General features: G+C 64.3%; 152 protein-coding genes, 6 tRNA genes, 1 pseudogene and 2 CRISPR repeat arrays (2 of these 161 only partly in view). Of the genes and pseudogenes, 74 read left to right on the forward strand and 85 right to left on the reverse strand.

Going from position 1 to position 230686, the window contains the following annotated elements; genetic code table 11:
- Positions 1–740, reverse strand: partial view of a DUF2325 domain-containing protein gene (locus tag EA187_RS08070; RefSeq protein WP_127779914.1) — the beginning only. The gene continues 940 nt to the left of window position 1, outside the view; the window shows 740 of its 1680 coding nt (coding positions 1–740); the start codon lies at positions 738–740; its stop codon lies beyond the left edge, outside the window.
- A 212-nt stretch (positions 741–952) separates the two neighbouring features.
- Here EA187_RS08070 and EA187_RS08075 point away from each other — a divergent pair, with 212 nt between their 5' ends.
- Positions 953–2725: a hypothetical protein gene (locus tag EA187_RS08075; protein ID WP_127779915.1), complete on the forward strand. Its 1773-nt coding sequence runs from the start codon at positions 953–955 to the stop codon at positions 2723–2725.
- 183 nt (positions 2726–2908) lie between these two features.
- A CRISPR array of direct repeats spans positions 2909–3426; the repeat unit is 29 nt; unit sequence CGGTTCAGCCCCGCACACGCGGGGAACGC.
- Between the two features lie 88 nt (positions 3427–3514).
- Positions 3515–21419: direct repeats of the CRISPR family, unit length 29 nt; unit sequence CGGTTCAGCCCCGCACACGCGGGGAACGC.
- 244 nt (positions 21420–21663) lie between these two features.
- Here EA187_RS08075 and cas2e read toward each other — a convergent pair.
- The 8 genes and pseudogenes from cas2e to cas3 form a co-directional block, all read right to left on the reverse strand.
- Positions 21664–21957: pseudogene (cas2e, locus tag EA187_RS08080) on the reverse strand (type I-E CRISPR-associated endoribonuclease Cas2e); the annotation flags it as partial.
- Positions 21932–22822, reverse strand: coding sequence for a type I-E CRISPR-associated endonuclease Cas1e (gene cas1e / locus EA187_RS08085; RefSeq protein WP_283808544.1), 891 nt, complete (start codon positions 22820–22822; stop codon positions 21932–21934). The pseudogene cas2e and the gene cas1e, both read right to left, overlap by 26 nt.
- A 98-nt stretch (positions 22823–22920) precedes the next feature.
- A complete protein-coding gene (cas6e, locus tag EA187_RS08090) occupies positions 22921–23637 on the reverse strand; it encodes a type I-E CRISPR-associated protein Cas6/Cse3/CasE (RefSeq protein ID WP_127779918.1) in 717 nt (238 codons plus the stop codon).
- The gene (gene cas5e / locus EA187_RS08095; RefSeq protein ID WP_127779919.1) at positions 23637–24395 is read right to left on the reverse strand and encodes a type I-E CRISPR-associated protein Cas5/CasD; all 759 of its coding nucleotides are present in this window, start codon (positions 24393–24395) and stop codon (positions 23637–23639) included. The genes cas6e and cas5e overlap by 1 nt, the downstream gene beginning before the upstream one ends.
- 10 nt (positions 24396–24405) lie before the next feature.
- The gene (gene cas7e, locus EA187_RS08100) at positions 24406–25446 is read right to left on the reverse strand and encodes a type I-E CRISPR-associated protein Cas7/Cse4/CasC (RefSeq protein WP_127779920.1); all 1041 of its coding nucleotides are present in this window, start codon (positions 25444–25446) and stop codon (positions 24406–24408) included.
- A 92-nt stretch (positions 25447–25538) separates the two neighbouring features.
- Positions 25539–26087 (reverse strand): type I-E CRISPR-associated protein Cse2/CasB, encoded by a 549-nt coding sequence (gene casB / locus EA187_RS08105; RefSeq protein ID WP_127779921.1) that lies wholly within the window; start codon positions 26085–26087, stop codon positions 25539–25541.
- Positions 26088–26111: 24 nt separating this feature from the next.
- Positions 26112–27749, reverse strand: coding sequence for a type I-E CRISPR-associated protein Cse1/CasA (casA, locus tag EA187_RS08110; RefSeq protein WP_127779922.1), 1638 nt, complete (start codon positions 27747–27749; stop codon positions 26112–26114).
- Positions 27746–30565, reverse strand: a complete 2820-nt coding sequence (cas3, locus tag EA187_RS08115; protein ID WP_127779923.1) for a CRISPR-associated helicase Cas3' — start codon at positions 30563–30565, stop codon at positions 27746–27748. The genes casA and cas3 overlap by 4 nt, the downstream gene beginning before the upstream one ends.
- Before the next feature lie 1524 nt (positions 30566–32089).
- Between cas3 and EA187_RS08120 the strand changes: the two genes are divergently transcribed.
- The gene (locus tag EA187_RS08120) at positions 32090–32974 is read left to right on the forward strand and encodes a hypothetical protein (protein WP_127779924.1); all 885 of its coding nucleotides are present in this window, start codon (positions 32090–32092) and stop codon (positions 32972–32974) included.
- Between the two features lie 88 nt (positions 32975–33062).
- Here EA187_RS08120 and EA187_RS08125 read toward each other — a convergent pair whose 3' ends face one another.
- The 7 genes from EA187_RS08125 to EA187_RS20355 all read right to left on the reverse strand — a co-directional run bounded on the left by EA187_RS08125 (position 33063) and on the right by EA187_RS20355 (position 48050).
- Positions 33063–34901: a DNRLRE domain-containing protein gene (locus EA187_RS08125; RefSeq protein WP_127779925.1), complete on the reverse strand. Its 1839-nt coding sequence runs from the start codon at positions 34899–34901 to the stop codon at positions 33063–33065.
- Positions 34902–35050: 149 nt separating this feature from the next.
- The gene (locus tag EA187_RS08130; RefSeq protein WP_164856112.1) at positions 35051–36664 is read right to left on the reverse strand and encodes a serine hydrolase domain-containing protein; all 1614 of its coding nucleotides are present in this window, start codon (positions 36662–36664) and stop codon (positions 35051–35053) included.
- 215 nt (positions 36665–36879) lie between these two features.
- Positions 36880–38784 (reverse strand): CBM96 family carbohydrate-binding protein, encoded by a 1905-nt coding sequence (locus tag EA187_RS08135; protein WP_164856113.1) that lies wholly within the window; start codon positions 38782–38784, stop codon positions 36880–36882.
- Between the two features lie 218 nt (positions 38785–39002).
- Positions 39003–41399, reverse strand: coding sequence for a DNRLRE domain-containing protein (locus EA187_RS08140; protein WP_127779928.1), 2397 nt, complete (start codon positions 41397–41399; stop codon positions 39003–39005).
- 78 nt (positions 41400–41477) lie between these two features.
- A complete protein-coding gene (locus tag EA187_RS08145; protein ID WP_164856114.1) occupies positions 41478–43757 on the reverse strand; it encodes a DNRLRE domain-containing protein in 2280 nt (759 codons plus the stop codon).
- A gap of 357 nt (positions 43758–44114) precedes the next feature.
- On the reverse strand, positions 44115–45908 hold the full coding sequence (locus EA187_RS08150) for a DNRLRE domain-containing protein (RefSeq protein WP_127779930.1): 1794 nt from the start codon (positions 45906–45908) through the stop codon (positions 44115–44117).
- 354 nt (positions 45909–46262) lie between these two features.
- Positions 46263–48050: a CBM96 family carbohydrate-binding protein gene (locus tag EA187_RS20355; RefSeq protein ID WP_164856115.1), complete on the reverse strand. Its 1788-nt coding sequence runs from the start codon at positions 48048–48050 to the stop codon at positions 46263–46265.
- 240 nt (positions 48051–48290) lie between these two features.
- Here EA187_RS20355 and EA187_RS20360 point away from each other — a divergent pair, with 240 nt between their 5' ends.
- Positions 48291–49139, forward strand: a complete 849-nt coding sequence (locus EA187_RS20360; RefSeq protein ID WP_164856116.1) for an ICP22 family protein — start codon at positions 48291–48293, stop codon at positions 49137–49139.
- Positions 49140–49327: 188 nt separating this feature from the next.
- On the forward strand, positions 49328–50326 hold the full coding sequence (locus tag EA187_RS08175) for a hypothetical protein (RefSeq protein ID WP_127779934.1): 999 nt from the start codon (positions 49328–49330) through the stop codon (positions 50324–50326).
- Between the two features lie 97 nt (positions 50327–50423).
- Here the strand turns inward: EA187_RS08175 and EA187_RS08180 are convergent, their stop codons facing one another.
- The 5 genes from EA187_RS08180 to EA187_RS08200 form a co-directional block, all read right to left on the reverse strand.
- A complete protein-coding gene (locus EA187_RS08180; RefSeq protein WP_115606217.1) occupies positions 50424–50996 on the reverse strand; it encodes a hypothetical protein in 573 nt (190 codons plus the stop codon).
- A 122-nt stretch (positions 50997–51118) separates the two neighbouring features.
- Positions 51119–52948, reverse strand: a complete 1830-nt coding sequence (locus EA187_RS08185; RefSeq protein WP_115606215.1) for an ABC transporter ATP-binding protein — start codon at positions 52946–52948, stop codon at positions 51119–51121.
- A 61-nt stretch (positions 52949–53009) separates the two neighbouring features.
- A complete protein-coding gene (locus tag EA187_RS08190) occupies positions 53010–53996 on the reverse strand; it encodes a homoserine kinase (protein WP_127779935.1) in 987 nt (328 codons plus the stop codon).
- 117 nt (positions 53997–54113) lie between these two features.
- Positions 54114–55688: a hypothetical protein gene (locus EA187_RS08195; RefSeq protein WP_127779936.1), complete on the reverse strand. Its 1575-nt coding sequence runs from the start codon at positions 55686–55688 to the stop codon at positions 54114–54116.
- 6 nt (positions 55689–55694) lie between these two features.
- Entirely contained in the window at positions 55695–56918 is a 1224-nt protein-coding gene (locus EA187_RS08200; protein ID WP_127779937.1) for a hypothetical protein, read from the reverse strand.
- Positions 56919–57323: 405 nt separating this feature from the next.
- Between EA187_RS08200 and EA187_RS08205 the strand changes: the two genes are divergently transcribed.
- The 3 genes from EA187_RS08205 to EA187_RS08215 all read left to right on the forward strand — a co-directional run bounded on the left by EA187_RS08205 (position 57324) and on the right by EA187_RS08215 (position 61560).
- A complete protein-coding gene (locus EA187_RS08205) occupies positions 57324–58766 on the forward strand; it encodes a hypothetical protein (protein ID WP_127779938.1) in 1443 nt (480 codons plus the stop codon).
- Between the two features lie 419 nt (positions 58767–59185).
- Entirely contained in the window at positions 59186–59662 is a 477-nt protein-coding gene (gene msrB / locus EA187_RS08210; protein WP_347343336.1) for a peptide-methionine (R)-S-oxide reductase MsrB, read from the forward strand.
- A 158-nt stretch (positions 59663–59820) separates the two neighbouring features.
- On the forward strand, positions 59821–61560 hold the full coding sequence (locus EA187_RS08215; protein ID WP_127779939.1) for a carboxypeptidase-like regulatory domain-containing protein: 1740 nt from the start codon (positions 59821–59823) through the stop codon (positions 61558–61560).
- 133 nt (positions 61561–61693) lie between these two features.
- Here the strand turns inward: EA187_RS08215 and EA187_RS08220 are convergent, their stop codons facing one another.
- From EA187_RS08220 to EA187_RS08230, 3 genes are all read right to left on the reverse strand, one after another.
- On the reverse strand, positions 61694–62671 hold the full coding sequence (locus tag EA187_RS08220) for a hypothetical protein (protein ID WP_127779940.1): 978 nt from the start codon (positions 62669–62671) through the stop codon (positions 61694–61696).
- A 145-nt stretch (positions 62672–62816) separates the two neighbouring features.
- Entirely contained in the window at positions 62817–63755 is a 939-nt protein-coding gene (locus EA187_RS08225; protein WP_115606200.1) for an EamA family transporter, read from the reverse strand.
- Positions 63756–63906: 151 nt separating this feature from the next.
- Complete coding sequence (locus tag EA187_RS08230) at positions 63907–64374, reverse strand: regulatory protein RecX (RefSeq protein WP_127779941.1); 468 nt, start codon at positions 64372–64374, stop codon at positions 63907–63909.
- A gap of 324 nt (positions 64375–64698) precedes the next feature.
- On the opposite strand from EA187_RS08230, the gene EA187_RS08235 reads away from it, so the two are divergent.
- The 3 genes from EA187_RS08235 to EA187_RS08245 are packed head-to-tail and all read left to right on the forward strand — an operon-like array spanning position 64699 to position 66710.
- Positions 64699–64959 (forward strand): hypothetical protein, encoded by a 261-nt coding sequence (locus EA187_RS08235; RefSeq protein WP_115606196.1) that lies wholly within the window; start codon positions 64699–64701, stop codon positions 64957–64959.
- A gap of 30 nt (positions 64960–64989) precedes the next feature.
- Positions 64990–65730: a glycosyltransferase gene (locus tag EA187_RS08240; RefSeq protein WP_115606194.1), complete on the forward strand. Its 741-nt coding sequence runs from the start codon at positions 64990–64992 to the stop codon at positions 65728–65730.
- Complete coding sequence (locus EA187_RS08245) at positions 65727–66710, forward strand: polysaccharide deacetylase family protein (RefSeq protein WP_127779942.1); 984 nt, start codon at positions 65727–65729, stop codon at positions 66708–66710. The genes EA187_RS08240 and EA187_RS08245 overlap by 4 nt, the downstream gene beginning before the upstream one ends.
- A gap of 79 nt (positions 66711–66789) precedes the next feature.
- Here the strand turns inward: EA187_RS08245 and EA187_RS08250 are convergent, their stop codons facing one another.
- The 3 genes from EA187_RS08250 to EA187_RS08260 all read right to left on the reverse strand — a co-directional run bounded on the left by EA187_RS08250 (position 66790) and on the right by EA187_RS08260 (position 67414).
- On the reverse strand, positions 66790–67089 hold the full coding sequence (locus tag EA187_RS08250) for a hypothetical protein (RefSeq protein ID WP_115606190.1): 300 nt from the start codon (positions 67087–67089) through the stop codon (positions 66790–66792).
- A gap of 125 nt (positions 67090–67214) precedes the next feature.
- Positions 67215–67288 (reverse strand) — tRNA-Arg (locus EA187_RS08255).
- Between the two features lie 52 nt (positions 67289–67340).
- A tRNA-Pro gene (locus tag EA187_RS08260) sits at positions 67341–67414 on the reverse strand.
- A 315-nt stretch (positions 67415–67729) separates the two neighbouring features.
- Between EA187_RS08260 and EA187_RS08265 the strand changes: the two genes are divergently transcribed.
- A complete protein-coding gene (locus EA187_RS08265) occupies positions 67730–68320 on the forward strand; it encodes a hypothetical protein (protein WP_115606188.1) in 591 nt (196 codons plus the stop codon).
- Positions 68321–68660: 340 nt separating this feature from the next.
- On the opposite strand, the gene EA187_RS08270 is transcribed toward EA187_RS08265, so the two are convergent.
- Complete coding sequence (locus EA187_RS08270) at positions 68661–69755, reverse strand: nucleotidyltransferase family protein (protein ID WP_164856117.1); 1095 nt, start codon at positions 69753–69755, stop codon at positions 68661–68663.
- A 177-nt stretch (positions 69756–69932) separates the two neighbouring features.
- Here EA187_RS08270 and EA187_RS08275 point away from each other — a divergent pair, with 177 nt between their 5' ends.
- From EA187_RS08275 to EA187_RS08290, 5 genes are all read left to right on the forward strand, one after another.
- Positions 69933–71090, forward strand: a complete 1158-nt coding sequence (locus tag EA187_RS08275; RefSeq protein ID WP_164856118.1) for a glycosyltransferase family 4 protein — start codon at positions 69933–69935, stop codon at positions 71088–71090.
- A 2-nt stretch (positions 71091–71092) separates the two neighbouring features.
- Entirely contained in the window at positions 71093–72412 is a 1320-nt protein-coding gene (locus EA187_RS08280) for a lipopolysaccharide biosynthesis protein (protein WP_164856119.1), read from the forward strand.
- A 311-nt stretch (positions 72413–72723) separates the two neighbouring features.
- The gene (locus tag EA187_RS08285) at positions 72724–74340 is read left to right on the forward strand and encodes a vWA domain-containing protein (RefSeq protein WP_127779946.1); all 1617 of its coding nucleotides are present in this window, start codon (positions 72724–72726) and stop codon (positions 74338–74340) included.
- 156 nt (positions 74341–74496) lie between these two features.
- The gene (locus EA187_RS20365; protein WP_164856120.1) at positions 74497–74661 is read left to right on the forward strand and encodes a hypothetical protein; all 165 of its coding nucleotides are present in this window, start codon (positions 74497–74499) and stop codon (positions 74659–74661) included.
- A 124-nt stretch (positions 74662–74785) separates the two neighbouring features.
- The gene (locus EA187_RS08290; protein WP_164856121.1) at positions 74786–76474 is read left to right on the forward strand and encodes a vWA domain-containing protein; all 1689 of its coding nucleotides are present in this window, start codon (positions 74786–74788) and stop codon (positions 76472–76474) included.
- Positions 76475–76500: 26 nt separating this feature from the next.
- On the opposite strand, the gene EA187_RS08295 is transcribed toward EA187_RS08290, so the two are convergent.
- A complete protein-coding gene (locus EA187_RS08295) occupies positions 76501–77259 on the reverse strand; it encodes a hypothetical protein (protein WP_127779948.1) in 759 nt (252 codons plus the stop codon).
- A gap of 90 nt (positions 77260–77349) precedes the next feature.
- On the opposite strand from EA187_RS08295, the gene EA187_RS08300 reads away from it, so the two are divergent.
- Complete coding sequence (locus tag EA187_RS08300; protein WP_127779949.1) at positions 77350–79212, forward strand: serine/threonine-protein kinase; 1863 nt, start codon at positions 77350–77352, stop codon at positions 79210–79212.
- A gap of 16 nt (positions 79213–79228) precedes the next feature.
- On the opposite strand, the gene EA187_RS08305 is transcribed toward EA187_RS08300, so the two are convergent.
- Entirely contained in the window at positions 79229–79912 is a 684-nt protein-coding gene (locus EA187_RS08305) for a deoxynucleoside kinase (RefSeq protein WP_115606169.1), read from the reverse strand.
- An 87-nt stretch (positions 79913–79999) separates the two neighbouring features.
- On the opposite strand from EA187_RS08305, the gene EA187_RS08310 reads away from it, so the two are divergent.
- Positions 80000–80653, forward strand: coding sequence for an MBL fold metallo-hydrolase (locus tag EA187_RS08310; RefSeq protein WP_115606167.1), 654 nt, complete (start codon positions 80000–80002; stop codon positions 80651–80653).
- Positions 80654–80679: 26 nt separating this feature from the next.
- On the opposite strand, the gene EA187_RS08315 is transcribed toward EA187_RS08310, so the two are convergent.
- From EA187_RS08315 to EA187_RS08330, 4 genes are all read right to left on the reverse strand, one after another.
- A complete protein-coding gene (locus EA187_RS08315; protein WP_115606165.1) occupies positions 80680–82449 on the reverse strand; it encodes a dynamin family protein in 1770 nt (589 codons plus the stop codon).
- A 400-nt stretch (positions 82450–82849) separates the two neighbouring features.
- Entirely contained in the window at positions 82850–83740 is an 891-nt protein-coding gene (locus tag EA187_RS08320) for a M48 family metallopeptidase (RefSeq protein WP_127779951.1), read from the reverse strand.
- A 151-nt stretch (positions 83741–83891) separates the two neighbouring features.
- A complete protein-coding gene (locus tag EA187_RS08325; protein ID WP_164856122.1) occupies positions 83892–85637 on the reverse strand; it encodes an FHA domain-containing protein in 1746 nt (581 codons plus the stop codon).
- Positions 85638–85789: 152 nt separating this feature from the next.
- Positions 85790–86635, reverse strand: a complete 846-nt coding sequence (locus EA187_RS08330) for a hypothetical protein (RefSeq protein ID WP_115606159.1) — start codon at positions 86633–86635, stop codon at positions 85790–85792.
- A gap of 889 nt (positions 86636–87524) precedes the next feature.
- Here EA187_RS08330 and EA187_RS08335 point away from each other — a divergent pair.
- Positions 87525–88478, forward strand: a complete 954-nt coding sequence (locus EA187_RS08335) for a dimethylarginine dimethylaminohydrolase family protein (RefSeq protein ID WP_127779953.1) — start codon at positions 87525–87527, stop codon at positions 88476–88478.
- Positions 88479–88724: 246 nt separating this feature from the next.
- Positions 88725–88934: a hypothetical protein gene (locus EA187_RS08340; RefSeq protein WP_127779954.1), complete on the forward strand. Its 210-nt coding sequence runs from the start codon at positions 88725–88727 to the stop codon at positions 88932–88934.
- A 28-nt stretch (positions 88935–88962) separates the two neighbouring features.
- Here EA187_RS08340 and EA187_RS08345 read toward each other — a convergent pair.
- Positions 88963–90500, reverse strand: a protein-coding gene (locus EA187_RS08345; protein WP_127779955.1) for an IS3 family transposase whose coding sequence is annotated in 2 segments (ribosomal slippage) — positions 88963–90054 and positions 90057–90500 — 1536 coding nt in all. Because the reading frame shifts where the segments join, the coding sequence is not laid out codon by codon here.
- A 398-nt stretch (positions 90501–90898) separates the two neighbouring features.
- On the opposite strand from EA187_RS08345, the gene gltB reads away from it, so the two are divergent.
- From gltB to EA187_RS21055, 4 genes are all read left to right on the forward strand, one after another.
- The gene (gene gltB / locus EA187_RS08350) at positions 90899–95377 is read left to right on the forward strand and encodes a glutamate synthase large subunit (protein ID WP_127779956.1); all 4479 of its coding nucleotides are present in this window, start codon (positions 90899–90901) and stop codon (positions 95375–95377) included.
- A 114-nt stretch (positions 95378–95491) separates the two neighbouring features.
- A complete protein-coding gene (locus tag EA187_RS08355) occupies positions 95492–96607 on the forward strand; it encodes an AAA family ATPase (protein WP_127779957.1) in 1116 nt (371 codons plus the stop codon).
- Positions 96604–96909 carry a DUF4276 family protein gene (locus EA187_RS20955; protein ID WP_127779958.1) on the forward strand — a complete coding sequence of 102 codons (306 nt, stop codon included), beginning with the start codon at positions 96604–96606 and terminating at the stop codon, positions 96907–96909. The genes EA187_RS08355 and EA187_RS20955 overlap by 4 nt, the downstream gene beginning before the upstream one ends.
- A 136-nt stretch (positions 96910–97045) precedes the next feature.
- The gene (locus EA187_RS21055) at positions 97046–97228 is read left to right on the forward strand and encodes a DUF4276 family protein (RefSeq protein WP_430687895.1); all 183 of its coding nucleotides are present in this window, start codon (positions 97046–97048) and stop codon (positions 97226–97228) included.
- 480 nt (positions 97229–97708) lie between these two features.
- Here the strand turns inward: EA187_RS21055 and EA187_RS08370 are convergent, their stop codons facing one another.
- The 8 genes from EA187_RS08370 to EA187_RS08405 all read right to left on the reverse strand — a co-directional run bounded on the left by EA187_RS08370 (position 97709) and on the right by EA187_RS08405 (position 107577).
- The gene (locus EA187_RS08370) at positions 97709–98509 is read right to left on the reverse strand and encodes a hypothetical protein (RefSeq protein WP_127779959.1); all 801 of its coding nucleotides are present in this window, start codon (positions 98507–98509) and stop codon (positions 97709–97711) included.
- A gap of 466 nt (positions 98510–98975) precedes the next feature.
- Positions 98976–99536 (reverse strand): hypothetical protein, encoded by a 561-nt coding sequence (locus EA187_RS08375; protein ID WP_115606142.1) that lies wholly within the window; start codon positions 99534–99536, stop codon positions 98976–98978.
- A 414-nt stretch (positions 99537–99950) separates the two neighbouring features.
- Positions 99951–101240, reverse strand: a complete 1290-nt coding sequence (locus EA187_RS08380; RefSeq protein WP_127779960.1) for a hypothetical protein — start codon at positions 101238–101240, stop codon at positions 99951–99953.
- A gap of 271 nt (positions 101241–101511) precedes the next feature.
- Positions 101512–102255: a pentapeptide repeat-containing protein gene (locus EA187_RS08385; protein WP_127779961.1), complete on the reverse strand. Its 744-nt coding sequence runs from the start codon at positions 102253–102255 to the stop codon at positions 101512–101514.
- Positions 102256–102690: 435 nt separating this feature from the next.
- Positions 102691–103251, reverse strand: a complete 561-nt coding sequence (locus EA187_RS08390) for a hypothetical protein (protein ID WP_115606136.1) — start codon at positions 103249–103251, stop codon at positions 102691–102693.
- A gap of 283 nt (positions 103252–103534) precedes the next feature.
- Positions 103535–104689: a methyl-accepting chemotaxis protein gene (locus EA187_RS08395; protein WP_127779962.1), complete on the reverse strand. Its 1155-nt coding sequence runs from the start codon at positions 104687–104689 to the stop codon at positions 103535–103537.
- An 89-nt stretch (positions 104690–104778) separates the two neighbouring features.
- A complete protein-coding gene (locus tag EA187_RS08400; protein WP_115606132.1) occupies positions 104779–105429 on the reverse strand; it encodes a potassium channel family protein in 651 nt (216 codons plus the stop codon).
- A gap of 81 nt (positions 105430–105510) precedes the next feature.
- A complete protein-coding gene (locus EA187_RS08405; protein WP_127779963.1) occupies positions 105511–107577 on the reverse strand; it encodes a TrkH family potassium uptake protein in 2067 nt (688 codons plus the stop codon).
- Positions 107578–107753: 176 nt separating this feature from the next.
- On the opposite strand from EA187_RS08405, the gene EA187_RS08410 reads away from it, so the two are divergent.
- Complete coding sequence (locus EA187_RS08410) at positions 107754–111632, forward strand: protein kinase domain-containing protein (RefSeq protein ID WP_127779964.1); 3879 nt, start codon at positions 107754–107756, stop codon at positions 111630–111632.
- A 54-nt stretch (positions 111633–111686) separates the two neighbouring features.
- On the opposite strand, the gene EA187_RS08415 is transcribed toward EA187_RS08410, so the two are convergent.
- The 11 genes from EA187_RS08415 to EA187_RS08465 form a co-directional block, all read right to left on the reverse strand.
- Entirely contained in the window at positions 111687–112118 is a 432-nt protein-coding gene (locus tag EA187_RS08415) for a hypothetical protein (RefSeq protein ID WP_115606126.1), read from the reverse strand.
- 267 nt (positions 112119–112385) lie between these two features.
- Positions 112386–112850: a GFA family protein gene (locus tag EA187_RS08420; protein ID WP_206524223.1), complete on the reverse strand. Its 465-nt coding sequence runs from the start codon at positions 112848–112850 to the stop codon at positions 112386–112388.
- A 447-nt stretch (positions 112851–113297) separates the two neighbouring features.
- Positions 113298–113768 (reverse strand): hypothetical protein, encoded by a 471-nt coding sequence (locus tag EA187_RS08425; RefSeq protein ID WP_115606123.1) that lies wholly within the window; start codon positions 113766–113768, stop codon positions 113298–113300.
- Positions 113769–114259: 491 nt separating this feature from the next.
- Positions 114260–116710: an endopeptidase La gene (gene lon, locus EA187_RS08430; protein ID WP_115606122.1), complete on the reverse strand. Its 2451-nt coding sequence runs from the start codon at positions 116708–116710 to the stop codon at positions 114260–114262.
- 115 nt (positions 116711–116825) lie between these two features.
- On the reverse strand, positions 116826–118082 hold the full coding sequence (gene clpX / locus EA187_RS08435) for an ATP-dependent Clp protease ATP-binding subunit ClpX (protein ID WP_115606121.1): 1257 nt from the start codon (positions 118080–118082) through the stop codon (positions 116826–116828).
- A 200-nt stretch (positions 118083–118282) separates the two neighbouring features.
- A complete protein-coding gene (gene clpP / locus EA187_RS08440; protein ID WP_206524224.1) occupies positions 118283–118930 on the reverse strand; it encodes an ATP-dependent Clp endopeptidase proteolytic subunit ClpP in 648 nt (215 codons plus the stop codon).
- 49 nt (positions 118931–118979) lie between these two features.
- Positions 118980–120473 (reverse strand): trigger factor, encoded by a 1494-nt coding sequence (tig, locus tag EA187_RS08445; RefSeq protein WP_127779966.1) that lies wholly within the window; start codon positions 120471–120473, stop codon positions 118980–118982.
- Between the two features lie 196 nt (positions 120474–120669).
- A tRNA-Leu gene (locus EA187_RS08450) sits at positions 120670–120751 on the reverse strand.
- Positions 120752–120857: 106 nt separating this feature from the next.
- Positions 120858–120930: transfer RNA gene (locus EA187_RS08455), tRNA-Lys, on the reverse strand.
- A 43-nt stretch (positions 120931–120973) separates the two neighbouring features.
- A tRNA-Arg gene (locus tag EA187_RS08460) sits at positions 120974–121047 on the reverse strand.
- 331 nt (positions 121048–121378) lie between these two features.
- Positions 121379–121452 (reverse strand) — tRNA-His (locus EA187_RS08465).
- 318 nt (positions 121453–121770) lie between these two features.
- Here EA187_RS08465 and EA187_RS08470 point away from each other — a divergent pair.
- From EA187_RS08470 to EA187_RS08515, 10 genes are all read left to right on the forward strand, one after another.
- On the forward strand, positions 121771–122421 hold the full coding sequence (locus EA187_RS08470; protein ID WP_115606118.1) for a YqgE/AlgH family protein: 651 nt from the start codon (positions 121771–121773) through the stop codon (positions 122419–122421).
- Positions 122422–122980: 559 nt separating this feature from the next.
- Positions 122981–124399, forward strand: a complete 1419-nt coding sequence (gene dnaA, locus EA187_RS08475; protein WP_164856123.1) for a chromosomal replication initiator protein DnaA — start codon at positions 122981–122983, stop codon at positions 124397–124399.
- Positions 124400–124617: 218 nt separating this feature from the next.
- A complete protein-coding gene (rpmH, locus tag EA187_RS08480; RefSeq protein ID WP_115606115.1) occupies positions 124618–124770 on the forward strand; it encodes a 50S ribosomal protein L34 in 153 nt (50 codons plus the stop codon).
- Positions 124771–125002: 232 nt separating this feature from the next.
- Positions 125003–125338, forward strand: coding sequence for a ribonuclease P protein component (gene rnpA, locus EA187_RS08485; RefSeq protein WP_164856124.1), 336 nt, complete (start codon positions 125003–125005; stop codon positions 125336–125338).
- Between the two features lie 134 nt (positions 125339–125472).
- Entirely contained in the window at positions 125473–125661 is a 189-nt protein-coding gene (yidD, locus tag EA187_RS20600) for a membrane protein insertion efficiency factor YidD (RefSeq protein WP_206524231.1), read from the forward strand.
- A 48-nt stretch (positions 125662–125709) separates the two neighbouring features.
- A complete protein-coding gene (gene yidC, locus EA187_RS08495; protein ID WP_115606112.1) occupies positions 125710–127407 on the forward strand; it encodes a membrane protein insertase YidC in 1698 nt (565 codons plus the stop codon).
- Between the two features lie 64 nt (positions 127408–127471).
- A complete protein-coding gene (locus EA187_RS20605) occupies positions 127472–128692 on the forward strand; it encodes a hypothetical protein (protein WP_206524225.1) in 1221 nt (406 codons plus the stop codon).
- Positions 128693–128745: 53 nt separating this feature from the next.
- Complete coding sequence (gene mnmE / locus EA187_RS08505) at positions 128746–130131, forward strand: tRNA uridine-5-carboxymethylaminomethyl(34) synthesis GTPase MnmE (protein ID WP_115606109.1); 1386 nt, start codon at positions 128746–128748, stop codon at positions 130129–130131.
- Between the two features lie 329 nt (positions 130132–130460).
- Positions 130461–130952, forward strand: coding sequence for a DUF3015 family protein (locus tag EA187_RS08510; protein WP_127779969.1), 492 nt, complete (start codon positions 130461–130463; stop codon positions 130950–130952).
- 311 nt (positions 130953–131263) lie between these two features.
- Positions 131264–134200: a lipoprotein N-acyltransferase Lnb domain-containing protein gene (locus EA187_RS08515; RefSeq protein ID WP_241250187.1), complete on the forward strand. Its 2937-nt coding sequence runs from the start codon at positions 131264–131266 to the stop codon at positions 134198–134200.
- A gap of 20 nt (positions 134201–134220) precedes the next feature.
- On the opposite strand, the gene dtd is transcribed toward EA187_RS08515, so the two are convergent.
- Positions 134221–134667 (reverse strand): D-aminoacyl-tRNA deacylase, encoded by a 447-nt coding sequence (gene dtd, locus EA187_RS08520; RefSeq protein WP_127779971.1) that lies wholly within the window; start codon positions 134665–134667, stop codon positions 134221–134223.
- Between the two features lie 134 nt (positions 134668–134801).
- Here dtd and EA187_RS08525 point away from each other — a divergent pair, with 134 nt between their 5' ends.
- Positions 134802–135824: a lysophospholipid acyltransferase family protein gene (locus tag EA187_RS08525; protein ID WP_164856126.1), complete on the forward strand. Its 1023-nt coding sequence runs from the start codon at positions 134802–134804 to the stop codon at positions 135822–135824.
- 101 nt (positions 135825–135925) lie between these two features.
- On the opposite strand, the gene EA187_RS08530 is transcribed toward EA187_RS08525, so the two are convergent.
- Both EA187_RS08530 and EA187_RS08535 read right to left on the reverse strand, forming a co-directional pair.
- Positions 135926–137731 (reverse strand): AMP-dependent synthetase/ligase, encoded by a 1806-nt coding sequence (locus tag EA187_RS08530; RefSeq protein WP_164856127.1) that lies wholly within the window; start codon positions 137729–137731, stop codon positions 135926–135928.
- A 286-nt stretch (positions 137732–138017) separates the two neighbouring features.
- Positions 138018–139532, reverse strand: coding sequence for a proprotein convertase P-domain-containing protein (locus EA187_RS08535; RefSeq protein ID WP_164856128.1), 1515 nt, complete (start codon positions 139530–139532; stop codon positions 138018–138020).
- A gap of 535 nt (positions 139533–140067) precedes the next feature.
- On the opposite strand from EA187_RS08535, the gene EA187_RS08540 reads away from it, so the two are divergent.
- From EA187_RS08540 to EA187_RS08555, 4 genes are all read left to right on the forward strand, one after another.
- Positions 140068–140436 carry a thioredoxin family protein gene (locus EA187_RS08540; protein ID WP_115606099.1) on the forward strand — a complete coding sequence of 123 codons (369 nt, stop codon included), beginning with the start codon at positions 140068–140070 and terminating at the stop codon, positions 140434–140436.
- Between the two features lie 184 nt (positions 140437–140620).
- Positions 140621–141355, forward strand: coding sequence for a c-type heme family protein (locus tag EA187_RS08545; RefSeq protein WP_164856129.1), 735 nt, complete (start codon positions 140621–140623; stop codon positions 141353–141355).
- 340 nt (positions 141356–141695) lie between these two features.
- Positions 141696–144053 (forward strand): FG-GAP-like repeat-containing protein, encoded by a 2358-nt coding sequence (locus EA187_RS08550; protein WP_127779976.1) that lies wholly within the window; start codon positions 141696–141698, stop codon positions 144051–144053.
- 526 nt (positions 144054–144579) lie between these two features.
- Positions 144580–145080, forward strand: a complete 501-nt coding sequence (locus EA187_RS08555) for a DUF892 family protein (protein WP_115606094.1) — start codon at positions 144580–144582, stop codon at positions 145078–145080.
- 408 nt (positions 145081–145488) lie between these two features.
- Here EA187_RS08555 and EA187_RS08560 read toward each other — a convergent pair whose 3' ends face one another.
- A complete protein-coding gene (locus EA187_RS08560) occupies positions 145489–146451 on the reverse strand; it encodes a hypothetical protein (protein WP_115606093.1) in 963 nt (320 codons plus the stop codon).
- A 451-nt stretch (positions 146452–146902) separates the two neighbouring features.
- On the opposite strand from EA187_RS08560, the gene EA187_RS08565 reads away from it, so the two are divergent.
- Positions 146903–147547 carry an RluA family pseudouridine synthase gene (locus tag EA187_RS08565; RefSeq protein WP_127779977.1) on the forward strand — a complete coding sequence of 215 codons (645 nt, stop codon included), beginning with the start codon at positions 146903–146905 and terminating at the stop codon, positions 147545–147547.
- Between the two features lie 209 nt (positions 147548–147756).
- Here EA187_RS08565 and EA187_RS08570 read toward each other — a convergent pair whose 3' ends face one another.
- The 3 genes from EA187_RS08570 to EA187_RS08580 all read right to left on the reverse strand — a co-directional run bounded on the left by EA187_RS08570 (position 147757) and on the right by EA187_RS08580 (position 150732).
- Positions 147757–148344: a pentapeptide repeat-containing protein gene (locus tag EA187_RS08570; protein ID WP_127779978.1), complete on the reverse strand. Its 588-nt coding sequence runs from the start codon at positions 148342–148344 to the stop codon at positions 147757–147759.
- A 319-nt stretch (positions 148345–148663) separates the two neighbouring features.
- The gene (locus EA187_RS08575; protein ID WP_115606089.1) at positions 148664–149266 is read right to left on the reverse strand and encodes a TetR/AcrR family transcriptional regulator; all 603 of its coding nucleotides are present in this window, start codon (positions 149264–149266) and stop codon (positions 148664–148666) included.
- A 173-nt stretch (positions 149267–149439) separates the two neighbouring features.
- Entirely contained in the window at positions 149440–150732 is a 1293-nt protein-coding gene (locus EA187_RS08580; RefSeq protein WP_164856130.1) for an aminotransferase class V-fold PLP-dependent enzyme, read from the reverse strand.
- Between the two features lie 428 nt (positions 150733–151160).
- On the opposite strand from EA187_RS08580, the gene EA187_RS08585 reads away from it, so the two are divergent.
- Genes EA187_RS08585 through EA187_RS08595 form a run of 3 tightly spaced genes read left to right on the forward strand, consistent with a single transcriptional unit; the run spans position 151161 to position 154979 of the window.
- On the forward strand, positions 151161–153332 hold the full coding sequence (locus tag EA187_RS08585) for a PAS domain-containing hybrid sensor histidine kinase/response regulator (protein ID WP_127779979.1): 2172 nt from the start codon (positions 151161–151163) through the stop codon (positions 153330–153332).
- Between the two features lie 55 nt (positions 153333–153387).
- Complete coding sequence (locus EA187_RS08590; RefSeq protein ID WP_127779980.1) at positions 153388–154656, forward strand: hypothetical protein; 1269 nt, start codon at positions 153388–153390, stop codon at positions 154654–154656.
- Positions 154653–154979: a hypothetical protein gene (locus EA187_RS08595; RefSeq protein WP_115606084.1), complete on the forward strand. Its 327-nt coding sequence runs from the start codon at positions 154653–154655 to the stop codon at positions 154977–154979. The genes EA187_RS08590 and EA187_RS08595 overlap by 4 nt, the downstream gene beginning before the upstream one ends.
- 29 nt (positions 154980–155008) lie before the next feature.
- Here the strand turns inward: EA187_RS08595 and EA187_RS08600 are convergent, their stop codons facing one another.
- Positions 155009–155911, reverse strand: coding sequence for a pirin family protein (locus tag EA187_RS08600; protein WP_127779981.1), 903 nt, complete (start codon positions 155909–155911; stop codon positions 155009–155011).
- Positions 155912–156180: 269 nt separating this feature from the next.
- Positions 156181–156984 (reverse strand): hypothetical protein, encoded by an 804-nt coding sequence (locus EA187_RS08605; protein ID WP_127779982.1) that lies wholly within the window; start codon positions 156982–156984, stop codon positions 156181–156183.
- Between the two features lie 792 nt (positions 156985–157776).
- On the opposite strand from EA187_RS08605, the gene EA187_RS08610 reads away from it, so the two are divergent.
- Positions 157777–159264 (forward strand): DUF7151 family protein, encoded by a 1488-nt coding sequence (locus EA187_RS08610; RefSeq protein ID WP_127779983.1) that lies wholly within the window; start codon positions 157777–157779, stop codon positions 159262–159264.
- 396 nt (positions 159265–159660) lie between these two features.
- A complete protein-coding gene (locus tag EA187_RS08615) occupies positions 159661–160353 on the forward strand; it encodes an MYXO-CTERM sorting domain-containing protein (protein WP_164856131.1) in 693 nt (230 codons plus the stop codon).
- A 22-nt stretch (positions 160354–160375) separates the two neighbouring features.
- Here EA187_RS08615 and EA187_RS08620 read toward each other — a convergent pair whose 3' ends face one another.
- Entirely contained in the window at positions 160376–160987 is a 612-nt protein-coding gene (locus tag EA187_RS08620; protein ID WP_115606077.1) for a flavodoxin domain-containing protein, read from the reverse strand.
- Between the two features lie 519 nt (positions 160988–161506).
- On the opposite strand from EA187_RS08620, the gene EA187_RS08625 reads away from it, so the two are divergent.
- Positions 161507–164620, forward strand: coding sequence for an RCC1 domain-containing protein (locus EA187_RS08625; RefSeq protein ID WP_127779985.1), 3114 nt, complete (start codon positions 161507–161509; stop codon positions 164618–164620).
- A 934-nt stretch (positions 164621–165554) separates the two neighbouring features.
- Here the strand turns inward: EA187_RS08625 and EA187_RS08630 are convergent.
- The gene (locus EA187_RS08630; protein WP_127779986.1) at positions 165555–167096 is read right to left on the reverse strand and encodes an ATP-binding cassette domain-containing protein; all 1542 of its coding nucleotides are present in this window, start codon (positions 167094–167096) and stop codon (positions 165555–165557) included.
- 556 nt (positions 167097–167652) lie between these two features.
- On the opposite strand from EA187_RS08630, the gene EA187_RS08635 reads away from it, so the two are divergent.
- From EA187_RS08635 to rtcR, 3 genes are read left to right on the forward strand one after another with little or no spacing between them, the layout of a single operon-like run.
- A complete protein-coding gene (locus tag EA187_RS08635; protein WP_127779987.1) occupies positions 167653–169032 on the forward strand; it encodes an RtcB family protein in 1380 nt (459 codons plus the stop codon).
- 2 nt (positions 169033–169034) lie between these two features.
- Positions 169035–170144 carry an RNA 3'-terminal phosphate cyclase gene (gene rtcA, locus EA187_RS08640; RefSeq protein ID WP_127779988.1) on the forward strand — a complete coding sequence of 370 codons (1110 nt, stop codon included), beginning with the start codon at positions 169035–169037 and terminating at the stop codon, positions 170142–170144.
- Positions 170141–171910, forward strand: a complete 1770-nt coding sequence (rtcR, locus tag EA187_RS08645; RefSeq protein WP_206524226.1) for an RNA repair transcriptional activator RtcR — start codon at positions 170141–170143, stop codon at positions 171908–171910. Before rtcA ends, rtcR begins: the two co-directional genes overlap by 4 nt.
- Positions 171911–172209: 299 nt before the next feature.
- Here the strand turns inward: rtcR and EA187_RS20610 are convergent, their stop codons facing one another.
- Complete coding sequence (locus EA187_RS20610; protein ID WP_206524227.1) at positions 172210–174363, reverse strand: Ig-like domain-containing protein; 2154 nt, start codon at positions 174361–174363, stop codon at positions 172210–172212.
- Positions 174364–174714: 351 nt separating this feature from the next.
- On the opposite strand from EA187_RS20610, the gene EA187_RS08655 reads away from it, so the two are divergent.
- Positions 174715–175086 (forward strand): DUF3703 domain-containing protein, encoded by a 372-nt coding sequence (locus EA187_RS08655; protein ID WP_115606063.1) that lies wholly within the window; start codon positions 174715–174717, stop codon positions 175084–175086.
- Between the two features lie 144 nt (positions 175087–175230).
- Here EA187_RS08655 and hmgA read toward each other — a convergent pair whose 3' ends face one another.
- A complete protein-coding gene (gene hmgA, locus EA187_RS08660) occupies positions 175231–176544 on the reverse strand; it encodes a homogentisate 1,2-dioxygenase (protein ID WP_127779989.1) in 1314 nt (437 codons plus the stop codon).
- Between the two features lie 568 nt (positions 176545–177112).
- On the opposite strand from hmgA, the gene EA187_RS08665 reads away from it, so the two are divergent.
- Entirely contained in the window at positions 177113–177643 is a 531-nt protein-coding gene (locus EA187_RS08665; protein WP_115606059.1) for a hypothetical protein, read from the forward strand.
- Positions 177644–177748: 105 nt separating this feature from the next.
- Here EA187_RS08665 and EA187_RS08670 read toward each other — a convergent pair whose 3' ends face one another.
- The 5 genes from EA187_RS08670 to EA187_RS08690 all read right to left on the reverse strand — a co-directional run bounded on the left by EA187_RS08670 (position 177749) and on the right by EA187_RS08690 (position 182223).
- The gene (locus tag EA187_RS08670) at positions 177749–178519 is read right to left on the reverse strand and encodes a hypothetical protein (protein ID WP_127779990.1); all 771 of its coding nucleotides are present in this window, start codon (positions 178517–178519) and stop codon (positions 177749–177751) included.
- Between the two features lie 133 nt (positions 178520–178652).
- Positions 178653–179489: a hypothetical protein gene (locus tag EA187_RS08675; RefSeq protein WP_115606055.1), complete on the reverse strand. Its 837-nt coding sequence runs from the start codon at positions 179487–179489 to the stop codon at positions 178653–178655.
- Positions 179490–179900: 411 nt separating this feature from the next.
- Positions 179901–180656, reverse strand: a complete 756-nt coding sequence (locus tag EA187_RS08680) for a hypothetical protein (RefSeq protein WP_164856132.1) — start codon at positions 180654–180656, stop codon at positions 179901–179903.
- 209 nt (positions 180657–180865) lie between these two features.
- Positions 180866–181129 (reverse strand): hypothetical protein, encoded by a 264-nt coding sequence (locus EA187_RS08685; RefSeq protein WP_164856133.1) that lies wholly within the window; start codon positions 181127–181129, stop codon positions 180866–180868.
- A 344-nt stretch (positions 181130–181473) separates the two neighbouring features.
- Positions 181474–182223 (reverse strand): non-canonical purine NTP pyrophosphatase, encoded by a 750-nt coding sequence (locus EA187_RS08690; protein ID WP_127779992.1) that lies wholly within the window; start codon positions 182221–182223, stop codon positions 181474–181476.
- A 180-nt stretch (positions 182224–182403) separates the two neighbouring features.
- Here EA187_RS08690 and EA187_RS08695 point away from each other — a divergent pair, with 180 nt between their 5' ends.
- Positions 182404–183348, forward strand: a complete 945-nt coding sequence (locus tag EA187_RS08695; protein ID WP_127779993.1) for a hypothetical protein — start codon at positions 182404–182406, stop codon at positions 183346–183348.
- A 162-nt stretch (positions 183349–183510) separates the two neighbouring features.
- Here the strand turns inward: EA187_RS08695 and EA187_RS08700 are convergent, their stop codons facing one another.
- Entirely contained in the window at positions 183511–183948 is a 438-nt protein-coding gene (locus EA187_RS08700; protein ID WP_127779994.1) for a CBS domain-containing protein, read from the reverse strand.
- Between the two features lie 485 nt (positions 183949–184433).
- On the opposite strand from EA187_RS08700, the gene EA187_RS08705 reads away from it, so the two are divergent.
- On the forward strand, positions 184434–184775 hold the full coding sequence (locus tag EA187_RS08705) for a gamma-butyrobetaine hydroxylase family protein (RefSeq protein ID WP_115606045.1): 342 nt from the start codon (positions 184434–184436) through the stop codon (positions 184773–184775).
- Positions 184776–185147: 372 nt separating this feature from the next.
- On the opposite strand, the gene EA187_RS08710 is transcribed toward EA187_RS08705, so the two are convergent.
- Complete coding sequence (locus EA187_RS08710) at positions 185148–185993, reverse strand: DUF6261 family protein (RefSeq protein WP_127779995.1); 846 nt, start codon at positions 185991–185993, stop codon at positions 185148–185150.
- Positions 185994–186245: 252 nt separating this feature from the next.
- On the opposite strand from EA187_RS08710, the gene EA187_RS08715 reads away from it, so the two are divergent.
- Positions 186246–187823, forward strand: a complete 1578-nt coding sequence (locus EA187_RS08715) for a hypothetical protein (protein WP_127779996.1) — start codon at positions 186246–186248, stop codon at positions 187821–187823.
- 98 nt (positions 187824–187921) lie between these two features.
- Here EA187_RS08715 and EA187_RS08720 read toward each other — a convergent pair whose 3' ends face one another.
- Positions 187922–188158 (reverse strand): hypothetical protein, encoded by a 237-nt coding sequence (locus EA187_RS08720; protein ID WP_127779997.1) that lies wholly within the window; start codon positions 188156–188158, stop codon positions 187922–187924.
- A 196-nt stretch (positions 188159–188354) separates the two neighbouring features.
- Complete coding sequence (locus tag EA187_RS08725; RefSeq protein ID WP_127779998.1) at positions 188355–189356, reverse strand: hypothetical protein; 1002 nt, start codon at positions 189354–189356, stop codon at positions 188355–188357.
- 185 nt (positions 189357–189541) lie between these two features.
- On the opposite strand from EA187_RS08725, the gene EA187_RS08730 reads away from it, so the two are divergent.
- The 5 genes from EA187_RS08730 to EA187_RS08750 all read left to right on the forward strand — a co-directional run bounded on the left by EA187_RS08730 (position 189542) and on the right by EA187_RS08750 (position 196536).
- The gene (locus tag EA187_RS08730) at positions 189542–191482 is read left to right on the forward strand and encodes a DNA gyrase/topoisomerase IV subunit B (RefSeq protein WP_115606033.1); all 1941 of its coding nucleotides are present in this window, start codon (positions 189542–189544) and stop codon (positions 191480–191482) included.
- 56 nt (positions 191483–191538) lie between these two features.
- On the forward strand, positions 191539–192570 hold the full coding sequence (locus tag EA187_RS08735) for a hypothetical protein (protein ID WP_115606031.1): 1032 nt from the start codon (positions 191539–191541) through the stop codon (positions 192568–192570).
- 75 nt (positions 192571–192645) lie between these two features.
- Entirely contained in the window at positions 192646–193002 is a 357-nt protein-coding gene (locus EA187_RS08740; RefSeq protein WP_164856134.1) for a DUF2752 domain-containing protein, read from the forward strand.
- A 235-nt stretch (positions 193003–193237) separates the two neighbouring features.
- Complete coding sequence (locus EA187_RS08745; RefSeq protein ID WP_115606027.1) at positions 193238–195208, forward strand: choice-of-anchor D domain-containing protein; 1971 nt, start codon at positions 193238–193240, stop codon at positions 195206–195208.
- Entirely contained in the window at positions 195205–196536 is a 1332-nt protein-coding gene (locus tag EA187_RS08750) for a hypothetical protein (RefSeq protein WP_127779999.1), read from the forward strand. The genes EA187_RS08745 and EA187_RS08750 overlap by 4 nt, the downstream gene beginning before the upstream one ends.
- A 37-nt stretch (positions 196537–196573) precedes the next feature.
- Here the strand turns inward: EA187_RS08750 and rsmG are convergent, their stop codons facing one another.
- From rsmG to EA187_RS08765, 3 genes are all read right to left on the reverse strand, one after another.
- Positions 196574–197200: a 16S rRNA (guanine(527)-N(7))-methyltransferase RsmG gene (gene rsmG, locus EA187_RS08755; RefSeq protein ID WP_127780000.1), complete on the reverse strand. Its 627-nt coding sequence runs from the start codon at positions 197198–197200 to the stop codon at positions 196574–196576.
- A 21-nt stretch (positions 197201–197221) separates the two neighbouring features.
- Positions 197222–199783 (reverse strand): AAA family ATPase, encoded by a 2562-nt coding sequence (locus EA187_RS08760; protein ID WP_164856135.1) that lies wholly within the window; start codon positions 199781–199783, stop codon positions 197222–197224.
- Positions 199784–199916: 133 nt separating this feature from the next.
- Positions 199917–201530 (reverse strand): aldehyde dehydrogenase family protein, encoded by a 1614-nt coding sequence (locus EA187_RS08765; RefSeq protein ID WP_127780002.1) that lies wholly within the window; start codon positions 201528–201530, stop codon positions 199917–199919.
- A 300-nt stretch (positions 201531–201830) separates the two neighbouring features.
- Here EA187_RS08765 and speB point away from each other — a divergent pair, with 300 nt between their 5' ends.
- Positions 201831–202724: an agmatinase gene (speB, locus tag EA187_RS08770; protein ID WP_164856136.1), complete on the forward strand. Its 894-nt coding sequence runs from the start codon at positions 201831–201833 to the stop codon at positions 202722–202724.
- Positions 202725–202818: 94 nt separating this feature from the next.
- Here speB and EA187_RS08775 read toward each other — a convergent pair whose 3' ends face one another.
- Positions 202819–204171 (reverse strand): hypothetical protein, encoded by a 1353-nt coding sequence (locus tag EA187_RS08775; protein ID WP_127780004.1) that lies wholly within the window; start codon positions 204169–204171, stop codon positions 202819–202821.
- A gap of 233 nt (positions 204172–204404) precedes the next feature.
- Between EA187_RS08775 and EA187_RS08780 the strand changes: the two genes are divergently transcribed.
- Positions 204405–205238, forward strand: a complete 834-nt coding sequence (locus tag EA187_RS08780) for a M90 family metallopeptidase (protein WP_164856137.1) — start codon at positions 204405–204407, stop codon at positions 205236–205238.
- A gap of 46 nt (positions 205239–205284) precedes the next feature.
- On the opposite strand, the gene EA187_RS08785 is transcribed toward EA187_RS08780, so the two are convergent.
- Positions 205285–205941 carry a hypothetical protein gene (locus tag EA187_RS08785; RefSeq protein WP_127780006.1) on the reverse strand — a complete coding sequence of 219 codons (657 nt, stop codon included), beginning with the start codon at positions 205939–205941 and terminating at the stop codon, positions 205285–205287.
- 411 nt (positions 205942–206352) lie between these two features.
- Between EA187_RS08785 and gap the strand changes: the two genes are divergently transcribed.
- From gap to EA187_RS08810, 5 genes are all read left to right on the forward strand, one after another.
- A complete protein-coding gene (gap, locus tag EA187_RS08790) occupies positions 206353–207360 on the forward strand; it encodes a type I glyceraldehyde-3-phosphate dehydrogenase (RefSeq protein ID WP_115606010.1) in 1008 nt (335 codons plus the stop codon).
- Between the two features lie 186 nt (positions 207361–207546).
- On the forward strand, positions 207547–208779 hold the full coding sequence (locus EA187_RS08795; RefSeq protein WP_115606008.1) for a phosphoglycerate kinase: 1233 nt from the start codon (positions 207547–207549) through the stop codon (positions 208777–208779).
- Positions 208780–209177: 398 nt separating this feature from the next.
- Complete coding sequence (gene tpiA / locus EA187_RS08800) at positions 209178–209948, forward strand: triose-phosphate isomerase (RefSeq protein WP_127780007.1); 771 nt, start codon at positions 209178–209180, stop codon at positions 209946–209948.
- A 186-nt stretch (positions 209949–210134) separates the two neighbouring features.
- Entirely contained in the window at positions 210135–210875 is a 741-nt protein-coding gene (locus tag EA187_RS08805) for a DUF4241 domain-containing protein (RefSeq protein ID WP_127780008.1), read from the forward strand.
- Between the two features lie 163 nt (positions 210876–211038).
- A complete protein-coding gene (locus tag EA187_RS08810; RefSeq protein WP_127780009.1) occupies positions 211039–214851 on the forward strand; it encodes a hypothetical protein in 3813 nt (1270 codons plus the stop codon).
- A 433-nt stretch (positions 214852–215284) separates the two neighbouring features.
- On the opposite strand, the gene EA187_RS08815 is transcribed toward EA187_RS08810, so the two are convergent.
- Positions 215285–216091: a hypothetical protein gene (locus tag EA187_RS08815; protein ID WP_127780010.1), complete on the reverse strand. Its 807-nt coding sequence runs from the start codon at positions 216089–216091 to the stop codon at positions 215285–215287.
- Between the two features lie 261 nt (positions 216092–216352).
- Here EA187_RS08815 and lspA point away from each other — a divergent pair, with 261 nt between their 5' ends.
- Together lspA and EA187_RS08825 are read left to right on the forward strand one after the other, a co-directional pair.
- Positions 216353–216916: a signal peptidase II gene (lspA, locus tag EA187_RS08820; RefSeq protein WP_164856138.1), complete on the forward strand. Its 564-nt coding sequence runs from the start codon at positions 216353–216355 to the stop codon at positions 216914–216916.
- A gap of 282 nt (positions 216917–217198) precedes the next feature.
- A complete protein-coding gene (locus tag EA187_RS08825) occupies positions 217199–218641 on the forward strand; it encodes a cytochrome P450 (protein WP_127780012.1) in 1443 nt (480 codons plus the stop codon).
- Positions 218642–218684: 43 nt separating this feature from the next.
- Here the strand turns inward: EA187_RS08825 and EA187_RS08830 are convergent, their stop codons facing one another.
- On the reverse strand, positions 218685–219374 hold the full coding sequence (locus EA187_RS08830; protein ID WP_127780013.1) for a TetR/AcrR family transcriptional regulator: 690 nt from the start codon (positions 219372–219374) through the stop codon (positions 218685–218687).
- 343 nt (positions 219375–219717) lie between these two features.
- Between EA187_RS08830 and EA187_RS08835 the strand changes: the two genes are divergently transcribed.
- The 5 genes from EA187_RS08835 (at position 219718) to EA187_RS08855 (ending at position 228183) form a co-directional block, all read left to right on the forward strand.
- Complete coding sequence (locus tag EA187_RS08835) at positions 219718–220155, forward strand: hypothetical protein (RefSeq protein ID WP_127780014.1); 438 nt, start codon at positions 219718–219720, stop codon at positions 220153–220155.
- Between the two features lie 211 nt (positions 220156–220366).
- Complete coding sequence (locus EA187_RS08840; RefSeq protein WP_164856139.1) at positions 220367–221680, forward strand: TolC family protein; 1314 nt, start codon at positions 220367–220369, stop codon at positions 221678–221680.
- Positions 221668–223263, forward strand: coding sequence for an efflux RND transporter periplasmic adaptor subunit (locus EA187_RS08845; protein WP_127780016.1), 1596 nt, complete (start codon positions 221668–221670; stop codon positions 223261–223263). Before EA187_RS08840 ends, EA187_RS08845 begins: the two co-directional genes overlap by 13 nt.
- A gap of 11 nt (positions 223264–223274) precedes the next feature.
- Positions 223275–226352 (forward strand): efflux RND transporter permease subunit, encoded by a 3078-nt coding sequence (locus EA187_RS08850; protein WP_127780017.1) that lies wholly within the window; start codon positions 223275–223277, stop codon positions 226350–226352.
- A gap of 997 nt (positions 226353–227349) precedes the next feature.
- The gene (locus EA187_RS08855) at positions 227350–228183 is read left to right on the forward strand and encodes an OBAP family protein (protein ID WP_127780072.1); all 834 of its coding nucleotides are present in this window, start codon (positions 227350–227352) and stop codon (positions 228181–228183) included.
- Between the two features lie 496 nt (positions 228184–228679).
- On the opposite strand, the gene EA187_RS08860 is transcribed toward EA187_RS08855, so the two are convergent.
- Together EA187_RS08860 and EA187_RS08865 are read right to left on the reverse strand one after the other, a co-directional pair.
- Complete coding sequence (locus EA187_RS08860; protein WP_127780018.1) at positions 228680–229699, reverse strand: ribonucleotide-diphosphate reductase subunit beta; 1020 nt, start codon at positions 229697–229699, stop codon at positions 228680–228682.
- Positions 229696–230686, reverse strand: partial view of a ribonucleoside-diphosphate reductase subunit alpha gene (locus EA187_RS08865; protein ID WP_115605978.1) — the 3' portion only. The gene runs 1397 nt beyond the window's last position; only the last 991 of its 2388 coding nucleotides appear in the window; the start codon falls outside the window, past its right edge; it ends in the stop codon at positions 229696–229698. The genes EA187_RS08860 and EA187_RS08865 overlap by 4 nt, the downstream gene beginning before the upstream one ends.

The raw sequence follows: 230686 nt of genomic DNA on the forward strand, positions 1-230686 counted from the left end.
TCCCACACGCGCAGCCGCTCGTCCTCAGTGGCGGCCTTGAGCTTGCCCAACTCCCCGACCACCTCCACGTAGGATTGCACGCCAGCGGGAGGCTCCCCGAGCTGGTCGCGAATATCCGGCAGGAGATGCGCCACGAGCTGCGCACCGGTGGCCGCCCGGCTGGGTGCCCCGGCGCGTATTTTTGATGATGTCGATAATGTCGATGATGTCGACAACGTCGATGCGACCCGCAGTACAGCGGGTTTGCGCTCCGGCTCGTTTTTAAGGTGGGTGTCGTGTTGATGTCCGGGAGCAGGATGCCGGGGCTCGTCCTTTGCCCCACCCGAGGCTGGCCCATCTTCCGCGACGCTGGCCTCTTCCGCGACGCTGGCCTCTTTCGCAGCCGCCACGTCATCCTCACACGCGGCCTCCTCGTCCAACGCAACCCATGCCACCGGGCCTGCCCCCTCCCCGGGCTCAAGCGCCCTGCCCTGATCAAAAACATCAAAAACCTGCGCGCCAAGGTCGCAGAAGATGGCGTCGAGGCGAGCCTCCAGCCCGGCGCGCTCTTCGCGGAGGGCGCGGGCGCGCGCGGCGCTTTTTGCCGCCTGCGCGCTCAGGGAGACAAGCAGCGCGCGCAGCGCGCGGGCCTCCTCAATCAGCCCCCCGAGCTCCGCACTCTTGCTCAGGATGACACGCGCGACCGCCTCCTCTCCGCTGGCCATCGCCTCGCTCTCGGTATCGTGCCTCTCTTCATCCATCACATTCTCCCTGGTCTGCCCCCCGGGTTGTGAAGGTCGTGGCGCGGCGCGTCACGAACACGTCATCATGGCAGATTTGCCCCCGGGATGAACAGGGCCCTTCCCCTTGCGCTCATCGCCTGCCTTCGCCATGGTCCCTGCACTGGCACCAGACGTTGATGTGTTCTCGGCCCGAGGCGGGCCCGCGAGAGAACCCTGAGGAGGGAGGGATCATGACAGACTCAAAGCACAACAAGCGCTCCATGATGAGCAGACGCAGGTTTATCGTCGTGACGGCAAGCGGGCTTCTTGCCACAGCCTGTGGCTCGGGCGGTTCCGGCAGGAGGGTCGACGCCGCAGACACCGGAGATGCCGCAGATGCCGCAGACGCCGGAGGCCCGGGAGATGGCGGAGGTCCTTTTGACACCGGAAGCATCGACGCCAACGTCCCCACCCCCGAGCCCAACTCCCCCTGGCAACTCGCCGAGGGGCATTACGAGGGCTATTTTCCGCAGCACGTGATCTACCCGCGCCCTGACAGCGAAACCGAAGCGTACGCGCGTCATCGTCACGCCTATCCCGGGGTGCTCTACGAGATCCCCATCGGCGTGCAGTTCGGCAAGTGGCCCTACCGCTACGAGCTGCTCGAAGGCCCGGCCGGGGCCCGCGTGGTCCATGAGACGCTGGAGTGGAACGGCGACGACGCCTTCATCGTCCCGGAGGGCTACGGGGTGGTGGCCTGGGATGTTCCACACCATGCTCCGGCCGGGCCGCATACCTTTCGCGTCCGCGTCTACGATCAGGATCACGGACGCGCGGGCGATTCCTTTGTGGACGTGACCTGGACGACGGCGGTGGGCACATCGAACTTCATCTTCCTCGACCCGATCCACGGGGATGACGCCAGCGCCGACGGCAGCATCAACGCCCCCTTCCGGGAGATCGCCGCGCTTCAGGACTCCGGCCTGGCCGGCAACAAAATCTGCTACATCCGTCAGACCGAGCCCTTTGACCCCGACGACTCCCTCTTTGCGGGCGGCTATGCCCCCTCCCCACCCCGGCAGTTTCGCTTCGGCCTGGACTCCGAGCCCAAAGCCTATGTGGCCTTCCCGGGTGAGGTTGTCCACATCAACACCGCCAACCAGCGCGCCTTTGCTCAGTCCAGCACCATCAACCACGACGTCTTCTTCGATCGGATCGTCACCGCCTACACCAATCAGAACGCTCGCGATCGCGACAACGTGCGGGTGATCATGCACTGGAGCAAGTCTCACCGCTCCACCTTCTGGCGGATGGGATGTATACGGGCCTACGGCGGAAAGCGCAAAGACGATAACCACGGGTTCATCTGGTACTGGAACGATGGCGGCAGCGTCGACGACGCCACCGGCCACACCTACCTCTACTCGGCCGACTGCTGGATGGACCGCATGAACGTCGATCCCGGCCCCGATGCCTCCTTTGAGGGCGTGGGCGCCAACGGCCCCCACCTCTGGGAGACCTACACCACCAACCGCACGCTGGCGGAGCGCCACCGGATCACCAACAGCCACATCATCAACAATGGCTTTGTCATCGTGAAAGGCTCGGCCCGTGATGCCGAGATCCGCGCCTGCGTGAGCGTGGAGGGCAATCGCGGCAACTACCATATTCGCGGCCTGGGCGCCGACTCCAACGGAGAGACCCGTCGGGTGGCCCTCTGCTACAACCGCACCGGCGGCGAGGAGGGGCGCGTCGCCATGGGCCAGGCTGGCACAAATCCGGCCTATGAAGACATCATCGCCTACCGCAACTCCTGCGCCGGCTCCATCGGGGCCTCCCAAAACCCCGAGGCCTTCAGCCACGCCTACAACAACATCACCCGCACCATCGCCGAGAACGTCAAAGAGCAGGAGGGCAACATCGAGTTCGGCGACAACCTCCAGGCCACCTTCGACGACGCGATGCGGCTTGTCGGCGACGCCCGTGCGGCACACCTGGGCCTTAAGGGCGCGGAGGTTGCTTGAGTGTGGTTTTTTTGGGGGGGGTGGGTGGGGCGGTGTTGGGGGGGGGGCGGTGGGGGTGGGGGGGGCTTGCTATGTGACGGCGGGGGAACCGTCTCAATCGCACACCGTGCGCACCTTTAAAAAAGATCATCCCCGCGCCTGCGGGGAACGCGTGTGAACGACAGCCACCCAGTCGAGATCTGTCGGTTCAGCCCCGCACTCGCGGGGAACGCCGGGGCGACGCTCAGGCGCAGGAAAACAGCTACGGTTCAGCCCCGCACTCGCGGGGAACGCGTCCCGAAAAGCGCCAGATCCGAAAACTCGCGCGGTTCAGCCCCGCACACGCGGGGAACGCCTCTCCTTCATCCTAGAAACAGGTCAAGAGTACGGTTCAGCCCCGCACACGCGGGGAACGCGAAAGGGTTAGGGAACGTGAACTGCCAGCGTTCGGTTCAGCCCCGCACACGCGGGGAACGCTTAAACGCCCACTCCGCCCTGCCTCCGAGCACCGGTTCAGCCCCGCACACGCGGGGAACGCGATGGCAGCCGAAGCAGCCTCCCTGTTCTCCTCGGTTCAGCCCCGCACACGCGGGGAACGCCCTCACCAGCGCCTTCAGCGCCAACCAGGCGGCGGTTCAGCCCCGCACACGCGGGGAACGCCATGGTGAGAATTTCGGGGCCACCTACGAGGGCGATTCAGCCCCGCACACGCGGGGAACGCGCGCCGAGTTCGGCGTCGAGCGCATCACCTGGCGGTTCCCGCACACGCGGGGAACGCGAGGTGGTTGAAGGACTCCACGCCCATGGTGCCGGTTCAGTTCCGCACACGCGGGGAACGCCTGATGTCGGTCCTACCCAGCCACTCCGCGATCGGTTCAGCCCCGCACACGCGAAAAACGCTTAACATACGCCTCTACTGAGAGTTCGTTGCCCGGTTCAGCCCCGCACACGCGGGGAACGCATGACGATGGCCATGCAAGCGATCGCCGAAGACGGTTCAGCCCCGCACACGCGGGGAACGCTCGCTCTCTGGCGACATCTCCGAAGCCTGATGCGGTTCAGCCCCGCACATGCGGGGAACGCCGGTCCCCCCAGCTGTTTTCATGGGCACTGCCCGGTTCAGCCCCGCACACGCGGGGAACGCCAGTCCACCACGTTGTTGGTGTAGGCGAGCGCCGGTTCAGCCCCGCACACGCGGGGAACGCCCAGCCCCTCGCCCCCTAAATACATGGTTTGACGGTTCAGCCCCGCACACGCGGGGAACGCGTTACTGGAGCCAGCTGAGAAGCGCCTGGAGGCGGTTCAGCCCCGCACACGCGGGGAACGCCTGCGTATCGCCGCGATGGCGATCGATAGCGGCGGTTCAGCCCCGCACACGCGGGGAACGCATCGCCGACGGCATGTCGGGGCTGGCGGAAGCCGGTTCAGCCCCGCACACGCGGGGAACGCTTGCTTCAGGTCCAGCAGGGCACGCGCGGCCTCGGTTCAGCCCCGCACACGCGGGGAACGCCGATCATTATGGCCGCCGGCGTAGCGCTCCCCCGGTTCAGCCCCGCACACGCGGGAAACGCCGTAAGCCCGGCCGCGGGGCTTTCCCTGTGAGCGGTTCAGCCCCGCACACGCGGGGAACGCTGGGCATGGGCCAAAAAGCTCGACCACATCCCCGGTTCAGCCCCGCACACGCGGGGAACGCGTCGAGCGGCCCGGAAAAGTAGACCAGTGTTCCGGTTCAGCCCCGCACACGCGGGGAACGCTCTTTGAAAGAGGTCCAGCGTGTCGCGAACTACGGTTCAGCCCCGCACACGCGGGGAACGCCGAATACGGCGCAAGTTCTCAGACGTCGGAGGCGGTTCAGCCCCGCACTCGCGGGGAACGCGCCCCTCCGGCCGCGCCGATGCCAGCCTTACCCGGTTCAGCCCCGCACACGCGGGGAACGCGTGTTGATGCTCCGGTGCTGGCCGCGAAAGCCCGGTTCAGCCCCGCACACGCGGGGAACGCGAGCGTCATGATCCCTCTCGCATTAGCAACACCGGTTCAGCCCCGCACACGCGGGGAACGCCCCATTGGTGGTGAACTCGCGGCCCATGGTGGCGGTTCAGCCCCGCACACGCGGGGAACGCACGGCCCGCTTGACACTCAACACATCTTCCCGCGGTTCAGCCCCGCACACGCGGGGAACGCCACAACGTAGAATGCCAACATCATGGCCCGCGCGGTTCAGCCCCGCACACGCGGGGCACGCGTCAAAGGGACCGCCCGGCTGGTAGTCGATGGGGGTTCAGCCCCGCACACGCGGGGAACGCGCCTGGCGGGGATTGGAGCCTCTCACCGTGACCGGTTCAGCCCCGCACACGCGGGGAACGCGACGATCTCAAAGGCAAGAACCCCCAGCAGCTCGGTTCAGCCCCGCACACGCGGGGAACGCTTGCGAGGGTCATCACCGACGTCGACCACGCTCGGTTCAGCCCCGCACACGCGGGGAACGCTCGATAATGCGGGCCTCTTTGTATCCACTCCATGGTTCAGCCCCGCACACGCGGGGAACGCCACTGCTCTACGCGGTGGCAGAACTGGGGGATCGGTTCAGCCCCGCACACGCGGGGAACGCGTCAATAATCCCCTGGGCACCCGCGCGCGCATCGGTTCAGCCCCGCACACGCGGGGAACGCGAGCTCATCGCTCAGCAGTGGGGCAACTTCGACGGTTCAGCCCCGCACACGCGGGGAACGCCCCGCGGCCTGCCACCCCAAAGAAGCCTAACGCGGTTCAGCCCCGCACACGCGGGGAACGCTGTCGATGCCGCGATTCCAGAAGAAGAAACCCCGGTTCAGCCCCGCACACGCGGGGAACGCCGCGGCGAGGTAGAAACGAGCCCCGGGGACGGCGGTTCAGCCCCGCACACGCGGGGAACGCTCGAGAGTCTGCAGCCCGAGCTGTTCGCCGACCGGTTCAGCCCCGCACACGCGGGGAACGCGCGACGGTCACCGGGCCGTAAAGCGCAAGCTGCGGTTCAGCCCCGCACACGCGGGGAACGCCGGTCAACGGCTCAACCCAGCGCAGCCGTGGACGGTTCAGCCCCGCACACGCGGGGAACGCGCTCTTCTCCGAGGGCGTTCAGGGCGATGAGTGGGTTCAGCCCCGCACACGCGGGGAACGCCAAAGCCAGTACGAGCACGCGGCGAACGGCAACGGTTCAGCCCCGCACACGCGGGGAACGCGTCATCCCCTACGTGCAGCAGGTCGGCCAGAACGGTTCAGCCCCGCACACGCGGGGAACGCGCCGACGTTGACCGGGCGGTGCAGATACCCCAGGGTTCAGCCCCGCACACGCGGGGAACGCCTCAGAAACGCGGTGTAGCCGTTGGCCTGCCCCGGTTCAGCCCCGCACACGCGGGGAACGCCCTCTCTTCGCTTTTACGTGCCATGCCCTGCCCGGTTCAGCCCCGCACACGCGGGGAACGCATGACCGAAACCTCTCGGCTGTTATAAGTAGGCGGTTCAGCCCCGCACACGCGGGGAACGCACCTACGACGCATCTTCGGCAGACGTCGGCACCGGTTCAGCCCCGCACACGCGGGGAACGCTCAGGACGGTTTTTCTGAATCCATTTGTAACCCGGTTCAGCCCCGCACACGCGGGGAACGCTTCAACTGAGGTCGCCCTGTGGTGTCGTGCTACGGTTCAGCCCCGCACACGCGGGGAACGCCTCTTTGCGACTCCCAAGCGCAAGCTGCACGCCGGTTCAGCCCCGCACACGCGGGGAACGCGCGCGTTTTCGGGACGCGCAGGACTGCAACCCTGGTTCAGCCCCGCACACGCGGGGAACGCTAACGGGAGGCCATGATGGCCCAAGACGTGATCGGTTCAGCCCCGCACACGCGGGGAACGCACTGCGGCATTCAGATCCCGTCTAAGATTAATCGGTTCAGCCCCGCACACGCGGGGAACGCTCGGGCAGGTCGTTGTCGGAGAGATCCATGACCGGTTCAGCCCCGCACACGCGGGGAACGCGCAGGCGGCGAGCTCTATGCGGTCGATATGACCGGTTCAGCCCCGCACACGCGGGGAACGCACCGGCAACACGACCCAGCGTAGATGGGCTGGCGGTTCAGCCCCGCACACGCGGGGAACGCGAAGCGCAAGCACTTCCTCCGCAGCAGCACCTCGGTTCAGCCCCGCACACGCGGGGAACGCGAGGCAATGATGGAGATGAGCTCCGCCCCCTGCGGTTCAGCCCCGCACACGCGGGGAACGCCGGAAGTGTGAAGCCCTGCGCGCTCGCGATGTCGGTTCAGCCCCGCACACGCGGGGAACGCGTCGTCGCCTTCCTGCTGTGCCCACTCCAAGGCGGTTCAGCCCCGCACACGCGGGGAACGCGATCTGCCGCCCGGCGAGGTTCACGCCGACACCGGTTCAGCCCCGCACACGCGGGGAACGCGACTCCAGGCAAAGGATCGGCCCCATAAAACCCGGTTCAGCCCCGCACACGCGGGGAACGCCGCACCATGACATGGCATACGTTGCGAGCGACCGGTTCAGCCCCGCACACGCGGGGAACGCCCTTCGATCGGAACCTCCTGCACAACTCGACCCGGTTCAGCCCCGCACACGCGGGGAACGCGGTGGTGCGCGTCAACGGGTTTTTTCGTGCTCCGGTTCAGCCCCGCACACGCGGGGAACGCTCGACGGTCATCTCAGCGTCATCGCTGAGCGCCGGTTCAGCCCCGCACACGCGGGGAACGCTCGCGCCCTGTAAGCCTCGAAGAAAGGATCTCCGGTTCAGCCCCGCACACGCGGGGAACGCGCTATGATGTGGAATATTTCCGCAAGAGCGAGCGGTTCAGCCCCGCACACGCGGGGAACGCCTCGCCCTGCTCTTGCGCGGACTCAATGATGTCGGTTCAGCCCCGCACACGCGGGGAACGCGTCCCCGGGTGTTGGGTTTAGCTCAGACGATCCGGTTCAGCCCCGCACACGCGGGGAACGCCTTACGCTAGTGATACAAACATATCGCCCACCCGGTTCAGCCCCGCACACGCGGGGAACGCGCCTCAACCCGGGGACGCTCGCGGTCGATGGCCGGTTCAGCCCCGCACACGCGGGGAACGCATCGGCGGCGACGAGGTGCGATATCGCAAAGACGGTTCAGCCCCGCACACGCGGGGAACGCCCCCTGGAACGAACTCCGCTTCGCTCCGTGCTCGGTTCAGCCCCGCACACGCGGGGAACGCGTGTTGCGGACTTTTCGGGTTTCGATGATTTCCGGTTCAGCCCCGCACACGCGGGGAACGCGCCAACAACGCGCCCGCCAAGCGCATCGATCCCGGTTCAGCCCCGCACACGCGGGGAACGCCGATGGCGGTCGCTGGAGCGCTACCAAAATAACGGTTCAGCCCCGCACACGCGGGGAACGCATTTCGAGATACCATTGTAGGGGGAGGGCTGGCGGTTCAGCCCCGCACACGCGGGGAACGCGACGCCAGCCCTGAGGACCACTGGCGCTACACCGGTTCAGCCCCGCACACGCGGGGAACGCCAGCTTGAAGAACTCCTCCCAACCTCCGGGGGCGGTTCAGCCCCGCACACGCGGGGAACGCTACTCGGCTGCCAAATCCTCGAAGCGCAGCGACGGTTCAGCCCCGCACACGCGGGGAACGCCTCGGAGCATTTGCGATCCTCCCATCCCTCGCCGGTTCAGCCCCGCACACGCGGGGAACGCGCATCCTTTCTCAATTCTCCCCTGGCTGATGTCGGTTCAGCCCCGCACACGCGGGGAACGCGATTCGCTCCGGGAGATTCCGTTGCCTTACGACAGGTTCAGCCCCGCACACGCGGGGAACGCGATAATCGTTTTTCGTTTCTGCAAGGTGTCTCCGGTTCAGCCCCGCACACGCGGGGAACGCGATTCGATCCGATGGTCTGAGGACGGCACGACCGGTTCAGCCCCGCACACGCGGGGAACGCCGCAAGGCCGTCACCGCACTCAGCGGTAAGATCGGTTCAGCCCCGCACACGCGGGGAACGCCATAAGTGCTTTTTTATGTTTAGGGCGCGCGCCGGTTCAGCCCCGCACACGCGGGGAACGCCAAAAGCCCCATCTGCTCAGATGTCACATTGGCGGTTCAGCCCCGCACACGCGGGGAACGCCACCCGCCGAGCTCGCCACTGTGAGCTCAGGCCGGTTCAGCCCCGCACACGCGGGGAACGCCGCCGCCTGCTGAGTGGGTGCCTGACCAGGGCCGGTTCAGCCCCGCACACGCGGGGAACGCGTAGCCCGGGTCGAACTGCGTGGGGATGGGGTCGGTTCAGCCCCGCACACGCGGGGAACGCTAGAGCGCTCTAAGATGCCCGTCCACGTCTGCCGGTTCAGCCCCGCACACGCGGGGAACGCACTCGAAGCTCCACACCCTTACTATCTTTTGGCGGTTCAGCCCCGCACACGCGGGGAACGCGAGAGACCGACGGTCACCGACTCCGACCGGCTCGGTTCAGCCCCGCACACGCGGGGAACGCAGCCACTCGGTGCCACGGCGCACGACGCCCGGCGGTTCAGCCCCGCACACGCGGGGAACGCGGTCAGCCACTCCAGCGTCTCGGTGATGCCGGCGGTTCAGCCCCGCACACGCGGGGAACGCTGTCAACCCCGAGCGAGAAAGTGCTGGCGCAGCGGTTCAGCCCCGCACACGCGGGGAACGCATGCCAGACCTGATCTGCCGAGCGCCATAGTCCGGTTCAGCCCCGCACACGCGGGGAACGCCCCTCGCTGCAGGAGAGCTACGTGGACCCGACCGGTTCAGCCCCGCACACGCGGGGAACGCGCTCTCCGGCGCGAGGATGACCATTACGACCCCGGTTCAGCCCCGCACACGCGGGGAACGCGCGTGGATGCCCACCGTGACCTGTTGCTCGCCCGGTTCAGCCCCGCGCACGCGGGGAACGCGCTCACAGCAGCGACGATCGAGACCAAGAATTCGGTTCAGCCCCGCACACGCGGGGAACGCGTGGTGGTCCCAGCATGCAGGGCACTTCCAAACGGTTCAGCCCCGCACACGCGGGGAACGCAGCATCCCCAGCGCGGAGAATAGCCCCGTCCACGGTTCAGCCCCGCACACGCGGGGAACGCCGTTTTATGGCTTGCGGTTAGCTACGCAACCCCGGTTCAGCCCCGCACACGCGGGGAACGCCAGCACGGCACTCTCGCCGGTGCCTACCGGGCCGGTTCAGCCCCGCACACGCGGGGAACGCCTGATTGAGCACATGGCGAAAGAGGTTCAGGACGGTTCAGCCCCGCACACGCGGGGAACGCCCGGTGAACCGCTCGGAGATCCGCACGTTTACCGGTTCAGCCCCGCACACGCGGGGAACGCTGCGTTGACCGGCTCCATTGCCGGAGCCACAGCGGTTCAGCCCCGCACACGCGGGGAACGCGCCCAGCCAGCGGTTGCACCACGCCACAAACTCGGTTCAGCCCCGCACACGCGGGGAACGCACGGTCAAAAAAGAGCATGTCGTGCACGATCGCGGTTCAGCCCCGCACACGCGGGGAACGCCGGGGATCTCGACGGCGTAGCGGAACCGAACCTGGTTCAGCCCCGCACACGCGGGGAACGCTGTTGGAGAAGCGCGTCGGCCAACGCCTGACTCAGGTTCAGCCCCGCACACGCGGGGAACGCTCCTCGAGGTCGCCAGGGCGCAGCACAGGCAGCGGTTCAGCCCCGCACACGCGGGGAACGCCCTCCAGATTGCCCCCAGATGCGTTTGTTTCGCGGTTCAGCCCCGCACACGCGGGGAACGCGTTCAAATCCCGCTTCAAGTTGATTTTCATCGCGGTTCAGCCCCGCACACGCGGGGAACGCGATCGCTGGAGCCCATCAGGAGCGTTGCTCAGCGGTTCAGCCCCGCACACGCGGGGAACGCGATTCTTTTGAGGGCGGCGGGGAGTGGCCTGACGGTTCAGCCCCGCACACGCGGGGAACGCTGGCAGTTCGTCGCCGCAATGGCAGGCCCGTCCGGTTCAGCCCCGCACACGCGGGGAACGCAGGCCCGCACGGGTGGCGCTGTCCTCCACCTGCGGTTCAGCCCCGCACACGCGGGGAACGCTGGATGTGCTCAATGCTCAGACTGATGTCGCGCGGTTCAGCCCCGCACACGCGGGGAACGCATCGGGGAAGAGCCGCTCATTGAGAGCAAGGTCGGTTCAGCCCCGCACACGCGGGGAACGCGTTTGCTTGGGTGGATGATCTGATTGAGACCCCGGTTCAGCCCCGCACACGCGGGGAACGCCTCCTCCGTGCGAGATGCCCGCGTCTGGGCTCCGGTTCAGCCCCGCACACGCGGGGAACGCGAAGCCTTCTCGGCTGCCGACAAGGTCTCGACCGGTTCAGCCCCGCACACGCGGGGAACGCGATGATGTGAGCCTCTCACCCTACGTTTTGACCGGTTCAGCCCCGCACACACGGGGAACGCAGTAGCGAGAATCGGGCGCGGCACGGCTACGACGGTTCAGCCCCGCACACGCGGGGAACGCTTAACAAAATTGCGCCGAAGAGCGCGACCTTCCGGTTCAGCCCCGCACACGCGGGGAACGCGCGCGAGCATCATCGGGCAAGAGCTCCATGCGCGGTTCAGCCCCGCACACGCGGGGAACGCGTGATGATGATGCGCTGCTGGCGATCAACAATCGGTTCAGCCCCGCACACGCGGGGAACGCTTGACAAGGTATGACTCGTACACGGGAATCGACGGTTCAGCCCCGCACACGCGGGGAACGCGTCTGGCCTCTGGAACGGTTCTGACGCCCTTACGGTTCAGCCCCGCACACGCGGGGAACGCCGCTCGACCCTCCCATATGCCGCCGACGAGAGCGGTTCAGCCCCGCACACGCGGGGAACGCGATTACTTCCAAAAATTGGCCCGAGCGGAGCTTGGTTCAGCCCCGCACACGCGGGGAACGCCTCTCGCGCTCATAGGCGGCGATGGCGTTGGCCGGTTCAGCCCCGCACACGCGGGGAACGCTCATCGATCTTCGCGGCGGGGGTTTCTTCGGTCGGTTCAGCCCCGCACACGCGGGGAACGCGCGGTGAGACCGTGCGCGGCCCTTCGATACGCCGGTTCAGCCCCGCACACGCGGGGAACGCGGGTGACAATTTGGCACCCAAAGAGAAAAGATCGGTTCAGCCCCGCACACGCGGGGAACGCGTTGTCGCCCGCTTCGCCAGAGAGCACCGCGCCGGTTCAGCCCCGCACACGCGGGGAACGCGTGATCGACGGCGTAGCCGAGGATTACATGGGCGGTTCAGCCCCGCACACGCGGGGAACGCAACTCCAGACCAGGGGATACGACACCGCGCTCCGGTTCAGCCCCGCACACGCGGGGAACGCGGCTGCGTCAGACCCGCCATCACGCGCCGAGCCGGTTCAGCCCCGCACACGCGGGGAACGCCACACCGCCGGCGCGTGGTCGGACGTGTACGGCGGTTCAGCCCCGCACACGCGGGGAACGCGGCTGCGCTTGCTGAGCAGTTTCGTGGGATGGCGGTTCAGCCCCGCACACGCGGGGAACGCATCCGCAGCCGTTTGTCATGCGCGATCCGACTCGGTTCAGCCCCGCACACGCGGGGAACGCGAACTCCTCAGTAGGATCGCTGAGCACGATGGCGGTTCAGCCCCGCACACGCGGGGAACGCATCTCCCGCACACCGCCCATCGCAAGGCCCAGCGGTTCAGCCCCGCACACGCGGGGAACGCGCGCGCGGGTAGTATATGCGGCGCTCAGTCATCGGTTCAGCCCCGCACACGCGGGGAACGCCGGCTGGTAAAGGTGACGCGATGATCTGGCCGCGGTTCAGCCCCGCACACGCGGGGAACGCTGGTGCTCAAATATGACCGGAATCACAACACGCGGTTCAGCCCCGCACACGCGGGGAACGCGTGCCCGGATTGCAGAAGACGGCCGTTGCAGTCGGTTCAGCCCCGCACACGCGGGGAACGCAAAGGCAAGAGCACCATTGAGAGGGCGCTAACCGGTTCAGCCCCGCACACGCGGGGAACGCACGCTGTCAGGTCTTCTTAGAGAAGTTCGAGCCGGTTCAGCCCCGCACACGCGGGGAACGCCGCCCCGCATCGAGCCCGGGATCGTCGGTGACCGGTTCAGCCCCGCACACGCGGGGAACGCGTGCATGGCGGTTGGGCGATGATTCCGTGGACCGGTTCAGCCCCGCACACGCGGGGAACGCCTCGACAACCTCCACACCGATCCGGCGGAGCTCGGTTCAGCCCCGCACACGCGGGGAACGCATCAACGCCGAACTCATCCCCCTTCACCCAGCCGGTTCAGCCCCGCACACGCGGGGAACGCCTTTATGGGCCGCGCGTGGGACGCTGGCGTCCCGGTTCAGCCCCGCACACGCGGGGAACGCGAACGAGAGCTTGATGTGGTTGGAGCTCCTTGCGGTTCAGCCCCGCACACGCGGGGAACGCCGGCTCGTCGTATCCATCAGGGCCGTCTTCGTCGGTTCAGCCCCGCACACGCGGGGAACGCCGCAACAGTTGCCTCGGCGTTGGCGTGAATCGCGGTTCAGCCCCGCACACGCGGGGAACGCGAGCCTCGGAACCAACGGCCCGAAAACTCAACCGGTTCAGCCCCGCACACGCGGGGAACGCGCTCGGAACGGCGTCGACGCTGTTGATCACATCGGTTCAGCCCCGCACACGCGGGGAACGCCTGCCGTCGCTCTCCTGCGCGCTCTCCGCCGCCGGTTCAGCCCCGCACACGCGGGGAACGCTCGCCGAGAGCCCGGCACCTATGGCGATTCAGCGGTTCAGCCCCGCACACGCGGGGAACGCGTTGTCGAGGGAATGCGGGCGCTTCACCAGGACGGTTCAGCCCCGCACACGCGGGGAACGCAGGAGCGGCTGGGGCTCAAGCGCGCGCTGGACCGGTTCAGCCCCGCACACGCGGGGAACGCGCGTCGAACTCAGGCGAAGGGGAAGCTCCGGTCGGTTCAGCCCCGCACACGCGGGGAACGCGTGGTTGCAAAGCCAACATCGACCGACCCGATCGGTTCAGCCCCGCACACGCGGGGAACGCGCCAACTGTCATCGCGGAAAAAACACCCGACCCGGTTCAGCCCCGCACACGCGGGGAACGCCCACTGGTGCCGGTGGAGACGCGCGCGAAGCCCGGTTCAGCCCCGCACACGCGGGGAACGCCGAGAGTGCCGTGCTGCCTGCGCACTCCCGCCCGGTTCAGCCCCGCACACGCGGGGAACGCTATCTCTGGAGCGCCCCGATGGGTCTGGAAGCCGGTTCAGCCCCGCACACGCGGGGAACGCGAATCCTAGCTTATGGTCGAGCGCTAGGTTAACGGTTCAGCCCCGCACACGCGGGGAACGCCAGCCGATCAGGCAAGGGGTTCTCGTCGCGCTCGGTTCAGCCCCGCACACGCGGGGAACGCAGGTTATGGGGATGAGTAACATCCCCTTTAATCGGTTCAGCCCCGCACACGCGGGGAACGCCGCCCCGGCAAGCGCCCGCCGATTATGCCGATCGGTTCAGCCCCGCACACGCGGGGAACGCGGGCATCCTCGGAGGTCGCCATGTGTCGATACCGGTTCAGCCCCGCACACGCGGGGAACGCCGCTCAATGAGAATCATCATCTCATCGGTAAACGGTTCAGCCCCGCACACGCGGGGAACGCACGGAAAATCCATCACCCTGGACGTGCGTCACCGGTTCAGCCCCGCACACGCGGGGAACGCTGGTGCGCAGTCGATTTTACTCTCGGAGCCCCCGGTTCAGCCCCGCACACGCGGGGAACGCGCCTCGGCCTGCATCTCGCGCGGCCAGTCGGCCGGTTCAGCCCCGCACACGCGGGGAACGCGAGGATGCGACCTTTGATCTGTCGTCGATGAGCGGTTCAGCCCCGCACACGCGGGGAACGCCATCCCCGTGGATCGGGCAGATCGACCAGTCGCGGTTCAGCCCCGCACACGCGGGGAACGCAACAGCGACCTGAACGCCGTCGAAGATCCAGCCGGTTCAGCCCCGCACACGCGGGGAACGCTGGTCCTTGGACATAGGCTCATCGTCTCCTTCCGGTTCAGCCCCGCACACGCGGGGAACGCTGGTGCGCGTGCAGGTTGCGATCGTTCGCGCCCGGTTCAGCCCCGCACACGCGGGGAACGCGTCCGGGCAGCAGTAGTCGCGCATGATGCGATCGGTTCAGCCCCGCACACGCGGGGAACGCCGTCTCGGCGACGGTCTTATTCGTCGCGGCCTCGGTTCAGCCCCGCACACGCGGGGAACGCTGCTCGTCCGCTTGATTCAGGTAGTAGGTCTGCGGTTCAGCCCCGCACACGCGGGGAACGCTGCGGCGCAAGCTGGGTGAAGGGCTGCACCAACGGTTCAGCCCCGCACACGCGGGGAACGCCGTACTCGATGCTCCAGCGGGAGGTCGAGTCCCGGTTCAGCCCCGCACACGCGGGGAACGCGGTGATGGGCGCTGCAACGCCCTTTGCTGCGCCGGTTCAGCCCCGCACACGCGGGGAACGCGAGCTCCGCGCGTTCTTGGCGAGCGACGTCTGAGGTTCAGCCCCGCACACGCGGGGAACGCCTGATCAAGATGGGGCCCGTGTTCGGCGCGGTCGGTTCAGCCCCGCACACGCGGGGAACGCCCGACTTAGCTCTTCGTCGCCGAAATTCGTTGCGGTTCAGCCCCGCACACGCGGGGAACGCGTTTTCGGGATTTCGGATAAGGAGGAAGTTGTCGGTTCAGCCCCGCACACGCGGGGAACGCCCAAGATCGGTCAGCGTCACGAGGTCGCGCATCGGTTCAGCCCCGCACACGCGGGGAACGCATCTCGCGCGTCTTAGGCTTGCTCCGCTGATACGGTTCAGCCCCGCACACGCGGGGAACGCTATCCCTCAGCCCATAGCCGGAAAGAGAACGTCGGTTCAGCCCCGCACACGCGGGGAACGCTGTGCGATCTGCCACTGAGTCGTCGCGATGCCCGGTTCAGCCCCGCACACGCGGGGAACGCTTCTTGCCGACTATCTCGACGCCTGCCTCTCGCGGTTCAGCCCCGCACACGCGGGGAACGCCTGGACTCCGGCGAGATCCCCAACAAGTTCGCCGGTTCAGCCCCGCACACGCGGGGAACGCTAGATATCGGAGCCAATCAGGCGCTTTTTGTACGGTTCAGCCCCGCACACGCGGGGAACGCCTTGTGCCGCAGTCGGCCGACAACGCCGATCACAGGTTCAGCCCCGCACACGCGGGGAACGCGACCACCGTGCGGGGGTTGTTCTTGTCGACGACGGTTCAGCCCCGCACACGCGGGGAACGCGAGGCGGTAGAGTCTGCCATTCGGCTTGCGGGGGGTTCAGCCCCGCACACGCGGGGAACGCGTCTCGCCTGATCGCCATGAAGGACGCGGCGAAGGTTCAGCCCCGCACACGCGGGGAACGCGATCGGCTCGTCGTATCCGTCGGGCCCGTCGTCGGTTCAGCCCCGCACACGCGGGGAACGCGACGCAACCAGAAGCCAGCCAGAAAGAAGCACCGGTTCAGCCCCGCACACGCGGGGAACGCGATGCTGTAATCCTCGGGGAGCTGGGCCAGCACGGTTCAGCCCCGCACACGCGGGGAACGCGGTCGGCCTTCTTCCCGATGAGTATGAGATGGTGGTTCAGCCCCGCACACGCGGGGAACGCCTCCACGGTGCAGCTATGCACCGACCATCCTCCGGTTCAGCCCCGCACACGCGGGGAACGCGCCGATGTTCATGATCTTGCCATAGAGAAAGCCGGTTCAGCCCCGCACACGCGGGGAACGCGCCATCACGCGCGCACCAGATTGCTCCTGCACCGGTTCAGCCCCGCACACGCGGGGAACGCCGTGGCAGGCCGCGAACCCCGGTAAGGTCGGCCGGTTCAGCCCCGCACACGCGGGGAACGCCATCACGCTGCGGAATCAGATTCCCGTATCACCGGTTCAGCCCCGCACACGCGGGGAACGCCTCCCCCGAGCGGGGTAAGCGGGTTCATTCCGCGGTTCAGCCCCGCACACGCGGGGAACGCGCTCAATCGTGCGGCACGGAACCGGCCTAAACCGGTTCAGCCCCGCACACGCGGGGAACGCGATACCCCAGCATATCGAGAGTCGAATGATAGTGGTTCAGCCCCGCACACGCGGGGAACGCTCCGGCACAAGGTATTTGTCGAAGTAGTTTACCGGTTCAGCCCCGCACACGCGGGGAACGCCGAGAGGTCTACAGGTCGCAGACGGACGGGACCGGTTCAGCCCCGCACACGCGGGGAACGCTCGTTGCCCTTCAACAGCTCCAGGATCTCGAACGGTTCAGCCCCGCACACGCGGGGAACGCTCCATCTCCGAGGTGAGATAGACATTGACACCCGGTTCAGCCCCGCACACGCGGGGAACGCGAGGACGCTCTTGATCTCATCTACGAGTTTCCCGGTTCAGCCCCGCACACGCGGGGAACGCGTACGAGGCGACGCTGCGGATCTGCTGCTCGTCGGTTCAGCCCCGCACACGCGGGGAACGCGCGTGCGTCCACCTTCTTCACGGGTTTGAGCGCGGTTCAGCCCCGCACACGCGGGGAACGCGTGTATGTCAACGGCTTGGTAACCGTGGGCGACGGTTCAGCCCCGCACACGCGGGGAACGCCTATGCAAACGCAACCTACCGTTATCCCCTCCCGGTTCAGCCCCGCACACGCGGGGAACGCGCGAGATCCCCCTGCTGTCCGAGGATCGTTGGCGGTTCAGCCCCGCACACGCGGGGAACGCGTGGACGTTGAAAGCGCGTTAGGCGCTACTACCGGTTCAGCCCCGCACACGCGGGGAACGCTGTGGCATAGTCCGATCCCCACGATCGCCGATCGGTTCAGCCCCGCACACGCGGGGAACGCGCTCCCCTGCGCGTTGTAGAACTGGCGGTGTACGGTTCAGCCCCGCACACGCTGGGAACGCCAGATCGTGGCGTCGGTGAGCCACTCAACAATCGGTTCAGCCCCGCACACGCGGGGAACGCATCATTCAAGCGAATATTGAGTATCTGGTAGGCGGTTCAGCCCCGCACACGCGGGGAACGCGAGTACCAATTTGCCGACGACATGCGCGCTAACGGTTCAGCCCCGCACACGCGGGGAACGCGGATGCCGTTTTGACCAGAAGCAACCCGAAACCGGTTCAGCCCCGCACACGCGGGGAACGCGCCAGGGTGCAGCACGCGATGGTGGGGTGTGCCGGTTCAGCCCCGCACACGCGGGGAACGCACGATCTGTTCGACCAATACGAGGCCGATCGCCGGTTCAGCCCCGCACACGCGGGGAACGCATACCTTGATTTGCGCGCGCAGCTTTCCCCAACGGTTCAGCCCCGCACACGCGGGGAACGCTTGTCGGGGAAGTGTTAGACGCGGCGAGATACCGGTTCAGCCCCGCACACGCGGGGAACGCTAGAGCGCTCTAAGATGCCCGTCCACGTCTGCCGGTTCAGCCCCGCACACGCGGGGAACGCACTCGAAGCTCCACACCCTTACTATCTTTTGGCGGTTCAGCCCCGCACACGCGGGGAACGCGAGAGACCGACGGTCACCGACTCCGACCGGCTCGGTTCAGCCCCGCACACGCGGGGAACGCAGCCACTCGGTGCCACGGCGCACGACGCCCGGCGGTTCAGCCCCGCACACGCGGGGAACGCGGTCAGCCACTCCAGCGTCTCGGTGATGCCGGCGGTTCAGCCCCGCACACGCGGGGAACGCCAGGGAGCTATCCCCAGTGACTACCCCGTCGACGGTTCAGCCCCGCACACGCGGGGAACGCCAGTCCGAAGGCAACCTCGCCCCCATCACCGCCGGTTCAGCCCCGCACACGCGGGGAACGCACCTTGCCCTGGACAAGGTGAAACGCCCCATCCGGTTCAGCCCCGCACACGCGGGGAACGCCTCTCGGGCGAGCGGCAAAGCCTCCTCCACCTCGGTTCAGCCCCGCACACGCGGGGAACGCGTCAACGGGCGTGGCGTAGGTGTCGAAGAGAGCGGTTCAGCCCCGCACACGCGGGGAACGCCTCAGTTTTGCTGATAGGTTGGGAGGCCATCACGGTTCAGCCCCGCACACGCGGGGAACGCCGACCAACAGGTCGCAACGCCTTACGTTTGAGCGGTTCAGCCCCGCACACGCGGGGAACGCGACCACGGGTGAATGACCTCCCATGACCCACGCGGTTCAGCCCCGCACACGCGGGGAACGCCCCAGGGGGGGATGTGAGGGGCTCCATTATGCCGGTTCAGCCCCGCACACGCGGGGAACGCCGACCCCGGCACGCCATCCTCATCCCAGAGGCCGGTTCAGCCCCGCACACGCGGGGAACGCCGCCTTATTTACTGCGCGCGCGTCTTTAAAGCCGGTTCAGCCCCGCACACGCGGGGAACGCAACCGGCCACCGCTCCACCCGCTCAAAAACCCCGGTTCAGCCCCGCACACGCGGGGAACGCTCAAAGATCCGAAGTGGCTGCGTGAATACCTGCGGTTCAGCCCCGCACACGCGGGGAACGCATTGCGGTGAATGGCCCCTTCCCTGCGATCCTCGGTTCAGCCCCGCACACGCGGGGAACGCGCGGGCTCCAGCCACTTCGCCTTCCACTCCCGCGGTTCAGCCCCGCACACGCGGGGAACGCGTCGTACGGGTTAACCCCGCCAAGGCCGCCCCCGGTTCAGCCCCGCACACGCGGGGAACGCTCCCACCCTTCTCCGCCGCACCCAAGCGCGTCCGGTTCAGCCCCGCACACGCGGGGAACGCGTGCTCGATCGCCTCAGTCAGTGCGCGCACGCCGGTTCAGCCCCGCACACGCGGGGAACGCACCGGCGCCACCTGACGGGCACGGGGATGAGGCGGTTCAGCCCCGCACACGCGGGGAACGCTGAGAGAGCACGGCGTCGCGCACGCGCTCGACCGGTTCAGCCCCGCACACGCGGGGAACGCGCCTCGTAATGCGCGATGCTGCGGCTGATGTGCGGTTCAGCCCCGCACACGCGGGGAACGCGCCACGGGGCTGCCGCTGCGGTGCCGACCTGACGGTTCAGCCCCGCACACGCGGGGAACGCTTTCGGAATGGCCGCTGGTGGTGTTGGAACACCGGTTCAGCCCCGCACACGCGGGGAACGCTGATAATACGTCTCCCTTATGTATGCAGGGCACGGTTCAGCCCCGCACACGCGGGGAACGCGCACCATTGGCCGACGTCATCCCCAAGAGCGTCGGTTCAGCCCCGCACACGCGGGGAACGCGGGGCTTCTAACATGCAGCTAAGAGTCAACACCGGTTCAGCCCCGCACACGCGGGGAACGCCCTTGTGGCCCTCTTCATTTGCTCCTCCAAGGCGGTTCAGCCCCGCACACGCGGGGAACGCCTTTCGGGCACTCAAAGGGTTACGGCCTGATCCGGTTCAGCCCCGCACACGCGGGGAACGCGACGAGCCCTACGTGATCACGCAGTATGTCACCGGTTCAGCCCCGCACACGCGGGGAACGCTCGTGCTTATTTTTGAGCGCGTCGTGCGCCCGCGGTTCAGCCCCGCACACGCGGGGAACGCACGGTGATCGCGCCGACTGACGACCAGATCGACGGTTCAGCCCCGCACACGCGGGGAACGCTTGTCGTGAGTCCGCTCGTCGTACCCGAGCGGCGGTTCAGCCCCGCACACGCGGGGAACGCTCGTACTTGGGCTCTGCCCCGTACCCCACCCACGGTTCAGCCCCGCACACGCGGGGAACGCTCACCGCGCCCGTCCCTGGCGACGTCCAAGAGCGGTTCAGCCCCGCACACGCGGGGAACGCGGAGCGCTCCTTTACCGCGGCCATGCTTCACCCGGTTCAGCCCCGCACACGCGGGGAACGCTGATTGAAGTTTGCGAAGAGCCCGGCCAATGCCGGTTCAGCCCCGCACACGCGGGGAACGCTAACCCTCGATCTCACGCTTGTCAACATTGGCCGGTTCAGCCCCGCACACGCGGGGAACGCGATCCACGCGCCGATCTGATCTTCATCAAGCCCGGTTCAGCCCCGCACACGCGGGGAACGCAACGCGGGAGATCGAGATCTTGAAGGTTGCCGCGGTTCAGCCCCGCACACGCGGGGAACGTAGTAGCTGACTGAGCGCCTCCCCTTGCCCCACCGGTTCAGCCCCGCACACGCGGGGAACGCGGTCTCCGCGTTGGCAATGGCGCGGTCCCGCTCGGTTCAGCCCCGCACACGCGGGGAACGCGGGGGCGACGGGGATCGCATAATCGGCAATGGTGGTTCAGCCCCGCACACGCGGGGAACGCCTTTGCCGGGTGTGCAAACTAATTCACAAATACGGTTCAGCCCCGCACACGCGGGGAACGCGCTGGTCGGCGCGCGCCTGACGGGCTCGGTGGAGGTTCAGCCCCGCACACGCGGGGAACGCCCTACCGATTACGAAATCAATGCGAGCAACATCGGTTCAGCCCCGCACACGCGGGGAACGCGACCTGGACAGCGCGATGGAGCGGGCCAATGCTGGTTCAGCCCCGCACACGCGGGGAACGCCAGCAGCTCGACAATCTGGATGAGCCCGATCCCGGTTCAGCCCCGCACACGCGGGGAACGCGGCCCGATGGCGATCCCCCAGCACGCGTTCGCCGGTTCAGCCCCGCACACGCGGGGAACGCACTTCCTGCAAACCGTTGAAATCACCCGACTTTTCGACGTGCACTTTTGCTACCAACTTTTTATACCTCATTTCGATCATCCAACTTACTCCGAAATAGCAGGTCCCGGGCAGCATCAACATGCTTAATCGACTTCATCCGGATCTTCAACATAGCCCTCATCTTGCGGCGCCTGAAACGCCTCAAGCCAGGCCATCATCTGAGCTTCTTCTTCCTCCAAACTCTCTTTCGAAAATCTGTCCGGCTCCAGCGGCTTGAACGCAATAAGCTCCATGCCATCGCAATCCACCGGCACCCGCCGATTCTCACCATAGGTATCAAAACGATAACCAGCCTCGGTCGTCGCTCGCCAGGCGATCACGGCGTTTCCCTGATTCTCATAATCAATCTCGTCTTTGACGCGCTGCCAGATGCGTTCGCGCTGACGTTTATCGCAGTTGCCGACATACACCCCGGCGCGAATCTCCAACATCCACACCGTAAGTCGACCGCGCAGACGAGGGGCGACGTTTTCAGTGACGATGACCATCATCTCCAGTCGTCTCCGGGGTAGCGATTGCAGGACCAATCTGATCGGCGCCGGGTTTAGGCATCTCCAACCCGCCGGCCTTGAGCACGTCCTCAATCGTCGGAATCAACTTATCGAGCACCCGACTCTTTCGAAACGAGTCCCGACAGGCTCGACGCACCTGCCCGGCCGGATCGCTCGGATGCTTCGAGGCGATTTCAAACGCCAGCGGCACCACCGTCTCGAACTTAAAGAGGTCGGCAATGTCGTAGACAAAGGAGCGCGGCTTGCCGGTATGAATAAAGCCGATCGCCGGCGCATACCCCGCCGCCAGAATCGCCGCCTCCGTCACGCCATAAAGACACGACGTCGCCGCGCTCAGACACCGATTTGCCACATCCCCTTTGCCCCAATCTTTCGGATCGTAGCGTCGCCCCTTCCACTCCACGCGATAACGCTTTGCAAATTGCTTATACATCTCGCGTACCCGGGCGCCTTCAATCCCCTGAAGCTGTCGCACGCTTCGCTTAAGTGGTGCCGGCTCGCCAAAGCGAATCTCATACATGCGCCGCACCACGTTCAACCGCGCCTTCTCATCCAACAAATTTGCCGCCTGCCACAGCAGTCGATCCGACCTCGCCCCGCCGGGCTGACCCGCCGAGTAGAGCCGCACCCCGGCCTCACCGACCCACACAATCAAGGTGCCGGTCGTCGCTGCCAGGGTGGCAGCTGCATGCGAAAGCCGCGTACCCGGCTCCAGCATCAAACACGCCAGACTCCCGACCGGGATCTGCATGCGCACGCCATTCTTGTCGACGAGCACAAACGCCCCGTCGATCACGTCGATATGCCCCTTCTCCAGAAACACAAACGATGACCGCCGCCTTATCGGCATCGGCCTGGGTGGGTTATGCACAACGCGCCTCCCTGCCCCCCTGACCGGGATACCCCGGTTGCTATAGGTTTTATCAAAGAGCCCCCCCATCGCCGGCCTCAGATCACCGGTCGAACCATCATCAACCCACAACCATACGCCTTGGTCGGCCCGATGCCTTCAAAAAGAACATGCTTGAAGGCCTCCGGATCGTTGACGACCAGCTCGCCGTGCAAATCAAGGGTCGCAAAGGTCACTCCTCGACCATTTCGAGGCTTTTTGAAGGTACGACGCACGTAGTTTTCCGCACCAACGCTGGACGCTTTCACTTCAAAGCCCCCCTTCTCCGCCCTCGACTTTAGGGTCTTGCCATCCGTTTCAGACGTTGATGTGAGCCATTTAATGCCCTCGTCCCGAGCCAGATCCAGGAGCGTAAACTCCCGCGATGACCACTCTCCGGCGTCTTTAATCGCCTTCTTGGCGTTCATCACCACATCGTGAACGACCCGCTTATTGTTCTCGTCACGCCGCTTAACCACCGGGTTGATACGCACCGAAAAGGCCAGGCGCTGCCCTTTCTCCAGAGAAGGCCGAAAGTCCTTGGTCAACAGCTCAAAGACACCCTCACGGTCTTGAGGCTCCCGCTCCGACACCACATAGATCACCGGTGCCTGACTCGCTGTATCCCAGCGGTACACAAAGTCCCGCTCGCGCTCAGCATGATCCCGAAAGAGCGACCATACCAGCTGGTGCCCCTGATAATCAGAATCGCCCGCGACACTTAAACCGACGCGATGCGCCTGACGCAGGTCCACCACTGCTCGTGAGAAAAACATCACTCCTCCCTCTGCAAAAGACGCTCTCGCTCGACCGCGGCCACGCGCTCTGGCCGGTGCGAAAACTGCCAGCGCGACCGACTCCCCGGGTTATCCCAGCGCTCCGACTCCTCGAACCCGTCGATTCCGGCTGGCACCAAGGGGTCCGGCTCCCAATAGAGGCGCAGCCACTCCGGACGACGTGCGCCCAGGTTCGCCAGCACCATCGCCGCATCGTCGGTGACCGGATACTCCGCAAACGCATCGACCAACGTCGACGCCTTCACAATGACCGGGTTCAGCGGCAACGCCAGCGGACAGGACTTCCGCCCCAGATAGAGCGAAAAGGTCGGCGAGTGGAGAGCTTGTGAGATGGCCTCAAGCGTATGACTGCTATCGTCGCGCAGCCACAACGCGACCCTCGCGAACGCATCGCAACGGTACTGCCGTGTCGAGAGCATCGTGTCCCGCTTATCGTAGGCTACCTCATCACGACGCGTCGCCAGATCTCGGCCATTCTTGCCAGATGACACCTGGACGGTGTGGTAATCCTGCAACAACACCCCGGGAGACTCGACCAACAGCCCGAAACCCAGCGACGCATTAAGCGCCGCCAGTGCCTCTTCTTCGCTGCGCTTGATGCCAAGCGCAGCGGCTACCAGCCCTATGACCGCAGAACGCGTGGGGTGGTCGGCGCTGGTGCGAATCTCTCCCACCGCCACCTCCCCCCACGCCGCCATCGGCCCGTAGAGTTGAAAGGTTAAAAACGATGTCGCCATGGCGACCTCCTCATTGGGCAGCAAAGTTCAAGAGCTCATCCAGCTTGCCTTCGCCGGCCATCGCGTTGAGCACATAGCGCTCCGAGGCCACCGAACCATAGCTCGCGTCCATATTGCGCGCGGTCTCGTTGAGCTTTTTGATCCCCTCGCTGAGATAATCATCGCCACTGACCGGCTTCAAGAACGCCACCGAGAGCGAACGCGGCTGCCCATCCCCCTTCTCCGCCCACACATAGTTGGCGAAAGCTCGCGAGGCGAAGCTGTTCTGCTTACCCGAAGGCGCCATCTTCACCGCCGCCTCCACCAGCGCCTTGATGCCACGCTGCGCCAGTTCTTCGTTCCCCTCCAGGTTCTCAATGAGCTGCTTCCGATCGATGCACACGTAGACGTAGAAAACCCCCGCCCCAAACTCCAGCTCACCCATATGGGCCGAGCCCGCGTCTTCGTCGCCTTTATTCAGGTCGTCGACCGCCGTGAAAAAGTCCATCTCCACCGCCGCCTGGTGCACAGTGAGCGCATGCGCCACCTGAACGGCCGCCTCCACGTTGAACCTGGGCGTCTTGGCCAGCATCCGGCCAAACATCGCAATGTCGATGGCGGCGGCCTCCTCCTTCAGAAGCTCCAGATCGTCGTTGGTCGTATCCCGACCTTCTTCAATCAGCGTCTCGGCCAGCGCGAAAGCTCTCTCCCACTCCGCCGGGCTGAAGTGCACGATCTGCTTATGCTTATGAAACTTCGAGGCGTTCTCCACCTCCCCGAACACCTTCGCGATCGCCTCGGCCGCCTTAAGCGCTTGCTTCTCGGTGCGTCCTCCTTCAACCAGACGCTCATAAAGCTGCGGCCCCATCAACTTGGTGCGCTGCCCGCTATGCTCTCCCACCGCCTCCTGAAAGAGATCCGAGGTGCGCCAGGTGCGCTTCAGGCATTGCGACGACACCCGCAGGCGCTCTTTGCCCCCCATAATCGCCGTCTTCGGACGCCCCAGGTCGTCGCGGTTGAGGTTGGCGGGCGGGTACGAGGTCAGAAGGTGAAGCTGAAGAAAACGTTCCATGATCAATCTCCTTATTCATGAATAGTGGGCCCCTGTGGCCCGGGGTTACATGCACCTTCAATAGCTTTGGTCATTGCTCTAAAAGCGGTGCCTCAAGCCTCCTGAGGCATCCGGCTGTAATAATCCTGCGCCCAGCGCTTGCGGCGCTCCGGTCCCCAGTACACGACGTCACGGGTGAGCGCGTGCACATCGACCTTGCCGTTGAGCATCCGAATCAGACGAACCATCGCGCCATAAAGCTCCTCCCGATCCTCAATGCGCAGCAGGCGCCGAAAACGCAGCCCGCTGACCTTCGCATCGCCTCCCCCCTCCCGCGGCGTCGCCAGATGCGTCGCAAAACTTCCCCATCCCCGCGACGACTCCCCGGCCTCACCACTTAGCGAGACATGCTCGCGAACGTGGGAAAGCAGCCCGGCAACCGCTGCAAGCTGGTCGTCTCCCACCACCACTCCCACGCCTTGTAAACGACGTTGAAGCTCATAAAACGCTGGCGATCCGTACACCTGGTCGATCGACTGACAACGCCGCAACGCCGCGCGCTCACCACGTTGATGCTCCAGCCCCACCCACCAGGTGAAGACCTGCTCGCCAGCCTCTTTGCTATCGATCTTCTGAGACGTGTTTTGTGTGGCATGCTCCATAATCACCCTCCTTAGTCGTTGAGATCACTCCGCCGCAGCGGGCAGCTCCGTAATGGTCAGTTCTTTCGCAAACTTCTTCCCCTCAATGCGCAACGTTCCGCTCAATCCTCGCCGCGCCAGCACCACCGCCCGCGGGTTAAACCCTCGCCCCGGATCCGGCTCAGCCACCCGATCAAAGATCGCCAGCGCCTCGTTGCGAAGCGTCCGCCCCCACCCCACGCGCCAGGCGTTGAGCTGCGATGCATCGAGTGATTTTTGCCCCACAACCCGATCGATCTCGTCGTAGAAAAGCGGCTCCGTCGCCCCCCAGAACTCGCGTTCTAACCCGGCAAAGAGCGCCTTATCCGCCTTAGCCGCGTCCGCCACTCGCCACGTCACCTTGCCGGTGGAAGTCACATCCGGCTCACCATAAAAAGCGCGTCGCAGCGCATTCACCAGTACCGACGCCGCAAACCCCGCCCCCGCCACCATCGCCCGTGCATGCTCCTCAAAGCGCTCGCGCTGCCCCTCGGGCACAAGCACAACCGGCATCTTGCTCTCATGCCAGGAACGAACCTTGTCTTTGTCTACGTCATACCCAAACGCCCACAGCCTCTCTGTCCTAATGTTCCCAACGCCTTCGAGCTTCTGCATACGTTCAACTACCGCAGCCGGCGCTTGCCTGCCTGGATTGTTGATCGCAAAGCCCACCCAGTTTCGGTACGTAATCCCGCCCAATTGCCCTTTTGTAGGGTTAGGTGCATCCGACGGTGTTTTCCCTGCCTGGTAAGATGTCAACGGATGAATCCACGGGCCTTTGTAGTTCACGCCGTGCGGTTTATCCCGATAGCTTTCATAGGTTTGTTCGGCCCTTTCACCGCACACACCACAGTGACCCGGCGCACAATCCTGCAACTCTAAGTCAATACGCCGCGGCATCCCCCAAAACGCCTGTAGACCGTTGACCTGATCCGGATGCACCTCGGTCCCGTCGCTACTAACCACCGTTGGAGCAAGCCAGGGGAAGATCGCCTCCGGCGTGTCGACCTCACCAGCTCGCGTCTTTCGGATAAAGAACTCGCGATCCAGTACGTTGCTCCAGACCGTTTCCCAAAGTGATTTCCCCAACACCACCGTCGTCATCGGCCCGCCACCTCGAAGTGACACCCGATGACCACTCCCGCCCGCGGTTGCGTTGAGCATCAGGGTAAATATCGCCTGCGCTGTACATGAAGAACAAAAGCGCACCCCATTGCGTCGTTTTGTATACAGGTCTTTGTTGGAACTGGAGTTGCCTGATTCATTAAAAAGTAAATTGCGAAGACATTTCTTTTTCCCCTCTCCTTCCAAACAATTGAAGTCTTGCATAAAACGCGGCCCCTCCTCCGCATCCAGCTCAAACGCCGACTCCCAGGGCTCAAACGCCGCTTCCAACTCCGCCCTCGACGGCTCCTCGCGTCGACGCCGACGCCACTCCCGCGGCGTCGAAGGCATCATCGTCGTCTGCACCAGGCCGATCAGAAACTGAATCAGCGTTCCGTTGAAATCCGGCCGTGCTGCAAGAAGCTGACGCGGTGGGCTCTCCTGGCCCATAGCCACCATCTCGGCCGGTCGAATCACATCTTTGCTGCCGTCCATGCGTACCACCGGGATCCACCGATCCCTGATCAGGTTCAAACTCATGCGTCCTCCTGGTTATGAATCGAAAGTCCCCGGGTGGGGTGATACTCAACAACCACACTGCGCTCATCGCCTGCGAGCGTAGCCTGCCAGCCCTCCTGCCCTTCGCGGGCTTTCAGCGGCACCACGACCGACCATTTTCCTTCGTCTGGCATCGCCGCTTTTGCCGCTTCCACTGCCGCCCGCACCTCGCGCGCTACCTCAGCCCCCGTCGGAATCTTGCTGGCCCGAACGCTGACCTCACTGCGCGCCCAACGGTGCGACCCTTTACCGGCCAGTGGCTCAAGTCTTCCATCGCGTCCCATCACCCCCAGGCGCAGCGTTTGTGTGGGATCGCCCAGACGCGTGGGCGTGATGGTGTCCGGCAACCAGTTCTTTGGATCGGTGCCAATGCCGCCGTACCCCGCCCCCACACAAAGCCTGTTGAAGTTTGCCATTCCCCGCTCGGCCTGCGCCTTCCCCATCGCCTTGTGGCTGGCCTCTACAAGAGCCTCCGGGATTCGCGTGTCGGCCTCAGGCCCATACACCGCCTCCACGAGCTCTCGGGCCAGCGAAGGGATCGCGATCGTGCCGTGCGCTTCCAACGCTTTTGCCCCCAGCCAGAGCCGCCCGACATGCGGATATACAAACGCCGCACGCTCAAACATCGACGAGAACCAATCCGCCTCCGGGGCATCGACCGCCTCAGGCCCCAGCACATAAAACACCGGCGCCGGCCGCTCCCCTCGCTCGTGGCGGTGCAGTCGCCCCGCGCGCTGAATCAAAAGATCAATGGGCGCCAGATCCGAGACCATCGCGTCAAAATCCAGATCCAGAGACTGCTCCACCACCTGCGTCGCCACGAGCACACGGCCCGCCCGCTCCGCCCCACTGCTCTTCACACCAAAGGTGCGCAGCGTCGCTTCTTCGATGCGCTGCCGATCGCACATCGCGAAACGCGCATGGAAGAGCGACACCTTCTCCTCCCCGAGCTCCGCCACCAGCTGCTCATATGCGCTGACCGCATCATCCACCGTATTGCGAATCCAGCAGGCACAGCGCCCCGCTCGAGCCTCCGCGATCACGTAGTTGAGGGCCGCATCCTCATCGCGATGAAATCCTACCTGCACCGCGCGCTCCGGCACCGCCGAGCTCACCAGAACTTCATCCTGATGCTCAAAACACACCTTCGTCTGCGTCGCCGCTACCTTCTCAAAGGGTGTCTCATACACACCCTCGGCATCAACGCGCGTCGCCAGTGGAAAGGCCTGCGAACACAACGCCACCGGCCTCTCTACTCCCAACCCTTTGCGAAACGCGTTGCTCAACGACTGACGCATCCGCTGCGGCAGGGTCGCCGAGAGCAAGATCGCGCTGCCTCCCAACGCCGCCTGAAACATGAGCAGACTTTCCAACAAGCCCTGCATATAGCTGTCGTAGGCATGCACCTCATCGACTACCAGCACGTGGTCGCGAAGCCCCAACAAACGCAGACATTGGTGCTTGCTTGGCAGTACCCCCATCAGCGCCTGGTCGATCGTTCCCACTCCCACATGGGCCAGCAGCGCTTTTTTACGGCGGTCTCCCAGCCACTGCGCACAGCGCACCGCCGCGCCCCCCTTGCCATGCTCACTTCCTCCCATCGTCTCCGCTGCAACCGTCAACGAGTTGCGAAAGGTCTCATCCAACTCACGTCGACCATGCGCCAGCACCAGCGAAGGATTGCCGCCGGGCTCAAACATCGCCGCATATGTCGTCGCCAGACGCCCGTACATCGCGTTGGCGGTCGCCATGGTCGGCAACCCCACAAAAAGCCCGCTGGCCAACCCCTGATTCATCAGGCGATGCGCCAACACCAGCGCCGCCTCGGTCTTCCCGCTCCCCGTGCTGTCTTCCAGGATAAATAGCTGGGGTGAGTCGCTCAGTTTGACCTCATCCGCATACGCCTGCATCGGTCGAGGCCTAAACGAAGACCCCAGATCCCGAAACAACGTCGCTACCCCCGCAGGACTTGAGGGCATCGCATCAAAGAGCCCGATCTCCTTAAGCGCCTGCGCCGCCTGAGGACGCGCAAAGCGCTCGGCGTACTCCTCCAGCCCGAACGCACCGCCCCGCATCGGAAAATACGTGGTGTTGGAGCCAATCCAGTCGCTGAGTACCGCCAGCCCGGCCACCAACCACGAGACGACATGCACCCGATCAAAGAGCGCATCATCCATATCCCATCGCCATGAACCCAAACTCCCGGGCCAAAAGAGCGTTTGAAGCGTCTGCACGATGTGATCGCTGGCGGCCAGCGCATCATCGTCCATATGCATCGCCAGCCGATCACCACCATCCAGGTTCAACGGCATCCCGTGATGCCCCGCCACTGCCTTCATAAGCGGCCCCAGGACGTCGTGCAGATCCGCGATGTCATAACAAAAGCCACAAGCCTCCCCGACGTTTTGCTCCCAGATCCTGGGAATCAACCGTTTCGTAAAATAAAGCTGCGAGATTTCGTGGTGATAACGAGGCTGGGTGCGACGACTGCTCCGCGCCCGTAGCCGCTCAAAAAGGTGCGGATCGCGGTTCTGAAACCCCTCATTGGCCTTCCCGATGTCATGCAGCGCCACCAGCCAGGTGCAGAACCCGGCGGCCTGCTCTGGTGCCATATTCAGCAGAGTACCCAGCTGACGACGAAGCGAATCATTCTGCGCCAGCACCGCCTCGCAGACCGCCCCCACATCCAGCAGATGGTAAGGGAGCGCGTGCCAGTCGGCACCTTGAGCACCATCATCACGATTCGTCTTAGCCCACAGGCGTAGATATAGTGGTCCAGCAGCGTCAGGAGCAGTCATCACATACCCGTGAAGTCATGAGCCTTACGCTACCTGCAATGAGGTAGCGCACCGTACGTCCCCACCCAGCCGAAGCGCGGCTTGAGCGTTAATGTGAAGGAGCGTAACGAGAACCATTCGGGGGTGCAACCCGCAAAATGATCGTTCTGAAATGAAAAAGACTGTTTTTTCGATCTATTTTGGCGCTTTTTCGCAAAGGGCGATGGTCTCTGACCACGCGCCTCACACAGCCCGGCGAACGATGTAGCTATGCCTGTTTGCCTTTCTGGCTTTTCGTGCAGGCTCTGCGGCTCTGCCATGTTGGGTTCAGTCGCCCTTCGATATCCCGCCGGTGCCCGATTCCCCTCTTCTCCCTCCCGAGCCTCTTCAGGTTGGTCTCAACCCAACTTTTGACGCTCACGAGCTACCCCGGGTTGGTCTCAACCCAACTTTTGACGCTCGCGAGCTCCCCCAAGTTGGTCTCAACCCAATTTTTGACGCTCGCGAGCTCCCTCAAGTTGGTCTCAACCCAATTTTTGACGCTCGCGAGCTCCCTCAAGTTGGTCTCAACCCAATTTTTGACGCTCGCGAGCTCCGATTTTTTGCTCCAGACCAACATTTGGAGCTCGCGAGCGACCTCAGGTTGGTCTCAACCCAATTTTTATCGCTCGCGAGCTCCGATTTTTTGCTCCAGACCAACATTTGGAGCTCGCGAGCGACCTCAGGTTGGTCTCAACCCAACTTTTGACGCTCACGAGCTCTCTTTTTTGGGTTCAGACCACTTTTTAGGAGCTCCCGAGCTCCTTGAGATTGGTCTGGAGCACTTCGGACACGCTCGCGAGCTCTTTTTTTTGGGTTCAGACCAACCTGACCATGCTCGGGAGCTCCCTGATGTTGGTCTGGAGCACTTCGGACACGCTCGCGAGCTCTTTTTTTTGGGTTCAGACCAACCTTATCGAGCTCCCGAGCGTCCTGAGATTGGGTTGACGCACTTTTAGGACGCTCACGAGCATGTCCTCGATGGTCTGACGCACCAGCAGCACACTCCAGAGCATCGGATGATGGGTGTGGGGCACTCAGGCAACGCTCCGAGCGGTTTCCAAATGCATTCAGCCCCCCAATTACCTCCCCGTCCAGGCTGCGACATCCTGAGACGCAGACAAACAACGTTGGCGTGCATCGGATTGCGGATGAAAAAAGACGAAAAAACCGACCTTGCATGGATTGACCGGCCCGGAAAACTCTGGCAGCGTTTCAACATTCGGTTCTTAGAGTGCTGCGAAGCACGGCGTCTCTCAACAACGAGCGACGTCTCTTTTTTTACGCGCGTTGTCGGTATCGCTGCGATCTTATCGCTGTGTACTACCGGCGCGGAACCAACGCGCAGCCTCATGTCGTATCGGGGGACCGAGAGCAGTCGATCTGCATCTACCAGAACATCGGACAGGCCGATGATTCCTGGCTTGCAGGTTTTACTTCACTCTCGTCTTGCTACGAAAAAGCCCATGCGATGGGCCCGGCAAGACACGACACAAAGGAGGCAACATGTCGCTGAATCCTCTTACCGCTGCTGCGATGATCTCGATCTCCGATGATTTCCTGAACCATGCGGAGAAACAGAAGATTCTGGCCAAAGATCCGATGTTGTTGCCCGTCGCCGACAGGCTGAAAGACGTCCATCGCACATTGATTGTGCTCACGCGCAAAGAGGGGGAGTCGGAGCGGGAGCTGAAAGTGGTCTCCGCCAATATTCAACTCTGCAATCAGCGGCATGACGCCCTGTGCCGGGGCCTCGATGGAGCGCTGACCTTTGCAGAACACATGTGCGAGAGCGCCGAAGCCGCCAAACCCATTGTGGAAGCCCGCGATCTGCTCTTTCCTCAAGGCATGGGGATCATCTCGGCGTCCTACCGCGATCAAGCCGGTCATGCGCTGAGCCTGGGGGAACGCGTAACCCCCGAGGTGCGCGACACGCTGGGTCGAGTTCATTTTGACGGGGAAGACCTCAACGCCTTTCTCGAACGCTACATCAACGTCGGGCGAGAAATGAGCGGACTTATCGCTCGCCGCGCCGAGCTGCAGGGCGAAGACGACCAGACGCGTGTCAGCGCCAGCGATCTTCGGGAGGCGCGTTACCAATGGCAACGCGTGGTGACCGCCCTCCTGCGCCTTCTTGAAATCTCCAGGCTGAGCGAAACAGACAAACGCCGCTTGCTCACGAACTTAAACGAAGCCGTGGCCCAGGCGGCTGCGCGGCGCACCCGTGTGGCCAGCGGCAATGCAACGCAGGAGGAGATCGCTGACGACAACGCCGTTGAGGACGGTGCTGAATCCCCTCAGCTGGAGGCCGACGCCCCCGAGGCGGAGATTCGCCGTCAGGAGGCGCCGAAGCCCGTTGCCGATCTGGAGCCCGCCGGTGATATGAACTGAACGCAACACCATTGAACGTACAAAAGGGCAGCCCCCCGGCTGCCCTTTTCACGTTCCCACCCCACTCCCCCATCCACACCCCCCACCCTCACTCATAAATCAACGTCAACGTCGGTCGCAGAGTGGCGTCGGCGTGGGTGCGGCCGGCAAAGGTCGCGGCGTCCTCGGTGGCGACGATGCGCAGGGTGATGGAGCGGTCGGCCTCGAAGCGCTCGGTGACGGCTTCGAAGAGATGGATGCTGTCGATGGTGATCGTTTCGGGGAGGGTGGGCGCGTCGCCTTGCTGGAGGTTGAAGACGGCCAGCTCGCGTCCGTGGGCGTCGGGGCGGTTGGTGTAGGTCACGCTCGATTCGCCCCATACATCATCGACCAGGTAGTCCACGCTAAACCGAGCTTCGCCGCCGAAGCTCTCAACGTCTGTGGCGGCCAGCTGCAGCTGGGCGCCGGCAAGGGTGGTGCCCACCGGGATGTCCGACATGTCGAAGCGGACGTAGAACTCCGAGCGGTTGCGATCGGCGATCAGCCCACCGCCTTCCCCCAGCGGGGTGTCGGGCTCAAAGGTGCTGACGGTCGCGTTGGCGTTGGGCAAAACCTGATGCTGGGTGCACTCGCGCAGAGTGACCGTCATCGTGGGGCGCTGGCCGGCCTCGGAGTGGCGGCTGGAGTAGTAGAGCGAGCGGCCTCGGGTTGAGCTCACACTCAACGCCATGGCGTCGGCGTCGGTTTCGACCAGCGATTGCGCCGCCGCGGTCAACGCGGCCGACGTGATTGTGTAAAGTCTACCACCCTGTGATCGTGCGCCCTCGGTGATACGCCAGCTGGCGAGCGAGCTCTGCAAAACCTCGGGGGCATGGCGCCAGGTCAGCGCGTTGGCGCTCCAGCTCCCGTCCACCAGGTCAAGCGCGTCGGTGAATCCGAGAAATTGGCAGTTCATAAAGAGCGGGCAGTAGAACCCATCGAAACGAACCAACTTCAGCGCCGCGTTCACGACGGGACCGGTGTTGGGCAAGGCGCTGAGGTCGAACTTCAACAGGGAGCTATGCGGCCCCTTCGCCAGGTATTCGTAGGTCGAGGTGTAGTTGAACTCGACCTCCTCCCCCTCGGTCTGAAAGCTCGAATGCACCACCAGAAAGGGAAGACTGCTGAAGTTCGCGTCCATCGCCAGGCTGGAGATAAACGTATCCTCAAGCAGAGGCACCTCGTAGTCCTGATCACAGGCCGCGGTGATCTGGCAGAGGGGCGCATCGCCGGAGACGTTGATGCAGAGATAGCGCGCCGGGTCGCCGCAGCCGCCATTATCGGTGGCGCAGAAGTCGATATCCGCACATTGACCTACGCCGACCTCGGGGTTGCTGCATTCAAAAAACGCCGGGTCACCGCAGCCTCCGTTATCTTCAAGACAGGGGTTGATGGTGGTGCATGCGGCGATGAGCGCATCATCGTCGTCGAGCTCCGCGTCGCATTGCACGAGCGCGGGGTCGCCGCAGCCTCCGTTATCTTCAAGACAGGGGTTCTGCTCCACGGGGGTACAGGTCTGGCCGTCGCCTTCAAAGCCCTCGTCGCAGACGCACTCCGGCCCATCCGCCGCCTCAAGGTCGCAGGTGGCATCAGGGGCACAGCCGGGCTCGCAGGTCGAGGGCTGACAGCCGGGTCCAACGCCTTCGACACAGTATCCCGCGGCAAGGCAATGGCCTTCGAAGCAGACCAGGTCGTCGCCCTCGCAGGTGGAGGTGCACCTGGCCGCACAGACCTGCGTATCGGCCTGACATAACCCGGAGGCGCATCCCTCATCTTCAACGCATGACTCCCCGGGCTGAGCCAGGGTCGCCTCCGAGGAGGTGTCGGCAACGTTGCATGCCAGAAGGCTTGATGCAGCGAGTGCTGCCAGCACGACATGAGATCGGGATATTCCGGGGATGTGCATCATCAAGCTCCAGGGTGGCTCAGCCATCTTTGCAGGCATGCTCTGAGGTGGATCGCGTCTCGCGTACATGAAGTATACACATGCCCCTGACGAGTTCCCATCGAAGTACGCCCCCCTCAACGACGTTCAGCGGGTTGATGGACGCATTCGAGTTACCCCACCACCCACACCACCAACCCCAGCGCCACCACCCCGTTGATCACCGTGATCGCCCTCCCCTTCAAGCCCTCTCGACCGAACCAGGGTGCGCGTACCACTGCGGGCAGCGTGCGCACAGCCAGCCCCGCTGTCAGCAGGAGCGCGGCGTACCAGATGGCGACGGGCAAGGACTGCCAGGCGCCGAGCTGGTGGGAGAGGATGAGCAGGAAGGTGGCCTCCAGGCCGGCGCTTAAGGCGTCGAGGCGCCCTGCCGGGTGCTGGCGGTTAAGGGAGGCGGTGAAGCGCTTGAGGAGGGAGGCTTCGCGCTCGACGCCGGGTTCGTCCTCGGGCTTGAGGGTGAGGCGGCGGTGGAGGCGATGCAGGGTATGGGGGGCAAGCCAGGGAAAGAGCAGGCCGACGAGCATGAAGAAGATGCTGGAGTCGAGCGGGGGCGGCTCGGGGGAGGGCTCGCGCAGCAGGTCCATGGCAAAGGCGGAGCCGTGAGAGGTGTCGGTGAGCAGCACCACGGCGCGGCCCGTCTCCGGCGCGATGGCAAGAAAGGCGTAGTAGCCGCCGGTGCGGCCGTTATGCCAGATGATCGTTTCGTTTTTTTCCATGACTTCCGTGACGTCAACGTCGGTGGAGTCATCGGATCGAAGGGTTCGAAAAAACCAGCCCAGGCCCACGTGGGGGTTGCCCTCGTCATCGAGGTGATGGGGCTTGAGGGAGAGCGCGAGCGGGGGGAAGTCTGCGGCCAGGGCGTTTCGGGCAAATGCCACAAGGTCGGGGAGCGTGGTGCGCAGGCCACCGGCGGGGTTGTAGGCGTCGAGGTGCCAGGGGTCGGCGCCGGTGTGGTTGGTGCGGTGGCCGGGCACGGTGTGGGTGTGTTCCGCTTCGAAATCACTGGCGGAGAGGCCCAGGGGTTCGAGCACGCGGGCGGCGATGCGGGCCTCATACGAGGCGTCGGGGCTGAGCGAGGGGTCGATGGTGCTCAGGTCGACGGTTTCGAGGAGGCGACCCAGGAGCGCGACGCCGAAGTTGGAGTAGGCGACCGAGCCGCGGGTCTTCAGGTCGGCGGCTTCCAGGGGGCAGAGCGCCTCAAAGAGCTCGTCGCGGGTGGAGCCCTGGTAGGGGTCGGAGGGTTGCAGAAAGGCGCGCCAGAGGCCGGGGCCTCCCGGAGCCAGCCGGGGCAGACCCGACGTATGCGTGGAGAGTTCTTGTAATGTGATGGCACCCACCTCCGGGGCCAGCTCGCAGCCCGGAGGCAAAAGCTCGACGATGGGCGTCTCCAGGGTGAGCTTTTCGCCAAGGACAGCGTCGGCCAGCAGGATGGAGGTAAACACCTTGGTGATGGAGCCGGCATCAAAGCGGGCGTCGGCGCTGCGCTGGTCGATGCCCACCTGCGCCTCTTCTTCGGAACCATCGGCGTTAAGGCGCCAGGCCACCGCGCCGCGGGTGTGGCCTTTATCGACGTAGGCGTTGAGGGCGCGTTGCAGGTCGTTGGCGCTTGACGCTGCGTCGGGGCTTTGAGCGCCGGCGGTCAACGGAGCGCCGGTGAGGCTCAGCGTGATCGTCGCCAGGAGGAGAAGGAGCACGCGGGCTTTGGGGACGATCGGGCAGGGGACCATGATCACGACCTCAACAACAACAACAACAACAACGACGGGAGGTGGCACGCGGCAAGTCGCAGAGGATACGGGGGGCTCGTATCGCACCCTGCCGGAGATGAAAAAACCCCGCGGGCCTTTGCCCTTCAGGCTATGGCACGCGGGGTTTTTCGACATATTCATACAGAAGGTCAAGCGAGGTCGACGGGACCATCGACCTCATCGAAGGTATTGCATCATTCGTAGATCACGCGGAGCACGGGCTGCTGGTAGGACGCGGCGCTTCGGTCAAAGAAACGGGCGGAGGCGTCGCCCTCGGCGGCGATGCGCAGGGTGATGAGGCCGCCGGCGGCAACGCTCTCGCGCACCGCTTCGGTGAGCTCGAAGGTCTCCACGCCAACGGTTTCGGGGGCCTCGGCCAGGCGCGCCGGATCGAGCATGAAGCGTCCCAGCTCGGTGTTTTGAGCGGCCGGGCGCGTATCCCAGGTGATGGCGGCTTCGTCCCAGGCGTCTTCGGTGCTGGTGTCGACGATGAACTCCGAGGGCTGGCCCTCGTCGCTCATCTCGTCGGTGGTCAGCTCCAGACGCGCGTTGGTGATGGTAGCGCCGGAGGGAATCTGCAGCTCGAAGCGCAGGAAGGCTTCGTTGCGGTCGCTATCGACGAGCAGGCCCTCACCCGGGGTGTAGGTCTGGGCGGGCTCCAGGCGGTTGACGCTGGCGCTGGCCACCGGAGCCGGACGGATGTGATCGCAGGTCAAAAAGCGCAGGTCGAGACGAGGCCGGAGCATCGGGTTGGACACCCCGCGGGAGTAAAAGACGACGGCGGGTCCATTGGAGATCGAGCTCAGGGAGACGCGACGACTCTCTCCCTGCGCCAGCTCGGGGGTGAGCATGTCGGCCATCTTGCGGCTGGGGTCGGAGAGGACCTGAGTGCCCCCACCTGCAGGGTCAATGCGGCTGGAGCTGAGTGCATCCGAAAGCTCATCGGGGCGAGTATTCCAGGTGACGTCATTGGCGCCATCCACCCCGGCGGTCCAGGCGTTGGAGACCCGTCGGGTGTCGAGGGTGGTGGGCAACCCGGGGTCGTGGTCCCAGAGCAGGGTGACCTGCTCCAGGGAGACGCGCCAGAGGTCATCGAGGTTGTAGTCACCGGGGTCAATGTCGAAGGAGTACAGGCTGTGCGTCTCACCCACGGCGTCGATGAGCAGGCCGGAGCCGTTAAAGTCCGTCGAGAAGCCTGCCGGGTTGACCAGGGTCCAGACGTTATCGTGAGGGGTGTCGGGCTCTTCGGCGCGGATCACCGCTTCCATGGAGGCGTCGATAACAAGCGACTCCTCGCAGACACCGATGAACCAGCAGCCGGGCTCGGCGCCGGGGTTGGGCACGCAGGCGTAGTCATACTCAAGACCACAGCCGCCGTTGTTGCTCTCGCAGGCGTCCAGCGCCTCACACGCCACGTCGCCGGGCGCCGTGTTGGTGCAGGTGTTGTAGTCCGGGTCGCCGCAGCCACCGTTATCTTCGTCGCAGGGGTTGATGCGGCCGCATGCGGCAACGAAGGGCTCGGGGTTGGTGCAGAAGAAGGTATCCGGGTCGCCGCAGCCGCCGTTATCTTCGTCACAGGGATTGACGGGCAGGCATTCGACCGCGGGGGCGCCCTCGATGGTGACGACGGTGCACCGGGATTCATCGGGATCGCCGCAGCCGCCGTTGTCGCTCTCGCAAAGATCGCTGCCTTCGGGCAGGCAGGTGAAGCCATCGCCCTCAAAGCCGGCATCGCAGACGCAGCTGGCGCCGCCCTCAGCGAGGGACTCACAGCGGGCGTTATCGCCGCATTCCGGGTCGCATTCGGCAGGAGCGCAGCCCGGGCCAAAGCCCTCATCGCAGTAGTCGGCGGCCACACAGAAACCATCTGCGCAGACGTCGCTGCCTTCGCACTCGCTGGTGGAGGCGCAGGTCGCCGCGCAGTGTTGCAGGTCGCTCAGGCAGAGGGTTGATTCGCAGCTCGCGTCGTCGGTGCAGGCTTCGCCGACACCGAGCAGGGGCTGCTCCTGGCCGTCATCATCGCCGCTGCAGGCCGAGGTACTCAGGGTCAGGGCCAGCGCTGAGGTCAGCAGGCCACGCCATCGCTTGTACGTACGCATGCGCATAACTCCTTGAAGGGGACGATGATCGCCCGGACATGCCGCAGCGGTGCTCAATCGATCGAAGGCGGCGGTGTAACGAGGAAGATGTCATTTAAACGGGACAACGCCGGTGCGCAAGTCATGGCCTCGCCGCCAGACAATCGGGCATGAAAAAACCCCGCTCGCCAGCATGGCGAGCGGGGTCTTTTGATCGGGCAGAACGCGCGAGGGTCGCTTTATTCGTAGACCACCGTCAGTCGAGGACGCAGCGCGGTGTTAAGGGCCTCGCTGCCATGGAAGGCGGTGTCTCCCTGGAGGGCGCTGACGCGCAGGTCCACGGTCTGACCGGCCTCGAAGCGCTCCAGGACGTGGGCAAAGAGCGCATCGCTCTCCATCTCCACCACCTCCAGGGAGCCGTTCGCCAGCGTGGCGGTGTCCAGGGGCACACCCGTGGACGCCGGGCGCGTGTTGTAGGTGACGACGCCGGGCTCCCAGGGCTCGGTGAGCGCGTCGAGCATCAGGTTGCTCTCTTCCCACACAGTTCGGGGGTGCAGCGTCAGGCGAACATCGACAATCTGCGCGTTGGCGGGCACGCCGCTGAAGTCAAAGCGCAGGTAGAACTCGTCGCCTCCCAGCGAATTGGCAAAGAGCTCCACCGACTCCTCAAAAACCCTGTCGGAAAAGAACGCGCTCACCATGGCGCTTTCTTGAGCCAGGTTGACCTGCTCCAAACACGCCTGAACCTGAAGCTCCAGGCGCGGGTGGTAGGCCTGTTCGGGATGCTCGCTGGAGAAAAACCTCGCGGTAGCGTCGAAGGAGCCCAACGCCAGGGTCAGCTCTCCCCGCTCTTTGCCCTCCTCCGCTACCATGTTGAGACGTGAACTCGAGAAGGCGGTTTCGACGACCTCCCCCGACGAGATCACGTCGAATAAGACGCTGTTCAAAAGGGGGTAATATGACAGCGATCGCGCGTCCAACCAGGTGATCGAGGCCAGGTCCAGTGGCGATTCGGTATAGGGGAGCTGCACGTCCACCACTCCCCCCTCACGTACGTTGTCGAAGGCGTAGAAGTAGAATGCTGCATCATGAATGGTGGCGTTGCTCGGGAGCGCGCTCAGATCAAATTGCAACAGGCTCATATGAATGCCGCGCTGCACAAAAGGATAGAGCCCCGAGCTAAAGTCGAAGACATAACCCGAGGGGTTGGCCGTGAGGAACTCACGGTTGAAGTTCTGATTGGGAACATCGTTGGTGACAAAGACATCGTGTAAGAGCGGTGCCTCATAATCGTACGTGCACGTTTCGATGGCCAGGCGACACAGGGGCAACTCGCCGGAGCGAAGCACGCACCGATGAAGGGCGGGATCGCCGCAGCCCCCGTTATCGTCGGCGCAGAGGTCGACGTCGGCACATTCGCCCACCCCGACCTCGGTGTTGGTGCAGGTGAAGAACTCCGGGGCGCCGCAGCCGCCGTTGTCGCTGAGGCAGGGGTTGATCGTGATGCACTCCGCAACAAGGTGGCCGCCCTCGGCGTCCTCGATGGCGTCGCATTGCACGAGGGCCGGGTCGCCGCAGCCGCCGTTGTCGGTGAGGCAGGGGTTGATCGCGCTGCACTCCGCGACGAGGTGGCCGCCCTCGGCGTCCTCAAGGGCGTCGCATTGGAAATACTCGGCCTGGCCGCAGCCACCGTTGTCGGTGAGGCAGGGGTCGATCGCGCTGCACTCGGCGACGAGGTGGCCGCCCTCGGCGTCCTCGATGGCGTCGCATTGGAAATACTCGGCCGCGCCGCAGCCCCCGTTGTCGCTGAGGCAGGGGTCGATCGCGCTGCACTCCGCCAGCAGACCGCCGCTCTCGATGTCTTCGATGGCGTCACACTGGAAATACTCCGGCACACCGCAGCCGCCGTTCTCGCTGAGGCAGGGGTCGATCACGCTGCACTCCGCGATGAGACGGCCGCTCTCAGCATCTTCCATCGCGTCACATTGGAAAAACTCGGCGTCGCCGCAGCCGCCGTTCTCGCTGAGGCAGGGGTCGATCGCGCTGCACTCCGCCTCACCCACGGCGGTGTGGGTGCAGGCAAAGAACGCTGCGTCGCCGCAGCCGCCGTTATCTTCCAGGCAGGGGTTGAGCGTCGTGCACTCCGCCACAAGTTCGCCGTCCTCGCCGCCCTCCATGGCGTCGCATTGCACGAGCTCCGGATCGCCGCAGCCGCCGTTCTCGCTGAGGCAGGGGTTCGTCTCGACGATGGTGCAGTCGAGGCCGTCGCCCTCAAAGCCGGGGTTGCAGGCGCAGGAGGGGCCGCCCTCGGCTTCCAGGTTGCAGGTGGCGTCGGCGTGGCAGCCGGGCTCGCAGGTGGTGGGGGCGCAGCCCGGGCCAAAGCCCTCATCGCAGTAGTCAGCGGGCAAGCAGTGGCCCTCGGTGCAGACGAGGTCGCCGTCGCAGGTGTCTTCGCAGGTGGCGGCGCAGACCTGCGTGTCGGCCAGACAGAGGCCAGAGTCGCAGTCCTCATCGGAGGTGCAGCCTGTGGGCTCCTGGTGATCATCGGGGGGGAGAGCATCGCCATCGGCGTTGCAGGCAGCAACAAGACCGACCATACAGAATACAAGGCCAACACGGCCCATCCATGAGAACATCGCGGGACTCCTGAAGTCGCGCGCCCCTGCCTGAGAGGCAGGGGCGCGCGGGCTTTTTGTGGGAAGGGGCGTTGCGTCTTACTCGTAGACGATCGTCAGGCGAGGAATCTGCAGGGTGCTCGAAGCCGCCCTGCCGCCAAAGACGGCGGAGCCCTGGAGGGCGCTGACGCGCAGGTCCACGGTCTCACCGGCCTCGTAGCGCTCCAGGACGTGGGCAAAGAACGCATCGCTCTCCCACGTCATCACTTCCTGGGAGCCGTCTGCCAGCGTGGCGCTGAGCAGGGGCACGCCGCTGGTGGCCGGGCGCGTGTTGTAGGTGAGGGTGTCGGGGTCCCAGGACTCGGTGACCGCGTCGACCATCACACTGGTTTCACCCTGCACGGAGTCGGTGGCCAGCTTCAGGCGGACATCGACAATGCGCGCGTCATCGGGCACCGCCCAGAAGTCAAAGCGCAGGTAGAGCTCGTCGCCCTCACTGGCATCGACCACGTGATAATCCGGCACGCTCATGACCGTGTCGGGCTGGCTCGCGCTTACCGAGACGTCTCTTCGAGGCGCGTTGCTCTGCTCAAGACACATCTGGACCTCAAGCTCCAGACGCGGGTGGTAGGCTTCTTCAGGATGCTCGCTGGAAAAGAACATCGTGGTGGCCGTCTGGGAGATCAACGCCAGTTTCAGCGCTCCCTGCTCGATGGCCCGTTGCGATGCGCCGGCGAGTGATAGCCTCTCGAAGATGTTTTCTAAGATCACCCCGTCCGTGAACCCGCTCACCGATGTGCGGCCCAGATTCTCGTAGCTCAGATACAACGCGTTCTGCCAGGTAAACGACCCCACATCACGCGTCGATGTGGGGACCTTTATCTCCAAAAACCCGGGGTCGCCCACGTTGCCAAAGACGTAGAGGTAGAGCGCTGCGTTATGAATGGTGGCGCCGGGCGAGAGCGAGCTCAGATCATACTGCAAAAAGCTCCGATGGGTGCTGCTCATGTCATGGGGATAAGGTTCAAAGTCAAGTTGAGCACTCGAGTCCCTGGGGTTGAGCGCCAGGAACTCAAGGTCAAAGGTCTCGTCTGGAAAGCTGCTTCTGACAAAGACATCGTGCGTAAGCGGTGGCTGATAGTCGAACGTGCACGACGCGAGAGCCAGGCGGCAGAGGGGCAGCTCACCGGCGCGAGGAATGCAGGCATAGAACGCGGGATCGCCGCAGCCCCCGTTGTCGTTGGCGCAGAAATCCATGTCGGCACATTCGCCCACCCCGACCTCGGTGTTGGTGCAGGTGAAAAAGGCCGGGTCGCCGCAGCCGCCGTTGTCGGTGAGGCAGGGATTGATCGTGGTGCACTCCGCGACGAGGTGGCCGCCCTCGGCGTCCTCGATGGCGTCGCATTGAACGAGAAGCGGGTCGCCGCAGCCGCCGTTGTCGGTGAGGCAGGGGTCGATCGCGCTGCACTCGGCGACGAGGTGGCCGCCCTCGGCGTCCTCAAGGGCGTCGCATTGGAAATACTCCGGCACACCGCAGCCGCCGTTCTCGCTGAGGCAGGGGTCGATCGCGCTGCACTCCGCCAGCAGACCGCCGCTCTCGATGTCTTCGATGGCGTCACACTGGAAATACTCCGGCACACCGCAGCCGCCGTTCTCGCTGAGGCAGGGGTCGATCACGCTGCACTCGGCGACGAGGTGTCCGCCCTCGGCGTCCTCAAGGGCGTCGCATTGGAAAAATTCGGCGGCGCCGCAGCCGCCGTTGTCGGTGAGGCAGGGGTCGATCGCGCTGCACTCCGCCTCACCCACGGCGGTGTTGGTGCAGGCGAAGAACGCCGCGTCGCCGCAGCCGCCGTTATCTTCCAGGCAGGGGTTGATCGTCGTGCACTCGGCCGCGAGTTCGCCGCCCTCGCCATCCTCGATGGCGTCGCATTGCACGAGCTCCGGATCGCCGCAGCCGCCGTTATCCTCCAGGCAGGGGTTGTCCTCGACGATGGTGCAGTCGAGGCCGTCGCCCTCAAAGCCGGGGTTGCAGGCGCAGGAGGGGCCGCCGGTGGCTTCCAGGTTGCAGGTGGCGTCGGCGTGGCAGCCGGGCTCGCAGGTGGTGGGGGCACAGCCCGGTCCAAAGCCCTCATCGCAGTAGTCAGCGGGCAGGCAGTGGCCCTCGGTGCAGACGAGGTCGCCCTGGCAGGTGTCTTCGCAGGTGGCGGCGCAGACCTGCGTGTCGGCCAGACAGAGACCGGAGTCGCAGTCCTCATCGGAGGTGCAGCTTGTGGGCTCCTGGTGATCGTCGGTGAGGGGAGCATCGCCATCGGCGTTGCAGGCAGCAACAAGACCGACCATACAGAACACAAGGCCAACACGGCCCATCCATGAGAACATCAAGGGACTCCTGAAGTCGTGCGCGACGAGCCTGGCGTGGGGGGCGCGGCCACCGCGCGATTGCGCCGTGAGCAGCTCCCATCGACATCCGCTCGCGGCGTCGTAGGGGAGAGTAGGGATGTACGGGTAGGAGAAAGGTTCGCACCTTCGAGGTACGCACTTCATGCCTTAGCTTCCCCTTCCCGCGCAAGGTCTCTTTCGAATTTTGTTGTTTTTTGTGAAGCGCACCTGCCTGCACGCCCCTCGCGGCGACTCGCAAGGGGTATCCCTTGCCCTGGCGAGGCCTGCTTGCGCGCACAAAAAAGCCCGCGGGCCACAGGGGCGCGCGGGCGTTGGCGTGTGAAGGGGCGTTGAGCCTTACTCGTAGATCACGGTGAGACGAGGACGCCACGCCGTCTGGGAGTGGTTGCGACCGGCGAAGGTGGCGGCGTCACCGGAGGCGGTGATGCGCAGGCTGATGGACTGCTCGGCCTCAATGTGCTCGACCACCGTCTCGAAGAGCTCCGTGGTGTCCAGGATGATGCGCTGAGCGAGGTCGCGGGTCTCGGAGGTGTCCACGGTGAAGGTGGCCAGCTCGGCGCCGGCGGCGGCGGGGCGACTGGAGTAGGTGACCGACGCTTCGTCCCAGACCTCGGTGGTGAGGTAGTCGAGGGTGAAGGTGGCGTCGCCGCCGAAGCTGGTGGCGTCGATGGCCACAAGCTCAAGTTGGGCTCCGACGATCTCCGAGCCGACGGGGATCTGCGACATATCAAAACGCACATAGAACTCACTGCGGTCGCGATCCGCCACCAGCCCATCGCCCTCGCCCAACGCGGTGTCGGGCTCGCTGCGACTCACCATGGCGTTGGCCTGAGCCCCAAACCCCTGCTGATCGCACGCGTTGGCGATCACGCTGAGCTTCGGCGCCTTTGCGCCTTCGTTATACCTGTTGGAGTAATAGAAGATCCCCACCTCCTCCGACTCCAGCATCAGCGAGAGGTAGCGCGCGCCGACGTTCACGCTCTCCAGCACACGCTGACTCAGCAGCTCTCCCTGCAAACGAAGCGTGTGATCACCGAGACCTGCGCCATCCAGGAACACAGGCATCCGACTGAGTTCATGAAAGAGCACCGGCGGCCGATTCGAATAGCGCAAATTCGCGCCGTACCACTCGTTGGCGACCTGGTGGACGGTGACGACGCCCGCGCCCTCAGACATGCTCGAAGGCATGACCTGCATATCCAGATGAATCGCCGTGACGTCGAGCTCCGAACTCCCGCGAAGCTCTGAAAGCGGCTGAAGCTCAAACATCAAATAGGTCTGGTGGAGATTCGCCGCCTGGTACCCTTCGTTCTCGGCATCAAAGCCGTGTGGCGCGGTCACCAGAAAGGGCCTCCCGACAAAGATACCGTCGACGTCATTCGAGCTCACAAAGGAGTCATAGACCAGCGACGCCTCGTAAGCCACGTCGCAGGAGGCGACAAAACGGCAGAGGGGCGGCGCACCGCTGCGAGGGACGCACGCGTAACGCTCCGGGTCGCCGCAGCCTCCGTTGGCATCGGCGCACACGTCCACATCGGCGCACTCCCTGTCTCCAACGCCGGTGTGGAGGCAGGTGAAGAACGCCGGGTCGCCGCAGCCTCCGTTGGCGGTGATGCAGGGGTTGATGAGCGTACACTGCGCCTCCCTCTCCCCGGAGTCGGCGTCTACGAGCGCATCGCATTGCACAAGCTCCGGATCGCCGCAGCCTCCGTTGTCGATGAGACAGGGGTTTTCGTCGATGAGGGTGCAGCTTGAACCGTCGCCATCAAAGCCCTGGTTGCAGACACATGTGGGGCCGCCTTCGGCCTGAAGGTCGCAGGTGGCGTCGGCGTGGCAGCCCGGCTCGCAGCTGGTGAGAGCGCAGCCCGGGCCAAAGCCCTCATCGCAGTAGTCTTGAGGCAGGCAGTGGCCCTCGGTGCAGACGAGGTCGCCCTCGCAGGAGTCTTCGCAGGTCGCAGCGCAGACCTTCAGGCCATTGAGGCAGAGCCCCGAGACGCAGGCATCGTCGGAGGTGCAGGCCTCGCCATCGGCAACAAATTGACTTCTGGGTGCAGTATCGTCGAGGTTGCATGCGGAGAGCGCGAGCAGGCAAAGAGCGGCAAGCCCGAGCCGGCGCAGAGGGGTGAACATAAGAGAAAGCTCCAGGAGATACGCCGTGCACACACAGGCTCTTTTGAGGTGAGACGGAAGGCCACATTTTGCGTCACCGTGAAACCGTCATCTATACAAGGATTAACAAGGGCGCAAGATGCCTGTGGGTCGCGCCATTCGGCAGCCGAGCCATAGGCTCGGCTGCGCTGCCAGAGCCAGCGGCGGATGACGCCGCTCCGCCCGGAATGCGCCAGTAAAGCGCACCTGCCTGCACGCCCCTCACAGCGACTCGCAAGGGGTATCCCTTGCCCTGGCGAGGCCTGCTTGCGCGCACAAAAAAGCCCGCGGGCCACAGGGGCGCGCGGGCGTTGGCGTGTGAAGGGGCGTTGAGCCTTACTCGTAGATCACGGTGAGACGAGGACGCCACGCCGTCTGGGAGTGGTTGCGACCGGCGAAGGTGGCGGCATCACCGGAAGCGGCGACGCGTAGGCTAATGGACTGCTCGGCCTCAAAGCGCTCGGCCACCGTCTCGAAGAGCTCCGTGGTGTCCAGGATGATGCGCTGAGCGTGGTCGCGGGTCTCGGAGGTGTCCACAGTGAAGGTGGCCAGCTCGGCGCCGGCGGCGGCGGGGCGGCTGGAGTAGGTGACCGACGCTTCGCCCCAGACCTCGGTGGTGAGGTAGTCGAGGGTGAAGGTGGCGTCGCCGCCAAAGCTGGTGGCGTCAATGGCCACAAGCTCAAGTTGGGCTCCGACGATCTCCGAGCCGACGGGGATCTGCGACATATCAAAACGCACATAGAACTCACTGCGGTCGCGATCCGCCACCAGCCCATCGCCCTCGCCCAACGCGGTGTCGGGCTCACGGTTGTTGACGGTGGCGTTGGCGTCGGGCAGCAGCACCGGCTGGTTGCACTCGCGCACCGTCAGGGTGAGCCGGGGGCGCTTCTCCGCCTCTTCATGCTCGCTGGAGTAATAGATCGTGGTGTAGTCGGAGCCATTGAGGTTGAGCGAGACCCGCTCCACGCCATCGGCGCGGCGCTCTTCAATCATGCTGGCGAGCTCGGCGCTCTCGGCGAAAACGGGGCGCTCCACGGGACTGTTGCCATTTTGCCATAGGAACCAGAAGCCCAGACGTTCGGCCAGAGTCTCCGGGGCGTTCTCCCAGTTGAGTTCGTCGGCGCGCCACTCGTTGCTCACCAGGTTGATGTAGGTGTCGCGATTGCCACCCCAGGCATGGCCATCGAACCCCACCATATTGAGGCGAGCACCAATGACGGGGAATCCATCGGGGAGTTCGCGTAGATCAAAGCTCAGGTAGCTCTCGTGGGGCTCGCGGGCAGTGTACTCGTACACGGCGCGGTACGTGCTAGATCGTTCTGGAGGGTTGACCACCAGAAAGGGCTTCTCGGCGAAGCTCGTTGAAGGCTCGGATAAGCTCGTGAAGGTGTCTTCGAGCAGGGGAACGACATGCTCGACATCGCAGGAGGCGACAAATTTGCAGAGAGGCGCCTGGCCGCTTACAGGAACGCACTCGTAGCGCTCCGGGTCGCCGCAGCCCCCGTTATCGGTGGCACAGAGGTCCACCTCGGAGCATACGCCCTCGCCGACCGCCGCGTTGGTGCACGCAAAGAACTCCGGGTCGCCGCAGCCGCCGTTGTCGGTGAGGCAGGGGTTGATGATGGTGCACTCGGCGACCAGCTCCCCGCTATCGTCATCCTCGACGGCGTCGCATTGCACCGTGCCCGGGTCGCCGCAGCCGCCGTTATCTTCCAGGCAGGGGTTTGTCTCGATGATGGTGCAGCTCACGCCGTCGCCTTCGAAGCCATCGTTGCAGACGCATGTGGGTCCGGCGGTGGCTTGAAGATCGCAGGTGGCGTCGGCGTGGCAGCCCGGCTCGCAGGTGGTGGGGGCGCAGCCCGGGCCAAAGCCCTCATCGCAGTAGTCAGCGGGCAGGCAGTGGCCATCTGAGCAGACGAGGTCGCCCTCGCAGGTGTCTTCGCAGGTAGCAGCGCAGACCTTCAGGCCCTTGAGGCAGAGCCCGGAGGCGCAGGCATCGTCGGAGGTGCAGGCCTCGCCATCGGCAGCGAGCTGATTCTCGGGAGCGACGTCGTCGAGGTTGCAGGCCGAGAGCGCAAGCAGGCAAAGGGAGGCGAGCCCGACGCGGCGCAGAGAGGTGAACATAAGAAAAGCTCCAGGTGGCTGCTCTGCCCATATCATGGTCATAAGCACATACGTGGATATTCGTGTTTGAACTGCGATCTGGTCTATCGAAAGGTCTCCCATCACGCAAGATGCCCTTTGTTTGCGCCGCCCGGCCGCAGTGCTATGGTCTGGGCAGCGCTGCCAACGTCCGCGGCTGATGACGCCGCCCTGCCCCGAATGACCCGCACGATGCGCTCAAGCCCCCTGTAGGAGTTGTCTGTGAGATCTTCTGTTTCCCTGATTGTTCTTTCGCTGCTGCTCGCGATGAGCCTTGTCGCCTGCACCACAGACGCCCCCGCGCCGGTGTGCAGCGGTGATGATGTCGATGCGAACTGCGTCATCGATACGGACGCTGGCGAGGATGCCGACTCTGGCGAGTCCCTGGATGCGGGCCATGACGCCACCGAGGAGCCCGATGTCACCGAGGAGCCCGATGTCACCGAGGAGCCCGATGTCACCGAGGAGCCCGACGTCACTGAGGAGCCCGACGTCACTGAGGAGCCCGATGTCACCGAGGAGCCCGACGTCGCTCCCGATCCGACGGCGGAGACGGTGACGATTTTGTTGGAGTGGACCGAATCTCAGCCCGAGGACGTGGTCTACTCCGATCTGGATCTCTACTACTGCAAAGATGGCGTGAACTCTCTGGAAGATGCCAGCTGCGTCTACTGGAAGTATGAGATTCAGGAGTGGGGACCGGGAGAAACGAATATCGCCGTACTCTGGAATGACGCCGATGACGCCGGGCAGGTCGAGGATATTGAACACGACTCGCCGGCGAACGGGCGCTACCACCTGGGGGTGCAGGCGTATTGGGACGATGGCACCGGCGTGGGCGTTGGCGAGATCAACGCAACGGTGAAGGTGCTCGTGGGAGGTGTGGAGGTGTACCGGAGCACGCAGGTCTTCGAGACCTCGGCGACGATGTGGTACGCGGCGGTGCTGGACTGGCCCGAGCTTCGCACAGGCGGCGGCGCGGGCATCAGCGAGGGGGCGGACTGTGTGGCCAGCGCGCAGAACAGCTGCGTGGGCGGCGGCCTCTACGATACGATGGTGTATCTCGACTAAACAGTTCGGCAGACGAAGCGATCAGGCGGCGGCCCCTCCCGAGCATCGGGGAGGGCCGCCGCTTGCGTTTATCTGGCAGGCGAATTTGACAATGGATGCATCTCCGTCGAGGGTTAAAGATCTGTAACGCAAGCGTTTAGCGGCGACGTGGGAGCCGCAACGAGGACTGAGAGATGCGGAGCCGAACGGTGAAGATTCAAGCGTGTGTGGTGATGGGGGTGTTGTGGATGGTGGGCTGTGCGGAGAGCGTCGAGCAGCTCGACCCCTGCGCCGGCAATGCGTTTTCGGCAGAATGCAGTGATGAGCCGATTCGCCAGGGCGATGGGCCGGGCTTCGATAGCGGTGAAGAAGATGCCGGCGCGCAGGATACGGGCAGCGATGCACCGGACGCCGGAAGCGATCCCGATCCTCTGCCCGACACCGGCTCAGACCCCGATGTGGGCACCGATACCGGAACGGATCCCGATGTGGGCACTGGCCCCGACACCGGAACGGATCCCGATGTGGGCACCGGCCCCGATGTGGGCACCGACACCGGCCCCGATGTGGGCACCGACACCGGAACGGATCCCGACACCGGCACCGATGTGGGCACCGACACCGGCACGGACACCGACACCGGCACAGACCCCGACACCGGCAGCGATCCGGACACCGGCACCGGCCCGGATACAGGCATCGATCCCGATCTTCCGATAGAGCTGGAGGTGACGCTCGACTGGACCTACAGCGGCCTTTCGGCCTTGCCGGATCTGGATCTGATCTACTGTCAGCAGTCGGCGGGAAGCTTCGATAGTTCAAGCTGCGTGAACTACCAGAACGACTGGACGACCTGGGGAAGCTCGGAGCTCTCGCTCTACGATGCGCGTGAGCCCTATGTGGATGAGATCCTCATACATAGCAACCCCGAAGCCGGGCGATATCATGTGGGCGTCTATGCGGGCATTTTTGACGACGCCTGGTTTGATGTTCCGGCGTATCTGACGATTCGAGCCGACGGGGTGGTGGTGTTCAGCGACCAGCTCACCTTTGATACCTACGATGAGGGAGGCCTGTGGTACGGGGCGATCATCGATCTACCGCTGACCTCGAGCGGCGGCGGGGTGTTTGCAGGACCGCCCTGCTACGGCGGAGGATGCTGGTCCTACGGGGTCTACCCCTCGCGGGCCGTGAGTCTTGAGCCCTGAGCAGTCGCTGGCCGCCGCCCTTCTCTGGTTGCCCCTCTCTGGCCGATCCGGCGTGAGAAGGTCGGTCGGGAAGAGTTCGTTACCGCTCGGGTAAGGATCAGCGCACGTGACGACGACCGAGCAGGCCGGCGGCGTGCAGGACCATAAAGCCTAAAAGCACCACCGAGATCGCCCAGGGGCTCCCCTGGGCGCCTTCGCTCTGGCAGCCGGCGACGCGTGCGTCAGGGGCATCGCCAGCGTCGGGGGCGCCGGCGTCGGCAAGCCTTCCGCCGAGCACCTCGCTGAGGGAGAAGCGGTCGGTATCATCGTCTGCGGCGTCTCCGGCGTCGGTGCTGCGATCGGGTCTCGGCTGGCCGGGGACATGGGGTTGGGTGCGCTGACCGGGCATCGCGGCATCCGCGGCGTCAGCGGTATCGGTGCCGTAAGGTGCGGGAGTATCACCGGCGTCGGTGGGAGCATCCGGCCTGGGAGGAGCAGGCCGGGTGGAGCCGGGCGGCAACGCGTTTGGAGGGGCGGTACCCGGCTGAGGGGTTTGCTGAGGGGTTTGCTGGGCGATGGGGCCGGTATCGGGGAGAGCTGGCTCGGGGGGAGTGGCCTGAACCGGCGATGTGCAGAGAAGGGTGACGAGGGCGATGAGGATGGCGCGCGCGCGCAGGTGAGAGCATGCCATGACGGGTTCCCCCCGGGAGAGTTATGACGCTATGAGCTCATGTTGATATCTCATCGCCCAATACATCGGGCGACTCTCTGAAGATAAACACGGCGGCGAGGGGCGTCTTACTCTGTCGCAGCCTACTCAACCACGTCGGGGGAGAGCTGATGGGTGGTGCCGGTCTGGATATTCCAGAGCGCGGCGTAGTCACCGCCGAGTGCCACGAGCTCATCGTGGGAGCCCTGCTCGATGATGCGGCCCTGATCCATGACGATGATATGGTCGGCCGCGCGCACCGTGGAGAGGCGGTGGGCGATGATGATCATGGTGCGATCTTGCGCCAGGCTGTTCATCGAGCGCTGGATGGCGGCTTCGGTGGCGTTGTCGACGGCACTTGTGGCCTCATCGAGGATGAGTACGCGGGGGTCACGCAGCACGGCGCGGGCAATCGAGATGCGTTGTTTCTGGCCGCCGGAGAGGGTTTCGCCGCGTTCGCCCACGATGGTGTCGTAGCCGCGGGGAAGCGCCGCGATGAAGGGGTGGGCTTCGGCCTGGCGGCTGGCGCGTTCGATGGCCTCGTCGTCGGCGTCAAAAGAGCCGTAGGCGATGTTCTCGCGCACGGTGCCATGAAAGAGGAAGGTCTGCTGGCTGACCAGGCCGATGGCGCGGCGCAGATCGTCGGTGCGCAGCGCATCAAGGGGGGTGCCATCGATGCGCACGGTGCCCTTTTCGGGCTCAAAGAAGCGCATCAGGAGGTTGATCAGGGTGGATTTCCCGGCGCCGGTGGCCCCGACCACGCCCAGGGTGGTGCCGGCGGGGATGCGCAGGTTGAAGTTTTGGAGGATGGGCTCGCGATCGGGGTAGGCGAACGCGACGTCTTCGAAGACGAGCTCTCCGCGGGCGCCCTCTTTTTCAAAAGGGGTCTGACCGCTGATGATCGAGATGGGCGTGGCCAACAGGTTGAGGACGCGGCGAGTGGAGGCCATGGCGCGCTGGTAGAGATCGAAGGTTTTGCCCAGACGGGTCAGGGGCCAGAGCAGACGCTGCGTGAGGAAAACAAGCACCGAGTAGACGCCCACGGCCAGGGTGCCCTCAATGGCGAGCATCCCGCCGTAGAGGAGCGTGGCGGTAAAGCCCAGCACAATCGCCATGCGGATCAGCGGACTGAACGCGGCGCTCAAGCTGATGGCAGCGCGGTTGGCCTGGCGGTAGTCGTCGCTCTCTTGAGCGATGCGACGTGTCTCGTAGTCTTCGGTGGCAAAGGCCTTGATGGTGGCGATGCCGGAGAGGTTGTTGGCGAGCTGGCCATTGAGGCTTGCGACCTGCTCGCGCACCTTCGCATAGCGCGGCGCCAGCATGCGTTGGAACTTAAAGGATCCCCAGATGATGAGGGGGACCGGCAGCATGGCCATCCAGGCGACCTGGGGAGCCAGAATAAAGAAGGTCGTGACGATGACAATCGCAGTGGTGGCGACCTGCAGGATGTCGTCGGCACCGGTATCTAAAAAGCGCTCAAGCTGATTAATGTCATCATTGAGGATCGCCATCAGCTCGCCGGTGGACTGCTCGTGAAAATAGGCCATCTCCAGGCTCTGGATATGGTTGTAGGCGTCCTGACGAAGATCGTGCTCGATGGTCTGAGCGAGGTTACGCCAGAGCCATTCCTGGAGGTATTGAAAGGCGCTCTCCAGGCCCCAGACCAGCACGGTGAGCACCGAGAGGGCGATGAGCTGGTGGGTGACATCGACGATGCCCAACGAGGCGACCAGCGAGTCTTCCTGCTCGACGACCACGTCGATGGCCGCGCCGATGAGCGCGGGCGGGGCCAGGTCGAAGATCTTGTTGAGCACCGACGAGGTGGCCGCCGCCCAGACGCGTTTTCGGTGGGGTTTGGCGTAATGGAGCAGGCGCTTAAAGGGATGTTCGGAGGGAGGAGAGAGGCGTCGGGCATCCACGTCGGCGGGACTCATAGGTTCTCTCGGGTGCAGCACAGGGGCGAAGCGGGGAAAGCGTACGGGGTCAACTCACCCTTCAGAGGATGGGACCGCGCTCGATGATATGCGCGCCCAGGCCGTTGACCGGGGAGTGGAAGGCCCGGGCGTTGACGCCGGCGTCCTCAAAGGCCTGGAGCATGGCTCCGGCGATCGAGGCTTTGCGGGCGCGGAAGTCGTGCAACGCAAAGAGGGTCGGTCCGGCCCCGGAGATGGAGACGCCCAGGGCGCCGGCATCGAGCGCGGCCTGCTTGACCCCGGCAAAGCCCGGGATGGTGGGGGCGCGCTGGGGCTCGACGACGAGATCATGGAGCGAGCGCGTGATCAGCTCGCGGTCGTCGCGGAAGCAGCCGGTGATAAAGCCCGCCAGGTTGGCGGACTGGGCGACGTGAGCTTTGAGCGGGAGCATCTCATTGAGCTGGGCGCGGGAGAGACGCACATCGACGGCATGCTCGGGCACGACGACCACCGCGCCAAAATCGTGGGGAACGGGGATGCGCACGACATCGAAGGGGTCCATCGAGCGCACGAGGATCAACCCGCCGAGCATCGCCGGAGCCACGTTGTCGCCGTGGGGCTGGCCGGCGGCCAGGGTTTCGCCCAGGAGCGCGTATTTAAAACGCTCGGGAAGGGAGAGCGGGACATCGAGCACGGCGCTGGCGGCCACCACGGCGGCCACCGCGCTGGATGCCGCGCCCCCCAGGCCGCGGGAGGTGGGCACGCCTTTAAAGACGCGGACCTCCAGGCCGAAGTCGAGTTTTTTGTCGATGGCCATCTGCACCAGGCCGGCGGTGGCGGTGTTGGCCTCCGGATCGTCGGGGAGCTCCTGGATGAGCGCGTCATCGCCGCTGATCTCCACAAGATGCACACCGGGGGTTTTGACGCGCTCAACGCGCACGCGGTCGGAGAGGCCGGTGGCACCATCGATCTCACTTAAGCTGAAGCCGAGGATGTCAAAGCCCACCGCGACGTTGGCGATGGTGGCCGGGGCGACGGCGGTGGCGTGCTGGAGGCGTTGGTCGAGCATGGACGATCCTTTTTGCAACCTGTGCAAAACAAAAAAGGTCAGGCCCCCCACGGGGGGGAGCAGGTACCACGTATCGACCCGAGGGTGATCATGGTGAGGGGTCAACGGTTGAACACGCTAAAAACGGTAGCGAATGCCCAGGTCGGAGCTGAAGGGCAGGTTGAGCAGATCCTCTTCGACGGGGCTGAGGTAGTAGCCCAGGGAGGTGTTGAGGGTAAGCCAGAGCGAACGGGTCAGACGCAGCGAGAGGCGCGGGTTGAGGTGGGCACCGAGCAGAGGAGCGCTCATCTCGTAGGTGCGGGTGCCGAGATCGCCGGGGCAGAGCAGGTCGGGGGCGGGAATGCAGCTTTTGTCGGTGAAGACGCGCACGTCTGAGAGGCTGGCGAGCTCGAAGCTCGCGGCGATGCCCAGCTCCAGGGGACCGAGCTCCCAGGCCAGGCGGCCGCCGAGCCAGGAGCGCAGCGTGGTGAAGTTGTCGCGCAAGAGCCCGTTGTAGTCGCGCAGGGAGTTGAGGAGCTGGAGGCCGGCGACGAGCTGGAACTCACGGGTCAGCGCGTAGCTCACGCCTAAGCCCACGCCGACATTGCCAAAGGGGCTCTGCAGCGGGGGGGCGACGCTCAGAAAGGAGGCGTAGGCCATGCCCAGCTCCAGGCCCAGACGGCCCTGACCGCGGCTGGCCATAAGATCGTCGGGGTTAACCAGAGGCTCATCGTCGGGCAGGAGCACGCAGGCGGCCAGGCGGCTTGCCAGGCGGTTGGCGGCGTTTTGCAGAAGGGCCGGCTCCAGCCCCAGGAGGCTGAGCGTCTCCGGCGGCAAAAAGCTCTCGGCGCGGGCATCGTAGAGAAAGGCGATGACGGTAAACCCCTGCTGAGGCGATGCAGCGCTCTGGGAGGTGCGCTCGGCGATCGTCTCGTCGCCGGGGGTGGGGAGCGCGAAGGTGTAGAGGAGGTAGTCGGCGCTAAGGAGCTCGGCGCTGCGCGCGGCCTCCTCGATGGAGGGACCCTCGCTGGAGAGTTCGCGAAAGAGGGTATCGCGGGCGCTGCGATAGTACTGGACGATGAAGTCGGGGTAGTAGCCCGGGAGGATACGCCGGGTGGGGTCGAGCAGGATCATCTCCTGCATCAGCTCCAGGGGGCGCACCACGTTGGTGCCCTCTTCCAGATAACTCAGCGCCAGAAAGAGCAGGGTGTGGGCGATCTCTTCAGGGGCGATGCGATCGTGGTCGATGGCGCGGTAGTTCTGCAGCGCGCGCTCCAGGTGCGCGATAGCGTCGTCAGCCTGAAGGCGTTTAAACGCCTCTTCGCCCATCTCGGCCCACTGGCGGGCCAGCGCCAGGGTACCCTCGTAGAGGGGCTCGGAGGTGATCGAGGTCGAAAGGACGTCGGAGGCGACGAGCTCAAAGTCGTCTGTGGGCAGAAAGAAGCGTCGGGCACCGCGCTCCAGGCTCTCGTGGAGCTCCCTGGCGAGCGCTTCGTCGAGCTCATCGAGCTGGCCTAAGGCGGCAAAGGCACGGGCATCGGGGGCGATGGCCAGGCGGGGAGCAAGCTCCGCTTCGGGCTCCGGCGCGCTCTGGGCGGCGGCCTCCGAGCAAAGACAGGCAACACTCAAGCAGAAGGCCCACGACGCCAGCGCCCGGGCCACCGCAGGCGTTCGCCGCGACCGGGATGTAGGGGTCGTGGTCGACGGGGGCATCGCGACTCAGTTGTAGGGGAAAAGCCGGGGAAGCAGGACCTCTCGGGCCTGCAGGAAGTCGGTGGTGAACACAAGATCGACGGCGTTGGACACGATCCCCGGCCGGGGCCTGGGGGGGAGTCTGAGGGCGACGACCTCATCGTTATAGAAGAAGACCTGCGCGATGTAAAAGTGTTGGTTGGGGTTGGCCTCATCGAGGCCTTCAATGCGCGCGCGCAGGTTGGCGTCGAGCTGGTTGAGCGAGCCTTCGACAAAAAAGATGGCCTGTCCCCAGCCATTGGTCTCAATGCCCTCGGGGGCGTCTTCGATCACGCCGTTTTGCAGGCTGGTGGCGATGAGCGGTTCTTCGTTGATGTTCCAGGCGAAGCGATCCTCACTCTCGGAGTCGTCGATGACCACGGGGTGGGCCAGGCCGAAGCGGGTGGTGCCGCTTCGCGCAAGGATGCGATCGGGGGGCGGGGGGACGCTCAAGCGCAGGTCGCCGGCGATCGCATTGTCGCCGGGGCGGAACTGAGCACCGGGGAGCAGGCGCACCGAGGGTTCGGTGCGGTTGATGGCGACCAGGACGATGGCACCGCCCGTGTTGACGGCCTCCACCCCGACCCAGAGCAGACTGAAGACGGGATGGCGCAGGGTGTAGGTCTCGGGCGGAAAGGCGTTGGCGGCGCCGGCATCGAAGCGCGCGCGCAGGATCAGATCGTCGATGGTCTGGCAGGCGGCGTTGGGCAAGGGGGAGGAGGCCTCCATTAAGAGTGGAGAGGGGGAGGTCTCGTCATCGCGCTGGACCAGGAGTTGGAGGCGGTCCTGATCGTCGAAACGGCCGCTTAAACTTAAGCCCGGATGGCGCGCGGTGGGGAGCAGCCGCAGATCGAAGGCGCGCTCCGCCTCATCGAAAGGTGCGGGCTGAGTCCAGGCACAGCGGGATTGGTTATCGGGAGCGTAGGCATCTTCGCGGGCGCTGGCGCTGGCGAGCTCGTAAAAACGCACGATCGCGCGCACGTCGTCCCCGAAGCGGAAGAGATCGACGGCCAGGGCCTCATCGTCGAGCTCCGTGATGAGCGTCTGGCGGTAATGACCGCTCAAATCATCTTCGAAGGTGGGGCAGGCGCTCAGCATCAACGCAGCGACGCCGAGCATCAGTGCGGCGATACGCCGAATCAGCCCGGAGCGACGAAGAGGCGGAACGCTCGACGCGTGTCGGTCAGGTTTTAAGACGAGGGCAGCGCACATGGTACAGCCTCAACGCAACGAAAGGATCCGCGAGATGGGGACCCTTCGCGCAGTATAGGCCACAGGGGCCCGAAGACCAAAGGGTGTAGGTGCGGGTGCGCGCCACGCGGTGATTCGGGGCTTCGGGGGCGGTGGGGGCGCGCTCCGGGGGTGGAGCAGCGCTTGACCAGATCGAGAAGGATGGCCCCGGGCACGCGGGGTGGCCTGGTGAAGAGTTTGGGCACTTGAAAAGAGGGGGCGGAGTCGATTAAGAGCGCTTGCGGAGGGTGTCGGCAAAGATCTTGCAGCCTGACCTTGCACGCCCGCTCCGGTCCGGGCCCGATCTGGCGAGCATTCGCGCTCAACGCCGAGATCTTGTAGGCAGCCGCCCGGTGCACTACGCTTCAACGCGTGGAGATCCCCCTGATGACGAACGCAATGACTTCTTTTAAGAACTGGCTTGGACGCACAGCGCTTGCGGGGGCGCTCTCATTGGGTGCACTCAGCCTGGGTGCCGCCGGCTGCGGCAGCTATGAAGACTCCGGCATCGGCTCCGAAGACGACCCGAGATTTGACGCCGGCAACGAGCCCAACCCGGGCGAACCGGTGCCCTCGCTGGGCGAGGCCGAGCAGGCGCTGATCGCCCACGATGTGGCCGCAGCCCGGGCGATGTACCAGGAGCGCCTGGAGCTCAACCCGGCCGATGGGGATGCCGCCGCCGGGCGCGCGATCTGCGATCTTTTGCTGGTCCCCGGTATGGTGGAGGTTGGACGCCTGCTCACCGAGTCGCTCGGAGCCGCGGAGCCGCTTAACGCCGCCGATGTCATCTACGGCAACGAGGGGCTTTTGTACTGGGCCAGCCGTGGGGCACGCTGGGCCGATGATGGTCAATACCAGGGAATCCGCAGCCTGCTGGCGCCCGAGCTTCCCTGGGAGCTGGAGGAGCTGACGTCGATCACCCGTTTTGTCGAAGGGCTCGACGAGCCGGGCGACACCCTGGCGCGTCACCTTGTCAGCATCGCCAACGCGCTCGGCGGGCTGGACGCGCAGTTGCAGGTGGCCATCGACGATCCGGATTTTGTGCGTTTTTATGTGCCCGGGGAGGTCTTTCACGATCCCTCCCTGAGCCTGACGCTGGGACGCGCCGAGCTGGCCACGATTCAGGCCGCGTTGCAGGTGGTTCGCGCGGCGCTTTACGCGCTCTCGGCTTACGAGCATCGCTGGACGCTGGAGGGCGCCTTTGGGGCCTGGCGCCAGGACGTCAACCTGGACGACGAGCGCTACGTGGCCGGCTACACCCCGACCGACTACACGGTGAGCTACCTGGACGCGCGGCTCTTTCGGCGAGTGGCGCAGCCTGACAGGTTGCAGGCCTCGCGCACCTCGCTCCGAGAGGCCCTCTCCCGGGCTCGCGACGCTCTGCGCATGGGCCTGACCAGCGAGGTGCAGACCACGCTGCGCTGGGAGCAGCCCACCGTGGAGAATATCCAGCGCATCGACGAGCTCTTCAGCGCGCTGACCGGCGCGCTCTATGAGCCGACCGCCCTGCCCTACAGCGACCCGGCAGTGGTGCTCAACCTCTCACCCTTCTTTGAAGGCGGGCGCACCCTGCCCCCCGAGATGTCCTGGATGGTACGCACCGAGGACCCCACTCGCCTCGATGAGGGACAGGCCATCGGTGAGGGCTTCCTCTGGGAGAGTAACCCCGAGGCGCTCGACGTGGTGCTTCGCCAGGGTGTGGTCGAGGGGGTGCGCGCCCAGGAGAACGTCAACGTGGATCTTGGCGAGGGCGGCCTCGGCGGCTTTATCGAAGCGCTGGCCGGCGCGTACGTCGAGGCGGTGCAGGACGTCTACTTCACCACCCGCTGATCCTTTCCATTTCCTGCCTTCGCAGACGACAGGACACGCTTTAAACGGGCGTCGTCCTAAAGCGCTGCCCATCGGCGCTGCGCGCCGCCGGTCGCCTTGCGCTCGCGCGGGATTCACACGATGTGGCAATACCCCGGCGCACTCCTGTGTTAGCATGGGTGCGTACGCTGGTTGAACTTTGCCCCAGGATCGCTGTGACGTCTCGAACCGACCGGACTTCCCTCTTTCGCCTCCGAAAACGCCCGATGCTCGTGGGGGCGACAAGCCTGATCGCTCTTGGACTTCTGAGCGGCTCCAGCTGCAGCGCCAACTCCTCGACCGAAACGCAGCTGCGGCAGCGCTATGTGGTCGCTCAGGCACAGGGCGCGCAGGTGGCCGAGGATTCGTCGTTTGAGCGCCCCACGCTCGACGAGATCCCGCTGCGGGAGGCCGAGCCTCAGGTGCAACTCAGCGAAGAGGAATGGCGAGCGCGGCTGACCCCGGCCCAGTACCAGGTGCTGCGCGAGGAGGGCACCGAGCGGGCCGGAAGCGGCGAGCTTTTGCACGTGAAAGAAGACGGAACCTTTGTATGCGCGGCATGTGGCCAGGAGCTCTTCTCCTCGGATCATAAATACGACTCGCGCACGGGCTGGCCGAGCTTCTACGCGCCCATCTCGGAGGAGGCCGTGGGCACGAAGATGGACACCAGCCACGGAATGCGCCGCGTGGAGGTGCATTGCAGCCGCTGCGGCGGGCATCTGGGCCATATCTTCCCGGACGGGCCGGCCCCCACCGGGCTGCGCTACTGCGTCAACTCGGCATCGATGGGCTTTACGCCGGCTGATGAGGCGCCGGCTGATGAGACGCCGGCTGATGAGGCGCCGGCGGGAGCGAACTCAGATGGGACGGCGCCCTGATCGGCAGACGCCATGGCGCGGGGGGCAGGACTCATCGTACGCCAACCTCGTAATTTTACAGCTGAATTGACATTCTCCACCCTGTTCTCCAAGGTGATAGCGTCCGGGCGCTTCCCTCGCGCCTGCCGAAATTCCCTAACACGACGGTGGAGTACATCATGTTTCATCACGCGACTTCTGGTCTGCGCGCCCTGAGTGCGGGCGTCTTCGCCCTGGGCCTTGTCGCCTGTGGATCCGACGCCGAAGTCAACGATCCTCAAGCCACAGAAGGTGCCATCGTGGGGATGGTCTCCTTAAGCGACGGCGAAGCCCCGGAGGGCGTGCTTGTGGAGACAGGTGCCCACTCGGCAACCACCGCCGACGACGGCACCTTCCGCTTTGAAGACATCAGCGCCGGCGCCGTCCTGGTCAGCGCCAGCCTGGAGGGCTACCGCCCCGCCGAGGCGTTCATTACCGTGATCGCCGGCCAGGATAACGCCGTGCGCCTGGTGCTGGAGCCTCGCTCCGCCGGCCCGCAGATCCTGCGCCTGAGCGCCGACATCAACGCGCTTGCCCCGGGGGAGCAGACCGCTGTGCGTGTGGAGGCTATCGCCCCGGAAGGGGGCTCGCTCGACGTGAGCTGGAGCGCCACCGGCGGCTTTGAGGTAGAAGCCGACAGCGACGATCCCTTCTCGGCCACCCTCACCGCCCCCGACGAGGCCGACGCCGCTGGCGAGGTCACCGTCACCGTCACCGACAGCGACGATCGTCAGGCCGAAGAGAGCGTGAGCGTGAGCACCGTGGGCAACGCCGCCCCGCAGATCGCCTCGATCAGCGCCGATGCCCCGGTGGTGGCGCGCGCCGGCCAGATCAGCTTAAGCGTTGTGGCCAACGACGCCGACGGTGATGCACTCACCTACGCCTGGAGCGCCCCCGAAGGTTGGGAGCTCGACGCCACCGACCAGGCCACCGTGGTGGCCACCGCCCCCGACGCTCCGGGCGACGTCGGAAGCTTCTCGGTCCTCGTCAGCGACGCGCAGGGCGCCCAGGCCAGCGCCCAGCTCAGCGTGAGCACCGCCCAGAACCAGGCCCCGCGCATTCGCTCGGCTACCGCCCTTCCCGCCGAGGTCCTCCCCGGCGCCGAGATCGATCTTCAGGCCGAGGCCATCGACCCCGAAGGCGACGCGCTGCTCTACGAATGGCTCGTGCCCGAAGGCTGGGAAGTCTCCAGCGTGGTCGGCGCCCGGACCACCCTGACCGCCCCCGACACCTACGGCACCTCGGGCCGCATCACGCTCATCGTCAGCGATGATTTTGGCGCCACCGACCAGACCGAACTTGTGGTCAGCACCCTGACCAACCAGGGCCCCTCCATCTCCAGCCTCATCACCACCCGTCCGATCGCAACCCCCGGCGAGCTGGTGTTTCTGGAGGCCATCGCCTCCCACCCCTACGAAGATGCGTTGACTTACAGCTGGGAGGCCACCGGCGGCTTCAGCGTCATCACCGACAACCGCCCCGTCAGCGCGCCCGCGCTGCGCGCTCCCGACCAGGAGAACGCGGTCGGCACGGTGCGCCTCACCGTCAGCGACTCGGCCGGCGTCACCGCGCAAGCCGCCCTTGTGGTGCAGACCCGCTCCTATGCTGCACCCATCATCAACAGCATCACCGCCATCTCTCCTGCGGACTTCGGAGACTCCGCGCTGGTCTCCGTCTCCGCCCGCGATCCTGAAGACGGTGATTTGAGCTACGCGTGGACCTCCACCAACGGCAACATCGTGATTCTCACCCCCTCCTCTCGCACCACCGAGATCCTCGGCGGCCTGCCTGACGAGGTGGTCGTGCTCTCGGTGGAAGTCACCAACTCCGCGGGCAAGACCACCCGCGGTGAGACGCGCGTGCGTTTCCCGGGGATCTGATCATGGTCAGCGCTCCCCTCGTGGTCGTCTGACCGAACAGACGCCATCGAAAAAGCCCGCAGCGCATCGAATGCGCTGCGGGCTTTTTTGCATCTACCCCTGACTATGCCGTGCCTGAACGTAGGGCCGACCCTCAACGCGCCGGCGAGCTCGCCGCACCGTTGAACACAATATCACCGAAGTCGTGCAGCTCATCGGCCGTACCGGTAGTCGAGTTGATGCGCAGCAACTTCCCGTCGCCCGTGGTGCCAAACAAGATCCCCCAGGCCGCCGTCAGACCGTAGATATCGGCATGGCCGGTGCGCCCGCGAAGACTTCCCTGGCCGGTATCGCCGTTGAGCCACACCAGCTCATCATCCGACTGAAAAAGTCCACGCGGGGCGCTGCTCATCCAGATGGTGTTGCCCTTATCGATGACGCAATCCCCGCTGGAGCTAAAGCCCCCGCCGGTCTCTCCGACCAGCGCCACCGCCCCGCTCTCCAGATCCACGGTGTAGAGCTCATCGTAGGACGTCAGATAGCCCTGCCCGCCGGTATCGATGCACAACCCGTTGGGGTTGGCCAGGCCGGAGAGCGGCGCCATCATCGCCCAGCTCTCCGAGCCCGCATCAAAGCGGTAGAGCCCCTCCGCCGTGATGCCAAAAAGTCGGCCGTCGGGATGGGTATCGATGTCGAAGAGGCCCTCGGGCACCGAGCGCACCTCTTCGATCGTCAGCCGGAAAGGATCGATCAGATAGAGCATCGAGGCCGAATGGGCGTAAAACTCACAGACCACATCGGACTCAAGGTTCATGTCCAGCGCGCAGGCGTCTTCAACCACGCCGACGTCGGGGAGGTTGCCGGTGTCGTTCCCACCCACGTCCGCATCCTCGCCGGCGTCAGAGACGTTACCAGCATCGTCGACGCCGGCATCGTCGACGCCCGCATCTCCCTCGCCCGACCCGCCGCGCATATCCTCCACACAACGCCCGCTCACCGGATTAAAGCGCTCTCCCGGATCGCAGCTCTGCGCCTCGACCTCATCGCTGCCGCAACCTCCCAGCGCGATGACCATCGCTCCCAACACACACAGCGCCCCCGACGCGCTCCAACCACCGCGAGGCAGGTGCATCTTCTCTCCCTTAGCTTCCTGACGTCCCATCAGTGTAACGATCTCTTCTCCTACATTTCAACATATGTTCACACACCGCCACACCGATGTCACGAAAGTCAACAAAGGACGGTCACTTAGCCCCCTCACCGCAACCACGAAACGATCACCCGGCCATCAAAATCATCGCCACACCCACACACATCACCGCCGCGCCCACCAGTCGACGGGTGATGTTGCGCTCGCCAAAGAAGAAGTACCCGGCAGCGATCGCCGCGCTCACTCCCACCGCGCGCTTGACCGTCTCGACGTAGGCCACATCGATAAAGGAGTACGCGCTCAGCTGAAACGCCATCGCCCCCACCGCAAAAAGACTTCCCAGCGCCAGCCAACGCGGCGCGGACTTAAACTCGGTGAGCAGCGGCCCAAAACTCCCGTCACGCACACGCCGACTCAACGTGAAGATCGTTCCCACCCCGCCGGCCAGCACCATCGTATGCCAGATAGGGCTGGTCATCTCGGCCGCGCCCTTGTCCAGGATCGGCGTGATGCTCCAGATCATCGCCACGACCAGCATGAAGGCGCTTCCCCGCTCGGTCCACAGGGCCTTCAACGGCGCCAGCGGTCCGTCCTCTTTATTGCCCGGGTTCATAAAGAACGCGCCCACACACACGATCGCGATCCCCGCCCACCCGTAGTTTGAGGGCACCTGCCCCAAAAAGATCAGTCCGGTGATTGCTGTAAACACCGGCGTAAACGCCAGATAGGGCGTCGTCAGACTCAGGGGAGAGATCTGCACCGCGCGCAAAAACAAAAAGTTCGCCGCCAGATTCAGCATCACCGACACCCCGGCCGGCAGCACATAGGCCAGGGGCACACGGGGGTAGCCCGCCAGCAACGATTCCCCCATCAGCCCCTGCACCTGGGTGAGGCTGCCCGTGAGCAGAATGGGGTTGATATAAACCAGCTGTAAGAGCATCAGGCCGGCGACCGCGCCGGTGGCGCTCATCGTCCCGCCCACCTTCTTGCGAGAGATATCCAACACCGCCCAGCAGCTCGCTGAGGCCAGCGCCAGCACAAACCCGAGGGGAATCACGCTCAACATCGTGGGGTCCTACGTCCATGGCAGAGGTCGCGACGACCTCCCTGACAACATCGGTGGCACGGCGCGCGCCACCATCAACGCTCGCCACCGCATCTTCGAGGCTGAAGACGCCGAGGGAGAACGCCCGGCATAGTCTGCGGCGCGCCTGTACTCAAGTATCAAAGAGCAAGCGCCGCACCACCCCGGGCGCATAGCCACGGTAGAGCATATGGCGAAAAGCGCGCCGTTGGGTGCGTTCGTCCAACGTCTCAGGTGCCCCAAACTTCCCGAACAGATACGCCGAGGCGCGCGCCCTGAAACTCTCTTCGGACTCCACCAGGTCGAGCACAGCGTCGATATGCACCGTATCCACCCCGCGCTGGCGCAGGCGATGAGCGATCTGCGAGGGCCCCCACCCCTTTCGCGCCAGCGCCTGCCCCTGGGTCTCGGCAAAACGCGCATCGTCGAGGTAGCCCCGTTCCACAAGCTCCGAGAGCACCTCCTCGACCAGCTCCGGCTCAAAGTCGTAGCGACCCAACTTCTGGCGAAGCTCCCCGCAGGCATGATCGCGCCGCGCCAGGAAGCGATACGCCGCCGCCTCCACATCGTCGCGGGTGTGCTCTTTCGGTTCGGATTTCAAGGACTTCGGGGGCTTAAAAAGGCTCGACTTTCGACGGGTTAAGACTTACTACGGCCAGAGGCGTCGTCGCGACGGGTGAAAGTACCCTTCAGCGAGGCGCTGGCGAGGCGCAAAGCGCAGGAGATGCTATCGCATCGCCGAGGCTTTGCAACGCCGCCCGCGATGCTCTCAGCGCCGCCCGAGGCTGGCTCGACGCTGAGCTCGGGACCTAAGCCCACAAGGGGGCAACTCGGGCACATGCCGCGCCCCGAAAACGGTGGCGTTGCGACGCCCCGACACAATCGTTATCCTGCGCCGCCGCTGGCCCCTTTAAAAAGGCAGATGATGTCGAAACTCCCCTCCCCAACATCGCCCGAAGACGATCGCAACGCGACCTCACCCCAGGTCGGTCGTGGCGCGCTTATCGGCGGACTCATCGTCATGCTGCTCCCCGCTGGTGTCCCCATCTACCTGGGCCTCCAACAACCCGAGGGCGAGGGCATGTTCCTCTTTGTGCTCGCCGCGATTGTGGCCCTGATCAACGCAGGCATCGTCTACACCCTCTGGCGCTGGCTCCGCGATCAGACCTCCGACTCCGCATCCTGACCCCTACTCTTCTCTTAAGCTGTGTGCCCCATGTCCAACTCGCAAGCCACCGATGTTGAGCTCTCCATTGTCATCCCCATCTACAACGAGGAGCTCATCCTGGAGTCCTCCGTCGAGGAGCTCACCGCCAACATCGCCGCCGACCCTCGCTTAAGCTCGCGCACCTACGAGCTGATCTTAAGTGAGAACGGATCTTCGGATAACACCGTCGCCCTGGCCAAATCGCTCCAGGAGCGTTTTCCGCAGCTGCGTATCCTCCACAGCGACGAGCCCAACTACGGCCTGGCCATGCGCCGCGGCATCATGGAAGCCCACGGTGAGATCGTGCTCTGCGATGAGATCGATCTCTGCGACACCGACTTCTACGCCCGCGCCCTCGAGAAGATCGAAGGTGAAGGCTACGACCTGGTTGTCGGCAGCAAGGCCCTGGATCGCTCCATGGATCACCGTCCGGCCTTCCGACGCCTGGCCACCCGCGTGCTCAACGGCCTCTTCCGCGTCTTTCTGGGCTTCCATGGCACCGACACCCACGGGCTCAAAGCCTTCCGACGCCAGCGCCTGCTTGACGTCATCGATCGCTGCGTGGTCGACCGCGACCTCTTCGCCAGCGAGTTCGTCATCCGCGCCGAGCGCATGAACTTCCGCATGACCGAGATTCCGGTGCATATCGTCGAAAAGCGCCAGCCCTCCATCCACCTGGTGCGCCGCGTGCCCAACGTACTCAAGAACCTGGGCCGCCTGGTCTGGGTGATTCGCGTCACCAACCGATGAGCGCCCGCGCCTCCATCTCGGTCGACCTCGACGCCCTGACCTGCTACCGCCAGATCCACGGGCTGCCCCTGCAGCCCGTGGACGCTCAAGGCGACATCACCTGGCGGGTCGGCGTCGCGCGTCTTCTGGATCTTTTCAAAGAGCACAACCTCCACGCCACCCTCTTTGTGGTCGGCCGCGATCTGGAGCACGACGCCCACCGCGAGCTCGCCACGCGCGCGCACCGCGAAGGCCACGAGCTGGCCAATCACACCTACGATCACTTCTACGATCTGCGCCGGCGCACGTCGGACGTGATCCACGCGCAACTGCAGCGCTGCGACGACGCCATTGAGGCCACCGGCGCCCCGCGCCCGGTGGGGTTTCGCACCCCGGGCTACAACCTCAGCCACCCCCTGCTGCAAACCTCCCAACAGCTCGGCCATCGCTACGACGCCTCGGTCTTTGGCTGCGGTCCCTACTGGCTGGCCAAGGCCGCGGTGATGGCCTTTCGGGAGCTGCGCGGAGAGCCCAGCCGCAGCGACCGCACCGATGTGCGCGCGCTACGCGCGCCCCGCTCTCCTTATATCCCCGACCTGCAGCACTTCTGGCGCCGCGACATCACACCGCCCACCGACCCTGCATCAACCTACTGGGAGGTGCCGGTGGCCGTGCTTCCCGCCGGCAGCTTCCCGCTGATCGGCACCAGCCTGCACCTCCTCGATGCCCCGGGACTTGAGCGCCTCTGGCCGCTGATTGAGGCCTCCTTCCCCACCTACTTCGATCTTGAGTTTCACGCGCTCGACTTCATCGACGCCGACGACATCCGCGACGAGCCCGACGCCGACCTGCTCATCGCCCGCCAGCCCGACCTGCGCATCCCCTGGCAGAAAAAGCGCGCGCGCTACGCGCGCACCCTCTCGCTGATGACCTCAAAGCGCACCCTGACTCCGATGCGCGATCTCTTCGCCACCCCGAAGGCCGCCGAGCTCTTCGGCTGAACGACGTCGCACTCCCCGACGGCGCGCAACGAGGCCCTGAGACCCGCGCTACGCATCAACCTCCCCCACGTCTCGTCGTTCAGTCCTGCTCGATGAAATGCCCGTCGCCCGGGATCGCCTCATCGACGATCGCCTGCTGAATCAGGCCCCGCGCCTGATCCACACGACCGCCTTCGACCGCCAGGCGCACCTCATCGTGGCCGCCTACGTGCACCGGCATCATCGACATCTCCATCTCACGGGTAAAATACCCGATCGCCTCCTCATCAAAGATATCCGTCAAAATCTGCATCTCGGCAAAGTTCGCCGTGGCGTAGATCTCGATCATCTCGACGTTTTCGTCGGTGGTCGGAGAGGAATGGGCTTTGGACTGTGTCATAGCGACCTCCGGGAATCTTCACACGTCATGAAATGCAATCGTCCATCTGCTCGTCGCGGCTCCGATATACTACACACGTGCGCAGCCCGGGCAAGGGCGCTCGTCCCCCCGTTTTTATCTACAAACGCGCCCGGCAGGATTCGAACCTGCGACCCACGGCTTAGAAGGCCGTTGCTCTATCCAGCTGAGCTACGAGCGCAAACGTTTGGACCCGAAGTCACGCCCTCTTCGGGGTGAGTTCGGGTCCGGAGTCGGGGCGGCAGGATTCGAACCTGCGACATCCTGCTCCCAAAGCAGGCGCGCTACCAGGCTGCGCCACGCCCCGACATGCCAGCGACCATCCGACGAGCATGCTCGCCATCGATCCGGCAAAAGTCTTCTTAATCGATTCGCGCTCGCGGTGCAACAACCTGCGCGCTGGAAAATCTCTTCGCCAATCCTCCCTATTCAAATCACTCAAAGCGTCGTAAATAAGCCATGTTGGGCCCGGGTGTGTCCGGCACCTTGCGCCTGATTTTTTTGTGCCTACATCTCTGTTCAGATGTTGGCGGGTAACCCCCCGGCGCCCTATTCCCCCGCGCGCCACCCCCCGGGTCGCCTGACCCTTGATCTTAATGCAACACCGATGGAGCTCTCAGTTATGGCTTACAAAGCGCAGCTAGTTGTTCGTGCAAGTGATCGCGAAGGCGTCGAGGTTGTCGACGGCGTCAAAGCAATGGCCGATCGCCTCGGAAAAACCTACTCCGAGATGGCCCTGGAGCTGCTGCGCTCCGCCCTGGGAACCCCTGCCTCCACCTCGGCCCCTGAGCCTGCACCTGCAGCTGAGGCGCCTCAGAAAGCCGCCGAACCGGCCGAAGCCCCCGCCCCAAAAGCCAGCGCCGCTCCGGTCAGCAAACCTGAAAAGGTCGCGAAAAAAGAACCGAAAAAAGAAAGCGCTGCTCCTAAAAAGTCCGCCGCAAAACGCACCTCCGCCAGTGGCGTCACCATCGACCTGAGCAAACCTCAGTCCATCATCGAAACCCTGATCGCCCACCGCGACAGCGACGGCGAAGAGGCCGCTTCTCGCGTGCTCGTCGACTTCTACGCGATCGCAAGCCCGGCGGACTCCTTCAAGCTCAAGCAAGCCCTGCAAGAACGACTCGGCGATGAGGCCTACGAGGCGTTGATGACCCCGGTCAAAGAGACCCCCGAGTACCGCGATTATAAAGATCGCGCCCTCTTCGGCCGATGAAGCCTCGGGCATCTGGCGATGCGCAGTTCGACCCGGCCCGCGATCCCTGCCATAATGAGGCATATCCGCTTCGGCCCTGACTGCTGACGAGCCACGACCGTGACCGCACGCCTGATGTTCATTCAAGACGCCGCTCCGCTGGCCCGAGCAAAAGTGCGCCTCTCCGGCTCGAAGAGGAGGGCCGCATGAAGCTCGGGCTCAGCGGCGGCTCCCTACCCTGTACATCTTCACCGAAGATGGCTTCAGAACCACCTGCGCCGAAGTCCCCCCCGACAAAAAAGCCTGATGGTCGTCGAGTCCGGGCAGATCTCCTCCGAGACACCCGCCAACACCCCAGCCTCTACCCCGGCCCCAGCCACCTCTCCAGCCCCGCCCGGCTCAAACGTCGTCCCACCTCATGCGGCCCGAGCAGGGTGGCGTAGAGCGCGCCGCGAAGACGCATCGCCGGCCGATCGAGCACCAACATCGTCGCCGCCCGCATCGCGATCGCCTCCACCGATCCCACCTCCGGCATCACCGCCGCAATCGTCCCGCCCCACCTCCCGGGCGCCTCCCCCACCAGGCATTCCCGCGCGCTCTCGGCGCTCAAGCGCGCCCACATCTCCACCGCCCCGCCTCGCTCAATCCCTTCAAACGCCCCCTCTCGCCAGACCAACACCTCCAGCGCGCGCAGCCCCCAGCTCACCACACCCCACACCCCCAGGCCACGCGCCAGCACCTCGACCTCCCGGGCAACGAACGCCTCGCCATAAACATCCACATAGGCCGCCAGGTCGAGCAGCCCGCGTGCAAAGCCCAGATGCTGCTGCAGGTGCACCGAGAGCTGCACCATCCCCCAGGCCGCGCTCGCCATCCCGACCTCCACCCCGCGCAGCACCACCGACTCGGCATCCAGCAAACACCGCCCCACTCCCAGATGCGGAAGCTCCGGGAACCCCACCGCCCAGTGTACCTCCACCAGCACCCCGGTTCTTTGGTGACGCCAGGCATGCTGATTATACGCCCACTCCCGGGGCGCCTCATCGACCGCCGGCACATAGCCCGCCAGCCTCAATCGCGCGCAGGCCTCTTCCCGATCCCCGGGCAACACCAGCACGTCCACATCGGCGCTCACCCGCTCCAGAGAGCCCTCACCGAAGAGCACCGAAGCAAGCGGATACCCCTTTAAAACCAGACACTTAAACCCCTCAAAAACCCGTACCACGTCGAGCATCGTCTCCCGCACCAGCGCCATCTGCGCGGCAAGCCGAAGACGCTCTTTTGCCACCGCGCCCACCGCCGGCAAGCGCTGGCAGACCGGCGCTTCAAGCCCGAAGCGACGCGCGCGCTCAAGCACCTGCTCCGCGCCTCGCGCATCCAACAGCCCGAGATTCACGCCGCCGGCCATCGCGCGCAACGCCCCCTCGTACCAGCCCCCCTTCTCCGACCCGCCCATCACCCCTGCGGAATGGTTTTCCCCCCTGGCTGCGCTTACCCTTGTCCTCATGGAATGTTCACCCTCGCCAGTCGATCCTTAAGCTGCAATTTGCTACGACGTTCGGAGCCAAAACGGGTAACCTGCTGCCGACGACACATCTGCCGAACTCCTCTGCCCACGTCTTCCCGGAACGTCATGACGCGCCTCCTTCATATCACGACCGTCGCCGAATCGCTGGGCTTTCTGCGCACCCAGATCCCCTACATGAAGTCGCAGGGGATGCACATCGAGGCCCTCTGCTCCCCGGGCCCCCACGTCACGCGCATGGCCACAGAGCTCGGCATCACCATTCACACCGTCGAGATGCCGCGGCGCATCTCGCCGGTGCAAGACCTGCGCGCGCTGGGCCAGCTCTGGCAAACCATCCGACGACTTCAGCCCGACATCGTGCACGCCCACACCCCCAAGGGCGGCCTGCTGGGCACACTCAGCGCCTTTGCCGCCGGCACCCCCGTGCGCATCTACCACATGCGCGGACTTCCCCTGGAAACGGCCACCGGCTGGCGACGCGCCCTGCTCACCGCCACCGAACACGTCTCAACCCGACTCTCCAACCGTACCGTCGCGGTGGGCTTTGCCCTGCGCCAGACCGCACTCTCGCTCAACCTCTGCCCCCCCGATCGCATCTGCGTGTTGGCCGGCGGCAGCGGCCAGGGCGTCGACGCCATCGGCCGCTTTAACCCGGCGCGTTTCGACGCCACACACCGCGCCAAACAACGCGCCGCGCTCGGCCTTCAACCCGACGACTTCGTCATCGGCTTTGTCGGTCGCCTGGTAGTCGACAAAGGCATCGAGACCCTCTGGCGCGCCTTTGATAAACTTGCGTCCATCGCCCCCGAAGCCCACCTTGTGCTGGTGGGCCCCTTTGAGGAGCGCGACGCGCTCAGCCCTCACGTTCGTCAGGCCCTTGAAAACCACCCCAACATCCACCTTGCGGGTTTTGTCGCCGACACCGCCGAGCTCTACCCCGCCTTCGATCTTCTCACCCTCCCCACTCGGCGCGAAGGCTTCCCCAACGTGCTCTTAGAGGCCGCCGCCATGGAGCTTGCCTGCGTCACCAGCGATATCGGCCCCTGCAAAGAAGCCATCATCGAGGACGAAACCGGCCGGACCGTGCCCCTCGACGACGCCCACGCCCTCTTCGGCGCGCTTAACAGCTACCGCCTTCAGCCCGAGCGGGCCCGCGCCCACGGCCAGGCCGCACGAGCCCGCGCGCTCACCCACTATACCCCCGAGGCCATCGCCCGCGATCTTCACGCGCTCTATGGCCAACTTCTCCCACCCCGAGTCTGAGCGTGTCTGCCGTAAATCAACTAAAGACCCTGCTGCGCAGCGCGTTTTTCAAAAACGTCGCCCTGCTCGCCAGCGGCACCCTCGTCGCCCAGCTTATCACCCTGGCCTCCACCCCGGTGCTCAGCCGTCTTTTTTTGCCGGCGGCCTTCGGCATACTCGCCATACTCAACTCGGTCGTCATCACCCTGACCGGCGTCACCTCGCTCCGCTACGACATGGCCATTGTGCTGCCCGCCGAAGATGACGACGCCGCAAACCTGCTCTCGTTAAGCCTGGCCATCCTGACCACGCTCACCCTGATCACACTGCTCGTCATTACCCTGGGCCGCGTCCCCCTGGCCGAGCATCTGGGCCAGCCCGAGGCTGCCGACTGGCTCTGGTGGGTGCCGCCGCTGATCTTCATCTCCGGCCTCCTGCAGATCTTGAGCTACTGGTGCTCGCGCCACAAAGAATTCAGACTCCTCTCCATCTCGCAGATCACCGCCGCGGCCATCTCCGCTGGCTCCAAAATCAGCGCCGGGGTCGCCGCGCTGGGCCCCCTGGGGCTGGTCGCCGGACAGGCCGCAGGTCAGATTATCGCCTTGCTCGTCCTGCTAACCCGGGTGCTTCGTGACGACTTCTCGCGAATTCGAGGTGCATTCAGCCTCGAACGCGTCCGAAAAGTCGCCTACTCCTACCGCGACTTCCCCCGCTATCACGCACTAAACTCCCTGATTCGCGGTCTGACTGGCAGCCTTCCCGTTTTCCTCTTCGGTGTCCTTTTCGATACCGCCACCGCCGGGCTTTATTCGATGGCGTACCTTTTAATCAAAGCCCCTACCATGCTGGTAGGCTCCGCGATCCACCAGGTCTACTATCAACGGGCAAGCGAAGCCGTGAACAAGGGTCATCTTCTCTATCCCGATTTCAAACGTATTACGTTGAGTCTACTCGCTGCTTCACTCGCTCCGGCCCCTATCGTCGCATGGATGTGCCCCTCGCTCTTCACGTTTATCCTTGGACCGGAGTGGATTGCCTCGGGCCATTTCGCTCGCTTCTTAATGCCCTCACTTCTGACCATGATGCTCTCCATGCCAGCCCATGCGCTGGCGCTGGTGCTTAACCATCAACGCTGGTTTCTGGGCTGGCAGATTATTGCGCTGATTTTAAGCACCGCTGGCATCGGCCTGGGCTACGTTGTCGACTCCCCCACCGCAGGCGTCATCGGCTACAGCTTAACGACCTCATTGATGTTCATCATCCTCATCCTGGCCATGGCCGCCCGGGTCCGCCGCGTCGACAGCGAAGGCCACCGCGTCTATCAGGGGGAGGATTCCCACTGACCCTCCAGTAAGCTCCCCTCACCCCACTCCGGGCGACATCGCCCGAAAAACGCCCCCGGCCCGCCGCGCCGGGGGCGTTTTCGTTCCCCCGCTGCCGCACCCTCACTCCACCGCTTCCTCCGCAGTGGATATCCCCTACCCCATTCCTCTCCTCGCCACCTCACCACCCTTGAACCGTCCTCCCTCCCCTCCCGCCCCTGAAAAACCGCTCGCCGCCCAGGCCCCCGCGCCCACCGAGCCTCTGGCATAAGATCTGCAGACGTCCCCCATCGCAACCCTTCAACTCACCTTTCACCTCACGGAGCAGCCCGATGCGCCTCTTCACCTCTCGCTCATCCTCCCCCTACCTCCGCCGCTCAGCGCTGCTCCCTCTGCTTCTGCTCAGCCTGGCCCTGAACGCCTGCGGCTCCTACGACGACATGGGCGAAAGCGGCTATGCAGACCCCACCAACCGCGATGAGCACCAGGAGCCCATACCAGATCCAAACCCCATCCCCGAAAGCGAGGAGGCCGACGCCGGCTACGCCGACGAGGATTTTGGCCAGGAAGAGCCCCCTCTCGACAACGATCACCCCATCTTCGAAGAAAACGACTTCGTCAACACCGCCGAAGAGTCGACGTCTACCTTCTCCGTCGATGTGAACACCGCCTCCTACACCTACACCCGCGGCCAGCTTCACTACGGCCAGCTCCCCCAACCCGAGCACGTGCGCATCGAGGAGTTCATCAACTTCTTCCGCTTCGACTACCCCGAGCCCATCGACGATCAGCGCTTCTCCATCAACATGGAGATCGCGCCCTCCTACTTCGCCCCCGAAGACGTTGAAACGCCGCGCCATCTTCTACGCATCGGTCTGCGCGCCGCCGATGTCAGCCTCGAAGAGATGAAACCCTCCAACCTGGTCTTCCTCATCGACGTCTCCGGCTCCATGAACTCGGACAACCGTCTGCCCCTTGCGCAACGCGCGATGCACACCATGCTCGACCACCTGCGCCCGCAGGATTCGGTGGCCATTCAGACCTACGCCGGCGCCACCGGCACCGTCCTCCCCCCCACCGCCGGCGATCAGAAAGCGACCATCGCCAACGCCATCGACAGCATGGCATCCGGGGGCTCCACCAACGGTGAGGCCGGCATCGTCGCTGCCTATAATCTGGCCGAATCCGCCTTCATCGAAGGCGGCAACAACCGCGTCATCATCATCTCCGACGGCAACTTCAACGTCGGTCGCACCGGCGAATCGCTGGTTGAGCTGGTGCGCGACTACCGCGACCGCAACATTACCATCACCACCGTCGGCGTGGGCATGAGCTACAACGACGCCTCCATGGAAGCCCTGGCCCGCGACGCCAACGGAAACTACCTCTACCTGGACACCGTCGCCGAAGCGCGCCGCGCCTTCGGCGAGGAACTCCCCTCCACCCTTGAGGTCATCGCCGCCGACGTCAAAATTCAGGTCGAGTTCAACCCCGAGTCGGTCGCCCGCTACCGTCTGGTCGGCTACGAAAAACGCCTGCTTAACAACGAAGATTTTGAAGACGATACCCGCGATGCCGCCGACATCGGCCCCGGCCACACCGTCACCGCCCTCTACGAGATCGAACTCACCGACTCCGAAGACGATCTGATGCTCTCGGAGGTGCGCATCCGCCACAAACCGGAGTTCGGCGACGAGAGCATCGAAGCGACACAGCTGATCAAACGCTCCCAGGTGCTCGACTCCTTCGAGCAGGCCTCGGCCAACTTCCGCTTCGCCGTCGCCGTCTCCGAATTCGCCGCCATTCTCAAAGAGAGTGGGTTCAGCTTCGGCGCCCGCTTCGCCGACGTCCACACCATCGCGCAGGCTGCCTCCGACGCCGACGATCCCCACCACCAGGAGTTTCTGGAACTCGTCGACATCGCCGAAGGGCTGTGGCCTCAGAACTAAGTTCATCGTCGTAGAAGCGCTTCACTCAAACGCCCGCCCGGCTTCGCCGGGCGGGCGTTTTTCTGAGCACCACATTGGGAATCTCTCCCGCACATGCCTACACTTCGCACTCTCCCCAGAATACCCCACGTCCATCCGCCCCCTATCGGAGCCCCCATGGAAAAAGAGCGCAGCGCCAGATTCTATCTCGCCATCCTCGCCCTTCTGGCGATCGTGATCATCCTGATCATCAAGCTCACCGGCCCTCCCGCCCCCGAGGAGGCCTTCGCGGCTCCGGCCGACGTCGAGCGCATCGAACCAGGCAATCCGGCCGCCGAGTAATCCCCTTTAAGCCGCCGGCCCGACACGTTCGCGACGGCCCGATTGGGAATTCTGCTCTCAAACACGTACAGTCCTCTCACCACGCGATGATGTATGGATGAATGCTGAAGCTCTCGGAGCCCTTATGATTCTCAATCGTAGCGCCAGATTCTACATCGGCATCATTGCCACCCTGATCGTCATTACCGTCGTTGCGATCAAACTCTTCGGCAGCGCCGTCGCCTCGAAGTTCCAGGAGGCCAACGAAGATGTCTCTACGAGCTGCTATTTTGGCGATCGTCCGGTCGATCCAGACGCCCCAGAACGCGCCAGAGAGGAGTCCAAGAGGCACATTCAGGCGGCTCGTTCCGAACTTCTTGAACACGCAGCAGGCGGGGGCGCTCCTCTCGTACACATTCCCCCGCACACCCCTACCCCCCCTCCGCCCGCTCGCCTGGCCCTCGATCCGCCCGCTCGCGCCATCGCGCACCACAGCTTCACCCGCGCCGCCCATGAGCCCACGTCGACCTTCTCCATCGACGTGAACACCGCTTCGTATACCGCCTCGCGCGAGGCGATCCTGCGCCATATGCTCCCCCACCCCGACTCGGTGCGCCCCGAGGAGTTTCTCAACTTCTTTGAGTACGACTACAACCCGCCCACCTCCGGCGAAGACTTCTCGATCCAGCTCGACATGCTGCCCAGCCACTTCGGCTCCACCGAGACTCCGCGCCAGCTTGTGCGCGTGGGCATCCGCGGCGCCGATGTGCCCGTCGAAGCGATGAAGGCCTCCAACCTGGTCTTTCTGGTCGACGTCTCCGGCTCAATGGGGCTGGACACGCGCCTTCCCGCGGCCAAAATCGCCATGCGCACCCTGGTGGAGCGCCTGCGCCCCGACGACACCATCGCCATCCAGACCTACGCCAGCGGCACCCACACCATCCTGGAGCCCACCCCGGTGGCCGATCGCGACCGCATCCTGCGCGCTATCGACGGCCTCATCGCCAAAGGCACCACCCGCGGCGACGCCGGCATCATCAACGCCTACGAGCTCGCCAGGCGGGGCTTTATCAAAGAGGGCAACAACCGCGTGCTCATCTTCTCCGACGGCGACTTCAACGTCGGCCCGCCCGGCGAAGATCTGGCCGAGCTGATCCGCTCCTACCGCAACGACCACATCACCGTGACCACCGTCGCCATGGGCCTGGGCTCCAAAGACGACGTCATGGAAAAACTCGCCCGCGACACCAACGGAAACTACTTCTACATCGACAGCCCCAACGAGGCCGAGCGCATCTTCAGCGAGAAGATCGTCGGCACCCTCCAGGTGCTCGCCGCCGACGTGAAGATCCAGGTGGAGTTCAACCCCGACTTCATCACCGGCTACCGCCTCATCGGCTACGAAAAGCGCGCCATGGCCAACGAAGACTTCGACAACGATGAAGTCGACGCCGCCGAGCTCGGCCCGGGCCACACAGTCACCGCCTTCTACGAAGTGGAGCTCACTGAGAGCGCCCCGACCGACGGCGACGCCCTGGCCCGCGTGGATGTCCGCTACAAAAAAGAGCTCGGCGCCGAGAGCCTGCTCGTCAGCCGCGCGCTCACCCCCGATCGCATCCACGCCAGCTTCGACAAAGCCCCCGCCCAGCTGCGCTTCGCGGCCACCGTGGCCGCCTTCGCCGAGAGCCTGCGCGTACCCCGCAGCAGCTCCCAGACGCCCCCCTTCGATGAACTCCTCGCCACCGCCGCCCGGAGCGCCTATGAGGGCGATCCCCACCAGGTGGAACTCGCCACACTCATCACCCGCGCCCACGACCTCTGGGTGGGCCGCTGAGTCCTGGTCGCGGCATCAACGCTAGCTCAGGGCGTATACGCCCATTCCACCAAAAGCTCCGACTCGCCAGTGGCTTCAAAGCTCAGCCCCTGCACCGCCTCCATCACGCAGGACTCAAAGCCCGGCTCACGCAGCCCCACGTTGGCGCGCACCTGCACCTCGCTGATGAGGCCCAAACCACCGCCGGCGAGCATCGTCCAGGTCAGCGCGAGCCTCCCCTGTCGCTGGGGCTCGCGGGCGCGAAGCTCCTCGAAACACGCCTGCACCCCGGGTGCCACCACATCGATGGATCGCTGGCGATCCTCGCGCATCGCCAGAAGCTGCGCCTGGCGCATCTCTCCCTCATCGAGCTCCGACTGAAGCTCCCCGGCCTCCTCCTCACTTAAGCGCTTCGGCATCCACCGAGCAGGCCCTACCTCGGCGCGCGGCCCTTCGCTCCAATCCTCTTCGGCCTGCGACGCATCTTCCGCCCGCTGCACCCGGCGCTGGCGCTCCAGGCGCGCCAGCGCCCCACCACGCCCCACCTCCTGCTCCACATTCGACACATCGCCATCCGCCCGCCCCCCGGCGTCGCCCTCATCGATCGTCCCGCTTGAAAGCGCGTTGAGCGCCCCGCCCCGCTTCGACGCCTCTACACGCACCGGCGCAGGCTCGGGTACAAAAGGTGCCTCCACGCCCTCATCGTCCCGCTCATCCACCGATGCCAACGTCGTGCTTGCCCACCACGCAGCCGTCCCCATCCCCATAACAAGCACCATCACAGGCGCGATTTTACCAATCTTCACCACAGTCTCCTACCAAATTTGCGTCGCTCCCATCGTGGGTTACACTGCCCCCGTCGCCGACTCGCCCACTTCGTCCGCAGAGCCCCCTTGATGGGAACTTTCACCAGCAGCGAACATAAAGATCTCCACCCGGGACAGCTCTTCCTGGAGCGTTACCGCATCGAGCGACGCATCGCCGACGGCGGCATGGCCTCGATCTACCTGGCCATCGACGAGCACTCCGGACTGCCGGTAGCCATCAAGGTACTCTTCTCCCATTACCTGGACAACGAGGTGGTGCGCGCCCGCTTCCTCGACGAGGGCCGCATCCAGGCGATGCTTCAGCACCCCAACATCGTGCACGTCTATAAAGTCGTGCAGGATCCGCTCCTGTGCTTCATCATGGAGTACGTCGAAGGCGACACCCTCGAAGAGTACCTCCAGCGCGAAGGCCCCCTGGATGAAGCTCAGATCATCGACCTGATGCTCCCGGTGATGAGCGCGGTGGGTCTGGCCCATACCCGCGGCATCGTGCACCGCGACCTCAAGCCCAGCAATGTCTTGCTCAAACCGGTGGCCGGTTTCTTCAAACCCAAGGTGATGGACTTTGGCGTGGCCAAAGTCTCCAAAGACCGCGACCTGACCGCCGCCGGCACCACCGTGGGCACTCTGCATTATATGAGCCCCGAGCAGATCGTGGGCGCTCGCGCCATCGACGGTCGTGCCGACATCTACAGCCTGGGCTGCACCCTCTACAAACTCTGCACCGGCGAGGTGCCATTTAATGCATCGAGCGAATTCGCGCTGATGATGGCCCAGGTCGAAGCGCCGCCTACGCCTCCCTCACAGCTCCGCGCCGGCATCTCGTCGCGTCTCGAAGAGGTCATCCTCAAGGCCCTGGCCAAAGAGCCCGAGCACCGCTTCCAGTCCATCGGCCAGATGACCACAGCGCTCATTGAGCTGACCAAAATCCCCGACGAGGGCCGCACCACCGACACTCGCCCGATCCCACGCGAGCTCATTGAGATGGCCATGGCCGCCAACGAGGTCGCCCAGGATCAGACCGCCCAGTTTCGCCTGGCACCACTGCCGGAGCAGACCCACGTGGCCGGCGACTACCGCGAGGGTGCCGAGCTCGCCACCCACGAGATGAGCGCCCGGGCCTTCGACGAGATTTCTCGCGATCGCGAGATCGCCGAAATCCGAAAAAGCCAGAACATTCAACCTCTTAGACTCAAAAAAGACGTTCCCTCCAACGATCTCGACGCCACCCGCCGCGCCCTCCTGGATCGCCTTCCCACCCAGCAGGTGGCCGACCCGTCGCAACTCGAAGATGAGGATCTGAGCGCGACCAACGCCATCTCCAAAGATCGTATCCAGCGCGCTCTTGAACGCAACGAAGAGCCGGCGACCCGCGAGTTCGATCGCCGCCGCTCCGGCATCATCGCCGTGGATCGCGGCGTCGACTCTGGCGAGGTCACCGGCCTGCACCTCTCCGACCGTGAACTTCGTGCGGCGATCGACGAGGCCAAACGCGCCGGCATCACCGGCCCACCTCCCAGGCCCGCCCGGCGCGTCGACGACGCCCATCAGCTCGAGCGCACCCGCGACGAACGCCCCTCGTCACGCGTGCCCTCGCAGCCAGGCCTGGCCGACGAAGACTCCGAGCCCACCCTGGGTGCGCGCCCCTCCGTGCGTGCACCCTCGCGGCCCGGCGCGTCGGTACCGGAGCTCAGTGAGTTCAACCTCCCGACCGACTCCCGCGATACCACCGCCCGTGACGCTCGCGCCCTCGCCATGCCACACGCCGACTCCGAGCTTGCCCGACCCGCGCGCGTCCAGCCGCTGAACCATCATCAGACACAGCGTCATAAGACCGACGAGAGCTCCGAAGGGCAGCTCTGGGTGGTCGGCGGCATCATCGCCGTCTTCATCGCGCTGCTCATCCTCGGCTGGGCCCTCTTCCTGGCCTGAAGCCCCCCCGCTCGTTTTAGAGGTACTTCTCGATCGCGGTGAGGATGTCGTGGCAGTCCACCAGATCCGTCACGTAATCGAGTTCGTGGCTGGGGATGATGACCACCGGTGAGAGATCGTAGTTGGCGATCCACCCCTCGTAGAGCCTGTCGAGCTGCTTGAGATACGCCGTCGGGATGTTCTTTTCCATCTCGCGCCCCCGCAGCTTGATGCGTTTTTTCACCGCGCGGATCGGGCAACGCAGATAGATCATCAGATCCGGCGGCTGAATCTGTGAATGCACCGCCTCGTAGAGCTGGCGGTAGGTGCGATAATCACGCTCAGTCATCAACTTCTTACGGTAGAGGTTCTCCGCAAAGATCTCGGCATCCTCCCAGATCGTGCGATCCTGGATCACGCTGTGCGCGGTCTGGTCAAGATCCAGATGCAGCTTGAACTTCGCCGTCAGAAAGTAGATCTGGCTGGCAAAGCTCCACTGCTTCATATTCGCGTAAAAGTCCTCGAGGTAGGGGTTCTCCTCGTTGGGCTCGAAGTAGGGCTTGATGTCGTAGCGCTGGCATAAAAACTCGACCAGCGAGCTTTTTCCCGCGCCGATATTACCGGCCACCGCGATGTAGCGGCGCTTGCCGGCGCTCTCCCGGCCCAGCTCAGAGGTGCGGTCGACCTCGATGATCTGGCGAGTATCCTGTGGCTGTGTCATCGTCTCTCTTTTGGCGCCCGGCGCGCCTACCAACACCATTCATCGGCCCGTAAAAGGGCCTCAACTTCAGCTTCTTCGGACCCACCCATGCGTGAGACCTCCCCTGCCTCCACGATCCTGACCTGGGTCGTCGGCCCCCTGCAGACCTCTATCTACGTCATCGCCTGCACGCGCACAAACGAGGCTGTGCTTATCGACGCCGGCGGCCAGGCCCAAACCGTCCTAAAAGACCTTCACGATCAAGGACTTACCCTCAAGGCGGTGTGGCAGACCCACGCGCATATCGATCATATCGCCGGGCTTCCGGAGATCGCACAGGCCAGCGGCGTACCGGTCTACATGCACCCCGACGACATGCCTCTTTACCGCGCCGCGCCGCAGCAAGCGCAGATGTTTGGCTTTGCCGCGCTGGGCGATCTTCCCCCCATCGATCATGACTTAAGCGACGGCCAGACCTTGACGGTGGGCGATCTCCAGGCCGAGGTTCTCTATGTGCCCGGGCACAGCCCGGGCTCGGTGGGATTTTATTTTAAGGAGCTCGATCTCTTCTTCGGCGGCGACGTGCTCTTTGCCGGAAGCATCGGGAGGGTGGATCTGCCCGGCTCCAGCATCGAGCAGATGCGCGCGTCGCTGGAGCGTCTCAAGAGGTTGCCCGATGAGACCCGGGTGCTTCCCGGTCACGGGCCGGCCACCACCATCGGCCAGGAGAAGCGCTTTAACCCCTTTATGCGCGGGTTCTAACGCTCTCGCTGGCCGGGCGCCGCCGCTTACACCACAAGTCGCTCGCGCGTGGCCTTGATCATACGCGCGAGCCGGCGCACCTCGCCGGCGCGCGCGTCGACCTCGGCGATGAGCTTGTCACGATCGCCCTCGACTTCGCGGTCGGCCTGCACCTGCTCGAGCGCCTCCTCAATCTGACCGTAGAGGCGGTCGCCGGCGTGCTCAATGAACTCTTTGAGGCGGTCGCTGTAGCTGTGAATCATACGCATCAGCTCGGCCTCAATAGCCTCGGTGGCCTCCCGCACCGCCGCCACACCTTCGTCTTTGGCGCGATCTTTGAGACGCTCATCGCCTTTGCCCTTGAGCACCATCGCCAGAATCGGCGTAGCCAGCGTAAGCACCCCGCCCACAAGCGCGTTGGCAAAAAGCCACACCGAGACCCCGAGTGTGCCCAGCGCAAACACGCTCACATCGTACCCGATCGTGTCGATCTCCAGATCCAGGCCCTCGCCCATCCCCAGCTCTTCGCGCAGCGCTCCCACCACCTCGCGCATCGACTGATTGGTCACTTCGATCGTCTCTTCGGCGAGCTCTTCGAGCCCCTGAGCTATCGCCTGACCTTCGTCTTCGAGCCATTTCTGGAAGGTGTCCTGAATCCAGCGCGAGAGGTAGCGTTTGACGTCTTTGGCCTCGGCCCGCTCCACCTGCACGGGCAGCGCCTCGGCAAACCCGTCGGCAAAAACCCGCAGATTATGGCGCGCGGTCGCTGCGATCCCGGCGCTGCGCTCATCGACCCGATCGAGGTTCTCGCTGATCACTCGCCGACTCTCTTTAAGTCGGGCGTGCACCGCGCGGATGCGTTCCTCAAGCTCGGCCTGCTCCAGGCGGTAGCCCTGGCGTTTGATGGCCAGGTTCTGCTCGATCATCGCCGCAATCCGCAGCGCACCGCCCAGCGCGCTGTCGAGCACGATGGCCTCTTTGCGCTCGCGCACAAACTGCTGCACGTAGCTGCGAAAGGCCTCAAATTCCCCGGAGGGTGCCTGCCCCTTCTTCTGGGCGTCGAGCGCCGCGCGGGCTGAGAACGCAAAGAGTTCCACAGGCCCGATCAAGGTCTCCAGGCGCTGGCGGGCGTAGGCCTCAACCTCCCTGGCTTCGTCTTCGCTGAGCGCGTCGAGTTTACCCAGCACAAAGAGGATGCGGTCGCGGTTGGCCTTTAAGAGCCGGTCGCGAATAAAGCTCACCTCGCTCTTCTTGAGCACCTGCGTGGCGTCGAGCACATACAAAATCACATCGGCGCGGGGCAGGTACCCGTAGGTGATCTCGACCTTCTGGCGCGAGATGTCGTTGACCCCGGGCGTGTCCACCAGGATCAGCCCCTCGCTCAAAAAGTCGTTGGGGTAGCCGATCTCCACATACTCGGGCTCCTCAGCGCTCTCTTCCTCATGGCGAATCAGCTCGCCAAGGCCCTCATAGCTGACCTCACGCAGCTCGCCACCGCGCCGTTCCTTGATCGCCGCACGCGGCGCATCGGCGTGCACAAGGTGGGTGATCACTGCGGTGGTCGGCGTGATGCCCATCGGCAGCACCTCCTGGCCCAGCAGGGCGTTGACCACCGTGGATTTGCCGTGGTTGAACTCCCCCAACACCACCAGTGAGACCTGCCCGCGCTCCAGCGCCGGCAGCCGCTCCTCGACCACCTCCTGGTGAATCGAGCGCAATCCGCTGCGCTGCGCCATCTCCGCCAGCTCATCGAGGTAACCGGTGACATGCCCCCGGTTGACGCTCACCTGCGCCTCTGCCTCAGCCTGCTGCGTCATCCATCCTCCTGATGATTGTATCATCGCCGTGGGCTCACGCCCCAAACATAGAAAGCCCGCGCAAGAACCGGGCAAGGACGATCTTCCGCCGTATCCTCGCTGCTCCTCTATGTTGTGGCATGGCTCATCCCCGTGTCGGATCGCACCTGGTTGACTCCCCGCGAGGTCGTCGTCACCACCGGGTGAGCCGAGACCTGAACACCGGGACGCTCTGCGCCCGATGCCCTTCCTCGACCTCCGATGGTCGATTCCTCGCAATGGTCAACTCTGGAGACCCGAGCATCGCCGGGATGAAGCGCCCAACCTTAAGGGCAAACGAACGACGAATACTGACTCCTCGCCGCGCCTTGCGCGGGCTTATAAGCCTTTGAGAGCATTGCACTTTTCGCACCTCAAAAGCTCACATCACTTGTATGACTTTCTCGACGTCTCTGTCAACCTCATCGAGCGCCTGACCACCGCGTTCGTCAATAAGTTCGCGGTAATACGCGCTTTTTGCAAAAAGCTGAAGCGCCTGCACACGCTTGGGAAGATAAGGGTGCGAGGCCAGATACTCCTGAAAACGCCCCACCCCTTCTTTGATGCCATCGACCTGACTTAAGTATTCGTCGAGATCGATCTGTTCAAAAAGTTTTTCGCTCCCCAGCGCGAGCTTCATCATCACTTTGAGCGCGACCTGCTCGTCGCGACAGCAGATAAGCCCGGCCCTATCGCAGGTGATCTCCCCGCGTCGACTCCAGCCGTTGAGCGCCAGGCGAGCGGGCACCGCGGCCCATTTCACGAAGGTGATGACGCCCTGGGAGAGGAAGTTCGCCGCGGTGTGGTACACCACGTGGTTGTTCTGGATGTGGCCACATTCATGGCCGATCACAAACTTGAGCTCTTCGGGGCTCAAACGATCGACCAGCGCGGAGTTGAGCACGATAAAGGCCTCATCATCGGTGCCGTAGGTCCCCGCATTGAGGCTCGCCAGGTTTTGTGCGACGTAGACCGTGGGTACGGCGATATCGAGCGTCTCGGCGCAGTCTACCACCAGATTATGCAGCTCCGGGAACTGCCGGCGGTTGACCTTCACGCTGCTCCCGAGAAGCGCGTTTTTCTGCACGGCCTTCCAGAAGCGCACCGTGGCTTCGACCACGATGCGTACCGGGCGCAGGCGATCGAGGCGGCGCAGCACGCGCAGATCTCCGGCGAAGGCGTATTCGCCAAAACCGGTCTTCTCATCGCGGCCGCTTCGCCCCTGATTCTGGCGGTTGATGTAGGTGAGAAAGTCGAAGTCGTAAGCAGTCATCGCATCGCCAGGCTAAAGCTGGCGCACCCCTGAGAAGATGGCGCGCCGCCATAAGATTCAATCCCTATCGCCCCATACGCACCGGAGCTGCAGAGCATAACCTCCGCGCCCCTCAAGGCTACTCCCAGAACTCGCCAGGGAAGCGGCGAGCTCAGCCTTCGCTCAGCGCGTCCATCATCTCTTTGAGCGTGCGCCGGGGCGCGGTGTCGCGGATGGCTGACTGTAAGCGCACCCGGTCCACCGTCGAGAGGGGTTGCAAATCGGTGCGCTCGATCGCGTCGACGATGCGGTCGAGGCTCTCCATCTTCGCGCGCAGCGCTCCGCAATCCAAGGCCGGGGCGGCAGACTCCGTGCCGCGGGCGCGCTCGCGCTCCAGCTTCAGGCGCTGCTTAAGTCCCTCGATCTCCCCGCGCAGATCGCGCTCCAGAGATTCGAGTGAGGCGCGCGCTGCGCGCGCTTCTTCCAGACCGCTCTCGGCAGCCTCCGCGCGCCCCTGGAGCGTGTCGCGCTCGGCGCGCAGCGCCCCGAGCTCGTCGCCCAGACGGGCCAACTCGGCCTGCGCCGCCTCCATCCGACCGCCGGCGTCGACTGCGGCCGCACGCAACGCCTCGATCTCGGCGTTAAGCTCGACCTGCTCGGCCTGCAAGTCACGGTTGCGTCGCTCAAACTCCCCGAGCAGGCGCTCCTGACGGGCGGCCTCCTTGCGGGCGGCCTCCAGCTCCTCGCGGGCCTGGCCGCCGCCGCGGGCGGCGCGGAGCTCCTCCCGGGCGCGCTCCAGCTCCTGCTCCAGAAGGTCCATATCGCCGCCGCGCTCTTCCAGCTTCGACTCGGCCTTCTCGGCCCGCGCGCGCAGCTCGTCGATGCGGGAGGTGGCTTCCTGAAGACGGCGATCCAGATCTTCGCCGCGCTCCCGCTCGATGGTCGCCTCCCGGGAGGCCTCGCGGGCCTCTCGGAGCTCGGTGCTCAGGCGCTCTTTCTCCTCTACGGCCTCTCGGAGCTCGGTGTTCAGACGCTCCACCTCGCCATCGTCTCCACCGCCCTGCGGCGCGGCGTGCTGAGCCTCTTCAAGCTGGCGACGAAGCCCCTCGAGTTCATCGGCCTGGCGCGCCGCGAGCTCTTCGATGGCCCGCTTCTCGTCCTGCAGGCGCGCCACATCAACGCCGCCTCCGGCGGCATAAGGTTCGACCTCGCTGGCCTCACTGGCCAACTCTCGCGGGTCGATCTCCAGCACATCATCATAGCCCGCCGAGGACTCATTGAGTCCGGCGTATTGCCCGCCACCGGCGCTCACGCCAAAGCTGACCCCGCCCCCGTCATCATCACCCGGATCGAAGCCACCCTGGCCAAACCCGCCCTGGCCCGGCCCCATGCCGCCCGAGTCGTAGGAGTTCTGAGCAAATCCACCCTGGTTCTGACCCTGATCAAACCCGCCCTGATCAAAGCCGCCCTGGCCAAATCCCCCCATCTCCTCCTGACCAAAGTCCTGGGTGACGCGGTTAGCCCCGTAGCCCTGATCCACCTCCAGGCCACCGCCTCCGACACCATAGTTTGCGTTGAGCTGCGGCGCAGCGCCGACCGGCTGCTGGGCGGCATGCTGATAAAAACGCAGAATGAAGTCCCCGCACCATACCTCATCCTGATCCTGCAAAAACTCCGACGATGTAATCGGCTTACGCTCGTCGTTGATCATCAGGTAGGTGCCGTTGGAGCTGTTGAGATCGACGATCTCATAGCGCCCATTCGAATAATGGAACTCCGCGTGATGCCTGGAGACGCTCTTTCGGTTGGAGCGAATCGTGCAATCTGTCGCTCGCCCGATCGAGACCACTGGAGCCTGGGGCCCAAGCTCCACGCTCATCTCTCTGCCAGACGCGTCCGTGTACACAAGCTTCGCCACCGCCACTACTCCTGCGCTCGTCGCTCTATTCGATCTGCCCGTAAAACCACCATGCTCATACAGTGCCGCATCATAGGACCGCCGCCTCATCAGCGTCAATCAAGCCTGAACGCTCGGATAGGCCCGTGCCCTCCCCCGGCCACATCCCCACGTTACCCCCGCGCCCAGGCCCGTGCCCAGCGCACAAGTTTATACACGTTGTAGATCGCAAGAAGCCCCATCAAAAGCGCCATCACCGCATACCACCAGTGGTCGATCGGCCGGCGCCCATCCTGCACGAAGTAGGCATTGACACAGAGCGGCTCGCTCTCAAAGACCTGCTGCACCTCGGCCTCGGTGGCCCGCTCGGTCCACCCCTCCTCGGCACGCTCCTCCTCGGAGGCCTCCCGGTAGCGGGCCGTCCAGTTGCGACGAATCGTCTCGCGCCGCTCCTCGGCCAGCCGCTCCAGCCCGGCCGCGTCGTAATCCTCACAGAACGCCATCCCGTAGCGCTCGCCATAAAAGCGCTTGAGCCCCGCCAGCCGCTCCCCGCTTGACGCAAAGGAGAGCAGCCGCCCCTGCCCTTCATAATACGTGCGATCATTGTCGCCGGGCTCATTCGAGCTCAGCGCCATCTCCCGCTCCAGCGCGCTCATCCCCGCCATGCGCCCCTCGCGCTGCACGTAGACCTCGCCACCGACCAGCTTAAAGAACTCCCAGTCGCCCCCTTCACTGCGCCTCGACGGCACCCCCTCCAGGCTCACAAAGGTGTTGTGCGCCACCGGCGGCTCCCACCCCGTCTCATCGCGCATCTTCGCCGGCCAGCCCGTCACATCGCCCAGCGCGACCGGCTCACTGTCCTCAAAGAAATACGCGATCTCGCTGCGCCAGTCGCTGATCACCGACCCCAGCACCGCGATCACCAGAAGCATCAAGATCGGCTGCAACACCGAGCTCTGCTCACGCCTCTGCGCCAGCGCCATCAGCTCGTCGTCCACCTGCTCTTGCTCGTCTCTCATCGCTTACGCCCTGCTCCGAGGTCTACCGTCTCAGCCAAAACACGCCGGACTTATACGGTGTTCCGTTGGGGGGGACAACCGGGGTGGTTCGCGACGTGGGGAGGTTCGGACCGGCGCCGGGGTTCGCGCTTTTGTGGTTGGGTGGTTGGGTGGTTGGGTGGTTGTGAGACGCCGGGGTTCATGGCGTGGGTCGATTCGTGCGGGCGGTTGGGGGGTGCGCTTTTGTGGTCAGGTGGTTGGGTGGTTGGGTGGTTGTGGGACGCCGGGGTTCATGGCGTGGGTCGATTCGTGCGGGCGGTTGGGGGGGGCGCTTTTGTGGTCAGGTGGTTGGGTGGTTGGGTGGTTGTGAGACGCCGGGGTTCATGGCGTGGGTCGATTCGTGCGGGCGGTTGGAGAGGCATGAGAACGAGATCGAGTTCGAGATCGAGAACGAACGCAAGCCCCCCAACCCGAGCGCATCCAGGGCGACGCCTGGCAAGAAGTGAGGGATGAAGCTGTAGCAGCGCTACCGCGAATCCCTCACGACACCGCCAGCGTCGTCCTGGAGGCGCTCGGCACTCGGTACCTTGATATCGAAGCCCTGTTCGTTACCTTTAAGCCGCTTAAACCGCACGCCCCCCCGCGCCACACAACCACAACCCGCCCCCCCCCCCAACGCCCTCACGAACCTCCCCACCCCCGCAAACCCCAACGCCCCGCAACCACACAACCCCACAACCACCTAACCTCAACCCGCACACCCCAACGCCCTCACGAACCTCCCCACACCGCAAACCCTAACGCCCCGCAACCACACAACCCCACAACCACCTAACCTCAACCCGCACACCCCAACGCCCCAACAAACCTCCCCACACCGCGAACCCCACACCCCCCCCAAAAAAAAACCATGCCCCACACCCCCCATCCCGCCTGCCGCCCCATCTTTCTGATGAGCCCTCCCACCCGCGCCTGGCACCTCAAAGGCCGCGCCAACTTCCGCTCGGCCAGCGCCAGCGAGGTCGACGCCTCCCGCGCCCGCGCCGAGTGGAGCGCCCTGGCCGACGCCATCGTTGAGGCCGGCGGCGAGGTCGTGGTGATGCCGCCTGAGGACGACACGCTCACCGGGCTGATATATACCGCCGAGAGCGGTGAGCTTTTTCGCGACGAGCAGGGCGACCTGCGTTTTTTGCTCCCGACGATGGCCTCTCCCCACCGCCGCCCCGAGGCCGAGCTCATCGAGCGCTTTATCCACGACACCTTCGGCCTGCAGATCCACCGTGTGCAGCACACCTGGGAGGCCCAGGGCGACGCCATCCGCGCCGCCCACGGCGACCAGATCGTGCACACCTATGGCGAGGGCCCCTACCAGCGCACCACCCAGGCGGCCTACGCCGAGGTCGCCCCCCGCTTAAGCCCCCAGCACATCCAGATTGGCTTTAAGGCCGACCCCTGGTTTCACGGCAACACCTTTTTGCAGTTCTTCCGCCGCCGCACCGACACCATCGGCCTGGTCTGCCCCGACGCCCTTCTCGACGGGGAGCTTGATCGCCTCCAGGCTTTCCTCGGACCCGAGATCGAGCTGATCACCATCAGCCCCGAAGAGAGCCGCGGCTACGACACCAACGCCCTCCAGGTATGCGACACCGTCATCGCCCCCACCTCCTTCTCCCCAACCGCTCGCCGGGCCACTGACGCCCTCGACCTGCAGGTCAAGACGCTTCCCCTCGACGAGCTCTTTGCCAAGGGCGGCGGCGCCCCGGTCTGCCTCACCAACCGCCTCTGGGGCCTGGACATCGCCGAGGTCCCCGACGAGGTGCGCTGGTCGCTTCAACCCTCGATTGAGGCGCATACGACGCTCTGAGCTTCGCGATATGGGGCGCCTCGCTTCGCGATGTGGGGCGCTTCGGACGGGCGATGGGGGTTCGCGTTTTGTGGTCAGGTGGTCAGGGGGTTGGGTGGTTGTGGGGCGCTTCGCTTCGCGATGTAGGTCGATTCGTGAGGGCGTTGGGGGGCACGAGTTCGAGAGCGCGCTCAAGTTCGCAGTGTTCGCAGGTGTGTTCGAAGCGTTTCGGGTTCGCGTTTTGTGGTTAGGTGGTCAGGGGGTTGGGTGGTTGTGGGGCGCCCAGCTTCGCGATGCTCGTCGATTCGTGAGGGCGTTGGGGGGCACGAGATCGAGCCCGAGTTCGAGTTCGAGTTCGAGTTCGAGTTCAAGGACGAGTACCAGATCGAGTTCAAGGACGAGTACCAGATCGAGTTCGAGGACGAGTACCAGATCGAGTTCGAGGACGAGTACCAGATCGAGTTCGAGGACCGGTGAGTGTCAACATAGTTGCCGCCTCATCGAACTACGCACAGCCCTCCATCTCGAGCCTGGAGCGCGTGAGTTTTGAGGGGTTCAGATACACCTCAGCCGGGGACTCCCAACTGCGGACTGCACCGGTCCAACGCTGGGGATGGCGGCGTTTCGCGGCCTCGTAGACACGACGGCGCGCGGCCAGTTGGGCTGTGTCATGGCCGTGATGCCGCGCGTTCGGGGTGACAAAGCCGATGGCGCTGTGGAGGTGCTCGTCGTTGTACCAGTCGCTGAATCCATCGACCCATGCCTGCGCTTCTTCGCGCGATGTAAAGGGCTTGTGAGGATACTCCGGCCGGTATTTAAGGGTGCGAAAAAGCGCCTCGGAGTAGGGGTTGTCGTCGCTGACTCGGGGGCGGCTAAAGGACGAGACGATGCCGAGGCGGTCCATGGTGGCCTGCAATGTGGAGCCCTTCATCGGGGTGCCGTTGTCGGAGTGCAGCACCAGTTCCACGCCGCTGAGCCGCTCGGTGTTGAGGCCCTGGTCTAAGAGCTCGGAGGCCAGGGTTGAGCACTCGCTCTCGAAGACGCGTTGCGCCACGATTTTGCGGCTCCAGACGTCGACGAAGAGGTAAAGATAGAAGAACGTTCCGGCGATATCGCGGCGTAGATACGTGATATCCCAGCTCCAGACCTGGTTGGGGGCTGTTGCCAGATGCTCGGTGATGGGGCGCGGTTCGGCAGGCTTTGCGCGGTTTCGATGGCGCAGCATATTCGCCTCGCGCAGCACCCGGTAAAAGGTCGACTCGGAGGCCAGATAGACGCCGCGGTCGGCTAGCAGGGGCACGATTTGGTGGGGCGATTTATCGCGAAACTCCGGGCTGTTCGCCGCCTTGAGAACCCGCGCACGTTCCACCGCACTCAACTTGTTGGCCGGGGAGGTGCGCGGGCCCTGACGTCGGTCAGAGCCCCCGCCCCGGGCGCGCCAGCGCTGAATCGTGCGGACATTCAGCTCCAGCACCTCGCAGATGGCTTCGAGCCTGGCGCCGTCGCGCTGCGCCTCCTCCACCCAGCTCAGCACTGTCAGTCGTTCTTCTTCGTCGTGTCGTCGTCCTCGTCCTCCGAGAAATACGCATCGAGCTTTCCCCGCAAAACCAGCAACGCCGCCGCCTCCGCCAGGGCCTTCTCCTTACGGGCGAGCTCCTTTTTGACCTGCTTGAGCTCCTTATCCTGCGGCGAGGAGCTCTTTTGTTTCTGCGGCGAGAACCCTCTCTCGGCAGCCTCTAAAACCTCCTGCCGAAGGCGCACCAGGTCGGCCTCATGAAGCCCCTCCCGGCGCAGAAACGCGCCGAGTTCTTCATCGGAAAGGCCAGCTGCCTGCATCACAATGCGAATCTTCTCTTTGGGTGGTTTGCTGCGCCTTCTCCCGGACTTTCCGCTCACACTACCTCCGTTTACCGCCTCTCTGCGCCACCGGCCCAGCGTCGCTCGTGCCACACCGGTTTCCTCCATCAGCTCGGCCACAGAACTGCACTCCGGCCCGAACATCTTCTGCACCACACGTTCTCTAAATCCCGCTGAATACGCCATGATAACCTCACGTTGCCGCCCCCGAATGGTTTGGAAAGTTCATGCGGCAACTACGCTGACACAGGGGGGGACGAGTACCAGATCGAGTTCGAGATCGAGCCCGAGATCGTGTTCGCTCACAACCACCAGCCCCCGCCACGCCACCCCCTCAACCCGCGCCCTCACGAATCGACCCACTCCGCAAACCCCATCGCCCCACAACCACACAACCACACAACCACACAACCACCTAACCACAAACCGCACGCCCCCCAACCCGAGTCGTCCCGGCACGCTCGGCACTTGAAGCCCACCTCCCCGCGCCAACAATTTGGCACCTGGCCCGATCGTAACGCTCTTACACCCGAGCTGCGCCCGCGCCTCTCCGCCCAGGTCGTCTCGCTGTACCAGGATGTCCCGTGACCCCACACTCCCTCGCCGACCCCCGCTTTCCCCTCTACCAGCCGGGCTACGAGCACGACGGCTGCGGCGTGGGCTTTGTCGCCGACACCCGCGGCGCCCCCCGCCACGACCTGCTGCGCATGGCCACCGACGCCCTGGCCAACCTCACCCACCGCGGGGCGGTCGACGCCGACACCCGTACCGGCGACGGCGCCGGTGTGCTCTTTGCGCTGCCTGCGACCTTCTTCGCCAACTTAAGCGACGAGCTCCGGCTGCCCCGCAAGGGGGGCCCCATCGGCGTGGGTGTGTTTTTTCTGCCTCGCCATGCCCCCGACGAACAGCACCAGATCCGCCGGCTTATCGCCGACATCCTCCACGAGCGCGGCTTTTCAGACTTCGCCTGGCGCCCCGTCCCCACTCGCCCCGCCGTACTCGGGCTGAAAGCCGCGGCGACCATGCCGCGCATCGAGCAGCTCGTGCTGCCCTTCGACGCCGACATCGCACCGCGGGTCGCTGATCAGAGGCTCTACGCCCTGCGCCGCACCATCGAGTCGCGTCTGCACCGGGGGCGCCTCACCGCCTACATCGCGTCGATGTCGGCGCGCACCATCGTCTACAAGGGCCTGATGATGGGCGACGCCCTGGCCGAGTTTTACCCGGATCTGCAGCGCGATCTGCCCACCAACTTTGCGCTTTTTCACCAGCGTTTTTCGACCAACACCTTTCCCTCCTGGTCGCTGGCACAGCCCTTTCGGATGCTCGCGCATAATGGCGAGATCAACACGATCCTGGGCAACGCCAACGGCACGCGGCTGCGCCAGGCCGACCTCCACGCCGAGCTCTGGAACGAGGTCATCGACGATCTCAAACCGGTGCTACAGCCCGGCTTTAGCGACTCGGCGCACCTCGACAACGTCGCCGAGCTCTTGACCCTCTCGAGTCGCTCCCCCCTGCACACCCTCACCATGCTCGTGCCCCAGGCCTGGGAGCACGACGCCAACCTCAGCCCCGAGGTACGCGCCTTCTTCGACTACCACGCCAGCCTCAACGAGCCCTGGGACGGCCCCGCCGCCATCACCTACGCCGACGGCCGCTTTGTGGGCGCGCACCTCGACCGCAACGGCCTGCGCCCCCTGCGCGTTTTGCGCACCCACGACGACCTGATCTACGCCTGCAGCGAGGTCGGCGTGCTCAACCTCCCCGAGGAGCGCATCGCCGAGCGATCGCGCCTGGGCCCCGGCCACATGATCGCCGTCGACCTCCAGGAAGGCCGCGTGCTCACCGGCGACACCATCAAACCCGAACTCGCCAGACGCCAGCCCTACCAGCAGTGGCTCGACGAGAACCTGATTCGCATTCCCCAACGACCCGTGGCCGACACCATCGCTCCCGAGCTCGACGACGAGCGGCGCCTGCGCCTGCAGACCTGCTTCGCCTACAGCCGCGAAGAATTTAAATTGACGCTGGAGCCCATGGCCACCACCGGCAAAGAGGCCATCAGCTCGATGGGCGACGACACCCCCATCGCCGCGCTATCGCTGCAGCAACGCCCGCTGGCGCACTTTTTCAAACAGCGTTTTGCCCAGGTCACCAACCCGCCCATCGACCCCATCCGCGAGCGCCACAACATGTCGCTGAGCGTGCACCTGGGCCGCCGCCGAAACTGGCTCACCGAGACCCCCGCGCACGCCCGCCAGGTCGCCCTTGACGCCCCCGTCCTCACCGCCGCCGAGATGCAGGCCCTCCACCACGCGCTGCCACCGGAGCGTATCGCCACCCTCGACGCCACGTTCCCCGCCGCGGATGGCCCCGCAGGCCTTAAAAAAGCCCTCGACACTCTGAGCCAGAACGCCCTCGACGCCATCGCCGCCGGCGCCGAGATCCTCATCGTCAGCGACCGCCAGGTCGCCCCCGAACGCGCCCCCATTCCCATGCTCCTGGCCGTCGGCGCGCTCGGCACCGATCTGCTCAAAACCGATCTTCGCCTGCGCGCCTCGCTCATCGTCGAGAGCGCCGAACCCCGCGACTCCCACTTCATCGCCACGCTGCTGGGCTTTGGCGCGAGCGCCGTCTTTCCCTACCTGGCCATCGAGACTCTGCTGGCCGACCTGGAGCTTGAGACGTCGCCGGCGGAGCGCATCCAGAACTTTCTAAAATCCCAGCACCTGGGGCTGTTGAAAATCATGAGCAAGATGGGCATCAGCGTGCTCGGAAGCTACCGCGGCGCCCAGATCTTCGAGGCCATCGGCCTTGGCCCCGACGTCGTTGAGCGCGCCTTCCCCAACACCCCCTCCCCCATCGCCGGCCTCACCCTCGACGACCTTGCCGAAGACGCACTTTTGCGCCACGCCCGCGCCTTTGAGCCCGACGCGCCCGACGCGCCGGTCGATCTGGGGCTTTTGCGCTTTCGCCGCAGCGGCGAAACCCACGCCTGGAGCCCGCAGCACCTGGGCGCGATGAACCGCCTTCGCAAACACAAGCCCGGCGCCTACGCCACATTCACCGCCGCCTCCGCAGCTCTGCCCCCCCTGCAACTCCGAGATCTGCTGCAACCCACCGCCCTGCGCCCGGCCATCCCCCTCGATGAGGTCGAGCCCACCGACGCCATCTGCCGCCGCTTCTCCACCGCCGCCATGTCATTGGGCTCGCTCTCCCCGGAGGCCCACCGCGCCCTGGCCGTGGCCATGAACCGCCTGGGCGCCCGCAGCAACACCGGCGAAGGCGGCGAAGACCCGGAGCGCTACACCCTGGATGCGCACGGCGACGACGCCAACGCCCGCATCAAACAGATCGCCTCGGGCCGCTTCGGCGTCTCGCCGCTCTATCTGGTCAAAGCCCGCGAGCTCGAGATCAAGATGGCCCAGGGCGCCAAACCCGGCGAAGGCGGCCAACTCCCCGGCCATAAGGTCACCCCCTACATCGCCTATTTGCGCCACGCCACCCCGGGCGTCCCGCTGATCTCCCCGCCGCCCCACCACGACATCTACTCCATCGAAGATCTGGCGCAGCTGATCTACGACCTCAAAGCCATCAACCCCCAGGCCGAGGTCTGCGTCAAACTCGTCGCCACCGCCGGCGTGGGCACCATCGCCGCCGGCGTCGCCAAGGCCCTGGCCGACACCATCCTGATCAGCGGCCACGATGGCGGCACCGGCGCCTCCCCCGTCACGTCTGTCAAAAACGCCGGCATCCCCTGGGAGATTGGCCTGGCCGAAACCCAGCAGACCCTGCGCCTCAACGGCCTGCGTGAGCGCGTCAAACTCCGCGTCGACGGCGGCCTCAAAACCGGCCGCGACATCATCATCGCCGCCCTGCTCGGCGCCGAGGAGTTCAACTTCGGCACCGCCGCGCTGGTCGCGCTCGGCTGCCGCTACGTCCGCCAATGCCACCTGGACACCTGCCCGGTCGGCATCGCCACCCAGCGCGAAGATCTCCGCAAAAAATTCGAGGGCGACCCCGACATGATCGTCGCCTACTTCCAGAGCGTGGCCCAGGAAGTCCGCGAGCTCTTAAGCCAGCTCGGCGCCCCAAGCCTCGACGCCATCATCGGCCGCAGCGACCTCCTCAAACACCTCCCCCACCCCGACCATCCCCGCGCCCACCGCCTCGATCTCTCGCCCTTGATGGCCGCCCCCGACCCCGTCCACGGCGCGACCTTCCACACCTGGCCCGGCCCCTCCACGGCCCCCTCCCCCCTCAACGCGCGCATCGCCCGCGACTGCTCAGAAGCGCTCTCCACCGGCCAGCCTCTGCGCCTCGACTACCCCATCGCCAACACCGACCGCACCACCGGCGCCCGCTTAAGCGGCCTCATCGCCCTCCAGGAGCGCGACACTCCCCTCCCCGAGGCCACCTTCGACCTGCACTTCAAAGGCACCGCCGGCCAGTCCTTCGGCGCCTTCCTCAACCACGGCGTCGCCCTGACCCTGCGCGGCGCCGCCAACGATTATGTGGCCAAAGGCATGGGCGGCGGCCGCATCGTCATCACCCCCGACGCCGACCTCACCCCCCTCGACGAAACAACGTCGCACCACACCCTGGCCGGAAACACGCTGCTCTACGGCGCCACCGCCGGAGAACTCTTCATCGCCGGCTTAACCGGCGAACGTTTTGCCGTCCGCAACAGCGGCGCGCTCAGCGTCACCCACGGCACCGGCGACTACGCCTGCGAATACATGACCGGCGGCATCTGCGTCTTCTTAGGCCCCGTCGGCCACCACTTCGCCGCCGGCATGACCGGCGGCCTGGCCTTCGTCCACGACCCCCACGACCGCCTCCCCACCCGCACCCAGGCCTCCGACGTCGAGCTGTCCCGCCCCGCCGAAGACGACCACGACACCACCGAGCTGCACCGCCTGATCGCGCGCCACTTTGAGCTCACAAAAAGCCCGATCGCCGAGGCAATGCTGGCCGATTGGCCCGCAAAGGTCAGCGAGTTTTATAAGGTCACGCCACGCGCCATCCTGGCGCTCAAGAAGGCGGAGGGGGTGGCGTGACCGTTGACGAAGCCTGAGCGCTCACAGAAGCTGGCCCCTGTGACTCGATTACGAGACCGTCGCGAGATTTGATTCGCCGCGGCCCGCGCTCAACCACCTTCAGAAGGTGAACCCGTGAGTTTCGCACAACCCATCGATCGGCTCAGCATTTCGGGCTTCAAATCACTTCAAAACGTGGAGGATCTGGAGCTTCGCGCCATCAACGTCCTTATCGGAGCCAATGGTGCCGGTAAGAGTAACTTCGTGAGTTTCTTTCACATGCTCACCGAGATGATGGCCGGCCGCCTTCAATCTTGGACCCGCAAGCAAGGATCTGCCAACCGCATTGTGAGCTTCGGCATAAAGGAAACAAAGAGATTAAGCGCCCACCTATTTTTTGGAGACCACGGCTACTACTTCACTCTAGAACCAACCATTGAGGGAGGTTTTGCCTTTCGGATGGAAATCGCAGAACCCAGCGGATACACGGCAGTTAACCGCGGACATATAGAGGCGGAGATCCCCAAAATTTACCACCGCCGACCGGACGTTAAAGACGACATCTATTGCTGCTACGAATCCATCTCCAACTGGAAGACCTTCCACTTCCACGACACCAGCGACACCGCCGGCGTCAAGCGTCTGGGCTCGCTGCACGACAACGACTATCTGCGCCCGGACGCCTCCAACCTCGCGGCCTTCCTCTACCGGCTCAAGCACGAGCATGAGGCCACCTACGAGCAGATCCGCAAGACGGTGAGTCTCGCGATCCCCTTCTTCGACGATTTCGTGCTCAAGCCCCAGGCCCTCCCCACCGAGGAGGAGCAGATTCGGCTGCTCTGGCGCCAGAAAGACAGCGACTACCCCTTCTGGCCCAGCCAGCTCTCGGATGGCTCCATTCGTTTCATCTGCCTGGCCACCGCGCTGCTGCAGCCCGAGCCCCCCTCGACCATCATTATCGATGAACCGGAGCTGGGGCTTCACCCCTACGCCATCACGCTCCTGGGGTCGTTGATCCGCTCGGCCTCAAAGCGCATGCAGCTCATCGTCTCGACACAGTCGGTGCCCCTCGTCAACGAGTTCTCCATCGAAGACCTGATCATCGTGGAGCGCGAAAACGGCGCCTCGGTCTTTCGTCGCCACGACGAAAAGGACTTTGAACTCTGGCTAGAGGAGTACACGGTCGGCGAGTTGTGGGAGAAGAATGTGCTGGGGGGTAGGCCGGGGCCGGATGGGGGGGCAGGGCAATGACGCGCGTCTGCATCATCTGTGAAGGGCAGACCGAAGAGACCTTCGTCAACGATGTCCTGGTCCGCCCTTTTGCGCATCGAGGCGTATACCTCTCGGCCGCCCTGATCGGAAAACCCGGCCATAAAGGCGGTCGCGTCAACCTGCAACGCCTCACGCGCGACCTTCGCGCCATCCTGGGCGACCCCGCCATCTACTGCACCACCTTCTTCGACTTCTACGGCCTCCCCGCCGACTCTCTTGTAATTCCCCAACCCGACCGCATCCAGGGCGACGATTGGCAAGGAGCCAGGAGGAGCGTGTAGCAGCGCTACCGCGACGACGCAGCGACGCAGCCAGCGTCGTCCTGGGGCGGTCGGCGCCCTGGCCCGAGGCATCGACCAATCCCAACTCGCCGGCGCCTTCCACGACATTCGCGACGCCTTCGCCACCCCGGAAGATATCAACGACTCACCACAGACGGCCCCCTCCAAACGCCTGGCCGTCCACTATCCCCCCTACGACAAAGTCCTCCACGGCTCGATCGCCGCGCTGGACATCGGTCTGCCCGTCATCCGCGATGCGTGCCCGCTCTTCGATGGTTGGCTCAGCACGCTCGAAGCACTGGGCCCCTCCGAAGCGTGAGTGGCGAGTTTTGCCAACAGATTGGCGACTCAGACCCCTTACCTCCCGGTCTGTTCGCAACAGATCGGCTACTCAGGCCCCTTACCTCCCGGTCTGTTAACAACAGATCCACGACTCAGACCCCTTACCTGCCCTTCTGTTCGCAACAGATCGGCTACTCAGACCCCTTACCTGCCCTTCTGTTCGCAACAGATCGGCTACTCAGACCCCTTACCTGCCCTTCTGTTCGCAACAGATCGGCTACTCAGGCCCCTTACCTCTCGTTCTGTTCGCGACAGAACGACGACTCAGCCTTCTCCCGCATGATAAAAACCCCGAGCGCATCCAGGGCGAAGTCCAGCAAGGAGGCAGGGATGAAGCTGTGGCAGCGCCACCGCGAATCCCTGACGACGACGCTGGCTTCGTCCTGGGGCGCTCGGCACAAAAAAAGCCCTCCGGACTCACCGAAGGGCTCCAAATCACGCTTACACCATCGACGCTTTACTCACCCGAAGGTTCGACAACCGGCGTCGGCTGCACCGGCGGCGCGTCATTCAACACGACCTCCCCGGCGTCCGGGGCGTCGGCGTCGGCGCTCGCGGCACCACCGGGACGGCCCGAGCTTCGATACATGGAGTTGAGCGGCAACATCAGCTGCCGCAGGCTCTCATTCTCATTGAGCGAGAGCGCCCCCTCCACAAACTGCCGGGCGGCGACATAGGCGCGGCGAGCCTCGTCGCGGGCTGCGAAGAGCTTCTGCATGGCGAGCACCGCGTCGGAGTTTTCGGCGTTGGCGGCCTTCTGCGCCTGCACGAATCCATCAAAGGCAACCTGCGCCTCGATGACCACCGCGTGCTCCGTGCCGAGCGCGTCGTTGGCGTAGGTCAGCGCGACCTCCATCACCGCCCGCGAGCGGTCCAGGCCCAGGGCCCGAAAGCCCGAGGGGGGCAGCGGCATCCCCCGCTCCAGACGCTCCTTCAAGAGCGCCGGGTTCGCCGTCACATCGGCCACCGCCAGATAATAGTTCGACTGCGCCGTGGCATAGAGACGCTCGTACGCCCCCTCCATCGCCACATCGGCCTGCGCCACCGCCTCGGCCGCCCGCGCCGCCTCCTCGCTCTCGGCCAGCGCCTCGCCCACCGCCGCGCTGTAGGGCAAAAGCGCCTCGTCGAGCAGATCCGCCGCAAGCACCAGCGCCTGCTGCCCGCGCGCATGCGCGGTCTTGGGCGCCATCGTACGAACCTGATCCGCAGCCCGCTCCATCCACGCCTTCAACGTCAGATCAAAATGGGTCTCAGACATCGCATAACTCCTTATTCAGAAGCTCCGCCCATCCCCCGAGCGCGCCACGCAAGCCTCGCTGCACCATTGCAGACGCCCGCTCGCCACGCGCCGGATTACCAGCAGCGGTGTCTCCCCCCCGGGGGAGACGGTGTGTTTACGAATGCCTCGGTTTTGCCACGAAGGGGGGTGGGGGGGCAAGGGGTGGTGGCGCGGGGGTTTGGGGAGTGTGGGGGGATTCGGGTGGGGTGTTGGGGGGGGCGTTTTGTGGTTAGGTGGTTGGGTGGTTGGGTGGTTGTGAGGCATCGGGGTTCGCGATGTGGGGCGATTCGTGAGGACCATCGGGGTTCGCGCGTCGGCACCCCGCACACCAAAAGCCCCGAACGCAACCAGGGCGGCGACTGGCAAGGAGGCTGGGATGAAGCTGTAGCAGCGCTACCGCGAGTCCCAGACGACACAGCCAGCGTCGTCCTGGGGCGCTCGGCTCTCACTTCGCCTCAACCGGCAAATGCAACCTCAAGCCCACATGATGCGCCGGCATCCAGGCCGGCCGGTCGTGTTGCAGCACGGCCTGGTAGAAATACCCGATCTCAAAGTGTTCGCCGGCATAGTACGCGCCGAGGGTGGCGCCGGGCACCACCCCGCGGCGTTCCACCCCGACGCCCAGGCCCAGCTCCAGGGTCAGGCCCCCGAAGGGGCCCATCCCCGAGAGGCGGCCGCGTCCGTAGAGCGTGCCCCCCTCGATCCGCTCCCAGTTTGAAGGCACCACGAGGGTAAAATCGACGCCGACGCCTGCGCGAACCATGGTGTTCATGCGGGCGAAGGGAAAGCGCGACTCGCAGGCATACATATAACCCGCGCCGAGCCCGATCCGGTCATTGAGGCCGTACTCCAGGCGCAAGCCGGGGACATGCACCCGCGTGTTGACCGTGGTCTCGCGCAACGCCGAGGGCGCCAGAAACTGCTCCTGCGCGCTCGCCAGGGTTGTCGTCATTATCACCGACCCCATCACCACCAGCGCCACCGCCACGTTCGAACTGCTCGCCATGCCATACTCCTCAATCACAAACACCACGGGCCCCCACAAGGGGTGCCCCTACGGTTGGGCACACGCTGCCGCGCTCCCCCAGACGCCCTCACGAATCGACCACCGCCCGCGCCCCCCCGGCGTCCCACAACCACACAACCACACAAGCCCATAACCACAAAGCGACCCCCCCAACGCCCTCACGAACCGCAAGCCCCCCAACCCGAGCGCATCCAGGGCGGCGACTGGCAAGGAGCCAGGACGAAGCTGTGGCAGCGCCACCGCGAGGACGCAGCGACACAGCCAGCGTCGTCCTGGGGCGCTCGGCACCGAGCGCATCCAGGGCGGGGATAGCAAGGAGGCTGGGATGAAGCTGTAGCAGCGCTACCGCGAATCCCAGACGACACAGCCAGCGTCGTCCTGGGGCGCTCGGCATCAAAACACCAACGTAAACCTCGTCGCCTCCCGAATCTCCACCCCCTGACTCCCGGCCACGTTCCCAAAGGTGCCTTCGACACTGTGGATGCGGCCCTCCTCCACGTTGAACATCGTGGTCGCGTCCACCTCAGAGGTCAGCGTCGGGGAGGCCGCGCCGACCATGGCCATGTCGGCGTCGAACTCATCATCGAAAAAATCGTCATCGCCAAAATCGTCGCCGAAGCCATTGTCGCTCTCGTCGAGGGCCCGGCCGGCGGCGACGGTGCCGTCGATCATCTGCTGGCTGTCGACATCGAGCTCGATGCGAAGGGTGCCGCAGGAGTTCGCCTCACATGACCGCTTCGGACCGGCGGTGGTTTTGACCTTGCCGACGGGGAAATCCGCCTCGAAGACGTCGCCGGCGGCGACGGTGCCCTCGGGAAGCTCCAGCAGGCTGAGCACCTGCACGGGCAGCACGTCGAGGTGCTGCACCGGGCGCTCCTGCTCCTCGGTGCGGGTCTGGCGAGTGCGCTCGACCTGGCGGGTCCCCGCGTGAAGGGTTACGCGGCCGGTGTTGGGGTCGATGCGGGCCGAAGAGCTCACCTCCACGCCGTCGACGGTCGAGCTCATCGAGATGCCGTCTTCGCCCACCTCGTAGCGCAGCACCGCGACGGGCCCCTCCTCGGTGATCTCGACGACCACGCGCTCAAAGAACTCCAGGCGCCCGCTGCGATCCATATACGCCCGCAGGGTGCGCACCTCTTCGGGCAGATCGTCAACGCTTGTCGCACCGCCCCACTGGCCGCGCATCTCCATCGCGTCGACGTGGAACGCAAGCTCGTAGCGCCCGTCGGCGGCCATGCCCACCACCTCCATGCGCATGGTGGTGCTCATCTCGACGCGATCTTTAAAGAGCGGCGAGTCACCACCGCCCATCATCGCCCCCATCATGGCCCCCATCTGCCCGCCCATCTTCATCTCAATATCGCTGGTGGCTTCGTAACGAAGCTCCAGCTCCTCGCCCACCTCGAGCTTCCACTCCCAGATCTCGGCCTGCGCGCTGGCCCGGGGGGGCGCGGACTCCGAGCGCTCCTCCACGGCTTCGATGTCGACCTCTTCGACCTCGACCTCCGCCGCGACCTGCTGCTCCTCGACCTCCGCCGGGGCCGTCGAGGCCTGCTGCACCTGAGCGGCATCATCACCCTGCGCCGGGCGCTCCCGGGGCGCTTCGGTGACGTAGACGTAGGTGGGGGTGCAGCCGCTCACTCCAAACATCGCGGCGAGAATCAGGGTCTTCTTCCAGCTCATACAAACCTCTCCAAATCAGTCTCAATTGTGGTGAACCGATCGCGTTGAAAAAATACGCATCGTTTGCGCGTGGCCCTTTATACGCGGAGGGGGGCGAGGGATTCAAAACGTTCGGGTGGGGGGTGACACTGGCGACACTGGCACTCGGGCTCGGGCTCGCTCCCCCCAACCCGACCGCAGCCAGCGTCGTCCCGGGGCGGTCAACACGCCAAAAAAAAGGCCCCCGCAGCTATCGGGAGCCTCCAAACGACCGAGAAATATAGAAAGAAAATTACAACTCCTCGCCAGTAGAACTGGCGCATCCGCCAGGCTCACCTTCATAAACAATCGTCGAGCCATCCGGGCAAAATCCACTGATAAAATGAATCTTTTGTGCCTGTTCTTCGCTCAAATTCGTACCCCGAAGATCCACAAAAATCATCAGCGTCTCGCCAAACACCGAACCCCTGAAATCAACATCATTCAAAACGACATTGATGAAACGATCATTTTCAAAATTCAAATCCCTTCGGTCGCGCCCACTCCAATCGACATCCATATGCATATGGCGATTTAGAATATCGGGCTCTTCCTGCCACACATGAAACACCCCACGTGTCGCATGCCAGGGGTCGGCGTCAAACTCGGGCGATGAATCTAGCAGGCCATTTCGCCTCAAAAGCAACGAGAAGCGAGCTTCATTGATCATATCGGCATTGGGATTGTCGACATGCTGGTATCCCCCCGAAATATCAACAGGTTCACCCTCATGGTAGAGCACATACGCCAGCGTCGACCGATACTTCTCAGGCAACAACGTGTGATCGACCGTGATGAGCTTTAGCGAAGCAGGAACACGATTGGGGATGTCCTGAATCGCCATTTGCGCGATAGGGCACGTTGAGCTTCGATAGATCGCCAGAATGGTGTCGCCTTCCTCGGGCAACGGGCTCCAGGAAACAATCTTTGCGAGCGGGTGCTCCTCCGGTGTTTCTCTCAGCGTTACACGCGAATATGCTTCGTGATCCGGAGTCACGACGATCGCATCGTTTCGGGTGGGAGTACTCGATTCAGGTATGGAAGACGAAGCGACCTGGTGTGAGATGGCAGGAGTTACCTTTGATGTTAAACCCGACGCACATCCAGCTTGCGTCCCCAAAACACATACCAAGCCTAACATCAACCTACAGCCAACATCATTCATTAAACCCATCTACGATAACCCCACACTTAAATCAGATTTACACCGAGTCCCACATCGAGACGCATGCTCGAAATCAAACAAACAAAAAGCCCCGCACCTAACGCAACGTTCAAATACACATTAAGCGTTGCAAAGCCTTTTTCCGCATACCCAAAAACCCAACCGCATCCAGGGCGGCGATTGGCAAGGAGCCAGGACGACGCTGTAGCAGCGCTACTGCGAGGACGCAGCGACGCAGCCAGCGTCGTCCTGGGGCGGCCATCCAACTCAATGTGGCATGAGCGGGATATGAAAACGCAACCCCACATTATGCGTGCTCATCCACGCCGGCCGGTAGCTCTGCAGCACGGCCTGATAGAAATACCCGACCTCAAACTGCTTCCCGGCGTAATACGCCCCGATGGTCGCGCCCGGCACCACGCCGCGGCGCTCAACCCCGCCGCCCAGCCCCAGCTCCAGCGTCACGCCGCCCGAGGGCCCCACACCCGAGAGGCGGCCGCGGCCGTAGAGGGTGATGGCCTCCAGCCCGCCCCAGTCCGAGGGAACCACAAAGCTCACATCGGCGCCGCCACCGGCGCGAAAGAGGGTCTCGACGCCGGCAAAGGCAAAGGTCGTCTCGTAGGCGTACATATAGCCCACGCCCAGCCCGAACACCTCCGAGAAGCCGTAATCAAAACGCAGCCCGGGCATATGCACCCGCTGGCTGGTCTTGGTCAGCTGGAGTTCTTCCTTGTTGACGAGGCTTCCCTGCGCGCTGGCCAGAGTCGCCGTCCCCATCACCGCACACATCGCCACCAGCGCCACTGCAACCTTTGAACTGCTCACCATCACACCCTCCTTTTTTCGTATTCATCAGCAAAATCAGATATCTACACTTCCAAACGCGTACCCCGGCGGCCCTCACGAATCGACCAGCATCGAGCATGTTTCAAGCCCCACAACCACCCAACCACACAACCACACAACCACAACCCGCATACCCCCCAACGCCCTCACGAATCGACCCACACCATCAACCCGAGCGCCCCAAAACCACCCAACCACACAACCACCCAACCACAACCCGCATACCCCCCAACGCCCGCACAAACCTCCCCACAACGCGGCCCTCTTAGTCCACCGAGCTCCTCCCCACCGACCCCGCCCCCGGCGACGGCGACGGCTCCTCCGGCGGAGAGTTCTCAGGCGTTGAGGCGTCGTCGGAGACATCGAGCCTCTGCACCAACCAGCCCACCGGGCGGCCATCCTGGGTGGCCAGCAGACGAATCTCCACGTCGATTCCTTCAAACTGAGCCTCGATGACCGCCGGCTCATGCGTCTCGCGAAAGGCTTCGAGGATCTCGCGCCGACGCGCCCGCAGCCAGCCCAGCGTCGCCTCGACCACCTCGTGATGATCGACCGTCCAGGTCGAGGCGATCAGATGGCTGTCCAGCCCCACCAGCATCCGCTCGCCAGGAAGCCCCCAGATAAGTCCGAGCACCAGTTGTTTCTGCTGGTTAATGCGCCCGCGCATCTCCGCCTGAAGCTCATCGCGGGCATCGAGCGCGGCGTTGAGCTGACGAGACACCACCCCCAGCTCATCGTTCTCCCGCATATCAAAACGCCTCCAATGCTCGCCGACCAGAATCGCCTCGGCCACCTCGTTGAGCTCCTCCAGACGCAGGAGGATCTTCGACTGCAGCGCGCGGGCCAGAAAGACCATCGAGACCAGCGCCACGGTCACCAGAAGGCCCAGCCATCCGGCCGTCTGCAGGGCTGTCATGCGCGCGTTGCGGTCGGCCTCGATGATCGCCTGGTGGTTGCGATCCAGAAGCTCAAAGGTCTGCTGGCGCGCCTGAATGTAGGAGGGAAAGATCTCCTCGCTGAAGGCGCGCAGCGGCTGCTCATGGCGACGCTCCAGCGTCGCATTGCGCACCTCGACATAGCCGACGTAGTTCGCGCGAACCTCCTCCAGAAGCTCCGCCTCGCCATCGATCGTAGCGTTGGCCTCCGCTCGCCCCAGCGCCGCGTAGAAGGACTGGTCGCTGAGCAGCAACCCCTCCTCAATATTCTCCCGGGTGAGCAGCGCGCTCATCGTCATCGTGTTCTGATGCTCCAGCGCCTCCATCATCTCGACCGAGGCGGTCACGCTGCGAAAATTCTCGCTCAAGATGCGGTCGATGGCCTCACTGATACTGAAGAAGCCAAACGCCGCCCCCCCGGCGGTCAAGAGCACGAGCACGGCCATGTAGCCATAGCCCAGCAACAAACGTGTACGAAGTTTCATCATGGCATCAGCCCACTGCTCAAAAAGATCTTCGGGGGAGGTGGCACAAGCCGGCGCTTACACCGGCGCGGTGCCCCTGCAGCCCGAGCTCAGGCCAGCGAGGCCAGATTGCGAATCGAGTTCACCGAGCCCACCACCACCAGCACATCGCCACTCTGGAGCGACTCGCCACCCATGGGGTTGGCGATGACCTGATCGCCGCGCTGAATCGCCATGATCGAGACGGCGTAGCGGTTACGAATGTCGAGATCGGCCAGGGTTTTGCCCACAAAAGCCTCCGGCGCCTCGACCTCCGCCAGGTTGCTATCCCCCAGCTCCACCTGCTCCAGGATGCTGGGCTGGCTTAAGCGCGCGGCCAACCTTCGGCCCATCTCCTCCTCGGGGTTGACGACCTCATCGGCGCCGATGGCGCGCAAGACCCGCGCGTGCAGATCGCTCATGGCGCGCGCCACAATACGCGGAACGCCCACCTGCTTGAGGAGCGCGGTGGTGAGCACCGAGGCCTCGATCGAATGGGCGCCGATGGCGACCACCACGCAGCTCATCGTCTCCAGCTGCAGCTCCTGCAAGGTGCGCTCATCGGTGGCGTCGGCGCGAATGGCCACATCGGCATCCTGGGAGGCGTTCTCCACCAGCTCCGCGTCCAGGTCGATGGCCATCACCGACTCGCCCTGATGCGCCAGGTTGCGCGCCACGCTCATGCCAAACTGCCCAAGACCAATCACCGCAAACTGACTCATAACTGCTCACGTCTTCACGCCCTGAAAAGCGCGACCTTTCTCAAAAGTTGAATCCCTGCCACATCACGCCCATCGCTCCGATCAGCCCACCATGACGCGGGCCTCCGGGTAGGAGAGCCGGCTGGAGGTGCCGCGCCCGAGCACCAGCGCCAGCGCCAGCGGACCGACGCGACCGATGAAGATCACAAGCACGATCAAGAGCTTACCAATATCGTTAAGCTCGCTGGTCGCTCCCACCGAGAGCCCCACCGTCCCCAGCGCGCTGGCCGCCTCAAAGGCCAACATTTCAAAGGGGATCGGCTGGGTCAACAAGAGCATGAAGAGCAGCGCAAAGCCCAGCATGATGCTGATCACGGTGATGCCCGCCGAGCGGTAGACGATCTCCTGGGGAATCTCGCGCCGAAAGAGCACCACCCGCGGCGTGCCGCTGGCGATGCCGCGCACCGCAAAGAGCAGCACCACAAGGGTGGTCAGCTTGATGCCTCCGGCGGTGGAGCCGGGCGCGCCGCCGATGAACATAAAGAAGATCATAAACCACATCGTCGCCGGGCTCAGCACCGTGGTGTCCACCGAGTTAAAGCCCGAGGAGCGCAGGGTTACGCTCTGCATCAACGCGTTGAAAAAGCGCTCTCGCCAGGTCATATCGGCCAGCACCCCGTTCCACTCGCAGATAAAGAAGAGCACCATCCCGGCCACGATCAGCCCGACGGTGCCAAAACCGATCAGACGAGCCTGCACATTGACCCGGCGCCGCTCCCCGCGCAGCCACTGCCAGGCCACCGCCAGGACCAGAAAGCCCACGCTGCCCAGGGTCACCAGCACCGAGAAGATCGTCAGCGCCAGCGGATCGTCGTGAAACATCATCAACGAGTCCGATTGCAGCGCAAAGCCGGCATGGCAGAACGCCGAGATCGCGTGAAAGACGCCCATCCAGGCCGCCTCCCCAAAGGCGTAGCCGTGGCGCAGATACACCACCGTCAGCCCGATAGCCCCCAGCCCCTCAATGGCCAGGGTTGAGCCCACAATGAACTTCGCCAGGCTATACGAGCTCTGCGATCCGGGCAGATCCAGCACCTCCTCAAGCGCCCGCTCCGCGCGCATGCCCAGACGGCTGCCCAGCAGCAGTGTTGCAAAGGTCGAGAGCACAAGAATCCCGATGCCCCCCATCTGAATCAGCGCCAGAATGACCACGTGGCCAAAAAAGGTGAACGCCACCGGGGTATCGAGCACAATGAGCCCGGTGATGCAGGAGGCGCTCGTCGCTGTAAAAAACGCATCGATCGGGCTGACCGGCACTCCGGTGGCCGAGGCCGCCGGCAGACTCAACAAGAGGGTGCCTACCGCGGTGAGCGTGGCGAAGGTCGTCAGTACCAGCAGCGCCGGATACTCATAGAAATAGTCGAGCACGTCGTTGAAGATCGGCTCGCGGGCCGAGAGCACAAAGAGCATCGCGAACTGATACAGCCCCAGAAGGAGCAGCAGCACCTGGGGACTGCCCAGAAAGAAGGCCATCAAAAAGAGCGGCACCAGAATCAGGAGCGTCCACAGCCGGCGCTCGCGCACCATCGTGCCCACCGCCGGCGCTGTCAGCGCACTGACTGCCATCGCAAAGGCCATCGTGGCGATCACCACGAAGTTCTGACCGCTGAGCTCAAAGCCCACGACCCCCACGTTGAGGATCAGGGAGACCCAGAGCAGGTGACGCACCCCGGCGCCGTTTTTGCGACTCCAGCGATCGAGGCGGCTCTCGCGCTGCTTTCCGCCCATCGCCGCCCGGGAGCGTGGCCCGCTCAAGCGCAGCGGAAAGAGCGTCCAGGCCAACACCACCAGGTTCCAGATCATCGCCCCGGCCGGGATGATGGGGCTGACCGCCAGCGCCGCCATAAACACCCCGATGGAGAGCGAGCAGGTCAGTCCCACCAGCCACACCACCCGCGGGTGGTTGCGCCCGTAGCCCCAGAGCGCGAGCAGGGTCGAGCCCAGCAGCACCATCGTGTAGAGCTGCCCCCACTCGGTGACCTCGTCGGCCCCGCCGAAGTAGCCGTTGGGCATATCCACGGCCAGCTGCGCGAAAGCCGAGAAGATGTTCGCCCCCATAAACCTGGCCGCAGCCAGCCGCCGCTCGGCGCTCGTACCCAGATCCGCCATACGTCAAAACCACATGCAATAGACATCGTATTTGGCCCTCAGCGGGCCAGCTCGGGCCGCATACTCATCCTCCCACCGCCTAAATGCAACTTTTCGCGACGGCGCACGATTGGTATGAGTGAACCTTACGCTTGACGCCGCCCGCGCCACGCAACGCTTCCAACCAGGGAACCCGCATGCAGGCCTTCGCCAACGCCCAGAAAGGCGATCTCCCGGCGCTCAAACCCGGTGATCTGGTCGCCGGCCGCTTCCGCATCGTCGAGATCATCGGCTCCGGGGGCTTCTCCGTCGTCTACCGCGCCCACCAGGAGGGAATGAACCGCTTTGTGGCGCTCAAGGTACTCAAGCCGCGGGCCTCGGCCGACGCCAAGATCGTGGAGCGTTTCCGCCGCGAAGCCCTCTTCGCCAGCCAGCTCACCCACGCCAACACCATCACCCTCTTCGACTACGGCCAGACCGAAGAGGGGCTCTGCTACATCGCCATGGAGTTTCTGCGCGGGCGCGATTTGAGCGACGAGGTCCAGCACGGCCGCCCGATGGATCTCAAGCGGGTCTGGTCGATCCTCACCCAGGTCTGCCGTAGCCTGGCCGAAGCCCACCGCATGGGGCTGATTCACCGCGATCTTAAGCCCGAAAACATCTTTTTGGTCGATCGCGACAACCACGATCACGTCAAAGTCCTCGATTTTGGCGTCTCCAAGGCCTTGAGCGACTTCGGCGATGCCCGCGCAAGCTCGCTGGCCCCGCTCACCCAGGAGGGCACCGTCTTTGGCACGCCCCTCTACATGGCGCCCGAGCAGGCGATGGCCGAAGACATCAGCCCGGCGGTCGACGTCTACGCCCTGGGTCACATCGCCTTTGAGATGATCACCGGACGCGCGGCCTACGACGGGCAGTTAAGCCCGATGGACGTGATGCTCAAGCAGATCAACGATCCCCCCCTGGAGCTTCCCGCCCCCTTTGCCGATCTGCCCTTCTTTGAGCTCATCAAAAGCTGCACCCACAAAGATCCCTACCGACGCATCCGCAACGCCGGCGAGCTGCTCGAGGCGCTGATGCAGGAGGCGTTTCTGCCCTATATGGATCACAGGGAGGTGCCGCCGGGACTGCGCCAGTCCAGTCAGCCGCGCCCCCTGGTGGCATTGCCAGCGGCCGGCGAGGAGCCTGAAGCCCCCGGGCTGGCCGAAGAGATCTACCGCTGGGAGCTCTCGGTGCTCTCCGAGATGCTGCGCGAGGTCCAGGAGTGCGCCCAGCTGCGCCTGGCGGTCATCCGCGGCAACCCCGGCACCGGGCGCAGCAACCTCCTTCGCGCGTTTCTACGCCAGCAAAAAAACCAGCTCGGCGTGCGCCTGATTCACCGCGAGTCCAACCCCTCGGCCACACACGCCACCGCCGGTCTGGAGGCCGATCTGGCGCAGGTCTCCGGGCTGCGCCTGCGCGGCGAGGGCATCAAAGAGGTCAATCGCCTGCTGCGCGAACTTCACGGGGAGCATGACGACGCCACGCTCACCGAGCTGATGCCGGTGCGCATCGACTCCAACCCGTTGAGCGAGCTGACCTCCCTTCGCGACGCCTTTTTAAGCCGCATGGTCGAGCCCTTTCGGCGCGCCTCACGCGTCGGCTCATTGATCTGGGGCATCGAGAATCTGGAGACGCTGGATACCCTCACCCTGGCCTTCCTCGACCGTTTTCTGCGCGAACTTCAGGTGCACCCGGCCCCCATCCTGGTGGTGGTCACCGTGCACCCCGACGCGCTGAGCCGCCGCCCGGGGATGATGCGCTACACCGACGCCATCGTGGAGGCTCCGGCAACCTATGCGCGCCAGCTCCGGCTGCTGGAGCCCGGCGTCCGCAAAGAGGGCCACGCGGAGTCAAACGATGTGCTCCAGGAGCTGGCCGACCTCAGCTCCGGCGCCACCGTCGACGGCTCGTACCTGGGCACATCCTCAGGCCCACTGCGATCTTCCCAGGCCGGAGAAGCATCGGCCGACGCCCCTTCCGCAACACAGGAGCCGGCACTCGCCGCCGAACCCACCGAGGAGGAGATCGCCCGCTGGGCGGCGATGGCCGACGGCGCCCAGCCCCTGATCCCCGAGCCCGACGCGCTCCCCATCGAGACCGTCGAAGCCGCGCCCCGCGCCGAGCTTCGCGAACCCTTCGTCTCCCCGGACCAACCCTCGGATGCGCCACCGGCCGAGATTCACCAGGCCTTCGACGGCGTACTCGGCTACCTGGCCCAGCTCGATGAGCGCGCCATCGAACGCCCCCTCTGGGAGTTCATCTACCACCGGGTGCTCCCCTTTGAGACCACCCGCGTGATGGGTGTGATCCTGGAGCAGGCCGAACGCTTTGGCATCATCCGCCTCAGCGACGACGCCATCGCGTTCAGCGATCAGGAGTACGCCCGCAACCTGCGCCAGGTCTTCGCCGAGCGTGACGATACCATTGAGGCCCACCACAACCTCGCAAAGCTCCTCCACGAGTTCGCCCCCAAACCCACCCCGCGCGATCTTCGACGCATTGTGCATCACGCGATCAAAGGCCACGATTTTGAGCGCGCCATCAGCCTGCTGGTGGAGGCTGGCGAGTCGGCCTACGAGGAGCTCGACCTGGACTCGGCCCGCGAGCATTTTTTGCAGTTCAAAGCCCTGCTCGACGACCTCTCGATGCGCGCTCCCACCCCGCCGGCAGCCTACGTGCCCCACCCCGGCGTGTGGCTGCGTCTTGGCGAAGTCCAGGGCGCGCTTGGCGAGCACGGTGCGGCTGAAGATGCGCTCTTGCGCGCGATCCGCGAGGCCCGCGACGAGGATCACACCCTGCGCGCCAACGCCCACAAACTTCTGGCGGACCTGGCCATGAGCCAGAATCGCTATGAAGACGCGTTGCACCACTACGAGGCGGCCCGCGACCTCTTCAAAAAGACCGCGCTGGCCAGGCCCTATGTGGCGACCCTGGCGGAGATCGGCCGCTGCGCCGTGCTGCTGGGCCGCCCCCGCCAGGCCGAGGGCATCCTCTTGCAGAGCATCGACAAGGCCGAGAAGTTGCAGGACGACGCCCTGCGCGCCCGCCAGCACCGCTACATGGGCGACGTGCTCACCCGCCAGGGGCGTTTTCTGGAGGCGGTCGACCACCTCAAACGCGCCATGGAGATCTTCGACGACAACGATCACCCCCGCGATGTCGTCGCCTGCCTCCAGGAGCTGGGAAGGGCGCATTTTGCCGCCGGGCTCTTTGAGGCCTCCCGCGACAACTTCACCCGTGCGCTGGCGCTGACCTCGACCCATCATCTGCACGACGAGCATACCCCGCATGTGGGACTGGCTCGCGCGCTGGCCGCACTGGAGAACCTGCCACAGGCCGAGCTGCACCTGGTCGAAGCGATGAGCTTCTACGGCACCCGCAACGATATGCTGCGGCGCGCCCGGGTGCAGTTTCACCTGGGCGATCTCTACCTGGCGATGGGCCGCCCGCAGATCGCGCATGAGCATTACGAGCACGTCTTCTACGTGGGGGAGGAGACCGGCCAACGCGAGCTCGCATTCAACGCCCTGGTGCGTCAGGCCTACGCCTGTTTTGACCAGGATGAAGACGCCGCCGCCTTCGAAGCCCTCTCCGAGGCGGTCACCTTCGCCGACGAGGTCGTCGACGCAGAGCAGACCGCGGTGGCCCGCGCGCACATCATCTACCTGCAACTTCTGGGGAGCGGCTTTAAGGCGCGTGGCGAGTTTTTCTCATCCCTGCTGGTCGCCGGCCCGGGGGAGCGAGTGCGGGCGTCGAATGTCCTCTGCGACCTCTTCCGCGCCGATGTGGCGCTGGCCCGCGAGGAGCTCAGCGAGGCCGCCACGCTTCTGGCCCGGGCGCGTCTCAACGCCGCGAGCCTCGGCAGCTACGGGGTCTTCATCGCGCTCGCGCGCCGCGAGCATGAACTCGGCCAGGTGCGCGGGCGTCTGGCCAACCCGCATATCGGAAGCGGCTACGCCATCGGCTCCATCTTGCCCCCGGAGGTCGGCCGGCGCCGCTTTACCTCCACGCGTCTCGGAGCGAGCAAGCGATGAGGCGCTCCCCCAACGCCCGCGGCAACTCCCAACATCGCGAAGCGCCGGCGTCCCTTACAAGATCCGACGCGCTCCGGTGATCGCGCGAAAGATCGCAACATCGTTCATCACCGCCTCCTGCCCCACCGCAGCAATAAAAAGACGTCGACCGCCGGCGCGAAACGCACACACCGCCACCTCGTCGCATTCCAGCAACGGGTTATGACGACGCAACGTCTGCAGGTGCGTCTCGCGATGCTCGGGCACCACCGCCATCGTCGGCGCCAGTCCGACCAACGCCTGCATAAATGCGGAGGGGCAATCGGGGGAGGCCGCCACCATCGCCCCCTGCTCATCGACGAGCACGCAGCAGCGAAGCGCGAAGTCGCGCACCACCTGATCGAGCTGGTAGCCCAGCGCCAGCTCCGGACGCTCGGCGCGCCGCCGGCGCCGTTCCGGCTGCTCAGCGGTCGAGATGTCGGGGCGATTGAGTTCTTCGAGGTTCATCATTGCGTCCTTCCCTGGTCGCAGGTTGGCCATCCACAGTCGCGATCAAACGTGCGGCAAGCCTAGCAAGGGAAGAAAGGGGCGCAATTTTTTGGGATGTTGCGCCCATCGTGTCCGACCCGGGGACGAACATCGGCCAGTATTTATGCGGCTGAAATCCGTCCGTGGAACAAACATCCGCTACGAAAGCATCGCCCGCGTTCTGCGTCAGCTCCGCCTCTCCCCCATCACCCCGCCCATCATCATCGGCGTGTCACCCGTGGCGGGTTAACGACCGAACGCCATCGCAATCCTTGCTGCCAACAACTTCCACATAAACGTGAGCGAGTAGGATGAAACGCTCGGAACATCATCGGGAATCTCGGCCCCCTCGGGCTTAAACCTGGTGCAGATACGCACGTCCAGAGGTGGCGCATCTTCTTCAAATCGCTCGCGGTAGAGAGAAACCCAATGCCTCGAATCCGAAAAACTCAGGTACATCGCTGCCTGGCAACAGCTCGCCACCACCCTCGACGTAGGGGAGTCTTCCCGGAGCTTATACTCCTTCAAGTTCGCGGCCCCCTTGCGTATCTCCAAGCGATCGTTGCGGTACATCACATACTCCGTGCCCCCGCCCTCCTTCGTGATCGGCCCGGCGCCGGGCAACGCCTCAAGCTCGCGCGCGCCGGCCTGGCAGTCGTCGCAATAGCACGACAGGCAGGCGATCGCTTTTCCGCTTAAACCCAGCTGCACCTTTCCGCACCTGCAAAATACATCGTTCCCATCAACCACCATCTTCTCCATTCCCTTCAAAGCCGCCCCCCTCTCGGAGCTCCAACCCGGACGCCTCGATAGCCTCACCTCACTGCCAGCAGGGCGATCCTCGCGATACACATCCGACCATTCCTACGAATCCCATCCATCCTGACAGGCACCTTCTCATTCCCTGCTCATACCGTGGTCGTTTGACAGGTGTCCTGATCGACATCAAGCCTCCACAACCAGGGTGAGCATCCTCAAAACCCATCCCCCTTCCCACAGTTCAACATCGGATTCGTGGCGAGCCACCCAGCTCGCCACGCGCTTCGCACGTCGCCTCCCAGGCGCGTTCTCGCTGCCATGCTCTCGCCACCCCCCAAAAAAAACGCCGGCCCTTATCGGACCGGCGCTCATTCACGCATCTAAAGCAGCTCTAACACCTTAGAAGTACCAGCGGGCGTGCCCGCCAAAGTTCACGAGCTCCACATCGACATCCGGCACCACGTAGAGCCCGGGCCTCCACTCGAGCACAAGCTCAATGGGCAGAGGCTGAAAATGAAACTCCAACCCGGCAACAAAAGCCGCGGCCACGCCCAGCGAGCCGCCGCCCAGACCAACCGCGCCGCCGCCACCGAAGTTCCAGGCCAGCGTAACCACGTCAGCGGACGCGATCTGCGGCATACCGATCAAGAAATCCACCGCCGCCGCGACCCCGTCACATCCGCCCCAGCAACCCGCCGTTAACTGAAAAGCGGTCGGCCCTGCCGGCATCTTCAGCGAGATCCCGGAGGCCACGGTTGCCGACCCCACACCCACGCCAAACCCGGTGTTGCGCTGCGCCCAGGCTTCCTGCTGCCCAAAGAGCGAAACGGTCAACAGCACGGCCACAAACAATCCCATCCATCGCTTCATCAACAACTCCTTACTACCTGCCAGTTACAAGAAACACCGATCAACCAGGCGCGTCGTCCGCACGACGTCCAACCTACTCGCCGCACATAGAGAGAACCTGGAACAACCTTCAAGCGAACCCGCATAACCCGGGGTCGAACATCATCGAGGGTTGAACACCACCCTCGCTGCCAGCCGACGTTATGCTCCAGAGTCGGCGGGCTTTCAACAGCCATACCCTCTTCTCGGTAAAAACATGGCTCCTGCATGCACGCCTTACGCGCGTCCCGGACCGACATCGCCCCGACACTCAAAGTCAGCTCTCGGATGTCGGGCGACCATCCTGAGCGTTGGGCATCAACGGGTTGGGCATCAACGGGTTGGGCATCAACAGGATGCTTCCTCCAACGCCCAACGCACAAAAAGCCCGGGCACACGCCCGGACTTTTTATGCGGAAAACCACGACGCACGCTCTTCTACGCGCGACCTCTTACTCAGATTCGCACCGATCTCAATGCATCGGAGTCGCGCCATCACCCGCGCCAGTCGGCGCATTGAGCATAATATCCGGCGGCAAAAGCGGCTGCTTGAGCGCCTCCTGGAAGGCATCCCGATCCTCCAGCCGGAGCGCGTGCGCGAGCACCTCGTCCATATGCTCCACCCACACCACTTCGAGCTGCTTGCGCACCTTCTTGGGCACTTCGGGCCAGTCGCGCTTGTTCTCCATCGGCGCGATCACCTTGCGGATCCCGCCGCGATGCGCCGCGATCACCTTCTCTTTAAGCCCGCCAATCGGCAGCACGCGGCCACGCAACGTGATCTCACCGGTCATCGCCACATCATGCTGCACCGGAATGCGGGTCAGCGCGCTCACGATGCTGGTCGCCATCGTGATGCCCGCCGAAGGCCCATCTTTCGGCAGCGCGCCTTCCGGGAAGTGAATATGCAGGTCGACCTTCTGATGGAAGTCCGGGCTCAACCCCAGGTTCATCGCGCGGGAGCGCACATAACTCATCGCCGCCTGCGCTGACTCCTGCATCACATCGCCGAGCTTACCGGTGATGATGAACTTGCCCTTACCGGGCATCACCGTCACCTCGCTGACCAGCATCACGCCGCCGTACTGCGTCCAGGCCACGCCGTTGGTCATGCCGACTTCGTCGCGCTCCTCAATCCGCCCCTGGGTGAACTTATGATGCCCCAGGTAATGCGTTACCGCGCGCGCATTGACGTTAAAGGACTGTTCCTTTCCGCCCTCAACCACCTTACGCGCGATCTTGCGGCAAACCGTCCCGATCTCCCGCTCCAGGTTACGAACCCCGGCCTCACGCGTGTAATGGTTGATGATCTGGCTGATCGCGCTCTCCGTGAAGTGCACGTCGACATCGTCGATGCCGTTGTTCTCCAGCTGCTTGGGCACCAGGTAATGCCGCGAGATCTGCAACTTCTCGTAGTCGGTGTAGCCCGGGATCTGAATGATCTCCATACGGTCGCGCAGCGGCGCCGGAATCTGCCCCAGGTTGTTGGCCGTGCACAAAAACATCACGTCCGAGAGGTCGTAGTCCAGATCCAGGTAATGATCGTTGAAGGTGGCGTTCTGCTCCGGGTCCAGCACTTCCAGAAGCGCGCTGGAGGGGTCGCCGCGGAAGTCCGTCGACATCTTGTCGACCTCATCGAGCAGCAGCACCGGGTTGGAACTTCCAGCCTTGCGCAACGACTGAATGATCTTGCCCGGCAGCGCCCCGATGTAGGTGCGGCGGTGACCGCGAATCTCCGCCTCATCGCGCACGCCACCCAGGCTCAAGCGCACAAACTTGCGATTGATAGCCTTGGCGATCGAGCGCCCCAGCGAGGTCTTACCCACACCGGGCGGCCCCACCAGACACAGGATCGGGCCGCGTGGCTTGCGGATCAGGGCCTTGACCGCCAGGTACTCAAGAATACGGTCTTTGGGCTTCTCCAGGCCGTAGTGATCCGCCTCCAGCGTCTCCTCGGCCACCTTCACATCCAGGCGATCCTCGGTGTATTCGCCCCAGGGCAGGCTGAGCACCCAGTCGATGTAGTTGCGCACCACCGTGGCTTCGGCGCTCATCGGGCTCATCATCTTGAGCTTTTTGAGTTCCCGCTCCAGCTTCTCCTGAGCCTCCTCGGAGATGTCTTTTTGCTGAATGCGCTCTTCGAGTTCATCGATCTCGTTTTTGAACTCGTTCTGATCGTTGGGATCTTTAGGCATCGCACCCTGCATGTCGTTGAGGTAGTAGTCGTTCTGCGTGCGCTCCATCTGCTTCTTCACACGCGAGCGGATCTTCTTTTCAACCTTCAACAGCTCAATCTCTTCCTGCATCAACTCATAGAGCTGGCTCAGACGCTCCGATACATCGAGCATCTCCAGGATGGATTGTTTGTCGCTGAGCTTCAGCGCAAGCTGCGCGGCGATCGTATCCGCCAGCAGCGAGGGATCTTTGACGCGTGCAATCTCCTCAATCATCTCCGAGGGGATGCGTTTGTTCAGATCGACGTATTCCGCAAAGGATGTGCGCAGGGTCTGCAAAAGCGCCTGCAGCTCATCATCCAACGGTGAGGTCTGATCTTCGAGCAGCGAGAAGCGCACCTCGAAAAAGTTCTCATTCTCCAGATACGTCTCCAGCCGCACGCGCTGCTGGCCGATCACCCGTACCTTCACCGTGCCATCGGGCAGGCGAAAGAGCTGATCGATCGTCGCCAGCGTCGCCACCTCATAGATATCATCGGAGGTCGGCTCGTTGGTCTTGGCTTTCTTCTGCGCGGCGAGCACGATCTGACGGTCGCGCTTCATCGCCTCGTCGAGCGCGGCGATGCTCTTGTCGCGCCCCACAAAGAGCGGCACCTTCATCGCCGGAAACACCAGGATGTCGCGCAGGGGTAAAAGCGGAAGCGTGGCCTGAGACTCCTCGCCGGAACGCTGCTCGTTGGAAGACGCCATATCGCTCTCGTGTGTGGTGCATCAGTGCGACCCGACCCCGGGCCCGACCGCTGCTTCTTCGAATCCTACCCGCTCTCCGTCCATGCCCGCTTCGGCATGTGGCGCAGCCGCTTGCTTAAGCCGACTCGGCCGCCGTCGGATCGAGTTGAATCTGTGCGCCGCTGGCCCGATTGACCATCTCATCGGTGATCTTGAGTTCTTTGATGTCTTCGCGATCGGGCAAATCGTACATAAGATCCATCATCAAGGTCTCAAGGATCGAGCGAAGTCCTCGCGCTCCGGTCTTATGCGCCAGCGCAGCTCGCGCTACCGAACGCAACGCCTCGGGCTCGAACTCCACCTGCACACCATCAATGCGGAAGAGCTTGCGGTACTGTTTAACCAGCGCATTTTTCGGCGAGGTGAGGATCTCGACGAGCGCCTCCTCGTCGAGCTCTTCCAGGGTGGCGATCACCGGCACGCGGCCCACAAACTCGGGGATCAGACCAAAGCGCATCAAATCTTCGGGCTGCAAGGTGGCAAAGAGCTCGCTGGCCGAGCGATCGTCGACCTTGCTGATATCGCCGCCAAAGCCCATGCGCTTATCGCCCACACGCTGCGCGATGATCTGCTCCAGGCCCGAGAAGGCGCCACCGCAGATGAAAAGAATGTTGGTGGTGTCGATCTGCAAAAAGTCCTGCTGCGGATGCTTACGTCCACCCTTGGGAGGCACCGAGGCCACCGTGCCCTCAATGATCTTCAGCAGCGCCTGCTGCACACCTTCACCCGAGACGTCGCGCGTGATCGAGGGGTTCTCGCCCTTACGCGAGATCTTGTCGATCTCATCGATGTAGATGATCCCGCGGCTGGCCTTCTCCACGTCGCCATCGGCAGCCTGGAGCAGGTTGACGATGATGTTCTCCACATCTTCGCCCACATAGCCGGCCTCGGTGAGGCTGGTGGCGTCGGCGATGGTAAAGGGCACATCGAGAATGCGAGCGAGCGTCTGCGCCAGCAGCGTCTTACCGCTGCCGGTGGGGCCGATCAGCAGAATATTCGACTTCTGCAGTTCCACCCCGTCGCTATCCACCACGCTGTCGATGCGCTTGTAGTGGTTGTGCACGGCCACCGCCAGGTTGCGCTTGGCCTTCTCCTGACCGATCACATACTGATCGAGGATCTCCTTGATCTCGATGGGCTTGGGCACGTTGGCAATGCCACTTGTGCGGCTTTCTCGCTCGACCTCCTGGTCGATGATGTCGCCGCAGAGCCCGATGCACTCATCGCAGATGTAGACGGTGGGTCCGGCAATCAGCTTCTGCACGTCCCGCTGACTCTTCCCGCAGAACGAACAGCACAAATTGGCGTGACCGCCGCTGCCTTTCTTCGCCATAGAGATATCCTGGTGTCACTGGTCATGCTGCGCCCTCTTCCCGTGAAGACCTTGTGCCTTCACGCTCGGGCCGCTTCTACCCTCGAAAAACGGTGGGTTTCAGGGAGGCATTCCCCGAAACCCACCGGGGCACATCACGCATCCTAGCGAGCGCGCCGTGCCAACTTCAACTTCAGCCAGCTACCGCAGACGGCGCCGCCTTACTTCTCGGGCTGATCCTGCTTGGCCCGCGGGCTGATCACCTCATCGACAAGCCCGTACTCCCGGGCGTCTTCGGCGCTCATGAAGAAGTCGCGATCGGTGTCCCGCTCAATGCTCTCCAGGCTCTGGCCGGTGTGGCGAGCCAGGATGCCGTTGAGCGTCTCACGCAACTTCAGAATCTCACGGGCCTGGATGTCGATATCGGTGGCCTGACCACTTAAGCCCCCCATCAGGGGCTGGTGAATCAAGATCCGCGAATTGGGCAGGCTAAAGCGCCGCCCCGGCTCACCGGCCGCCAGCAGCACCGCTCCCATCGAGGCGGCCTGCCCCAGACAGATCGTGGTCACCGGCGCTTTGACGTACTGCATCGTATCATAGATCGCCAACCCCGCCGTCACACTCCCGCCCGGGGAGTTAATGTAGAGCGAGATCTCTTTCTCGGGATCGTCGCTCTCCAGAAAGAGGAGCTGGGCGATGATGGAGTTGGCGATCTGATCGTTGACCTGAGTACCCAGAAAGATAATCCGGTCTTTGAGCAGTCGACTAAAGATGTCCCAGCCGCGCTCTCCGCGGTGGGTTTGTTCGACGACGTTGGGGATAAAGGCCATGGCTCGCTCCTCGTGGTGTTGCTTAACGTTTCGACGCACACATCATTCGACTGCTCAACCGACACTCGGCTCCGCGCATTCGTAGGGCTTATTCGGAGGCTTCAGCGTCGTCGTCTTTCTTGGCGCTCTTCTTCTTGCTCGAGGCTTTCTTCTTGGGCTTGGCCTCAGCCTCTTCCGTGCCCTCATCGTCCTTCTTGGCGCTCTTCTTCTTGCTCGAAGCTTTCTTCTTGGGCTTGGCTTCGGCCTCTTCGGCCGGTGCCGCCTCAGCTTCTTCAGCCTCTTCGGTGGGCCACTCCACATCCACGATCTCGGCGTCAGCCAACAACTTCGCGCGGACCTTCTCGAGCAGCGCGGAGGCCTGAGCCTGGCGGAAGCGATCCTGATTCTGCATCACGAAGGCCCGATACTGCTGCGCGTTGGCTCCAACCTCGGCACCGCGACGCTCAAAGTAAGCGGAGAGATCCTCTTCTTCGACCTTGAGGTTCTCTTTTCGGGCGATCTCCATGAGCAAGAACTCACGCTTGATCTGCTCGACAACGTCCTCGCGAATGCTCGCGGCGATCGCCTCCACGCTCAGACCAAACTGCGCCGGGTCGATGCCCTGCTGGGCGAACATCTGCAGACGCTGGCGCGCTGCCTGGGTGACCTGCTCGTCGAGGAAGCTCGGCGGAAGCTCGAAGCTGTTCTGCTCGAGAAGCGTCGTCATCATCGCGTTGATCGCCAGCTGCTCGGCCTCTTTCTGACGCTGCTCTTCGAGGCGAGTGCGGATCGCCGAGCGCACCTCCAGAAGCGTCTCGCCCTGGCCGGTGGTCTTGGCGAACTCATCATCGAGCTCCGGGAGCACCTTACGCTCGACCTTGGTCACGGTCAGGCGGATCGGCAACTTCTGGCCACGCAGCTCTTCGACCGGGAAGTCCTCCTGAGCGTCGATCTCCGAGTCGACCACCGCGTCAAAGCCCTGGCCGGTGAGCGCATCTTCGATGCCCGGAAGGGTCTGCCCCGAGCCGATCTCCACCTGCACGCCGCTCGAGCGCATATCTTTAAGCTCGGGATGCTCGCCCACCGCTTCGAAGTTGACGGTGACGATATCACCGGTCTCAATGACCTCGCGGGTGACCACCGGCTCGAGCTTCGAGTTGTTCTGGCGCAGGTTCTCAAGCTCGGCGTCGACCGCTTCGTTGGCGATCTCAGCTTTGGGCTTCTCGACCTTCACACCCATGTAGCCGATCGGATCGATCTCGGGGCGCAGCTCATAATCCACCGTGAACTTCAGCTCACCGCTTTCCTCCATGGGAATATCGGTGACCTGGGGCACGCCCACATGCAGGACGTTCTCGGTCTCTTTGAGCATCTTGTTGACATTGTCGCTGACGAGATCTTCGATCACATCGCGCATCACCGCCTGCCCGTAGCGCTGCTTCATCACCGAGAGCGGGATCTTGCCTTTGCGGAAGCCCGAAATTTTGACGCGATTCGAGAGCTGACGCAGGGCCTTATTGACCTGACGATTGTACTCTTCCGCCTCTACCGTGATCGTCGCGCTACGCGTCAACTCGCCAGTCTCTTCGACCTGATGTGCCATCGGCTTGCTCTCCTTAAGCAGTGCTGCCGTCCTCGCAAAAGCCCCGGGTCGGGGGGATGGGGATCGGCCTGATCATCGGCGCTCTGCCCCCCTGGGATGCGGGACCACAACGCCTGGTGTTTGTGGTGGCGACTCGCTTCTGCGAGCGCCGGTGATGCTGCGGATGGCCGACCGGCTCACCGGCGGCCATCCTCCATACGAGAGGGGGGACTCGAACCCCCACGGGATACCCCACTGGAACCTAAATCCAGCGCGTCTACCAATTCCGCCACTCTCGCGTGCGGTGCCTGTCGTACAAACGCTAAAAGCCGAGCCGGGCAGACGCCTCGACCCGGCTTTGGCCGTCATCGCAGGCGACGTCGGCGCGCCGCCTTACTCTCTTTATGGGCCAGGAAGGAATCGAACCTTCAACCTGCGGATTAAGAGTCCGTTGCTCTACCGATTGAGCTACTGGCCCCAACGGGTCCGCGCGCTGGAGCAGGCGCGTTCCTGACGTTGAGTGCGCCCGGCAGGATTCGAACCTGCGACCTACGGATTCGAAGTCCGGCGCTCTATCCAGCTGAGCTACAGGCGCGGATTTCACAGCCAAAACTGCGAAACGAAGCGTCTTATGCCACCCCCACCCCTATCGTTCAAGTGTTTTTTTCCCCTTTTTGGACTGAGCCCCACCCCCTCCGACATCATCGCCCGGATACTTCCCCCGCGAAGCGTCCACCTTAATACTACGCCGTGAGCCGAAGCCGACGTCGATGGCTGGGAAGTCAAGAGCTTCTCGGGCAAGGCGCGAAACTTAAGGCGATGCTTTGCAACGCTGCCCGAGGTGCTCTCAACGCGAGCTCACGGCGACATAAGGACCAACGAAAAAAACGCCTCACCGCAACTGCGATAAGGCGTTCTTCGAGGAGGGTGGATAACGGGATTTGAACCCGTGACCTCTGGCACCACAAGCCAGCGCTCTAACCGACTGAGCTATACCCACCGTGCCGACGCCGACCTCGAAAGGTTATGCGTCGAACAGGCCGGGAAGTTAATGAGCGTTGAGGTATGTGTCAAGCGTTTCCTGCGCAGCTCCCTGCGATTTTTTTCGCCACCGGCAAACAACCCCGCCCCACGGCGTTGACTTTACCTTGAGCGCACTACGTTTAGAGCCGTTGGCCTGCCGCAGAGAACCGGCGGCAGGCTTCTGGTACACTTTGAGGGGAGACGCCGCTACAACCGGTGCCATACGACCGGTGGCGTGCCTGAATCTCCCCCGGTCCATTCGCCCCTATGCGACCTCTGTCGAGAGCCAAAGCTTATGTCCGAACCTCCACAGCCCGCCCCCCGCTCCTCGGCCCCCGGATTTCTGATCGCCTCCCCTCGCCTCGATGGCTCCCCCTTTGAGCGCGCCGTCGTCGCCATGGTGCATCATGACGAAGAGGGGGCGATGGGCTTTATCATCAACAAGCCCCTGGAGATCGACTTCGGATCGTTGATTCAGAGCGTCAACGAGGAGATCACCCCGCAGCTCAGCCCCTCGAGCTTTGAGATGCCGGTGTACTTCGGTGGTCCGGTACGCATTGAGCAGCTCTGGGTGATGTACCGCCGGCTGGATCGTGGCGACAGCCAGGAGGCCGAACAACGGCGACGTCTTCGTCGCATGCGCCAGCGCAGCGATGACGATGAGCTCACCTTCAATCAGGGCTGGTACCTGGCGGCCAGCGGCGAAATCATTGAGGGCTTTGCCCGGGGAATGCAGGCCGGCGATTACAGACCCTTCATCGGGTATGCCGGATGGGGCCCCGGCCAGCTGGAGCAGGAGATCGAAGAGGGCAGCTGGCTACTCGACGACTTCCACGCCGAGAGCTTCTTTCACACCAGCTATGACGCGCAGTGGGACGAGGCCCTGGCGCGCATCGGCGTCAACCCGACGGCCTTTATGATGATGGCGCGCTCCGGCTCGGCCTGAACGCGCAGCAGATCATCGCTGCGTTGAGTTTTTCCCCAGGGTTTTCCACAGGGCTTTCACAGGGCGATCGCCCGACGATCCACAGGGGGCGATCGTGATCACCCGCGGATCCTCACCACGATCGTCCCCCTCCCCCCCGCTTTCCACAGTCTATCCGGCTGAAATCATTGCGCTTTCATTGCGACGCAAATTTTTCCGTGGATTGCCAGCATCCTCCGCAGCGCTTTCAACCCCTTTTTTTCCACACCCCTGTGGAAAACTATCCTCGGAGTGAATGAGCCCCGCTTCCTCGTTGGCCGCAGCGCGTCATAGTCGCCCCGCGGAGGCATCGGTGCATTCGAAATGATCTTCCCTTTACCCGGCCCATCCCCCATAACCTGAAGGGCCCGGGCGACGCCGATGACGCGCCGCCTGCGGCAACACCACATCGACGGGTCGAGGGCCTCGCGCATGCCGCGAACCCCAGGCTGCTCACGGATGAGTCGGCCCCCTGTCGCTATGTACCTCTCGAGATGTTGAATCTGTGATGAGCTCCTCTCAGCCCCAAGCGATGTTGCATATGCAAGAACTCTGGAACGCCGCCCTGCTCGAACTCAGGACCAAGGTCAATGAGCACAACTTCACGAACTGGTTCGAGAAGCTGCGCCTGTTGGAATGCAACGATGAGACCCTTGTACTCGGGGTCGATGATCCCTTTGTGCAGGTCTGGGTCCAGGATAACTACATCGATCTGATCGAGCAGGCCGTGGAGCATGCCGCCGGCCAGCCTCTGAAGATCGAGATCGTTGAGAGCGGCCAGGACGAGCCCATCGAGGTGGAGAACATTGACCTTGAGGCCGAGCCGATGGCCGCGCGCTCCGCGCGCCTCGACAACGAAAGCGGCCAGGCTGCCCTCTTTGACTTCGGGCTCATCGAAGCGGCATCGCCGGCCGATCTCGACGCACTGGTGAGCGCGGCGGGCATGAACCCGCGCTACACCTTCGATGAGTTTGTCGTGGGTCCCTCCAACCAGTTTACCCACGCGGCCTGCCAGGCCGTGGCCTCGGGCAGCGGTCAGACCTACAACCCGCTCTTCATCTTCGGGGGAGTGGGCCTGGGTAAGACGCACCTCTTGCAGGCGATCGGCGTGGAGATGTTGCGCCGCGATCCCCGCACCCGCGTGCGCTACCTCTCGGCCGAAGTCTTCATGAACGAGCTCATCGGGAGCCTGCGCCAGAAGACGATGGCCGAGTTTCGCAACCAGTTCAGAAACGACTGCGATCTGCTCCTGATCGATGACATTCAGTTCATCGGCGGCAAGGACTCCACCCAGGAGGAGTTCTTCCACACGTTCAACGCCCTCTATCAGAGCGGCAAGCAGATCGTGATGACCTCCGATAAGACCCCGCAGGAGCTGCCCGGCATTGAGGAGCGCCTGGCCAGCCGCTTCGCCTGGGGATTGATCGCCGATGTGCAAGCCCCCGAGATCGAGACCCGGGTGGCGATCCTGGAGAAGAAGGCCGAAGACAGCAAGATCGAGCTGAGCAAAGAACTCGTGCTGCTGCTGGCCACCTCCATCCGCAGCAACGTGCGCGAGCTCGAAGGTACGCTCCTGCGCATGGTCGCCCAGGCCCAGCTCCTGGGCGTGCCGCTCAACACGGATCTGGCCCGCCAGCTGCTCAAACGCATGAACATCCAGCATGAGCGCAGCCTGGGCGTCGAGCAGATCATCCGCATGGTCGCCTCCCATTTCGACATCAAGCCCTCCGACATCAAGGGAAGCCGACGCACCCGCGCGATCAGCGAACCGCGTCAGATGGCGATGTACTTGAGCCGCAAGCACACCGGGGAGAGCTACCCGGAGCTGGGACGAAAGTTCGGTGGTAAGGATCACACCACGGTGCTCACCGCTTTCCGCAAGATCGAAGACCTGGTGGAGATGGGTAATAACGACTTCGCCACCGCCATCGCGGAGCTTGAAGCGTTGCTCCTGCGCTGAAACTCCCCCATAAGCCCCCACGATCGCCCGGGCCCAGCTTGACTTTAGGCCATGGGTGATGTTTATTTGCCGCGCTCTGGTCCCCGGCCAAAAATGGGGACCGACGCTGCGCACGCCCCTCACCCCGAAATCCATGCATCGACGCGGGGTTAGGGTGCCTTCATTCACGTAGCATTGAGACTCACTGCAACGCATACATTGAACTTCAGAGGTTTAAGATGAGCAAACGCACCTACCAACCGAGCAAAGTAAAGCGCCGTCGCACCCACGGATTCCGCAAGCGTATGAAGACCGTCGGCGGCCGTCTGACCGTCAAGCGTCGTCGCTCTCGCGGCCGCAAGCAGCTCGCTGTGACCAAGCACAAGAAGTAAGACTTGAGCGTCCCACGCCTGGACGAAGAATGGGTCTTTCGCTTCGATGCCTCGCTCCTCATTCCCCTCGCGCCACAAACGCGTGTTGGCGGAATGAACGCTGGCTGAAAGCACACCCGCAACTCCGACTCCAGGCCGGCCAGTGAGTGCATTGATCACACCCTCGAATCAAGGTGAAACCGCTCCCGGGGCGGAGGGACACGATCAGCGACTGCGAAAGTCGGAGCGTCTTTTGAAGCGCTCCGACTTTTTGCGCACTCGCCGCAAGGGACGCCGCTATGAAGGGCGTTGGACGGTGGTCTACTGCAAGGCCAACACGCTCGATCATCCTCGTCTGGGGGTGACGGTGAGCAAGAAGGTTGGCAACGCCGTCTGTCGCAACCGCTGGAAGCGACGCCTGCGCGAGATCTTTCGGCGCAACAAGGCGCTCTTTGGCCTGAGCCACGACACGGTGGTGATCGTCAAAGCGGGCAGCGAGCATCCGGCGTACGAGGAGCTGGTCGCCGACCTGCTCCAATCGGTGGCGCGAGCTCAAAAGCCGCGCCGCCCACGCGCGGAGCGTCGCTGATGTGCCAGGAGCACGCCACACACGACCAGGGGAACCTCACCGGGCCTGAGGATCTTGAACTTGCCAGCGATGGCGATCTTCAAGATGCGCAGGCTTCGGCGCGTCCGGGTCTTCTGGCGACCTGGGGCATCGCCATGGTGCGTTTTTACCAGCGCGCGCTCTCCCCTTTACTCCCCCCGATGTGCCGATATCGGCCGACCTGCTCCTCGTATATGATCGAGGCGCTGCGGCGTTACGGCTTCTTTAAAGGCGGCTACCTCGGGCTTAAACGCCTGCTGCGCTGCCATCCCTTACGCCCGGGCGGCTACGATCCCGTCCCCTGATCGGACGGGCCTCCAAAGGCCCCCCGGACCTCAAACTGCGAACGCGTCATGGAACAAAAACGCTTCATTCTGGCGATGAGTCTGATCACCGTCGTCTTCATTGTCTGGCAGGCCGTCATGGGCCCCGATCCCGGCGAGTTGGCCCCGGAGGACGGCGAAGCCGTTACCGCGCAGGAGGCTGAGACCGGTGGTGAGGGTGCCCAGACTGCGTCGACCGAAGGCACCGAAGCTGAGTCCGAAAGCGCGCAGGCCATGCCTGCGGCCGAGCCCGACGACGCTCCGGTCGAAGCGCCGGTGGTCGAAGAGCGCTCCGATGTGCTGGCCAGCGATATGGTGCGTATTACCCTGAACAACCAGGGCGCGGTCGCCACCGACATTCAGGTCACCTCCCCCGATCAGTACGCTGGCGAGGGCGGCGATCTGTTGCGTTCCTTTGAAGAGAATGCGCCGGCCTATCCCTTCACCACGCGCTTTCGCGCCGAAAACGTCCAGGTGGCCCCGGACGCCGGCTACGAGCTCATTGAGGACTTAAGCGAGCTCAACGCCGACGGTGAGACCTTCAACAAAATCACCTACCGCTACACCGATCCGCGCGGGCGCTTCAGCGTCGATAAGATCTACGCCATCAATGGCGAGAAGCCCTACGTCGTAGACTTCGACGTGGTGGTTCACAACCGCCTTAAAGATGTGCGCCTGGTCGACACGCTGCTCGTCGACGTGATCGGCAAGGACGACCCCAACCGCAAGTCCAACTTTTTGGACTTCCGCCCCGACCAGCTCGAGGCGGTCTGTCGCAACAGCGACGATATGGAGCGCACCCTCTTTGAGCAGCTCGAAGAGACGACGACCTTTAGCCAGTACCCGGTGATCTGGGCCGGTGCCGACACCCGCTACTTCCTGATGGCGGCGATCCCCGAGTCGGGCGCCAAATCCTGCGTTTTTGAGCGCCTCGACGGTGACTACCTGCGCACCAACCTGGCCTATGAAGGCTTCTCGATCGCGCCGAACGAGCGCTACACCGAGAGCCACCTGCTCTACCTGGGCCCCAAAGACTTCGGCGTGCTCAAGGACGTGGGCTACCGCATCGAAGAGGCCGTCGACTACGGGCTTCTCACCGTGCTGGCGCGTCCGCTGCGCGCGCTCCTGGTGTTCTTCTTCGGCTTCACCGGCAACTGGGGCATCGCGATTATTTTGCTCACCCTGCTCATCAAGCTTCTGAGCTGGCCGCTGACCCAGAAGGCCTACGTGAGCGCCGAGCGCATGAAGCAGATCCAGCCCATCATCAAAGAGATCCGCGAGAAGTACGAGAACGACCAGCAGCGCATGACCGAAGAGACCATGAAGGTCTTCAAAGAGCATAACGTCAGCCCGCTGGGTTGTTTGCCGATGCTCCTTCAGATGCCGATCCTCTACGGCCTCTTCGTGATGATCTACAACTCGGTGGAGCTCTATCAGGCCGACTTCCTGTGGTACACCGACCTCTCTGCGCCCGACCCGATCTTCCTGCTCCCGATCATCATGGGGGCGGTGATGGTGGTTCAGCAGCGCCTGACGATGGTCGATCAGAGCAACCCGCAGATGGCGATGATGATGAAGATCATGCCCATCATGTTCACCGCCTTCATGCTCTTTTTGCCCGCCGGTCTGGTGCTTTACTACCTGCTCAACCTGGTGCTGGGACTTCTGCAGCAGTACATGATCAAGCGGCAGTTTGCGGCGACCGACGAAGGCGCCACCACCACCTGAGCGTCCCCCTACTTGACTCGACGTTGCGGCCGCATCGGGCGGCCACCTTCCAAGGATGAATGCTATGGCTGACGATAAGAAGACGAAGGAAGCCTCCGGCGGACGCCGCTCGGCCCGTGGCCGCCGCGCCACCAAACTCGACGAAGATCAGAAGGTGGCCGTTGGCGAGGAGGCGGCCGCAGCGGTCAAGAAGACTTCGTCGACGAAGACGTCGGCCAAAAAAGAGGAGCCGGCCGCCGAGCAGAAGCCCCGGCGCACCCGCTCCAAAAAGAGTGATGAGAGCAGCGTTGAGGTCAGCGCCGACACCGCCGCGGCCGAAACCGAAGCGACCGAGAAGAAGCCCCGGCGCACCCGTTCCAAAAAGAAGGACGAGGTGATCGAGGCGGCCGAAACGAGCGAAGAGGCTCCGAAGGCAAAGAAAACCTCGAAGTCCAAAAAGGACGATAAAGAGAAGGACGACGACAAGGACAAGAAGAAGTCCAAGAAGTCTGACAAAAAGAAGGACGACGACAAGGACAAGAAGAAGTCCGAGAAGTCCGAGAAGTCCAAGAAGTCCGACAAAAAGAAGGACGACGACAAGGACGACAAGAAGTCCGAAAAGTCCGACAAAAAGAAGGACGACGACAAGGACAAGAAGAAGTCCGAGAAGTCCAAGAAGTCCGACAAGAAGAAGGACGACGACAAGGACGACAAGAAGTCCGAGAAGTCCAAGAAGTCCAAGAAGTCTGACAAAAAGAAGGACGACGACAAGGACAAGAAGAAGTCCGAGAAGTCCAAGAAGTCCGGCAAAAAGAAGGACGACGAGCCCAGGGCCACGCGCCGGGGTGATGTGGAAGATCCCGTCGTGGCCCGTGGTGAGGCCTGGCTCGGGGAGCTTTTTGAGAAGATGCAGCTCAACCTGAGCGCCTCCGGGAGCTTTGACGGAGACAACTACATCTTCAACATCAGCGGGGCGGACACCGAGTTGATGGTCGGACGCTCCAGCCAGTCACCGCGGGTGCTGACCGGTATGCAGACGATGCTCTCGGAGTTCCTGGGGCGCGAGGCGCGGGGCAGCGTCGTGGTGGACATCGGCGGATTCAAGCAGAAGCGCCAGTCGCACTTAAGCCACGTCGGCTCGCGCCTGGGTGAGGCGGCACTGAAGGTCGGGCGGCCGCTTCTGGTGGCGGGGCTCAGCGCGTTCGATCGCCGCGTGATCCATAAGCGCATCGACGATATGGACGGCGTCAAAAGCGAGAGCACCGATTACGGGATCTTCCGCAAGTTGAAGATCGACCCGAGCTGAGCGAAGGACCTGACGAGCGCCCCTTGAAGGGGGCGCTCTTCGCTTTGAGGACCATGATGACGGGCAACGCGCCGACGATCGCCGCGATCGCCACACCTGCCGGTAGCGGGGGGGTGGGGATTGTGCGAATCAGCGGGGGACACGCTGAGAGGATTCTTGAGCAGATGGTGCCGGGCTGGCCGTCGTCTCACCCCACCCACCTGATGCGTCTGAGCCGGATTGTCGACACAGCCGGCGAACTGATCGATGAGGCGCTGGCCGTGATTATGCGCGGGCCGCGCAGCTATACGGGTGATGACGTCGTGGAGCTGCAATGCCACGGCGGGCCCATCGTGTTGCGTCGCGTGCTCGATCGCGCACTGGAGTTGGGTGCGCGCATCGCCGAGCCCGGAGAATTTACCCGACGCGCGTTTTTGAATGGACGCCTCGATCTGACCCAGGCCGAAGCGGTGGCCGACCTGGTCAACGCCACCACCGATGCGGCCCATCGCCTGGCCCTGGAGCATCTGCAGGGGTCGCTTGGTGAGGAGATCCGCGGCATCGTCGAGAGCCTCACGGTGGCGGCGGTGCTCATTGAGGCTGCCCTCGACTTCAGCCACGAGGAGCACGTCTACCAGATCGAGCGCGATGAGATCGGCGAGCGCATCGATGGGGCCAGCGCGCGACTTCAGCAGCTGCGCGCGAAATTCGACCAGGGACGTCGCCAACGCGAGGGCGTTCGGGTGGTGATTCTGGGCGCCACGAACGCCGGAAAATCCACTCTTTTCAACACCTTGCACGGAACCGACCGCGCCATCGTCACCGAGATTGAGGGTACGACGCGCGACTTCCTCGAAGAGGAGATTCAGCTCGAAGGCGTGGCGCTGCGCCTGATCGATACCGCAGGGCTGCGTGAGACCGAAGATCGCGTGGAGGCCATCGGCATTGAGCGAAGCCGCGAGCTTGGCGAGCGGGCCGATCTGCTCCTGCGCGTCATCGATCGCAGCCGCCCGCTGCGCGCCGAAGAACGCGAGGCTCTTCATGAGGATCTTCGCTCGGGGCGACCCACCCTGCTGATCTGCAATAAGAGCGATCTTCCGGACGGACGAAGCCCGGAGGATCAGGCGCTCTGCGCACGCTTCACCCACCGCGTCGACTGCGCCCTGGGTGCCTCGCCGCCTTTGGGCACCGACGCGCTCATCGATCGCCTGTCGACCCTGGCACGCGAACTGACCTCTGGCGAGGGCGTGCTACTCAGCCGCGCGCGCCATCTTCAGGGGGTCGTCGCCGCGATCGACGCCCTGGCACGCGCCCGTCAGGCGCTGGAGATGGAGATGGAGCATGAGCTCATCGCCATCGATCTTCGCGAAGCCCTCGACGCCCTGGGTGATATCACCGGGAAGGTGCGCACCGACGATATTCTGCAGCGCATCTTCTCGGAGTTCTGCGTCGGGAAATAGGGGCTGTGGAGTGAGGTGTGCGACGTGGGGAGCTTCGGGTGGGGAGATGGAGGTCCGCGGGGAGTGGTTGGGTGGTTATGGGGTTGGGTGGTTGAGGGACCCGGGCAACGTGCGGGGTGGGTCGATTCGTGTGTGCGGATGGGGGAGCGCGTGGCGTGGGGGGGCGGGGGAGCGCGTGGTGCCGCGTCTTAAACGGCCCGGATAGCAGCAGAGCCCACAGCTATTTTCCTCATCAAAAAGCCGCCCTGAATAAAAAATGCACAAAAACTTTGTGCGTTCGCGACTAACTTCTCGACATTCACTGATGAATGACGACCGGGAGGTTATGAATGCCGACACGACTGTTGCGCAGCGCACGACACGTATCTTTTGTAGGAATCGCCCTCGTTGCCCTGGCGCTGCCTTCGCTGGCGAGCGCGGATCATGGTCATTCTTCGACGACGTCGATCATCTTGATCCCGGGCCCTTTTATGAGCCTGACCTCGTCGACCTCGACGACAGGAGCGGCGTTCTTCGCGCCGATGTTTACCACCGTGAAGCTCTTCGCAGACAGCGGTGAGGCGTCCGGCGAGATGGTGGCCTTTCTCAACGACCATCAACGCGATCTTCAGCAGGATCTGGCCCTGGGGGGCGGGGCGTCGATCGACGCGCTGGCGAGCATGATGGGGGTAGAGGCCGACAAGCGTCACACCTTCTCGCAGGCGCTTTTTGAGGAGCGTCACGCGCTGATGGGTTCACTCTCCCACGATCAGGTGGGGGTGGAGGAGGCGACCCGCTTTCTCAGCGTCTTGAGCGATGCCGGACTCATTGAGCGCGCGTGATTCAGCCCGCAATTAAGGATCGTTGCGGGGTATGTGTATGACCCCGGTTTGACGATAGGCCGCATCAAATAAGGGCGATGCACGTCTCTCGGTCGAGCGCCTCGGGGTATGCACAGACCCTGCCCTCGCCAGAGCGACGTGCATCTCGAAGCGAGCCCAACGCAGCGGTGGCCGAGGCGTACCTCGGGTGCTAAGGTTCCGCCGAATTTTGAACTCGTACCCGGGATTGTAGCGACGTGACGTACAGGTCGTGGTGGATGGGATGTGGTCTGAGGCCGACGCGCGGCTCTGGCACGCGGGTCGCGGTGGCGATGGTCACCGTGGCGATGGCATATGCGTTGGCGTTGCCTGCCACCGCCGCGCAGCGTTACGACAACGCCGCTGCCGGCGCGCAGCGAGCCCTTGAGCGTGCGCGCCTCGCCCGGGCCGCCGCCGAGCTGGGATCGCAGCATGCGCAGCAGTCCACCCGGCTGGCCGGCGAGTTGAGCGAGGCGCTTCTGGCGCGCGCCGGGGCGCGCGATGTGCTGGCCGCTCAAAACGAGGCACGCGTCGCCGAGCTGCAGCGAGAGTTCGGGCTCATCGTCGATACGCCGGAGCGCTGGCAGCCCGATGACATCGCCGCGCTGATCCGGGGTGCCCGCGCCCTTCCTGAGACGCTCTTTGAGCAACTACAACGCCAGCCGGTGCGTCTGGTCAGGCGTCGGCAGGCCTGCCTCTACGGGATGGGGCGCTACAGCGAGCGCTGTCCCACCTTCGGGGACGATGGGCGAGTGTTTTATATCTACGACAGCCCGCCTCTTCTGGGGGAAGGGCCGGTCGAGGAATACGCGGTGCTGCGGGCCGAGGAACAGCGCGAGCTGCAACTTCGGCGCGCAGTGGTGCACCTTGTGATGGTGCTCGAAGATCGCGCGCGGGGCTGGTCGAACACCTTTGACTGGCAGCAGGTCAACGGCTGGCATGCGGCCCTACGCGGGCCCCATAACCAGGATGTCTGGGGTTACGCGCGGCCGATGGGCATGCGCAGCGCACACCTGGATTTTGTGACCTTTGCCGAGGCCTATGTTGTTCGCCCCGAAGATCTGCTGCTGGAGCGGCAGGATCAGTCCGAGGTGGCGCGCCGTCTGGAGGATCTCGATCCGAACGCCACGCTGGGCTGTCAGTTCTTTACGGCCTCGCGCGCGCTCAGGAGCTTTCTGGCCGAGCGCGCGCCGGGGTGGGAGGAGCCCGAGCGCGTGCTGCCGCGCGCGGCGATGGCCGGGGCGCGCTGTCCGGCTTTTGAAGCCTGGGCTCGCCACGACGATCTCGATGGTTTTGATGTGCTGCTGGCCGCGGCGACCTCGCGCCCCCAATCCCTTTACGGACACCTGCTCCTCCACGTGAAGTATCGCGGTGGGGGGCTTGTGCGCGGGGTGGGTTTTGAGCCCGTCTACCAGTTCGGTGCGCTCACCGACAGCGATGTCGATCCCATCGATTACCTCATCAAAGGGGTCGTCGGGGGCTTTCCCACGGTGCTGGAGCTCAACTCCTTTCGGGGCGTCGACCGGCTCTTTTTGCAGTACGAGAAACGCAATCTTCGCCGCTTCACCTTGCAGCTCAATCCAGAGCAGTCCCACCGCCTGCTGGAGCGCCTCTGGGAGAGCGAGCGACGAACGCTCTATCCCTACCGCTTCCTCAACGCCAACTGCGCGTCTTTTCTGGTCGACTTGATGGAGCCGGCCCTGGGACTGGATCTTCCCGAGCGCGACGGGGCCATTATCATGCCCACCGATGTGCTCGATCTGCTGGCGTCGGTTGATAATGGCGAGCAGGGGCGACTTCTTATCAAGCGCCCCGACACCCTGCGCAGCGGGCGTGAAGTGGCTCAGGAGGCCGCGCGCACACGACGCGCGCTGCTGCTCAGTCTGGCTGACGCCATCGACGCCGACCGCCCCACCCGCGCCCACTTCGACGCGCTGCTTGAAGCCCTGGAAGATCCCGATCCGGCCACGCGCGAGCGCGCCTACGCCACTACCGAAGCGCTCTTCTCCAAGCTGGCCACCGCACATCCGGACCAGGCCCGGCTGCTCGTCGATACGCTCTACAACAGCGTGCTCGTCGAGCGCTTCTTTATGGACAACGCCCACTACGCCCGACGAGCCCTGCTCTTTGCTGCCCAGGGCCCTCGCCCTCGCCTGAGCGCGCAGGAGCTCATCGCGAGACGACGCGCCCTCTACCGCGATGAAGATCTCATCGCCCGCGCCGAGGCTCAGGCACACTGGGCCGCTCACAACACCATCGACATCGATCCCTCCACCGTCGTGTGGAACCCGGACGAGCAGGCCGTGCTCGATCACGAGGCCCAGACCCGCGCAAGCTACCTTAGGGCGCTTAAAGCCCAATCCGCGCTCATCGATGCGCATCTTCCCGACTGGGACGGCGTGGCCTACCTCGACGCGCGCGCGCAGCGGTATCTGGAGCGAATGAAGGCCATTGACGCGCGCTCGAAAGGCCCCTCAGGCCGCCATCGCCTCACCCTGGGCGGCGGCGCCACCAACCAGCTCCGAACGCACCTGGAGCTCTCCTACTCGCCCATCGAAGATCGCCTGGGCGAAGTTCGCCAGCGCGGCTACCGCGGCGATATCGAGTCGCGCATCTTCGGCCTGGATCTGGCCGCCGAGATAGGCCCGGACCTTCGGGAAACAGCCGAGAGCCTGCAGGCCGATCTTGTGATCTTCCGCTACGCCAGCCTCCAGCGCACCTACGGGGCGGTGCGGCGCGGCTTTTTGGACGCGGCCGGCTGGGGACTCGATCTTCGAGTGAGCCACGACGGGCGCCGCGATCTCTATTTCGGGCTCACAGCCACACCCACGCTCCTGATGCCCCTGTGGCGCGCCCGCGATGACGTCAACCATCTGGTCGTGGGCCTGGGCGCCTACGTGGGCTTTGACGCCCACCGTGAAAGCAGTGCGCTGCTGGGCGCTGATCTGCAACTTCGCGGGCAGCTGCATCTTTTCGGAAGTTACGCCAACGTGATGCGCCTGTGGGCCTCCAGCGCGCAGCTTGCGAGCCTGCCCGGGGGCTGGCGCTACGAGGTGCGTGGCGGGCTTGCCGCCGAGCTGAAACTCGCCACATTTGGCGAGTCACCCCTGGTGGCCGGGCCCTTTATCGACGCCCTCTACACCACCCGCGACTACCGCCCTCTTGAGGCCGACCAGAGCCCCTTCTTCGGGACCTGGCGCGCCGGACTTCGGGTGGAGCTTCCCTTCTAAACGGCCATCGTTCACGCGTCTCAGCGCGCGCGGCTGTCGATCATGATCGTGACCGGCCCGGCGTTGGTCAGAGAGACGTTCATCATCGCCCCGAACTGCCCGGTCCCCGTGGTGATGCCACGGGCACGCGCGCGCGCCACAAAGGCCTCGTACATCGCCTCGGCAGGCTCCGGTTTCATCGCGTCCCCAAAACTCGGTCGCCGCCCACGTCGCGTGTCGGCGTAGAGCGTAAACTGGCTCACGACCAGAAGTTCGCCGCCGATATCGAGCAGGGAGAGGTTCATCTTGCCGGCCTCATCCTCAAAGATGCGCAGGTTGATCACCTTCTCAAAGACGTAATCGAGGTCCTCGTCGGTGTCGCCCTCCCCGCAGCCAAGAAGAACGAGAAGTCCGCGCCCACACTGGCCGACCGTCTCATTGTCGACCTCGACCCGGGCCTGATGAACGCGTTGAATCAATGCTCGCATACCGCTCCTATTCGTTGAGGCAAAGGTGCTCCCCGGGGCCCTCGCGCGGCTACTTTTGCGCGGAGGGCTGTGTTACCTTTTCCGCGTTTTCCCCCTGTGGGTCCACCCCCGATTTCCCCCTGCGCACGGTGTCTATGCTGACCCTCGATACCCTCAAGGCCATCTCGCTGACTCGTCGACCCCTGGGCCAGGTGATGTTTGCGTCTGGTGTGCTCACGCCGAACTTCAAAAACCCTCTGACACGCACCGATATCCACATCGAGGGGATGGAGAAGTTACCGCGCGACCGGCCGGTGATCTTCGCGATGAACCATACCGACCGCTACAACTACTGGCCCTTCCAGTGGCGGCTCTGGCGCGATGAGGGGATGTTTACCACGACCTGGGTCAAAGGGAAGTACTACAATAACCCGGCGATCCAGACCTTCATGATCAAGATGAACAACCTGGCGGTGCCCTCACGCGGCTATTTAATCACCGCCGACGCGGTGCGCCTGCTGGGAAGGCCGCCGGCCGAGCGCGCCTACCGAATGGTGCGTAAGGCGGTGGACGGCGGCAGCACCGATACCCGCTCGCTGCGCGAGCAGGCTGCCGAGGAAGGCGTCCTCTCCGATGTGGTGGCTCTGCTCGATACGCCCCGCGACCTGCTCGGGCTGAACTTCGACCCGCAGACCCATAACTACCTTGAGCGCATCGCGGAGCTTTTTAAGAAGATGATGGATCGCTTCGTCGAGCTCAACGAAGAGGCCTTCGGCATTGGTCTGCACGTGCTGGTCTTCCCCGAGGGCACCCGCTCGGTGCGCCTGCAGGAAGGACGCACCGGGCTTGCGCAGATGGCGCTGCGCATGAAGGCCACCGTCGTGCCGGTGGGCTGCAACGGCTCAGACCTTGCCTACCCGGGCAACAGCCCCCTCTCCAGCGGCGGCACGATCGTCTATCGCCTGGGCGAACCGATGACGCCTGAAGGCGACCTCGCGCCCTTTTCGATCGCCGAGGACTACACCCCCTTTACCCTGGAGGCCGAACGCGACCACGCCGCGGCGTTCCGGGGGATGACCGACCTGGTGATGGATCGCATCAACGATCTGCTCGACGAGCGCCACCAGCGCCTGGAGGGCCACGAGGGCAAGGTCAAAGGGGCCAATCGCTTCATCTGAGCGCGAAGTACGGGGACGATGTCCGACCCTCGGTCGGACACTTCGCACCCGAAGTGCGGGGACGATGTCCGACCCTCGGTCGGGCACTTCGCCGCAAACATCTACCCGTACATCGCGTCGATCTGAGCCGCATAGCGCTCCAAGATCACCCGGCGCTTCACCTTACGCGTCGGCGTCAGCTCGTCGCGGGACTCCGCAAAATCCTCGGGGAGAAGGGTAAAGCGTTTGATCGTCTCCACCCTGGCGAGCTTGCGGTTGATGCGGTCGATATGCCCCTGAATATGGGACTGAAACTCCGGATCGTCGGCGAGTTGGCGGAGGTCGGTGGGGAGGTCATGTTTCTTTGCAAAGGCCGGCGCCAGATCGGGATCCAGGGTCAGAAGGACGCTCAAATACTTGCGCTGGTCGCCGATGACGACCGCCTGACTGATCACATCGAGCTCTTTGAGGCGAGCTTCGAGGGGGGCGGGTGCGATGTTCTTGCCGCCGGAGGTGATGATGATGTTCTTCTTTCGGTCGGTGACTTTCAAAAAGCCATCAGCGTCCAGGCTGCCGATGTCGCCGGTGTGGAGCCAGCCGTTGACGAGCGTCTCGGCGGTCTTTTCGGGATCTTCAAAATAGCCCATAAAGACATTGGGGCCGCGAAAGAGGATCTCGCCATCGTCGGCGATCGCGATGTCGACCCGCGGCATCGCGCGCCCCACGGTGCCGAGTTTGCTCAGGCCCGTCCGAGGATAGTTCATGGTCGTGGGGCCGGAGCCCTCGGACTGCCCGTAGATCTCGCGGATGACGATGCCCAGACCCATAAAGAACTCCAGCACATCGGCACCGATGGGGGCTGCCGAGCTGATCGCCAGGCGAAGGCGGTCAAGGCCGATAGGTTCGGCGACCTTGTCGAAAAAAAGCTTTTTGGCCACCGCGTAGCGAAGCGCGGTGACACCGCGCGGCGCACCATACTCGACAATATCATGCCCGGCCTCCACGCCCGCTTCACGTGACCAGCGCACAATCGAGGCCTTCAACCCCGTCGCCTCATTGAGCCGGCTCTCCAGCACCGCGCGGAACTTCTCCCAGACCCGCGGCACGGCAAAAAAGAGCGTCGGGCGCGCCTCCACCAGCGCGTCGCGCAGCTTCTCGACGCTTTCGGCAAAGTAGACCGGGTAGCCCAGGGTGATCGCCAGGTGAATGGTAAACATCTGCTCGGCGATGTGTGAAAGAGGCAGGTACGAGACGACGCAGTCGCCCGGACCGGCACCGGTCTCACCGATCAGCGCATCGCCCACGACCTCAAAAGCCATGTTGGCGGTGATCGCCAGGTTGTCGTGACTGAGCATCACCCCCTTGGGAGCTCCGGTTGTCCCACTGGTGTAGATCAACGTCGCCAGCTCCTGACCGACCAATGCCTCCACGCGACGATCGACCTCATCCTGAAACGCCCGCCCGCGCTCTAAAAAGTCGTCGAAGCTGACCACGCGTTCGTCGTCAATCCCCCGGGCGTCGCGGATCATCACGACCTGCTCAAGGTGCTCAAGCCCGTCGATGATCGCTGCGGCTTTCTCCCACTGAATCTGGTCTTCGAGCACGAGCACGCGCGCGCGGCAGTGCCCGGCGATGTACGCCATCTGCTCAGCGCTGTCGGTATGGTAGATGCCGGAAGGGACCACACCCGCAAGCATCGCACCGACGTCGGCAAACACCCACTCGGGGCAGTTGTAGCCGCAGATATTAATGCGCTCGCCGGCCTCAATGCCCAGCGCGACCAGCGCTCCGGCAAATGCCCGCGCGCGCTGCCCGTACTCCGCCCACGAGATCGCCTGCCAGACTCCCTCCTCGTTGTAATACATCGCCGGCGCGTCACCTCGCCGGTTAACTTGCGTCAGAAAGCGATCGATCACCGTGTCGCGCATCTTCGTCCTCCGAGTCGGGCGGGGATTGCAAACGAGGCGGGAAGCAGAGCATGTCGTATGCCGGAAGTGTAAATCGCCAGCGGCCTGCGCGCCAGCGTCCACGATGGTGACCGACCCTCGGATGAACATCTCAACGCCGAATTTCGGGGAGATGTCCGCCCCTCGGTCGAACATCTCGACGTGCTCTTGCGGGTGATGCCCAACCCTCGGTCGCACACTGCGCAACAAAAAACCCCGGAGCAGCAAGCCGCTCCGGGGTTTTAACCTGGTACTTTCAATTGACGTCTCAGCGCACGAGCGTCAGATCCCAGCCCAGCAGGCTGCCGGTGTCGGCGCCGAAAGCGTCGATGACCTGAAGTGACCAGCTGCCCGCGGCCTCAAGGCCGACGAACGCGTCGGCCTGGTAGCTCTCAAAGAAGTCTTCGCCGGCCGCGCCATCGGCCTGGCGCAGTACAATCGAGTCGCCGTTGGGGTGAATCAGACGAACTTCGAGATCGCCGATGAAGCTGTGCGCCACCAGCACATCCACGCTCACCTCCAGCGCGGGGCCCTGACCGGTGACCTCAATGGTGCTGAGGACGCCGTTGGCATCGTCATCGGGGATCGCGAGCTCTGCGTCGCTGGAGAAGGTCGCCGGCTCACCCTCGCAAAGCGGCGAGTCGATGCAGGCGTCGTCGGCACAGCTGAGAGTGTCGCCGCAGACGGGCTCGGGCTCGGGCTCAGGCTCTTCGAAGACGGGGAGGTCGGTGGCGCGAGCGCTCAAGAACTCTTCGACGTAGCGGTACGAGATGTAACCGTAACCGTCGGGCACGCGCTCGTCGGCGTGGTCGGTGCCCCAGCTACCGGTGCCCCAGCTGTTTTTGAAGATGAAGAAGCCCGACTCGGTCATCGGCTCGCCATTCTCGTCGAGCATCACCTCGCCCTTCTCATCGAGGCGCTCAACGGTCAGGGTGTCATCCCAACCCACCAGCAGGAAGGCGTGACCGGCTCGGCGTGCGCGGCTATCCGTCTTATCGGCCTCATTGGGGTAGAGGACGTAGCCTTTGCGGGCGTACTCGCGGTTGGTGGGCAGCGAGGAGGCGCCGTGGTTCCACGACTGGTAGTAGAAGTCACCCCCGGCGACCACCGCAGTGCCCTTATTCTTCATGATCGCTTTGATGTCGCGCTCACGCGTGGAGATCCAGCGGCTCGACGGAAGTTTCCACTTCTCGGCGTCCACGGCCTCCTGAGGCGGGTGCCCGTTGGTGTGACATTCGGTGGGGCGCTCGGCCTCATCGCCGGCGCAACGCTCGTCATTCGACGCGCCCCAGGGACGCGACTCATAGGGCCAGAAGGCCTCCTCGACGATCCCGAAATCGCTGATGGCGCGCAGGTTGTAGGTGGAGCTGGAGCCGGAGGTGTTCGGGAAGGAGTTGACCTCGAACTTCGCCGACCACTGCAGGTACTGCTCGGAGAAGTCTTTGTCGGGGAAGGTGCCTTCCTTGATGTAGAGGTGCTCCATCAGGGCGACCGCAGCGAAGATCGAGCAGACCCCGCGGCTTCCCTGGTTGGCGGTGGGCGACTGCAGCGCAAGCAGCTCGTAGTTGGTCGGCTCAAAGACCTCATCGCCCTTGGCTTCGTTTTGAAGCGAGGCGTTCTCGGGCGCGCCGTCAAGAAGGGTGTCGAGGCTTTCAAGCGGCGGCGCAAAGACGGCGCTGTTGTCGGTAGTGGGCCCCTCAACCTCGGTGCCCTCACCACAGCTCGCGAGCACAAGGCTCGTACCGATCGCCAGCAACCACCACTTCTTGGTGTTCATCGCCATAAAGAGTCTCTCAAAAGAAGATGCAAAAAACGCAGGGTTATCGTGGAACGCGCAGGCGCGGTGGAGCGCCATGACGCCGCGCGTCGATGTCCATCAAAGTGCCGGGCACCATACTCAAAAGCCCGCAGAGATTGCAACATGTTACCTACATAGGCCTACCCCCTGCCCCGAGCGGGTGAGACATGCTGGATGTCCCGCTGAGACGGGCCTGTTTCAAGCGCGCGGCGAGAAGCCCTTGCACGTCGCAAATCCGTTTCAACTCTGCGACAGACGTTTCAAATCATCGGCATACATCCTCATCCTCTCAAAAGCAGCAGGCTTCAGCGGCGCGGACCAGCGTCAGCGCCCTACGTGTTAGTATCGCGAGTATTAACGGGACTTTGCGTGATGCGCGTCACTTTTTGCGTGCCGGGGGTCGGCCGCCGGTCCGTCGCCAGCGCCATCTCTTAAGATGGCATGGTATAATGTTTGCTGAGCGCGAGGGTGGGATTTCATAGACGCGCCTTATAGGGCGGCATTTTTTAAGGAGAACACGATGGCAGTCAAAGCATTGACGACGCAGGCCGAGATCGAGGCGATCATGGCACCGGACGGACCGGCCGCGCTGATCGACTTCTGGGCGGGGTGGTGTGGCCCCTGCAAGATGATGGCCCCGCAATTTGAGGCGGCGGCCGAAGAGATGGCCGACCAACCTGTGGCCTTCTACAAGCTCGATACCGAGAACTATCCGGCACTTGCCCGGGCGTTTAACGTGCGCAGCCTTCCGACACTGATCGCGGTGCGAGATGGGGAGATCCAGGAGGTTTCCATCGGGGCGAAGAGAGCCGCTCAGATCGTGGCGCTGGCGCAGCGCATTAACCCGGATCGCCCGCCTGGATTTTTCAAAAAACTATTTGGTGGATGAGGACGCCCCGGCGAGCCCGACCTCTCTGAGGAGGCTCATTTCGAGGTGGTCATCCGCGATGAGCCCTGGCGAGCACCACCGGCTTTATCGCGGTACCTGTACCATCCACGCCTGCGTCAGGCTTACCTTGAGCGGGTGACGAAGGCCGATGCCCTGATATGTGTCGTTTTTTAAGGAGATGCTGATGAAGCGTGATGGCGAGTATGGGACACGGATATGGAGCATCGCCCCCCGGTGGCCGGCCCTGCTGCTGGGTGGCGCGATGGTGCTTGGTGCCTGCGAGCGCGGACCCGAAACGGCCGCTCCGGAAGAGGTGGCGGCACAGGCCGAAACCGAGAAAGAAAAGCACAGCACTGATGCTCCCGACACCGTGTCTTCGGAGGAGGAAGCTCAAGACAGGCCTGCCCTACCCGAGGGTTGGAACCTTCTTCAGGCGGAACGTCTAAGCGCTGAGCAACGCGCGCAGCTGGAGCGGGCTGAAGCGGCGCGGAAGGCCCTGGCGAGCACGCTGATGGGGCGGGTGATGGGGGTGGTCCAGGAGAAGGGGGCACCGGCGGCGGTGGAGGTCTGCCATAGCGAGGCAGGTCCCCTGACCGCGGAGGTGGGTGAGGAGCACGGGGTGCGCATCGGCCGCTTCTCCGAGAAGTTGCGAAACGCAGATAACCAGCCGCCTCCCTGGGCCGCGGCGGTGGCCAACGAGGCCGGCGAGCCACGCGTGGGCGTGGGGCCTCAGCAGGAGCTTGCGGTGCTCAGCCCGATTCGCATCGCCGCGCCGTGTCTTACCTGCCACGGCGATCGCGAGTCGCTGGCGCCGCAAGTCGCCCGGGCGATCGCCGAGTATTATCCCGAAGATCGAGCCACCGGCTATGCCGAGGGCGATCTACGGGGTTGGTTCTGGGTGGAGGTACCCGGAAGTTGAGAGGGTATGGCCGACCCTCGGTCGGTCGATTCTCAACAACGATGCGGGTGGTGCACGACCCTCGGTCGAACGATCTTCAGCAATCACGCGGGTGGTGCACGACCCTCGGTCGAACGATCTTCAGCAATCACGCCGCGATGTTCGTCCCTCGGTCGAACGAGCTTCAGCAATCACGCCGCGATGTTCGTCCCTCGGTCGGACCGTCTGCAGCAATGCTGCTGGCAAAATCTGCACACGTCTCGCCCAAACGCAGTAATCCCGACGCCTGTGCTAGACGCGAGCCAAACCATTGGCTACCTCTGAGAGAGGTCATCGAAGGGGTCTCTCTCGGAGGTTTTTTATGGGTCGTCGTGTTTCACTGTCGTCGTGCCTGGCTACAAGCGCGCTCTCGCTCCTGGTTGCGCTCGGTGCCACGGCCTGCTCGGGTTGTAGTGATGAAGATCTCACCGGCACTCAGATCTGTGCAACTGACGAGGACTGCACAGGTGCTGAACGGTGCGTAGCCGACCGCTGCGTGGAGGACGACGCCGGCGGCGACACCGACACCGGGGCGCTCGACGGCGGTGAGGACGGCGGCCATGATGCCCGGGATGACGCCGATGCCCCGCTGGAGTGCGGCGTCGATGAGAGCGCGTGTGCCGGGGTCTGCTGTAGCGCCGAGCAGGTCTGTCTGGGAGATGCATGCGTCGACACACGGGGGGAGTGTGAGCGCACCGAGGAGTGCGCACTCAACGAGATCTGCGAGCCCTCCATCGGGCAGTGCCTTCCCCGCGACCAGATCGCCGTCTGCGAGTACCGACCTCCGGTCGGGGAATTGGAGCCCTCGCCGGGCTGCACCTGGGTGCCCGACGGGCTGGAGTTCGAAGGCAGAGGCGATGTGGTGGCCGTGCCGGTTGTCGCAAACCTCAGCGATGATAACGGCGACGGTGTCACCGATACCGACGATATCCCCGACATCGTCTTCCCATCGTTCAACCGCAACAGCCAGGGCTGCTGCAACGTCGACGCCACGGTGCGCGTGGTGGAGGGGCGCTGCGCCGAAGACGGCACCATGCGCACCATCGCCTCGATCAGCGAGCCTCCCGTCAACAACGACTCCGGCCTGGCGCTGGCAGACCTCGATGGCGACGGCGTCGCCGAAATCATCGGCGTAACGCGCAACGCCGCCGGCCAGCCCCAGGGCACAGTGGCGTTTCGTCGCATCAGCGACGACGCCAGCCAGTGGGAGCCGATGTGGCATAACCCCGACTATCCCGCCTGGAATGTTCATACCCGCGGAGGCGCCAACACCTCGGTGGCCGATCTCGATGCCGACGGGCAACCGGAGGTTATCATCGGCAATGTGGTGCTCAACGGTCAGAGTGGCATTCTCAAATGGGATGGCGTGGTCACAAGCGCCGATCACACCGGCGGTCCCGGTGGCATCGGCAACAATGCGTTTCTGGGGCCCTCCTCCACGGTGGCCGATGTGACGCTCGACGGCACCCAGGAGATCATCGCCGGAAACACCCTCTACAACCACCGCGGGGAGGTCTTATGGACGTACGCCTTCACCTCGCAGAACTCCCGCTGTCAGGGTCCCTTAACCTGTGACGGATTTAACGCCGTGGCACGTTTTAACGAAGGAGATCATCCCAACATCGTGCTGGTGCGCCGCGGGGAGATCATCGTGCTCGACCACCTGGGCCAGGAGGTCTGGAAGATCGGTGTGCCGCTGGACGACTGCTCCAACGGCAATGAGGCTGGCCCGCCCACGATCGCAGATTTCGACGGCGACGGGATCCCCGAGATCGGCACTGCCGGCGCCGACTTCTACGTGGTCGCCAAACGGGAATGCGACGTCGACAACTGGGAGGCTCTGGGCTGCTCCGATCGCGGTATCCTCTGGAAGACCCCCAACCAGGACTGCTCCAGCCGCGCCACCGCCTCCAGCGTCTTCGACTTTGAGGGTGACGGCAAGGCGGAGGTTGTCTACGCCGATGAGCAAAACTTCTACATCCTGGATGGAACCTCGGGCGAGGTGCTCTTTGAGGACGGGCAACACGAGAGCAATACGCGCATTGAGATGCCGGTGATCGCCGACGTCGACAACGACGGTTCGGCCGAAGTGCTGGTGGCCTCGGCGTATGGAAATCGCGGCGATCGCCCGGGGCTGTGGGTCTGGAAGGACGCCCGAAACAACTGGGTACGCACCCGACGCATCTGGAACCAGCACGCGTATTCGGTGACCAACATCACCGAGGACGCACGTGTGCCCCGAATCCCCGAGCGAAACTGGGAGAACGGCCGGCTCAACAACTTCCGCCAGAACGTCCAACCCGATGGCCTCTTCGACGCGCCGGATCTGGTCGTGGAGGAGGTCACCACCAATCAGGTCTCCTGTGGGACGGAGGGCGAACTGCGCATCAGCGTGGTGGTAGGCAATCAGGGGGCTCGAAGTGTGCCTCAAGGCACCCCCGTGGTGGTGACGCTCTCACGCAACAGCACCGTTTTGCTCGATGAGCGTCTTGAGCTGAGCGAGGCGTTGCTCCCCGGCAACACCGAACGCTTTGAGCTGAGCGTGGAGGTAACCAACGCGCTGCTGCAGGCTGAATTCGAGCTGCGCGTGGGAGCCGATCCGGACAACCGTTTCAACGAGTGCAACGAAGACAACAATGAGCAACTCGTCGAAGGGGTGCAGTGTCGCATCCTCGGCTGATCATCGTGCTGGCGGCCAACCCTCGGTCGGCTCATTCGCCCGAGAGTTGGTCACCTCCCACGAAGTTTGACCGACCCTCGGTTCGACCATCTTAAGACGTGTCCGACCCTCGGTTGAGCAATACGTCGGCTCCAAGCGCTCCGACGCCTTCTCGCATCTCACCTCTCCCCCCCCTTTTTCCCGTTGACCGCTTCCCCTCACCTACCATGGCAGGCGTTCCGGTTTGGTGACCAGTGTTGGTGCCAACGTTTATCGCAGAACCCCACCAGGGGTCTTCTTCGACACACCCACACCTTTGAGATGTGTCCGACCCTCGGTTGAGCAATACGTCGGCTCCAAGCGCTCCGACGCCTTCTCGCATCTCACCTCTCCCCCCCCTTTTTCCCGTTGACCGCTTCCCCTCACCTGCCATGGCAGGGGTTCCGGTTTGGTGACCAGTGTTGGTGCCAACGTTTATCGCAGAACCCCACCAGGGGTCTTCTTCGACACACCCACACCTTTGGGTGGCGTTTTTACAGGAGGCATCATGAGCACCGACCCTCATCATCAGCTACTGATCAAGTGGCTTGAAGGCGCATATACACTGGAGAAAACTCTGAGCAAGGCACTTACCCGACAGGCCAAACACGCCCGGGAGTTTCCCGAGCTGCAGGCCCGTCTCCACGAGCACACACGCGAGACCAAACGTCACTGCGAGCTTGTAAAGCACTGCCTGAAAGACCTCGGCGCCGAGGCCCCGGAGTGGCGCGCGAAAGCATCGGGCTTTGCGGGTGCGGCTCAGGCCGGATTCACGGGGTTTCTGGACAACACCTTTGTCAAAGACACCATGATCGGGGCCGCCAGCGAAGAGTTAGAGATCTCGATGTATCAGGCCATCATCGCGCTGGCGGAGAAGTTGGGAGAAGCCGAGATCGCCAGCATCTGCTCAGATATTTTAGAAGACGAGCGCGCGATGCTCGCATTTTTCAACGATAATCTCCCCCAGATGATCCGCGCCGGAGTGGAGAACAACATGCTGAGAGGATGACATCCCCCGCGATCCAACAACCGGGCTCACAAGACCTGCCGGTTGGCACCGACAGCCAGTGCGCGTGATGTCCAACCGAGGGTTGGACATCACGCGATTATGCTCAACCGAGGGTTGGACATCACGTCGGTGTGGTGCGTCGCAATAGCACGTGCATTTTTGCGCTTTTTGCGACCTCGGACGCGCATCATGAGTCGTGAGATTCCGTTCTGGTGCCTGGATCCAGCCCGTACCGGCCACAAACAGACACAACCCGGCCCTCGTCAGCCTCACCCGGGCCGGAGGAGATTGGAACCTGTCGCGCGGGCTGAAAAAAACGCCCCTCACTCAAAATCCCCCGTATATGTTCCATCGCTGTGGGCACTCGAAGAGCACCGGTGCCTTAGCATCTAGAGCCGGCAAACAGCCTCACGAGCCCGCGTCGGGAAGAAGAACATGATTCCCCGGAGGGCAATGCCCCAGGCATAGCGCCAACTCTTCTGGCCCCGCCGGCTTGCAGCTAACACGAGCGTGTTGCTTCAACCAGAGGGTACCGCAGGGGAACACGACTCCGGTCTTTTTGGCCTTCCACCGCAAGCGAATCCGCTCGTAGACGCGAACAAACGACGCGTACTGAAGCTCCGCTGCCTCGCGCAGCGCCGGGAACGTTGCGACAAATCGCGGCGCTTTCTGCACGCGCGGACAGGGGGTCGAAGGCCGCGTGGTCGTCGGTAACCCCAGAACTCTGAGCACACCCTCCGCGCCGACCTTCCCGCGCTCTCGCTCCGCGAGCACCTCCTTGAGCGCATCGTCCAGGAGCCCCTCAAAGTGCTCCTGTGCCTCCTCCAAACTCATCTGCTCGTAGCCGGGGGGAGGTGTCGGAGTAAACTCCACGTACTTCTCGGAGCGCCTCCCGTAGCCTTCGGGCTTCATGACCCGCATCGGTTTTCCCCAGTCTCGAGGCAGTATCATCATACCCGGCCACTCCTCAGGGTGGTCGCATTCACCGGTACGCACCGGATTGAGCCAGATGTAGATCAACTGCTTGACCAGCGCCGCCTGATCGAGGACCACCATGTCGTGGTACCCGCGGGAATCCCAGAAGTAGCCACTTCGATCGAGGTCGCGGTTTCGCGCGCGGGCCACCCCGGCCATCGCATCTCGCATAAATCCACTCCGCGTGGCGTGCACATCGGTGGCCAGCACATGAACATGGTTGGACATGGCGACGAAGGCGTGAATGCGCAAACCGTGGCGCGAGGCGGAACGTGCGATCTCGTAGCGAAAAATCTCGTTCATCACGACATCCGGCCGCAGCAAAAACTCGCGATCATGGGTGCGACGGCTCATCACGGCGACCTGATTTTCGGTGTGGCAGCGAGGTAGGGTCATGGCGCGTTTCTCCCTTGGTGAGTCGAAGTCAGACGTCGTTTTTCTGTTATCGACAGCCGGGCGGAGATGTTGCGTGAATCTTCAGACTTTTTTCGTTCCGACGTGGTTGAAGCCCCGATCACGTTGGTTGGCCCTGCGCGTTGACCATCCTCCGGTCAGTCATGTTTCACATCACAGACACTGAACGTGACCAACCCTCGGTTGCACAATCTCCCACATCCATGCCGGGATACGACGCGCCATAAAGCAAGGCCCTCCCACGTGTCACGATGCCCACCGCCCCCCATACCTCCGACTCGCTCTCTCCACGTCACCGCCCGGGAACCTGGCGAGGAAGGACTCTCTCGTGAACGAAACGATCGCCTTGATGTCCACCCCCCGGTCACCTATCACCCGCATCCTCACAGCGCGTTGACCAACCCCCGGTCGCGCACCTCGACACGGCTCCTCCATGAACGACCCAATGCTGCTCTCGCATGACGGCGATCTTTTCGTCATCAATAAACCCGCCGGCTGGGTGGTGCACCCCACCAACGATCCCGCGATGAAAGATCTGGTCAGCTGGCTCAATACGCTGACCGGCACCTCTGAAAACGCACCGATTCATCGCCTCGACCGCGAGACCAGCGGCGTCGTACTGATGTCACCTTCCCCTGAACTTCGCGCGGAGTTGGGCGAGTGGTTCGCGCAGAACCAGGTGCGCAAAGAGTATCGAGCGCTGGTCTACGGGTCGCCTCCCAACACCATGACGCTCGATGCTCCGCTCTTTGATCGGCGCCGCGGGCGGCCACTTAACGCTCGGACCCGAATTGAGACTCTGGAGCGATTTGTCTCCTGCTCCTACCTGCGGGTACAGCCAGAGACGGGACGCAAGCACCAGATTCGCCAGCATCTTCAGCGAGAAGGCCACGCCATCGTTGGCGAGTCGCGTTACAAGCCTAAAAAGTTCTTGAGAGTTCCGGGCTTTCCGGGGCGTCTCTGGCTGCACGCGTTGCGACTGGAACTTCCCGACGATCGCGTCATCGAAGCCCCGTTGGCGCCCGAGCTTGACGCGCAACTTACGCTGCTTCGCTCACTCACCGAAGATCCGCGCTGACGTTGCACATCCGGGGGGCGAACTTCACCCGGTATTTTAGCCCACTTTGCGCCTCCGGCGGTCGAACTTCACCCGGTGTTTTCGCCCACTTTGCACATCCGGGGGTCGGACATCTCCGAGGTCGGACATCTCCGAGGGTCGGACATCTCCCAGGTTTCTCGCCACCTTTGCACATCCGAGGGTCGGACATCTCCCAGGTTTCTCGCCACCTAACCCTCGATCTTCAGGCCAAAACGTGACACCAGACCGGGAAGTTGCTCCAGACGCACCTTCATCCCCCGGGTGCGACTTTTGGCCGGGTCGAGCACCAGGTTAAGCGCTCCCTGAAGATCGGCTCCTTCCAGGTTAGCGCGCTCCCAGCTCACCCCCGCCACATCGCTCTGCTCAAACGTCGCCTGGCGAAGGTCGGCCTCATACAGATCACTCTCCTGGAGACTGCAACGTACAAACGATGTCTGGCGCAGGTTCAGCGAACGCATCGACGCGTAGTTGAGGTTGCTTCCTTCAAAGCCCACGCTGAATCCGAAGTCGCTGACCTCAAAAAAACTCACGCCCATCAGCTTGCAATCCACAAAACGCACCCCCTGCAAACGCGCGCCAGCCAGTTTGACCATCGCCAGGTTGCAACCTCGAAAGGTGCAATCAACGAAGGCAACCTGCCGAAGATCCGCTCCCAGAAACTCGCAGTCAACGAACTCGCAGGCGTAAACCTCCTGCTCAAAAGGACGCTGATGAGTAAAGTCCGCGGCGTCAATGGTGGTGTTGAGGTAAGAGTCGGGGGAGGGAAGATCGCTCATCAGGAGCCACACATAAAAGGAGGGGGGTTGGACCCGGAACGGGGTCTGGAGGGGGGGCGAACGTTGTTCCAACCTCCCAATAGCCGACCTCTGCCGAGCGGGGCAAGAGAGCGTTGAGCAAACGTCTGGAGCGTTCGACCGTCACCCGCTTCATTCCTCGCGTTCGACCATCCCCCGGTCGCGCATCACCCGCTTCATTCCTCGCGTTCGACCATCCCACGGTCGCGCATCACCCGCTTCATTCCTCGCGTTCGACCATCCCTCGGTCATGCAAATGCCGCTTCATTCCTCGCGTTCAACCATCCCCCGGTCCGCCCCCTCAACGCCGCCCCGCACCCTCAATAAAAATCTCCAGCACCCGATCAATGGCCGGCTTGAGCGCAAAAGGCCCCTCAAACGCCCAGTGGATCGTCAGCGAATGCAGATGCCCCCCCAGCGCCAACACGTAGTCCATCGGCTCGGCCTCACGCAGCTCTCCGGCGGCGATACCCTGCTCCATGAGATCCAGCCACACGCGCTGGTTGGCGCGGTAGGTGGTCAGAATCTCCTCGTCGACCTTATCCGAAGGAGGCCCCATCGGGGCGTTGACCATCGCCGCCACAAAAAGCTCGCGTTCCTCCTCGGCGAACTCCGCCAGCCGGTAAAGCAACCAGCGGGTGCGCTCCCGAAAGCCCAGCCCGTCCGGAGGTGGCTGCACGATCACCTCAGTGATACGCGCACGCACCGAGCGCCACAGCGTGCAGAGGATGTCATCGCGATTGGCAAAGTGCTTGTAGAGCGCCGAGGTGGAATAGCCAGCCTGGGTGGCGATCTCCTCCACGGTCATCGACTGACCGCGCTGATTATAAACCACCGCCGCCGCTTCCAAAATGCGCTCACGGGCCTCCGTATGGCCCAGACGCTGTCGGTTCGCATCACTCATGCAGGGACTCGTCGTTTCATCGAAATATCCATGGAGGGAGGCCCTGAGTCTGACTCAGCCGCGTGACATTGGCCAGCGCGGGGACCACGCATGGCACCATAATGCGGGTGGCACATCGACGCATCTCGCGACCGTATCGCCTCGCCCCGACTCATCCCACCTCGTCGGCAGCATCATCGAGGCTGACCATCAAGCTCGCCACAAGGCGAAAAACGCGCCGCCTCAGCCAGCGCCTCGATCAACGCGTCAATGTCATCGCGATCCGTATACGCCCCGAACGAAGCGCGGGCCGTGGCGCAAAGCCCCAGCTCACGCACCAGCGGATGGGCGCAATGCGATCCGACGCGCACCGCCACATTCTGCGCGTCGAGCAGCTCGCCAAGGTCGTACGCGTCAACCCCGCGCAACCCAAAGGCGATCACCGCCGAGCGCTCCGCCGGGCTTCCCACAACCTCCACCCCCTCAACCTCCTTGAAACGCTCCAACGCATAGGCACAAAGCGCCTCCTCGTGACGCTGCAACGCCTCCATTCCAAATCCCTCCATCCAGTCGATCGCCGCCGCCATCCCCACAGCCTGCGCCACCGGCGGGGTTCCCGCCTCCAGCCGGTTTGGAAGTTCAGCGAAGACGACCTCATCCTCCCGAACCGACGTCATCATCCCACCACCCAGCTCCATCGGACGCAGTCGCTCCAGCGCCTCCGAACGCCCGCAGAGCACCCCCACCCCGGTAGGCCCGTACATCTTGTGGGCCGAGCACACAAAGAAGTCGCAGCCCAGCGCCTTCACATCGATCGCCCGATGCGCCACGCTCTGCGACCCATCGATCACGCTCAGCGCGCCGTACCCACGCGCCATCTCAACCCACTCCGCCACCGGATTGACCGTCCCCAACACATTGGAGACATGCGTCAGAGCAACAATCGCAGTACGCGCACCGATCATCGCCTCCGTCGCCTCCCGGTCCAACTCCCCTCGCTCGTTGAGCGGAACCACCCGCAGCCTCGCCCCGCTCTCCTCGGCCAGCGCGCGCCAGGGGAGCAGGTTGGCGTGATGCTCCATCGCGCTGATCACGACCTCATCGCCCGGCTTAAGTGCCCCGCGAAGTCCGCACGCAATCAGGTTGAGCGCATGCGTCGCACCCCGGGTAAACACCACCGAGCTGCTCGTTTCAGCCCCCAGAAACGCCGCCACCCGCGCCCGGGCCGCCTCATAACGCTGCGTCGAGCGGCGCGCTCGCCAGTGCCCTCCTCGCCCCGCCGAGCCGGTCTCCGTGGCATAAAAGTCGCTCAACACGTCGATCACCGGCTGCGGCGTCAACGTCGTCGCCGCGCTGTCCAGATAGGTCCAGCGCCGCCCTACCTCCCCTCCCTGGTGCAGCGCCGGGACCTGCTCGCGCACCTGCGCCGCGAGACACGATGGTTCGCTCGTGATGCTGACATCTCCTTCGGGTCGCTTCACGTTCACAGACACCTCCAGTTCTTGCGCCTCAATCCGATTCGAACGTCTCTCCATGCGACATCGCCACGCCACCGGGTATGCAACATCAGCGCGTGATAGGCCCTCCACACTCCTTTTTGCGCTCCACCGACATCATAGAGAACATAAGACCCCTTCCTCCCACGAGCGGCACCCTGGCATTCCCGGAGCCCATTGCCGCGTCGCAAAACTCCTCACGCACCCCGCCCTCGCCTTGATTTCACGTCAACGTCGCCCCCCTTACGGGGTAATCCATCTCTTGACACTTGACGCAACGAATGCGGGCTGTGAATAGTAAAAATACTCCACCTGACGCGATCGTTCCGCTCTAAGCTAACGCGCGGCCTTGTGTTTTGCGAACTTCATCTCGCCAGAAACACCAGGCCTACTCGCCGCTGCCCCCCGGGAATTCCCCTATGGCGATCCATCCCCGACTGCGCACTCTTCTTAATACGCTGGACATCGACGATCCCCGAGCCATGCCCGATGAGGCGACCTGGGCGCGAATGCTCGTCGGTATCAATCAGATCTGCGCGGAGTCGGAACATAACGCCTTTCTGCTCCATCAGACCCTGGATACCCTCGGCGAGTCCTCGCGTCAGCTTGAGTCTAAGGTCAACGAGGAGCGTGAGAAGTTGCAATCTCTGCTCAGCGCGGTTGAAGACGGCGTCTGCGCCATCGACCGCCGCGGGCGCCTGCTCTTTGCCAACCCGGCCGCCTCTCGCCTCTTCGACAGCACCATCGACGACACCTTTAAGCTCCTGGAGCGCCTGGGCGTCGACCGCAGCGGCCCCGAAGCCGATCCGGCACCGGAGCGCAGCGCCCAGGCGCTGCTCAACTCCGGCGCTACCCTTCGCGACGACGATGGCCTGCTGGAGCGCAACGGCTCCGGTGCGCTCCCTGTCTCCTACATCCTCAGCCCCATCGATCGCGACGGGGTGGTTGTAGGCGCGGTCTGCGTGATCCGCGACGTCACCGAACAAAAAGAGGTCGCCGACCGCCTCCAGCGCCTCAACGACGAGATCACCCGCGCCCGCGACCAGGCCATCGAGGCCAATCAAGCCAAAAGCCGCTTTCTGGCCAATATGAGCCACGAGCTGCGCACCCCGCTCAACGCCGTCATCGGCTACACCGAGCTTATCCGCGAAGACGCCGAGATCTTCGGCTACAACGACATCACCCCCGACCTTGGTAAGATCTACACCGCCGCCAAGCACCTCCTAAGCCTGATCAACGACATCCTCGATCTCTCCAAGATCGAGGCCGGTCGCCACGAGATCGTCTGGGAGAGCTTCGATCTTGGCGAGCTCATCGCCGATGTCATCTCCACCATGGAGCCGGTCTCCCGCGCCAAAAACAACCACTTTGAGGTCCTCGTCGAAGCCGACCTGGGCATGATCCGTGCCGATCGCATCAAGCTGCGCCAGATCCTCATCAACCTGTTGAGCAACGCCTGCAAGTTCACCGAAAACGGCCACGTGACCTTGAATGTGCGCCGCGAAGAATCCGACCCCGGAGAACACTTCATCTTCGATGTGACCGACACCGGCATCGGCGTCGTCCAGGAGAAGATCGACGAGCTCTTTGAGCCCTTCACTCAGGCCGACAACTCCACCACCCGCCAGTACGGCGGCACCGGCCTGGGACTGACCATTACGCAGCACTTCTGCCGCATGATGGGCGGTTTCATCCATGCCACCAGCAGCCCCGGCGAAGGCTCCACCTTCAGCGTGCACCTGCCCGCCCCCCTGGTCGCCAGCGAGGCGTTGAACGCCATCGACGAGGCCGCCGCCCTGCCGCGCGCCGCCCGCAACGACCACACCGTACTGGTCATCGACGACAGCGAGACCGTCCACGAACTTCTGCGACGCCAGCTCGGGCGCGCCGGCTACCGGGTCGTCAGCGCCATCAGCGGCGATGAAGGCCTGCGCATGGCCCGCGCCGTCGGCCCCTCGGCCATCACCCTCGATGTGATGATGCCCGGACGCAGCGGCTGGGACACCCTGGCCGAGCTCAAATACGACCCGGAGCTGGCCCACATCCCGGTGATCATGCTCACGATGGTCGTCGACCGCAAAAAAGGCTTCGCGCTGGGGGCCGACGACTACCTGGTCAAACCGGTCAGCGGCGACGTGCTCCTGCGCACCCTCCAGCGCTTCGAGCTGGAGCGCGGTGAGTTGCAGGCGCTCATTGTCGAAGACGATGACGCCACGCGCGAGGTCATGGACCGCACCCTTCAAAACGCCGGCTGGAAGACCACCACCGCCATCCACGGTCGACAGGCTATCGACCGTCTGCGCGCGCTCGATGCCAAAAATCTCCCCGACATCATCCTCCTCGATTTGATGATGCCCGAGATGGACGGCTTTGAATTTCTCGAAGTGCTGCGCGCCGAGCCAGCCCTGAGCGACATCCCGGTCATCGTGGTCACCGCCCGCCAGCTCTCGCATAAAGAACTCCACCAGCTCCAGCAGGTCACCGAGCGGGTCATGCGCAAAGGAAACTTCACCGGCACCGAGCTCGTCGAAGAAGTCGACCGCCTGGTCGCCCCCGGCGTCCGACGCCAGCTTACTCCGGAACTCAGCTGAGCATCGTATCCGAACATCGCCCTACGTCTCCCCACCCCTGTCGTTGGAGTCGCCCATGAGTCCCCTGCACGATCTGGAACGCTGGAGCCCCGAGTACGACCTGCGATTTGTGGCCGAGACGCCCGTCTGCGGGCACTGCCATCACTACAACCTCTTTATCGACAAGACCGTCAACGATGCGCTGGGGCTTGCCGCCGGCACAAAGCTGCGCACCGAGGCGGCCCGCGAGTTCTTCTGGGCGCTGCTCAACCGTGCCACCGTCGACCTCCATATCGATGAGCCCGCCGCCCGCCTCTCGCTCGCCGAAGATCTCTTTCGGACCTGGGGGCACGGCCGCCTTGAGCTCGGCAGACTCACCCCGCAGGGGGGCGTGGCCCTCGGCCGCACCCTGCACTACAGCACCAGCTGGCGCGAGAAGTTCGGCGACCAGCCCCGCTACTCCCCGGCCGACGCGCTGGCCGCAGGCTTTGCAGAAGCCGCCATGGCAGTGGCCTTCGGCCTCCCCCCCCACACGATCGAGGCCACCGAGACCCTCTGCCAGGCCATGGGTCATGAGAGCTGCGAGTTCCGCCTGCGCCGGGTCGAAGGCGCCGCCGCCCTGCGCCCCCCGCTCAGCCAGCAGGCCACGCTCGATGTGCTCCCGGCGAGCTTCGGCGGCCGCTCCGAAGACGAAGTCCAGCGCCTGACCGAAGGCCTGCGTGACTTTCTCGCCAGCGTCAAAGGCGATGAGCGCGGGCTGATCGAGGCCTTCGGTGTCTTTGTCACCTTCAGCCCGGTCAACATCTACAACCGCCTCTCCTACGAGATGCTGGAGACCTTGAGTCAGCGCCACGAGAGCTTCGCGCGGGTCTCCGCCGGACTCCTGCGCGAGGCCGGCCGAATGTGCGGCTTTAACACCTTCGGCGGCATCATCGGCTCGCCGGAATGGGAGGCGCTCACCGGCACCAGCGAACGCGACGCGCTCACCGTCGCGCTTCATGCCTGCACGATCGCCCGGGGCTTAGGGTTTGGGCGATGGTCGGTGGCCGACTTTGAGCCGGGCCGCCTGCTGGTTCTCCAGGCGCCCACCACCTACGAGGGGCCCTATTATAAGCTGCGCCACGGCCAGGGCTCGACCCCCTCCTGCTACCTCTTTGAAGGGGCGTGTGAAGCCATCGCCCAGCTCGGCCACGCCGTCGACTGGAGTTCAACCCCCGCATTCACGCCGGCGTTCTACGACGAGATGAGCAACGATCCCGACAACCAGTGGCAGGCCGAGCAGACCCACTGCGTCAGCTGCGGTGACGATCATTGCGAAGTCATCGTGACCCGGCAGATCCGATGAGCTCCCCCGCGTTCGATGCGCCCCTCAACCTTCGAAAAGATCGGGCCTGCATCGACGATCTGCTCTGGCGCCTCGACCTCCCCGAAGACACCGACCTCACGCGCCTGCCCGACGCCCTGCGCGAGGTCGGCCTGACCCGACGGGGCCAGGCCTCCAGCCTCCCGATGTGGGTGTTTTTCAGCGCCGAGGACCACCGCCTGCTGGTGGTTCCCGCGACCGGTCGCCTGCAACTTCGCGTGCATTACGCCACGCCGCGCGACACGCGTCGCAACGCCGCCCGCGCCCTGGCCGAGCAGGTCGCCCGGGCGCTGGCCGCGTGCTGAACATCCCCCCTTAACTCCCGCCCATGCGCTCAGGAGAGCGGCTCGGCGTCGCTCTTTTTGGAGCTTCCCGGCAGAGGAATGAACTCCTCCTCATCATGCACCGGAAGTTTGATACGCCCGCTCTCCCAGTCGGCTTTGGCCTGCTCGATGCGCTCCTTGCTCGACGAGACAAAGTTCCACCAGATATGCCGCTTCCCCAGGGGCTCCCCCCCGAGCAGCATCACGGTGGCCGGGGTGCGGGCGGTGATCACCGGATCTTTTCCGGCCTCCACCACCAGGAGTTGCCCCTTTTTATAGATCTGCCCGCCAAGCTCCACCTGCCCGCGCGCCACATAGATCGCCCGCTCGCTGTAGCCTTCGGGTAGTTTCAAGCGCGCCTCCGGCGCAAGCTCGCTGTGCACATAGAAGAGCGGCGAGTGCGTCTGCACGGGGCTTTTAAGCCCGTAGGCCTCACCGGCGATCACCCGCAACCACACGCCCGATGCATCATCGTGGGGAAGCTGCGCCTGCTCGTAATGATGAAACGTCGGCTCGCTCTCCTCCACCTCCTCCGGCAGCGCCACCCAGGCCTGCAAAAGCTCCAGGTCGCCCCCGGTACGCCGAAACTCCTCCTCAAAACGCTCCGAATGACTCACGCCGCTGCCGGCCGTCATCCAGTTCACATCCCCCGGCTTGATCACCTGCTCGTAGCCCACGCTGTCGCGGTGCATCCACTTGCCGTGGAAGATGTAGGTGATCGTCGAGAGCCCGATATGCGGGTGGGGCAGCACATCCATCTCCTCGGAGATCACCGGCGAAAGTGAGACCGGCCCGGCGTGATCCAGAAAAATAAAGGGCCCGACCATCCGCCGCTTGCGGTAGGGCAGAATACGCGCCACCTCAAAGCCGGGGCCAAGTTGGGCAGCGCGGGCATCAATGACGATGTCGAGCATACAAACTCCTGAGATTCGCAGGTGGGGGGCGCCGGGGGTTCGCGATGTCGGGCGATTTGTGGGCGCGGTGGCGGGTTCGCTTTGTGGTTGGGTGGTTGGGTGGTTGGGTGGTTGGGTGGTTGTGGGGCGCCGGGGTTTGCGGTGATGGTCGATTCGTGTGGGCTATCGGGGTTCGCAGTTCGAGCCCGAGACCGAGCACGAACCCAAGCCCAAGCCCAAACCCGAACCCAGGCCCGAACCCCTACCCCACCAGCGCCGTTCCGGGGCGTTTACTCCTCCACCACCACCTCGTCACCTTCGACCACCTCGTCACCTTCGACCACCTCGTCGCCTTGGACCACGTCCTCCTCCTCCGGCAGCCCCGCGCGCCGCCGGCTCGTCGGCCGCACCCGATCGGCGTGGGCCGGCATCTCGGCCAGGCGGTAGAGGTTTTCGAGGATCGCCGCCACCGGCGCATAATGCGTCGCCCAGACCTCCTCGGCTTTGTTGCGCATATTCTGGGCGTCCTGCGTCTCCCGCGTCTCCTCGACCAGGGCCCCGGACGTCTCTTCGAGTTTGCTCAGGCTGGCGCTCAACCCCTCGGCGCGCTTTTGGTAGTCGGGGCGGCCCAGGGCCGCAAAGCGCGGCTCAAAATCCAAAAGACCGCCCTCCAGCTGGCGCAGCACGTTGCGCCCCTGGGTGATCAGCTCGTTGGCGTTGTAGGCGGTGACCCCATCGAGCCCCAGATGCGCCGCCGCCCGCATGCCGTAGTCGGCGTCGACCGCCGAGCGAAACGCCAGCACATGCTGGCGCACCTCCTCGATCTGGGCGTCGCGGCGATCGCGCAGCACGCCGTCCTGGCTGACCTCCGAGGCCACCTCCCGATCGAAGGCTTCCATCGTGTCGTAGTCCTCCTGCAGCACGCCCGTCAGCGCCACCACCAGGTCGGCCATCGTCAGCGGATCGGGCACCTGATCCTTGAAGATGATGCGCTCCAGGCGAGCGCCCAACTCCGCCTTGTTGACACTCGCCGAGCTCACCACGGTGTTTGTGACGCCGCGTCGATTGGCTACCATTTTCGTGATCTTGGCCATGACCATGCTCCCCATGCATCGCCCCACCCAGCACCGCGGACCGACCACCGGCGCGCCGGCTGGACTGCTCAGGACGTCGTTATGTTGAATGAAAAAACGCTATCCCGCGGCGCGCGCTCCCCGCAAGCTCCGAGCGCCGATAAGCCCGGAAAGCGCCCGCGGGTCAAAAAGCCCTCTCATCCTGACTCGCCCCCGACTCCCCGGCCCCACCTTCCCCCTCAGCTCGCCCGGAGGGGCGTTTTGTTTTGAAAAACGCTTTTCACTCAGGCTCATGCGCGCGTTTTCGCGCTCAGAACACCTCCCATCCTGACGCGTATCTGACTCTGCAACGCCACCTCCCCTGCTCTGCGACTCCCGGGGGTGGTGACGCCGCAGACCCGCGTTCGCGTGAGACCAGGAGGCCTATTTCAAATTGAAAGACACGTCTCATTCCCACCACAGGCCTGCTCCGCGCGAAAAGCGACGTGTCAGGTGCCCTGGCACCCGGGGTGGCGCTGAAAAGGAGCGTTGAAGGCAGCGTGGAGGGTTGGTTTCGGCAAAAGGGGGCGAATCGGCCCCTTTGGGATGGTCCGGGCGCGTGTCCAACCCCCGGTCGGGCAGCGCGAGGGCGTTACCGTCACGTGTCTGCTCCTTTTTTCGCCCCCTCCCTCACCTGCAATTGACTTCAGCCTCGGCAAGTGTAAAGAATTGTTTCATCGCTTTTAGAACACGTCCGCCATGCACGTCGCACAAGCATCATGCCCCTTGAGCTACGGCCGCACTGCGCCTTGCTCTCACCCCATGGAGCCCCACTTGCAGACTACGTACCGCACGTCGTTGTTCGTAACCTTCACCGCCCTCCTGCTCACCTCTACTGCCGCCGGCTGCGGCTCCGAAGCCCCCCAGGACGCCCCCGCGCTCAGCGTGACGGAGGCCACTGGCGAGCAATGCCCTTACGGCGGTCAGGTGATCCTGATCGGTGACGCCGAGCACGTCGTCTGCCAGGGCGCCCCTGGCGAGGATGGCGAAGCTCCCGAGATCGAGATCTCCGACGCGACGGCCGAAGAGTGTGCCGAGGGAGGCGTGGTCGTGACCCTCGATGGCGACTCCCACGTGATCTGCGACGGTGAAGATGGCGAGGACGGCGACGACGGCGAGGACGGCGAAGCGGCTATGAGCGTGGTGGTGCGCGCCGGTGAGGCCGATAGCGCCCAATGCGAGTTCGGCGGCACGTTCCTGGAGTTCGGTCACGACACCAACGCCAATGGCGCCCTCGACGACGACGAAGAGGTGGTCGAGAGCACCGCGATCTGCAACGGCGCCACCGGAGAACAGGGGGCCCCGGGCGAAGATGGCGCGCCGGGCCTCAACTCGGCGATGCGCGTCAGCGCCGCCGACGTGGCCACCTGCGAGTTCGGCGGCACCCTCATCGAGTTTGGCCTGGACGCCAACGCCAACGGCACGCTCGATGCTGAAGAAGCGGTGCTCCAGAGCGATGCGATCTGCCACGGTGCCCCGGGTGAGGACGGCCTGACCCCGCAGGTCACGCTGAGCAACGCCACCTCCGCAGAATGCCCCGGCGGCGAGGGCACCCTGCTGACGATTGGCGAGGAGTCGACGCTGCTCTGCCCGCTGATGGTCGTGCGCGCCTCCGATCTTCCCACCGGCGCGCTCCTCGTCGACAACGCCACCCTCTGGAACGATGCCCCTCTGGAGTGGCGCCTGGTCCACCATAACTACGGTGATCTGACCAACGCCGTGACCCTGCGCACCACCGAGAGCGTCGCGTCGCGGGGGATTTATAACAGCGACTGGTCCAACTCCTGGGACTCAAGCGATCTGCGCCTCTGGCTCAACTCGACCTTCGCCGACGCCTTCTCCGTGGCATTGAATGCGGCCCTCGCGCCCACCACCGTGGCCTGGACGTCCATCCACAGTGGTTCTGTCTCCACGGGGGAAGCCATCGATCCGGTCTTCATCGCCTCGCGCACCGAGCTCGGCGGTGAAGCGGTCGCCGGCGAGGGCAGCGTTTTGGACTGGTTCGCCGACCCGGCCACCGCTGCGGAGCGACGCATCGAGAGCGCGACGCCGGGTCAGTACTGGACCCGCACCGGCATGTGGACCACCTACAGCGGCACCGAATATGCCATGAGCGCCTGGCTTGTGAACGCATCCGGCGACTTCGTCACGGGCAACTGGACCAGCGACTCTTTTGGCATCTGGCCGCTGATCACCATCGACGGTGACACCCTGGTGGTTCAGCGGGAGAGCGATCGCTTTGAGATGATCACCCTCGACTAACACCTCCATCGGAGCGACGCGCAACTCGTCATTCTGAACATGGTTTTGAAGAGCGCCGGCCCACCGCCGGCGCTCTTTTTTTTGGGGAGGGAGTGACCCTCGGTTGTGCACGGGGGCGTCATTCATGGAGATGCGGCGGGCTTCTATCGTGCACGGAATCGAAGCCGTCCGCCCCTCGGGCGCATTCCAAAACACGCATGGCACATGTCGGCCCGGTCCCGCGCGACAGCTGGCACAGCCCTTGCCTCAACTCATCCTACCGATGCCAGACACCCTTTTTCGGGGTAGACCTACCTCCGATGACGCCGATCGCCAGACACAAATATGGACAGGCATCTATCCACACCCTGTCTTCGCTGCTCGCCATCTTTCACCAAAATAACCCCGGGAAACCTGATGATGCGTTCTACCACCGCCGCTGCTCTTGTCGTGTTTGGACTTCTTTTACCCGCCGCGGCCTCTGCCGAAACGGATATCTCCGCCGACGGTTATTGCGCTGTGAATACCACTCATTCCGCCGAGCTGGAGTGCCTGACCATCGCCGGCAACTACACCTCGGATCTCTATTACAATGAGATCTGCAGCCGCACCCTCACCCTCACCAACACCTGCGAGGTTCCTATCTCGATCGTGGAACTCGATTGCGAGAACGAGGCCTGCATCTCCGAAACTCTGGAGCCCGGCGACGAACTCGCAGTCGATCTCGCATTGTCAGAGCCCTACGCGTACGGCGACGAGAGCAGTCTGTCTCGCCATTTCGAGGTCAGCACGGATACCACCGACATCGGGATCGAGATCACCATCCGCAACTTCTATGAAGAGCCCGAACATCCCTACGAGCCCCCCATCGACGAGGGTGATACGGGTGAAGAGCCCGGCGGTGCCGACACAGGGGACGAGAGCGATACGGGTGAAGAGCTCAGCGGTGCCGACACAGGGGACGAGAACGACGCGGGCTCTGGCAACGAGCAAACCGACCCTGGTGAGGGCAGCGCGGGCGGCTGCTCGACCTCCGGCAACACTCCGGGCTCGGCGCTGCTGACGATGGCCGGTGCCCTTGGTCTGGTCATACTGCGCCGTCGGCCCTGACATCACCCCGGGGCCCGCTGTCTTAGAGCGGTGGCGAGGGACGTGAGGCCGACTCCCCCGGTCGGCCTACCATCGCCGCGATCTGCCCCAGAAAGCCCTCGACGAAGGCCTCCACATCGGCCCCCTCCACGGTGTCGTAGTCGTCCTCATCGGCAATATCGAAGCCGATCTCACCTTCCATCCGCCGCCCGAGTGGCTCCATGCCCATCTGCTTGATAAAGCCCCGAATTGAGACCGGCGGCTCGGCGGTAAACGAGGCGAAGATCGCCGGGTTAAAATCCGTCTCAATAATCAGCCGCTCGATGCAAGCCAGGCTCTCGGCGCGCAGTGCCTCGGCGTCATCATAGTTGCTGAGACTGACACTGAAGAACGCGGCGGGCATATGTTGAAGCTCCCGGTGCCGAGCCCCAATCAACGCCTCAATCCGGGGCGCATACTCGCCATCATCGAGAGCGCTGCCGAAGATCACGCCGTCATAACCGTTGAGCTCCAGATCCTCGGGGATCGCGTTGGCGGTAAAAAGCTCGACGCGGTGCCCCATCTCCTTGAGGTGGGTCGCGATCGCGTCGGCGATCCGCCGGGGTTCGAGCACCTCGGCCTGATAGATAAGAGCGCTTCGGGTGATGATGTCCATGGATCCCTCAAGGTGAAGTCTGCCTGAGTCGCTGGTACTACACCCAAAATAGACCCGCCCCCCACGTCACCAAAATCTCGTGTGCGGCGACACCACATTCACAAGCCCCCACAGCGGCCAGGGCATGCTCGGGCTCGGCCTCGGGCGCCCCCCATCGCCCACAAAAACTCCCCCCAACCCGAGTGCATCCAGGGCGACGCTCGGCACCGAGTGCATCCAGGGCGACGCCTGGCACCGAGTGCATCCAGGGCGACGCTCGGCACCGAGTGCATCCAGGGCGACGCCCGGCACCGAGTGCATCCAGGGCGGAGCCCAGCAAGGAGGCAGGGATGAAGCTGTAGCAGCGCTACCGCGAATCCCTGACGACGCCGCTGGCTTCGTCCTGGGGCACTCGGCGGCGCTCGGCGGCGTTGTTCGACCCAGAACCCTCTGGCATACTCGCGGCGAGATGACGTCCTTTTGATGACTCTGATGCGCTTCTTCTTTCCGTGCTGAACACCTCCGGCGCCTGGACAATGCATGCGTGGTACTACGGGAAAGTGTCCCGGCTGTGATAGCAGCGGGGAGGTCGCCGCGCCCTGTGAGGAGCGCGGATGCAGCAAACGCGGGCTGCACTTTATCTCCAACACCCACTGGGAGCAGGCCCACCGTGGTGCGGCCGAGCAGCCCGACCCGGTGATCGGGCAGATGGTCGGCGATTTTCTGGTCGTGGGCACCCTGGGTTCGGGAGGTTTCGGACGGGTGTATCTGGCGTTCCAGTCGCCGCTTTTAAGGCTTAAGGGGGCGCTCAAGCTCATCAACGTCGATACCGACGATCCCGAATTCTCCCGGGTGCTCCTCCAGAAATTCCAGAGCGAAGCGGAGGTGCTCGCGCACTTAAGTCACCCCAATATCGTGCGCCTGCTCAAGTACGGCATTCACGCCGGGCGCCCCTATCTGGTGATGGAGTTTATTGACGGTAGCCGCACCCTTCGCGATGAAATCCACGCCCGCACCCAGGACGGCCGCGGCTTCAGCGCTGAAGAGATTCTTGCCATCACCAACCAGCTCCTCAACGGGCTGGGCGCCGCCCACCAGGACAGCATCGTCCACCGCGACATCAAGCCCGAAAACATCATGATTCAGGCCGTCGTGGGCAACCCCCTCTACGTGCGCCTGCTGGACTTCGGGCTGGCCAAATTCGTCGAACACAAGAGTGACACCCGCTGGCACCTGGGCTCGCCGAATTACATGGCGCCCGAGCAGATCTCGCGCAAGAATCTGGGGCCCTGGACCGATCTTTACGCCGTCAGCGTGATGCTCTTTGAGTTCCTGAGCGGCCGCCGCCCCTTCCCCGGCGCCTCCGAGCAGGAGGTGCTGATTAAGAAGATCAAAGAGGAGTTTGATCCCCTTGATGAGATCGCCGATCTGAACGTCCCGGAGGTCACCCGCGCCTTTCTGGCCCGCGGGCTGGCGCGCGATCCTCAAAAGCGTTTTCAGGACGTTGAAGCGCTGCGCCGGGCGATGCACCCGGCCGTCGAAGCGCTCTCCGGCCAGCTCGGCCCCCGGGGCACCCTGCTGCCCGGGCGGACCGCGCACCTTGGCTCGCAAGATCTCCTCGACCTGAAGACGGTGCGCGGGGAGGCTGACGCCGGGCTTCTTGCCCGCTCCGGCGACGCAAAACCCACCTCGCGCGTCACCCCCGACGACCTCGCCACGCGCCGCGTCCCCGGCGCTGAAGAACTCGCCAGCGAAGTCGCTGCCGATAGCGGCAACGATGTCGCCGTCGCTGATGCCGACGTCTCCGACGACGTCGACGTCATCACAGCACACAAGCACCAGAGCGAGCACGAGAACGAGCCCGTGTTCGAGAACGAGATCGAGAACGAGCCCGTGATCGAGAACGAGAACGAGAACGAGTACGAGTACGAGAACGAGCCCGTGTTCGAGAACGAGATCGAGAACGAGAACGAGAACGAGAACGAGAACGAGAACGAGAACGAGAACGAGCACGAGCACGAGAACGAGCACGAGCACGAGCACGAGTACGAGCCCGAGCACGAGCACGAGCACGAGAACGAGAACGAGCACGAGAACGAACCCACCACACCCTCCTCCCGAAAGCCCGCCGCGTTTCTTCTGGGTGCGCTGCTACTCACTCTGGCTGGCGTGGGCATCGCCGACGTTTACGGCCCCGGCGTTCTTCCGGCGCCCTTTTCCCTGAAAGCCCTCCTCGGCGGTGGGGCTTCCTCGGAGGCGCTGGCCGAGACGTCCCTCGGACCCGACGACGAGATTTCGAGCGCGGATTCAGACGCCGGCGCCCTCTCGATCGCCCCGCTTATTGCGAACGCGAGCCACGCCGTCGAAGCTGCCCTGAGCGCTGCCGCCGACGGTCTTCCTGGCGAGGCGATCGCCGCCGAGCCCCCGCGCCACGTGCAGCAGATGGCGCTCGGCAAGTTCCACTCCTGCATTCTTCTGCGCGAGGGCCAGGTGCGCTGCTGGGGGGCAAACTTCGACGCCGAGCTGGGCCTGGGCCACCGCGAGCGCGTCGGCGACGACGAACCGGCCTCGGAGGCCGGGTTTGTGGCGCTGGGAGAGCCGGCCATCGCGATCGCAGCCGCCGGCGACTACAACGCGTCGTTTACCTGCGCGCTCCTGGAGAGCCGCGACCTGCGCTGCTGGGGAAGCAACCACTTCGGCCAGCTCGGGCTTGGCCGCGACGTGCGCCGCATCGGCGAAGACCCCCTCCCCCTCGCCATTGAGCCCATCGCGATGGGCGGGCCGGTCAAAGCGGTGACCGTCGGTGCGATGCAATACGCCACGCACGCCTGCGCGCTGCTCGAAGATGGCGCGCTCAAGTGCTGGGGCAACAACCGCTACGGCCAGCTCGGGCTTGGCCACACCCACCACCTGGGCAAGGCGGAGGTTCCGGCCAACATCAACCCGGTCAACGTCGGCGCCGACGTCCTCGATATCAGCGCCGGGAAGTTCCACACCTGCGCGCTCCTGGAGGGCGGCCAGCTGAAGTGCTGGGGCCGAAACCAGGCCGGTCAGCTGGGGCAGGGCCACACCGATAACATCGGCGACAACGAGCACCCCGCCGACATCAAGCCCATTGATGTGGGCGATGAGGTTTTGGCCGTCTCCGCCGGCCGCAGCCACACCTGCGCGCTCCTCCCTGAGGGACGCGCCCGCTGCTGGGGCTGGAACGAGCACGGCCAGCTCGGCTACGGCCACACCGACACCATCGGCAACGACGAGCCCCCGGCCACCGCCGGCGACATCGACGCCGGTGGCACCGTGTTGCAGATCGACGCCGGCGGCCTGCACACCTGCGCGCTCTTAGAGGGCGGCCGCGTGCGCTGCTGGGGCGACAACCGCTTTGGCCAACTCGGTTACGGGCATCGCCGCTCCGTCGGCACCGAGGCGCCCCCCTCCTGGGCCACCGACGTCTATCTGGGCGGAAAAGCCGTGGCCATCGAGGCCTCCAACTACCACACCTGCGCGCTGCTCGAAGACGACACGATGCGCTGCTGGGGTTTTAACGATTTTGGCCAGCTCGGCTACGGCCACACCGATCTCATTGGCGATGACGAGGCACCCGCCATCGCCGGTCCGGTCCCGGCCTACACCCTCGACACACCCGACGAATAATCTCGCTCCGGTCGTTTTTCCGACGTTTGAGCGCGATGACGGTCGACCCCGGGTCGTACCATTCGGCGCTATGACGGCCGATGGTCCGACCCTCGGTCGGGCAACTCGGCGTCATCTCTGCCGATGGTCCGACCCTCGGATGGTCCGACCCTCGGTCGGGCAACTCGGCGTCGTACCCCCCTTCAACGCGTACGCCGTCAAAAAAAACTTCCCATCCTGACTCTGACCCTGCTCCCCGACTCCACCTCGCGACTGAGCCTGCCCGGAGAGGCGTTTTGTTTTGAAAAACGCCTTCCCCTCCCGCTCACACGCCCCTTCTCGGGCTCAGCACGCCTCCCATCCTGACTCCCACCTTACTCCGCAGCGCCACCTCTCCTGCTCTGCGACTCCCGAGGGTGGTGAGGGCGCAGACTCGCCATCGCGTGAGCATGAAAGGCATATTTCAAAGTGAAACACCCGTCGCATTCCCCCCCGAAGCCAGCTCGCGGCCAGGACCGACGTGTCAGCTGCACTGGCACCCGGGGTGACGCTCAAAAGCGATGTGTCAGCCGGCCTGGCACCCGGACTGACGCTTAATTCGACGTGTACGGTGCCCTGGCACCCGGGCGGGCGCTCAAAACCAACGTGTACGGTGCCCTGGCACCCGGACTGACGCTTAATTCGACGTGTACGGTGCCCTGGCACCCGGGCGGGCGCTCAAAACCAACGTGTACGGTGCCCTGGCACCCGGGTTGGCGCTCAAAACCAACGTGTACGGTGCCCTGGCACCCGGGTTGGCGCTCAATTCAACGTGTAAGATGCCCTGGCACCCGGGCGGGCGCTCAACTCGATGTGTACGGTGCCCTGGCACCCGGGCGGGCGCTCAATTCGACGTGTCAGCTGCCCTCGATGGTGTTCGACCCCGGGACGTACCATTCGGCGTCGTTTTAGCCCCTCACTCCTCATCCTCCCTCCGATCCTCAACCTCCACGCGCCCCTCGCCGATACGCCAGGTCGTCTGTGTGACGCGCCGACGAAAGCGCACGTCGTGACTCACCAGCAGAAGCGCCCCGGGGTAGGCGACCAGCGCCTCCTCCAGGCCTTCGATCGAGGGCAGGTCGAGATGGTTCGTCGGCTCATCGAGCATCAGCGCATAGACGCGCTGATGAAACGCCTGCGCCAGCATGATCTTGCGTGCCTCCCCGGGGCTGGGAGGCGCACCACCGAGCAGCTTCGAGGGATCGGTTCCCAGGGCCGCGACGATGTTCATGAGCTCGCCGAGCTCATCGGGATGCAGTGTTTTGAGCGCATCCATGCTGGCCGATATCCGAGCCTCGGTCAGCTCTTGAGGCAGGTAGAGCACCCGATCTTCGGGCACATGCAGGTGGCGCATCATCAGGCGTAGAAGCGTCGATTTGCCCGCGCCGTTGGGGCCGGTCAACGCGATCTTCTCGCGTCGTCCCAGCGCCAGACGAAGATCGCCGGCCAGCACCCGCTCGCCAGCCTTGAGCTCCTCGCCGGTGAGGCTCGCCAGCGGATCTTTGGGCGAAGGCTCAAAGTCCACGAGCAACGCGCGGCCCAACGCTTTGTGAATGGGAAGCTCCCTTAACGTTTCATCGGCCTTTGCGAGCTCGCGACTCACCACGCCGGCCTCCCGACTGGCCTTCGCAGACGCGTCGAGCGCGCGCTCCTTGCGCGCCATGCTGCGCGCGTCGTTATCACGCACCGAGGTCATGCGGCTTCTGGAGCTGAGCGAACGCTCGGTGGCCTGGCGGCGCTCGGCCGCCTCGATCGTCGCTCGCTGGAGACGATCGCGCACCGCTTCGGCTTTCTGGCGGGCCCGCACCTCCCCGGCAATCCGCAACGCTCTCATGTCAAAAGCAGCGCTGTAGGCCGCCGGATAGACCGTCAGCGCCACCTCGCCAGGCCCCGGTTCCAGCCACACCGTGGCGCGGCAGAGCGCGTCGAGAAGCTCGCGATCATGGCTGACCACCACCCCGATCCCCCGGTGCAGGCGCAACGCCTCCACCAGCCAGGCGCGCCCCTCGGCATCAAGGTGGTTGGTGGGCTCATCGAGGAGCAGCAGATCGGGCCGGGCCATCAGCGCCGCACCGATCTGCCAGCGCTTGCGCTCCCCGGGTGAGAGCGTCTCCCAGCGGGTCCATCCCTCGTAGTCCAGATCAAGGCGGCTTTTCAGGCGCATCGCCTCTTTATCCCAGCGCTGCGCCGCCCCATCGACCAGCGCTCCGGACACCTCCACGCGCTGCTCACAGCACACCACCGGCCCCTCAAACTCACGCACGATCCGACCCTCGGTCGGCTCCAGCGCACCGCCCAGAAGGCTCATGAATGTAGATTTCCCTGCGCCGTTCGGGCCCACAAGCCCGTGCCAGCCGGCCTCCAGATGCAGATCCAGGCCCCGAAAGAGCGTGTGGATCGCGCGGGAATACGAAAAAGTGACGCGCTCAAGGCGCACCGACACCTGCGTTGAAGTCATACGACCTCCTTTCAAGAGAATGGGCGCAGATCCCAAACACGAAGGACCTGCAAATCATCGCGCTCTTAAAAAGGGGGGTTACTTCACCAGCTGACTCGGGGTTTGGGGGAGGGAAGTCGGTGGCCAGCGCGACCTCACGATCGGCGGCGACACGACGGCTCAAAACTAGGCAGGCGTTTTTGGAAAATCAAGACTCCGAAGCGCGCGCCCTGCGCGATAAAATGATAAGATTCGCGCGAGTTTTATAAACCCATAGACATCATGCGCGTCTTCGCTCCTGATCCCTGCATCCTTTACGCGCCCATCACCTTTTTTATGTCCGCGACACACTCGCCCAAAAAAACCATGGGCATCAACAACTTACCCACGAAGGCACCTGACACTCTCTTTGAAAAACCTGATGAAAAAACCCCTGATTGAAACCTGTGGCACGGTGCTCGCTATGGGAACGTTCGAGCCGGGAGGCCGGGGCGTCGACGCTTAGAAAAGACGCCCGACCAGCCTCCTCACCATCTCTCGAACACAGCGGCGAGGTTTTGCCGCAAGGAAAACGCAGATGAAACACCACCTTCGAAAGCTGAACATCCCCAAACACTTCCATCCCAACCTGCTCAAGACCATCGGGACGATGATCGAGAGCGGGCAGACCACCCCGGATGAGGCCTACGACGAGCTTCGGGCGATCGTGGAGGCCCCTGAAGACTACCGCGGCGAGGCCTTCGCGGAGCTTGCCGACTACCTGCAAAAAGTCGCGAGCTGGGAGGAGCCCGAGACCCGCGCGCCCTGGGCGCAGTGGGGTCAGGATCTGGAGCCGCAGGCGGTCAAACAGATGGAGCAGGCCTCGCGCCTTCCCATCGCCTACCGCGGCGCGCTGATGGCCGACGCGCACCTGGGCTACGGCCTGCCGATTGGCGGGGTGCTGGCCACCGAGGGGGCGGTGATCCCGTACGCGGTCGGCGTGGACATCGCCTGCCGGGTGAAGTTGAGCGTGCTGGATGTCGATCTTCAGAGCTTTGAGGATCATCCCGAGCGTTTTGAGCGCGCGATTGAGCGGGAGACGGCCTTTGGCATCGGCGCGCATTTCAAGAAACCCCACGATCATCAGGTGATGGATGAAGACTGGGAGGTCTCCCCCATCACCTCGCGCGGCAAGTCCAAGGGCTGGAAGCAGCTCGGGAGCAGCGGCTCCGGCAACCACTTCATGGAGTTCGGGGTGCTGACGCTCACCGAGCCGGACCTGGGGCTTGAAGCCGGGCGTTACCTGGCGCTCTTAAGCCATAGCGGCAGCCGTGGGACGGGGGCGGCGGTAGCCAACCATTACTCGAAGCTGGCGATGGAGCTGCACCCGGAGCTTCCCTCGGAGCTGCGCCACCTGGCCTGGCTCGACCTCAAGAGTGAGCCCGGCCAGGAGTACTGGGCGGCGATGGAGCTGATGGGGCATTACGCCTCTGCGAACCACGCGGTGATTCATCGCCAGATCCTGCGTAACCTGGGCGCCGAGGCGCTCGCGCAGGTCGAGAACCACCATAACTACGCCTGGAAGGAGGTTCATGACGGGCGAGAGCTGATCGTGCATCGCAAAGGGGCGACGCCGGCGGGTAAGGGGGTGCTCGGGGTGATCCCGGGCTCGATGGCGGACCCCGGCTTTGTGGTTCGCGGCAAAGGAAACGCGCTCTCGTTGGAGAGCGCCGCCCACGGGGCCGGGCGCGTGATGTCGCGCACCCGCGCCAAAAAGACGATGGACTGGGCCCCGGTCAAAGAGCGCCTGGCGCGCCAGAAGGTTCGACTTCTCTCGGCCGGGCTCGACGAGGTGCCCGACGTTTATAAAAACATCGAAGAGGTCATGGACGCCCAGAATGACCTCGTGGAGATCGTGGCCCGCTTCGACCCTCGGATGGTCAAGATGGCGCCGGCCGGCGAACCGGCGGAGGATTGAGTATGACGACGATTCACACCCCTGACCCCATCCTCATCGATGGCAGCGCTGGCGAGGGGGGCGGCCAGATGCTGCGCAGCGCGCTGACGATGGCGATGCTCACCGGCCGTCCCTTCGCGATGGAGAAGATCCGCGCCGGCCGACGTCGAAGCGGCCTCTTGCGCCAGCACCTGACCTGCGTGCGGGCCGCCACAGCGATCTGCAACGCCGAGGTGGAGGGCGCGACCCTGGGCAGCCAATCCCTGCGTTTTACGCCGGGCGACCTCCAGGGTGGCGACTTCCGCTTTGAGGTGGGCTCGGCCGGCAGCGCCATGCTGGTCTTGCAAACGGTGCTCCTTCCCCTGGCCCTCGGGGGGCAGCCCGCCACGCTGAGCATCAGCGGGGGCACGCATAACCCGGCCGCGCCTCCCTTCGAGTTTATCGCCCGAACCTACCTGAAGGTGCTGCGCGAGGCCGGCCTCTCCATCGAGGCCGAGCTGCGCCGCCCGGGCTTTATGCCGGCCGGCGGCGGCGAGGTTTTTGTTCGGTTTTCGTCGACCCATGACCGACCCGGGGTCGTGCAAGACCCGCATACATACGAGGCGATCGCCCCCTCACCTGCCCTCAACCTGAGGGCGCGCGGCGCTCTTCTCGACGCCTCCCTTGAGGCGCTGATCGCCCATATCCCCACCTCCATCGCCGAGCGGGAGATCGCGACCTTTTTGAGCGCCGCGCCTCCCCTGCCCGACCCCACCCTCGGGTGGAGCAGCAAAGTGCTCCGACACGACGCAAGCCCCGGGCCGGGTAACGCACTTATCGCCACGTTGAACTTCGAGCACGTCAGCGAGGTGTTTTTTATACCGGGTCAAAAAGGCGTGAGCGCCGAGGCGGTCGCCGAGCGCCTGGCCGACGAGCTTCGCACCTACCTCGGGCACGACGCCCCGGTGGGCGAACACCTCACCGACCAGCTCCTCGTCGTGCTGGCGGCGCTGGGTCGCGGGCGCTTTCGCTGCGGGCCGCTGAGCTCGCACGCCCGCACCCAACTTGAGCTGCTGCCGCGTTTCACGGGCCGCGAGTTCGAGGTGAGCGCGCGCGGCGATGGCACCTTCGACCTTGGCCTGGAGTCGGAATGAGCGTCCGAAAACCCACCGTTGTGCTCGGCCTTCTGGGCTCCCAGCTCGATCGCGGCTTTGCGCCAATCCGCTGGGAGCGCTGGCGACCCTCGGTGGGGATCTGCCAGCAGGACGACCTGCTCATCGACCGTTTTGAGCTCCTCTGCCAGCCCGGCGATCGCAAGCTCGCCAGACAGGTCCGTGACGACATCGCGCAATGCTCGCCATCGACCGAGGTCGTGCTGCGTGAGCTTCCTCTCAACGATCCCTGGGATTTTGAAGAAGTGTTTGGCGCGCTCCACGACTTCAGCCGCGCCTACCCCTTTGAGGATGACGAAGACTACCTGCTGCACCTGACCACGGGCACCCACGTCGCCCAGATCTGCATGTTTCTCCTGGCCGAATCGCGCCACCTCCCCGCTCGTCTCTTACAGAGTTCGCCGCGTAAAAAGGGTCCGATGCGGGCCGCCGGGGGCTGGCGGCTCATCGACCTGGATCTCTCGCGCTACGACCGGCTGGCCGCCCGCTTTGCACGCGAGCAGCACGAGGCGACCACCCTGCTCAAAGGGGGCATCGCCACACGTAACGCGACGTTTAACGCGCTGATCGCAAACATCGAAATCGTCGCCCAGCGCTCCCGCGAGCCGATGCTGCTCACAGGCCCCACCGGCGCGGGCAAGACGCAGCTGGCGCGGCGCATCTACGATCTCAAAAAACAACGCCGCCAGATCCATGGCCCCTTTGTGCCCATCAACTGCGCCACATTACGTGGTGACGGCGCGATGAGCGCGCTCTTTGGTCACCGCCGCGGGGCGTTCACCGGCGCGGTAGCCGCCCGCCAGGGCTTGCTCAAGCGCGCCGACGGCGGGGTGGTCTTCCTCGACGAGATCGCCGAGCTGGGCACCGACGAGCAGGCCATGCTATTGCGCGCGCTGGAAACCGGCCGCTTTTTGCCGGTGGGCGCCGACGAGGAGATCGAGAGCGACTTTGTGCTCATCGCCGGCACCAACGCCGATCTTCTCCGTGAGGTGCAGCGCGGAGGCTTTCGCGCCGACCTCCTCGCCCGCCTCAACCTCTGGAGCTTCGAGCTGCCGGGGCTGGCCGCGCGCCGTGAAGACATCGAGCCCAACCTCGACTACGAGCTCGAAGCCTTTGCCGAACGCCATGGCGAGCGCGTGCGCATCAACCTGGAGGCACGCCGGCGCTACCTCGACTTCGCACACCGCGACGAGGCCACCTGGACGGCAAATTTTCGCGACTTAAACGCCTCGGTGATCCGCATGGCCACCCTGGCCCACGCCGGGGTGATCGATGAGGTGGTGGTGACCGACGAGATCGAGAGATTGCGCGTGCGCTGGGGCCTGGCACCCGCGAGCGCCCTCGCCGAACAGGCACGTCCGGGGGTCGGACATACCACGCTCAGCGCGAGCGCCCTCGCCGAACAGGCACGTCCGGGGGTCGGACAGACCTCGCTCAGCGCGAGCGCCCTCGCCGAACAGGCACGTCCGGGGGTCGGACACACCACGGTTGAGAAGGTCGGTCGGAGCGCGGCGATGGGAGGAGTTAACGATGTGCTCTCGGAGCTGGGAGTGGGCGACATCGACGACTTCGACGCCGCGCAACTTCGGCATGTCATCACGATCTGTCGCCGATGCGCATCGCTCTCGGAGGCCGGTCGCGAGCTCTTTGCCCACTCCCGAACCCTTCGCAAATCGCGAAACGACGCCGACCGCCTGCGCAAATACCTCCAGAAGTTCGGGCTCGACTTCGATGCTATCACCCGATGATGCACAACCCCCGGTAGGTGCATCGCGGCGAGCTCGCTGACGCTCCCACGCCCCCCCGGATCGTGTCCTGAGCTATGGTTGTTGAAGATTCGCGTGCACATCCCCAAAATCTCCCGCATCAACGCGCATATGAATGCCCGATCACCCGCATAAAAACTGGACCTTGTCCGTCCCCGGGTCGGTCATCAAGCCCGGGTCAGTCATCGAGCCCGAGCCCGCAGCCGCATAAAAAAGCCCCGCACCTCTTTTACAAGGTGCGGGGCGTCTGCGCTCATGAGCGCAGGTCGTATCAGGCCGGCTTAGCAGCCCTTCTCAGCGCGGCGCCGACGCCAACCCAGCGCACCCAGCGCCGCCAGAACCCACGCAAGGCTTGAGGGCGTCGAACCCGTCGAGGAGCAGCCCTCGCCAGAAAGCGACTCCCAGCTTCCCGGGAAGCTATGAGGATCGTTGGGGTCGGTTCCCTGCTCGACCTCCTCACCATCCTCATAGCCATCGTCATCGGTGTCAGAATTCTCCGGGTCGGTGCCCAGCTCGTCTTCTTCGTCGTTGGTCAGACCATCGCCGTCGATGTCCTCGTCGCAGGCGTCGCCGATGCCGTCGCCGTCGAGGTCGGCCTGATCGGCGTTGGCGATAAGCGGGCAGTTGTCGTCGTCGTTATCGACCTCATCGCCATCGAGGTCACCGTCGCACACATCGCCCACGCCATCGTCGTCGAGGTCGGCCTGGTCGGCGTTGGCGATGAGCGGGCAGTTGTCGAAGGCATCGTCCTCGCCGTCGCCATCCTTATCGTCGGAGCAGGCGTCGCCCTCGCCGTCATCATCGGTGTCGAGCTGATCGGCGTTGGCCACCAGGCGGCAGTTATCATCGCCGTCGTCGACGCCGTCGCCGTCGCTATCTGGCGAGCGGAAGTCGGGCGTGCCGTCGTTATCGCTATCGATCGCGGGCGTGGCCAGGTCGCTGTCGCCGGCTTCTTCGCTGTCGGGGATGCCGTCGCCGTCGCTGTCGTCATCAAGCGCGTCGATCACCTCATCCTCATCGGTGTCGATGGGGTTCGCCAGATCGTCTCCCACCTCCTCGCCATCGGAGATGCCGTCGTCGTCGCTGTCGGGAGTCGTCGGATCAAGCCCCACCGAGAGCTCCCAGGTGTCGGGGAGGCCATCCTCATCGTTATCCAGGAAGGTGGAGATCAGCGTGATGGTGCGCTCATCTCTGAGATAGCCATCGTTCACCCAGATCACCGCCTCGTGACTTCCAGCCGCCTCCCAGGTCGGCGACCACATCAGCTCGCCAGTCATCGCATAGAGCTGCGCCCCCGCGGGAAGAGCCCCGGCGCTGTAGGTCAGCAACTCGCCGTCCACATCGTCGGCCAGAAACTGAATCTCCAGCAGCTCGCCCTCGCCAACCTCAAACACCGTGCCGTCTTCGGGGGTGGGGTCCACAAAGAAGGGCGCGTCGTTGACCGGCGTCACCGTGATCGTCACCGTCAGCGGCAATGTGTGTTTCACCCCGTCCGTCGCCCGGTAGGTGAACGAATCAGTGCCGTTGAAGTTCGCGTCGGGCGAGTAGCTGAACGAACCATCGGTGTTCCACACGAGCTGACCGTGGGTCGGTTCGCTCAAGAGCTGCGCGATCTTCGTTCTGTTGCCTTCATACACGTCATTGCCCAACACCCCGGGCGCGACCACGTCGAGCGACGAATCCTCAAGGGTGCTGTAGGCATCGGGCTGAGCGTCAAAAGCATCGCGCGCAGCACAGACGCCGTCGCCGTCGCTGTCATCGCATAAAAAGGTCTGAACATTCTCGATAAACGCGTTGGCACCGCTCCGGCGAAACCAGTCCACGTCCATCAGTACGACCGCGCGCCCCTTACCCCTCACCATATCCGAGGCGGTCCAGGCCGCTCCTACCGGAGTGTTTCCGGCGCTCCGAAGAAAGATGTTTTCCTCAGGAACCTGAGATATGCCTCCGGGCATACCCGGTCCCAGTGTCGTGAGGGTGTTTGGAGTCGTCGTAAGCCCTCCGGGCGCTACCGCGCTGAAAACATAGGGGGCATCGATAGTCCCCTGATTGCCCAGCTGAACACCATCGGCAGTAAGGGCGTTGATGACCGCCTCAACCGAGTCGTTGTTCGCCCCACAGCAGCCATCATGATCCCCGCTCAGGTAGAGTCCGCCGCCCCCCTCCACAAAGGCCCGAAGCGCAGAATGCTTGGAGGCTGGCAATTCATCGAACGCGTAGAACGACCAGATCGAGTCGTACCCATCGAGAGTTGCCGGCAGCGTGGCCACGCTTCTCACCGTATGACCCTGAGCCCTCAACTCGACCTCGACAGACGTACGGGACCCACTAGCGTCCCCAAAGACCAACACCTGATCCGCCGACGCGACCGCGGGCACCACCATCGACGCCGTCATCCCGAGGGCTGCCAGCCCATAGAGACCTCGTTTTACCATCTCAAACCTCATGCAGATGACGAAGCCGATGCTCCGTCTTTCACCCATTCGTGTCACATCGTTTCCATATTCGTCTCGAACCGGCCCCCCTTGTAAAGAGTTATTAAGCACATCTCAATAACGTATTGGGCATTCTCCGAGCGCCCCGGGACGAAGCCAGTGTTCACTATGTAAGCTGCCCCCCTCCGCGTGCGTCTTTTTGTTACTACGCCGGCAGGTGCTGACGTCGACACATGCTCTCAACGCAGCAGACACGGCAGCACCGCGAGCTCAGGGCGCCATCGACGATCGAAGATCGCCCTGATTCCCCCCCGACATATGTCGACGATTCAGACGCGCACAGGAGCCTTGATGAAACTCCACACCACCATGCCTTCTCCCCTTCGCCCCTTCTTCAACCACGAGCTCGCCAGCGCCACCCTCGCTCTGGCCGAAGAGCGCTTCGCCGAGAGTTGGCGCCACCTGGAACGCGCGCATATCCTGGGGCAGGCCTTCCCCCTGGAGCACTCAAAAGCTCACTGGCGCATGCTGCGCTTCGGGCTCCACATCAAGTCCTGGCGCGAAGTTCTGGGCCAGATCCCTCGCCTCCTCATCGGCGGCGTTAAATCCTTCGTGGGCACCATCCCCACCGGCAACACCGGCGGTGCCAACGTCTCCGCGCTGCGCCCGATGCCCATCCCCGACGATCTTAAAACACTGCTCAACGAGCATGCCGGCAACTGAGGGTTTTGCCCGACCCCGGATCGCATATCGTCACGACCCGGGGTCGGATCGTCGCCAATCCTCATGCCGAAGACGGTGCCGACGGTGCCGAAGGGTTCGATTCCAGGTCGGTCACCCTCTCGCCACCCGCCCCTTTGACCTGCGTTAGCTCCAGTCGCCCTCGATCGTGCCGTCGAAGCGCTTTTTAAGCCCCTTCCAGCAGTCGATATAATCCTTCTGCATCGTCTTGAGACCGGCCGCGTAGTCGGTCAGATGCTGGGGCAGACGCGTCTCCAGCATAAAGGCCATCGTCCCCTCGAGCTTCTGAGCTTTGAGCTCGGCGCGGGAGGCTTTCTCAAAGGCGTCGGTATCCGGCCCATGCGGCAGCATCATGTTGTGCAGGCTCATGCCCCCGGGCAAAAAGCCCTCTTCCTTGGCGTCGTACTGCCCGTAAATCAGCCCCATAAACTCCGACATGATGTTGCGGTGGTACCAGGGCGGCCGGAAGGTGTCTTCGCCGACCAGCCAGCGATCCGAGAAGATCACAAAATCGATATTCGCCGTGCCTGCCTCCCCCGAGGGGCTCGTGAGCACGGTGAAGATCGAGGGATCGGGGTGGTCAAAGAGGATCGCGCCGATCGGCGAATAGTCGCGAAGATCGTATTTGTAGGGGGCGTAGTTGCCATGCCAGGCCACCACATCAAGCGGGCTATGGCCGATCGCCGTCACATAATGACGCCCGCACCATTTGATATGGATCGTTGAGGGGCGCTCCACATCCTCAAAATAAGCGACCGGGTATTTAAAATCGCGGGCGTTGGCCATGCAGTTCGCGCCAATCGGGCCACGCTCCGGAAGCGTGAATTTGCCACCGTAATTCTCGCAGAGGTAGCCGCGCACCGGCCCGTCGACGAGCTCAAAGCGAAAGGCCATGCCGCGCGGAATCACCGCCAGTTCACCGGGCTCGACCTCCAGCACGCCCAGCTCGCTCACCAGGCGAATGGAGCCCTCCTGGGGCAAGAACATCAGCTCGCCATCGGCGTTGATCACATAGTCATCCTCCGAGCTCCGGTTGACCAGGTAGAGGTGTGCCGACATGCCCGTCTGACCCACCACGTCGCCGGCGGTCGAGATGGTGCGCACGCCGTCAACAAAGCCGGTGGGCTCCTCGGGAATCGCCACCGGATCCCAGCGCCGCTGCCCGATCGGCAGTCCCCCTCCCGCAGTCGTCGGCGCGCTCAGCCAGTGCGCAACCTCCACCGGCTCATACTCGCCCATATGCCGCACCGAGGGGCGAATGCGATAGAGCCAGCTGCGCTCGTTGGCGCTGCGCGGCGCGGTAAATGGCGAGCCGGAGAGCTGCTCGGCATACAACCCGTAGGGCGCGCGCTGCGGCGAGTTGCGCCCTCGGGGCAACGCCCCCTCGAGCGCTTCGGTTTCAAAGTCGTTGCCAAACCCGGTCATGTACTCAAGCGTCATAGCGTCTCTCCGGCCAGTGTCTGCAAACCACGTCTGAATCAATGGGCACGATGCGTTTCACCCATTTGGGATAACGCGCCGGCCGCACAGTGGCAACGCTGCGAACGTCGCACCGACAATTTGCCGCAGCGTCTCCGGCGAAGATGTCCAACCCACGGTCATGCATCACTCGCATAAACACGCGACCTTACGCGCCCCCCGCTCATCCCTCCCCCATCATCGCAGCTGGCAAACGCACGACCCCCGGTCGCGCTTTTGCCTCATCGTCACACTTCCGTCCCCACCTCCTCGCCCCGCTCTCATCCCTCCTTATAACGCCGTGAGGCCATGGTGACGCCTTTGGATGCGAGATTGAGAGCGTCTTGAGCAAGGCGCAAACCGCAGGCGATGCTTCAGCATCTTCGAGGATTTGTAACGCAGCTCAGGGGGCTCTCCATGCAGCAGACATGGCGTCAACGTTGGCTCACGGCGTAGTAACGCCCATCGCCGCCCGCGTGTTGGTAGGTGCCCCCACGTGCGCATCTTTCAAACGACACTCACCCCGCTTCGCCCCCCGACGGACTCTGCCATGAGCGAAAAACGCTACCTCGAAACCTACCTCCAGGATCACTACGCCGCGGCCACCGCCGGTGTAAGCCTGGCCAGGCGTATCGCCTCCCAGAACACCGCCAACCCCGTCGGCCATACGGTCGGCGAGTTGGCCGATGAGCTCGAGGACGAAGCCACGGTGCTGCGCAACATTTTGCGCACCCTCGACGTCTCTCCCTCCCTCGTCAAAGGCGCCAGCGCCCGCGTCGCCGAAAAGCTCGGCCGGCTCAAACTCAACAATGAAGTGGTGCGCTACTCCCCCTTAAGTCGCGTCCTGGAGCTTGAGGGGCTTCAGGGCGGTATTCGCGCCAAACAATGCCTCTGGCGCACCCTCCTCCTGGCCTGCGACCACCACCCCGAACTGCAAACATTTCCCCTCACCGAGCTCCGCGACCGGGCCGATCACCAGCTGGAGCGCCTCCAGGCTCTTCACCACGACGCGGTCATCGTCATGATTCGCCACGACCGCACCCACCCCCACGACGAGAATCGCCCCTCCTCTTCTCCCTGACCTCACCCGAGGTCGTCGAAAGATGGCCCGTCCGGGAGTTGCACATCAGCCAGATTCTACGCAGATAAATTGCGCTCGATGGCCCCCCCTCTCCCTCCCTGGCGATCAGTAGACCGGCACCTCGCTCTTATCGTACTCCGGGGCGGGCTCCGGCTCCGGCTCAGATTGCGGCTTCACCGGCGAATTCGCCTGTACCGGCGGTGCCTCACTGGGCTCCAACCCCTTCGCCTCCGACGCTCCGCCAAAGCGGTAGTTCAGACCCACGCTCCACTGAAGGACCGGGATCACCACATCTCCCCCGAAAAACAATGAGGCTCCTCCCTCATGTAACGTCAGCGGCAGCACGATCAGCTCCATCTGCGCGCCCAATCCCGAGATGATGGTCCCCTCCATCCCCACAAACCCGCCGACAAAGGTGCCTTCATACCCAAAGCGCGTCTCTCTGCTGTTCTCCAGATACTGCCAGCCGCTGAGCACGTTGGCCTGCACCCCGACGTAAAGTGGCATCTTCCCCCGAACCGCCGTGGAGATCCGCGGCGTCACCACAAGCCCCGCAGCGTAGTCCTCGAAGTCGACGGCGTGGCTGTCGACCACAATGATTCCCTCGGTCTGCAGACTCAGCGTCAACCAGCGCGTCGGATAATAACGCGCCGACGCGCCCACATGCGTCGTCGCGAACGCAAACCCGCCCTGAACCCCCAGGTCCGCCCGCGCTCCCACCCCGACTTTGCCGTAGCCCGAGATTCGCGGAACCGTCTCATTCCCCGGCAGGTCGATGCCGCCGCCGACCACCACCTCATGATGGTCAAGCTGACGCGCGGTCTCCCGGCTCGTCAGCGAGCACCCCGCCCCAACGCCCAGGGCCAGAACCAACACACAAAGTCTCGAACGCCACCTCGCCATCATCATCTCCCGCCCTCTCAGGTATCAGCTCCATCGATCACCATGGTGTTCTGCGCCCCCGACGCCAGACGTCATCTGTCGGGATCCGCTCCGGCCCCACCCGCGTTTAATAGATCGGCACCCCGCCCTTATCGTACTCCGGAGCGGGCTCCGGCTCCGGCAGGGTTTTCGATGCCGGCTCAGACTGCGGGTTCGCCGGCGCACCCGTCTGCACCGGCGGCTCCTCGCTGGGCTCCAGATACATCACCGCCTCCGGCTCTCCACCAAAGCGGTAGTTCAAGCCCACGCTCCACTGAAAGAGCGCCGGAAGCCCGCCCCCCTCCGAGAAGATCACGTTGACCCCGTCATCACCCACGGTCACCGGCATCAAAATAAGCTCGGTCTGCAGGTTCAGGCCCGGCGAGATTTCCGTTTCGATGCCCGCAAACCCGCCGATGGTGGCGCCCTGAAAGGTGTAGGCCGTATCGCTGCCATTCTCCGTGTGCTCCCAGCCCGTGAGCACGTTGGACTGAATGCCCCCGTAGAGAAAATCATCGCCGTTGACCGCCGTCGAAATCCGCGGCGTGAACACCAGCAGCGTCCGAGTATTATCCAGCGGACCGCTGGAGCCACTTAAGTCGTTGACCACGAAGATCGCATCGCTCTGCAGGCTCATCGTCAGCCAGTTGGTCGGATAGATTCGCGCGGTCGCCCCCAGGTTGGCCGTCGCAAAAGCAAACGAGCCCTGCAAGCCCAGGTCGGCCTTCTCCCCCACCCCCACCTTGCCGTAGGCCGAGACGCGCGGGATGTACAAAATCCCCGGCCAGTCCAGGCCCCCGCCCACCACCGCCTCGCCACTCTCAAGCTGGCGCGCGGTTTCCATCGTTGTAAAGGAGCACCCCGCCCCCAGACTCAACGCCAGCGCCAGCGCGCCAACCTTCACACCCACCTTCGTCACCATCATCCCAGAATCTCCTGATATCGCCGGCCGCACACGCCATACTGTGCTCTGGCCAGGCTCACTCGGCGCAAAACGCGCCTCGGTTCATTCACTCTCAACTCAACACACCAACCTGCTCCGACGCCGCAAGCAGACGCTGATACCGGTACATGCACCATCGCGCGTGACATACCGAACACGGCGTAAAACGCAGACGCTGCTTTCGCGTCGTCGAGGCCCATCCGCGCTGCTCTCGATGCAGCAGACGCGGCATTATCGGTAGCCCACGGCGTCATAACACAGCTACGTGTTCCGACCGCAATACTTCATACACAGCAGAGAAGCCGCCACCTCCACGATCGCATCTCACCCGCATAAACACGGGTCGATGCTCAACCCACGGTCCTACATCACCGGCATTATCACAGCGCGATGCTAGTACAGCGGAACCCCCTCCTCGCCATACTTCGGCACACCATCCTCCCCGGACACGTCGTCCTCGCCAGACTCGTTCTCGCCAGACTCGTTCTCGCCAGACTCGCCCTCGCCAGGCACCGCCTCACTGGGCCGGAGCGGCGGCTGCGCATCGCCGCCCCCGAAACGGTAGTTCACCCCCACACTCCCCTGAAACCCGATGCCCTCCTCCATGAACTCAAAGACGTCGATCTGCTCGTAATACATGTTGATCAGGAGCGGACGCAGCATCATCTCCGCCTGCAAACTCCAGCCTTTGGAAAGGCGTCGCTCCGCCCCCACAAAGCCCCCAAAGCCCACCCCCCACAGCCGCAGCGTCGACGTCTCCGTCTCCGAATTGTAGAAGCGCGCGCTGAGCAACGTCCCCTCCACCCCCACATACGCGCCGCCCCGCTTACGCACCGCCGACGAGATACGCGAGGTCACCACGAATCGATCCGCCACCGGATCCGGCCGCTCGCTCGTGTCCCGGCTTCGCCACACATCGCGCCGTCCCTCCACCTGAACCCCCAGCATCCACCCCTCTCCGGGGTAGGCCCGCGCGCTCAACCCCAGGTTGGCCGTCACAAAATCATAGCCGCCCAACACCCCCAGATCGCCCTTCTCGGCCACCCCCACCACCCCGTAGGCCGCCAGCCGGGGCCAGTACTCCTGCCCCGGCCAATCCCCCGCCCCACCCAGCGCCACCTCCCCCGCCTCCAGTTGCCGCGCGCTCATCAACGTCGTCGTGGGTGTACACCCCGCGCTTGAGAGCAGGACCAGGAATAGTGCCAACACCGTCCAACGTACCCGAATTGAAATCACAGCGACTCGCCAGAATGAGGGAAGGGAACCGGGCCCTTCGACATGACATCGTACAGACTTATGTGCGTGCCCGAGCTCTACCACAGGCCCGAGGGCCGGGGCTAAGACATCCGTCCCCCCCTTTAAAAACGCGTTTTATGGGAGGTGAGGGCGGGCGAACTCGGGCTCGAGCTCGTACTGGTAGCTCGGGCTCGGGCTCGGGCTCGTGCTCGGGCTCGTAGCTCGAACTCGACCTCGTACTCGACCTCGTGCTCGACCTCGTACTCGACCTCGTACTCGACCTCGAACTCGACCTCGTGCTCGACCTCGACCTCGACCTCATGCTCGATCTCGATCAGGTCCTCGACCTCGTACACCACCGGCCGATCACACGAATCGCCCCACATCGCAAACCCCGGCGCCCCTCAACCACACAACCACACAACCACAACCCGCACACCCCCCAACGCCCTCACAAATCGACCTCCCCCGCAAACCCCGGCGCCCCTCAACCACACAACCACAACGCTTATGGCAACTCCCCCAAATGCCCCCCAACCCGAGCGCATCCAGGGCGACGCCTGGCAAGGAGCCAGGAGGAGCGAGTAGCAGCGCTACCGCGACGACGCAGCGACACCGCCAGCGTCGTCCTGGGGCGCTCGGCACCTGGCAAGGAGCCAGGAGGAGCGAGTAGCAGCGCTACCGCGACGACGCAGCGACACCGCCAGCGTCGTCCTGGGGCGCTCGGCACCTACACTCCGAAAAATGCCCGCAACCTCTTCACCGCCACCCCCCGGTGGCTGATCGCGCCTTTTTCCTCAAGCGTCAGCTCGGCCATCGTGCGGCCCAGCGCCGGGACGTAGAAGTGCGGGTCGTAGCCAAAGCCGCCCTCCCCGCGCGCCTCACAGACGATCTGCCCTTCGACCCGGCCGCGAAACCACACCACCGCCCACTCCCCCACCCGCACGAGCTCCCCCTCATTGCGGGGCGCGCCCATCGGGACCTCATCGAGGGTCAGGCCACAGCGCGCCAGCAGCGTGCGGCCGACCACGTCGGCGCCGAGCACCAGACAGAGAACCGTCTCAAAACGCGCCGCCGGTCCGGCCTCCCCCGCCCACGTCGACGCATCCAGCTTCGCGATGGCCTCGGTAAGTTTCTGGTTATTGCTCGCATCCGTGGCCCCCTCCCCGCTGTAGCGCGCGCTATAAACCCCGGGCGCCCCACCCAGCGCTGCGACCACAAGCCCGCTATCATCGGCCAGAGATGCACGACCGGTATCGCGCGCCGTCCACAACGCCTTCTTGATGGCGTTGCCCTCAAAGGTGTCGGCGTCCTCCACCACCTCTTCGAGCGTGTGCGGAAAACTTTTACGGTCAAAGACCTCCCAGCGCGCATCAAGCAGCTCGCCAAGGCTTTTTGACAGCTCGCGGCGTTTTCCAGCGTTGCCCGTCGCGATCACAAACGCGCCCTCGGGCACCGTCGAGGTTGAAAGCTCTTCCATCTGGACCTACACCTTGTCTCGTACCATCATCTCGACGCCGCGCGCCGCGTTCTTTGCTTCGTGCCGCGCAACTTCTGCGCCAGAGCACGCTCCCGTGGGCCGCGCTCTATCAGGCTTTGGGCCCGGCTACAACGCCCTTTGACAGAGTTTTTATACCCCTTACTCCCCCGAGGTTCACCCATGATCAGCGTTGGATTTGTCGGCTCCACCGGCGTCGGAGACGTCGCTCGCCATCTGCTCGCCATGGGCGCCTGCGACATCAAGGTCTGGCACCCAGGAGAAGTCTGCGAAGAGGACGAGCTCCCCGGAGAACGCGTCGAACTCGAAGACCTGGCCGAGGTCACCCTGATCATCTTCGCCGCCCCCATGGCCCGCTGCCGCCAGATCGCCCGCCAGATCGGCGACGTCATCAGCGGTCGCCACGTCATCGTGCACACCCTGCGCGCGCTGGAGCCGGGCACGCTGAAGAGCGTCTCCACCATCCTCCAGGAGGAGACCCCCACCCAGCGCATCGGCTACCTGGGCGGCCCGATGCTGCGCACCGACATCGAAGCCGGGCACCCCGCCTCCGCCGTCTGCGCCTCCCTCTTCCCCGAGGTCCACGACCTGGTGGAAGACGCCCTGATGTCGGGGAGTTTTCGCGTCTACCGCTCCCAGGACATCGTCGGCGCCGAGATCTGCGGGGCCTACGCCCGCGCCATCGCCCTGCTCAGCGGCCTGGCTGACGCCCTCTCCTTAGGCTCCAGCCTCCAGGCCACCCTCTTTGCCCGGGGACTCGCCGAGATGTCGCGCTTTGTCGTCTTTCGCCAGGGCTTTGAGCGCACCACCTTCGGCCTGGCCGGCGCAGGCTCCCTCTACGCCGACACCCACCTCCAGGGCTCGGTCGACTTCCAGATCGGCCGCCACCTGGGAGCCCACCCCGACACCTCCGCCGACGCGCTGGTCGAGCGTTTTGGCCCCTCCGCCCGCGAGTCCCTGCAGCTCGTCGACACCCTCCACAAAAGCGCCGAGCGCGCCGACCTCGACCTGCACCTCCTGCAGGGCGCCCACGCCCTGATCCAGGGCGAACTCCAGCCCGACCAGGTCGTTCAACGCCTGATGACCCTGCCCGCCCTCTACGAATAACTTCAATCAGGCCCGACCGGTGCAGCTCTCGCCGACCCGCCAGATCCACAACCTCTGCCCTGAACAAAAAACAAAAAAACGCGCCGCTTCTCGCGGCGCGTTTTTTCGTTCAGACGTTCATGCGTCCAGGGCACTCCGGGCCCTCGATCTGGAACGCGCGCGTTAAGGAGCCGCGCTCTCTTCACCGCTGAAATAATCGCGGGCGTGGCGGATCACATCCACATAACTCACGATCCCCAACAGAGCCCCGGTGATCGGGTCGACCACCGGCACCGCCCCGATCTTCTGGTCGATCATCAGCTCGATCACATCGTTGACGTCCGTCTCCGGATGCACCGAAATCACATCGCCCTGCATCACCGAGCTCACCGACTGATCAAAGCGCGGATCGCTCAGCCGCATCACCTCCAGATCGGAGCCATCGGGCACCATCAGCCCCTGCAAATCCCGATCGCTGATCATCCCCACCAGCTCGTTATTCTCCACGATCGGCAGGTGGCGCACGTCGAGCTCGATAAGCTTACGAATCACCTCCCGCAAGGGGTCGGTCACCTCAGCACGCTCCGGATTTCCGGTCATCAACTCACTGGCTTCGATCATAACGGGCTCCTTCTCTCAGCGGGAAGTACATCATCAGGTCGAGGGGTTGGCTCCAGCACGACTTTCGACGCGCTCAGTTCACCTCAAAGCTAAGGCGCTCGCCAGCCGGTCAAGCCCCCCCCGCTACCCACACGTGAGCGCCGGGGTCTGCGGGGTCGGGAAGTTTGTGTGAGCGTTGGCGGGTTCGCTCTGGGGTTGGGTGGTTGGGTGGTTGGGTGGTTGTGAAGCGCCGGGGTCTGCGGGGTCGGGAAGTTTGTGTGGGCGTTGGCGGGTTCGCTTTGGGGTTGGGTGGTTGGGTGGTTGGGTGGTTGTGAAGCGCCGGGGTTCGCGATGTGGGGCGATTCGTGTGAGCGGCCGGTGGTGTACGAGTTCGAGCACGAGTACGAGGTCGAGCACGAACCCCTTGGCCCAACCGCCCCTACCGCCTATCATCCGCCCGCCACAGGCCCTCCTCCCCAACCTCCCCCAAACCCCGGGAATACCTCATGGGTTACGTCCCCCACCCCACCGAAATCGAATACAAATCGGCCGCCCGCGCCCTGCGCATCGTCTTCAGCGACGACCACGAGGCCGTCTACCCCACCCGCTACCTGCGCGGCTTCTGCCCCTGCGCCCGCTGCCAGGGCCACACCAGCGGCCCCCACCGCTTCATCGAGCATCAGCCCTCCCAGGCCGAGGTCGTCGACGTACGCCAGGTGGGCAACTACGCCATCAACATCGTGTTTGCCGACGGGCACGACACCGGCATCTACGCCTTCCAGCGCCTGCGCGAGCTTTGCCCCTGCCCGGCCTGCATGCCGAAGGGGTTAAGCGACGAGTATCGCTGAGGGGAGCGGGTAGCTCGATCTCGGGCTCGGGCTCGGGCGCGCACCCCCCAACGCCCTCACGAATCGACCCACATCGCGAACCACCGGCGCCCACTCGTAGATGAGCGTGCCGAAGGCTCCCGAACCCTCATCTCGCTCATGGATGAGCGCATCGAAGGTTTGTGAACCTTCATTTTCCTCCTCGATGATCAAAAAAAGGGTTTGCGAACCCCGGTGCTGCTCATGGATGAGCGCATCGAAGGTTTGCGAACCCTTTTTTTGATCATCTATGAAGCGCCCGGGGGTTCTAGAACGCCCGGGCGCTTCATCGAATGGCGATTTGGGTGTTTTAGAACACTTTCGCCATCATAAATCTTGAAAGCCTGTTCAGCATCAGGCGTTTGCCGGCTCACTCACGTCGCCGACGGGAGCCTGGGCGTTCTCGTCGGTGACGACGACGTCGACGCCCGTGTCGAGGTCGACGTCGGGGAGGGTATTCTGGCCGCGGTTTCGGCGGTAGAACGCCGCGGCGCGGTCGTTTTGCAGGGCGAAGGGCCCCAGAATCAGCGAGCGATTCTTGCGGTCCTCTTCGCTGGTGGTGGGGTAGGCGCCGTTGACGCGGTGGATCAGCTCCACGCTTTTGGACGAGATATCGGCCGCCAGCTGCTGGAGCTCCTCGGTGGTCGGAGCGGCCTCGCTTTTGATGGCCTGGCTCATCGCTTCGGCAAAGGCCTTAAAGTCCGCCTGCAGCACGTCAAAGGACGCGCTCAGGCCGCAGGCCTCGATATCCTGCGCATAGCTGGCCTCCAGGTCGTTGAGAATGGAGCGCAAAATCGCCTCCTGGTCCTCGCGGGCGGTGTTGGTCACGGCGAACACCTCCACGTTGAGCGGCCCATCGAGCAGCTTCTGGGCGGCCTTAGCGCGGACCGAGTCTTTGCCGTGGTCCTCGACCTCCATGCGGGCGCGGCTCACGAAATTGGAAAAACTCTTGTCGAGCTTGTTGTCGCTCAACGCCAGCTCGGGGGCCGCCCTTTCGCGACGCGCGGTCTGCCAGGCGCGGTGGCGCTCGGCGTAATGCTCCGTCATGGCGATCAGCCCCTCATTGCACGCCCCGATCTCCGGCGGCGCCGCCGGCTCCACCTTCCCAATCCCCTCCCGGGCGCGGCGAGCGGCCCAGCCCAGGCGCGAGGGCGGAAGAGCGTAGGAGTTGAAGAATTCACTCTGAGACACAATGCGCATTGCGATACCTCCCCTTGAGGGTAGCGCAACCTCACCAGCGCGCATGACCGCCATGCTCGCCGCTGACTGCAGGTTGGGTGTAATGCCAGCGAGGGTAGCAAAGAGGGAGGGAGGGGAGAAGGGTGGCTATCTGGTCGTTTCCTGAAAGCTGATCAAGGGTTGCGTTATGTTGTGCTTTCTCGGACTCTCTCCAAATCCTGTTTCATGTCACCGAAATTCGCGCCCCGGGCCCGCTTTATGATGAATTTAAGAATGAGTGTTCGATGTCGTGTACTTCTACTGACGGCGTCGCTGGCTATCGCCGGATGCAGCGAACCGGCCGGCGACAATGTAGTGAGCGACACCGGCGTCGAGGGTGATGCCAGCGTCGATGCGGGCGATAGCGGAACGGGCGATAGCGGGACCGACGCCGATACGGGCGATAGTGGAACCGACGCCGATTCGGGTGATAACGGCGGTGGGAACGACTCGATTTTACCCTGTGCTGAGACGACCTGCCTTCATTACTCCTTAGGCGGCGATCAGGGGCTTGAAGAACTCTACTACGTCGACCTCGCTAATCCGGGGCAGGCGATTCGCATCGACGACGCCTCAAAAACCGAGCCCATTATGGAGAGGACGAATGCGTTTACCTCCGACGCGACCGCCATGGTCTACGCCCGTGAGGAGGGCGAGTCGAATGTCCTGTATCGCGTGGATCTCGACACTCTGCAAAACGAGCGCGTCATCGACGCAAACTTCCCTGGCGGGCAAATCTTTACGACGGAAGGAAGCGAACGCCTGCGGATCTCAGTGCGCCGAACGAGAACGAGCTCGACCCCCAATAGCTTTCTGCCTGTGTCTCCGGTCTCCTATGAACCCTTAGCCCCTGATATGGAGGGAATAGGCTACAGCGACGGCACCATCGTCACAGCCGACGGGCAGACCTCGGTCGTTGAGGTTTATGAAGACGGCGTTAAGAGCTTGTACAAGAGGGCTTTTGATGGTTCGACAGCGCTAGAGCAGCTCACCCTTGATGGCGAACTGTACCGATGGAGTCTCGACCGTCAGGGCCGACGCATCGCGTTGATCGTTGAAAAGAACGGTGTGCGCACGCTGGAAGTCGGCTCCCTCGACACCTGGACCGAGCGCGAGACGCTCACCTTCGACTCCGGTATCGGTGGACTCGAGAGTTTCGTATGGGGTCCCGGTGGCGATGATCTCGTCTTCATCACCTACGAGCCAGCCACGTCCACTGCATATATAAACTGGAGGGATATTGAGACTGACGAGGTCATCGCTCATAACTTTTCACTCGGCCAAGGCTCCGCGGGTTGTTTTTCCCAGTTTTCCAACGCGCTGCACGGACTGGGTACGATCACAATGCATGAACCGCACCATCGCGATGTGCTCCTCTGCTACAAGAGCCTGACGATTTATGATCGAGAGACCTATTTGATTCACCGCGACAACCCGACGACCGGCCACAAGATCGCCGATCAAATCGCAGGCCGATATTATGGCGAGCCGGATGGGTTTGTGGCTCTCCAGTCGGACTCTATCTATTTCACAGGCAACCATCCGAGTACGGATCAGAAGGCAATTTTTCGCACCGATCTAGAGACTCCCGCTATGGCGGAAGTCGCCCTAACGCTGCCCGGATCTGAGCTTCTTTTGGATTCCGCGGTCTCGCCGAACGGCGAATGGTTGACGATGACCACGACCACAGGCTCCGGCGCCGACCGCGTTACGGACCTTTATGTCGTCCGCTTCGACGCGCTGGACTCCCCTATCGCGCTGGTGACCGACTACCGTGGCGAGATATCCATGAAGTTTGTCGAAGTCTTCTGATTTTCGATTCCCGAATCTCGTTGTTTTTACATGAGCCCACGTCCTTTTTCGGATGTGGGCGTTTCGCTTCCGGGCTCCACCTCGGCCTCAACACGTATTCAAAAACCTCCGCACGACGACGTCCGCATCGTCAGCGCTTCATTCCCCTCCATGATGCGCGCGATGCCATCGATGCGCGTGTAGCCGTCATCCTCCGCCGAGCCCCCCTTGATGCGCTCGCCATCGGCGCCGTTGATCTCGGTCCAGGTCCAGGTCCAGCCGGCCACCGCCGGATACGTCGCGGTCTCCTCCTCAAGCTCAAGCCCGTGCCGACGTGATGGACGGACGCCTGGCACCCGTGCACGGATGTACGGACGCCTGGCACCCGTGCGCGCATGGACGGACGCCTGGCACCCGTGCGCGGGACGAACCTCCCCACTCCGCGAACCCCCGGCGCCCCACAACCACACAACCACATAACCACACAACCACAACCCGCACGCCCCCCAACGCCCTCACGAAACTCCCCACTCCGCGAACCCCCGGCGACCCTCACACCACATATGTCCCCGACCTCCCCGCCGGATCCACACTTTGCGGCAGGCAGACACCGCCCTCCCCTCCCCCAACCTCCGCGCTGCCCCCCGCACCCCGCTCCGACCGACCCGACCGCTCCGAGCGGGCCGGGTGCACCCAGCGCGCGCCCTCCCGGCCAAGCCGCGCCAGCAGCGCCAGCCCCAACCTCCCAAAACTCACCCGCGCGTTGAGCTCACTGACCGCCCGCACCACCCGCTCGCCAGCATAGCTCCCGACATACGCGTCGATGCCCAGGGGGCCCACGTAGCCGCGTGCGGCCACCGCCCGCGCGGCGCTCCTGGCCCCCTCCCACAACGCCTCATCCTCCTCCAGAGCTTCGACCGCACTCCCGAGGCCGAGCCCCCGGAAGGTTCCCGTCGCGTCGGCCATCAGCGCGCATATCCCGAGCTCCCGCACCGCTCCGCCCACCTCGATCTCGAAGTGCAACGAGCGCTCCGCCTCGATCTCGACCCTGGGCTCCACCACCACGCCCGGCCCCTGAGCGAAGATCCGCTGCGCCCACTTACGCGCGTCCTCTGGCAACGCGGAGCCGCGCCCCCGAAGCTGCCCGCGACCGCTGACGCCAAAAGGGTGTTTGAGCACCCAGCCCGCCTTAAGCCCGCGTACCGCCTGCTCAAGCTGAGCCTCGCTCTCGCATATCGCCGAGCCTCGAAGCGCCTCGATCTGCAGGCCGAAACGCTTATCGTTGACCTCGCGCACCACCTCCACATCCACCGGCCCCGTCTCAAGGCCGGCCGCGTTGGCAAAGGCCACGACCTCGTCGGTCCACCCCCAGGGCAGAAGCCTGCGGCCCGGCTCAAGCGCCTGTCCGGCAGGCGGCCACGCCACCACCTCGGCCCCCGGCTCCAGCAACCTCAAGATATGCGACCACCTCTCTGAGACCGCCCGCACCGCCTTTGGGACCGGCGCGCCGCTCAGCGCGAGTTCAAACTCCAGGTTGGTCAACACGTAGGTCATCGTCGTCCTTCTTCGGGCCCTGAGCCCTCGCGATCGGCGGCTAAAATGCAACAAATACGGAACATTCTAACAGGTATTCGCGGCGAGCCGCTTGATAAAAGCGCCGTTGTAATGAATCTTGTCGGCGGCGTCGCCGGACGCCTGCCCGAAACCTTTGAAAAACCCTCTCGCACGACGGCTGAGTTATGAGCGCCACCGCTGGTCAATACACCGCCAAAGACATCACGATCCTCGAAGGCCTGGAGCCGGTGCGCAAACGCCCCGGCATGTACATCGGCGGCACCGGCAAGGCCGGGCTCCATCACCTGCTCTGGGAGGTGGTCGACAACTCGGTGGACGAGGCCATCAACGGCTACGCCTCGTTTATCGAGGTGACCCTGCACGCCGATGGCGAGTCGATGACCGTCAGCGATAACGGCCGGGGCATTCCCGTGGACATTCACCCCAAAAACGGCCGCAGCGCGCTGGAGATCATCCTGACGACCCTGCACGCCGGGGGTAAATTCGACAACGATAACTACTTCACCTCCGGCGGCCTTCACGGCGTGGGCTCCTCGGTGGTCAACGCCCTGAGCACCAGCCTCATCGCCCGCATCAAGCGCGACGGCATCCTGCATGAGCAGTCCTTTGCCCGGGGCATCCCGCTCGCTCCCATCGCCGAGATGGGTGACGCGCGCGGCTCCGGCACCGAGATCTTCTTTCGGCCCGACCCCGAGATCTTTGAGGACACCAGCTTCGACGCCACGCTGATCGCCGAGTGGCTTGAGATCAAGAGCTATCTCAACCAGGGCCTGCGCATCCTCTTTCGCGACGAGCTCCGCGGAGCCTTCCACGAGTTCAAGCATGAGGGCGGCATCAAGGATTTTCTGGCGCATATCCAGAAATCCAGCAATCAGCCCCCCATCCATACCGACGTCGTGGTGGTGCGCGAGACCGATCCGGCACCCAACGTCGCCCGCGTGGAAATCGCGCTGCAGTGGACCGAAGACACCTCCGAAGATCTGCGCGCCTTTGTCAACGGCATCCCCACCGCCGACGGCGGCACCCACGAGCAGGGCTTTAAAGACGGCGTCGTCAAGGCCATGCGCACCTACTTCGACACCCACGATCTGGCGCCTAAAAGCCTCAACATCGCCTCCGAAGACATCCGCGAGGGGCTCAAGGCCATCATCAGCGTCTTTATGATGGACCCGCAGTTCCAGGGCCAGACCAAGAGCAAGCTCAACAACCCGGACATCCGCAACATCGTCTCCGGCATTGTGCGCGTGGAGCTGGAGCGTTTCCTCAACGCCAACTCCAACACCGGCAACGCCATCGCCCAGCGTATCATCCAGGCCGCCCGCGCCCGCCAGGCCAGCCGCTCGGCGGCCCGGCAGGTCAAGCGCAAGCGCGCCGTCAGCCACCGCCTCAACCTCCCCGGCAAACTCGCCGACTGCTCCTCGACCGACCCCGAGGAGTGCGAGCTCTTCATCGTCGAGGGGAACTCCGCCGGTGGTAACGCCAAGCAGGGCCGCGATCGCCGCACCCAGGCCATCCTCCCGCTGCGCGGGAAGGTGCTCAACGCCGAGCAGGCCACCCTCTCCAAAGTCTCCAGCAACAAGGAGCTCAGCGACGTGGCCGACGCGTTGGGCTGCGGCCTGGGCGACACCTTCGACGCCTCCAAGCTGCGCTACCACAAGATCATCCTCCTGATGGACGCCGACAGCGACGGTCTGCACATCTCCACCCTGCTTTTGACCTTCTTCTACCGCTACATGCCACGCCTGATCGACGAGGGTTACCTCTACATCGCCCAGCCTCCGCTTTACCGCATCGACTGGGGCAATGAGACCTTCTGGGTCCTCGATGAGGTCGAGCGCGAGCGCATCCTCAAGAAGCTTGCGCGTAGTAAGAAGACCAAGAAGATCAACCTGCAGCGCTTTAAAGGGCTTGGCGAGATGATGGCCGACACCCTTAAATCCACGACCCTGGACCCGGAGCAGCGTCGTCTGCTCAAAGTCGTGGTCAGCGAGGAGCATCGCGACGACACCGATAAAGTCATCGGTAATTTGATGGGGAAGGATGCGTCGCTGCGTTTTGATTTCATTATGGAGAACGCCCGCTACGCCGATGAGCTCGACGTCTGATCGCCCCCCCTCTCCACGGGTCCGCAAGCCTCGGATCCGCCGCCCCGGAGCGCTCCATGGCCGAACCTTTTGTCTTTCATTTTCAGCGCGGCCCGGCTGGCGAGCCCGAGGTCATGTACATGGTCGACCTGGACTGCGCCTGCCAGCTCTGCGGGCATGTGCAGTACCAGCGCTTCTACCACAGCACCCCCTTCCACACCTTGAGCCTCGACGTTCTCGATGAGCTCGCTGAGCGCGCCTACCTCAAGGCGAGCTATGAGTGTGAGAACTGCGGCACCGAGGTCGGTCCCGAGGCCACGCGCCGCGCTGCGCTGACCTACGGTTTTGCCGACGACGCCGGGGTCATCCGCGTCTTCGTCGACCGTCTCGAAGAGACGTTGCGCTACGACATGCAGCCTCGCCGCCGTCTCGACCCCCAGGCCATGCCCACCTGGCAACCCGACACCGAGAACGCACGGGTCTACGACGAGCTCGACGAAGACGAGCTCGAAGAGGTCTTCGGCCGCCCCTTCAACATCAAATGGGCCTGGATCGACCTTCTCGAAGACTGGGTCGAAGACCCCGAAGGCGGCGCGTACTCGCGCCTGGCCCCCGGACTCTGGGCGGTGATCGAGCGGGACGAAGAGAGCGCCGACCAGCTCGCCGACGAGGTCGACGAAGACGAGTTCTTCGACGCGCTCGACTCCGGCGATCTGGCCGTGATTCCCCTGCACGACAGCCTGCCGGTGGCGCTTGCCACCCACGATCACCCCGAGCGCATCTTCGGGAGGCTGCACACCTGGCTGCCCTCCTCGCTGAGCGCTTCCTTCAAAAAAGAGCAGCTCTGGGCCGACGCCTACGTCTCGCGCCAGGCGGCCATCGAGACGATGGAGCGCACCCTGACCACCGCCCGGCTCACCTTCACCCTGCACCAGACCGAGGCCGACGTCTTCTTCTCGGAGATCACCACCCCCACCGGTGCCGTCTACGGACGCGGAGTGGCCATCTCGGCGGTGCTTCGCCGCGCGGTGCACACGGGCCTGACCCCCGGTGAAGCTGCGCGCCTGACGGCCGAAGAAATCGTGGGCATCCTCCTGCAACTCTGGTAGCCACCCCATTCACCAACGTCTATGCGCATTTACACCACACAGCGATTCCTGGGGGAGATCCCGGTCGGGGCTCTTATGATGCTGCCCCTCTTCGCGATGCCCCTGGGAGCCTGGGCGGTGCGCACCGGCGTGTGGGAGTTCTCCACCTGCGGCATGAAGCGCCTCTTCGAGATGCCGTGTCTGACCTGCGGGGCTACCCGCGCCACCCTCGCGCTGACCCACGGCGACATCTTCGCGGCCATCGCCTTTCAGCCGCTGATCATCGCCCTCTACGCGCTGATCGCCATCTGGGGCGTGCTCAGCCTTTTCACCTACGTGCGCCAGCGCCGCCTCGTGCTCAGCTTAAGCCACCGCGAAGACCTGATGTTCAAGGCGCTGCTCGTACTCCTTCCGGCGGCCAACTGGTTCTACCTCTACAAAGCCGGCATCTGAGCACTCGCCACCTCCCCCTGCCGTGGCAACGCCTCGATCCTTGTATGTGTTTGAGAAGATAGCTACTATTCGCCGCGAATGGTCCTGTCGCCGGACCCGCTTATAACGGCGACAATCCCCCACGCGGCGGCGTCTCCCTGACGCGCTCATCGCAACTCCGCGACTCCTCCCCCTCCCTTCCAGGGCCATCCCCGGCCTGCATCACGATTCGGTCTCCGAAGTCTGAGAGGAACCCATGTTCAACCCGCTTCTCCCCCACACCCCGAGCGCCGGTCGGCTCTCGTCGATTCTGTTGCCTCTGGCGATGATGCTGCTTGTCGGAACGCTCGGCTGCGGCGAAGAGGATGGCGATGGCGACAACCTCTCCGGGCTCGACGCCCCCTCAATTCTCGTCTCACCATCGAGCTTCAACTTCCCCGACACCCCCATCGGGGAGCGCGAGACTGCCACGCTGATCATTAGCAACACCGGCGGCTCCGTGCTCAACATCACCGAGATGGAGCTGGTCGATGAGAGCCCCTCCCCGCAGTTCCGTCGCGGTCAGGGCTTTTTGAGCACCCTGCAGATTCCCTCCGGTGAGTCGCATGAGTTCAGCGTGAGCTACATCCCGGTCAGCCCCGATCCGGCCCGCGCCGAAGTTCGTATGCGCACCAACGACCCGGATAACGCCGAGGTCATCGTCGAGCTCAACACCCCGCAGCTCGGCCCACAGATCTTCGGCAACCAGGCGGTGCGCTTTAATCGCGTGCCCGCCGGTGAAGAAGCCTGGACGCTGACCACCATCCAGAACATCGGTACCACCCCGCTGAGCATCAGCCAGATTCTGCTCGGCCGAAACAGCGACTTCGACATCGCCTTCCCCACCCCGGGTGCCGATCCGGCCGACCTGGAGAGCGACACCGACCAGTGGCCCGAAGTGCTGGAGCCGGGCGAAGCCTTCGACATCCGCATCTGGTTCCGGCCGATCAACAACAACCCCTCCTCGGGCGAAGTCACGATCCTCTCCAACGACCCCAACCGCTCGACCTTCTCGCTGGAGCTCATCGGCAACAGCGGCTCCCCCTGCATGGAGGTCAACCAGGGCGAAGTCCTCGACTTCGGCGCAAGCTCCGCCGGTCAGGTCGGCCGCCGCTCGGTCGTTATCACCAACTGCAGCGCGGAGACCCCGCTGGAGCTCACCAACATCTTCTTGAGCGAGAACCCCAACAGCATCTTCGACCTCAACCTCGACCCGCTCGGCGGCGACCCGGATGATGCCCCCGTGTCGATCGCGCCCTCGCGCTCGGCGACCTTCCAGGTGCTTTTCGCGCCGATCTCCGAGACGGCTTCGTACGAGGCGAAGCTGACCATTGAGAGCAACGACACCGTTGCCTCGCCCTATGAAATCGCGTTGCTCGGTGAGGGCACCGACAACGAGTGCCCGGTGGCCGTGGCTGAGGGCCGTATCCTCAACACCACCCGCACCTTCACCGAAGGCACCGCGCTTCCGCTCAACACCATCGAGCTTCTCGGCGGCTCGAGCTTCGATCCTGACGGACAGATCGACTTTTACGAGTGGACCATCCTGGAGGCCCCCGAAAACTCCCAGGCCCGCTTGAGCCCCAGCCCCAACATCGTCGATCCGACCCTCTACCTGGACCTGGCTGGCACCTATGTGGTCGAGCTGATGGTCTACGACAACCAGGGCGTCGCCAGCTGCGGCGAACCTGCCACCGTCACCATTCAGGCCATCCCCGAGGATGACGTGCACATCCAGCTGGTCTGGGACGCCCCGGGCGTTGCCAACCCCACTCCGGATGCCGGCGTCGACCTCGACCTGCACTACCTCCACCCCAGCGGTCGCTGGAATGGTGATGGCAGCGTCTACTGGAACAACCGCTTCCCCAACTGGGGCAACACCGAAGACGAGCGCGACGATCCTCGCCTCGACATCGATGACACCTGCTGCGGCGGTCCGGAAAACATCAACCACTCCAACCCGGAGTCGGGCCTGGAGTACGGCGTGGGCGTCTACTACTTCACCGACCGCGGCCTGGGCGCAGCCTACGCCACGGTGCGCATCTACATCCGCGGGGAGCTTCGCTTCCAGCTGCGCAACACCTACATGCCCTCGGAAGGCTACTTCTGGCACGTGGCCAACATCCGCTGGCCGAGCACCGACGTGTACCGTCGCGATGTGATCGACTTCGGCTTCCCGGTCCAATGATCAACCTCCTCGCCAGCGTCGGCCGCCGTCCGGCACCCTATGCCGCGCTGGCGGCGGCCACCCTCCTGAGTGCCTCTCCGACACTCCACGCCCACGGCGCGCCCCCCCGGGCGCGCCAGGCCTTCGCCCTCACCGACCCCGGTGGGGGCGATGTGCTCTGGGCGCTCTCGACCAACTTCGGGGTGATGTCTCAGAGCGCGCCCTCACGCTACATCTGCGAAGAAGCCTTTGAAGCGGGGGAGACGTACATCATGCTGCCCGTCGGCCCGGAGCGCTGGGTGAGCCTGGGCGAGGATCGCGTGGCGCTGAGCGAGGCAGGCTGCCAGATCGAGGTGGTGCATACCTACGCGCTTCCCCCGGTTGACGCTGCCCATCGAGCGGCCAGCGACGAGGTGATTGTAGCGCTGGCCGACGCCACCGGCGCTCAGCTTCATTACAGTTCGGACGCCGGACGCACCTGGTCAAAGCTCGCGGTGGACTTAAGCGATCTTCGGCCCACCGGCGTGCGTTTTTGGGGCGAGGGCCAGGTAGCGCTGAGCGCCTTCCGCACCCCGGATGCGCGGCGCGGTGAGGCGGTGGTGGCGCATATCGACCTGCGCGCACCCGCGCCAGCGCTCAACCTCTTCGAGCTCCCCGCCGAGCGCCGCTACCCTTACCTTTTGGCCGCCGCCGACGGTCAGCTCCTCTGGCACGCCCAGGGCCCCGACGCTCAGGAGGTCTACTGGAGCGCGCTATCTGCCCTGCCCGATGCAGGCGCCCCGGTCTTTGAGCTCGATGCCTGGCCGGCCGCCGGCGCCCTCTCGACCGATGGCGAGCGCGCCTGGCTCAGTGGCTCCGAGGATAACCCGGGCATCTTCACCGCCGAGCGCACCGCGCCCGCTCAGCCCCCCGAGCTCTGGCACCAGCTCCCCTCCGAGCACCACGCCCGCTGCCTGACGCCCACCGCCGAGGGGCTCTTGATTTGCGGACACCGGGCCACCGATGGCTTCGATCTGGCGCGGCTTGATGAGGCGGGTGAGGTGGAGCCCCTGGTGGACTTCCGCGAGCTTCAAGGCCCGCAGAGCGCGTGCCGAAACGCCGACGACACCGCCAACCTCTGTCAGGCAGTGTGGCCGGAGCTCGCCCGCAGCCTGGGCATCGACCCGGACGTGTTTGACGATGTGGCGACCGACGCCAGCCCCCCCGACGTCGGCAACACTTCCGACGCCAGCGAGAGCCCGGGTCAGGCTGGCGAGCCGGGCTGCGCGCAGGCCGGGGGGTCTATCGGAGCGGGGTGGTGGGCGATGATTGCCATCGCACTTCTCAGCGCGCGCCGACGCCGGCGCTGAGGCGAACGTCCCCCCAACTTAGAGACATAAATCGCGCTCAGGCCTGGCGAGGGGCTTCAAACGCAAAGCTCACGCGCAGCTCATCGCCCTCTCCAGCGCCGGCGGCGGTACCGGCCAGACGAAGACCGAGCGTAGCTGCGCGATCGGAGAGTTCTGGGCGGTCGCGCTCGCGCGCCATGCACACCACCGCGCCACCCGGAGCGACAAAGGGACGCGCCGTCTCCAGCCACTGCAGTGGCGGCTGAAACGCCTTGGAGATCACCACATCAAAGACATCGCCCTCGACCTCCTCGATGCGCTCATTGCGAATCGAAACATCGCTCAGCCCCAGGCGGTGCGTCACAATTTTCAGAAAGGTCGCACGTTTGCGTCGCGGCTCCACCAGCGTGATCGGAAGATCGCTGTAGACGATCTTGAGCACCATCCCCGGCAGCCCCGCTCCGGTGCCCACATCCAGGATGGGGCCGGCCGGCTGACGGGCCTCGGCGGCCACCAGGCTGTCGAGGATCAGCTCGTCGATCACCTCCTGACGGTTCATCGGGCCGATGAGGTTCATCGCCTCGTTAAACTGCAGCAGAAGCCCCACGTACTGTTCCAGGCGCTCCAGACTGCGGGCGTCTGCGGGCAGCCCGCGCGCCGCGCAGAATCGCTCGACATCGTTCATCCTGACTCTCACTTCACGTCGTTAGGGCGTCTCCACCCGACTCGGCGCGCGCGGCTCGCGCGGCAGCCCCGGCGACTTCGCCGGCGGGTTGGAAACCTTATGCAGGGTTACGCGGATCTGATCGTTCTCCACGCCCACTCGCGCGCACTTTCCGGTATGCGGCCCCGGATTCTCCAGCAGCGCGCGACTAATCGCGTTGAGCACGTGCTTCTCCAGCGTGCGTTTGAGCTCGCGGGCGCCAAAGCGCTCGCTGAACCCCCGCGCTTCTAGCCAGCGCCGCGCCGCCGGGTCAACCTCGACCTGCAAGCGCCGACGCTTAAACCCGCGACGCCCCAGCGCCTTGTTCAGCTCCAACTCCACCAGGCGCTCCATCGCATCGGGGCTTAGCGGGTTGAAGACCAACACCTCATCGAGGCGGTTGAGAAACTCCGGGGCGAAGAACTCGTCGAGCTTGTTGCGAATATGCGCTCCCTGCTCCTGACGGCGATCCTCCGGCCCGAATCCCATCGCCTGCACACTGGTGCGGGAGGCCCCGAGGTTGCTCGTCAAAAAGATCAACGTCTGGCGAAAATCCGTCGTTTGACCACGCGCGTCCGTCAGCCGACCCTCATCGAGAATCTGCAAAAAGAGGTTGAAGATCTCGGCGTCGGCCTTCTCAAACTCATCAAAGAGCAGCACTGAGAAGGGCTGGTTGCGGATCGCCTCGGTGAGCAACCCCTCGCGATCTTTGTCATGGGGAGAACCAATCAACTTCTCCAACGCGAAGCGGCCCTGATACTCGCTCAAGTCAAAGCGCACCATGCGCGACTTCGAGCCAAAGAGCCGCTCGGCCACAAGCCCCGTAAAGTAGGTCTTGCCCACCCCGGTCGGCCCCACCAGGAAGAACACCCCCAGGGGGCGCGCCGGATCGTGCATGCCCGTTTTAACCATCGCCAACCGGTCGACGATCGCATCCACCGCCCGCTCCTGGTCGATGAGCCGGCGCTTAAACCACGCCCGCGTCTCTTCCAGATCCATCGGCCGTGTATCGTCGAGAAGATCCAGGCTCATGCCCGTGACCTCCGCCAGACAGGGCGGGATATTGTGGCTTCGCAGCACAAACTCCCCGACCTTCGTGCCTTCCTGACGCACCGTATAGTCGATCAGCGCATCCATCAGGTCGCAGGCTCGTCCCGGCGCAAAACTTCGAGTGTAGAAGCTCTCGGCGAAGTCGCGGATCTGCTCCAGACACCCCGGCTCCACCTCCAGCAGCCGATCGTCATCGAGGTTCAATACGCTCAGCCGACGCGTGAGCACCCTGAGGGTCTCAGCCTCATCCATCGGCTGAACTTTGACCTGGCGAAAGAGTCGCAAAAAGCCCGGGTCGCGGCTCAGCCCGTTCTTCAGATCGTCTTCGGTACATTCGGCGATGATGCGCAGCTGTCCGCGCTGCAGATAGGGTTTAAAGAAGTCCGCAAAGTTCTCATCGCTCTTTGAATGCGCGCCCGCCCCCAGCAGATCGTTGGGGTTGGTGATGTACATCAACACCTTATCGTGCTTGAGAATCGCCTCGGCCATCTCCTTGAGCTTCGTCTCCCAGTCGCCCAGATAGCGCGTCCCACTGATGAGCTCGCTGGTATTCGTCTCCAGGATCTGCCAGCCCTCCTCATCGGTGCTCAGCCGCAGGGCAACCTCGTGGATGATCGCGGTCTTACCCACTCCGGCCTCACCTACAAGCAGCATACTGCGCTGGCTGCGATCGTCGGTGAAATGCTCCACCAGCGTGGTGACGACCTCCTCGCGCTCAAACGCGCGCGTCAAAAAGGGGCGCTCCTCGTCGGTGTGCAGAAGTCGCCCGTACTTATCGAGCCCGCGCGAGGGCGCGGATGTCTTGGAGACCAGCTGCAGACGCTGCCACAACGTGCCGTAGACCTCCTGGAGGTTGCGCGCCTCCAGGTAGTTGAGCACCAGGCGACGCTCGCGGGGGGTGAGCTGATCAGGCAGCTTCTTGTACTGCTCCCGCGTCAGCCGTGGCACCAGACGATCGAGGATCTCCTCGGCGCTCTGTTGCATCTCCAACTCACGCTCCAGCAGCGCCTTAAGCACCACCGGCAAACACCGCGGCGTGCCCACCGTGCGCAGCTGGGTCAGCGCCTGCTCGCGCACCCCGTAGGACTCATCTTCCATCGCCCGAATCAACACCTCTTCGAGATGCGCGTAGTTCAGATCCCCCAGAGCCACCAGCGCGCGGTAGCGCACATCGGCGTCATAGTCATGCATCGCGCCCAACACCGCCTCGGTGCTGGCCGCATCTCCCAGAATGCCCAGCGAGAAGAGCGCCATCTCGCGCACCCCGGCATGCGGGTCATGAATCAACCCGACGAGCTTCGGAATCGACTCCCGATCGCCCAACCTCCCAAGGTTGGTCGCCGCCGCCATGCGACGCAGATGATGGCGATGCCCCAGATTCTCCCGCAACACCCCCAGGATCGAAGTGCCCAGCGCGTAGAGCTGATCGCGATAATCGCGGTAGCGCTCTTCGTCCTCACACGCCTCAATCGTATCCAGAAGCCGTCCGGCCAGCTCTACTGATGCATCCCTCATAACTCGCCTCCAAAAGATCGGCCCGTCGCCGACGACCCTCTTATAAGGGTCGCAGGCCGGTCCGATCTTCCACTCTATCGGTGCCCCGGAGGGCTGTACAGACCGGGCGCGCCGGCGCCCCGCCGGCGGCCCATCATCCCGGCCGCAGGTGATTCCAGATCCGGGTGACGCGCCGGGTGACGCCGCGTTCAAATCGCAGCGCTGTCCAGGCATCGAGCAAACGCTGTTGCCGCTCCGCATCTGCAAAACCGCGCAGGTTTAACCCCCGGCCAAACCCCGGCCTCGACTCCACCATCACCGCGCGTCGGGAAGAGGCGCGAAGCACCTCGATCGCGTCCAGTTGCCGCAGCCCTCCGCAGGCCGCCTCACGCGGACCATAGCCCGGCGGAAGATCGCTCACAGGCTCATTGATACCCACAACCGCCGCCTCAAACTGCATCCCCACCTCCCGGGCAACGCTGACGCTTTTACTAAAGATCGACGCTCGCACAGGTCCTCCCCGATCGCGGCAACGCATCGACGCTTCGGCCGGCGAACGCATCACGGTCAGCGCCACAATCGGACCGGGTACCGCCGCCTCCCACAGCTGCATCGTCTCATCGACCCCGCTGATCACTGTCGGCTCAAAAAACGCCCCCTCACAGCGGCGGCGCCGCGAGCCGCCAACCAGCAGCTTCGCCCCCCGCTCCACCGCGTCATCCATAAGCTCTTCGAGCAGCTCCACCTCACCGAAGTCGGCCTGGGGCCCCACCTCCACCTCTTCAACCCCGGGCATCCCCTGACGCAGGCGAAGCACCTCGGCGACGATCTGATCGGTGAACACCGCCGCGATCGACTGCTGCACCCACACCCTGCGTATCGCCGCCTTTCGCCGACCCGCCCCGCACATCGCTCCCCAGACCACGGCTCGCGCTGCGGCGACCAGATCAGCATCGTTGAGCACCACTGCCACATCCGCTCCCGGCGCATCTCCCCAGATCGGAACCAGCCCCTCGGCCGCCGCCCCGCACACTCGCCGTACCCGACTGGCCGAGCCCTGGACCACCACCGCATCGGCGCGCCGCACAACCTCCTCGGCCAGCTCGTCGCCGCCGCAGACCGTCGTCCACACCGCGGGCGATGCGATCGTCTGCGCAATCACATTACCCACCGAACTCAGCAAAAGCGGCGCGCGCTCATCGGCCGCCACCACCACCGTATTGCCCGCCACCAGCGCCGCCAGGCCCTGCACCACCGCGCTCTCAAGCACATCGTAACTTCCCGCCACACACGCCACCACCCCCCGCGGCCGCCACTGCGCCACCGCCCGCTCGCGACGCCGAGCAAAAAGCCCCCCGCCTACCTTCAAGGCCTCCTCACCCAGAAGGATCGGCGCGCCATCGAGCACCTCCCTTACGCTCGCCATCATCCGCCACCAGGAACGACGCATCTCCAGAGGCGTCATCCCCAGCTCTTCGATTCCCAACTCCAGAAGATCCTCCCGCCAATCCATCAGCGCCCCGAGCACCGCGTCGGCAACCTCGATCCGTTGCACCAGAGGCCGCCGCCGCCAGGCCCGCTGCGCCTCCCCCGCACGCGCCATCACCTCGGCGGCCTGCGACCCCATCGTACGCGCCACCTCCCCGATGGCGTGCTGATTGGCCGGGTTGTAGCTGATGATCATCTCCCCACAAGGACGCCTGATCGACGCCTCGGGAAGCTGGTCGGTCGTCTCAAACGATGGGCTGTGTCGCGCGGGTGTTTCCATACAGGAGTCTCCTCAGAGCAAGACGCGGCGCATACGACTCCCCTCCTCGAACCCTCGAAGAGTAGAGTTGACCCGACCGCGAGACTCCCAGGTCACTCGCCAGCACAGTGAATACACAATGGCCAGATGTTAAATCCTCCCCCGTTAAGGTCAAGCCTCATCTGCGCGCTGCGATTGCTCCCCACACGCTTTTCAGATACACGCTCGGCGGCGCTTTCGCCCGCGTTTCCACACGCTCCCCCCATCCCGGACCCTTTTCGCCACCTCACCACGCGCTCTCTTCGGCGCCCGGAGCCTGCGATGACCTTTGTCGACAAACCCTACGGACAGTTTCTGGGCTCGGCCCACAGCTTTGAAGCCGCTTCCAACATCCTCTTTGGCATCCCCATGGATTTTACCTGCTGCTTTCGGGCCGGTACTCGTCTGGGGCCGCGCGAGATCCGCTACTTTGCCGACAACCTCGAAGACTACTCCGTCGAGCAGCGCCGCTCCCTGGCCGAAGACACCTTCTTTGATGCGGGCGATCTCGACCTTCCCTTTGGCAACCCGGCAGCCTGCCTCGACGTCATCGAAGAAGCCGTTGACCATATCCTCAACGCCGGTAAACGCCCGGTGGCCATGGGCGGCGAACACCTGGTAAGCGCCGGCATCGTGCGCGCCATCGCCAGACACTTCCCCGACGCGGTGATTCTGCACGTCGATGCCCACTTCGATCTTCGACACACCTACGCCGATCAGGAGCTCAGCCACGCCACCGCCCTGCGCCTCTGCTGGAATGCGCTGGACATGAGCCCCACCGACCAGCCCCCGCGTCTGGTGCAGATCGGCGTGCGCAGCGGCCCGGCCGAAGAAGCGGAGTTCGCCCACCAGCACATCCCCCAGATCCTCACCGAGTCGACCTCCGAGCTCATCAGCGAGCTCGAAAAACTGCGCGACCTCTGGGGGGCCCGCCCCGTCTATTGCACCTTCGACATCGACGCCGTCGACCCGGCCTACGCCCCGGGCACCGGCACCCCGGAGCCCGGGGGCTTGAGCAGCCACCAGGCCCTGGCCATCGCGCGTTTTCTGCCCACGTTTGAAAACCTCGTCGGCTTCGATCTGGTCGAAACCAGCCCCCCCCTTGACCACGCCGGCATCACCTCGGCGCTGGCCGCCAAGATGATCCGCGAGTTCATGATCGCCACCCAGGTTTAAGCCTCAAACGTCTCACTGGCCTTCAAGGCCACCCCTCGACGAGGCGCTCACCATGCGGGTGAGCGCCTCGTTTGATTCGTGCCGCATCCAAAACTTAGCCGCCAAAATCAAAGCGGTAGCCCGCCGAGATCAACACCGTATGAAACTGATCGCGGCTGCTCACCGGTCCATCCACGATCGCGGGCTCCGGGAACTCCCGCAGGTGCAGCTGGTAGGTGTAATCCACCCCGATCAAAAAGGGCTCAAAGCTGCGCACCACAAGCCCCACCTGCGCCGAAGCGCTGGGCGCAAAGCTCCCCTCACCATAGGCTCCGGAGGAGTTCGTGCCGCTGATCACCGGCGTAAAGAGCGCCGCAAGATTCAGCTCCGCAAGCTCCCCGAACGCATAGCCCAGCCCCACCCCGACCTGGGCGCTCAGGTAGCTATGACCGGTATAAAGAGCGTTGGGCGCCAGCGTCGCACTCAAAAGCTCCGCCCCCACAAGTCCGCGTCCCTTCAAAGAGGGGCCCAGCCCGCGCACATAACGCACCTGCCCGCCCCCCCGCATGTACTGCCCGGGCAGCGCCTCGTCGGCAAACTGCGAGGTATAAGGCGCGAAATCGAAATACCCCCCGACCTCCAGCGCCGCCCGACCTCCATCAAAGATCGCCACCATCGCGTCCACGCGCGCTCCCCCTCCAAAGAGCGGCGTGTTGTGGTTGATCTCAAAGGCCTCCGCGTTGCTCTGCCGCATCATCCGCTGCCCCACCATCAGCCCGGCGCGCACTTTCAGGTGCGGCGAGAGGTTGCCGTACTGCTGGCGATGCCGTGCGACGGCTGCTGCCCGGGGGTCATCCTCCGGAGCGAGCGGCTCGACCGCCGCCTCGGTCTGCGCTGCGCGGGCGGCCTCTTCCTCCTCCAGCTGACGCTGACGCTCCAACGCCTGCTCATCACGGTAGGCCAACACCTCGGGCACCAACGCCGAGAAGACCTCCCGCAGCACCTGCATCACCCCATCCTGATCGATGCGTCCGCGGCGAATGCTGTAGCGCACATCGGCCAACTCCTCGCCGCGCGGCCCCAGCACCACCACCTGCAGGGTATTGCCCCCGCCGAAAACATCATGAATGAGCAACCCCTCGATGTTGCCCTCCGACATCAGCCGGGCGAACGCCGCGCGGTTCTCCTCGCGAAGCGCGCTCTGACGAAAGGTCGCAAGCTCCAGCCCCGTCGCCTGCGCCCTCGCCAGAACATCCCCCTCATCGAGGAGCTCAATCTGAGTGCTCTCCTCCAGGGCATCTTCGATGCTCTCATAGGAGCGCTCTCCGCTGGTACCGGCGGTGTTGATGTAGCCCAGACGCAGCGGCTCCTGCTCCTGAGCCGTGGCCAGGCCCACCCCCGTGACGAGCACGCAAAACACGACCAGGCACACTCCGGCGATCTTCCCAAACATCATCGTTACGTTCACAGCCTGCACCTTTCGATTTGGCGAAAACTCGCACTATTTTCGCACTTTAACGATCCATCATTGCACTGCCCTCTTTGGTAGCCTCGCCAGTGGCGACTTATCAAGCCCGGGAGCTGGCGAGCACTTCGATGGCGTCCATCCTTGAGAGGGTCCACAGTGCTTCGCACCGCGCCATCGTCCACGTTATAAGCGCGACACCACGCGCTTTCTGCCCTCCCTACCACCGAGTCACCATGTTCGGCCTCTTCAAACGCTTTCGACGCAACGCCCTGCTCAAAGAGCCGCTGCCCTCCTCCTGGCAGCAGGCCCTGGGCGACGCGCTGCCCTTTCTCGAAACGCTCAACACCGGGGAGCGCCTGGGCCTGGAATCGCACCTGAAGATCCTCATGAAACAAAAACACTGGGTCGGTGCCGGCGGCTTTGAACTCCACGATGACATCCGCCTGACCATCGCCATCCAGGGCGCGCGTATGGCCCGCGCTCTGCCTCTGGATGCCTTTGAGCGCCTCAGCGAATTCGTCGTGTACGGCGAAGACTTCACGCGCCCCGATGATGCCTTCGGCGGCCCGATCCATGGCGAGGCCCATCCCTTTGGCACCGTCGTGCTGAGTTGGCCGGCCTGCCAGGAAGGCCTGGCTTACCCCTGCAGCGGTTTTAACCCCATCCTCCACGAGCTCGCCCACGTGCTCGATGTCTCCAGCGGCTATTTTGACGGCACCCCGCTTTTGCATCGCGGGGAGGATTATGAACCCTGGGCCCGCGTCTTCCAGCACTATTTTGACGCGCTGCGACAGAACCCCGAACAGGCCTTTCTCGACCTCTACGGCGCCGAGGATGAAGCGGAGTTCTTTGCCGTGGCCACCGAGGCCTTCTTCGAGCTGCCGGATGGGCTCCTCGATGAAGCCCCCGATCTCTACGAGGAGCTCCGGCGTTTCTACCGCCTCAAACCGCATATCATCCCGTGCAGCTGCACATCCCACGAGCCCGACGAAGACGATCCCGATGCCGAACCCGATGAGGTTGGCCGACCCCTCTTTGGACCCGGCGACCCCCTGGATTTTCTCTAACGATCGGCGCCCTCAAAAAGCACCACCATGCTCGCCGAAGACCGCATCAATAAAAGGTGATCGCCGTTTTATGCGCGATGCTCAGACGCGCCGCTTCGTAGAGCGAAAGCCACACCAGCCGCTCGATCGCAAAGGGCTGACCGGCGGGTCGCTGGGCAGCGAGCTCAGTGGCGTAATCATCATCGAGGTTGCCCTCCGCATCGACCTCGATCTCCAGCGCGTCGGTCAGAAGTAAGAGTTCCTCGCGCAGTCGAATCGACGAGCCCAGCGCCCCACCGCGAATCTTATGCTTCGGATCAAAATAGATCTCATCGAAGTCGATCGGCAGATAATACCCCTCGCTGTCCGAGTGGCAGAGCAGGTGGGAGCGCAGCTGACGGTAAAGCTGGCGCAACACCCTGTCGTCGGCCGGATCTTCGCCGGGCTCCACCGGATAAGGCACCCAGCGCGGATCGCGCATAATATGCGCCCCGAAACGCCGCAGGTAATGCAGCCAGGAGTAAGGAAAGGAATTCAGCGAGGAGCGCGGGCGCGGGCGCTCCCCCTCGATGCCCTCAAACGCTTCGGGCTCCTGATGTGTGGGCAGCCCCTCGGCCTCCAGCACCGTGTTGATATATGCCAGATCGTCGCGCATCGCCTGCGCCGCCCCCGGATTGTCCTGCTCAAAGAGCACCAGCGCTCCCACACCTATTGCCAGCCCCATTGCGACCTCCATATCGCCACACTCTTTCGAGTTTGCCCGACCCCTCGTCGAAGGCACTCGTTACGGCACACACTGGAAAATATGCGCACCTCCTAGCCCAACCCCTGCCAGAGCGCAACCTAACTTTACAAGGGCGACTCTCTGGCACAGGCGCACGTTCCTTTTAATGGCCCCGGCCCTCATGCGCATTCCTAAATTGAAGGGCCTTCCTGCCTCAGCACCGCCGAGAGCACGGGCCTTGTTTGACCCCGGACGGTGCCTAAGCTACCGGCGCCGAGACGAACGCAACCCGCGCCCTGCGTCGCGACCCGGGTCGGGCCTTGCATTGGGCGCGCGAGTGTTAGAGAACCACCCACAGACGCCAGCCAGGCGCCTGATACCAACGACCCCCTGACCCCGGATGGAGATACGATGACGACGAAGATCGCGATTAATGGTTTTGGACGCATTGGACGTTGTGTGGGGCGCATTGCGCTGGCTGACCCGGATGTCGAGCTGGTCGCCGTCAACGACCTGACCAGCCCGGAGCAGCTGGCGGTGCTCTTCAAATACGACTCGGTCCACGGCACCTACCCCGGCACCGTGGAAGCCGTGGAGGGTGGCATCCGCATCGATGGCAAGCTGCTCAAGGTCACCTCGCTGCGCGATCCGGCGGAGCTTCCCTGGGGTGAGCTCGGCGTCGATATGGTCATTGAGAGCACCGGCGTCTTCCGCAAGCGCGAGCAGGCTGCCAAGCATCTGGATGCCGGCGCCAAACGCGTGCTGATCTCGGCACCGGGCAAAGGCGTTGACCTCTCGCTCTGCATGGGCGTGAACAACGACGACTTCAACCCCGACATGAAGATCGTGGACGTGGCCAGCTGCACCACCAACTGCCTGGCTCCGGTGGCCAAAGTCCTCGACGAAGTCTTCGGCATTGAGCTTGGTCTGATGACCACTGTGCACTCCTACACCAACGACCAGGTGATCCTGGACACCCCTCACCCCTCCGACCTCCGTCGGGCGCGTGCGGCGGCCGTCAACATGATCCCCACCACCACCGGCGCGGCCATCGCCGTGACCAAGGTCCTCCCCCAGCTCAAGGGCAAGCTCGATGGCATGGCCATTCGCGTGCCCACCCCCAACGTCTCCTGCATTGACCTGACCGTGCGTCTTGGCAAAAAGGCCGACGTCGACTCGGTCAACAAGGCGCTGCGCGAGGCGGCCGAAGGCCCGCTCAAAGGCATCCTGGGCTTCTCCGACGAGCCGCTCGTCTCCTCGGACTACATCGGCAACCCCAACTCCTCGATTGTTGATGGCCTCTCCACGATGGCGCTCGGCGACGACTTCATCAAAGTCATCTCCTGGTACGACAACGAGTGGGGCTTCTCCAACCGCATGGTCGATGTGGCGAAATTCATCGCCAAAAAGACCGCGTAAGCTCTTGGTTTAAAACGTAAAACACCCACCCGCGAGCGTCATCGTTTCAGCGACGCTCCGGGGGTGGGTCTGGTGCGGGAGGCGCTTCCAGTCCGGGAGCGTCTCCCTCATTAAAATGACCACTGACCTGATCGACTGAACCCGTGGGGCGCTGCTGCGCCCGACGCTGCGGAGCCCAAAAGCCTGATGGACACCACCGGCATTAAATTCGTCGACGAGCTCGATCTCAACGAAAAACGCGTGCTGATTCGCGTCGATTTTAACACCCCGCTCCACGAGGGGGAGGTCGCCGATGACACGCGCATTCGCGCCGCGCTGCCCACGATCGTGCACTGCCTGGAGGCCGGCGCGAAGGTGATTCTATGCAGCCACCTGGGCCGCCCCAAAGGCAAGGTCAACCCCACTTACACGATGGAGCCGGTGGCTGCGCGCCTGGCTCAACTCCTCGACACCGACACCCTGCTCTACGACGTCGAGGTGGTCTTCCCCGAGGCGGTGGTCGGCCCGGATGTCGCCGAGATCATCGCTGACTTGAAGCCTCGCCATCAGGTGATGCTGCTTGAAAACCTGCGATTTGAACCCGGCGAAGAGGCCGGCGACGACGCGTTCGCCAAAGAGCTCGCCGAGCTCGCCGACTTCTACGTCAACGACGCCTTCGGCGCGGCGCATCGCGCACACGCCTCGGTGTACACGATCAACAAATACTTCGACCGCAACCATAAGGCCGCAGGCCTCTTGATGCGTGCGGAGTTGCAGGGACTCGGCCGACTGCTCCAGCGCCCCGAAAAACCCTTTGTCGCGGTGGTCGGCGGGGCCAAGGTCAGCGATAAGCTCGGCGTGTTGATGAGCTTGCTCGACAAAGTCGACGAGATCCTCATCGGCGGGGCGATGGCCTACACCTTCCTGGCCGCTCAGGGCATCGGCGTGGGCGAGTCGCTGGTCGAGCGCGACTTCATCAACCAGGCCACCTCGATCGTCAACCGCGCCAAAGCCCAGGGCGTGAAGCTGCGCCTGCCGGTCGACCACCGCGTCGCTCCGAACTTCGAGGCCACCCAGGCGACGGTGACCGACACTAGCGTGGTGCCCGGCGGCACGATGGGCCTGGATATCGGCCCGCGCACCGCCGAGGAGTACGGCCGCGCCATCGCCCGCGCCTCCACCATCTTCTGGAACGGCCCGATGGGTGTCTTTGAGAAGCCCGCCTTTGCCGAGGGCACCTTCGCTGTGGCCCGCGCCATGGCTCAGGCCGAGGGCTACACCGTGGTCGGTGGCGGAGACTCGCTGGCGGCGATCGAGAAGGCAGGCCTGGCCGGGTCCATCGACCATATCTCCACCGGCGGCGGCGCCAGCCTGGAGCTGCTTGAGGGCAAATCCCTCCCGGGTATCGACGCCCTGCGGGCGAACTACCCCATCGATTAAGCGTCGCCGCACGAGGGCGTCTCAAAAGGTTGCCCGCGTGATCACCTCCGATCACGCGGGCAAGAGTCAAATCATTTCAACACCTTAGACGCCATCGCCAGCCTTCATACTCGACCGAACTTCGATCGGGACCATCTTTTCTCGGAACTCACCAGGATCGGGGTGGAAGCATCCTCTTGAAGCGAGCGATCGCCCCGTGCGAGAGTATCGATGTCACCTCGCCAGTACGTCTGCGCACCCTTGCAAAGGCCCGACATCACCCCGCGAGGAACCGGCACTAACGCGAGCCTCCGGGGCGCCCCCCCCGGGTAACTCGAAACGCCGGCGCGCTGACTGACCTCAACCCTCCCGCCGCTCCCCACTCCGGGCGCGCGGCGGCCCACCACCCGGAGCTCCCCATGCGTACGCCCATCGTCGCTGGAAACTGGAAGATGAACCTCACTCAGGCCGACGCCCTCACCCTGGGCCGCGCCATCGCCGAGGGAGCTCCCACCCGGGGGGTGACCGCCATCGTCGCCCCGGTCGCCCTGCACATCTCCGCACTGGGTGAGGCCCTGGCCTCCTCCCCCGTCCTGATGGCCAGCCAGAACGCCCACTGGGCCGAGTCCGGCGCCTACACTGGCGAGCTGGCCGCCCCGATGCTGCGCGAGCTCGGCGTGCGCTATGCCATCCTGGGCCACAGCGAGCGCCGCCAGTACTTCGGCGAAGACGACGAAGGCGTCAATCGCAAGACCCGCGCGCTTCTCGCTCAGGGCCTCCACCCCATCGTCTGTTTCGGCGAGTCGCTTGAGGAGCGCGAGGCCGGCCGCACCCGCGACAAGGTCGAGTTCCAGGTTCGCGCCGCACTCGCCGGACTCAGCGCCGACGAGGCGCGCCGCGTCATCCTGGCCTACGAGCCCATCTGGGCCATCGGCACCGGCAAGACCGCCTCGCCACAGCAGGCCCAGGAGGTCCACGCCTTCTTGCGTGAGGTGCTCCAGGCGCGTTTCGATCGCGAGACCGCCCAGACCATGCCCATCCTCTACGGCGGCAGCGTTAAACCGTCCAACTTTGCCGAGCTCCTCTCCCAGCCCGACATCGACGGCGGACTCGTCGGTGGCGCGAGCCTCAAGGCGGAGAGTTTTCTGGAGCTCTGCCAGATCGCCGTCCAGCAGGCCCCCGCCGGCTGAACCCGCGCATCGCCCTGACAGACGCCCTCTCAGGGGCCGTCTTCTCGGGACTTTCAAGCCGTCTGTGGTCGAAATATTCGCCCCTCCGCGAGTCGTTTGAATCAGGCATCCCGGACCAGGCTTCCTCAGGTCCGGGAGCGGCGCGCCTTCTCGACTTCGGTGCGTCCTTCTACCCATGGCAAACCCATGCGCTTTCACGCCTTTCGCGACTTCGAAGACGGCACCATCATCGATGGGCTGGGCTTCGACATCGTCGTGCATCGCCGCTCGGTGGGCACGATCAACCTCCCCTCCGGCCAGCTCATCGCCTGCGACCCGCTGCACGCCCTGGATACCGAGCCCTTCGCGCTGAACCTGGAGCCGGGGCAGTATCCGGTGCACCTTCTGGTGGCGGAGCTGCGCGACGAGCGCCGCAACGCCTACGCCGTGGTGCGCGTCGGCGAGGGCCCGGTGCGACGCTGGGAGCCAGCCGAGATGAGCCTGCCGGCGGCCAACTCCGACCAACCCGACGCCCCCCGCCCCTCCCTGCTCGATACCCTCGATGAAGATCCGGGCTACCCGGTCGACTCCTCGCTGGGCGCTTTTATGGACGCCACCACCGCCGGCGCGCTGATCGACTACCACCAGATCGTGATGCCCGAAGACAACGACTTTGAGCGTCTCCTGCTCGCACGCCTGCGCAAGCGCCGCCGCTCCGGCGCAGGCTACGGCACCCTGGACCTGCGCCGCGATCTCAAGCTCCCGATGCCCGAAGGCCTCAACCTCATCGCCTTCGATGCCGGCTTTGGCCCCGGTCACTACCCCACCTACGTGGGCCTGGGCGATGAGGGGCAGGTCATCAGCGTCGTGACCGACTTTCAAGTCCTCGACCTGCGCTTCCCCTCCTTTCCGCTGCCCGCGGCAACCTCCCTCGACGAGTTCGAGTAGGCGCACGGAAACCCACCCTTTAAGCGGACTCCACCAGGGCGCTTACGCCCCTTTTGGGGTGCTTGCCCTGCTTGCCCCCCTCGGCAAGCCCACATAGGATGACTGCCATGAATGGCACGGCGCTGGACGCTCGGCTCGCGCGGGCGCAATCAAGGGGTTGAATTTGGGACACCAGGACAAGGTGATCGACCGGCTGGTCGACGATGGCAAGGTTGAGTCCGAGCTCCGAGACACCCTGCGTGCGACATTTAAAACGCACGCTTCGAGCGCCCTTCTAACGCGCGCCGCCCTCGATGAAGACGACCTTCTCGAAGCCCTCTCGCTCGCCTTCGATCTCCCCCCGGCCGGCTATGCCGACGGGCTCTTCATCGAACGCGAGCTCTTGAGCACGCTCGGCCCCGAGGCCATTCGCCACTACCAGGTCCTTCCGGTGCGCCGACGCGCTGGCGAGCGCGTCGATGTCCTGGTGGTCGAGCCCCTCAACGCCATGGCCCGCCAGATCCTCGAAGAAGCCCTGGGCCTGCCACTGCGTCAGTACATCTGGCCGCAGCTGCGTTACCTTCAGGCCCGCCACTTCTTTGTGGGCGACGAGCTCCCCGACTTTGCCACCGCCTATCTGCGCGAGCATCCGGTGACCATGGGTTACGCCACCGCCGGCGAGCAGCCCGAGCTTTACGAACGCCTCAAAAGCTCCGCCAGCCTCCAGGTCAACACCTGGGAGGAGACCGAGCGCCGGGCCTTCTTTGAACACTGCTTCGACCGCGACACCCTCCTCAAAGCCCTCCTGGGGCTGGCCGCCGGACGCCTCACTCGCCGCCTCATCGTGGTCCTCGGCAAGAGCGGGGTGCAGCCCTATTTTCAGGAAGACTGGACGGCGCTCGACCAGAACTTCGAGCGGGTCGACGCGCTGCGAGAACGCAAAGCCACCACCACCCTCGACCTTGCTCGCCAGGACCGCGAGGCGCTCATCATCGGCAATGCCGCCGAGCTGGGCCTTGCCCCCCTCTTTGAAGCACTGGAGGTCGAGGCGCCCCCTCTTCTGGCGATGATCCCGGTGCGCATCGGCGGGCGCGCCGCCATGGCGCTCCTCGGCGCTCCGACCGACCCCCGCGCCGCCGTCCGCCTCGATGAAGTCTCAGAGACCTTCGCGCTCGATGAGCTCGTCGACGCCGCCGCGCTCGTCGGTCGCCAGCTCGAAGAGCTGATCCGCCGCGCCAAAGCCGGCACGCTCCCGCCTCCGGCCGAGCGTATCCCCCCGCTGCCCGTACCCCGCCACCAGCTCGGCCTGGGCTTTGAAGACTCTCTGATCGAGACGACCATCGCCAGCCGCCAGCGCGGCCGCCACCGCTGGGAAATCATCGACATCAGCCACGCCTCCGAGGAACCCTCCGAAGCGGCGGAGTTTCCCGACATCCGCAGCCAGGTCCCCGAACCCGAAATCATCGGCGCCATCTCCGAGGCCTTTGGCATCAGCGAAGCCTCCGAGCCCCGCGCCGACATCACACCTTCAGAACCCTCCCAACCCGCCGACGCGAGCGAGTCCTCCGAGGTATCTGAATTATCTAAAACCTCTGACGCTTCCGACGTGTCCGAAGTCTCCGAGGTGTCTGACGCTTCCGACGTGTCCGAAGTCTCCGAGGTGTCTGACGCTTCCGACGTATCTGACGCTTCCGACGTGTCCGAAGTCTCCGAGGTATCTGACGCATCCGATGCGCCGGAGCTCTCCGATCCGGCCGACACGCCGATGCTCGACATCGCGGCCGCGCTCTCCGATTCCTACGAGGCGCCCCTCACCGACGAGCTGGTCGAGCTGCCCCTCTTCCCCGATCCCTCCGAGGTATCAGAAGCCCCGAACGATCCGCTTGAGATCACCGCGGACTTCTCGCCGGCGGCCTTCTCTGGCGAGTTGAGCTCCGAGGCCGGCGAGGCTCCTCGCCACTTTGGGGGGGTGTCCTCTGCCGCCGACGAGGACGACGAGGGTTCCATGGGGGCCTCACACACCGAGATCTACTCCCCATCGTCGATCGCCCTTGAGAGCGCCGACGACACCCCGGCCCCCGCCTCCGCAGTAGGCGCGACCTCCTTTGGTATGCCCGCCCTCTTCGCCGACGACACCCCGGCCCCCGCCTCCGCAGTAGGCGCGACCTCCTTTGGTATGCCCGCCCTCTCCGCCGACGAGTTCTCCTCCCAGGCCAGCGACCCCGCTCTGAGCTCGGCCAGATCGTCGAGCATCTCCGAGGTCATGGTCGCCGACGCCGACGAGCGCCAGGCTCGTCACGAAGGCAAAGGCGAAGGCGTCGACGACGTCGATAAAGGCTGGAGCGACATCCTCAACGTCGTCTCCGAAAGCGCTGTCGCCCCGATGCTCGCCGAGAAGGAACGCAAGGCCAGCGAGCCTCAAGCCGCCCTGCTGACTCCTGTCGACGAGGAGCCTGCCAACGCGGAGCCCGCCGACAAGAAGTCCCTCGACGGGAAGCTCGCCGATGCCCCGGCCCCCTTCGACGAGGCCGGGGAGCGCGACGCCATCCAGCCCGCGCCGCTGGCCACCACCGCCGAGTTGCACCCCATCAAAGGCGCTCCGATCGAGGCGCCGGCGTCCGACTCCGAGAACAGCCACACCGGCCGGGGCATCCGCAGCGCGACCCTCGGGCTCAACATTCCCACCGACGCCTCCGGCGTCCCGCGCGCCCAGATCTTCCGCCGACCGCGTCGCCGCGATCGCCAGGACGACGCCCCGCACGCCCCCCCTCACGAGGAGCCCGAATTCACCGAGCTCGGCGCCTCCGCCACCGGCCATACCTTTATGGGCGTCGGCGAGGTGCGTTATGTGCAGGTGAGCGCCAACGCGATCAGTGAGATCAGCGAGCCGGTGCGTGAGGAACCCTCCGAGCCCCGCGCCGATCGCTGGCTCGACGAGCTTGAGCAGGGCCCCCGCTCCGAGAGCAACGCCGAGACCGGCGGCTCATCCTCCCGCGCCACCATGCAGATCAATCCGACGCGCCGCACCCGCGGCTTTGGCGAGTTGATGGAGCATATGGAGAGCGACGCGCCGTCCACCCCCCGCTCCGTCCCGTTCGAGGCGCTTGAAGAGATCCTGGACTCCGGCCCGGTCGCCGTCGATTTAAGCGAAAGCCTGGAGATGCTCGACGCCCGCGACCACGATCTGGCCTTCGCCGCCGCCGAGCACGTCGCCACCGCCGGCGCCGACACGGGCGTCATCGCCAGCCTCGAAGGGCTCTTCCCCGGGCGCATTTTCATCGACCGCTACCAGTACACGGCCCGAACGCTGCCGCCGGTGCGCGAGCACGGCCCGGTGCTCGACGCCCTGGTGCGCATGGGCCGACCCTCGCTCAACGTGGTGCGCCGCTTCATCGATAACCCCAGCCTGGAGCTGCGCTTCTACGCCACCTTCCTGCTCACCGAGCTGCCGGCGGAGGGCCTCCTTCACGAGCTGCTCGGACGCCTCTTTGACCGCGATCAGCAGACCCGCCAGCTCGCCCGATCCATCCTGAAGGGCTACCGCGACCACGGCGATTTCGAAGCCCTGGTGCTGGCCCCTCTTCGCCACGAGCTCTCCCAGAAGAACGAAGAGTTCCGCGTGGAGCAGGCCGCCGAGAACATCCGACAGCTGCGCGATCTCAAGGCCATCCCCGGGCTTGTCGACGCCCTTGCCGAGCACGGCGGCCGGGTGCAGCTGACCATCCACCGCGCCCTGCGCGAGATCACCCTGCAGCCCCTGGGTCCCTCCCCCTCGGAGTGGCGCCGCTGGTGGTTTGACGCCCACGAGACCCCCCGCTGGCGCTGGCTGGTCGACGCCATGAACAGCCCCGACGACGAGCTCCGCCTGCTGGCCTTCGACGAGATCGAGCAGCTCCCCGGCCTCGAACTCAACTACCACCCCGATCAGCCCCCCAAGCTGCGCATCCGCGCCCAGAGCGAACTCGCCGAATGGTTTGTACGCGGCGGCCGCAGCTGATGCTCTTAAGCGGGGCGTTTCTCTCCCCTCCCAACCTGACGTGACGAACCCCGACTCAAGCCCCTCAGAGGGGGTTCGTCGACGTGACGAACCCCGACTCAAGCCCTTAAGACCCCCTTCGTCGACGCTACGAATACCCCCTTATGGGTAGTTTTGACCCTTCGTCGACGTGACGAACCCCGACTCAAGCCCTTAAGACCCCCTTCGTCGACGCTACGAATACCCCCTTATGGGTAGTTTTGGCCCTTCGTCGACGTGACGAAGGCCGAATGAAGGGCTTCAAGGGGTGTTCGTTTCATCGAAGGACCTCCCCGGCCCCTTTCAACCGGACATGCTGAGCCCAAACCCCGGAACGAAAAAAACCGCGCGGCCTGAGCCGCGCGGTTTCTTTTTTGAGCGTTTAAGCGTTTAGCGCGTCGAATCACGCCGCGATTTAACTCGCCGGCACCTCATCGCGCACCTCATCGCGCACCTCATCGCGCACCTCTTCACCGAGGCCTGTGCCGGGCGCGTGGGGCTCGTCGGGGTCGATGGTGATGGTGACGCCGGCAGACTTCCGCTGGGGGCGGTAGATGGTGTAGAGGGGCGCCAGGAGCTGGTTGAGATCGTCCTCCAGGCCGACCAGGCGCAGGGAGGCCTCCAGCAAATGGCGCGCCGAGCCGTAGGCTCGGCGGACCTCGGTGCGGGCGGCCTGCAGCTCACTCATGGTAGTGGTGGACTCGGCCTGCTCGGCGTCGGCGATCGCCCGGCAGGTCAGGAGTGTGCCCAGCGCCTGGCGCGCGGCGTCGACGCGCGGATCGTGCACGAACTCCCGGGTGCAGAACTCCACAACGCGACGCAGGCGCGCGCTGGCCGCGTCGAGCCCCAGGCCCACAAAACGCCCCGGGGTCACCCCGCCAAAGGCGCTCTCCATGGCCTCGGTGAACTCGACCAGCCGCGGCGAAGCGCTGCTTTTGAGGCTGTAGTAGCGGGCCTGGCACATATCAAAAAGGCTCATGTAGCTGGCCTCGGCGATCACCTCGGCGCGGTTGAGCTCCGCGGCGGCCCGGGCGGCCTGCCCGCCCTCCTCCAGCGCCTCATCCACCCGCTCGATGAAGCTCACATGCGCCTCCTCGATAAGATCCAGGCAGAGCTCCTTGCTGGCCTGGGCCACCGGATGGTTGAAGTTCAGGGGGGCGATGGCATCGCGGGCACGAACAAGCCTGGCGAGCATGACCTGATCGAATTTGGTCTCCTGCATGGTGCAGCTCCGTGTTCGGGTCGGAGCGTCGGGAACAGACAACAAGCGACGCGCCGAAAATCGACGTGGAGTCCCCCCTACAGCCATGGACGGCGGGGACGTTCTCAGATGGTGCTTTTTACGAATGCGGCGACTTTAAAGCGTTGGGCCTTTGGGTTCAAGCCGCGCAAGTGCTATCGGTGAGAAGGCGCCCTGGCCGGGAATAGATCAGGCGCATGGCGAGTAATGTGCCCACTCCCGTTAACGAGCTGGAAGCCACCGATGAAAAAACTACGAATCAGCAACGCCGCGCTCCTCGCGCTCGTCCTCTCCACGAGCGTGGGCTGCGATCAGGTCACCAAAATCGTGGCCCGCGAGCATCTTGAGGGCGTCGGACGCCTCTCCTACCTGGGCGACACTTTTCGCCTGGTGCTCATCGAGAACCACGGCGCCTTTCTGGGCATGGGCTCCGAGATGCCCGCTGGCCTGCGCACCGCCATCTTTGTGGGCGTGGTCAGCCTGGCGCTCATCGCCTTCCTGGTGTGGATCATGCGCACCCCGGGCCTCTCAAGATTCTCGGTGGTGGCCGCCGGCCTGGTCATCGGCGGGGGCATCGGTAACGTGATCGACCGCGTGCTCTTTGAGGGCGGCGTCACCGATTTTCTCAACCTGGGCATCGGCACCCTGCGCACCGGAATCTTCAACGTGGCCGACGTCTGGATCATGCTGGGCGCAGCCATGATGCTCGTCTCCCGCGACACCTGGGCCCCCGACAAGGCCGAAGGCTCCGAGGAGGATGGCCCTCCCGAGAGCAGAGACGATGCGGAGCGAGCGTTGCAGACCTGAGCATGCTGCCGACTCGCTACCTTGCTTCCTGATGGAAGAACCTGATCAAAAAACCTGATCAAAAAACCTGATCAAAAAACCTGATCAAAAAAACGCCCCGGATTCCGGGGCGTTTTTTTATGGATCATCATCCCCACTCGCCAGCACGCTCGCACTTCCCCTCGTCCCGATCCGCGACGTGATGGCCACCAACTCACCGCGTAAAAAACATATCTTTCGCAGGCACGAAGGCGCTGGCATACTTTCCCTTCCCTCAGACATCTTCCCGCAAGCGAGATTGCCATGACGCAGCCTCCGACCGCCTCGCCAGACCCCTCGTCCGACGCGTCCCACCATGACGACGCCACCGAGGAGTCCCCCAGACCCTTTGAGGCCACCCCGCAGCCTCCGAGCTCGATGCTTCTGGGCCACGTCCCGGCTTTTAAGCGCGATATGCTCAAAACGCTCATGGAGAGTCGCGCGCGCTACGGCGATCGGGTGCGTTTTCGGCTGCTGAACAGGGAGGGGTTCTTCGTTGCGCATCCCGACGACCTCAACCACGTGCTGATTCGCAACAACCGCAATTTTGTAAAAACCACCCGGGGCTACCGCGCGATGCGTCAGCTGCTGGGCAACGGGCTTGTGACCAGCGAGGGGGATTTCTGGCTTCGGCAAAGGCGCATCGCCCAGCCCTCCTTTCACCAGAAGCGCATCAACGGCTTTGCCGAGACGATGGTCAACGTCGCCGAAAAGAGCGTCCGGGAGTGGGAGGCTCGTCAGGCCGCCGCCCGGGGTGGCCAGGCCCCGGTGGTGGGCTTAAGTGCGGAGATGACCCGCATCACCCTCGATATTGTCGGCTTCACCCTTCTGAGCACCGAGCTCTCCAGCCACAGCGCGAAGGTCTCCGCCCGGCTTCAGTTTGTGCTCGAAGAGGTTACCCGGCGCATTCGCGTGCCCTGGTCCTTTCCGCTGAGCGTGCCCACGCCGGCGAATATGCGGGTCAACCGCGCCATCGCCGGACTCGATGAGGTGGTCGAAGGCATCATCGCCCGGCGACGCAAAGGCCAGGACAACCCCGAAGACTTGCTCACCATGCTCATGGAAGCCCGCGATGAGGAGAGCGGCGAGGGCATGTCGGATGCGCAGCTTCGGGATGAGGTGATGACGATCTTTCTGGCCGGGTATGAGACGACGGCCACCGCGTTGACGTGGACCTTTTATATGCTCTCGCAGCATCCCGAGGCCGAAGCCCGACTCCACGCCGAGCTCGACGAGGTTTTAGAAGGCGGACGACTCCCCACCCTGGCCGACCTTCCTCGCCTGGCATGGACGCGCATGGTCATTGAAGAGTCGATGCGCCTTTATCCGCCGGTGCCCATGCTGGCGCGCACCTCGGTTGAAGACGACGTGATCGGCGGCTATCAGGTCCCCGCAGGCACCTTTGTGATCCTCAGTCCCTACGTCACCCACCGCCACCCCGACTTCTGGGAGTCGCCCGAGACCTTTGATCCCGAACGTTTTCGCGACCCGAAAGCCGAGCGCCCCCGCTTTGCGTATTTCCCCTTTCTGGGCGGACCGCGTCAGTGCATCGGCAAGAGCTTTGCGATGATGGAGGCCCAGCTGGTGCTCGCCACGCTGGCCAGCCGCTTCAAACTTCGTTGCGCCAGCGATGCCCCGGTCAAACCCAACGTCACGGTCACGCTGGGCGTCAAAAAGGATATTCCGATGCGCCTTGTGGCGCGGTGATCCGACGCGCTTCACTGACCCCGGGTCGCGCATCAGCCCGTAATTATGCGGGCGATCCGGTGGTGTCATCCACCTCGGAGGCCTCGGCCAACGCGCGGAGTTGCGGCCGGGTGTGGCTGAGCTCATCAAGGCGTCGCTCCCCATCCTCGCTCAAAAAGGGACGCATCAGCCCCACAGCATGACGGGGGCTGACGCGCACGCGGCCGTGGGATTGCCGGGCCAGCGCCAGGATCATGTAGGTGCCGTAGAAGAGCCACGCCGTATCAAAGGCGTTGATACGCGGGTCGACAATCCCGGCGTCCTGCCAGCGGGTGATATTCTCGGTGAGCAGCCCGACGACGCGCTCCTGATAGGGCAGATAGACCGCACGCACATCGGGCTCATCGAGCTCCGCGAGCACCAGAAAGATCATTCTGGCGAGGTCCTCCGAGCTCTGCAGAAGGCGAGCATAGAACTCCATGCAGCTGACGATGGCCTCCACCGGATGCTCGTAGTGTTCGGCCAGCGCGCGCTCCAGCCCCCTGGCGAGCTTGCCGGAGGTATGATCGATGGCATCGATAAAGAGCTCACGCTTGCTGCTGTAGTAGCGGTAGAGCAGCGCCTCGGTGACCTCGGCCTCCTCCGCGATGCGTTTGGTCGTGGCACCGTGGTAGGTCGAGCGGGCAAAGACGCGAATGGCGCACATCAAGATCTGTTGCTTGCGCTCGGCAGCGGGAAGTCGACGGGTGGACACGGTAGGGACGCTCGCGGTGGGGAGGCCAAAGGGTAGAACTCAAGGGTTCACACAGGCTTGACTCACCGGTCAAGTGCCAGCTGAGGAAGAGAGCGCGGCCAGCCGGGGGCGCTATCCTGAGCGTGGGGTAAGGTGTCGCATACTGAGGGGCATCCAGAGGCCCTTCGCCCGAGGCTTCGGGGCACGCCGGCAGGCGGCTGGTCACCCTCCGGCCAGACACCACGGGCATAATACGGCCCCCGGCGCGGTTCCGAACCCGGGGTTGCCCCGCGTCGGGCGGCTCCCTATGATGCTCGCACGAGTTGGATGTGCTTTTTGCGCCCACGCACCGAAGCGACTGACGATGATTCAGGCCACCTCACAACCTGCGTACGCGATGATCGCGTGGAAGTTGATGGCAGCATTCTGCCTGACCCTTCTCTGCGCGCTGGTGGTGGCAGCCCCCTCGGAGGTGAGCGCGTGTGTGCCGCCTTCGATGCAGCTGTCGTCGGACGCGGGTGAGGTCGGGTCCGCCGAGGACGTCGAGGATGATCACGACATCATCGGGCGACCGAAGCACGTCGAACATGAAGCCTGCTGTCCGGGAGAGATGGAGAGCGGGCAATGCGCCGCCGACTGCGACTACTGCGGTTGCTGCGGCCATATGGTGGGCAACGCCGCCTGGAGCTTTCGACTCCAGCGCGTACCCGTCCTCATCGAGGGGGTGAGCACCCTCGCCCGCGATGGGGAGGGCCACAGCATGAGGCTCTTTAAGCCTCCCCGTACGCTCATCCGAGCGTAGGTTTTCGCCGCTTCTGGCGAACGTCGAAACGTCCAAACTTTTCGAAAACCAGGTGGTTCGGGGCGCGCTTGAGCGTGCTTGTCAGGGCTCGTGCCTCTTTTGCGCGGGTTCGGATAAGCAGCCCATGGAGCGCAGCCAGCGTCCGGTGAGGCATCGTTTAAGATGTCATCACGCGGCGAAAGGCGACCGGACCACCCCGGGAGAGAGCATCATGCAACGACGACTCGCGGCTTATGCTGCGTGCGCCCTCTTTGCCTCTGCGGCTGCCTGGCCGCAGGCGGCCCGGGCGCAATCCCCCTCCGAGCTCCGACTGAGCTCGGTCATCGAACACGCACGCTGCACCGCACCGACCTTTCATAGCGCGTCGCTCGACACCGAGGCCGCCCGCGGAGAGCTGCGCGCCGGCGAACGGGTCTTGAGCGAAGGGGTGGAGCTTGGCGTGAGCGCCGGCCCGCGCTTTTTGCCCGGCGACGCATCAAGCCCCCAGGCCGATCTGGGCGTGGAGGTGGGCCTTCCCCTGGGGCGTCCGGGCGACCGGGCCCGACGCATCGAGGAGGGCGAAGCCAACCTGGAGCTGGCCCGCGCTCAGGCCGAACGCGCCGATCTGGAGGCCATCGCAGGCGCGCTGCTCCTCTACCGGGAGGCCGCCACCCGCAGCGCCACGCTCTCCCTGTCGGAACAACGTCTGGAGCTGACTCGCCGCTTATATGAGGTGGCCGCCGCCCGAGCCCAATCGGGAGAGTCCGGTACGTTGGAGGCCGAGCTGGCCGGCTTAAGGTATGAGCGCGAAGCGGCCGAGGTGGCCCGCCAGCGCGCCCGACTCAAGCGCCTGAACCACCGACTGGCCAACGTTCTGGGACGTGAGATGCCCGCTGAAGGTCGCGCCGATTCGGGCGATCCGACCCGCGCTGCGCTCCCCGATGTCGCGGAGCTGGAGCGTATCTATGAAGCGCTGCTGCACGCTCAGCCTCCCTCTCCCCGCGCCGCCGAGCTTCAGGCCCGGGCTCAGACCTTGCGCACGCAGGCTCGTACCCGAAAGGCCGAGCGCTGGCCCGGACTGCGCCTGGTCGTAGGCGCCGCACGCGAGGGCAGCGAGGCGCTGGTCGCCCACCTGGGACTGGGCTTTGCCTTTGGCTCTGGCGCCGAACGCCGCGCGCTCAGCGATGGGCTCAACGCCGCGGCCACACGCGCGGAGTCGTTGGCGCAGGCCGAACTCGCCCGCACGCAGGAACGCGCGCAGGCCGCAGCCGAGCTGCTCAACTCCCTGCTCGAACACCACCGCCGCTGGGAAGAGGAGCTTCTGCCCCGCCACCTCACCCTGCGCGAGCGCTACCTTCGCGCCTACGAGAGTGGCGCCCTCCCCTTAAGCGAGATCCTCACCCTGGAGCGCGAGCTCACCGAGGCCGAAGACGCCCGCGCCGCTCTCCTGGCCGACCTGCTCTCGGCCACCACCGAGGCCCTCGAACTTCTGAACTTTCATCATCCCGACGCCCCCGGCGCCGAGGAGGTTATATGCGCACGCTGATTCTTTTCTTCATGCTCGCCACGCTCGTTGTCGTAAGCGGCTGCGAGCCTTCCAAATCTTCGACATCTTCCGAATCCGCCGAAAACGCGCACGATTCGCACGATCATGGCGAGGCCGCGTCGCACCCCATCACCGCCAACGCCAACGACTGGTGCGGCGGACACGACATCCCCGAGTCCATGTGCACCAAATGCAACCCGGAGCTCATCGAAACATTCAAAGCCGCGGGTGACTGGTGTGAGGCCCATGGATTCCCCGAGTCCGCATGCCCGCAGTGCAACCCCGTCACGCCCCCTTCACGCAGCACCAGCACCAACGCTGGCCACGACCACGATCACGACCATGACCACGGGAGCGACGCGCAGAGCGGTACCCATCTGGCCACCGCCCTTCCCGGCGACTGGTGTTCGGGCCACAACATCCCCGAGTCCAAATGCACCAAATGCAACCCGGAACTCGCCGAGGGCTTTCAGGCCGAGGGCGACTGGTGCGCCGAGCACGGCTTTCCCGAGTCGGCCTGCCCCTACTGCAACCCGGTCGCCCCTCCCACCGCCGGCGTGGTCTTGCACACCGCCGACCACGAAGACCTGGCCGGCCTTATCACCGCCCCGGCTCGCGCCGAAGGGCGCGGCGAGGGCCTGAGCGCCCCGGCGCGCTTCACGTTTAACGCCGACCGTGTGGCCGAAGTGCGTACGCTGCAGCCGGGCATCGTCCGCGAGATTCTCGTGCAGCCCGGTGAGCGTGTGGAGGCCGGCCAGGCGCTCATCAAGGTAGAAAGCGCCCAGGCCAGCGACCAGCAGGCCGAGCTTCTGGCCGCCCGCCAGGCCCTGCGCACCGCCGAGTCGCATCTGGAGCGCCAGCAGTCCCTGCGTGAGCAGGGCATCAACGGCCAACGCGACGTGGAGCTTGCCATGAGCGAGGCCGAGCGCGCCCGCGCGCGGGTGCGCACCGCCCAGGCCGCTCTGCGCCTGAGCGGCTCGGTGGACGCCCGCGGCCAACTCACCCTGCGCTCTCCCATCGACGGTGAGGTCATCGCGCGCAACGTCATCGCCGGCAGCTACGCCTCGGCCGAGATGGCGCTGATGACGATCGCCGACCGCAGCGCCATGTGGGCCGAGGTCTATGTGCCCGCCTCGCAGAGCCGAGCGCTGGCGCTCGGCCAGCGCGTGCGGCTAAGCCCCGAGCAGGCACCCGAGGTGGAGGTCACAGGCCAGATCGCCCAGATCGACAGCCAGGTGGACCCGACCACCGGCAACCTGCGCGTACGCCTGGAGCTCAACCCCGCGGATCTTCCCCTGCGCGACGGCCAACTCGCCAGCGCCACCATCGAGACCGGTCAGCCCACCCGCGCCATGCGCATCCCGCGCGAGGCGGTGCAACGCTTCAACGACCATCGCATCGTCTTTGTCCGCGAGCGTCAGGGCGTCTACCAGACTCGCCGGGTCGAGATCGTGGCCTCGGAGCGCGACACCCTCTGGGTCAGCGGCGAACTGAGCCCCGATGAGCCGGTGATCACCACCGGCGCCTTCGTGCTTCTCACCGAGCTTCGCGCCGACGATATCGGCGTGGGCTGCACCCACTAAAGGAGCGGCCTGTGCTGAAAAAACTTATCGACCTCTGCCTGACCCACCGCCCGGTGGTGCTCCTGCTCACGCTCATCGCGGTGGCGTTCGGAGCGCTGGCGCTGCGCGATCTTCCTTTTGATGCCTTTCCCGAAACCGCCCCGGCGCTGGTCAGCGTCAACACCAACGCCGGGGGCCTCTCGGCCGAAGAGGTCGAGCTTCAGGTCACGCGCCCGCTGGAGCAAGCCGTCAGCGGCATGCCCGGCCTTGTGCACGTGCGCTCCATCTCGCGATTTGGATTCTCGCAGGTCACCGCCCTCTTCAACGAAGACGCCGACCTGCTGGAGAGCCGCCAGCTCGTCGCCGAACGCGTCGCCGCCGTCGAGCTCCCCGCCCACGTCGAGCGCCCCGCCCTCGGGCCTATCTCCAGTGGGCTCGGCGAGGTCTTTCAGTATGTGCTGGTAAGCCCTGGCCGTGAGTTGGGGGAGCTTCGGACGCTGCATGAATACAAGATTCGCCCGCGTCTCTTGAGCGTGCCCGGCGTCGCCGAGGTCAACACCTGGGGGGGCAAAGAGCCGCAGATCGAGGTCATCGTCGACCCGCTCACCCTCCAGGCCCGCGGCCTGACCCTCGACGACGTGGAGCAGGTGCTGCGCGACAACCACCTCAGCGTGGGCGGCGGGCTCATCACCGAGTCGTCTGAATCGATGGTGGTCCACGGTCGCGGACGCCTCCGCTCCACAGAAGCCATCGCCAACCTCCCCATCACCACCGACGCCTCCGAGGGTGGCGCCAACCTTTTGCGCCTGGGCGACGTCGCCGACGTTCAGCGCGGCCACGCCATCCGCCGCGGCGCGATGACCGCCTTTGGCCAGGGCGAACACGTCATGGGCCTGGCCTTTGCGCTGCCCGGCGAAAACACCCGCGAGATCGCCCGCTCCCTCGAAACGCGTCTCCATGAGGTGCAGGCCGACCTTCCCGACGACATCGAGCTGCGCGTCGTCTACCAGCGCACCGAGCTCATCGATAACGTGCTCGACACCGTGCGCACCAACCTGCTGGAAGGCGCGCTCCTGGTCATCGCCATCCTCTTTATGCTCATGGGCAACCTGCGCGCCGGGCTGATCGTGGCGCTGGCCATTCCCCTCTCGATGCTCTTTGCCTTCAACCTGATGCTGCAATTCGGCGTCGCCGGAAGCCTGATGAGCCTGGGCGCCATCGACTTTGGTCTGATCGTCGACAGCTCGGTCATCATGGTTGAGAACGCCGAGCGCCGCCTCTCGGAGGCCCCGGAGGGGGCCGACCGCCTTGAAGTCGTGCGCGACGCGGCCACCGAAGTGCGCCGCCCGACGCTCTTTGGCGAGCTGATCATCGCCAGCGTGTACCTGCCAATTCTGGCGCTCGAAGGTGTTGAAGGCGCCCTCTTTCGCCCGATGGCGCTGACCATGATCTTCGCCCTGGCCGGCTCCATGCTCCTCTCGCTCACGCTGACACCGGTGCTCGCGAGCTACGCGCTGACCCGCGGCGGCCACCGCAAAGAGCCCGCGCTGGCCCGGGGGCTCAAGCGCCTCTACGCCCCGATTCTGGAGCGCGCGCTCAACCACCGCTGGACGGTGGTGGCGCTCGGTGTCATCTGCATCCTGGGCGCCGGCGCCCTCTCCACCACCCTGGGCGCGCGCTTTATCCCGCGCCTCGATGAGATGGCCATCACCGCCAACACGGTGCGCCTGGCCGGCGTCTCCCTCGACGAGACGCTGCGCTACAGCGGCCGCCTTGAGCAGCGCCTGATGGACGAATACCCCGACGAGATCCGCCACGTCTGGACCCGCACCGGCACTGGCGAGGTCGCCACCGACCCGATGGGCCTGGAGGTCAGCGACGTCTTTATGACCCTGCACCCCCGCGAGCAGTGGACCCGCGTCACCACCCAGGACGAGCTCACCGAAGAGCTTCGCGTCTTCTTTGAAAACGTCCCGGGCATTCGCACCACCCTCTCGCAACCCATTGAGCTGCGCGTCAACGAACTCAGCGCCGGGCTGCGCAGCGAGCTGGGCATCCGTCTCTTCGGCGACGACCTGGAGACGCTCCGCGACAAGGGTCAGGAGCTGATGACGGTGCTGGCCGGCGTCGAAGGCATCGCCAGCCTGAGCACCGAGCAGCTCCTCGGCCAGCACGTGGTCGACATCGAGGTCGATCACGTGCGCGCCGCCCGCGCGGGTTTGAGCGCCCGCGAGGTCTTGCAGGCCGTGGAGCTCATCGGCGGCCGCCCCCTTGGCGAGTTTTATGAAGGGGAGGTGCGCCAGCCTCTCGTGCTGCGCGTCGACAAGCGCCTGCGCGAGCAGCCCGAGCTTCTCGAAGATATGGTGCTCAAAGCCCCCACCGGCCCGGTGCGCCTTGGCGATCTGGCCACCATCACGGTGCGCCCCACGGCGTCTGCGCTCAACCGCGACTGGGGCCAGCGCCGCCTGCTCATCCAGGCCGAGCTGCAGACCGAGGACGTGATGAGCGTCGTCGAAGACGCACGCGTCGCGGTCGACAGGTATTTCAACGCCCCGCCCGGCTACCACGTCAGCTTCAGCGGGGAGTTTGAGAATTATGAGCGCGCCCAGAAACGCCTGATGGTGCTCATTCCCCTGACGCTTCTGCTGGTGCTCACGCTCCTCTACCTGACCTACGGACGTTTAAGCGACACGCTGCGGGTCTTCAGCGGCGTGCCCTTCGCCGCGGTCGGCGGGGTGCTGGCGCTCTGGCTGCGCGGGCTGCCCTTTAGCATCTCGGCAGCCGTGGGCTTTGTGGCGCTGATGGGCATCGCCGTGCTCGGCGACATCGTGCTCGTCTCCACCATTCGCCGCTACACCGCCGATGGCCTCCCCACCCTGGAGGCGGTACGCCAGGCGGCGATGGTGCGCCTGCGCCCGGTCATCATGACGGGCCTCGTCGCAGCGGTTGGCTTCATTCCCATGGCGCTCAGCACGGGGGTGGGCGCCGAGGTGCAGCGCCCTCTGGCCACCGTGGTCATCGGCGGCGTGATCACCTCCACCCTCTCCACCCTCATTGTGCTGCCGGTGCTCTATCTCGTGTTTCAGTCGGCGCGCTCAAAACCGAGCTAAGCCCCCCTTGACTCCTCATATCCGCCCCCACAAACGCCAGCTCGGAGCCCCGAGCTGGCGTTTTTTATCAATACGTCCATCGACTCAGGCCCCTTAGGTGACGCACTGACCACCCGAGTCCGGCCACTCAGGCCCCTTAGCTGGCGCACTCACCACCCGAGTCCGGCAACTCAGACCCCTTAGCTCTCGTTCTCGACACCCAGATCCCCAACTCAGGCCCCCTGACCTCCCGTTCTCGACACCCAGATTCCCAACTCAGCCTCCTTAGCGCCGACTCTCGATACCCAGATCCCCAACTCAGCCCCCCTTAGTTCCGGCTCTCGACACCCAGAATGGCAACTCAGCCTCCTTAGCTGGCGCACTCACCACCCGAGTCCGGCGACTCAGGCCCCTTGGCTGCAGTTCTCGACACCCAGATCCCCAACTCAGCCTCCTTGGCGCCGACTCTCGACACCCAGATCCCCAACTCAGCCCCCCTTAGTTCCGGCTCTCGACACCCAGAATGGCAACTCAGCCTCCTTAGCTCGGGTTCTCGGCACCCGAGTCCGGCGACTCAGACCCCTTAGCTGCGCTTCTCGGCACCCAGATCCGCAACTCAGCCTCTTTAGCGCGCGTTCTATTCAGGTAAATCGACTCTTCCCCCTTAACTCCGCGAATTTATTGCACACGAAAAGGCGGTGGTTACAGGTTTGAACCCGCAGTCATATGTCTTTGATAGGGCGCAGCCACGCCGTTTCGCGTGCCCAAAAACCCGAGTGCATCCAGGGCGACGCCTGGCAAGGAGGCAGGGATGAAGCTGTAGCAGCGCTACCGCGAATCCCTGACGACACAGCCAGCGTCGTCCCGGGGCGCTCGGCATTTAACCCGACCATCCAATTACTCTGGGAGGAGCTGAATGAAACATCCGCTCAGTCGTAGGTCGTACCCCGTCGCTTCTTCGCCCCGACACATCACCTGGCTCAAGCTCTGGAGTGTGAGCTGCCTCTCTCTGGCCCTGATGCTGATGGTGAGCTGCTCCTCAAGCAGCCCCAACGTGACGCCTCAGGGCCGCGAGGCCAGCGCCGAAACCCGGGCGGTGGGGGCCAGCGCCGAGGTGCTTCAGGGCGCCGGCGCCCCCTCGGCGTTGGACATTCATCTGGTGGGTTTTCATCCCATGGCCGACGACCCCTCGATCCAGATGGAGGCCCATCACTTCTGCCGCCAGGTCAACGAGGACTTTGCCCAGTGCGCCATCTTCGACAGCGACGGCAGCGACGCCAACTTAAACGGCGTGGAGTACATCATCTCCTCGGTGCTCTACGAGCAGCTCCCCCAGGAGGAGAAGCAGTACTGGCACCCCCATAACTACGAGATTCTCTCCGGTCAGCTCGTCGCCCCGGGGCTCCCCGACGCCGCCGAAAATGCGCTGATGGAGAGCAAGATCAACAGCTACGGCAAGACCTATCACCTCTGGCATACCGGCAACGTCGGAGCCGAAGGCGACGAGCTCCCCTTAGGCGCCCCCATGCTGGCCTGGTCCTTCAACGCCGACGGGGAGCTCGATGAGACCTTGCTGGTCGCCCGCGACGAGGCCCTGAACTTGGATACCAACCAGATTCGCCAGGAACGCGCCGTGCTCATCGATATGGCCGAGCCCCAGGAGGGCGTGGACATGTTGGCCGGCGCCTTCCCCGATCGCGAAAAACCCGTCGGCATCGAAGATCGCGAAAACAGTCGACAGGGCCGCGGTGGCGGGCCCATCACCCCCTCCGAGGAGAAAAAAGACTCGGAGGAGAAGAAGGACGAGTCCAGAGACACGCGGGAGAATATGAACGACAGCTCCGCCGACTGAGTTTTTTGATGCGTTCTTCGCGACCCCCCCAACCCGAGCGCATCCAGAGCGACGCCTGGCACCCGAGCGCTGATCGAGATCGCGCTCGAACTCGTACTGGTAGCTCGTACTCGTGCTCGTACTCGTACTCGTGCTCGGACGCGCCCCACCAGCGGCTCTCACGAATCGCCCACATCGTGTCCCCCCCAAGCCCCACAACCACCCAACCACCCAACCACAACCCGCACACCCCCCAACCCGACGCGAACCCGAAATCCCGAGCGCATCCAGCCGCTCTCACGAATCGCCCCACATCGCGAACCCCGGCGCTCCACAACCACCCAACCACCCAACCACCTATCCACAACCCGCACGCCCCCCCAACCCGACGCAAACCCAAAGATCCGAGCGCATCCAGGGCGACGCCTGACAAGGAGATAGGGATGAAGCTGTAGCAACGCTACCGCGAATCCCTATCGACGCCGTCAGCGTCGTCCTGGGGCGCTCGGCACTCGGATCAGAAGTCTTCGTCGAACTTAACCTCCCCCTCGACCGCGACCTGGTAGGCGGAGACGCGGCGCTCAAAGAAGTTGGTCACTTCCTGAACGTCCTGCAGGTCCATAAAACTCAGCGGGTTCTTCGTGCCAAAGATCTCGGGCATCTCCAGGGTGCGCAAGCGCTGGTCGGCGCAATGCTCCAGGTAGGCGCGCACATCCTCCACGCTGAGCCCGGCCACTCCACCTCCGAGCAGATCCTCGGCAAAGAGCGCCTCGCAGTCGACGGCCTCCCGGATCATCGTCTGCACCTCAGCGCTGAGCTCCTCGTCAAAGAGCTCCGGCTCCTCCCGGCGAACCGTGCGCACCACCTCGAAGGCAAACTCCATATGGGCGCTCTCATCGCGAAACACCCAGCTTGTCCCGGCGGCAAGCCCGTGCAAGAGCCCCCGCGAACGCATGAAATACACGTAGGCAAAGGCCCCGAAGAAGAAGAGCCCCTCGATGCACGCCGCAAAGCAGATCAAGTTGAGCAAAAACTGCCGGCGATGCGCCCGTGTCTCCAGCCGGTCGAGCCCTTCGATCGAGTCCATCCAACGCATGCAAAAATCGGCCTTGGCCCGAATCGAGGGGATGTTTTCAATGGCCGCAAACGCCTCGTGACGCTCCTCAGGATCCGGCACATAGGTGTCGAGCAAGGTCAGGTAAAACTGGACGTGAAGCGCCTCCTCATAGAGCTGCCGGGCCAGATACATCCGCGCCTCCGGCGCGTTGATATGCTGGTAGAGGTTGAGCACAAGGTTGTTGGCCACGATCGAGTCCCCGGTGGCAAAAAACGCCACCAGCCGCTGCACCATATGCGTCTCGGCCTCGGTGAGCGAGTCGCGCAGATCGTTGACATCGCTCGAAAAATCAACCTCCTCCACCGTCCAGGTGTTCTTAATCGCGTCGCGATACATCTGGTAAAAACTCGGGTACGTCATCGGGCGAAGCGTCAGACAAAAGCCCGGATCCAGCAGATTGTCGGGTCGTTGAATACTCATTGGCAGGCCTCACAGATCTCGGGGTTTTCCAGCGAACAGGCAATCGCCTCGCGTTGAGGCACCTCGACTGTCGTCTTGGTGATTCGCGTGGCCGGACGCGAGCGCAGGTAATAGGTCGTCTTCAGGCCACACTTCCAGGCGTAGAGGTACATCGAGGAGAGCTGTCCCAGGGTGGGGCTCTCAATAAAGAGGTTGAGCGACTGACTCTGGTCGATAAATGCGCCGCGCTCGGCGGCCATCCCGATAAGCGAGCGCATCGGGAGCTCCCAGGCCGTGCGAAAGACCGTCCGAAGCTGCTGAGGCAGCTCTTCAAAGGACTGCACCGAACCTTCGGAGTTCTTGAGACGCGCGCGCATCCGCTCATCCCACAGCCCCAGCTCCTGGAGCTCGGCGACCAGGTAGCGGTTGACCTGAACAAAATCCCCCGAGAGCGTCTCCCGCTTAAAGAGATTGGATACCTGGGGCTCGATGCACTCGTAGCACCCGGCGATCGAGGCGATGGTCGCCGTCGGCGCAATCGCGCAGAGCAGCGAGTTGCGCAGCCCGACCTTCTGAATCCGGGCCCGGAGCGCCTCCCAGCGCGCTGGCTCCTCGGGGCTCACCCCCCACAGGTCAAACTGCAGCTGGCCGCGCGCGGCCCGCGTCTCTTTAAACGCGGCGTGCGCCCCGTGGGCCTCGGCCAGGTCGGCGGAGGTCGAGAGGGCGTGAAAATAGATCTCCTCAGAGATCCGCTTCGAGATCGCTCGCGCCTTCGGGCTGTCGAAGGGGATCTTCATCTGAAAAAACACATCCTGAAGCCCCATCAACCCCAGCCCCACCGGACGCCACCGATCGTTGGACGCCGCCGTCGATGGAATCGGGTAGTAGTTAAGATCGATGACCCGATCCAGGCCTACCACCGCGGTGCGCACCGTCTGTGCCAGCTTCTCATAGTCGACAACCACCTCCCCCTCGGCGTTTTTCAGGGTGTGCCTGGCGAGGTTGATC

It is taken from the genome of Lujinxingia sediminis, from assembly GCF_004005565.1.
In the GTDB taxonomy this organism is placed as follows: Bacteria; Myxococcota_A; Bradymonadia; order Bradymonadales; family Bradymonadaceae; genus Lujinxingia; species Lujinxingia sediminis.

Bases quoted from the DNA above. Each gene is read 5' to 3' on its own strand.
- EA187_RS08710 (WP_127779995.1), bottom strand. From the start codon at position 185,993: ATGCGCATTGTGTCTCAGAGTGAATTCTTCAACTCCTACGCTCTTCCG.
- EA187_RS08780 (WP_164856137.1), top strand. From the start codon at position 204,405: ATGTTCGGCCTCTTCAAACGCTTTCGACGCAACGCCCTGCTCAAAGAG.
- EA187_RS08410 (WP_127779964.1), top strand. From the start codon at position 107,754: ATGCAGGCCTTCGCCAACGCCCAGAAAGGCGATCTCCCGGCGCTCAAA.
- EA187_RS08530 (WP_164856127.1), bottom strand. From the start codon at position 137,731: ATGCGCGACACGGTGATCGATCGCTTTCTGACGCAAGTTAACCGGCGA.
- EA187_RS08275 (WP_164856118.1), top strand. From the start codon at position 69,933: ATGACGCGCCTCCTTCATATCACGACCGTCGCCGAATCGCTGGGCTTT.
- EA187_RS08400 (WP_115606132.1), bottom strand. From the start codon at position 105,429: ATGAGTCAGTTTGCGGTGATTGGTCTTGGGCAGTTTGGCATGAGCGTG.
- EA187_RS08680 (WP_164856132.1), bottom strand. From the start codon at position 180,656: ATGAGCGCGCGGCAACTGGAGGCGGGGGAGGTGGCGCTGGGTGGGGCG.
- EA187_RS08690 (WP_127779992.1), bottom strand. From the start codon at position 182,223: ATGGAAGAGCTTTCAACCTCGACGGTGCCCGAGGGCGCGTTTGTGATC.
- EA187_RS08560 (WP_115606093.1), bottom strand. From the start codon at position 146,451: ATGACCCTACCTCGCTGCCACACCGAAAATCAGGTCGCCGTGATGAGC.
- EA187_RS08725 (WP_127779998.1), bottom strand. From the start codon at position 189,356: ATGACCTACGTGTTGACCAACCTGGAGTTTGAACTCGCGCTGAGCGGC.
- EA187_RS20955 (WP_127779958.1), top strand. From the start codon at position 96,604: ATGACGCGCGTCTGCATCATCTGTGAAGGGCAGACCGAAGAGACCTTC.
- EA187_RS20355 (WP_164856115.1), bottom strand. From the start codon at position 48,050: ATGTTCACCTCTCTGCGCCGCGTCGGGCTCGCCTCCCTTTGCCTGCTT.
- EA187_RS08700 (WP_127779994.1), bottom strand. From the start codon at position 183,948: ATGATCGAAGCCAGTGAGTTGATGACCGGAAATCCGGAGCGTGCTGAG.
- EA187_RS08375 (WP_115606142.1), bottom strand. From the start codon at position 99,536: ATGGCGAGCAGTTCGAACGTGGCGGTGGCGCTGGTGGTGATGGGGTCG.
- EA187_RS08140 (WP_127779928.1), bottom strand. From the start codon at position 41,399: ATGTTCTCATGGATGGGCCGTGTTGGCCTTGTATTCTGTATGGTCGGT.
- EA187_RS08570 (WP_127779978.1), bottom strand. From the start codon at position 148,344: ATGAGCGATCTTCCCTCCCCCGACTCTTACCTCAACACCACCATTGAC.
- EA187_RS08825 (WP_127780012.1), top strand. From the start codon at position 217,199: ATGACGCAGCCTCCGACCGCCTCGCCAGACCCCTCGTCCGACGCGTCC.
- EA187_RS08250 (WP_115606190.1), bottom strand. From the start codon at position 67,089: ATGACACAGTCCAAAGCCCATTCCTCTCCGACCACCGACGAAAACGTC.
- EA187_RS08675 (WP_115606055.1), bottom strand. From the start codon at position 179,489: ATGATGGTGACGAAGGTGGGTGTGAAGGTTGGCGCGCTGGCGCTGGCG.
- EA187_RS08240 (WP_115606194.1), top strand. From the start codon at position 64,990: ATGTCCAACTCGCAAGCCACCGATGTTGAGCTCTCCATTGTCATCCCC.
- EA187_RS08655 (WP_115606063.1), top strand. From the start codon at position 174,715: ATGAAACTCCACACCACCATGCCTTCTCCCCTTCGCCCCTTCTTCAAC.
- lon (WP_115606122.1), bottom strand. From the start codon at position 116,710: ATGGCGTCTTCCAACGAGCAGCGTTCCGGCGAGGAGTCTCAGGCCACG.
- lspA (WP_164856138.1), top strand. From the start codon at position 216,353: ATGAAAAAACTACGAATCAGCAACGCCGCGCTCCTCGCGCTCGTCCTC.
- EA187_RS08380 (WP_127779960.1), bottom strand. From the start codon at position 101,240: ATGAGCTGGAAGAAGACCCTGATTCTCGCCGCGATGTTTGGAGTGAGC.
- EA187_RS08600 (WP_127779981.1), bottom strand. From the start codon at position 155,911: ATGCTCGACATCGTCATTGATGCCCGCGCTGCCCAACTTGGCCCCGGC.
- EA187_RS08300 (WP_127779949.1), top strand. From the start codon at position 77,350: ATGGGAACTTTCACCAGCAGCGAACATAAAGATCTCCACCCGGGACAG.
- EA187_RS08535 (WP_164856128.1), bottom strand. From the start codon at position 139,532: ATGGCGATGAACACCAAGAAGTGGTGGTTGCTGGCGATCGGTACGAGC.
- EA187_RS08265 (WP_115606188.1), top strand. From the start codon at position 67,730: ATGGCTTACAAAGCGCAGCTAGTTGTTCGTGCAAGTGATCGCGAAGGC.
- yidD (WP_206524231.1), top strand. From the start codon at position 125,473: ATGGTGCGTTTTTACCAGCGCGCGCTCTCCCCTTTACTCCCCCCGATG.
- rsmG (WP_127780000.1), bottom strand. From the start codon at position 197,200: ATGAACGATGTCGAGCGATTCTGCGCGGCGCGCGGGCTGCCCGCAGAC.
- EA187_RS08615 (WP_164856131.1), top strand. From the start codon at position 159,661: ATGATGCGTTCTACCACCGCCGCTGCTCTTGTCGTGTTTGGACTTCTT.
- EA187_RS08545 (WP_164856129.1), top strand. From the start codon at position 140,621: ATGAAGCGTGATGGCGAGTATGGGACACGGATATGGAGCATCGCCCCC.
- EA187_RS08760 (WP_164856135.1), bottom strand. From the start codon at position 199,783: ATGAGGGATGCATCAGTAGAGCTGGCCGGACGGCTTCTGGATACGATT.
- EA187_RS08220 (WP_127779940.1), bottom strand. From the start codon at position 62,671: ATGCACCTGCCTCGCGGTGGTTGGAGCGCGTCGGGGGCGCTGTGTGTG.
- EA187_RS08225 (WP_115606200.1), bottom strand. From the start codon at position 63,755: ATGTTGAGCGTGATTCCCCTCGGGTTTGTGCTGGCGCTGGCCTCAGCG.
- EA187_RS08705 (WP_115606045.1), top strand. From the start codon at position 184,434: ATGGGTTACGTCCCCCACCCCACCGAAATCGAATACAAATCGGCCGCC.
- EA187_RS08605 (WP_127779982.1), bottom strand. From the start codon at position 156,984: ATGGCCAAGATCACGAAAATGGTAGCCAATCGACGCGGCGTCACAAAC.
- EA187_RS08625 (WP_127779985.1), top strand. From the start codon at position 161,507: ATGCGTGGTACTACGGGAAAGTGTCCCGGCTGTGATAGCAGCGGGGAG.
- EA187_RS08395 (WP_127779962.1), bottom strand. From the start codon at position 104,689: ATGAAACTTCGTACACGTTTGTTGCTGGGCTATGGCTACATGGCCGTG.
- EA187_RS08635 (WP_127779987.1), top strand. From the start codon at position 167,653: ATGAAACACCACCTTCGAAAGCTGAACATCCCCAAACACTTCCATCCC.
- EA187_RS08425 (WP_115606123.1), bottom strand. From the start codon at position 113,768: ATGAAGCGATGGATGGGATTGTTTGTGGCCGTGCTGTTGACCGTTTCG.
- tig (WP_127779966.1), bottom strand. From the start codon at position 120,473: ATGGCACATCAGGTCGAAGAGACTGGCGAGTTGACGCGTAGCGCGACG.
- EA187_RS08590 (WP_127779980.1), top strand. From the start codon at position 153,388: ATGAGTCCCCTGCACGATCTGGAACGCTGGAGCCCCGAGTACGACCTG.
- EA187_RS08290 (WP_164856121.1), top strand. From the start codon at position 74,786: ATGATTCTCAATCGTAGCGCCAGATTCTACATCGGCATCATTGCCACC.
- EA187_RS08665 (WP_115606059.1), top strand. From the start codon at position 177,113: ATGAGCGAAAAACGCTACCTCGAAACCTACCTCCAGGATCACTACGCC.
- EA187_RS08745 (WP_115606027.1), top strand. From the start codon at position 193,238: ATGTTCAACCCGCTTCTCCCCCACACCCCGAGCGCCGGTCGGCTCTCG.
- EA187_RS08315 (WP_115606165.1), bottom strand. From the start codon at position 82,449: ATGACGCAGCAGGCTGAGGCAGAGGCGCAGGTGAGCGTCAACCGGGGG.
- EA187_RS08335 (WP_127779953.1), top strand. From the start codon at position 87,525: ATGCCCCACACCCCCCATCCCGCCTGCCGCCCCATCTTTCTGATGAGC.
- EA187_RS08750 (WP_127779999.1), top strand. From the start codon at position 195,205: ATGATCAACCTCCTCGCCAGCGTCGGCCGCCGTCCGGCACCCTATGCC.
- EA187_RS08740 (WP_164856134.1), top strand. From the start codon at position 192,646: ATGATGCTGCCCCTCTTCGCGATGCCCCTGGGAGCCTGGGCGGTGCGC.
- EA187_RS08125 (WP_127779925.1), bottom strand. From the start codon at position 34,901: ATGATGCACATCCCCGGAATATCCCGATCTCATGTCGTGCTGGCAGCA.
- EA187_RS08190 (WP_127779935.1), bottom strand. From the start codon at position 53,996: ATGCTCGACCAACGCCTCCAGCACGCCACCGCCGTCGCCCCGGCCACC.
- EA187_RS08515 (WP_241250187.1), top strand. From the start codon at position 131,264: ATGGTCACCGTGGCGATGGCATATGCGTTGGCGTTGCCTGCCACCGCC.
- casB (WP_127779921.1), bottom strand. From the start codon at position 26,087: ATGGAGCATGCCACACAAAACACGTCTCAGAAGATCGATAGCAAAGAG.
- cas7e (WP_127779920.1), bottom strand. From the start codon at position 25,446: ATGGAACGTTTTCTTCAGCTTCACCTTCTGACCTCGTACCCGCCCGCC.
- EA187_RS08075 (WP_127779915.1), top strand. From the start codon at position 953: ATGACAGACTCAAAGCACAACAAGCGCTCCATGATGAGCAGACGCAGG.
- EA187_RS08550 (WP_127779976.1), top strand. From the start codon at position 141,696: ATGGGTCGTCGTGTTTCACTGTCGTCGTGCCTGGCTACAAGCGCGCTC.
- speB (WP_164856136.1), top strand. From the start codon at position 201,831: ATGACCTTTGTCGACAAACCCTACGGACAGTTTCTGGGCTCGGCCCAC.
- EA187_RS08835 (WP_127780014.1), top strand. From the start codon at position 219,718: ATGATTCAGGCCACCTCACAACCTGCGTACGCGATGATCGCGTGGAAG.
- EA187_RS08200 (WP_127779937.1), bottom strand. From the start codon at position 56,918: ATGTGCGCTGCCCTCGTCTTAAAACCTGACCGACACGCGTCGAGCGTT.
- EA187_RS08195 (WP_127779936.1), bottom strand. From the start codon at position 55,688: ATGCCCCCGTCGACCACGACCCCTACATCCCGGTCGCGGCGAACGCCT.
- EA187_RS08120 (WP_127779924.1), top strand. From the start codon at position 32,090: ATGTCGCTGAATCCTCTTACCGCTGCTGCGATGATCTCGATCTCCGAT.
- cas1e (WP_283808544.1), bottom strand. From the start codon at position 22,822: ATGCCGATAAGGCGGCGGTCATCGTTTGTGTTTCTGGAGAAGGGGCAT.
- EA187_RS08575 (WP_115606089.1), bottom strand. From the start codon at position 149,266: ATGAGTGATGCGAACCGACAGCGTCTGGGCCATACGGAGGCCCGTGAG.
- EA187_RS08735 (WP_115606031.1), top strand. From the start codon at position 191,539: ATGGCCGAACCTTTTGTCTTTCATTTTCAGCGCGGCCCGGCTGGCGAG.
- rpmH (WP_115606115.1), top strand. From the start codon at position 124,618: ATGAGCAAACGCACCTACCAACCGAGCAAAGTAAAGCGCCGTCGCACC.
- EA187_RS08185 (WP_115606215.1), bottom strand. From the start codon at position 52,948: ATGAGTCCCGCCGACGTGGATGCCCGACGCCTCTCTCCTCCCTCCGAA.
- EA187_RS08525 (WP_164856126.1), top strand. From the start codon at position 134,802: ATGCTGACCCTCGATACCCTCAAGGCCATCTCGCTGACTCGTCGACCC.
- EA187_RS08145 (WP_164856114.1), bottom strand. From the start codon at position 43,757: ATGTTCTCATGGATGGGCCGTGTTGGCCTTGTGTTCTGTATGGTCGGT.
- EA187_RS08730 (WP_115606033.1), top strand. From the start codon at position 189,542: ATGAGCGCCACCGCTGGTCAATACACCGCCAAAGACATCACGATCCTC.
- cas3 (WP_127779923.1), bottom strand. From the start codon at position 30,565: ATGACTGCTCCTGACGCTGCTGGACCACTATATCTACGCCTGTGGGCT.
- EA187_RS08630 (WP_127779986.1), bottom strand. From the start codon at position 167,096: ATGACTTCAACGCAGGTGTCGGTGCGCCTTGAGCGCGTCACTTTTTCG.
- hmgA (WP_127779989.1), bottom strand. From the start codon at position 176,544: ATGACGCTTGAGTACATGACCGGGTTTGGCAACGACTTTGAAACCGAA.
- EA187_RS08765 (WP_127780002.1), bottom strand. From the start codon at position 201,530: ATGGAAACACCCGCGCGACACAGCCCATCGTTTGAGACGACCGACCAG.
- rtcR (WP_206524226.1), top strand. From the start codon at position 170,141: ATGAGCGTCCGAAAACCCACCGTTGTGCTCGGCCTTCTGGGCTCCCAG.
- EA187_RS08205 (WP_127779938.1), top strand. From the start codon at position 57,324: ATGACGAACGCAATGACTTCTTTTAAGAACTGGCTTGGACGCACAGCG.
- EA187_RS20365 (WP_164856120.1), top strand. From the start codon at position 74,497: ATGGAAAAAGAGCGCAGCGCCAGATTCTATCTCGCCATCCTCGCCCTT.
- yidC (WP_115606112.1), top strand. From the start codon at position 125,710: ATGGAACAAAAACGCTTCATTCTGGCGATGAGTCTGATCACCGTCGTC.
- EA187_RS08860 (WP_127780018.1), bottom strand. From the start codon at position 229,699: ATGAGTATTCAACGACCCGACAATCTGCTGGATCCGGGCTTTTGTCTG.
- EA187_RS08135 (WP_164856113.1), bottom strand. From the start codon at position 38,784: ATGCGTACGTACAAGCGATGGCGTGGCCTGCTGACCTCAGCGCTGGCC.
- EA187_RS08285 (WP_127779946.1), top strand. From the start codon at position 72,724: ATGCGCCTCTTCACCTCTCGCTCATCCTCCCCCTACCTCCGCCGCTCA.
- EA187_RS08785 (WP_127780006.1), bottom strand. From the start codon at position 205,941: ATGGGGCTGGCAATAGGTGTGGGAGCGCTGGTGCTCTTTGAGCAGGAC.
- EA187_RS08585 (WP_127779979.1), top strand. From the start codon at position 151,161: ATGGCGATCCATCCCCGACTGCGCACTCTTCTTAATACGCTGGACATC.
- EA187_RS08695 (WP_127779993.1), top strand. From the start codon at position 182,404: ATGATCAGCGTTGGATTTGTCGGCTCCACCGGCGTCGGAGACGTCGCT.
- EA187_RS08150 (WP_127779930.1), bottom strand. From the start codon at position 45,908: ATGTTCACCCCTCTGCGCCGGCTCGGGCTTGCCGCTCTTTGCCTGCTC.
- EA187_RS08310 (WP_115606167.1), top strand. From the start codon at position 80,000: ATGCGTGAGACCTCCCCTGCCTCCACGATCCTGACCTGGGTCGTCGGC.
- gap (WP_115606010.1), top strand. From the start codon at position 206,353: ATGACGACGAAGATCGCGATTAATGGTTTTGGACGCATTGGACGTTGT.
- EA187_RS08245 (WP_127779942.1), top strand. From the start codon at position 65,727: ATGAGCGCCCGCGCCTCCATCTCGGTCGACCTCGACGCCCTGACCTGC.
- EA187_RS08510 (WP_127779969.1), top strand. From the start codon at position 130,461: ATGCCGACACGACTGTTGCGCAGCGCACGACACGTATCTTTTGTAGGA.
- EA187_RS08795 (WP_115606008.1), top strand. From the start codon at position 207,547: ATGGACACCACCGGCATTAAATTCGTCGACGAGCTCGATCTCAACGAA.
- tpiA (WP_127780007.1), top strand. From the start codon at position 209,178: ATGCGTACGCCCATCGTCGCTGGAAACTGGAAGATGAACCTCACTCAG.
- EA187_RS08320 (WP_127779951.1), bottom strand. From the start codon at position 83,740: ATGACTGCTTACGACTTCGACTTTCTCACCTACATCAACCGCCAGAAT.
- EA187_RS08330 (WP_115606159.1), bottom strand. From the start codon at position 86,635: ATGAGAGACGAGCAAGAGCAGGTGGACGACGAGCTGATGGCGCTGGCG.
- EA187_RS08715 (WP_127779996.1), top strand. From the start codon at position 186,246: ATGAGTGTTCGATGTCGTGTACTTCTACTGACGGCGTCGCTGGCTATC.
- EA187_RS08405 (WP_127779963.1), bottom strand. From the start codon at position 107,577: ATGGCGGATCTGGGTACGAGCGCCGAGCGGCGGCTGGCTGCGGCCAGG.
- EA187_RS08540 (WP_115606099.1), top strand. From the start codon at position 140,068: ATGGCAGTCAAAGCATTGACGACGCAGGCCGAGATCGAGGCGATCATG.
- EA187_RS08235 (WP_115606196.1), top strand. From the start codon at position 64,699: ATGTCGAAACTCCCCTCCCCAACATCGCCCGAAGACGATCGCAACGCG.
- EA187_RS08815 (WP_127780010.1), bottom strand. From the start codon at position 216,091: ATGCAGGAGACCAAATTCGATCAGGTCATGCTCGCCAGGCTTGTTCGT.
- EA187_RS08855 (WP_127780072.1), top strand. From the start codon at position 227,350: ATGCTGATGGTGAGCTGCTCCTCAAGCAGCCCCAACGTGACGCCTCAG.
- EA187_RS08595 (WP_115606084.1), top strand. From the start codon at position 154,653: ATGAGCTCCCCCGCGTTCGATGCGCCCCTCAACCTTCGAAAAGATCGG.
- EA187_RS08840 (WP_164856139.1), top strand. From the start codon at position 220,367: ATGCAACGACGACTCGCGGCTTATGCTGCGTGCGCCCTCTTTGCCTCT.
- EA187_RS08390 (WP_115606136.1), bottom strand. From the start codon at position 103,251: ATGGTGAGCAGTTCAAAGGTTGCAGTGGCGCTGGTGGCGATGTGTGCG.
- cas5e (WP_127779919.1), bottom strand. From the start codon at position 24,395: ATGGCGACATCGTTTTTAACCTTTCAACTCTACGGGCCGATGGCGGCG.
- mnmE (WP_115606109.1), top strand. From the start codon at position 128,746: ATGATGACGGGCAACGCGCCGACGATCGCCGCGATCGCCACACCTGCC.
- clpX (WP_115606121.1), bottom strand. From the start codon at position 118,082: ATGGCGAAGAAAGGCAGCGGCGGTCACGCCAATTTGTGCTGTTCGTTC.
- rtcA (WP_127779988.1), top strand. From the start codon at position 169,035: ATGACGACGATTCACACCCCTGACCCCATCCTCATCGATGGCAGCGCT.
- EA187_RS08620 (WP_115606077.1), bottom strand. From the start codon at position 160,987: ATGGACATCATCACCCGAAGCGCTCTTATCTATCAGGCCGAGGTGCTC.
- EA187_RS08685 (WP_164856133.1), bottom strand. From the start codon at position 181,129: ATGTGGGGCGATTCGTGTGATCGGCCGGTGGTGTACGAGGTCGAGGAC.
- EA187_RS08370 (WP_127779959.1), bottom strand. From the start codon at position 98,509: ATGTCTGAGACCCATTTTGATCTGACGTTGAAGGCGTGGATGGAGCGG.
- EA187_RS08415 (WP_115606126.1), bottom strand. From the start codon at position 112,118: ATGAACCTCGAAGAACTCAATCGCCCCGACATCTCGACCGCTGAGCAG.
- EA187_RS08470 (WP_115606118.1), top strand. From the start codon at position 121,771: ATGTCCGAACCTCCACAGCCCGCCCCCCGCTCCTCGGCCCCCGGATTT.
- EA187_RS08845 (WP_127780016.1), top strand. From the start codon at position 221,668: ATGCGCACGCTGATTCTTTTCTTCATGCTCGCCACGCTCGTTGTCGTA.
- EA187_RS08805 (WP_127780008.1), top strand. From the start codon at position 210,135: ATGCGCTTTCACGCCTTTCGCGACTTCGAAGACGGCACCATCATCGAT.
- EA187_RS08270 (WP_164856117.1), bottom strand. From the start codon at position 69,755: ATGGGCGGGTCGGAGAAGGGGGGCTGGTACGAGGGGGCGTTGCGCGCG.
- dnaA (WP_164856123.1), top strand. From the start codon at position 122,981: ATGCAAGAACTCTGGAACGCCGCCCTGCTCGAACTCAGGACCAAGGTC.
- EA187_RS20610 (WP_206524227.1), bottom strand. From the start codon at position 174,363: ATGGTAAAACGAGGTCTCTATGGGCTGGCAGCCCTCGGGATGACGGCG.
- EA187_RS08565 (WP_127779977.1), top strand. From the start codon at position 146,903: ATGAACGACCCAATGCTGCTCTCGCATGACGGCGATCTTTTCGTCATC.
- casA (WP_127779922.1), bottom strand. From the start codon at position 27,749: ATGAGTTTGAACCTGATCAGGGATCGGTGGATCCCGGTGGTACGCATG.
- EA187_RS08180 (WP_115606217.1), bottom strand. From the start codon at position 50,996: ATGGCATGCTCTCACCTGCGCGCGCGCGCCATCCTCATCGCCCTCGTC.
- EA187_RS20605 (WP_206524225.1), top strand. From the start codon at position 127,472: ATGGCTGACGATAAGAAGACGAAGGAAGCCTCCGGCGGACGCCGCTCG.
- EA187_RS08305 (WP_115606169.1), bottom strand. From the start codon at position 79,912: ATGACACAGCCACAGGATACTCGCCAGATCATCGAGGTCGACCGCACC.
- EA187_RS08215 (WP_127779939.1), top strand. From the start codon at position 59,821: ATGTTTCATCACGCGACTTCTGGTCTGCGCGCCCTGAGTGCGGGCGTC.
- cas6e (WP_127779918.1), bottom strand. From the start codon at position 23,637: ATGTTTTTCTCACGAGCAGTGGTGGACCTGCGTCAGGCGCATCGCGTC.
- EA187_RS08555 (WP_115606094.1), top strand. From the start codon at position 144,580: ATGAGCACCGACCCTCATCATCAGCTACTGATCAAGTGGCTTGAAGGC.
- EA187_RS08130 (WP_164856112.1), bottom strand. From the start codon at position 36,664: ATGGTCCCCTGCCCGATCGTCCCCAAAGCCCGCGTGCTCCTTCTCCTC.
- dtd (WP_127779971.1), bottom strand. From the start codon at position 134,667: ATGCGAGCATTGATTCAACGCGTTCATCAGGCCCGGGTCGAGGTCGAC.